At 71.2% G+C, this 230,686-nt stretch carries 199 protein-coding genes, 1 tRNA gene, 1 pseudogene and 1 riboswitch (2 of these 202 cut by a window edge); of the genes and pseudogenes, 79 read left to right on the plus strand and 122 right to left on the minus strand.

What is annotated here, in order from left to right; all coding sequences use genetic code 11:
* Positions 1-576 carry the 5' portion of an urease subunit gamma gene (gene ureA, locus ACFZDE_RS27135; protein WP_391204074.1) on the minus strand. The gene continues 132 nt to the left of window position 1, outside the view, so only the first 576 of its 708 coding nucleotides appear in the window; its start codon is at positions 574-576; its stop codon lies beyond the left edge, outside the window.
* A gap of 115 nt (positions 577-691) precedes the next feature.
* Between ureA and ACFZDE_RS27140 the strand changes: the two genes are divergently transcribed.
* The gene (locus tag ACFZDE_RS27140) at positions 692-2,140 is read left to right on the plus strand and encodes a cytosine permease (RefSeq protein WP_391204077.1); all 1,449 of its coding nucleotides are present in this window, start codon (positions 692-694) and stop codon (positions 2,138-2,140) included.
* 111 nt (positions 2,141-2,251) lie between these two features.
* Here the strand turns inward: ACFZDE_RS27140 and ACFZDE_RS27145 are convergent, their stop codons facing one another.
* The 7 genes from ACFZDE_RS27145 to ACFZDE_RS27175 all read right to left on the minus strand — a co-directional run bounded on the left by ACFZDE_RS27145 (position 2,252) and on the right by ACFZDE_RS27175 (position 9,114).
* Positions 2,252-3,340 carry a branched-chain amino acid aminotransferase gene (locus ACFZDE_RS27145; protein ID WP_391204080.1) on the minus strand — a complete coding sequence of 363 codons (1,089 nt, stop codon included), beginning with the start codon at positions 3,338-3,340 and terminating at the stop codon, positions 2,252-2,254.
* A 242-nt stretch (positions 3,341-3,582) separates the two neighbouring features.
* Complete coding sequence (locus tag ACFZDE_RS27150; protein WP_391004034.1) at positions 3,583-4,626, minus strand: 3-isopropylmalate dehydrogenase; 1,044 nt, start codon at positions 4,624-4,626, stop codon at positions 3,583-3,585.
* A gap of 197 nt (positions 4,627-4,823) precedes the next feature.
* Positions 4,824-5,306: a hypothetical protein gene (locus tag ACFZDE_RS27155; protein ID WP_391204083.1), complete on the minus strand. Its 483-nt coding sequence runs from the start codon at positions 5,304-5,306 to the stop codon at positions 4,824-4,826.
* Positions 5,307-5,486: 180 nt separating this feature from the next.
* Entirely contained in the window at positions 5,487-5,618 is a 132-nt protein-coding gene (locus tag ACFZDE_RS27160; RefSeq protein ID WP_104781486.1) for a hypothetical protein, read from the minus strand.
* Between the two features lie 248 nt (positions 5,619-5,866).
* A complete protein-coding gene (locus tag ACFZDE_RS27165; protein WP_391204085.1) occupies positions 5,867-6,409 on the minus strand; it encodes a GNAT family N-acetyltransferase in 543 nt (180 codons plus the stop codon).
* A gap of 74 nt (positions 6,410-6,483) precedes the next feature.
* On the minus strand, positions 6,484-8,115 hold the full coding sequence (gene pruA, locus ACFZDE_RS27170; RefSeq protein WP_391204088.1) for an L-glutamate gamma-semialdehyde dehydrogenase: 1,632 nt from the start codon (positions 8,113-8,115) through the stop codon (positions 6,484-6,486).
* Positions 8,116-8,187: 72 nt separating this feature from the next.
* A complete protein-coding gene (locus tag ACFZDE_RS27175; RefSeq protein ID WP_391204091.1) occupies positions 8,188-9,114 on the minus strand; it encodes a proline dehydrogenase family protein in 927 nt (308 codons plus the stop codon).
* Positions 9,115-9,266: 152 nt separating this feature from the next.
* Between ACFZDE_RS27175 and ACFZDE_RS27180 the strand changes: the two genes are divergently transcribed.
* Positions 9,267-10,715 carry a helix-turn-helix domain-containing protein gene (locus tag ACFZDE_RS27180; RefSeq protein WP_391204094.1) on the plus strand — a complete coding sequence of 483 codons (1,449 nt, stop codon included), beginning with the start codon at positions 9,267-9,269 and terminating at the stop codon, positions 10,713-10,715.
* A gap of 33 nt (positions 10,716-10,748) precedes the next feature.
* Here ACFZDE_RS27180 and ACFZDE_RS27185 read toward each other — a convergent pair whose 3' ends face one another.
* Entirely contained in the window at positions 10,749-11,327 is a 579-nt protein-coding gene (locus tag ACFZDE_RS27185; RefSeq protein ID WP_391004046.1) for a TetR family transcriptional regulator, read from the minus strand.
* 99 nt (positions 11,328-11,426) lie between these two features.
* Here ACFZDE_RS27185 and ACFZDE_RS27190 point away from each other — a divergent pair, with 99 nt between their 5' ends.
* Complete coding sequence (locus ACFZDE_RS27190) at positions 11,427-12,968, plus strand: MFS transporter (protein WP_391204100.1); 1,542 nt, start codon at positions 11,427-11,429, stop codon at positions 12,966-12,968.
* Between the two features lie 54 nt (positions 12,969-13,022).
* Here the strand turns inward: ACFZDE_RS27190 and serA are convergent, their stop codons facing one another.
* From serA to ACFZDE_RS27220, 6 genes are all read right to left on the minus strand, one after another.
* A complete protein-coding gene (gene serA, locus ACFZDE_RS27195) occupies positions 13,023-14,612 on the minus strand; it encodes a phosphoglycerate dehydrogenase (protein WP_391004050.1) in 1,590 nt (529 codons plus the stop codon).
* Positions 14,613-14,906: 294 nt separating this feature from the next.
* Complete coding sequence (gene ilvC, locus ACFZDE_RS27200; protein ID WP_030851456.1) at positions 14,907-15,905, minus strand: ketol-acid reductoisomerase; 999 nt, start codon at positions 15,903-15,905, stop codon at positions 14,907-14,909.
* Between the two features lie 121 nt (positions 15,906-16,026).
* On the minus strand, positions 16,027-16,551 hold the full coding sequence (gene ilvN / locus ACFZDE_RS27205) for an acetolactate synthase small subunit (RefSeq protein ID WP_030851453.1): 525 nt from the start codon (positions 16,549-16,551) through the stop codon (positions 16,027-16,029).
* Between the two features lie 35 nt (positions 16,552-16,586).
* On the minus strand, positions 16,587-18,437 hold the full coding sequence (locus ACFZDE_RS27210) for an acetolactate synthase large subunit (RefSeq protein ID WP_391204104.1): 1,851 nt from the start codon (positions 18,435-18,437) through the stop codon (positions 16,587-16,589).
* A 224-nt stretch (positions 18,438-18,661) separates the two neighbouring features.
* On the minus strand, positions 18,662-21,673 hold the full coding sequence (locus ACFZDE_RS27215; RefSeq protein WP_391204107.1) for an EAL domain-containing protein: 3,012 nt from the start codon (positions 21,671-21,673) through the stop codon (positions 18,662-18,664).
* A 425-nt stretch (positions 21,674-22,098) separates the two neighbouring features.
* Complete coding sequence (locus ACFZDE_RS27220; RefSeq protein ID WP_391204110.1) at positions 22,099-23,049, minus strand: NAD(P)-dependent oxidoreductase; 951 nt, start codon at positions 23,047-23,049, stop codon at positions 22,099-22,101.
* Between the two features lie 77 nt (positions 23,050-23,126).
* Between ACFZDE_RS27220 and ACFZDE_RS27225 the strand changes: the two genes are divergently transcribed.
* Positions 23,127-24,128: an aldo/keto reductase gene (locus tag ACFZDE_RS27225; protein ID WP_391004062.1), complete on the plus strand. Its 1,002-nt coding sequence runs from the start codon at positions 23,127-23,129 to the stop codon at positions 24,126-24,128.
* Between the two features lie 121 nt (positions 24,129-24,249).
* Positions 24,250-25,419 (plus strand): PQQ-dependent sugar dehydrogenase, encoded by a 1,170-nt coding sequence (locus ACFZDE_RS27230; protein ID WP_391204113.1) that lies wholly within the window; start codon positions 24,250-24,252, stop codon positions 25,417-25,419.
* A 9-nt stretch (positions 25,420-25,428) separates the two neighbouring features.
* Here ACFZDE_RS27230 and ACFZDE_RS27235 read toward each other — a convergent pair whose 3' ends face one another.
* From ACFZDE_RS27235 to ACFZDE_RS27265, 7 genes and pseudogenes are all read right to left on the minus strand, one after another.
* The gene (locus ACFZDE_RS27235) at positions 25,429-25,614 is read right to left on the minus strand and encodes a DUF6191 domain-containing protein (protein ID WP_391204116.1); all 186 of its coding nucleotides are present in this window, start codon (positions 25,612-25,614) and stop codon (positions 25,429-25,431) included.
* A 60-nt stretch (positions 25,615-25,674) separates the two neighbouring features.
* The gene (locus ACFZDE_RS27240; RefSeq protein ID WP_391204454.1) at positions 25,675-28,749 is read right to left on the minus strand and encodes an AAA family ATPase; all 3,075 of its coding nucleotides are present in this window, start codon (positions 28,747-28,749) and stop codon (positions 25,675-25,677) included.
* A gap of 422 nt (positions 28,750-29,171) precedes the next feature.
* The gene (locus ACFZDE_RS27245) at positions 29,172-29,357 is read right to left on the minus strand and encodes a hypothetical protein (protein WP_391004071.1); all 186 of its coding nucleotides are present in this window, start codon (positions 29,355-29,357) and stop codon (positions 29,172-29,174) included.
* A 196-nt stretch (positions 29,358-29,553) separates the two neighbouring features.
* Positions 29,554-30,108 carry a hypothetical protein gene (locus tag ACFZDE_RS27250; protein ID WP_391004073.1) on the minus strand — a complete coding sequence of 185 codons (555 nt, stop codon included), beginning with the start codon at positions 30,106-30,108 and terminating at the stop codon, positions 29,554-29,556.
* A 35-nt stretch (positions 30,109-30,143) separates the two neighbouring features.
* Positions 30,144-30,275, minus strand: a pseudogene (locus tag ACFZDE_RS27255) (RimJ/RimL family protein N-acetyltransferase); the annotation flags it as partial.
* 73 nt (positions 30,276-30,348) lie between these two features.
* A complete protein-coding gene (locus ACFZDE_RS27260; protein ID WP_391204119.1) occupies positions 30,349-32,595 on the minus strand; it encodes an MMPL family transporter in 2,247 nt (748 codons plus the stop codon).
* A gap of 157 nt (positions 32,596-32,752) precedes the next feature.
* Positions 32,753-33,211 carry a hypothetical protein gene (locus ACFZDE_RS27265; RefSeq protein WP_391204122.1) on the minus strand — a complete coding sequence of 153 codons (459 nt, stop codon included), beginning with the start codon at positions 33,209-33,211 and terminating at the stop codon, positions 32,753-32,755.
* A 191-nt stretch (positions 33,212-33,402) separates the two neighbouring features.
* Between ACFZDE_RS27265 and ACFZDE_RS27270 the strand changes: the two genes are divergently transcribed.
* A complete protein-coding gene (locus ACFZDE_RS27270) occupies positions 33,403-34,206 on the plus strand; it encodes a methyltransferase domain-containing protein (RefSeq protein WP_391004079.1) in 804 nt (267 codons plus the stop codon).
* A gap of 71 nt (positions 34,207-34,277) precedes the next feature.
* On the opposite strand, the gene gatB is transcribed toward ACFZDE_RS27270, so the two are convergent.
* From gatB to ACFZDE_RS27295, 5 genes are all read right to left on the minus strand, one after another.
* Positions 34,278-35,792 carry an Asp-tRNA(Asn)/Glu-tRNA(Gln) amidotransferase subunit GatB gene (gatB, locus tag ACFZDE_RS27275; RefSeq protein WP_391204125.1) on the minus strand — a complete coding sequence of 505 codons (1,515 nt, stop codon included), beginning with the start codon at positions 35,790-35,792 and terminating at the stop codon, positions 34,278-34,280.
* A 16-nt stretch (positions 35,793-35,808) separates the two neighbouring features.
* Positions 35,809-36,048 carry a hypothetical protein gene (locus ACFZDE_RS27280; protein ID WP_019329755.1) on the minus strand — a complete coding sequence of 80 codons (240 nt, stop codon included), beginning with the start codon at positions 36,046-36,048 and terminating at the stop codon, positions 35,809-35,811.
* On the minus strand, positions 36,045-37,538 hold the full coding sequence (gene gatA, locus ACFZDE_RS27285) for an Asp-tRNA(Asn)/Glu-tRNA(Gln) amidotransferase subunit GatA (protein WP_391004083.1): 1,494 nt from the start codon (positions 37,536-37,538) through the stop codon (positions 36,045-36,047). The genes ACFZDE_RS27280 and gatA overlap by 4 nt, the downstream gene beginning before the upstream one ends.
* Before the next feature lie 5 nt (positions 37,539-37,543).
* Positions 37,544-37,840 carry an Asp-tRNA(Asn)/Glu-tRNA(Gln) amidotransferase subunit GatC gene (gatC, locus tag ACFZDE_RS27290; protein WP_018531282.1) on the minus strand — a complete coding sequence of 99 codons (297 nt, stop codon included), beginning with the start codon at positions 37,838-37,840 and terminating at the stop codon, positions 37,544-37,546.
* Positions 37,841-37,943: 103 nt separating this feature from the next.
* Entirely contained in the window at positions 37,944-38,315 is a 372-nt protein-coding gene (locus tag ACFZDE_RS27295) for a DUF4267 domain-containing protein (RefSeq protein ID WP_391204128.1), read from the minus strand.
* Positions 38,316-38,431: 116 nt separating this feature from the next.
* On the opposite strand from ACFZDE_RS27295, the gene ACFZDE_RS27300 reads away from it, so the two are divergent.
* Complete coding sequence (locus ACFZDE_RS27300) at positions 38,432-39,007, plus strand: WHG domain-containing protein (RefSeq protein ID WP_391004087.1); 576 nt, start codon at positions 38,432-38,434, stop codon at positions 39,005-39,007.
* Positions 39,008-39,052: 45 nt separating this feature from the next.
* Here the strand turns inward: ACFZDE_RS27300 and ACFZDE_RS27305 are convergent, their stop codons facing one another.
* The 6 genes from ACFZDE_RS27305 to ACFZDE_RS27330 all read right to left on the minus strand — a co-directional run bounded on the left by ACFZDE_RS27305 (position 39,053) and on the right by ACFZDE_RS27330 (position 46,894).
* Entirely contained in the window at positions 39,053-41,329 is a 2,277-nt protein-coding gene (locus tag ACFZDE_RS27305; protein WP_391204131.1) for an EAL domain-containing protein, read from the minus strand.
* A gap of 259 nt (positions 41,330-41,588) precedes the next feature.
* Positions 41,589-43,784 carry an NAD-dependent DNA ligase LigA gene (ligA, locus tag ACFZDE_RS27310; RefSeq protein ID WP_391204134.1) on the minus strand — a complete coding sequence of 732 codons (2,196 nt, stop codon included), beginning with the start codon at positions 43,782-43,784 and terminating at the stop codon, positions 41,589-41,591.
* A 15-nt stretch (positions 43,785-43,799) separates the two neighbouring features.
* Positions 43,800-44,807 (minus strand): methionine synthase, encoded by a 1,008-nt coding sequence (locus ACFZDE_RS27315; RefSeq protein WP_391204137.1) that lies wholly within the window; start codon positions 44,805-44,807, stop codon positions 43,800-43,802.
* 30 nt (positions 44,808-44,837) lie between these two features.
* Positions 44,838-45,536, minus strand: coding sequence for an SDR family oxidoreductase (locus tag ACFZDE_RS27320; RefSeq protein WP_391004096.1), 699 nt, complete (start codon positions 45,534-45,536; stop codon positions 44,838-44,840).
* Positions 45,537-45,554: 18 nt separating this feature from the next.
* Positions 45,555-46,094 (minus strand): TIGR00730 family Rossman fold protein, encoded by a 540-nt coding sequence (locus ACFZDE_RS27325; protein WP_298556435.1) that lies wholly within the window; start codon positions 46,092-46,094, stop codon positions 45,555-45,557.
* Positions 46,091-46,894, minus strand: coding sequence for a methyltransferase (locus tag ACFZDE_RS27330; protein ID WP_391204141.1), 804 nt, complete (start codon positions 46,892-46,894; stop codon positions 46,091-46,093). The genes ACFZDE_RS27325 and ACFZDE_RS27330 overlap by 4 nt, the downstream gene beginning before the upstream one ends.
* Positions 46,895-46,976: 82 nt before the next feature.
* On the opposite strand from ACFZDE_RS27330, the gene ACFZDE_RS27335 reads away from it, so the two are divergent.
* Positions 46,977-47,300 (plus strand): DUF427 domain-containing protein, encoded by a 324-nt coding sequence (locus ACFZDE_RS27335; protein ID WP_391204144.1) that lies wholly within the window; start codon positions 46,977-46,979, stop codon positions 47,298-47,300.
* 61 nt (positions 47,301-47,361) lie between these two features.
* A complete protein-coding gene (locus ACFZDE_RS27340) occupies positions 47,362-48,144 on the plus strand; it encodes an alpha/beta fold hydrolase (protein ID WP_391004105.1) in 783 nt (260 codons plus the stop codon).
* Between the two features lie 119 nt (positions 48,145-48,263).
* Here ACFZDE_RS27340 and mnmA read toward each other — a convergent pair whose 3' ends face one another.
* Entirely contained in the window at positions 48,264-49,394 is a 1,131-nt protein-coding gene (mnmA, locus tag ACFZDE_RS27345) for a tRNA 2-thiouridine(34) synthase MnmA (RefSeq protein ID WP_391004107.1), read from the minus strand.
* Positions 49,395-49,454: 60 nt separating this feature from the next.
* Here mnmA and ACFZDE_RS27350 point away from each other — a divergent pair, with 60 nt between their 5' ends.
* The gene (locus ACFZDE_RS27350; protein ID WP_391004109.1) at positions 49,455-50,120 is read left to right on the plus strand and encodes an N-acetylmuramoyl-L-alanine amidase; all 666 of its coding nucleotides are present in this window, start codon (positions 49,455-49,457) and stop codon (positions 50,118-50,120) included.
* A 20-nt stretch (positions 50,121-50,140) separates the two neighbouring features.
* On the opposite strand, the gene ACFZDE_RS27355 is transcribed toward ACFZDE_RS27350, so the two are convergent.
* From ACFZDE_RS27355 to ACFZDE_RS27365, 3 genes are all read right to left on the minus strand, one after another.
* Positions 50,141-51,310, minus strand: a complete 1,170-nt coding sequence (locus tag ACFZDE_RS27355; protein WP_391004112.1) for an aminotransferase class V-fold PLP-dependent enzyme — start codon at positions 51,308-51,310, stop codon at positions 50,141-50,143.
* Positions 51,311-51,450: 140 nt separating this feature from the next.
* On the minus strand, positions 51,451-51,717 hold the full coding sequence (locus ACFZDE_RS27360; RefSeq protein WP_031103607.1) for a hypothetical protein: 267 nt from the start codon (positions 51,715-51,717) through the stop codon (positions 51,451-51,453).
* A gap of 50 nt (positions 51,718-51,767) precedes the next feature.
* A complete protein-coding gene (locus ACFZDE_RS27365; RefSeq protein WP_391004114.1) occupies positions 51,768-51,932 on the minus strand; it encodes a hypothetical protein in 165 nt (54 codons plus the stop codon).
* Positions 51,933-52,048: 116 nt separating this feature from the next.
* Here ACFZDE_RS27365 and ACFZDE_RS27370 point away from each other — a divergent pair, with 116 nt between their 5' ends.
* A complete protein-coding gene (locus tag ACFZDE_RS27370) occupies positions 52,049-52,687 on the plus strand; it encodes a TetR family transcriptional regulator (protein ID WP_391004117.1) in 639 nt (212 codons plus the stop codon).
* Between the two features lie 139 nt (positions 52,688-52,826).
* Here the strand turns inward: ACFZDE_RS27370 and ACFZDE_RS27375 are convergent, their stop codons facing one another.
* The 11 genes from ACFZDE_RS27375 to ACFZDE_RS27425 form a co-directional block, all read right to left on the minus strand.
* A complete protein-coding gene (locus tag ACFZDE_RS27375; RefSeq protein WP_391204148.1) occupies positions 52,827-53,204 on the minus strand; it encodes a hypothetical protein in 378 nt (125 codons plus the stop codon).
* Between the two features lie 109 nt (positions 53,205-53,313).
* Positions 53,314-54,168 carry an acyl-CoA thioesterase domain-containing protein gene (locus ACFZDE_RS27380; protein ID WP_391004121.1) on the minus strand — a complete coding sequence of 285 codons (855 nt, stop codon included), beginning with the start codon at positions 54,166-54,168 and terminating at the stop codon, positions 53,314-53,316.
* Between the two features lie 88 nt (positions 54,169-54,256).
* Positions 54,257-54,931: a TRIC cation channel family protein gene (locus ACFZDE_RS27385; RefSeq protein ID WP_391004123.1), complete on the minus strand. Its 675-nt coding sequence runs from the start codon at positions 54,929-54,931 to the stop codon at positions 54,257-54,259.
* Between the two features lie 64 nt (positions 54,932-54,995).
* Complete coding sequence (locus tag ACFZDE_RS27390; RefSeq protein WP_391204456.1) at positions 54,996-56,126, minus strand: dipeptide ABC transporter ATP-binding protein; 1,131 nt, start codon at positions 56,124-56,126, stop codon at positions 54,996-54,998.
* A gap of 77 nt (positions 56,127-56,203) precedes the next feature.
* Positions 56,204-57,286 (minus strand): oligopeptide/dipeptide ABC transporter ATP-binding protein, encoded by a 1,083-nt coding sequence (locus ACFZDE_RS27395; RefSeq protein WP_391004125.1) that lies wholly within the window; start codon positions 57,284-57,286, stop codon positions 56,204-56,206.
* Positions 57,283-58,293 carry an ABC transporter permease subunit gene (locus tag ACFZDE_RS27400; RefSeq protein WP_391004273.1) on the minus strand — a complete coding sequence of 337 codons (1,011 nt, stop codon included), beginning with the start codon at positions 58,291-58,293 and terminating at the stop codon, positions 57,283-57,285. The genes ACFZDE_RS27395 and ACFZDE_RS27400 overlap by 4 nt, the downstream gene beginning before the upstream one ends.
* A gap of 91 nt (positions 58,294-58,384) precedes the next feature.
* Entirely contained in the window at positions 58,385-60,151 is a 1,767-nt protein-coding gene (locus ACFZDE_RS27405; protein ID WP_391004128.1) for an ABC transporter substrate-binding protein, read from the minus strand.
* A gap of 8 nt (positions 60,152-60,159) precedes the next feature.
* The gene (locus ACFZDE_RS27410; protein WP_391004130.1) at positions 60,160-61,158 is read right to left on the minus strand and encodes an ABC transporter permease subunit; all 999 of its coding nucleotides are present in this window, start codon (positions 61,156-61,158) and stop codon (positions 60,160-60,162) included.
* Between the two features lie 343 nt (positions 61,159-61,501).
* Entirely contained in the window at positions 61,502-62,302 is an 801-nt protein-coding gene (locus ACFZDE_RS27415) for an enhanced serine sensitivity protein SseB C-terminal domain-containing protein (protein ID WP_391004132.1), read from the minus strand.
* A 161-nt stretch (positions 62,303-62,463) separates the two neighbouring features.
* The gene (locus ACFZDE_RS27420; RefSeq protein WP_391004134.1) at positions 62,464-63,252 is read right to left on the minus strand and encodes an enhanced serine sensitivity protein SseB C-terminal domain-containing protein; all 789 of its coding nucleotides are present in this window, start codon (positions 63,250-63,252) and stop codon (positions 62,464-62,466) included.
* 101 nt (positions 63,253-63,353) lie between these two features.
* Positions 63,354-64,022 carry an AAA family ATPase gene (locus tag ACFZDE_RS27425; protein WP_391204151.1) on the minus strand — a complete coding sequence of 223 codons (669 nt, stop codon included), beginning with the start codon at positions 64,020-64,022 and terminating at the stop codon, positions 63,354-63,356.
* Between the two features lie 222 nt (positions 64,023-64,244).
* A riboswitch (glycine riboswitch) is annotated at positions 64,245-64,344 on the plus strand.
* 149 nt (positions 64,345-64,493) lie between these two features.
* Here ACFZDE_RS27425 and gcvT point away from each other — a divergent pair.
* The 5 genes from gcvT to ACFZDE_RS27450 all read left to right on the plus strand — a co-directional run bounded on the left by gcvT (position 64,494) and on the right by ACFZDE_RS27450 (position 69,588).
* On the plus strand, positions 64,494-65,615 hold the full coding sequence (gcvT, locus tag ACFZDE_RS27430; protein WP_391204154.1) for a glycine cleavage system aminomethyltransferase GcvT: 1,122 nt from the start codon (positions 64,494-64,496) through the stop codon (positions 65,613-65,615).
* Positions 65,616-65,717: 102 nt separating this feature from the next.
* Positions 65,718-66,095, plus strand: coding sequence for a glycine cleavage system protein GcvH (gcvH, locus tag ACFZDE_RS27435; protein ID WP_391004141.1), 378 nt, complete (start codon positions 65,718-65,720; stop codon positions 66,093-66,095).
* An 8-nt stretch (positions 66,096-66,103) separates the two neighbouring features.
* A complete protein-coding gene (gene glyA, locus ACFZDE_RS27440) occupies positions 66,104-67,366 on the plus strand; it encodes a serine hydroxymethyltransferase (RefSeq protein WP_391004144.1) in 1,263 nt (420 codons plus the stop codon).
* Positions 67,367-67,452: 86 nt separating this feature from the next.
* Entirely contained in the window at positions 67,453-68,835 is a 1,383-nt protein-coding gene (locus tag ACFZDE_RS27445; RefSeq protein ID WP_391004146.1) for an L-serine ammonia-lyase, read from the plus strand.
* Positions 68,836-69,030: 195 nt separating this feature from the next.
* Positions 69,031-69,588 (plus strand): GH25 family lysozyme, encoded by a 558-nt coding sequence (locus ACFZDE_RS27450; RefSeq protein ID WP_391004148.1) that lies wholly within the window; start codon positions 69,031-69,033, stop codon positions 69,586-69,588.
* Between the two features lie 250 nt (positions 69,589-69,838).
* Here the strand turns inward: ACFZDE_RS27450 and ACFZDE_RS27455 are convergent, their stop codons facing one another.
* The 8 genes from ACFZDE_RS27455 to ACFZDE_RS27490 form a co-directional block, all read right to left on the minus strand.
* Complete coding sequence (locus ACFZDE_RS27455) at positions 69,839-70,051, minus strand: EF-hand domain-containing protein (protein WP_391004150.1); 213 nt, start codon at positions 70,049-70,051, stop codon at positions 69,839-69,841.
* Between the two features lie 59 nt (positions 70,052-70,110).
* Positions 70,111-71,025 carry a MerR family transcriptional regulator gene (locus tag ACFZDE_RS27460; protein WP_391204157.1) on the minus strand — a complete coding sequence of 305 codons (915 nt, stop codon included), beginning with the start codon at positions 71,023-71,025 and terminating at the stop codon, positions 70,111-70,113.
* 48 nt (positions 71,026-71,073) lie between these two features.
* Entirely contained in the window at positions 71,074-71,685 is a 612-nt protein-coding gene (locus tag ACFZDE_RS27465) for an ADP-ribosyltransferase (RefSeq protein WP_391204160.1), read from the minus strand.
* A 92-nt stretch (positions 71,686-71,777) separates the two neighbouring features.
* Positions 71,778-72,956, minus strand: coding sequence for a YncE family protein (locus tag ACFZDE_RS27470; RefSeq protein ID WP_391004157.1), 1,179 nt, complete (start codon positions 72,954-72,956; stop codon positions 71,778-71,780).
* Between the two features lie 76 nt (positions 72,957-73,032).
* Positions 73,033-73,641, minus strand: a complete 609-nt coding sequence (locus ACFZDE_RS27475) for an ATP-binding protein (RefSeq protein WP_391204164.1) — start codon at positions 73,639-73,641, stop codon at positions 73,033-73,035.
* A 169-nt stretch (positions 73,642-73,810) separates the two neighbouring features.
* Positions 73,811-74,578 carry an enoyl-CoA hydratase-related protein gene (locus tag ACFZDE_RS27480; protein WP_391204167.1) on the minus strand — a complete coding sequence of 256 codons (768 nt, stop codon included), beginning with the start codon at positions 74,576-74,578 and terminating at the stop codon, positions 73,811-73,813.
* A 167-nt stretch (positions 74,579-74,745) separates the two neighbouring features.
* Positions 74,746-75,978 (minus strand): Ig-like domain-containing protein, encoded by a 1,233-nt coding sequence (locus ACFZDE_RS27485; protein ID WP_391004164.1) that lies wholly within the window; start codon positions 75,976-75,978, stop codon positions 74,746-74,748.
* A gap of 158 nt (positions 75,979-76,136) precedes the next feature.
* Complete coding sequence (locus ACFZDE_RS27490) at positions 76,137-77,381, minus strand: Ig-like domain-containing protein (protein ID WP_391204170.1); 1,245 nt, start codon at positions 77,379-77,381, stop codon at positions 76,137-76,139.
* A 187-nt stretch (positions 77,382-77,568) separates the two neighbouring features.
* Here ACFZDE_RS27490 and glgX point away from each other — a divergent pair, with 187 nt between their 5' ends.
* The 8 genes from glgX (at position 77,569) to ACFZDE_RS27530 (ending at position 92,144) form a co-directional block, all read left to right on the plus strand.
* Entirely contained in the window at positions 77,569-79,821 is a 2,253-nt protein-coding gene (gene glgX / locus ACFZDE_RS27495) for a glycogen debranching protein GlgX (protein WP_391204173.1), read from the plus strand.
* A gap of 360 nt (positions 79,822-80,181) precedes the next feature.
* Positions 80,182-81,966, plus strand: coding sequence for an ABC transporter transmembrane domain-containing protein (locus ACFZDE_RS27500; RefSeq protein ID WP_391204177.1), 1,785 nt, complete (start codon positions 80,182-80,184; stop codon positions 81,964-81,966).
* Entirely contained in the window at positions 81,963-83,870 is a 1,908-nt protein-coding gene (locus ACFZDE_RS27505) for an ATP-binding cassette domain-containing protein (protein WP_391204181.1), read from the plus strand. The genes ACFZDE_RS27500 and ACFZDE_RS27505 overlap by 4 nt, the downstream gene beginning before the upstream one ends.
* A 19-nt stretch (positions 83,871-83,889) precedes the next feature.
* Positions 83,890-85,677, plus strand: a complete 1,788-nt coding sequence (locus ACFZDE_RS27510) for an ABC transporter transmembrane domain-containing protein (RefSeq protein ID WP_391204184.1) — start codon at positions 83,890-83,892, stop codon at positions 85,675-85,677.
* The gene (locus ACFZDE_RS27515) at positions 85,674-87,446 is read left to right on the plus strand and encodes an ABC transporter transmembrane domain-containing protein (protein ID WP_391204187.1); all 1,773 of its coding nucleotides are present in this window, start codon (positions 85,674-85,676) and stop codon (positions 87,444-87,446) included. Before ACFZDE_RS27510 ends, ACFZDE_RS27515 begins: the two co-directional genes overlap by 4 nt.
* A gap of 186 nt (positions 87,447-87,632) precedes the next feature.
* Positions 87,633-89,690: a M4 family metallopeptidase gene (locus tag ACFZDE_RS27520; protein WP_391204190.1), complete on the plus strand. Its 2,058-nt coding sequence runs from the start codon at positions 87,633-87,635 to the stop codon at positions 89,688-89,690.
* 220 nt (positions 89,691-89,910) lie between these two features.
* Positions 89,911-91,557 carry a M4 family metallopeptidase gene (locus ACFZDE_RS27525; RefSeq protein WP_391204193.1) on the plus strand — a complete coding sequence of 549 codons (1,647 nt, stop codon included), beginning with the start codon at positions 89,911-89,913 and terminating at the stop codon, positions 91,555-91,557.
* A 59-nt stretch (positions 91,558-91,616) separates the two neighbouring features.
* Positions 91,617-92,144, plus strand: a complete 528-nt coding sequence (locus tag ACFZDE_RS27530; RefSeq protein ID WP_391204196.1) for a DUF1990 family protein — start codon at positions 91,617-91,619, stop codon at positions 92,142-92,144.
* 71 nt (positions 92,145-92,215) lie between these two features.
* On the opposite strand, the gene ACFZDE_RS27535 is transcribed toward ACFZDE_RS27530, so the two are convergent.
* Complete coding sequence (locus ACFZDE_RS27535; RefSeq protein ID WP_391204199.1) at positions 92,216-94,834, minus strand: alpha-glucan family phosphorylase; 2,619 nt, start codon at positions 94,832-94,834, stop codon at positions 92,216-92,218.
* Between the two features lie 276 nt (positions 94,835-95,110).
* On the opposite strand from ACFZDE_RS27535, the gene ACFZDE_RS27540 reads away from it, so the two are divergent.
* The 7 genes from ACFZDE_RS27540 (at position 95,111) to ACFZDE_RS27570 (ending at position 106,003) form a co-directional block, all read left to right on the plus strand.
* A complete protein-coding gene (locus ACFZDE_RS27540) occupies positions 95,111-96,313 on the plus strand; it encodes a S8 family serine peptidase (protein ID WP_391204202.1) in 1,203 nt (400 codons plus the stop codon).
* Positions 96,314-96,528: 215 nt separating this feature from the next.
* Positions 96,529-98,652, plus strand: a complete 2,124-nt coding sequence (locus ACFZDE_RS27545; protein WP_391204205.1) for a maltotransferase domain-containing protein — start codon at positions 96,529-96,531, stop codon at positions 98,650-98,652.
* Positions 98,649-100,367 (plus strand): maltose alpha-D-glucosyltransferase, encoded by a 1,719-nt coding sequence (gene treS, locus ACFZDE_RS27550; protein WP_391204208.1) that lies wholly within the window; start codon positions 98,649-98,651, stop codon positions 100,365-100,367. Before ACFZDE_RS27545 ends, treS begins: the two co-directional genes overlap by 4 nt.
* A 192-nt stretch (positions 100,368-100,559) precedes the next feature.
* Positions 100,560-102,002 carry a maltokinase gene (locus tag ACFZDE_RS27555; protein ID WP_391004196.1) on the plus strand — a complete coding sequence of 481 codons (1,443 nt, stop codon included), beginning with the start codon at positions 100,560-100,562 and terminating at the stop codon, positions 102,000-102,002.
* Between the two features lie 30 nt (positions 102,003-102,032).
* The gene (glgB, locus tag ACFZDE_RS27560; protein ID WP_391204211.1) at positions 102,033-104,999 is read left to right on the plus strand and encodes a 1,4-alpha-glucan branching enzyme; all 2,967 of its coding nucleotides are present in this window, start codon (positions 102,033-102,035) and stop codon (positions 104,997-104,999) included.
* A 126-nt stretch (positions 105,000-105,125) separates the two neighbouring features.
* Entirely contained in the window at positions 105,126-105,596 is a 471-nt protein-coding gene (locus ACFZDE_RS27565) for a hypothetical protein (RefSeq protein WP_391004200.1), read from the plus strand.
* Positions 105,593-106,003 (plus strand): hypothetical protein, encoded by a 411-nt coding sequence (locus ACFZDE_RS27570; RefSeq protein ID WP_391004202.1) that lies wholly within the window; start codon positions 105,593-105,595, stop codon positions 106,001-106,003. Before ACFZDE_RS27565 ends, ACFZDE_RS27570 begins: the two co-directional genes overlap by 4 nt.
* A 13-nt stretch (positions 106,004-106,016) precedes the next feature.
* Here ACFZDE_RS27570 and ACFZDE_RS27575 read toward each other — a convergent pair whose 3' ends face one another.
* The 4 genes from ACFZDE_RS27575 to ACFZDE_RS27590 form a co-directional block, all read right to left on the minus strand.
* Positions 106,017-108,296, minus strand: a complete 2,280-nt coding sequence (locus ACFZDE_RS27575; protein WP_391204214.1) for a HelD family protein — start codon at positions 108,294-108,296, stop codon at positions 106,017-106,019.
* A 130-nt stretch (positions 108,297-108,426) separates the two neighbouring features.
* Positions 108,427-108,741: a thioredoxin domain-containing protein gene (locus ACFZDE_RS27580; RefSeq protein WP_391004275.1), complete on the minus strand. Its 315-nt coding sequence runs from the start codon at positions 108,739-108,741 to the stop codon at positions 108,427-108,429.
* Positions 108,742-108,746: 5 nt separating this feature from the next.
* Positions 108,747-109,160 (minus strand): MerR family transcriptional regulator, encoded by a 414-nt coding sequence (locus tag ACFZDE_RS27585; protein ID WP_391004206.1) that lies wholly within the window; start codon positions 109,158-109,160, stop codon positions 108,747-108,749.
* A gap of 29 nt (positions 109,161-109,189) precedes the next feature.
* Complete coding sequence (locus ACFZDE_RS27590; RefSeq protein WP_391004208.1) at positions 109,190-109,699, minus strand: AsnC family transcriptional regulator; 510 nt, start codon at positions 109,697-109,699, stop codon at positions 109,190-109,192.
* A 45-nt stretch (positions 109,700-109,744) separates the two neighbouring features.
* Between ACFZDE_RS27590 and ACFZDE_RS27595 the strand changes: the two genes are divergently transcribed.
* Entirely contained in the window at positions 109,745-110,659 is a 915-nt protein-coding gene (locus tag ACFZDE_RS27595; protein WP_391204217.1) for an NAD-dependent epimerase/dehydratase family protein, read from the plus strand.
* Position 110,660: 1 nt separating this feature from the next.
* Positions 110,661-111,581 carry an aldo/keto reductase gene (locus tag ACFZDE_RS27600; protein WP_391004212.1) on the plus strand — a complete coding sequence of 307 codons (921 nt, stop codon included), beginning with the start codon at positions 110,661-110,663 and terminating at the stop codon, positions 111,579-111,581.
* A gap of 574 nt (positions 111,582-112,155) precedes the next feature.
* Here the strand turns inward: ACFZDE_RS27600 and ACFZDE_RS27605 are convergent.
* Entirely contained in the window at positions 112,156-113,829 is a 1,674-nt protein-coding gene (locus ACFZDE_RS27605; RefSeq protein ID WP_391204220.1) for a DHA2 family efflux MFS transporter permease subunit, read from the minus strand.
* A gap of 110 nt (positions 113,830-113,939) precedes the next feature.
* Between ACFZDE_RS27605 and ACFZDE_RS27610 the strand changes: the two genes are divergently transcribed.
* Positions 113,940-114,554, plus strand: coding sequence for a TetR family transcriptional regulator (locus ACFZDE_RS27610; RefSeq protein WP_391004216.1), 615 nt, complete (start codon positions 113,940-113,942; stop codon positions 114,552-114,554).
* An 84-nt stretch (positions 114,555-114,638) separates the two neighbouring features.
* Here ACFZDE_RS27610 and ACFZDE_RS27615 read toward each other — a convergent pair whose 3' ends face one another.
* Positions 114,639-116,039: a cation:dicarboxylate symporter family transporter gene (locus tag ACFZDE_RS27615; RefSeq protein WP_391204224.1), complete on the minus strand. Its 1,401-nt coding sequence runs from the start codon at positions 116,037-116,039 to the stop codon at positions 114,639-114,641.
* 189 nt (positions 116,040-116,228) lie between these two features.
* Between ACFZDE_RS27615 and ACFZDE_RS27620 the strand changes: the two genes are divergently transcribed.
* Positions 116,229-117,893 carry an ATP-binding protein gene (locus tag ACFZDE_RS27620; protein WP_391204227.1) on the plus strand — a complete coding sequence of 555 codons (1,665 nt, stop codon included), beginning with the start codon at positions 116,229-116,231 and terminating at the stop codon, positions 117,891-117,893.
* Entirely contained in the window at positions 117,890-118,579 is a 690-nt protein-coding gene (locus tag ACFZDE_RS27625) for a response regulator (protein WP_391004222.1), read from the plus strand. Before ACFZDE_RS27620 ends, ACFZDE_RS27625 begins: the two co-directional genes overlap by 4 nt.
* A 135-nt stretch (positions 118,580-118,714) precedes the next feature.
* Here ACFZDE_RS27625 and ACFZDE_RS27630 read toward each other — a convergent pair whose 3' ends face one another.
* On the minus strand, positions 118,715-119,209 hold the full coding sequence (locus ACFZDE_RS27630) for a TIGR03618 family F420-dependent PPOX class oxidoreductase (protein ID WP_391204230.1): 495 nt from the start codon (positions 119,207-119,209) through the stop codon (positions 118,715-118,717).
* Positions 119,210-119,348: 139 nt separating this feature from the next.
* Between ACFZDE_RS27630 and ACFZDE_RS27635 the strand changes: the two genes are divergently transcribed.
* The gene (locus ACFZDE_RS27635; protein ID WP_391204232.1) at positions 119,349-120,101 is read left to right on the plus strand and encodes a helix-turn-helix domain-containing protein; all 753 of its coding nucleotides are present in this window, start codon (positions 119,349-119,351) and stop codon (positions 120,099-120,101) included.
* A gap of 27 nt (positions 120,102-120,128) precedes the next feature.
* Here the strand turns inward: ACFZDE_RS27635 and ACFZDE_RS27640 are convergent, their stop codons facing one another.
* Positions 120,129-121,154: an ATP-dependent 6-phosphofructokinase gene (locus ACFZDE_RS27640; RefSeq protein ID WP_391004228.1), complete on the minus strand. Its 1,026-nt coding sequence runs from the start codon at positions 121,152-121,154 to the stop codon at positions 120,129-120,131.
* A 223-nt stretch (positions 121,155-121,377) separates the two neighbouring features.
* On the opposite strand from ACFZDE_RS27640, the gene pta reads away from it, so the two are divergent.
* The 3 genes from pta (at position 121,378) to pyk (ending at position 126,193) form a co-directional block, all read left to right on the plus strand.
* Positions 121,378-123,480, plus strand: coding sequence for a phosphate acetyltransferase (gene pta, locus ACFZDE_RS27645; RefSeq protein WP_391204235.1), 2,103 nt, complete (start codon positions 121,378-121,380; stop codon positions 123,478-123,480).
* Positions 123,477-124,691 (plus strand): acetate/propionate family kinase, encoded by a 1,215-nt coding sequence (locus ACFZDE_RS27650; protein ID WP_391204238.1) that lies wholly within the window; start codon positions 123,477-123,479, stop codon positions 124,689-124,691. The genes pta and ACFZDE_RS27650 overlap by 4 nt, the downstream gene beginning before the upstream one ends.
* 74 nt (positions 124,692-124,765) lie before the next feature.
* Positions 124,766-126,193: a pyruvate kinase gene (gene pyk / locus ACFZDE_RS27655; RefSeq protein ID WP_391004234.1), complete on the plus strand. Its 1,428-nt coding sequence runs from the start codon at positions 124,766-124,768 to the stop codon at positions 126,191-126,193.
* A gap of 104 nt (positions 126,194-126,297) precedes the next feature.
* Here the strand turns inward: pyk and ACFZDE_RS27660 are convergent, their stop codons facing one another.
* The 4 genes from ACFZDE_RS27660 to ACFZDE_RS27675 form a co-directional block, all read right to left on the minus strand.
* Entirely contained in the window at positions 126,298-127,674 is a 1,377-nt protein-coding gene (locus ACFZDE_RS27660) for a hypothetical protein (protein WP_391204241.1), read from the minus strand.
* Positions 127,664-128,227 carry a DUF6114 domain-containing protein gene (locus tag ACFZDE_RS27665; protein WP_391004238.1) on the minus strand — a complete coding sequence of 188 codons (564 nt, stop codon included), beginning with the start codon at positions 128,225-128,227 and terminating at the stop codon, positions 127,664-127,666. Before ACFZDE_RS27665 ends, ACFZDE_RS27660 begins: the two co-directional genes overlap by 11 nt.
* Positions 128,228-128,345: 118 nt before the next feature.
* Positions 128,346-128,978, minus strand: a complete 633-nt coding sequence (locus ACFZDE_RS27670; protein ID WP_248504883.1) for a DUF6230 family protein — start codon at positions 128,976-128,978, stop codon at positions 128,346-128,348.
* Between the two features lie 620 nt (positions 128,979-129,598).
* Positions 129,599-130,576, minus strand: coding sequence for a tetratricopeptide repeat protein (locus ACFZDE_RS27675; protein WP_391004241.1), 978 nt, complete (start codon positions 130,574-130,576; stop codon positions 129,599-129,601).
* Between the two features lie 234 nt (positions 130,577-130,810).
* On the opposite strand from ACFZDE_RS27675, the gene ACFZDE_RS27680 reads away from it, so the two are divergent.
* The gene (locus tag ACFZDE_RS27680; protein WP_391004243.1) at positions 130,811-131,422 is read left to right on the plus strand and encodes a TetR/AcrR family transcriptional regulator C-terminal ligand-binding domain-containing protein; all 612 of its coding nucleotides are present in this window, start codon (positions 130,811-130,813) and stop codon (positions 131,420-131,422) included.
* 15 nt (positions 131,423-131,437) lie between these two features.
* Here ACFZDE_RS27680 and ACFZDE_RS27685 read toward each other — a convergent pair whose 3' ends face one another.
* From ACFZDE_RS27685 to ACFZDE_RS27705, 5 genes are all read right to left on the minus strand, one after another.
* Positions 131,438-133,138, minus strand: coding sequence for a methylmalonyl-CoA mutase family protein (locus tag ACFZDE_RS27685; protein WP_391004245.1), 1,701 nt, complete (start codon positions 133,136-133,138; stop codon positions 131,438-131,440).
* Positions 133,139-133,253: 115 nt separating this feature from the next.
* Positions 133,254-133,592 (minus strand): DUF3817 domain-containing protein, encoded by a 339-nt coding sequence (locus ACFZDE_RS27690; protein WP_391004247.1) that lies wholly within the window; start codon positions 133,590-133,592, stop codon positions 133,254-133,256.
* Positions 133,593-133,635: 43 nt separating this feature from the next.
* The gene (locus ACFZDE_RS27695; RefSeq protein ID WP_391004249.1) at positions 133,636-134,145 is read right to left on the minus strand and encodes a MarR family transcriptional regulator; all 510 of its coding nucleotides are present in this window, start codon (positions 134,143-134,145) and stop codon (positions 133,636-133,638) included.
* Positions 134,146-134,241: 96 nt separating this feature from the next.
* A complete protein-coding gene (locus tag ACFZDE_RS27700) occupies positions 134,242-134,535 on the minus strand; it encodes an MTH1187 family thiamine-binding protein (RefSeq protein ID WP_030854324.1) in 294 nt (97 codons plus the stop codon).
* Complete coding sequence (locus ACFZDE_RS27705) at positions 134,532-134,876, minus strand: DUF3817 domain-containing protein (protein WP_391204245.1); 345 nt, start codon at positions 134,874-134,876, stop codon at positions 134,532-134,534. Before ACFZDE_RS27705 ends, ACFZDE_RS27700 begins: the two co-directional genes overlap by 4 nt.
* Before the next feature lie 168 nt (positions 134,877-135,044).
* On the opposite strand from ACFZDE_RS27705, the gene ACFZDE_RS27710 reads away from it, so the two are divergent.
* The 4 genes from ACFZDE_RS27710 to ACFZDE_RS27725 all read left to right on the plus strand — a co-directional run bounded on the left by ACFZDE_RS27710 (position 135,045) and on the right by ACFZDE_RS27725 (position 137,719).
* Complete coding sequence (locus tag ACFZDE_RS27710) at positions 135,045-135,677, plus strand: AIM24 family protein (RefSeq protein WP_184917079.1); 633 nt, start codon at positions 135,045-135,047, stop codon at positions 135,675-135,677.
* Between the two features lies 1 nt (position 135,678).
* Complete coding sequence (locus tag ACFZDE_RS27715; protein ID WP_391004254.1) at positions 135,679-136,329, plus strand: AIM24 family protein; 651 nt, start codon at positions 135,679-135,681, stop codon at positions 136,327-136,329.
* The gene (locus ACFZDE_RS27720; RefSeq protein WP_391004256.1) at positions 136,326-137,126 is read left to right on the plus strand and encodes an AIM24 family protein; all 801 of its coding nucleotides are present in this window, start codon (positions 136,326-136,328) and stop codon (positions 137,124-137,126) included. Before ACFZDE_RS27715 ends, ACFZDE_RS27720 begins: the two co-directional genes overlap by 4 nt.
* A 116-nt stretch (positions 137,127-137,242) precedes the next feature.
* Positions 137,243-137,719, plus strand: a complete 477-nt coding sequence (locus tag ACFZDE_RS27725) for a MarR family transcriptional regulator (RefSeq protein ID WP_391004258.1) — start codon at positions 137,243-137,245, stop codon at positions 137,717-137,719.
* Positions 137,720-137,730: 11 nt separating this feature from the next.
* Here ACFZDE_RS27725 and ACFZDE_RS27730 read toward each other — a convergent pair whose 3' ends face one another.
* Entirely contained in the window at positions 137,731-139,155 is a 1,425-nt protein-coding gene (locus ACFZDE_RS27730) for an ATP-binding protein (protein WP_391204248.1), read from the minus strand.
* Positions 139,152-139,820, minus strand: coding sequence for a response regulator (locus tag ACFZDE_RS27735; protein ID WP_391004262.1), 669 nt, complete (start codon positions 139,818-139,820; stop codon positions 139,152-139,154). The genes ACFZDE_RS27730 and ACFZDE_RS27735 overlap by 4 nt, the downstream gene beginning before the upstream one ends.
* Before the next feature lie 116 nt (positions 139,821-139,936).
* Here ACFZDE_RS27735 and ACFZDE_RS27740 point away from each other — a divergent pair, with 116 nt between their 5' ends.
* Entirely contained in the window at positions 139,937-140,584 is a 648-nt protein-coding gene (locus ACFZDE_RS27740; protein ID WP_391204250.1) for a PepSY domain-containing protein, read from the plus strand.
* A gap of 483 nt (positions 140,585-141,067) precedes the next feature.
* Here ACFZDE_RS27740 and meaB read toward each other — a convergent pair whose 3' ends face one another.
* Positions 141,068-142,024, minus strand: a complete 957-nt coding sequence (gene meaB / locus ACFZDE_RS27745; RefSeq protein WP_391204253.1) for a methylmalonyl Co-A mutase-associated GTPase MeaB — start codon at positions 142,022-142,024, stop codon at positions 141,068-141,070.
* A 70-nt stretch (positions 142,025-142,094) separates the two neighbouring features.
* Positions 142,095-143,312, minus strand: coding sequence for an acetyl-CoA C-acyltransferase (locus tag ACFZDE_RS27750; RefSeq protein ID WP_391204256.1), 1,218 nt, complete (start codon positions 143,310-143,312; stop codon positions 142,095-142,097).
* Positions 143,313-143,461: 149 nt separating this feature from the next.
* Here ACFZDE_RS27750 and mce point away from each other — a divergent pair, with 149 nt between their 5' ends.
* From mce to ACFZDE_RS27785, 7 genes are all read left to right on the plus strand, one after another.
* Positions 143,462-143,902 carry a methylmalonyl-CoA epimerase gene (mce, locus tag ACFZDE_RS27755; protein WP_390993914.1) on the plus strand — a complete coding sequence of 147 codons (441 nt, stop codon included), beginning with the start codon at positions 143,462-143,464 and terminating at the stop codon, positions 143,900-143,902.
* Between the two features lie 233 nt (positions 143,903-144,135).
* On the plus strand, positions 144,136-148,050 hold the full coding sequence (gene scy / locus ACFZDE_RS27760; protein ID WP_390993913.1) for a polarized growth protein Scy: 3,915 nt from the start codon (positions 144,136-144,138) through the stop codon (positions 148,048-148,050).
* Positions 148,051-148,233: 183 nt separating this feature from the next.
* Entirely contained in the window at positions 148,234-149,169 is a 936-nt protein-coding gene (locus ACFZDE_RS27765) for a cellulose-binding protein (protein WP_390993912.1), read from the plus strand.
* 86 nt (positions 149,170-149,255) lie between these two features.
* The gene (locus ACFZDE_RS27770) at positions 149,256-150,224 is read left to right on the plus strand and encodes an ATP-binding cassette domain-containing protein (protein ID WP_390993911.1); all 969 of its coding nucleotides are present in this window, start codon (positions 149,256-149,258) and stop codon (positions 150,222-150,224) included.
* Positions 150,225-150,226: 2 nt separating this feature from the next.
* Positions 150,227-150,997 carry an ABC transporter permease gene (locus tag ACFZDE_RS27775; protein ID WP_391204259.1) on the plus strand — a complete coding sequence of 257 codons (771 nt, stop codon included), beginning with the start codon at positions 150,227-150,229 and terminating at the stop codon, positions 150,995-150,997.
* Between the two features lie 115 nt (positions 150,998-151,112).
* Entirely contained in the window at positions 151,113-152,531 is a 1,419-nt protein-coding gene (locus ACFZDE_RS27780; protein ID WP_391204262.1) for an ATP-binding cassette domain-containing protein, read from the plus strand.
* A complete protein-coding gene (locus ACFZDE_RS27785) occupies positions 152,528-153,418 on the plus strand; it encodes an ABC transporter permease (protein ID WP_390993908.1) in 891 nt (296 codons plus the stop codon). The genes ACFZDE_RS27780 and ACFZDE_RS27785 overlap by 4 nt, the downstream gene beginning before the upstream one ends.
* A 29-nt stretch (positions 153,419-153,447) precedes the next feature.
* Here the strand turns inward: ACFZDE_RS27785 and ACFZDE_RS27790 are convergent, their stop codons facing one another.
* Positions 153,448-153,780 (minus strand): ATP/GTP-binding protein, encoded by a 333-nt coding sequence (locus ACFZDE_RS27790; RefSeq protein WP_390993907.1) that lies wholly within the window; start codon positions 153,778-153,780, stop codon positions 153,448-153,450.
* A 266-nt stretch (positions 153,781-154,046) separates the two neighbouring features.
* Between ACFZDE_RS27790 and ACFZDE_RS27795 the strand changes: the two genes are divergently transcribed.
* Positions 154,047-155,075 carry an LLM class flavin-dependent oxidoreductase gene (locus ACFZDE_RS27795; protein WP_391204265.1) on the plus strand — a complete coding sequence of 343 codons (1,029 nt, stop codon included), beginning with the start codon at positions 154,047-154,049 and terminating at the stop codon, positions 155,073-155,075.
* Between the two features lie 82 nt (positions 155,076-155,157).
* Here ACFZDE_RS27795 and ACFZDE_RS27800 read toward each other — a convergent pair whose 3' ends face one another.
* Positions 155,158-155,550: an SCO5389 family protein gene (locus ACFZDE_RS27800; RefSeq protein ID WP_003993005.1), complete on the minus strand. Its 393-nt coding sequence runs from the start codon at positions 155,548-155,550 to the stop codon at positions 155,158-155,160.
* Positions 155,551-155,802: 252 nt separating this feature from the next.
* Between ACFZDE_RS27800 and nucS the strand changes: the two genes are divergently transcribed.
* The gene (gene nucS / locus ACFZDE_RS27805) at positions 155,803-156,474 is read left to right on the plus strand and encodes an endonuclease NucS (RefSeq protein ID WP_391204268.1); all 672 of its coding nucleotides are present in this window, start codon (positions 155,803-155,805) and stop codon (positions 156,472-156,474) included.
* A 70-nt stretch (positions 156,475-156,544) separates the two neighbouring features.
* Here the strand turns inward: nucS and ACFZDE_RS27810 are convergent, their stop codons facing one another.
* The 3 genes from ACFZDE_RS27810 to ACFZDE_RS27820 form a co-directional block, all read right to left on the minus strand.
* Positions 156,545-159,040, minus strand: a complete 2,496-nt coding sequence (locus ACFZDE_RS27810; RefSeq protein ID WP_391204271.1) for an ATP-binding protein — start codon at positions 159,038-159,040, stop codon at positions 156,545-156,547.
* Positions 159,041-159,306: 266 nt separating this feature from the next.
* Positions 159,307-159,630, minus strand: coding sequence for an STAS domain-containing protein (locus tag ACFZDE_RS27815; protein WP_030246483.1), 324 nt, complete (start codon positions 159,628-159,630; stop codon positions 159,307-159,309).
* Between the two features lie 149 nt (positions 159,631-159,779).
* Positions 159,780-160,628, minus strand: coding sequence for a 3-hydroxybutyryl-CoA dehydrogenase (locus tag ACFZDE_RS27820; protein WP_390993904.1), 849 nt, complete (start codon positions 160,626-160,628; stop codon positions 159,780-159,782).
* Between the two features lie 265 nt (positions 160,629-160,893).
* On the opposite strand from ACFZDE_RS27820, the gene ACFZDE_RS27825 reads away from it, so the two are divergent.
* Positions 160,894-161,466: a cob(I)yrinic acid a,c-diamide adenosyltransferase gene (locus ACFZDE_RS27825; protein WP_390993903.1), complete on the plus strand. Its 573-nt coding sequence runs from the start codon at positions 160,894-160,896 to the stop codon at positions 161,464-161,466.
* Positions 161,467-161,494: 28 nt separating this feature from the next.
* On the opposite strand, the gene ACFZDE_RS27830 is transcribed toward ACFZDE_RS27825, so the two are convergent.
* On the minus strand, positions 161,495-162,076 hold the full coding sequence (locus ACFZDE_RS27830) for a hypothetical protein (protein WP_390993902.1): 582 nt from the start codon (positions 162,074-162,076) through the stop codon (positions 161,495-161,497).
* Between the two features lie 152 nt (positions 162,077-162,228).
* On the opposite strand from ACFZDE_RS27830, the gene ACFZDE_RS27835 reads away from it, so the two are divergent.
* The 3 genes from ACFZDE_RS27835 (at position 162,229) to ACFZDE_RS27845 (ending at position 165,998) form a co-directional block, all read left to right on the plus strand.
* The gene (locus tag ACFZDE_RS27835; protein ID WP_391204274.1) at positions 162,229-163,413 is read left to right on the plus strand and encodes a histidine kinase; all 1,185 of its coding nucleotides are present in this window, start codon (positions 162,229-162,231) and stop codon (positions 163,411-163,413) included.
* On the plus strand, positions 163,410-164,051 hold the full coding sequence (locus tag ACFZDE_RS27840; protein ID WP_390993900.1) for a response regulator: 642 nt from the start codon (positions 163,410-163,412) through the stop codon (positions 164,049-164,051). The genes ACFZDE_RS27835 and ACFZDE_RS27840 overlap by 4 nt, the downstream gene beginning before the upstream one ends.
* Before the next feature lie 123 nt (positions 164,052-164,174).
* Positions 164,175-165,998: a glycosyl hydrolase family 18 protein gene (locus tag ACFZDE_RS27845; RefSeq protein ID WP_391204277.1), complete on the plus strand. Its 1,824-nt coding sequence runs from the start codon at positions 164,175-164,177 to the stop codon at positions 165,996-165,998.
* Positions 165,999-166,012: 14 nt separating this feature from the next.
* On the opposite strand, the gene ACFZDE_RS27850 is transcribed toward ACFZDE_RS27845, so the two are convergent.
* From ACFZDE_RS27850 to ACFZDE_RS27975, 26 genes are all read right to left on the minus strand, one after another.
* The gene (locus ACFZDE_RS27850; RefSeq protein ID WP_221756778.1) at positions 166,013-166,459 is read right to left on the minus strand and encodes a DUF2550 domain-containing protein; all 447 of its coding nucleotides are present in this window, start codon (positions 166,457-166,459) and stop codon (positions 166,013-166,015) included.
* A gap of 130 nt (positions 166,460-166,589) precedes the next feature.
* Positions 166,590-166,967, minus strand: a complete 378-nt coding sequence (locus ACFZDE_RS27855; protein WP_033312984.1) for a F0F1 ATP synthase subunit epsilon — start codon at positions 166,965-166,967, stop codon at positions 166,590-166,592.
* Between the two features lie 111 nt (positions 166,968-167,078).
* On the minus strand, positions 167,079-168,515 hold the full coding sequence (gene atpD, locus ACFZDE_RS27860; RefSeq protein ID WP_390993898.1) for a F0F1 ATP synthase subunit beta: 1,437 nt from the start codon (positions 168,513-168,515) through the stop codon (positions 167,079-167,081).
* A complete protein-coding gene (locus ACFZDE_RS27865) occupies positions 168,516-169,433 on the minus strand; it encodes a F0F1 ATP synthase subunit gamma (protein ID WP_390993897.1) in 918 nt (305 codons plus the stop codon).
* Positions 169,434-169,453: 20 nt separating this feature from the next.
* Positions 169,454-171,043, minus strand: coding sequence for a F0F1 ATP synthase subunit alpha (gene atpA / locus ACFZDE_RS27870; RefSeq protein ID WP_381431429.1), 1,590 nt, complete (start codon positions 171,041-171,043; stop codon positions 169,454-169,456).
* 122 nt (positions 171,044-171,165) lie between these two features.
* Positions 171,166-171,981, minus strand: a complete 816-nt coding sequence (locus ACFZDE_RS27875; RefSeq protein WP_390993896.1) for a F0F1 ATP synthase subunit delta — start codon at positions 171,979-171,981, stop codon at positions 171,166-171,168.
* Complete coding sequence (locus ACFZDE_RS27880) at positions 171,978-172,526, minus strand: F0F1 ATP synthase subunit B (RefSeq protein ID WP_390993895.1); 549 nt, start codon at positions 172,524-172,526, stop codon at positions 171,978-171,980. The genes ACFZDE_RS27875 and ACFZDE_RS27880 overlap by 4 nt, the downstream gene beginning before the upstream one ends.
* Before the next feature lie 39 nt (positions 172,527-172,565).
* Positions 172,566-172,802, minus strand: coding sequence for an ATP synthase subunit C (locus ACFZDE_RS27885; protein WP_010040161.1), 237 nt, complete (start codon positions 172,800-172,802; stop codon positions 172,566-172,568).
* Positions 172,803-172,880: 78 nt separating this feature from the next.
* The gene (atpB, locus tag ACFZDE_RS27890) at positions 172,881-173,648 is read right to left on the minus strand and encodes a F0F1 ATP synthase subunit A (RefSeq protein ID WP_390993963.1); all 768 of its coding nucleotides are present in this window, start codon (positions 173,646-173,648) and stop codon (positions 172,881-172,883) included.
* A gap of 273 nt (positions 173,649-173,921) precedes the next feature.
* On the minus strand, positions 173,922-174,359 hold the full coding sequence (locus ACFZDE_RS27895; protein ID WP_355831447.1) for a hypothetical protein: 438 nt from the start codon (positions 174,357-174,359) through the stop codon (positions 173,922-173,924).
* A gap of 298 nt (positions 174,360-174,657) precedes the next feature.
* Positions 174,658-176,004 (minus strand): MraY family glycosyltransferase, encoded by a 1,347-nt coding sequence (locus tag ACFZDE_RS27900; protein WP_390993894.1) that lies wholly within the window; start codon positions 176,002-176,004, stop codon positions 174,658-174,660.
* A 129-nt stretch (positions 176,005-176,133) separates the two neighbouring features.
* Positions 176,134-177,372 carry a serine hydroxymethyltransferase gene (glyA, locus tag ACFZDE_RS27905; protein WP_391204280.1) on the minus strand — a complete coding sequence of 413 codons (1,239 nt, stop codon included), beginning with the start codon at positions 177,370-177,372 and terminating at the stop codon, positions 176,134-176,136.
* A gap of 70 nt (positions 177,373-177,442) precedes the next feature.
* Positions 177,443-178,123 carry a protein-tyrosine-phosphatase gene (locus ACFZDE_RS27910; RefSeq protein ID WP_391204284.1) on the minus strand — a complete coding sequence of 227 codons (681 nt, stop codon included), beginning with the start codon at positions 178,121-178,123 and terminating at the stop codon, positions 177,443-177,445.
* Positions 178,120-178,767: an L-threonylcarbamoyladenylate synthase gene (locus ACFZDE_RS27915; protein WP_391204287.1), complete on the minus strand. Its 648-nt coding sequence runs from the start codon at positions 178,765-178,767 to the stop codon at positions 178,120-178,122. The genes ACFZDE_RS27910 and ACFZDE_RS27915 overlap by 4 nt, the downstream gene beginning before the upstream one ends.
* Before the next feature lie 88 nt (positions 178,768-178,855).
* A complete protein-coding gene (gene prmC, locus ACFZDE_RS27920) occupies positions 178,856-179,695 on the minus strand; it encodes a peptide chain release factor N(5)-glutamine methyltransferase (RefSeq protein ID WP_391204460.1) in 840 nt (279 codons plus the stop codon).
* Between the two features lie 81 nt (positions 179,696-179,776).
* Positions 179,777-180,853 carry a peptide chain release factor 1 gene (gene prfA / locus ACFZDE_RS27925; protein ID WP_390993889.1) on the minus strand — a complete coding sequence of 359 codons (1,077 nt, stop codon included), beginning with the start codon at positions 180,851-180,853 and terminating at the stop codon, positions 179,777-179,779.
* 106 nt (positions 180,854-180,959) lie between these two features.
* The gene (rpmE, locus tag ACFZDE_RS27930) at positions 180,960-181,181 is read right to left on the minus strand and encodes a 50S ribosomal protein L31 (protein ID WP_003992975.1); all 222 of its coding nucleotides are present in this window, start codon (positions 181,179-181,181) and stop codon (positions 180,960-180,962) included.
* A 171-nt stretch (positions 181,182-181,352) separates the two neighbouring features.
* The gene (locus ACFZDE_RS27935; RefSeq protein WP_391204290.1) at positions 181,353-182,489 is read right to left on the minus strand and encodes an LCP family protein; all 1,137 of its coding nucleotides are present in this window, start codon (positions 182,487-182,489) and stop codon (positions 181,353-181,355) included.
* Between the two features lie 207 nt (positions 182,490-182,696).
* The gene (locus ACFZDE_RS27940) at positions 182,697-184,472 is read right to left on the minus strand and encodes a trypsin-like serine protease (protein ID WP_391204463.1); all 1,776 of its coding nucleotides are present in this window, start codon (positions 184,470-184,472) and stop codon (positions 182,697-182,699) included.
* Positions 184,473-184,606: 134 nt separating this feature from the next.
* A complete protein-coding gene (gene rho / locus ACFZDE_RS27945) occupies positions 184,607-186,652 on the minus strand; it encodes a transcription termination factor Rho (RefSeq protein WP_391204293.1) in 2,046 nt (681 codons plus the stop codon).
* A 402-nt stretch (positions 186,653-187,054) separates the two neighbouring features.
* Complete coding sequence (thrB, locus tag ACFZDE_RS27950) at positions 187,055-187,984, minus strand: homoserine kinase (protein WP_390993886.1); 930 nt, start codon at positions 187,982-187,984, stop codon at positions 187,055-187,057.
* Positions 187,985-188,326: 342 nt separating this feature from the next.
* Positions 188,327-189,385: a threonine synthase gene (thrC, locus tag ACFZDE_RS27955; RefSeq protein WP_185013174.1), complete on the minus strand. Its 1,059-nt coding sequence runs from the start codon at positions 189,383-189,385 to the stop codon at positions 188,327-188,329.
* A gap of 6 nt (positions 189,386-189,391) precedes the next feature.
* Positions 189,392-190,684: a homoserine dehydrogenase gene (locus ACFZDE_RS27960; RefSeq protein ID WP_390993885.1), complete on the minus strand. Its 1,293-nt coding sequence runs from the start codon at positions 190,682-190,684 to the stop codon at positions 189,392-189,394.
* 246 nt (positions 190,685-190,930) lie between these two features.
* Entirely contained in the window at positions 190,931-192,322 is a 1,392-nt protein-coding gene (gene lysA, locus ACFZDE_RS27965; RefSeq protein WP_391204297.1) for a diaminopimelate decarboxylase, read from the minus strand.
* A gap of 16 nt (positions 192,323-192,338) precedes the next feature.
* Positions 192,339-193,382, minus strand: a complete 1,044-nt coding sequence (gene nrtL / locus ACFZDE_RS27970; protein WP_391204300.1) for an ArgS-related anticodon-binding protein NrtL — start codon at positions 193,380-193,382, stop codon at positions 192,339-192,341.
* A 278-nt stretch (positions 193,383-193,660) separates the two neighbouring features.
* Positions 193,661-194,173: a response regulator gene (locus ACFZDE_RS27975; protein ID WP_391204302.1), complete on the minus strand. Its 513-nt coding sequence runs from the start codon at positions 194,171-194,173 to the stop codon at positions 193,661-193,663.
* A 115-nt stretch (positions 194,174-194,288) separates the two neighbouring features.
* Between ACFZDE_RS27975 and ACFZDE_RS27980 the strand changes: the two genes are divergently transcribed.
* A tRNA-Arg gene (locus ACFZDE_RS27980) sits at positions 194,289-194,360 on the plus strand.
* A 515-nt stretch (positions 194,361-194,875) separates the two neighbouring features.
* On the opposite strand, the gene ACFZDE_RS27985 is transcribed toward ACFZDE_RS27980, so the two are convergent.
* Positions 194,876-195,379 (minus strand): hypothetical protein, encoded by a 504-nt coding sequence (locus ACFZDE_RS27985; RefSeq protein WP_391204305.1) that lies wholly within the window; start codon positions 195,377-195,379, stop codon positions 194,876-194,878.
* A 215-nt stretch (positions 195,380-195,594) separates the two neighbouring features.
* Between ACFZDE_RS27985 and ACFZDE_RS27990 the strand changes: the two genes are divergently transcribed.
* Positions 195,595-196,068, plus strand: a complete 474-nt coding sequence (locus tag ACFZDE_RS27990) for an Asp23/Gls24 family envelope stress response protein (protein WP_390993877.1) — start codon at positions 195,595-195,597, stop codon at positions 196,066-196,068.
* Positions 196,069-196,084: 16 nt separating this feature from the next.
* Here the strand turns inward: ACFZDE_RS27990 and ACFZDE_RS27995 are convergent, their stop codons facing one another.
* A complete protein-coding gene (locus ACFZDE_RS27995) occupies positions 196,085-196,945 on the minus strand; it encodes an MBL fold metallo-hydrolase (RefSeq protein WP_391204308.1) in 861 nt (286 codons plus the stop codon).
* A gap of 2 nt (positions 196,946-196,947) precedes the next feature.
* A complete protein-coding gene (locus ACFZDE_RS28000) occupies positions 196,948-197,982 on the minus strand; it encodes a Ku protein (RefSeq protein ID WP_391204467.1) in 1,035 nt (344 codons plus the stop codon).
* 54 nt (positions 197,983-198,036) lie between these two features.
* On the opposite strand from ACFZDE_RS28000, the gene ligD reads away from it, so the two are divergent.
* The gene (gene ligD / locus ACFZDE_RS28005; RefSeq protein WP_391204311.1) at positions 198,037-198,918 is read left to right on the plus strand and encodes a non-homologous end-joining DNA ligase; all 882 of its coding nucleotides are present in this window, start codon (positions 198,037-198,039) and stop codon (positions 198,916-198,918) included.
* 186 nt (positions 198,919-199,104) lie between these two features.
* Here ligD and ACFZDE_RS28010 read toward each other — a convergent pair whose 3' ends face one another.
* A complete protein-coding gene (locus ACFZDE_RS28010) occupies positions 199,105-199,908 on the minus strand; it encodes an NERD domain-containing protein (protein WP_391204314.1) in 804 nt (267 codons plus the stop codon).
* 119 nt (positions 199,909-200,027) lie between these two features.
* Between ACFZDE_RS28010 and ACFZDE_RS28015 the strand changes: the two genes are divergently transcribed.
* From ACFZDE_RS28015 to ACFZDE_RS28065, 11 genes are all read left to right on the plus strand, one after another.
* Positions 200,028-200,531: a dual specificity protein phosphatase family protein gene (locus ACFZDE_RS28015; RefSeq protein ID WP_391204317.1), complete on the plus strand. Its 504-nt coding sequence runs from the start codon at positions 200,028-200,030 to the stop codon at positions 200,529-200,531.
* 249 nt (positions 200,532-200,780) lie between these two features.
* Positions 200,781-201,584, plus strand: coding sequence for a hypothetical protein (locus ACFZDE_RS28020; RefSeq protein WP_391204320.1), 804 nt, complete (start codon positions 200,781-200,783; stop codon positions 201,582-201,584).
* Positions 201,584-203,041 (plus strand): ATP-binding protein, encoded by a 1,458-nt coding sequence (locus tag ACFZDE_RS28025; RefSeq protein ID WP_391204323.1) that lies wholly within the window; start codon positions 201,584-201,586, stop codon positions 203,039-203,041. Before ACFZDE_RS28020 ends, ACFZDE_RS28025 begins: the two co-directional genes overlap by 1 nt.
* A gap of 113 nt (positions 203,042-203,154) precedes the next feature.
* Entirely contained in the window at positions 203,155-203,643 is a 489-nt protein-coding gene (locus tag ACFZDE_RS28030) for an SH3 domain-containing protein (RefSeq protein ID WP_391204326.1), read from the plus strand.
* A 62-nt stretch (positions 203,644-203,705) separates the two neighbouring features.
* Positions 203,706-205,070, plus strand: a complete 1,365-nt coding sequence (locus ACFZDE_RS28035; protein ID WP_390993869.1) for an FtsW/RodA/SpoVE family cell cycle protein — start codon at positions 203,706-203,708, stop codon at positions 205,068-205,070.
* Positions 205,067-206,536: a penicillin-binding transpeptidase domain-containing protein gene (locus ACFZDE_RS28040; protein WP_390993868.1), complete on the plus strand. Its 1,470-nt coding sequence runs from the start codon at positions 205,067-205,069 to the stop codon at positions 206,534-206,536. Before ACFZDE_RS28035 ends, ACFZDE_RS28040 begins: the two co-directional genes overlap by 4 nt.
* A gap of 259 nt (positions 206,537-206,795) precedes the next feature.
* Positions 206,796-207,734, plus strand: coding sequence for a diiron oxygenase (locus ACFZDE_RS28045; protein ID WP_391204329.1), 939 nt, complete (start codon positions 206,796-206,798; stop codon positions 207,732-207,734).
* 89 nt (positions 207,735-207,823) lie between these two features.
* Entirely contained in the window at positions 207,824-208,816 is a 993-nt protein-coding gene (locus ACFZDE_RS28050; protein ID WP_391204332.1) for a hypothetical protein, read from the plus strand.
* Between the two features lie 328 nt (positions 208,817-209,144).
* A complete protein-coding gene (locus ACFZDE_RS28055; RefSeq protein ID WP_390993865.1) occupies positions 209,145-209,798 on the plus strand; it encodes a TetR family transcriptional regulator in 654 nt (217 codons plus the stop codon).
* Positions 209,799-209,808: 10 nt separating this feature from the next.
* Complete coding sequence (locus ACFZDE_RS28060) at positions 209,809-210,108, plus strand: hypothetical protein (RefSeq protein ID WP_391204335.1); 300 nt, start codon at positions 209,809-209,811, stop codon at positions 210,106-210,108.
* Positions 210,109-210,214: 106 nt separating this feature from the next.
* Positions 210,215-211,477 carry an NlpC/P60 family protein gene (locus ACFZDE_RS28065; RefSeq protein WP_391204337.1) on the plus strand — a complete coding sequence of 421 codons (1,263 nt, stop codon included), beginning with the start codon at positions 210,215-210,217 and terminating at the stop codon, positions 211,475-211,477.
* Here the strand turns inward: ACFZDE_RS28065 and ACFZDE_RS28070 are convergent.
* Genes ACFZDE_RS28070 through ACFZDE_RS28090 form a run of 5 tightly spaced genes read right to left on the minus strand, consistent with a single transcriptional unit; the run spans position 211,474 to position 217,886 of the window.
* The gene (locus ACFZDE_RS28070; RefSeq protein WP_391204340.1) at positions 211,474-212,736 is read right to left on the minus strand and encodes a styrene monooxygenase/indole monooxygenase family protein; all 1,263 of its coding nucleotides are present in this window, start codon (positions 212,734-212,736) and stop codon (positions 211,474-211,476) included. The two genes, ACFZDE_RS28065 and ACFZDE_RS28070, sit on opposite strands and share 4 nt — an antisense overlap.
* 12 nt (positions 212,737-212,748) lie before the next feature.
* Positions 212,749-213,396: an ATP/GTP-binding protein gene (locus ACFZDE_RS28075; protein ID WP_387844652.1), complete on the minus strand. Its 648-nt coding sequence runs from the start codon at positions 213,394-213,396 to the stop codon at positions 212,749-212,751.
* Positions 213,377-213,799: a DUF742 domain-containing protein gene (locus ACFZDE_RS28080; RefSeq protein WP_390993861.1), complete on the minus strand. Its 423-nt coding sequence runs from the start codon at positions 213,797-213,799 to the stop codon at positions 213,377-213,379. Before ACFZDE_RS28080 ends, ACFZDE_RS28075 begins: the two co-directional genes overlap by 20 nt.
* Positions 213,796-214,320 carry a roadblock/LC7 domain-containing protein gene (locus ACFZDE_RS28085; protein WP_390993860.1) on the minus strand — a complete coding sequence of 175 codons (525 nt, stop codon included), beginning with the start codon at positions 214,318-214,320 and terminating at the stop codon, positions 213,796-213,798. Before ACFZDE_RS28085 ends, ACFZDE_RS28080 begins: the two co-directional genes overlap by 4 nt.
* Positions 214,317-217,886 carry a nitrate- and nitrite sensing domain-containing protein gene (locus ACFZDE_RS28090; RefSeq protein WP_391204343.1) on the minus strand — a complete coding sequence of 1,190 codons (3,570 nt, stop codon included), beginning with the start codon at positions 217,884-217,886 and terminating at the stop codon, positions 214,317-214,319. The genes ACFZDE_RS28085 and ACFZDE_RS28090 overlap by 4 nt, the downstream gene beginning before the upstream one ends.
* A 368-nt stretch (positions 217,887-218,254) precedes the next feature.
* Between ACFZDE_RS28090 and ACFZDE_RS28095 the strand changes: the two genes are divergently transcribed.
* Complete coding sequence (locus ACFZDE_RS28095; protein ID WP_391204346.1) at positions 218,255-219,040, plus strand: protein phosphatase 2C domain-containing protein; 786 nt, start codon at positions 218,255-218,257, stop codon at positions 219,038-219,040.
* 109 nt (positions 219,041-219,149) lie between these two features.
* On the opposite strand, the gene ACFZDE_RS28100 is transcribed toward ACFZDE_RS28095, so the two are convergent.
* Positions 219,150-219,638 carry a MarR family transcriptional regulator gene (locus ACFZDE_RS28100; protein ID WP_391204349.1) on the minus strand — a complete coding sequence of 163 codons (489 nt, stop codon included), beginning with the start codon at positions 219,636-219,638 and terminating at the stop codon, positions 219,150-219,152.
* 190 nt (positions 219,639-219,828) lie between these two features.
* Complete coding sequence (gene lon / locus ACFZDE_RS28105; RefSeq protein ID WP_391204352.1) at positions 219,829-222,243, minus strand: endopeptidase La; 2,415 nt, start codon at positions 222,241-222,243, stop codon at positions 219,829-219,831.
* A 175-nt stretch (positions 222,244-222,418) separates the two neighbouring features.
* Here lon and ACFZDE_RS28110 point away from each other — a divergent pair, with 175 nt between their 5' ends.
* Positions 222,419-223,078, plus strand: a complete 660-nt coding sequence (locus ACFZDE_RS28110; protein ID WP_391204355.1) for a GNAT family N-acetyltransferase — start codon at positions 222,419-222,421, stop codon at positions 223,076-223,078.
* A 12-nt stretch (positions 223,079-223,090) separates the two neighbouring features.
* On the opposite strand, the gene ACFZDE_RS28115 is transcribed toward ACFZDE_RS28110, so the two are convergent.
* The gene (locus ACFZDE_RS28115; protein WP_391204357.1) at positions 223,091-223,894 is read right to left on the minus strand and encodes a rhomboid-like protein; all 804 of its coding nucleotides are present in this window, start codon (positions 223,892-223,894) and stop codon (positions 223,091-223,093) included.
* A gap of 189 nt (positions 223,895-224,083) precedes the next feature.
* Here ACFZDE_RS28115 and ACFZDE_RS28120 point away from each other — a divergent pair, with 189 nt between their 5' ends.
* From ACFZDE_RS28120 to ACFZDE_RS28135, 4 genes are all read left to right on the plus strand, one after another.
* The gene (locus tag ACFZDE_RS28120) at positions 224,084-224,761 is read left to right on the plus strand and encodes a spermidine synthase (protein ID WP_390993960.1); all 678 of its coding nucleotides are present in this window, start codon (positions 224,084-224,086) and stop codon (positions 224,759-224,761) included.
* A gap of 136 nt (positions 224,762-224,897) precedes the next feature.
* Positions 224,898-225,638 carry a response regulator transcription factor gene (locus ACFZDE_RS28125; protein WP_030851757.1) on the plus strand — a complete coding sequence of 247 codons (741 nt, stop codon included), beginning with the start codon at positions 224,898-224,900 and terminating at the stop codon, positions 225,636-225,638.
* Complete coding sequence (locus ACFZDE_RS28130; protein ID WP_390993853.1) at positions 225,635-226,747, plus strand: ATP-binding protein; 1,113 nt, start codon at positions 225,635-225,637, stop codon at positions 226,745-226,747. Before ACFZDE_RS28125 ends, ACFZDE_RS28130 begins: the two co-directional genes overlap by 4 nt.
* A gap of 281 nt (positions 226,748-227,028) precedes the next feature.
* On the plus strand, positions 227,029-230,686 hold the 5' portion of the coding sequence (locus ACFZDE_RS28135) for a multifunctional oxoglutarate decarboxylase/oxoglutarate dehydrogenase thiamine pyrophosphate-binding subunit/dihydrolipoyllysine-residue succinyltransferase subunit (RefSeq protein ID WP_391204362.1). Its footprint extends 194 nt past the window's final position; only the first 3,658 of its 3,852 coding nucleotides appear in the window; the start codon lies at positions 227,029-227,031; its stop codon lies beyond the right edge, outside the window.

Below are 230,686 nucleotides of genomic sequence, written 5' to 3' on the forward strand. Positions count from 1 at the left end.
GGCGATCCGCTCGCCGCCGATCGGCACCAGTGCGACCTCGGCGCTCTCCCCCGGCCCGAACCGGACGGACGACCCCGCGGGCACGGCGAGCCGCATGCCGTAGGCCCGGCCGCGGTCGAAGTCGAGCCGGGGGTTGGCCTCGAAGAAGTGGAAGTGGGAGGTCACCGAGACGGGCACGGTCGCGGTGTTGGTGACCGTGAGCCGCTCGGCCGGTTCGGGTTCGGCGTCCTGCGGCCCGGGCAGCAGCGCGCCGGGGGCGTCCGGCCCCGAGCCGCCTCCGAGGGGGTCGGAGACGACCGCGAGCCGCGAGCCGTCGTCGAAGACGGCCTCCACGTGCACCTCGGTGACGACGTCGGCGACACCGGGCAGCACGTCGCCGGGCCCGAGGACGGACCGGGCGGCCTCGACGGCCTCCGCGAGCCGCCTGCCGTCCCGGGCGGCCTCGCACACCGTGTCGGCGATGAGCGCGGTCGCCTCGGGGACGTTGAGCCTCAGTCCCCTGGCCCGGCGGGCGCGGGCGAGCTCGGCGGCGCCGAAGAGCAGCAGCCGGTCGCGTTCGGTCGGGGTCAGCCGCATGTCACTCCCTCCATTTAGAGCATCACTCTAAACATGAAATTCCTTGGACCGAAAGGTTGACGGTGAGGCAATGCACACCTCACATTGAACGTCGTTCTAACCGAGGGAGAACAGCATGCCGATCGAACAGCGCGGAGTCGACACCATCCCCGAGGAGGAGCGCACCAGTGGGCCGCGCGACCTGGTGTCGATCCTGCTCGGCTCCAACCTCTGCCTGGGCGTGATCGTCTTCGGCTGGCTGCCGCCGTCCTTCGGCCTGGACTGGTGGTCGTCGGTCAGCGCCGTGCTCGCGGGCACGGTGGTGGGCGTGCTGTTCACGGCCCCGCTGGCGCTGGTCTCACTGCGCACCGGCACCAACCTGTCGACCTCCTCCGGCGCCCAGTTCGGGGTGCGCGGGCGGCTGATCGGCTCGGTGGTCGGGCTGCTGCTGGCCCTCGGCTACACCGCGCTGACCGTGTGGATCGGCGGGGACGTGATGGTGAGCGTCCTGGGCCGGCTGGCCGGACTGCCGCAGGGCGGGGTGTCGTACGGCGTCGTCTACGGGCTGCTCGCCGCGGCCACCGTCGCCGGTGCCGTGTACGGCTACCGGGTGCTGCTGGCGATGTCACGGCTGCTGGCGTTCGGCATGACGGCCCTGCTGGCGCTGGGCGTGATCGCCTACGCCCCCGGTTTCACCACCGCCGCGCTCCCGGAGGCCGGGGGCTATCTGCTGGGCGGCTACTGGCCGACCTGGCTGCTCGCGGCCGTGGCCGCCGGACTGTCCGGACCGGTCGCGTTCATCACGCTCCTCGGCGACTACACCCGCTACATCTCCCCGGCCCGCCACTCCTCCCGCCGGGTGCTGCACGCGACCTGGCTGGGGCTGCTGCTGGGCCTGCTGGTGCCGCAGCTCTTCGGCACGTTCACGGCGTACGCGGCCGGGGCGGCCCTCGACTACGCGGGCCCGCTGGTCGACGCGGCCCCGGCCTGGTACCTCCTCCCGCTGCTGCTCGCGGCCTCGGCCGGCTCGGTCGGCAACGCGGGGCTGATGCTGTACTCGATGGGTCTCGACCTGGACGCGATCCTGCCGCGCGCCTCCCGGGCCCGGGCGACGTACGTGGTCGCGGCCGTCGCCACGGCCTGTGTCTTCGCCGGGCACTACCACTCGACCGCGCAGGACGCGATGACGTCCTTCGTGCTGCTGCTGACGGCCATCGGCACGCCGTGGGCCGTCATCACCCTCATCGGCTTCGCCCGCTGCGGCGGGGCGTACGACGCGGACGCCCTCCAGGTCTTCAACCGCCGCGCCCGGGGCGGTGTCTACTGGTTCCGCTCCGGCTGGAACGTCCCGGCGGCCCTGTCCTGGGCGGCCGGCGCGACGGTGGGCGTCCTGGCGGTGTCCCTCCCGTCGTACGAGGGGCCGCTGCTGGCCCTGACCGGCGGGGTGGACTGCAGCTTCCTGCTGTCGGGGGTGGTGGGAGGGGTGGCGTACGCGCTGACGACCCCGGGGTCTCCCGCAGAGGAGCCCGGGGCCGGCGAGGCGACGCCCGCTTCTCGTCCGATCGATTCGCGCCCCGCTTCTTGAGCGACCGGATTCCCGGCGGGGCGAGGGTCCGGCTTCCTGTCCGACCGAGTCGGGCGGTGGGTGGGCACAGGCCGGGGGTCCGGGGGCGGAGCCCCCGGGGGCCCGGGCGACTCAGCCCAGCCGGTGCATCCAGCCGTGCGCGTCCGAGGCCGTACCCCGCTGGATGTCCAGCAGCGCCTGGCGCAGCCGCAGCGTGACCTCGCCCGGCTCTCCCCCGCTCTGCTTCCACTCCGCCCCGGCCCTCTTCACCGTACCGACCGGAGTGATCACCGCGGCCGTACCGCAGGCGAAGACCTCCGTCAGCGACCCGTTCTCCGAGTCCCGCTGCCACTGGTCGGCCGAGACCCGCCCCTCCTCGGCCTCGTACCCGAGGTCACGCGCGACGGCCAGCAGGGAGTCACGCGTGACACCCTCCAGGATCGAGCCGGTCAGCGACGGAGTGACGATCTTGTCGCCGTACACGAAGTACAGGTTCATGCCGCCCAGCTCCTCGACCCATGTGTGCTCCACGGCGTCGAGGTAGCAGACCTGGTCGCAGCCCTTCGTCGCGGCCTCGGCCTGCGCCAGCAGGGACGCCGCGTAGTTGCCGCCGGTCTTGGCGTCACCCATGCCGCCGGGGACGGCGCGGACGCGGTCCTCGGAGACCCAGATGGACACCGGCTTCACACCACCGGGGAAGTACGCCCCGGCCGGGGAGGCGATCACCAGGAACAGGTACTCGTTGGCCGGCTTCACCCCCAGCCCGACCTCGGTGGCGATCATGAACGGACGCAGGTAGAGGGACTCCTCGCCGCCGTGCGCCGGCACCCATGCCTTGTCCTGCTTCACCAGGGCGTCGCACGCCTCGATGAACGTCTCGACCGGCAGCTCGGGCATCGCGAGCCGGCGGGCGGAGCGCTGGAAACGCTCGGCGTTCTTCTCGGGGCGGAAGGTGGCGACGGACCCGTCGGGCTGGCGGTAGGCCTTCAGGCCCTCGAAGATCTCCTGCGCGTAGTGCAGAACCGTGGTGGCGGGGTCGAGGGAGATCGGCGCGTACGGCACGAGCTGGCCGTCGTGCCAGCCACGGCCTTCCGTCCACTTGATCGTCACCATGTGGTCGGTGAAGTGGCGGCCGAACCCGGGGTTGGCCAGGATCCCCTCCCGTTCCGACGTGGAGAGCGGGTTGGCGGAGGGCTTGAGCTCGATCGTGGGCGTCGTCATGGGTTGATGTCCTTCACCGGTTGTAGTGACGGGCCGCGCTCGGTACTGCTCTGATGGTGACCAGTGCTAGGACGTCCGAGCATTCCCTCATTCCGCGGCCTCGCGTTCGATTATCGCCCGGGGGCGACGGTGGAAGGAACGGGGTGAATGCGGCCCGGTGGTCGATGGTGGCACCCGGCGGGAACATGCGGAAGCCGCCGGGCGCTGATGCGACCCGGCGGCTTGCGGTGTGCAGCGGCGGGTCAGCCTGCTACGCGTACGGCGAGCGCGTCGCCGATCTCCGAGGTGGAGCGGGCGGGCTTGCCGGTGCGCTCGCCGAGGTCGGCCGCGACCGCCTCGTCGATACGGGCGGCCTCGGCCTCGTAGCCGAGGTGGCGCAGCAGCAGCGCGACGGACAGCACGGTGGCGGTCGGGTCGGCCTTGCCCTGGCCGGCGATGTCCGGGGCCGAGCCGTGCACGGGCTCGAACATGGACGGGAACTCGCCGGAGGGGTTGATGTTGCCGGAGGCCGCGACGCCGATGCCGCCGGAGACGGCCGCGGCGAGGTCGGTGACGATGTCACCGAAGAGGTTGTCGGTGACGATCACGTCGAAGCGCTCGGGCTGGGTGACGAGGTAGATCGTCGCCGCGTCCACGTGCATGTACTCGGTGGTGACCTCGGGGAACTCCTCGGCCACCTTGTTGAAGACGTTGGTCCACAGGTGACCCGCGAAGGTCAGCACATTGTTCTTGTGGATCAGCGCGAGCTTCTTGCGGGGGCGGGCCTGGGCCCGGGCGAAGGCGTCGCGGACCACGCGCTCGACACCGAAGGCCGTGTTCACGGAGACCTCGGTGGCGACCTCGTGCTCGGTGCCCTTGCGGATCGTGCCGCCGTTGCCGGTGTACGGACCCTCGGTGCCCTCGCGGACCACGACGAAGTCGATCTCCGGCTCGCCGGCGAGCGGGGTGGCGACACCCGGCAGGAGCTTCGACGGACGCAGGTTGACGTGGTGGTCGAAGGCGAAGCGGAGCTTGAGCAGGAAGCCGCGCTCCAGCACGCCGGACGGCACGGACGGGTCGCCGATCGCGCCGAGCAGGATGGCGTCGTGCCGCTTGAGGGCGTCGAGGTCGGCGTCGGTGAGGGTCTCACCGGTGGCGTGGTAGCGCCGGGCGCCGAAGTCGTACTCCTCGGTCTCCAGCTTCACATCCTGCGGAAGGACGGCGGAGAGGACCTTCAGGCCTTCGGTCACGACCTCCTGGCCGATGCCGTCACCGGGGATCACTGCGAGATTGATGCTGCGAGACATGCGGGCACCCTACTCCTCGTCCCATGGGATGACATTCGGTGTCCGTGATACGGACAGCCGGAAGGCGCCCGACCGTGGGCCGGCACGCGTCCGCCGGATCCGTCGCCCAGCTTCCGTCGGCCCGGCCCCCCCCTGCGACCTACCCGGGCGACGGACCACCGGCCGCGTGACACCGGCCCGGCCGGAGGCGGTCAGGGTCAGCGGCTGGCCGAGTAGGCCGCGGGGAAGGCCCTCCGCTCGTCCACCTCTGTCGTGCGCGTGCCCCGGAGCTGCACGACCCGGGAACTCTCCGGCTCGCAGACCGGATTCTCGACGCCCCACACCGTGGAGACGACCTGGTCGCCGTCGGTGATCACAGTGATGAAGTTCAGCGTTCCCGAGTACGAGGCGGTCGGGCCGCCGGGCTCGTCGAACGCCCATTCGGCGCCCACCACCTGCCACGTGGGCTGCGGAGTGACCTCCATCCGCCCGTCCGGCAGGAAGCGCACCGCGTCGATGCCGCTGCTCCTGTCCGATACGGGGGATGCGATCGTGAAGGTGGGGTCCTGCCCCGGGACGGCTGCCTCGATGAAGTCCTGGGCCGAGTCCGCGCAGCGGACCTGGGCCGCTGCCGGAGGGGCGCACAGCAAGCCGAGGCTCGCCGCCGCCGTGGTCGTCCACGCGATCAGTGAGAGACGCATTCGCGGTGTTCCATTTCCATTGAGTCCGCCTTGGCAGGGCTCATTGAAAACGCGCTCACCGGGAAATCGTGCGGGCAACGCACGTTGGGCACATCGCTTCACCTGGATGGCAGGAAGGCCAGGGCGAGGAGGCCTACGGCTGCACCCCGGCGTAGCTCATCCCGTGTGCGCTGCCCGGGCTCAGTGGCCGCTGGAGCCGCCGTTGTCCCTGCGGTCGAGGGCGCGCTGGAGCGCGGCGGCGGCGTTCTTGCGGTCGGACTCGGTGGTCCGGGAAACGTGACGGACTCGGCGGCGGACGGTCGTCTCGGCCATGGGAAATCGACTCCTTCGACAGCACGGAGTGCACAGGGAGGGTTACGAGACGCCGGAAGGGGCGGGGAGCGGTGCCGCAGGGGTTGCCTGCACGGGGCCCGGCTCACGACCGCCATTCGCTTGATCGAGCGAGACGTTCGGCTCCTACAAAGCTAAGGGAGCGCGGAGCGTCTGTCTCCACAATTACTCGGACTTCCTACTATCTGAGACGGTGGACTGGGTCACACCGTGCTGACCTGCGGTGATTCCTAGAGCACATCACCGTCGCGCCAGTCGAAGACCAGCTCGTGCGCGGGGTCGAGGGAACCGGCGAGGGCGGGGCGGACGTACGTGCTGTGCTCCTCCTCCGGCAGGCGGACGATGCCGTCGAGCGGGCTGAGGGCGTGCACCTGGCCGTCCCAGAGCCGCCAGCCCCGGGAGGTGTAGAGGAGGGCGCCCTCGTCGCTGGCGGACAGGGCGCCGAAGTCGTAGGCGCGGTCGACGACGCGCTCCAGCTCGGACATGACCCGGGCGCCCAGGCCGGTGCGGCGGGCGTCGGCGCGCACGGCGACGTTCTCGACGTACCCGGCCCGCCACCACCGCCCGCCGTGCCGCACCCGGCGCATCACCACCGCACCGTGCGCGGCGAGGCCGGAGTCGTCGTGCACGAGGGCGTGCACGCCGCCGAGACCGTGGTCCCAGTCCTCGTCACCGAAGTCGCCCTCGAACGCGGCGTCCAGCAGGCCGCGCACGGCGTCGAGTTCGGCGGGGGCCAGGTCGGCGGTGTGGGCGGTGCGCACTCGGATGCTCATCGGCCCAGTCTTTCCCCGGACATGCCGACGGGCCAGGTCTTTTCGACCTGGCCCGTCGGTTCACCCGGGCGGTGTCAGCCCATGTGCGGGTAGGTGTAGTCGGTCGGCGGGACCAGCGTCTCCTTGATGGCGCGGGTCAGGGTCCAGCGCATCAGGTTCTGCGGGGCGCCGGCCTTGTCGTTGGTGCCGGAGGCACGGCCGCCGCCGAAGGGCTGCTGGCCGACGACGGCGCCGGTCGACTTGTCGTTGATGTAGAAGTTGCCGGCCGCGTAGCGGAGCTTGTCGGCCGTGTAGGCCGCCGCCGCGCGGTCGTTCGCGATGACCGAGCCGGTCAGGGCGTAGTCGGAGACGGACTCCATCTGGGTCAGCATCTCGTCGTACTTGTCGTCCTCGTAGACGTGCACGGCGATGATCGGGCCGAAGTACTCGGTGCGGAAGACCTCGTTCTCCGGGTCGGTGCACTCGATGACGGTCGGGCGGACGAAGTAGCCCACCGAGTCGTCGTAGGTGCCGCCCGCGACGATCGTGCAGGAGGCGTCCTCCTTGGCACGGTCGATGGCGGCCTTGTTCTTGGCGAAGGCGCGCTCGTCGATGACGGCGCCGATGAAGTTCGAGAGGTCGGTGACATCACCCATCTTGACGCCGTCGACCTCGGCGGCCAGCTCCTCCTTGAAGCCGGAGTTCCAGATCGAGGCGGGGATGTAGGCCCGGGAGGTGGCGCTGCACTTCTGGCCCTGGAACTCGAAGGCGCCGCGGGTGAACGCCGTCTTCAGGATCGCCGGGTCGGCCGAGGGGTGGGCGACGAGGAAGTCCTTGCCGCCGGTCTCGCCGACCAGACGCGGGTAGGTGCGGTACTTCTCGATGTTCGCGCCGACCGTCTTCCACAGGTACTGGAAGGTGGGGGTCGAGCCGGTGAAGTGGATCCCGGCGAGGTCGCGGTGTTCCAGGGCGACCTTGGACACCTCGATGCCGTCGCCGGTGACGAGGTTGATGACGCCCTTGGGCAGGCCCGCCTCCTCCAGCAGCCGCATCAGCAGCACGGCGGCGTGGGTCTGCGTCGGGGACGGCTTCCAGACGACGACGTTGCCCATCAGGGCGGGGGCCGTCGGCAGGTTGCCGGCGATGGCGGTGAAGTTGAAGGGCGTGATCGCGTAGACGAAGCCCTCCAGCGGACGGTGGTCCAGCCGGTTCCACACGCCCGGGGAGTTCGCCGGGGGCTGCTCGGCGAGCAGCTTGCGGGCGTAGGAGACGTTGAACCGCCAGAAGTCGATCAGCTCGCAGGGCGTGTCGATCTCGGCCTGCTGGGCGGTCTTGGACTGGCCGAGCATGGTGGAGGCGGCGAGCGTCTCGCGCCAGGGCCCGGACAGCAGCTCGGCAGCGCGCAGGATGATCGCCGCGCGGTCGTCGAAGGACATCGCACGCCAGGCGGGCGCGGCGGCCAGGGCCGCGTCGATGGCGTCCTGGGCGTCCGCCTGCGTGGCGTTGCGGTACGTGCCGAGCACGGCCTTGTGGTTGTGCGGCTGGACGACCTGGAAGGCCTCGCCGCCGCCCATCCGCTTCTCGCCGCCGATGGTGCAGGGCAGGTCGACGGGGTTGTCGGCCAGCTCCTTCAGCTTGGCCTCCAGGCGGGCCCGCTCGGGCGAGCCGGGGGCGTAGCCGTGCACCGGCTCGTTGACGGGGGTGGGGACCTGGGTCACAGCGTCCATGTTTTCCGTAACTCCTTACTGAGCGGTGTGTCGGTCTCGGCCCTTGGCGGGCTCATGGCCCTCGAAGGGCTGTCAGCCCTTGGTGATCATGCTCCGGGCGAAGAAGCGCAGGTTGGCCGGCTTCTCCGCCAGGCGCCGCATGAAGTAGCCGTACCAGTCGGTGCCGTAGGCGGTGTAGACGCGCATCCGGTGGCCCTCGGCGGCCAGCCGCAGGTGCTCGTCGGTGCGGATGCCGTACAGCATCTGGAACTCGTACTCGTCGAGCTTGCGCCCGGCCTGGTGGGCGAGCTCCTGGCCGATCGCGATCATGCGGGGGTCGTGGGAGCCGATCATCGGGTACCCCTCCCCCTTCATCAACGTCCGCAGCACGCGTACGTATGCCCGGTCGATCTCGTGTTTGCCCTGGTACGCGACCGAGGCGGGCTCCTTGTAGGCGCCCTTGACCAGGCGGACCCGGCTGCCGCTCTCCGCGAGGCGGCGGGCGTCGGCCTCGGTGCGGAACAGGTAGGCCTGGATGACGCAGCCGGTCTGCGGGAAGTCCTTCCGCAGCTCCTCGTGGATGGCGAACATCGAGTCGAGGGTGGTGTGGTCCTCGGCGTCGAGCGTGACCGTGGTGCCGATCTCGGCGGCGGCCTCGACGACCGGGCGGACGTTGCTCAGGGCCAGCTCGTGGCCGCCCTCCAGCGCCTGACCGAACATCGACAGCTTCACCGACATCTCGGCGCGGGTGCCGAGCTCCAGCGGCTTGAGGCGGTCGACGAGCTCCAGATAGGCGTCCCGGGCGGCGGCGGCCTGCGCGGGGTTGGTGATGTCCTCGCCGACGACGTCCATCGTCAGTTCCAGGCCCTGGTCGGCGAGCTCCCGGACGACGGGGACGATGTCGTCGACGTCCTCGCCCGGGATGAAGCGGTCGACGACCTGCTTGGTCACCGGTGCCGCCGAGATCAGGCGTCGCATCCGGTCACTGCGGGACGCGGCGAGAATCACGGGACCCAGCACGGGGCACCTCCAGAGCACAAGCAACGTGAGGGCCGGACCCCTCGCGGACGGCGCGTCGGGTACGGCACGGAGAACCACCGTGAAACCTAAGGATCCCTCCGATCGTCGGCCATCGACAGCTGTCACGCATCCGTGCCGCAGATCTCAGACAGATGTATGAAGGGCTCCGGGAAGTGCGCGACAATGCCCGGGTGACGTCGGAACACAGGGGTGACTACGAGGAGCTGGTCGACGAGATCTCGGAGCTGCTCGGCGCGCCCGCGACCCTGGAGAACCGGGACTTCGAGCTGATCGCCTTCGGGGCCTACGACAGTGAGGGCGACCTCGATCCGTCGGCCCTGGACCCGGTGCGCACCCGCTCGATCCTCACCCGCCGCTCGACGGCGGCGGTCCGGGCCTGGTTCGAGGGCTTCGGCATCACCCGGGCGACGGGGCCGGTCCGCATCCCGCCGACACCGGAGGCCGGGGTCTACCGGGGCCGGATCTGTCTCCCCGTCCGCCACCGGGGCGTGGTGCACGGCTATGTCTGGCTCCTGGACGACGATCCCGGCCCGAGCGAACGCCGGCTCACCGCCGCCATGGGGGTCACGGCCCGCATCGGCGCCCTGCTCGCGGACGAGGCGCAGCACGGGGCCGACCTCAGCCGCGAACTGAGAGCGGTCCTCACCGCCGAGCGCGGCTGGCAGAGCGACATGGCCGTCGCCGAGCTGCGCACGGCCCTCGGCCCCCGCGCCGACGGCCTCCACGCCCTGCTGTGCGTCGCCCCCTGGCCCTCGGCGGACCCGGACGACGCCCCGTCGGTCCGCGCGGTCCCGGGCGGGACGGCCCTGTGCACGGTGCCCTGGGGGGCGACGGCCCAGTGCCTGGCGGTACTGATCCGCCTGCGCTCCCCCGACGTGCTCACCCCCGCGACGACAGCGGCGGGACGCCTGCTGGAACGGGCACGCGGGGGCAGCATGCCGGGGGCCGCGACTGCCCGGGGGCCGGGCGGCAGCGGTCCGGCGAGCGCCGCCTCCCGAGGGTCGGGCAGGGGCCCGGGCGGAAACGCCACCGGCGGCACGGACGGATCATCCACGGACACGGCGGGCGTGACGGGCGTGACGGGCGGAACGGGAACGGCGGGCTCAGGTGCCGGCGCCGGCGCTGGCACCGACCGTCGTTCGGCCCCCGGCGCCGCCACCCCCCGCACCAGCCCCGCCGCCGGTATCGCCACCCCCCGCTCCGGCCTCGCCGATCTGGTGAGTGCCTGGGGCGAGGCAGCCGCGGCCGCCCGGGCGGCGCTGGCCGAGGCGCGCTTCGGGCCGGTCGCGCAGTGGGCGTCGATCGGCCCGTACCGGCTGCTGACGGCCCTCCCCCCGGAGGTCGCCCACGACCCCGTCGCCCGCACGCTGCTCGCCCCGGTCCACCACGAACTCGCCCGGACCGCCGAGGTCTACCTCGACTGCGCCGGCCAGGCCGCCCGGGCCGCCGCCGAACTGGGCATCCACCGCCAGACCCTCTACTACCGCCTGTCCCGTATCGAGAAGCTCACCGGCCTCGACCTCGACGACGGCGAGGACCGCCTGCTGCTGCACATGACCCTGAAGTCCCACCGCCTCTGAGGACACACCCGCCTATGCCCCCGCCGGGACGCGTCACTTCCTCTCGGCGGCCTCGATCAGGCGCCGTAGGCCTTCGGTGAGCTGTTCGGCCTCCGGGGCGGTCTTCGGGTCGAAGGTCCACTGGGCCATGAGGCCCATCATCAGGGTCAGGTAGAAGTACCCGAGCGTGTCCACCTGTTCGTCCGTCACGTCTTCCTCGGGGCCGCCGTGGAAGAGCGTCACGATGCCGCGCGCGCCCTCGCGCTGGGCTCGCGCGAGATGTTCCCGCACCTCCGGCAGCTGGTCGCCCATGGCCACGATCTCCATGCTGAGCCGCCACATGGACCCGGGATCGCGCATGGTCCCGATGATGTTCGCCCACACCTCCGCGAACCGCTCCAACGACCCCGGCTCGCCGCGCGGTTCGCCACTCCCCTCGAACGCGTCGGACATGCCCTCCACCATCTCGACGTACGCCTGCGCCAGCAGCGCGTCCTTCGAGCCGTAGTGGTAGCCGATCGACGCCAGGTTGGTGCCCGACTCCTTGACGATGTCGCGCGCGGTGGTGCGCAGGAAGCCCTTCGCCAGCAGGCAGCGCTGGGCGCCCTCCAGCAGATCCTCACGGTGTCCCATGGCGCATCACCTTATCCCGGAATCCAGACGAGCGTATTAAACGTGTGTTCTATACGTGCGTACTAGACAGCCGTTTAGGACGCTCGTACAGTTCTGCTCATGACGACGAACCCAGCCCCTCCCGCCCTCGCCGGACGCCGTGAATGGACGGCTCTCGGCGTGCTGATGCTTCCGCTGCTGCTGGTCTCCATGGACGTGTCCGTCCTCTACTTCGCGATCCCCGCGATCAGCGCAGACCTGGAGCCGAGCGCCACCCAGCAGCTGTGGATCTTCGACATCTACGGCTTCGTTCTGGCCGGCCTGCTGATGACGATGGGCTCGCTCGGCGACCGCATCGGCCGCCGCAGGCTCCTGCTGATCGGCGCCGCCGCCTTCGGCACGGCCTCCCTGGTCGCGGCCTACGCCACCAGCGCCGAGACCCTGATCGCCGCCCGCGCGGTCCTCGGCATCGGCGGCGCGACGCTGATGCCGTCGACGATGGCGCTCGTGCGCACGATGTTCACCGACCCCGGTCAGCGCACCAAGGCGATCGGTGTCTGGTCGGGCGTGATGACGGCCGGTATCGCGCTCGGCTCGGTGATGAGCGGCGTCCTCGTCGAACACTTCTGGTGGGGCTCGGTCTTCCTGGTCAACCTGCCCGCGATGCTGCTGCTCCTGATCCTGGGCCCCCTGCTGCTGCCCGAGTCGAGGAACCCGCGCCCCGGCCGCTTCGACCTGCTGAGCGTCCCCTTGTCGATGGCGGCGGTGCTCCCCGTGATCTACGGCCTCAAGGAACTCGCCTCCGAGGGCTGGAACGTGCGGTACGCGATGTCGGTGAGCGCCGGTCTGCTCTTCGCCGCACTGTTCGTCCACCGCCAGCGCACGGCGGTCTCCCCGCTGATCTCGCCGGAGCTGTTCCGGCGCCGTGGGTTCAGCCCGGCCGTCGTGCTCAACCTCGTGGCCGCCTTCGGCATGATGGGCTCGGCCTACTTCACGACCCAGTACATCCAGTCGGTCCTGGACAACGGCCCGCTGGAGGCGGCGCTGTGGAGCCTGCTGCCGTCGGTGCCCATCGGGCTCGCGGCTCCCCTCAGCGCACAGCTCGTGCGGCGGGGCGTGCCCCGCGCCCACGTCGTCGGCGGCGGCTTCGCCGTCAGCGCGTGCGGCTATCTGATGCTGGCCCTGGCCGGCACGGACTCCCTCTGGCTGCTGCTGGCCGCGTGCGCCGTGCTGGCCTGCGGGATCGTCGCCGTCATGTCCCTGGTGGCCGACCTGGCCCTGAGCGCCGCCCCGGTGGAGAAGGCGGGCGCGGCGTCGTCCCTGCTGGAGACCGGCACGGAGTTCGGCGGCGCGCTGAGCATGGCGTTCCTCGGCTCCATCGGCACGGCCGTCTACCGCCACGAGATCCCGGACGCGGCGCCCGCCGCGGCCCGCGAGACCCTGGGCGGCGCCCTGGCCGTGGCGGACCGGCTCCCGGGGCGCGCGGGGGACGCCCTGGCGACGGCGGCACGCGAGGCCTTCACCAGCGGCATGCACGCGGCGGCGATCACCGGCGCGGTGCTGCTGGCCGGTGCGGCCGCGGCGGCGGCGGTCACCCTGCGGCGGGTCCGGGCACACGAAAACGCCGGACAGGCTGATCAGCTCAGCCCGTCCGGCGTGTGAGGACGAGTCCGTTCAGGGGAACGGGGTTCCCGGGAGCGAGCCCCCGGGAGGATGTCAGGCCAGGTTGACGGAGCGGGCCGAGGTCGCCCCGATCTCCGCGGCCACCTCGGCCAGCACGGTCGCGGTCACCGTGTCGTCCACGGTCAGCACCGCCAGCGCCTCGCCACCGGCCACCGCCCGCGACACCTGCATACCGGCGATGTTGAGCCCCGCCTCACCGAGGATGCGGCCCACCGTGCCGACGACGCCGGGGCGGTCCTCGTACTTCAGCACGATCATGTGGTCGGCGAGCGCGAGGTCCACGTCGTAGTCCCCGACGGCGACGATCTTCTGAAGGTGCTTCGGGCCGGCCAGCGTGCCGGACACCGACACCTCCTCGCCGTCGGCCAGGGTGCCGCGCACCGTGACGACATTGCGGTGCTCGGTCGCCTCGGAGCTGGTGGTCAGCCGCACCTCGACGCCGCGCTCCTGCGCGAACAGCGGGGCGTTGACATACGACACCGTCTCGTCGACGACGTCCTCGAAGACGCCCTTGAGCGCGGACAGCTCCAGCACCTTCACGTCGTGCTGGGTGATCTCGCCGTAGACCTCGACATCGAGGCGGACGGCGACCTCACCGGCGAGCGCGGTGAAGATCCGGCCCAGGCGCTCGGCGAGCGGCAGACCCGGCTTGACGTCCTCGGCGATCACACCGCCCTGCACGTTGACCGCGTCCGGCACGAGCTCACCGGCAAGCGCGAGGCGCACCGAGCGGGCGACGGCGATACCGGCCTTCTCCTGCGCCTCGTCGGTGGAGGCACCGAGGTGCGGGGTGCAGACGACCTGGTCGAACTCGAAGAGCGGGGAGTCCGTGCAGGGCTCCTTCGCGTACACGTCGAGACCGGCACCGGCGACCCGGCCCTCCTTGAGGGCGGAGTACAGCGCCTCCTCGTCGACGATCCCGCCGCGCGCGGCGTTGACGATCCGCACGCTCGGCTTGACCTTGCGCAGCGCCTCGTCGCCGATCAGGCCGACCGTCTCGGGGGTCTTGGGCAGGTGGACGGTGATGAAGTCGGAGACCTCGAGCAGCTCGTCCAGCGACAGCACCTTGACGCCCATCTGCGCGGCGCGGGCGGGCTGGATGTAGGGGTCGTAGGCGACGACCTTCATGCCGAAGCCGGACATGCGCTGGGCGACCAGCGCGCCGATGCGCCCGAGGCCGACGACACCGAGGGTCTTCTCGGCCAGCTCCACGCCCGTGTACTTGCTGCGCTTCCACTCGCCGTTCTTCAGTGCGGCGTTGGCCTGCGGGATGTGGCGGGCGGTGGCGATGAGCAGACCGCAGGCCAGCTCGGCGGCGGTCACGATGTTGGAGGTCGGGGCGTTGACGACCATCACGCCGGCCTTGGTGGCGGCGGAGACGTCCACGTTGTCCAGGCCGACGCCGGCTCGTGCGACGACCTTCAGCTTGTTCGCGGCGGCGATCGCCTCGGCGTCGACCTTGGTGGCCGAGCGGACCAGGATCGCGTCCACGTCGGCGATGGCCGGGAGCAGCTCGGCGCGGTCCGCGCCGTTGCAGTGCCGGATCTCGAAGTCCGGGCCCAGGGCGTCGACGGTGGCGGGCGACAGCTCTTCAGCGATGAGTACGACGGGTTTCGAGCTCACGTGAGTCCTCACAAGTCCAGTGCTGCGGACGGCCGTCCCGACGGCCGCAGGCGGTGGAGGGGTGCTTGCCGCGTTGGAGACGCACGACGCTGTGGGCCTGACGCGTATGTGTGCAGCAGTCTAGTGGCGCATGGGGCGTCGTCTTGTGCCGCTGCGGAAGGATCACCCGTCCGTGGCCGGACGGGATGGACAACGCCTCACTACCCGACGTTACCCGGGGTTCGCCGAAGGGGCCGGAGCGGGTCGCTCCGGCCCCTCGGGTCCGGCCGTCTCGGCAGGGCCCGGGCAGGCGGCTTACGCCTCCTCGTCGACCCAGCTCATGAGCTTGCGCAGCTCCTTGCCGGTGGTCTCCAGCAGGTGCTCGGAGTCCTGCTTCTTGTACTCGTTGTACTTCTTCAGACCGCCGTGGTACTCGTCCATCCACTGCTGAGCGAAGGTGCCGTCCTGAATCTCGGCGAGGACCTTCTTCATCTCGGCCTTGGTGGCGTCGGTGATGATCCGCGGGCCGGTGACGTAGTCGCCCCACTCGGCGGTCTCGGAGATCGACCAGCGCATCTTCTCCAGGCCGCCCTCGTACATGAGGTCCACGATCAGCTTCAGCTCGTGCAGGCACTCGAAGTAGGCGATCTCCGGCTGGTAGCCGGCCTCGGTCAGGGTCTCGAAGCCCGCCTTGACCAGGGCGGCGGTGCCGCCGCAGAGCACGGCCTGCTCACCGAACAGGTCGGTCTCGGTCTCCTCGGTGAAGGTCGTCTTGATGACGCCGGCGCGGGTGCCGCCGATGCCCTTGGCGTACGACAGGGCCAGCGCGAAGCCGTTGCCCGTGGCGTCCTGCTCGACGGCGGCGATGCACGGAACGCCGCGGCCCTCCTCGTACTGGCGGCGCACCAGGTGGCCCGGGCCCTTCGGGGCGACCATGCAGACGTCCACGCCGGCCGGGGGCTTGATGAAGCCGTAGCGGATGTTCAGGCCGTGGCCGAAGAACAGCGCGTCGCCGTCCTTCAGGTTGTCCTTGATGTGCTTCTCGTAGACCTCGGCCTGGATGGGGTCCGGGACCAGGATCATGATGACGTCGGCCTCGGCGGCGGCCTCCGACGGGCTCACCACGCGCAGGCCCTGCTCCTCGGCCTTGGCCTTGGACTTGGAGCCCTCGTGCAGACCGACGCGGACGTCGACACCCGAGTCACGGAGCGACAGCGCGTGGGCGTGGCCCTGGCTGCCGTACCCGATGACCGCGACCTTGCGGCCCTGGATGATGGACAGGTCGGCGTCGGCGTCGTAGAACAGCTCGGCCACTTTGGGTTCTCTCCTCGGGAGTGCAGGTGTTGCGTCCCACCGTATGACGGAGGGCGGAAGGGAAGTCTGAGGGTCTCGGAATACGGGCGGCCGACGGCGCGCCGACCGCCCGCTTTCCGTCTTACGCCGACCGGTCTAGGGCGCGCAGCGACCGGTCCGTGATGGATCGGGCACCGCGGCCGATCGCGATGGTGCCGGACTGGACGAGCTCCTTGATGCCGTACGGCTCCAGCATCTTGAGCATCGCGGTCAGCTTCTCGCCGGAGCCGGTGGCCTCGATGGTGACGGCCTCCGGGGAGACGTCGACGGTCTTGGCGCGGAACAGCTGGACGATCTCGACGATCTGGGAGCGCGTCTCGTTGTCGGCGCGCACCTTCACCAGGACGAGTTCGCGCTGCACCGCCTGCGCCGGCTCCAGCTCGACGATCTTCAGCACGTTGACGAGCTTGTTGAGCTGCTTGGTGACCTGCTCCAGCGGCAGGTCCTCCACGCCGACGACGATGGTGATGCGGGAGATGTCGGGGTGCTCGGTGACGCCCACCGCGAGCGAGTCGATGTTGAAGCCGCGGCGGGAGAACAGGGCGGCGATCCGGGCGAGGATGCCGGGGGTGTTCTCCACCAGGACGGAGAGCGTGTGCTTGGACATGATCTGCTTCCTCTGCTTACTGGTCCCGACGGCTCTCAGTCGTCTTCGTTGTCGCCGAAGTCGGGGCGGACGTCCCGGGCGGCCATGATCTCGTCGTTGGAGGTGCCGGCGGCGACCATCGGCCAGACCATCGCGTCCTCGTGGACGATGAAGTCGACGACGACGGGTCGGTCGTTGATGGAGTTCGCCTCCTCGATGACCTTGTCGAGGTCGTCCGGGGACTCGCAGCGGATCGCGTAGCAGCCCATGGCCTCCGACAGCTTCACGAAGTCGGGGACGCGGGTGCCGCGGGCGCCGGGGTTCACGTCGTCCGGGCCGGAGTGCAGCACGGTGTTGGAATACCGCTGGTTGTAGAAGAGGGTCTGCCACTGGCGGACCATCCCGAGGGCGCCGTTGTTGATGACGGCGACCTTGATCGGGATGTTGTTCAGGGCGCAGGTGGTGAGCTCCTGGTTGGTCATCTGGAAGCAGCCGTCGCCGTCGATCGCCCAGACGGCCCGCTCGGGTGCTCCGGCCTTGGCACCCATGGCGGCCGGGACGGCGTAGCCCATGGTTCCGGCGCCGCCGGAGTTCAGCCAGGTGGCCGGCTTGTCGTACTCGATGAAGTGGGCGGCCCACATCTGGTGCTGGCCGACGCCCGCCGCGAAGATCGTGCCCTCGGGGGCGAGCTGTCCGATGCGCTCGATGACCTGCTGCGGGGAGAGCGAGCCGTCCTCGGGCTGGTCGTAGCCGAGCGGGTAGGTGTCGCGCCAGCGGCTCAGGTCCTTCCACCAGGCGCTGTAGTCGCCCTGGTGGCCCTCGCTGTGCTCCTTCTGGACGGCCTGGATCAGGTCGGCGATGACCTCGCGGGCGTCGCCGACGATCGGCACGTCGGCGGCGCGGTTCTTGCCGATCTCGGCCGGGTCGATGTCCGCGTGGACGATCTTGGCGAACGGCGCGAAGCTGTCCAGCTTGCCGGTGACGCGGTCGTCGAAGCGGGCTCCGAGGGCGACGATCAGGTCGGCCTTCTGCAGCGCGGTGACGGCGGTGACCGCACCGTGCATGCCCGGCATTCCCACGTGCAGCGGGTGGCTGTCGGGGAATGCGCCGAGCGCCATCAGGGTGGTGGTGACGGGCGCTCCGGTGAGCTCGGCGAGAACCTTGAGCTCCGCGGTGGCGTGTGCCTTGATGACACCGCCGCCGACGTAGAGGACGGGCCGCTTGGCCTGGGTGATCAGCTTGGCGGCCTCGCGGATCTGCTTGGCGTGCGGCTTGGTCACCGGGCGGTAGCCGGGCAGGTCCATGGCGGGCGGCCAGGAGAAGGTGGTCTTCGCCTGGAGGGCGTCCTTGGCGATGTCGACCAGGACCGGGCCGGGACGGCCGGTGGAGGCGATGTGGAACGCCTGGGCGATGATCCGCGGGATGTCCTCGGCCTTGGTGACCAGGAAGTTGTGCTTGGTGATCGGCATGGTGATGCCGACGATGTCCGCCTCCTGGAAGGCGTCCGTGCCGATCGCCTTGGACGCCACCTGGCCGGTGATCGCGACCAGCGGCACGGAGTCCATGTGCGCGTCGGCGATCGGGGTGACCAGGTTGGTGGCGCCCGGGCCGGAGGTGGCCATGCAGACGCCGACCTTGCCGGTGGCCTGCGCGTAGCCGGTGGCGGCGTGACCGGCGCCCTGCTCGTGCCGGACCAGGACGTGGCGCACCCGGGTGGAGTCCATCAGCGGGTCGTAGGCCGGGAGGATCGCACCGCCGGGAATGCCGAATACCGTGTCGGCGCCGACCTCCTCGAGAGAGCGGATGAGGGACTGCGCGCCCGTCACCTGCTCGGGGGCGGAGTGTCCTCCGGATCGGGGCCGGGGCTGCGGGTGGTGGGCCCCGGTGGCCTGCTCGGTCATCGGCATTCTCTTCTCAGATGCTGAGGGTTTTTGCGAGGTTTGTACGGTCTTCGGCTGCTGCACGAAGGGTGCCTGTGCAACAAAAAACCCCTCGTGCCATAAGGCAAGCGAGGGGAGCGCGCCGGGTGGGTTCGCTGAGCGGTCGAGGCTCAGCGTCAGCCGACGCGCTTTCCAAGTACGAGAATTCGGGTGCGCATGGCACTGACCCTCCCCCCGGCACGCACCCACTGTCAAGTGGGTGGGACGGGAGTCTCATTATGTGAGCGCAGGGCCGTCCCGCCTCCGATGACGGCGGACACACCCGAGCTGTACACCCGCGGGGAGCCGCCCACCAGCGCCGGTTCGGCCGGTCCGTTGGGCACCGGATAGTGGCCGGCGGCGAGCGCCCGGCGCAGCCGGTACTCGTCGAGCGGCCCGGAGAAGGCCATGCCCTGCCCGTGCGTGCAGCCCATGGCGCGCAGGGCGACGATCTGCTCGGGCAGGTCCACCCCCTCGGCCACGGACTTCAGCCCGAGGTCCCCCGCGATGCGCAGCAGCCCGCTGGTGATCTTGTGCAGGCGGGCGGACTCGACGACGCCCTCGACCAGACCGCGGTCGAGCTTCAGTACGTCGACGGGCAAGCGCCTGAGGGCCGTGATCGCCGCGTAGCCGCTGCCGAACCCGTCGAGCGCGATCCGTACGCCGACCCGCCGAAGGGCGCCCAGGCGCCGCTCCAGCTCCTCCAGCGAGACCCTGGGGTCGGCGTCCGACAGCTCGATGATCAGCGCCCCGGGCGGCAGCCCGTGCCGGGTGAGCAGCGCCTCGATCGTGCCGAGCGGCATGGAGCGGTCCAGCAGCCTGCGGGCGCTCATCCGCACGACGACCGGCACGGACAGCCCGGTGGAGTGCCGCTCGGCGGCCTGCGCGACGGCCTCCTCGATCACCCAGCGGCCCAGCTCGGCGGTCTTGTCGCTGTCCTCGGCCACCCGCAGGAACTCCGCCGGGGTGAAGAGCACCCCTTGCGAGGAGCGCCAGCGCGCCTGCGCGGACACCGATGTGATCCGGCCATCGGTCAGGGACACCACCGGCTGGTGCAGCAGGGCGAACTCCCCGTCGTGCAGGGCGGCCCGCAGGCGGGTGGCGAGCTCCGCCTTGCGGACGACGTCCTGCTGCATCTGGGGCTTGTACAGCTCGACGCGCCCCTTGCCGCCGGCCTTGGCCCGGTACATCGCCAGGTCGGCGTTGCGCAGCAGTTCGCCCGCGCCGAGGCCGGACTCCGCGAAGGCCACGCCGATGGAGGCGTTGACCCGGACATCGTTGCCGTCGATGAGGTAGGGCTGGGAGAGGGTCGTCCTGAGCCGGTCGGCGAGCTCCAGTATGTGCCGCTCCCGGGCCTCCCGGTCCCGGGTGTTGTCCCCGGCGATCAGCGCCGCGAACTCGTCGCCGCCGAGCCGGGACGCGGTGTCGCCGTGCCGGACGGAGTCCTGGAGGCGGCGGGCGGCCTGGATGAGCAGTTCGTCCCCGGCCTGGTGCCCGATGGTGTCGTTGACGGCCTTGAACCCGTCGAGGTCGATGAACAGCACGGCCGTGTTGCGCAGGGCCATGCCCCGGTCGGAGGCGCGGCGGCCCGAGAGGGCGTGCTGGACGCGCTTGGTGAACAGGGCGCGGTTAGGCAGGTCCGTGAGCGGGTCGTGCTCGGCGTTGTGCTGCAACTGGGCCTGGAGTCGCACTCGTTCGGTGACGTCGCGGCTGTTGAAGATGAGGCCGCCGTGATGGCGGTTGACGGTGGACTCGACGTTCAGCCAGCCCCCGTCGCCCGAGCGGAAGCGGCACTCGATGCGTGTGGTGGGTTCCTCGACGGGGTTGGCTGCGAGGAACCTGCGCACCTCGTGGACGACGCAGCCCAGGTCCTCGGGGTGGATGAGGTTGGCCAGTTCCGTACCCACCAGCTCCTCCGCGGAGCGGCCGTACACACCGGCGGCGGCCGGAGAGACGTACCTCAGGACACCGCTGGGCGCGGCGATCATGATGACGTCGCTGGAGCCCTGCACCAGGGAGCGGAAGTGGTTCTCCTTCTGCGCCAGTTCCTGGGTGAGGGTGATGTTGTCGAGCAGCATGATCCCCTGGCGCACGACGAGCGCGAGCACCACGGTGCCCCCGGTCAGCAGGACGACGCGGTCGACGCTGCGGCCGTTGAGGACGTTGTAGAGGATCCCCAGCGTGCACACGGCGGCCGCGAGATACGGCGTGAGGGCGGCCAGGGAACCGGCGATCGGCCGGGCGGCCGCGTACCGGCTGTGCTCGGCGCCGGGCAGGGGCGAGGCGTGGTGGGGTGCGCCGCGCCGGCCGGGCACATGCTCCTGCACCACCCGCGTACGGCCGGTGCCGGCGGGCCGGTCGGGGGTGTGCCGGTCGGCCTCCGCGCGGGGGGCGGCCCACGGGGCGTACGCCAGGAGCAGCGAGCCCGCGAACCAGCCCGCGTCGAGCAGTTGCCCCGAGCGGTAGTCGTGGTGCATGAGCGGTGAGGTGAACAGGGCGTCGCACATCACCGTCAGCGCGAGGGCGCCGATGGCGGTGTTGACCGCGGAGCGGTTCACCGCGGACCGCCTGAAGTGCAGCGCGAGCACCATGCTGACCAGCGCGATGTCGAGCAGCGGGTACGCCAGCGACAGCGCGGCGTGCGCCACTCCGGGCCCCTCGGACTTCGCGGCCTGGGCGAGGGCGAGGCTCCACGCCAGCGTCAACAGCGATCCGCCGATCAGCCAGGCGTCGAGCCCCAGGCAGACCCAGCCGGCCTTGGTCACCGGCCGCTTGGCGAGCACGAGCAGCCCGACGATCGCGGGGGGCGCGAAGCAGAGGAAGAACAGGTCGGCGTAGCTGGGGCTGGGCACGGGCAGTCCGAGGACCACCTCGTACCACCCCCAGACCAGGTTGCCCAGGGCGGCCATGGTCGAGGAGAGGCCGAAGAGCAGCCAGGCGGGTCGAAAGCGGGTGCGGCGGCTGCGGGCGTAGAGGAAGCACGAGACGGCGGCGGTGCCGGCCGCGGCGCTCAGCCCGAAGTCGCCCATGAACACGGCCAGTTCGCGTGAGCCCCAGCCGAGCGCGGCGCCGAGGGCGTATCCGGCGCAGGCCAGGGCGAGGACGAGTTGGAGGGCCGGGCCCGGCCGGGGGCCGGGGGCCGGCGTGCGGGGCAGCAGCGCGCCCGGGGACGGAGGCTGTGCCCGCAGGGCTCCGTCCAGCGTGGGGGTGGGCGGCGCGCTCACCGGGCCCTCCCGCTGTGCGCCGCTGTCGCGTCCCGCGGGTCCCGGTGGGCCGGCTGGTCAGGCCTTCCGCGGCCGCCGGGCCTGCGGTGGTGATGGCTGTGCTCGGTGTGGTGCGCGCTGTGGTGGGTGTGGTGGCCGACGTGATCGGCGTGCCGGCCGCGGCTGCCCGCGGCCGTCCGCCCGGGTCGCCGCCGGCAGCCCCGCCCCGTCGGATCGCTCGTCCATAGGCCGTGCATCGCCTGTCGCCCCCCTCACAGTCTGAAGTGTCCGTCCCCGGCGCCGAACGGTCCCCGGCGCAGCCCCTGTCGGGACGATACACCAGTCTCGTCACTCAGGGACATAGGTTCTCTACGCTCCGTGACGATCAACAGATATATGAGTACCCACCGCACCTGGAGGATTGCGGACGGTACTCGAAGGTTCTGTCAGTCGGTTGAGGCACCCGTCGTAAGGATCACGTTGCGGAGCGGCTCCCGGTTCACATGACGGTTCAACTGGTCCACCAGGAGCCGCTTGGCGCGCGGAAGGAACGCGGAGGTGGGTCCGCCGACATGAGGGCTGATGAGTACCCCCGGCGCACGCCACAGGGGGTGTTCGCGCGCCAGCGGCTCCGGGTCGGTGACGTCGAGGGCGGCGGTGATGCGGCCGGTCTCCAACTCGGCGAGCAGGGCCTTGGTGTCGACGACCGGGCCGCGGGCGACGTTGACCAGGAGCGCGCCGTCCTTCATCCGGGACAGGAAGTCGGCTCCGGCCAGGCCACGGGTGGTTTCGGTGAGCGGGGTGGAGAGGATGACGACGTCCGCCTCCGGCAGCAGCGCGGAGAGTTCGGTGAGCGGATGCACCGGACCGCGCGCCGTGGTGCGCTCGGAGCGCGCGACGCGCGCCACCCGCGCCACCTCGAACGGAACGAGCCGGTCCTCGATGGCCTCGCCGATCGAGCCGTATCCCACGATGAGGACGTTCTTGTCGGCGAGCGCGGGGCGGAACCCGCCGAGCCACTCCCCCCGGTCCTGCGCGCGGACGAAGTCGGGGATCCCGCGCAGCGACGCGAGGATCAGGGCGAGGGTGAGCTCGCCGGTGCTGGCCTCGTGCACCCCGCGCGCGTTGCACAGCCGCACGCCCGCCGGCAGCAGCGACAGGCCCGGCTCGACGTGGTCGATCCCGGCGGAGAGGGTCTGCACGACCCGCACGTTGCTCATCCGCCCCAGGGGACGCACGCACAGCGGACTGGGCTTCATGTAGGGGACGACGTAGAAGGCGCAGTCGGCCGGGTCCGCGGGGAAATCCTCCGCACCGTTCCAGAAGCGGTAGTCCGGACCCTCGGGGAGCCCCTCGATCTCGTCCGGCGGGATGGGCAGCCACACGTCAGCAGTCATGCTCTGGAGGCTATGTCAGGAGCGTGCGACGGCAGAGGTTAGGTTGGGGTGGCTCGAACAGGGAGGGTCACGACCAGGTGGAGCGCAGGACGATCGGCGCGGCGGCGCTCGCGGTGGGGGCCGTCGGACTCGGGTGCATGCCGATGAGCTGGGCCTACAGCGCGTCGAGACGGCGCGGCGACGAGTCGCTCAGGGCGGTCCACCGGGCGCTCGATCTGGGCGCGTCCCTGCTGGACACGGCCGACATGTACGGCCCCTTCACCAACGAGCTGCTGCTGGGGCGGGTGTTGAAGGAGCGACGGTCCGACGCGTTCGTGTCGACGAAGGTCGGGCTGCTCGTCGGCGACCAGCACATCGTCGCCAACGGCCGCCCCGGGTATGTGAAACGCGCCTGCGACGCGTCGCTGCGACGGCTCCAGACGGACGTCATCGACCTCTACCAGCTGCACCGGGCGGACCCCGAGGTGCCGGTCGAGGAGACCTGGGGCGCGATGGCGGAGCTCGTCCAGGCCGGGAAGGTGCGGGCGCTGGGCCTGTGCGCGGTGGGGGCGCGGGCCGGGCGGCGCTCCGGGGCGCGGCCGCATGACGGAACGATCCGGCAGTTGGAGCGGGTGCAGCAGGTCTTCCCGGTGAGCGCGGTCGAGGCGGAGCTGTCGGTGTGGTCGCCGCAGGCGCTTGAGACCCTGCTGCCCTGGTGCCGGACGCGGGGCGTCGGTTTCCTCGCGGCGATGCCGCTCGGCAACGGCTTCCTGACCGGCAGGCTGCGGCCCGGTGCCGGCTTCGAGGCGGACGATCCGCGCGCCCGGCACCCCCGCTTCACGGCCGAGATGATGGCGGCGAACCAGCCGTTCGTCGCCGGGCTGCGCCGCGTCGCCCGCCGGCACGGCGCCCAGGTCACGCCCGGCCAGGTGGCCCTCGCGTGGGTGCTGGCCCAGGGCCCGCACGTGGTCCCGGTGCCGGGCACGAAGCAGGAGCGCTGGGTCACGGAGAACACGGCCGCGACGGCGGTGCGCCTGACCGCCGACGACCTCGTCGAGATAGCCGGGCTGCCGCCGGCCCAGGGGTCATGGGAGGACTGAGCCCCGCCTCGGGTGCGTTTCGGGCAAACCCCGTGTTCCCGGTTCGGGGTTGCGTGATCGGGAACTTCAGAGCCGCGAGCGGTGTATGACAGGGAGAGGACCCGCCCCCGTCGAAGGGACCATGATCGTGCGACGTCGAGCCGTCCCGGCCGTGCTGGCCGCCGCGCTCCTGCTGACGGCGGGCTGCTCCTCCGACGCAGGGGGTTCGTCCGACGAGCGGGCGAGCACCTCCCCGGGCGGTACGGCGCCCGGCTCGTCCGCGCCGCCCGGGCGGTCCGCCGAGGAGGCACCGCCCGCCAAGGGCTCGGTGAAGGTGGTCCGTACCGTCGCCGAGGGCCTGGAATCCCCCTGGGGGCTCGCCGCGCTGCCGGGCGGCGGCCTGCTCGTCTCCTCCCGGGACGACGGGACGATCGTCCGGGTCGACGAGAAGACCGGCAAGAAGACCGAGCTGGGCGAGGTCCCCGGGGTATCGGCGGCCGGCGAGGGCGGCCTCCTCGGGATCGCCCTGTCCCCCGACTACGCCTCGGACCACATGGTCTACGCCTACTTCACCTCGGCCTCCGACAATCGCGTCGTGCGCATGATCTACGACGAGGGGAAGCCGTCCGGCGAGCAGCTCGGCGCGCCCGACACGGTCTACCGGGGCATCCCCAAGGGCTTCATCCACAACGGCGGCCGCATTCAGTTCGGCCCCGACAAGATGCTGTACGTGGGCACGGGCGAGAGCGGCGACACCGGCCTGTCCCAGGACAAGGACTCCCTGGGCGGCAAGATCCTGCGCCTGACCCCGGAGGGCGAACCGGCGCCGGGCAACCCCTTCCCCGACTCGCCGGTGTACTCCTACGGCCACCGCAACGTGCAGGGGCTGGCCTGGGACGGCAAGCAGCGGCTCTTCGCGTCGGAGTTCGGGCAGGACACCTGGGACGAGCTCAACGCGATCAAACCGGGCGACAACTACGGCTGGCCACAGGCCGAGGGCCGGTCCGGCGACAAGGAGTTCCACAACCCGATCGACCAGTGGTCGACGGCCGAGGCCTCCCCCAGCGGCATCGCCCACGCCGAGGGCTCGATCTGGATGGCGGGCCTGCGCGGCAAGCGGCTGTGGCGCATCCCGCTGGACGGCACGGAGGCCTCGGCCGCACCGCAGGCCTTCCTGGAGGGAGAGTACGGCCGGCTGCGCACGGTGGTGTCCGCGGGCGGCGACCGGCTCTGGCTGGTGACCAGCAACACGGACGGCCGGGGCAGCCCGAAGGACGGGGACGACCGGATCCTGGAACTGCGGGTGACGTAGCGGCGACCCTCAGCCGCCGGGGTTCTCCGGCTCCTCGTCGGGCGGGCGTACGACGACCTTTCCGGACGAGAGATCTATCGGCCCGCGTCCGGGATCGCCGTCCCCGACGTCCTCACGGGTCAGTTCCAGGCGGTTCTGCTCGTCGCGGGTGTGCTTGCGCCCGGGCGAGAACAGCTCCTCGAACATGTTGAACACCGGGTGCCTCCCTGGGCCGCGGGCTTCAGGTCGTCCGCGACGTCCCTTACAGCGTATGCCTCAGCCCGCCGGACCGGGCATGAGCATTTCGGCCGGGAACAGCCCCAGCCGGTGCGCCACCGCCGCCGCTTCGCCCCGCCCGGAGACGCCGAGCTTGGCCAGGATGTTGGAGACGTGCACGCTCGCGGTCTTCGGCGAGATGAACAGCTCCTGCGCGATGCGCCGGTTGGTGTGGCCGGCGGCGACCAGGCGCAGGACGTCCCGTTCCCGGCTGGTGAGGCCGAAGGCCTCGGCGGGGTCGGCCGGGGCGGGGCCGGTCCGCGCGGCGGGCGTGAGCGGGAGGCGGGCGCGCCGGCCGAGCGCGGTCGCGGCGTCGGCGAGCGGCCGGGCGCCGAGGTGGTCTGCGACGGTGTGGACGAGGCGGAGCAGTTCAGCGGCGCGCTCGCGCTCGTCCTCGCCGGCACCCGTCAGCAGGGACTCGGCCAGGCGGTACCGGACGCGGGCGAGGTCGTAGGGCCGGCTCAGCGGCTCGAAGGCGGTGACCACCTGCGACCAGGTGTCCGGGGTGGCCCGGTCCTCGGCGCGGTGGAGCTCGGCGCGCACCCAGCTCTCGTGGGCGAGCCAGACCGGTGCGTGGGTGGTGAGGTGCTTGGCGGTGGCGCGTATGCCGTCGAGGACCTGCTCGCGACCGTCGCGGGCGGCGGGCAGCGTCCGGGCGTCGGCCTCGGCGGTGGCCGCCTGGAGCAGCAGCGGCCAGCCGTAGCGCTGGGTGCCGAGCGGGAAGCCGGATTCCAGGGTGCGGGCCAGTTCGGCGCGGGCGTCGGCCAGGCGGCCCTCGGCGGCGGCGAGCCCGATGGTGAGCCAGGAGATCGGCAGGTCGTGCTGCGGCATGGGGTCGTGCGGACCGTAGGCGGCGCGGCCCTGGGCGAGGTACCGGGCCGCCTCGGGCACCTGCCCGCGCGCGAGCGCCAGCCAGGCCAGGCTGTTGGCGCCGGACCCGTGCGGACCCGCCGTCTGGCCGCGGCGCTGGGCGTTGGAAGCGGCCTCGGTGGCCTCGTCCCAGCGGCCCAGCGAGATGAGCGACTCGGCGAGGTTGCCCCAGATCCAGGCCTCGGCGTCGCGCAGGCCCATCCTCGCCGTGAGCCGCAGGCCCTCGCGCAGCAGGGCGACGGAGTCCTCCGAGCGGCCGACGCCTTCGAGGACGGACGGCAGGTTCACATGGCTGCGGCCCACGACCGCCGCGAGACCCCGGGCGACCACCTCGTCCCGTACGTCGTACATGTGGCCGAGCCCGGCGTCGATCTGCCCGGCGTCGACCATGAGCCCGCCGAGGGTGAGCCGGGCGTTGGAGGCGATGTCGTCGGCGCCGACCATGCGCGCGTACTCGACGGCCCGCTCTGCGGCGGTCAGGGCGTCCGGGCCCGGTTCGTGCAGCATCGACCAGTGGGCGGCGGTGGCCAGGACCTCGGCGTGCACCTCGGACGGCGGCAGGCCGCGGACCAGGTCCTGGGCGGTGGCGATCTCCTTCCAGCCGTCGCCCCGGGAGAGCCGCTGCACCAGCCGGGAGCGCTGGATCCAGAACCAGGCGGCGCGCAGGGGGTCGGGCTCGTCCTCCAGCAGCCGCAGCGCCCGCTTGGTGATCTTCAGGGCGCGTTCCCGCTCCCCGCAGAGCCGTCCGGCGACGGCCGCCTCGGCCAGCAGGTCCAGATGGCGCAGCGCGGTGGTGGCCGGGTCGCAGCCGCTGGGGGTCCCCCCACGCCGTTCAGGCAGTGGGGGAGGGTAGACCTCGGCGTAGTCCACGGGGCGCAGGGTCCGGCGCACCGCGTCGGGGGCGGTGTCCCACAGCTCCATCGCCCGTTCCAGGAGGCGGAGTTGCTCGGAGTAGGCGTGGCGGCGGCGGGCCTCGACGGAGGCTTCGAGGACGGCGGGCAGGGCCTTGGCGGCGTCGTGGGCGTGGTACCAGTAGCTGGCCAGGCGGGTCGCCCGCTGGTCGGCGGGGACGAGGGCCGGGTCGGTCTCCAGGGCTTCGGCGTAGCGGCGGTTGAGGCGGGAGCGTTCGCCGGGCAGGAGGTCGTCGCTGACGGCCTCGCGGACCAGGGAGTGGCGGAAGCGGTAGCCGTCGCCGCCAGGTGCGGGGGCGAGGATGCCGGCGTTCACGGCGGCCCGCAGCGCTTCGATGAGGTCGTCCTCGGCGAACCGGGCGACGGCGGCCAGCAGCCGGTACTCCACGGTGGAGCCGCCCTCGGCGACGATCCGGGCGACGTGCTGGGCGGGCTCCGGCAGCCCTTCCACGCGGACCAGCAGCAGGTCGCGCAGGGAGTCGGTCAGGCCGGTCCGGCAGCCCTCGGGGGCGGCCACGGCGAGTTCCTCGACGAAGAAGGCGTTGCCGTCGGAGCGTTCGAAGATCGCGTCGACGCGGTCGGGTTCGGGTTCCTGGGCGAGGATCCCGGTGACCTGGCGGCCCACCTCGTCGCGGGTGAAGCGGGCGAGTTCGAGGCGGCGGATCGTGCGGAGCCGGTCGAGTTCGGCGAGCAGGGGCCGCAGCGGGTGGCGGCGGTGGATGTCGTCGGAGCGGTAGGTGGCGAGGACGACGAGGCGGCCGGTGCGCAGGGTGCGCAGGAGGTAGGAGAGGAGGTGGCGGGTGGAGGCGTCGGCCCAGTGCAGGTCCTCCAGGGCGAGGACGACGGTGTGCTCGGCGGCGACGCGTTCCAGCAGGCGTGCGGTGAGCTCGAAGAGGCGGGCCATGCCGTCCTCGTCGTGCCGCCCGGCTCGGGACTCGCCCAGCTCGGGCAGCAGCCGGGCCAGTTCCTCCTCCTGGCCGGCGGCCGCGGCCGCCAGTTCGCCGGGGAGTTCGCGGCGCAGGGCGCGCAGGGCGGTGGAGAAGGGGGCGAAGGGCAGGCCGTCGGCGCCGATCTCCACGCAGCCGCCGAGTGCGACCACCGCTCCGCCGCGGCGGGCTTCGGCGGCGAACTCCTCGACGAGGCGGGTCTTGCCGACTCCGGCCTCCCCGCCGATGAGCAGTGCCTGCGGTTCGCCCTCGCGGGCGCGGACGAGCGCGTCGCGCAGCCTGCCCAGTTCCTCGGCACGGCCGACGAACACGGGGCTCACGGACCTGGTCTCCACGGCCCCGAGCATCGCATGCGGGTCCGACAGCGCGGCACCGGTTTTCCGACGAACGGCCGGAGCAGCGGCCGCCGTTCCCGCGAGCACGAGGGCCGCTGCCGCGGTGACGGCGACACGGGCGACCGGTCCCGCCTCGGTGCCCACCCGCTCCGGAACCGGCCCCGCCGCGGTGCTCACGCGCTCCGGGACCGGCCCCACGGTGGTGCCCACCCGGTCCGGAACCGACCCCGCCGCGGTGCTCACGCGCTCCGATACCGGTCCCGCCCCCGTGTTGCCCCGGTCCAGAACCGGCCCCGCGCCGGTGCCCACCCGGTCCAGGGCCACCCGGCCCGAGACCGGTCCCGCGCCGGTGCTCACCCGGTCCGGGACCGGACCCGCCGTGGTGCTCACCCGGTCCAGGGCCACCCGGCCCCGGACCGGTCCTGCCCCCGTGTTCACGCGGTCCGGGTGGATCGTGGCCGGCGGAAGCGGCGGCTATGGCTCTCGTGCTCGGCGGAGTCCTGGTCGGCTGTGTGGCGGGCCGCGCGGCGGGCCCGGGCGGCTTCGCGGACCAGGCGCTCGTGGTCGGCACGGCGGATGAGGTCGCTGGTGCGCATCTGCTGGAACTCGTACTCGTACATGGTGTGTCCTTGAGGAGAGGCGGTCACGGAGTGTTTCTCCGTGCTGACCTCACTCTCGTCTCCCAGGTGGGGCCGCCACATCGGGAGAGTTCCGCATCTTCGGCCCCGGGGAGGGCCTTAGACGCGGCGAAGGGGCCTCAGGCCGTCCGTAAGGTGCTCACGGATGTGCCTAAGACCCCTCAGGACCTGCGGGTTCTCAGCTCGCGGACGGCAGTCCGAGCAGGATGCCGGTGTACTTGAGGACGGCCAGGAACAGGCCGATGACGCCGAGCGCGACGCCCGCCCAGGCGACGGACTTGATCCAGGGTGCCTGGATCCTGCCGGGCGTGCCGAACGCGGGCCGGGCCAGCGTCACGACGCCGGTGATCAGCGCGATCAGCGCGAACAGGCCGCCCCACAGGGCGGTGGTCTGCCAGGCGTCGCCGTAGACGGCCTGGATCTGCTGGGCTACGCCCGCGTTCTGCGCGGTCTCCAGCTGGCCGACGAGGTTCTGGCGCGCGGAGGCCACGGTGCCGATCCAGCTGCCGGTGAGCGAGACGACGCCCAGTGCGGCGGAGACGACGGCGGCGGCGCCCTGTCCGACACCGGAGGGGGCGTCCTCCTTGGTCTGCGTGTCGTCGGCGTCCTGCTCGTCGTGGGCCTCGGCCGGGACCTCGCTCTGGAGCGCCTCGTCGGACTCGGTGGTGTCCACCGCCTTCTCGTCGGTCGTGGCCTTGGTGGCCTCGGTCTCGTCCACTGCGTTCGTAGCCATGTCTCGCACCGTAGGGTCGCTGTCTGAGAAGTCTCTTAATGATCGTTGTGAGCGGCACGCGCGCGTGCCGCCCGCCACTCGGGCGCCGGCACCGACCAGACTTCGAGATCGTGCCGTAGGCCACCATAGGGGTGCGCCTCGGGCCGCACACCGTCGCGGGTCATGCCGGCCTGCCCGCGCTCCAGGTGCGCCAGGAACTCCCCGGCGTGCCGGGGCTCCAAGGGCCTCAGCTCGGCGTCGTCACCCGGGGATATCGCGTACATCCCGCTGCCGTTCCCCCTCCGCCAGGACGTCCGCCACCTCGGCGTCCGTCGCGGCGGCCAGCCGCTCATGGGCGGCACGGCTCTCGGGCGGCTCGATGCTGATGCGCGGCATGCGCTGGTCCAGCCAGCGGGGCAGCCACCAGTTGGCGCCGCCGAGCAGGTGCATGAGGGCCGGGACGAGGAGGGTGCGCAGCACGAAGGCGTCGAGGGCGACGGCGGCGGCCAGGGCGATGCCGAACATGGCGATCACGCGGTCGCCGCTGAGGACGAAGGCCAGGAAGACGGAGATCATGATGACCGCCGCCGAGTTGATCACCCGGCTGGTCTCGGCGAGGCCGACCCGCACGGCCCGCCGGTTGTCACCGGTCTCCAGCCACTCCTCGTACATCCGGCTCACCAGGAAGACCTGGTAGTCCATGGAGAGGCCGAAGAGCACCGACACCATGATCACGGGCAGGAAGGGCTCGATGGGTCCCGCGCTGCCGAGGCCGAGCAGTTCGCTGCCCCAGCCCCACTGGAAGATCGCGACCACCACCCCGAAGGCGGAGGCCACGGCGGCGACGTTCATCGCGGCGGCCTTCAGCGGGATGCCGATCGAGCGGAAGGCCAGCAGGAGCAGCAGACAGCCCAGGCCGATCACGACCCCGACGAAGACCGGCAGCTTGGAGACGATGACGTCGGCGAAGTCGTCGTAGCCGGCCGTCATACCGCCCACCTGCACATCGAGCGAGGTGCCCGACTCGGCGCGCGGCAGCACCTCACCGCGCAGCCGGTCGACGAGGTCGCTGGTGTGCTGCGACTGCGGGGAGGACTCCGGGACGACGGTGAGGTAGGCGGTGTGGCCGCCGGAGTCGAAGGTCACCGGGGTCACCGCGGCAACGCCGTCGGTGGCGCGCAGGGTGCCGTCGAGGTTGTCCAGGGCGAGCTTGTCGTCGGCTCCGTCGACCTTGGTGACGAGGGTGAGCGGGCCGTTCACGCCCGGGCCGAAGCCGTCGGCGAGCAGGTCGTAGGCCTGGCGGGTGGTGGCCGTCTTCGGGCCGTTGCCCTGGTCGGAGGTGCCCAGGTGCAGGGAGAAGGTGGGCAGTGCGAGGACGCCCATGACGACCAGGGCGACCGCGCCGAGCACCTTGGGGTGGCGTTCCACGAAGGCCGACCAGCGGGCCGCGAAACCGGTGGGCAGCTCGGGCTGGGGCCCGTGCTCGGCGAGGCGGCGGCGCTCACGGCGGCTGAGCGCGCGCATGCCGATGAAGGACAGCAGGGCGGGCAGCAGGGTGACGGAGGCGGCGACGGTCAGGACGACGGTCAGGCTCGCCGCTATGGCCACGCCGTTGAGGAAGCTCAGCCGCAGGATCAGCATGCCGAGCAGCGCGATGCAAACGGTCGCGCCCGCGAACACGACGGCCCGTCCGGTGGTCGCGACGGCGTTCGTGGCGGCCTCGGCGACGGACAGCCCGCGTTTCAGCCCGCGCCGGTGTCTGGTGACGATGAACAGCGCGTAGTCGATGCCGACGCCGAGCCCGATGAGCATGCCCAGCATGGGCGCGAAGTCGGCGACGGTCATGGCGTGCCCGAGCAGCACGATCCCGGCGTAGGCGGTGCCGACGCCGACCAGGGCGGTGGCGATGGGCAGCAGGGACGCGGCGAGCGAGCCGAACGCGAGGAACAGCACCACGGCGGCGACGATCACGCCGACGATCTCGGCGAGGTGCCCGCCGGAGGACTCGGTGAGCGCGACGGCGCTGCCGCCCAGCTCCACCTGGAGCCCGTCGGTCTCGGCGCTCTTCGCGGTGTCGACGACGGCCTGCGCCTCGCCCTTGGCGATGTCCTCGGCCCGGTCGTCGAAGGTCACCGAGGCGTAGGCGGTACGGCCGTCCGCGCTGACGCGGCCGGTGCCGGGCCCGTCGTAGGGGCTGGTGACCGAGGCCACGCCGGGGAGGTTCTCGATCCGGTCCAACGTGCGGGTCATCGTCTGCTCGACGTCGGCGGCGCGGACGCTGCCGGAGGTGGTGTGCCAGACGACGGTGTCGCTGTCGCCGCCGAGCCGCGGGAAGCCCTCGTGCAGCAGCTCGGTGGCGCGGCCGGACTCGGTGCCCGGGACCTGGTAGTCGTTCGAGTACGTGGTGCCGGCGACGGCGGCGCCCGCGGCGACACCCGCGAACGCGAGGAGCCACAGCATGACGCTGAGCAGACGGCGCTGGACGCACCAGCGGGCGAGGGCTGCCACGAAACGTGCTCCCGGGTTGCCTTGTGTGGATCTTTGACCGGGAACAGTCGTACATGAACTGAACGGCCAGCAAAGAACGCATGAGCAATGCGCTGCCACTCTTACAGGCTCACGAGATCATTTGTCGGTTTCGTGGGCTTATTCACAGCGGCCGGAATCAGTCGAACTGGTCCCCCAGCGCCATCACCATCACGCCCGCGATCAGCAGCCACAGCGCCCGCCGGGTGCGCCCGCGCGAGCCCAGCACGGCGGCGGCCGCGCAGACGGCCGCGCCGCCCGCGTACGCGGCCGGGACGAGTGCCGGCGTGGACCGGGTCAGGCGGAGCAGCGCCGCGGCCAGACCGGCCAGGGTCAGCGCCGCGCCGGTGCCCGCGGCCGTCCAGCGGGCCCGCCGCGCGTCCTCCTCGCCCTCCGGGAGGTCGTCCGGGTCGCCTTCCCCGCACTCCACGAGGTCGCCGTCCCCGCACTCTGCGAGGTCGCCGTCCCCGCACTCCGCCGGGTCGTCGGTCTCGTCCGGTGCCGAGTCCTCCGCCCGATCGTCGGTCTCGTCCGGTGCGACGGTCGTCTCCGAGTCCGCCATCTCTCCCTCGGTGTCGGAGTCAGCGCGTCCACTCATGGCCGAGACGGTAGCGCGCGGGACGGCGAAAAGCGGATGCGGGGGCGACGGGCCCGCTGTTAGCGTCCGCTGGTCCGAGAAATGCCCGCGGCCTCCCGCCGCCCGGCTGAAGCAGGTGCGTTGTTTGACGGTCCGACCGAGCTCCTCCGCATCCCCTTTCTTCCTCAAGGACTCAAGGAGCCCGTCCACCGATGTCGGACCTCACTTCCCGGACCCCGAACGACCCCCTCACTGACCGTGTGAGCCACCCCGGCTACCCCCGCAGCAACGGCTACGACGCCCGCTGGACCATCGACAACCAGATGGGCCCGCACGCGCTGTGGCTGCTGGAGTGGCTGGCCCCCGCCCTGGGGCTCGACACCCTGAGCCCCGGCTCCCGGGTGCTCGACCTCGGTTGCGGCCGCGCCATGACGTCGATCTTCCTCGCCAGGGAGTACGACGCCCAGGTCACGGCCGCCGACCTGTGGATCAAGCCCGACGACAACGCCGGGCGCATCGCCGAGGCGGGTGTCGCCGACCGGGTCCTGCCCGTGCTCGCCGAGGCCCACGACCTGCCGTTCGGCGAGAACGGCTTCGACGCGATCGTCTCGATCGACGCCTACCAGTACTTCGGCACGAACGACCTGTACCTGCCCGGCCTGACCCGGCTGCTGAAGCCCGGCGGGCGGATCGGCGTCGTCGTACCGGCGCTGCGGGAGGAGATCGACGGCGTCGAACCGCCGGAGCATCTGAAGCCGTACTGGGAGCCCGACTTCTGGTGCTTCCACTCCGCGACATGGTGGCGGCGCCACTGGACCCGCAGCGGGGCGGTGGCCGTGGAGACCGCCGACTGGCTGGACGACGGCTGGCGGGACTGGCTGCGCTGGTGCGAGATCGTAGCCGAGGAGCACACGGACGAGTGGCACGTCCGGATGGCCGGCCAGTGCGCCGAGATGCTGCGCCGGGACCGGGGCGAGACGCTGGGCTTCGTCCGGGTCGTCGGCCGCCGCGTCTGACGCCTCTGCGAGCATGACCAGGGGGGACGCACCAGGTCCGGTGCGTCCCCCCTCGTCGGGTCCCCAGGGGGTCACCCCTCGCTGACGCCCAGCTTCTGAAGGATCAGTTCCTTGACACGTGCCGCGTCGGCCTGGCCCCGGGTCGCCTTCATGACCGCGCCGACCAGCGCCCCGGCCGCGGCCACCTTGCCGCCGCGGATCTTGTCCGCGACACCCGGGTTGCCGGCGATGGCCTCCTCGACGGCGGTGGTCAGGGCGCCCTCGTCGGAGACGACCTTCAGACCACGCTGGTCGACGACCTCGTCCGGGGTGCCCTCGCCCGCGAGGACGCCCTCGATGACCTGCCGGGCCAGCTTGTCGTTGAGGTCGCCCTTGGCGACGAGCTCGGTGACCCGGGCGACCTGCGCCGGCGTGATCGCCAGCTCGTCGAGCGCCTTGCCCGACTCGTTGGCGCTGCGGGCCAGTTCGCCCATCCACCACTTGCGGGCGGAGGCGGCGTCGGCCCCGGCCTCGATCGTGGCGACGATGGGCTCCAGCGCACCGGCGTTGAGGATGGCCTGCATGTCGGTGGCCGAGACGCCCCACTCCTCGCGGAGCCGGTTGCGGCGGACCAGCGGCAGCTCGGGCAGACCGGCGCGGATCTCCTCGACCCACTCACGGGACGGGGCGACCGGGACGAGGTCGGGCTCCGGGAAGTACCGGTAGTCCTCGGCCTCCTCCTTCACACGGCCCGAGGTCGTGGACCCCGTGTCCTCGTGGAAGTGCCGGGTCTCCTGGATGATCGTGCCACCCGAGGACAGCACGGCCGCGTGCCGCTGGATCTCGAAGCGGGCCGCGCGCTCCACGGACCGGAGCGAGTTGACGTTCTTCGTCTCGGAACGCGTGCCGAACTTCTCCCGGCCGTGCGGGCGCAGCGACAGGTTCACGTCGCAGCGCATCTGGCCCATCTCCATCCGGGCCTCGGAGACGCCGAGCGCCTTGATGAGCTCGCGCAGCTCACGGACGTAGGCCCGCGCGACCTCGGGGGCACGCTCGCCGGCGCCCTCGATCGGCTTGGTGACGATCTCGATGAGGGGGATGCCGGCGCGGTTGTAGTCCAGCAGCGAGTGCGAGGCGCCGTGGATGCGGCCGGTGGCACCGCCGACGTGCGTCGACTTGCCGGTGTCCTCCTCCATGTGGGCGCGCTCGATCTCCACGCGGAAGGTTTCGCCGTCCTCCAGCTGCACGTCGAGGTAGCCGTTGAAGGCGATCGGCTCGTCGTACTGAGAGGTCTGGAAGTTCTTCGGCATGTCCGGATAGAAGTAGTTCTTCCGGGCGAAGCGGCACCACTCGGCGATCTCGCAGTTCAGCGCGAGGCCGATCTTGATCGCGGACTCGACGCCGGTCGCGTTGACGACCGGGAGCGCGCCGGGCATGCCGAGGCAGACCGGGCAGGTCTGCGTGTTGGCGTCCTGGCCGAGGGCGGTCGAGCAGCCGCAGAACATCTTGGTCTTGGTGCCGAGTTCGACATGGACCTCAAGGCCCATGACGGGGTCGTACGACGCGAGTGCGTCCTCGTACGACACCAGGTCGGTCGTGGTGGTCACGGTGAGTACTTCCCTCTCAGCCCAGCAGGACGTCGTCGTCGCCCAGCCGCTTCAGCTCGCGGTAGAGAATGGCCAGGTTGGTGACGACCGCGGCTCCGGTCACGACGGCGTCGAGCAGCCGCAGCGTGTCGTTGTCTCCGCGGGCCTTCTTGATCTGCTTGTAGACACCGACGGCGCCGAACGCCGACGTGGCCATCGACACGTACAGACCGGACTTGGACTTCTTGAAGCCCTTGGCCTTGGACAGTGCGCTCACAGCGACGGAGCCTCCTCGATCAGCGGGTGGCCCCACTTTTCCACGAAGGCGGCCTCGACGGCGGCACCCACCTTGTACAGGCGGTCGTCCTTCATGACGGGGGCGATGATCTGCAGGCCGACCGGGAGGTTGTCCTCCGGGGCGAGACCGCACGGCAGCGACATGGCCGCGTTGCCCGCCAGGTTGGTCGGGATGGTGCACAGGTCGGCGAGGTACATCGCCATCGGGTCGTCGGCGCGCTCGCCGATCGCGAAGGCGGTGGTCGGGGTCGTCGGGGAGACGATCACGTCGACCTGCTCGAACGCCTTGTCGAAGTCCTGCTTGATGAGCGTGCGGACCTTCTGGGCGCTGCCGTAGTAGGCGTCGTAGTAGCCGCTCGACAGGGCGTACGTGCCGAGCATGATGCGGCGCTTGACCTCGGGGCCGAAGCCGGCCTCGCGGGTCAGGGAGGTGACCTCCTCGGCGGAGTGCGTGCCGTCGTCGCCGGTGCGCAGGCCGTAGCGCAGGCCGTCGAAACGGGCGAGGTTGGAGGAGCACTCCGAGGGCGCGATCAGGTAGTACGCCGACAGCGCCAGGTCGAAGGACGGGCAGTCCAGCTCGACGATCTCGGCGCCCAGTTCCTTCAGCAGCTCGACGGACTCGTCGAAGCGCTGGATGACGCCGGCCTGGTAGCCCTCGCCGCGGAACTGCTTGACGACGCCGACGCGCATGCCCTGCACGCTGCCGTTGCGGGCGGCCTCGACGACCGCCGGGACGGGCTCGTCGATGGAGGTGGAGTCCATCGGGTCGTGCCCGGCGATGACCTCGTGCAGCAGCGCCGCGTCCAGGACCGTGCGGGCGCAGGGCCCGCCCTGGTCGAGGGAGGAGGAGAAGGCGACCATGCCGTAGCGGGAGACCGCGCCGTAGGTCGGCTTCACACCGACCGTGCCGGTGACGGAGGCCGGCTGGCGGATGGAGCCGCCGGTGTCGGTGCCGATGGCGAGCGGGGCCATGTGCGCGGCCAGCGCGGCGGAGGAGCCGCCACCGGAGCCGCCGGGGATCTTGGTGAGGTCCCAGGGGTTGCCGGTCGGGCCGTAGGCGCTGTTCTCCGTCGACGACCCCATGGCGAACTCGTCCATGTTGGTCTTGCCGAGGATCACGACGTCGGCGGCCTTGAGCCGCTTGGTGAGCGTCGCGTCGTACGGCGGGATCCAGCCCTCGAGGATCTTGGAACCGACGGTGGTCGGGATGCCCTCGGTGGTGAAGATGTCCTTCAGCGCGAGGGGCACACCGGCCAGCGGGCCGAGCTTCTCGCCCTTCTCCCGCTTCTCGTCGACGGCACGGGCCTGCGCCAGGGCGCCCTCGCGGTCGACGTGCAGGAAGGCGTGCACCTTCTCGTCGACGGCCTCGATGCGGGCGAGGTGGGCCTCGGTGACCTGCACCGCGGTGAGTTCGCCGGAGGCGATCCTCGCGGCGGTCTCGGCGGCCGTGAGCTTGATGATGTCCGTCATGGCTGTTAGTCCTCCCCCAGGATCTGCGGCACCTTGAAACGCTGCTGCTCCTGGGCCGGGGCGCCGGAGAGCGCCTGCTCGGGGGTGAGCGACGGACGGACCTCGTCCGCCCGCATGACGTTGGTCAGCGGGAGCGGGTGCGAGGTCGGCGGTACGTCTTGGTCGGCGACCTCGCTGACGCGGGCGACCGCGCCGATGATGTCGTCCAGCTGTCCCGCGAAGTGGTCGAGCTCTTCGGGCTTCAGCTCCAGACGCGCCAGCCGGGCGAGGTGGGCGACCTCCTCGCGCGTGATGCCAGGCATGCAGCGATCCTCTGGGGTGAGTGAATGTGGTTTGGCCCAATCCTATGGGGCGGGGGGCCGTGCCCGTGAAACGGTTTGCGCCCGGGAGGCCTCTCGGGCCCCCTCAGGCCGCGAAGAGCAGTCCGGCAGTGATCAGGATGACGACCGCGGTGGCGAAGTGGATGCCGAAGGCGGCGGCCTTGGTGCCGCCGTTGCGCAGCACGATCAGGGTGTCGCCGAGCGGCACGAGAGCCACGGCGAGCATGAACCAGGCCTCGGCCCCGGCCCCCGCGAAGACGAGCAGCGCCAGGCCGACCAGCCCGAAGGTGCCGTCCCGCAGGCCCTTGATCGTCAGGTAGGCGCCGGCGTCACCGCCGGGGTCGGCCGGGACGCCGTAGCCGGCGGCCGCGGGGGCGGGCTGGAAAAGGAACCGGTAGCCGAGGAACAGGCAGAACAGGTTGAGCACGACGGCCAGGGTGTAGGCGGCGACGGTCATGGCTCTCTCCTATGTCTGGGCTTCTGGCAGCTGTAACGGGATTCCTAGCAGCGCTAGGGACAAGAGCGAAGCTAGCAGAGCGACGACAGGAATGCTAGCGCTGCTAGAATCCGACCATGACGATCCAGAAGCGCCGGGAGCGCGAACGAGCGGAGCGCGAGCGGCTGATCGTGACGGCCGCCCGCGAACTGGCGGAGGCGGAGGGCTGGGACGCGGTGACCACGCGCCGACTCGCCGAGGAGATCGAGTACAGCCAGCCGGTCCTCTACAGCCACTTCAAGGGCAAGGGCGCGATCATGGCGGCGGTGGCGGTGCAGGGCTGCGCCGACCTGGCCGAGGAGATGCGGGCGGCGCGCACGGCGGCGGGGAGCCCCCGCGAGGCGCTCGCGGCGGTCGGCGGTGCGTACACCGCCTTCGCCCGGCGGCGGCCCGCTCTCTACGACGTGATCTTCACGCTCGCCGTGGACCTGCCCTTCGCCACCCCCGAGGCGCCGCCCGCCCTCCAGGCCGCCTTCGGCGAACTGCGCCAGGCCGTCTCGCCGATCGCGGCCGACGGCGAGGACACGGACGTACTGACGGAGACGTACTGGGCCGGCCTGCACGGCCTGGTGACCCTGACCCGCAGCGGGCGCCTGCCCGAGGAGGCGCATGAGCGGCGCCTGGCACTGCTGATCGGCCGGTTCATGGGGTGAGCGGCCGGGCGCACGGAGCGCGTCGGGTCTACTGGCGCGTCGGGTCTACTCGTCGGCGGTGGCCGCGGGGAGGGCGGCGCGGGGGCGCTGCCAGCCCCGGGGGCCGCGGGCCAGCAGCCATGCCGTGGTCTCCTCCGGGGGCATCGCCGCCGCGACCAGCCAGCCCTGGACGGCGTCGCAGCCGAGGTCGCGCAGCCGCTCCCAGGTCTCGTCGTCCTCGACACCCTCGGCGACGACGAGCAGACCCAGGGAGTGGGCGAGGTCGACCGTGCAGCGCACGATCTCCGCGTCCTCGGCGTCGACCGCGAGCCGGGCCACGAACGAACGGTCGATCTTCAGCTCGCTGACCGGGAGCCGGCGCAGGTGCACGAGCGAGGAGTAGCCCGTACCGAAGTCGTCGAGGGACATCTTCACGCCGTGCGCGGTCAGTTGGTTGAGGGTGTCGGCAGCGCGCTGCGGGTCCTCCAGGAGGACGTGCTCGGTGATCTCCAGTTGGAGCGCTCCCGCCGGGACGCCGTGCCGGGCCAGCCGGGCGGCGACGGAGCCGGCGAAACCGGGGGTGTGCACATCGCGCGGGGAGACGTTCACCGCGACCGGGACGAACAGGCCCTGCTCCCGCCAGTGCGCGACCTGGCCGAGCGCGGTCTCCAGGACGTACTCGGTGAGGTGGGGCATCAGCCCCGAGGACTCGGCGATCGCTATGAACTCGTCCGGCGGCACCTTCCCCCGCTCGGGGTGCACCCAGCGGACCAGGGCCTCCAGACCCGCCACCTGCCCGTCGAAGCGGACCTTGGGCTGGTAGTGCAGATGCACCTCGTGCGCGTCGAGAGCGCGGCGCAGATCCCCCAGCAGGCCGAGCCGGTCGGGGGTGTTGGAGTCGCGCTTGGACTCATAGACCTCGACACCGGTGCGGTCCCGCTTCGCCTGGTACATCGCCACGTCGGCCCGCCGCAGCAGTCCTTCGGCGTCCAGCGCGTGGTCGGGGAAGACGGCGACTCCCGCGCTGGCCTCCAGGACGAGGGTGAGGCCGTCGAGGTCGAGGGGGGAGCTGAGCGCGGCGACGAGGTTGCGGGCGACCCGGGTCGCGGAGGTCGTGGAGTCGGCGACCGGCAGTAAGACGGCGAACTCGTCCCCGCCGAGCCGGGCCGCCTCCGCCCCGCGCGGCAGCGCCACCCGCAGCCGGTCGGCGATCTGCAACAGCAACCGGTCACCGGCGAGATGACCGAGCGTGTCGTTGACCGACCGGAAGCGGTCGAGGTCGATCAGCATCAGGGCGGCGCGGGCGTTGATCCGCTCCGCGTCGTCCAGAGCCGTCCAGATGCGCTCCAGCAACCACTGACGGTTGGGCAGACCGGTCAGCGGATCGCGCAGCTGCTCCTCGGCCCGGGCCCGGGCGATCCACAGAGTGGAGTCCAGGGCGATCAGCGGGATGGAGAACAGCGGCAGCAGGATCGGCTTGGCCACGGCGACCACGCAGACCAGCGGAGCGATCCCCAGCAGCGCGACCGCGACCAGGCCCTGTCTGACCAGGGCGGTGCGGGCGACGGTGGGCAGCCCGGGGCGCGGGGCGTGCAGGTACCAGAGCAGGACGCGGGTGACCATCAGGTAGGCGACGGCGACCAGGGCCACCTGGGGTGCGGTGGCGAGGGTCCAGGCGGCGGGCTCCGCCGGGGACTCGACGGACGGCACCGTGCCGAAGACGCCCAGCACGAGCGCGCCGGCGCCGATGCCGAGGAGGTCGACCGCGCCGTGCAGCACGCCTTGGCGCCAGCGGTTGCGGCGGGCCACGCCGACCAGCACGACGACCGTGAGGCTGACCATGCCGGCCGGAACCCAGCCGTAGAGCAGCAGGACGGCGAGGGTGAGGGCGGCGCCCGAGCCGGTGCCGCCCCACCAGCGGGAGCGCCCCAGCATGACGAGGTGGCCGACGATGATGCCGGTCAGCACGGCCAGCGACCAGCCGGCCGTGCCCGCCGGGAAGAGCGCGTGGCCGTCGGTGAAGGCGTGGTAGAAGCCGGCGCCCAGGACGAGTCCGGCACCCGCGACGACGGCCGCGGGCAGCGCGGGCCAGGACCGGTGCCGTTGGCCGTCCGTGTCGTCGCCGGTGAGTCCGGGCTGGTGTTCGTTGATCGGCTGTGCCCCGGGGCCGTCCGCGGCGCGCCCCGCACCACCACGTCCGTCCGGGGTGTACTGTCCGACGGCGCGCACCTCCGTACCCGGACGCCCCGCCGGCCGCACGGCCTCACGGACTGCGCGCCAGGCGACCGCCATGCGGCGCAGGCGCAGCCGTGAGCCCGGCACGGCGCTCTCGGTCGGTTCCATTCCCGTCCCTCTCACAGCCGGCGGTGCCCACGCCCCGCGGCCCGGTGCCCGACAACCCTCAGGCGGCCCGCGTCCGAAAACCCTTCCCCGCGCTCTGTGCGAGCACGACGATGCCCCGACCGCAGCTGGGCACGGCAGGCGCACATCTCAACAGTAGGCCGCAGAAGGCTTCCAGGGGCAGCGGTCGCCGACGGTTGCCCGAATGCGCCCCGGCCACCCGTATGCATCTGGTATGCGCCGAACGGGTGGCCTTCAACCGCTACTCCTCGGCCGAAAGGGCGACTTCGGCCGCCGCGTCCGGTCCCCGCTCCAGCAGGACGCCGAAACCGTCCTCGTTCAGGACCGGAACCTTCAGCTGCATCGCCTTGTCGTACTTCGAACCGGGGCTGTCACCCACCACGACGAACGACGTCTTCTTCGAAACCGAGCCGGTCACCTTCGCTCCGCGGCTCTGCAGCGCCTCCTTGGCGCCGTCCCGCGTGAAGTGTTCGAGGGTGCCGGTGACGACGACGGTGAGGCCTTCGAGGGGGCGCGGCCCCTCGTCCTCGCCGGTGCTCTCTTCCTCCATGCGGACGCCCGCGGCCTTCCACTTGCGGATGATGTCGCGGTGCCAGTCCTCGGCGAACCACTGCTTCAGGGAGGCGGCGATGGTCGGCCCGACGCCCTCGGTGCCCGCCAGCTCCTCCTCCGTGGCCTGGTCGATCCGCTCGATCGAGCGGAACTCGCGGGCCAGCGCCTCGGCGGCCACGGGCCCGACGTGACGGATGGACAGGCCGGTGATGACCCGGGCGAGGGGGCGCTCCTTGGCCGCCGCGATGTTCTCCAGCATGGCGAGGGCGTTCTTGCGGGGCTCGCCCTGCTGGTTGGCGAAGATCGTGGCGACCTTCTCCTCGCCGGTCTTCGGGTCGCGCTTGGGCAGCCCGCTGTCCGGGTCGAGGACGTACGCCTTGATGGGCAGCAGCTGCTCGATGGTGAGGTCGAACAGGTCGCCCTCGTCGACCAGGGGCGCCTCCTTCGGCTCCAGCGGGGCGGTGAGGGCCGCCGCCGCCACATAGCCGAAGTGCTCGATGTCCAGCGCCTTGCGGCCGGCCAGGTAGAACAGGCGCTCGCGCAACTGGGCCGGGCAGGTGCGGGCGTTAGGGCAGCGCAGGTCGACGTCGCCCTCCTTCATCGGCCGCAGCGCCGTACCGCACTCGGGGCACTCGCTCGGCATCACGAACTCGCGCTCGCTGCCGTCGCGCAGGTCGGCGACGGGGCCGAGGATCTCCGGGATGACGTCACCGGCCTTGCGCAGCACGACCGTGTCCCCGATGAGGACGCCCTTGGCCTTGACCACGTCCTGGTTGTGGAGCGTGGCGAACTCGACCTCGGAGCCCGCGACCGTGACCGGTTCGACCTGGGCGTAAGGGGTGACCCGGCCGGTGCGGCCCACGCCCACGCGGATGTTGACGAGCTTGGTGTTGACCTCCTCCGGCGCGTACTTGTACGCGATGGCCCAGCGCGGTGCGCGCGAGGTGGAGCCGAGGCGGCCCTGGAGGGGGATCTGGTCGAGCTTGACGACCACGCCGTCGATCTCCCACTCCACGGAGTGGCGGTTCTCGCCGAAGTAGGCGATGAACTCCCGGATGCCGTCCAGGCCGTCGACCACCCGGTTGTGGCCGGAAGTGGGCAGTCCCCAGGACTTCAGCAGGTCGTAGGCCTGGGAGAGGCGGGTGAGGCCGGTGAAGCCCTCCAGGGCGCCGATGCCGTGCACCACCATGTGCAGGGGGCGGGTGGCGGTGACGCGCGGGTCCTTCTGGCGCAGTGAACCGGCCGCCGCGTTGCGCGGGTTGGCGAAGGGCTTGTCGCCGGCCTCGACGAGGCGGGCGTTGAGCTCCTGGAACTTCTCCATCGGGAAGTAGACCTCGCCGCGGATCTCCACGAGGCCGGGGACGGAGTCGCCCTTGAGGCGGTCGGGGATCTCCGCGATCGTCCGCACGTTCGGCGTGATGTCCTCGCCGGTGCGGCCGTCGCCGCGGGTGGCCGCGCGGGTGAGGCGGCCGTGCTCGTAGGTGAGGTTGACCGCGAGGCCGTCGACCTTGAGCTCGCACAGGAAGTGGTAGTCCTGCTCGCCCAGTTCCCTGGCGATGCGCTCCGTCCAGGCGGCCATCTCCTCGTCGTTGAACGTGTTGTCGAGGGACAGCATGCGCTGGCGGTGCTCGACCGCCGTGAACTCCGTCGCGTAGGAGCCGGAGACCTTCTGGGTCGGCGAGTCCGGGGTGCGCAGCTCCGGATACTCCTCCTCCAGCGCCTCCAGGGAACGCAGCAGCTGGTCGAACTCCGCGTCGCTGACGACCGGAGCGTCCTTCACGTAGTAGCGGAAGCGGTGCTCCTCGATCTGCTCCGCGAGGCGCGCGTGCTTCTCCCGTGCCTCGGCGGGCACCGTCGTCGTCTCCGCTTGCTTGTCGCCGGCCACCGTGTCGTCCTCCCGTTACTCTGGGTTGTCCGCGAGGGATCTCGCCGCCCGGGCGCAGTGCGCGAGAGCACTGCGCGCGTACTGCGGGGAGGCCCCCGCGAGTCCGCACGCCGGGGTGACCGTGACCGCCTCCGCGAGAAGCCCCGGAGACAGCCCCAGCCTGCGCCACAGCGTCCTGACACCCATGACGCTACCGGCAGGGTCTGACAATGGGCCCTCCGCGGACGGGACGACACCGGCGAACAGCCGGGTGCCGCCCTCCACGGCCTCCCCGATCACCTCGTCGTCACGCTCGGTGAGCAGCGAGAAGTCGAAGGAGACGGCCGCCGCGCCCGCCCGGCGCAGCAGCGCGAACGGCACGCCGGGAGCGCAGGAGTGGACCACGACCGGGCCGTCGGTGTGCGTGCCGACGAGGTCGCGCAGGGTCTGCTCGACGAGCTGCCGGTCGACGGCCCGGTGGGTGCGGTAGCCGCTGGCGGTCTTCACCTGCCCGCGCAGGACGGCGGTGAGGGACGGCTCGTCGAGCTGGAGGACGAGCTGCGCGCCGGGGATCCGCCGCCGCACCTCGGCGAGATGCAGCCGCAGCCCCTCGGCGAGCGAGGCGGCGAGGTCGCGGCAGGCCCCCGGGTCGGACAGCGCCACCTCACCGCCCCGCAGCTCCAGGTTGGCCGCGAGGGTCCAGGGGCCGACGGCCTGGACCTTCAGCGGCCCCTGGAACTCCTGCGTGAACTCCTCCAGCGCGTCGAGGTCCTCGCCGAGCCAGGAGCGGGCCCGCTTGGTGTCCCGGCCCGGCCGGTCCCCGAGGCGCCACCCGCTGGGCTCCACGCGCGCGTACAGCTCGACGAGCAGGCCGGCGGTCCGCCCGATCATGTCCGCGCCGGGTCCCCGGGCGGGCAGTTCGGGCAGGAAGGGGAAGTCCTCGAAGGTGCCGGTGACGGTCTTGGCGGCCTCTCGGGCGTCGCCGCCCGGCATGGACCCCACGCCGGTGGCCGCGCCGAACCTGAACTGGCTGTTTTCGCTCACCCAAGAAGCCTACGCAGGAGGTTCACCGGGTCAGCGCCCCGGGCGCACCGTCAGGTCGTTGACCTCCGCGTCCCGGGGCAGATCCAGGGCCATGACGATCGTCGTGGCGACGGACTCCGGGTCGATCCAGCGCGCGGCGTCGTACTCCTTGCCCTCCTGCTGGTGGACCTTGGCCTGCATGGGGCTGGCCGTGCGGCCGGGGTAGACGGAGGTGACGCGGACCCCGCTCGCGTGCTCCTCGTGGCGCAGGGAGTCGGCGAGCGCCTTCAGGCCGTGCTTGGAGGCGGCGTAGGCGGACCAGTCGGCGTGGGCGTTGAGGCCGGCGCCGGAGTTGACGAAGAGCACGTGGCCGCGGGCGGCGCGCAGTTGGGGCAGGAAGTGGCGGGTCAGCTCGGCGGGGGCGACCAGGTTGACGTTGAGCTGGTGGCGCCAGGCCTTCGGGGTGAGTTCGCCGACCGGGCCGAGGTCGACGACGCCGGCGATGTGCAGCAGCGAGTCCACGCGGTCCGGCAGCGACTGGTGGGAGAAGGCCCAGGAGAGCCGGTCGGGGTCGGCGAGGTCGCCGACCAGGGTCCGCGCCCCGGGGAACTCGGCCGCCAGCTCCTTGGCGCGGCCCGCGTCGCGCGCGTGCAGCACGAGTTCGTCCCCGCGCGCGTGCAGACGGCGGGCCACGGCCGCGCCGATGCCGGAGCCGGCTCCGGTGATCACATGAGTAGCCATGCCCGCCATGCTCGCATCAGTTCCGGGTCATTCGATGCCCTGGCTCTCCTCCAGGTACGCCAGCGCCCCCACCGGCTCCTCGGCGAAGAACACCAGGTCGGTGAGGGGCCGGGGCAGGAAGCCCTCGGCGTCCATGCGGCGGAACTGTTCCTTCAGGCCGTCGTAGAAGCCCGCCGTGTTGAGCAGGACCACCGGCTTGTCGGTGTGCCCGTGCTTCTTCAGTTCCAGGATCTCGGTCGCCTCGTCGAGCGTGCCCGTGCCGCCGACCATGATCACCACGGCGTCGGCCCTCTCCAGGAGCAGCTTCTTGCGCTCGGCGAGGTCCTTGGCGACGACCATCTCGTCGACGCCCGGGCGGGCCTTGGCCGCGAGGAACTGCACGGAGACGCCGGCCAGCCGGCCGCCCGCCTCCTGCACCCCGTCGGCGACCACCTTCATGAGGCCGACGTCGGAGCCGCCCCACACGAGCGTGTGACCGCCCTTGCCCAGCAGCTCGGCGAACTCCCGCGCGGGAGTGGTGTAGCGCTCGTCGAGGTCGGCGGCGGACAGGAAGACACAGATGTTCATGAGCCCACCGTAGGGGCCCGGTCCGCCGCGACGGTGACCCGCATCTTGGACTGCCGGTGGGGCAGGCGCTCCCAGTCGTCCATGAACCGGGCGTCGAGGCCGTGCCGGGCGGCGAGCTCGGTGAGGGTCCGCGTCCGGTAGTAGAAGTCCTCGTGCAGGACCTGGTGCTCCTCGCCCTCGGTGCGGTCGAAGGTGAAGTCGAAGAACCCGCCGGGCGCGAGGATCCGGCCGACGTGGGCGAAGCACTCCTCGATGACGTGCAGCGGCGAGTGCGAGAAGACGCTGTGCGCGTGCACGACGTCGAAGTGGGCGTCCGGCAGGAAGGCGAAGGTGAGGTCGTCGGCGAGGGCCAGATAGGGCAGTTTGGGCTGGAGCTTCCCGGCGACGAGGGTGTCCTGGGCGGCGAGCAGGATGTGTGGCGAGATGTCGATGCCGTAGTAGTGCCCGGTGTCGAGGTGGTCGATGAACAGGCGCCCGGCGCGCAGGTTGCCGCAGCCGATCTCCAGCATCCGGTGGTGTGGCCGCAGGCCGTGGCCCACCAGGTAGTCGAACTGCATGCGGCCGATCCGCGCCCACTGCTCGCGCGAGGGGTTGTGCCCGACCGCCGCCTCGGCGCTGCGGGCCGCGTCCGAGGCCATGACCGCCCGGTAGTAGGCGATGTGGTCGGGGTGGCGCAGCCGCAGCCAGGCGTCCCGCGCCGCGCGCCGGGCGTGCGCGGGCACGCGCTCCGGGTGGCGCAGCGCGTACCGGACCTGGTGGAGCAGACGGGAGCGGTTTCCGGCCGGTTGCGTGGCGCGCATCGGGGGCCTCCTGCGGCGAGGGAAGAACTCCGCTTCAGCCTGCGCTGTAGCTCAGGAGTCGGCTACCCGAGGAGGGGCGATCGTGACCAGAGGACATCGCATCACCATCGAGCGCGGCGGCGGGCACGTGCGCGTGGTGCACGACGGGCAGGTGCTGGCGGAGAGCGACCGGTCGCTGGTGCTGCGCGAGACGGGCTGTCCCGACCGGTACTACATCCCGCCGGAGGACGTGCGCCTGGACCTGCTGACGCCGTCCGGTACGCAGACGTACTGCCCGTTCAAGGGCACCGCCTCCTACTGGTCGCGGCCGGACGCGGCGGACCTCGTCTGGGCGTATCCGGACCCCAAGCCGGACGTCGCCGAGATCAAGGACCACCTGTGCTTCTACGACGTCGAAGTGTTCTGATCGGCTGACGCGCCGACCGCTTCACCGATGAACACCGCGGCGTGCGGCAGTCTGCGTGAGCATGGACAAGAAGACCCTTTCGCGCGACGGCACCCGCATCGCCTACGAGAGCACCGGCCGCGGTCCCGCGGTCGTCCTGGTGAGCGGGGCCATGTCGACGGGCGGCACCCTGGCGCCGCTCGCCGTGTCGCTCTCGGAGCGTTTCCAGGCCGTGGTGTACGACCGCCGGGGCCGCGGCGCCAGCGCGGACACCGCGCCGTACGCCGTGGAGCGTGAGGTCGAGGACCTGGCCGCGGTGATCGAGGCGGTGGGCGGCGAGGCGTTCCTGTACGGCATCTCCTCGGGCGGGGCGCTGGCGCTTCAGGCAGCGGCGAGCGGGCTGCCGGTACGGCGCGTGGCGGTGTACGAGACGCCGTTCGCGATGTCGGAGGAGGGCGCCAAGGAGCGTGCGCGGTACACGGAGCGGCTGACGGAGGCGCTCGGCGAGGGACGGCGCGGGGACGCGGTCGAGCTGTTCCTGCGGCTGACCGGCCTGGCCGAGGGCGTGATCCAGGGCGCCCGCCAGTCCCCCATGTGGGCCGGTATGGAGACGATGGCCACGAGCCTCGCCTACGACGACGCCGTGATGGGCGACGGCACCGTCCCGCGCTCCAGGCTGGGCTCGGTCGGTGTCCCCGTCCTCGCGGTCGCGGGCGACGCGAGCCCCGGGTGGCTGCGTGAGGCGGCCCGGGCGATCGCGGACACGGTCCCCGAGGGCACGTACCGCACGCTCCAGGGGCAGACGCACATGGTCGAGCCGAATGTGCTGGCGCCGGTGCTGACGGAGTTCTTCAGCCGGGACTGAGCCGGGGGCGCGGGACCACGCGCGCGTGGCGCCGCGCCCCGCCGGGGTCCGGGACGGGTCGGCCACGCCCGCCGTCGCGCGGGGCGGGTCAGGCCACGCCCGCCGTCGCACGGGACGGGTCAGGCCACGCCCGCCGTGGCCCGGGTCGTCGACGCGATCGTCGCCGAGCCCACCACGCGCGTGCCGTCGTACAGCACGATCGCCTGGCCGGGGGCGACGCCGCGGACCGGCTCCGCGAACGACACGCGCAGCTCGCCGTCCACCAGCTCCGCGGTGACCTCGGTCTCGCCGCCGTGGGCGCGCAGCTGGGCCGTGTAGGTGCCGGGGCCGGTGGGGGCGGCGCCGCACCAGCGGGGCTTGACGGCGATCAGGGCGCCGACGTCCAGCGCGGCGGCCGGGCCGACGGTCACCGTGTTGTCCACCGGCGAGATGTCGAGGACGTAGCGCGGCTTGCCGTCGGCGGCGGGGGTGCCGATGCGCAGGCCCTTGCGCTGGCCGATGGTGAAGCCGTACGCGCCCTCGTGGGTGCCGACCTTGGCGCCGGACTCGTCGACGATGTCGCCCTCGGCCTTGCCGAGTCGGTTCGCGAGGAAGCCCTGGGTGTCGCCGTCGGCGATGAAGCAGATGTCGTGCGAGTCGGGCTTCTTGGCCACGGCCAGGCCCCTGCGCTCGGCCTCCGCGCGGATCTCGTCCTTGGTGGTGACGGTGTCGCCGAGCGGGAACATCGCGTGCGCGAGCTGCCGGTCGTCGAGCACGCCGAGGACGTACGACTGGTCCTTGGCCATGTCGGAGGCGCGGTGCAGCTCGCGGATGCCGTCCTCGCGGACGATCACCTGGGCGTAGTGGCCGGTGCAGACCGCGTCGAAGCCCAGCGCGAGCGCCTTGTCGAGGAGGGCGGCGAACTTGATCTTCTCGTTGCAGCGCAGGCACGGGTTGGGGGTGCGGCCGGCCTCGTACTCGGCGACGAAGTCCTCGACGACGTCCTCGCGGAAGCGGTCGGCGAGGTCCCACACGTAGAACGGGATGCCGATGACGTCCGCGGCGCGGCGGGCGTCGCGTGAGTCCTCAATGGTGCAGCAGCCGCGCGCGCCCGTCCGGAAGGATTGAGGGTTGGCGGAGAGCGCGAGGTGGACGCCGGTCACGTCGTGGCCCGCTTCGGCCGCGCGGGCGGCGGCGACGGCGGAGTCGACTCCGCCGGACATGGCGGCCAGGACGCGGAGGGGGCGGGGGCGCTGCGGGGTGTCAGTCATAACCCTTCCAGGGTACGGGGGCGCGGGAACCAGGGCCGCCGGGTATCCGTTGACGATCACATGGGAGAGCGGAAGGCTTCGAGGGACGGCGACCGGAAGGTCGGCCGCCGCGCGCTGCTGATCGGCGGGACGGTGGCCGCGGCGGGCTCCGCCGTGCTCGCCCGGGACGAGCTGGCGCGGCTGTGGTGGCGCACTCCGGGCGTCGAGAAGCCGCGCAAGGAGGGCGAGGTCGACTACGCGGGCGCCCGCTGGGTGGCGGCGTCGGACGCGAACTGGCGGCGCGCGGACCGCCCCGACGACTACGGCATAGACATGGTCGTGGTGCACGTCACACAGGGCAGCTTCGCCAGCGCGGTGAAGGCCTTCCAGGACCCGGGGCACAAGGCGGCGGCGCACTACATCGTCCGGCAGGACGGTCATGTCACGCAGATGATCCGCGAGCTGGACGTGGCCTACCACGCGGGCAACCGTGACTACAACGAACGCAGTGTCGGCATCGAGCACGAGGGTTTCGTGGACCGTCCGCAGGACCTCACGGACGAGATGTACGAGGCCTCGGCCCGTCTCACGGCCCGGATCTGCGCCCGCTACGACATACCCGTCGACCGCGAGCACATCATCGGCCACGTGGAGGTCCCGGGCACGGACCACACGGACCCGGGGCGGCACTGGGACTGGGACAGGTACCTGCGCCTGGTCCGGCGGGCGCGTACGACACCGGCCTGAGTCCGCGGGCTCCCGCGGCCCTAGGTCAGCCCCGCCGCCCTCGCCCGTTCCACCGCCGGGCCGATGGCCTTCGCCAGGGCCTCGACATCGGCCTCGGTGGAGGTGTGGCCCAGGGAGAAGCGCAGGGTGCCACGGGCCAGGTCGGGGTCCGTGCCGGTGGCGAGGAGGACATGGCTGGGCTGGGCGACACCGGCGGTGCAGGCGGAGCCGGTGGAGCACTCGATGCCCTGGGCGTCGAGCAGGAGCAGCAGGGAGTCGCCCTCGCAGCCGGGGAAGGTGAAGTGCGCGTTGGCCGGAAGACGGCCCTCGGGGTCCGGGTCGCCGCCGAGGATCGCGTCCGGGACGGCCGAACGGACCGCGGTGACGAGGGCGTCGCGCAGGGCGCCGATCTCCCGGGCGAACCACTCCCGCTGCTCGGCGGCCAGGCGGCCGGCGACGGCGAAGGAGGCGACGGCGGGCACGTCGAGGGTGCCGGAGCGCACATGGCGCTCCTGGCCGCCGCCGTGCAGGACCGGTACGGGGGTGTGCTCACGGCCGAGGATCAGCGCGCCGATGCCGTAGGGCCCGCCGATCTTGTGGCCCGAGACGGTCATCGCGGCGAGGCCTGAGGCGGCGAAGTCCACCGGAATCTGACCGAAGGCCTGGACGGCGTCCGCGTGCAGCGGGACCGCGAACTCGGCTGCCGCGTCGGCGAGTTCACGCACCGGCAGGATCGTCCCGATCTCGTTGTTCGCCCACATGACGGTGGCGAGGGCCACGTCGTCGGGGTTGCGGGCGATCGCCTCGCGCAGGGCGTCCGGGTGGACGCGGCCGTGGGAGTCGACCGGCAAATACTCGACGGTGGCGCCCTCGTGTTCGCCGAGCCAGTGCACGGCGTCGAGGACGGCGTGGTGCTCGACGGGGCTGGCGAGGACGCGGGTGCGGGCCGGATCGGCGTCGCGGCGTGACCAGTAGAGGCCCTTGACGGCCAGGTTGTCGGCCTCCGTGCCGCCCGAGGTGAAGACGACCTCGCTGGGGCGGGCGCCGAGGGCTTCGGCGAGGATCTCGCGGGCCTCCTCGACGGTGCGGCGGGCCTGCCTGCCGGATGCGTGGAGGGAGGACGCGTTGCCGGTGGCACCCAGCTGGGCGGTGAGCGCCTCTGCCGCCTCCGGGAGCATCGGAGTGGTCGCGGCGTGGTCGAGGTAAGCCATGGTGAGCCCGATTCTACGGCTCCCCTTCGACCGGTCTCAGCCCAAGGTTGGCCGAACCTGAACCGCCGTGCGGCGCGGCGGCGGCCCGTCGTCCCCGGGCCCGGCCGCGGCGTACCGGCGGACGGTGGTCCGACGGCGGCTCAGAAGCTCCACGAGATGGTGCTGTCGAACTCCATGAAGGCCGCGAGGACCAGCAGGTCGGCGACGCCCAGGCCCAGGCCCAGCAGCGCCCGGCCGCGGCGCTCGGTGCCGCGCCACAGGGCGACGCTCGCCAGCACGATGGCGATGGGGCCGAGGAAGAGGTTGAGCACGAGCAGGCCGAGCAGGCCGAGGATGAAGGACGCGACGGCCATGCCGTCGGTGTCACGGATACCGGTGCGGCGCGAGGCCGGAGCGGTGAGCTGCATGATGATCGACTCCCGGGGTCGGATCGGAGGAAGGGTGGACGGCGCCGGCGTCAGTGGGCCTGGGTGTGGCGCCGGCGGCCGCGCTCGCGGAGCGCGAAGATGCCGAGCCAGACGGCGATGACGGCGCCGAGGGCGACGGACAGGGTGAGCGGCGCGTGCGCGACGGTGCCCAGGACGACACCCAGCAGCAGGAGCGCGGCGACGATGAACAGCACGGGTAACAGCCCCCAACGTTTCGGTGAACGGTTGTAGTTACAGTTGTTCACTGACTTCCCAGTCTAACGCCTCTCATGACTTTGCAATTCCAGAGAACAGTTGTTAACTGCATGGCATGAGTCACACCCTCGGCATCCGGCAGGCCCAGAAGCAGAAGACCCGGCAGGCACTCCTGGACGCGGCCCTGGCGCTGCTGGAGGAGCAGAGCCTGAGCAGCCTGGGACTGCGCGAGGTCACCCGCGCCGTCGGTGTCGCGCCGACCGCCTTCTACCGCCACTTCCGCTCCACGGCGGATCTGGGCGTGGCCCTGGTCGAGGAGGCGCTGGGCAGCCTGCACCCGATGATCCGGACGACGGTGTCCACGACGGGCGACCGCGAGGAACGCGTCACGCGCGCCATCGACCTGATCGCCCGTCACGTCGACGGGTACCCCGCCCATGTCCGCTTCATCGCCCGTGAACGGCATGGCGGAGTTCAGCCGGTCCGGGAGGCCATACGGGAGCAACTGGCCCGGTTCGCCCAAGAGGTGAAGGACGAACTCGCCAAGGACCCGGTGTCCGCGGGCTGGAGCGAGGACGACCTGCTGATGCTCGCGCATCTCTACGTCGACCAGATGCTGAGCGCGGCCTCGCTGTTCCTGGAGGCTCTCGAAGGGCCGGAGGAGGAGCGCCCGGAGCGGACCCGGCGGGTCGCGGAGCTGGCGGCCCGCCAGATGCGGCTGATCGGCCTCGGCCGCCTGCACTGGCTGGATTGACAGTTTCGTACGCCGGATCGGCGGTTTCGCGACCACGCACACCACAACGCACGGGGGCGGCGCGCCCGTTCGCCGGACGCCCCGCCCCTGCCGCACCCCGGGCCGACCGGGGCTCACTGCGCCTACCGCGCCTACTCTCCTACTGCTCTTCCTGCTCCTTCTGCTCCTTCTGCGACCGCTGAGGTTGCTGGGACTGCTGCCCCTGACCACCCGCGGCCTGCCCGCCGCCACCCGGCCCGCCGCAGCCGCTGCCCTGGCCGCCGCCCTGACCGCCCCCCGGCGCACCGCTGGGCATCCCCGAGGGCGCCCCGGACGGCATGCCCGTCGGCTCGGCGCCCGCGGAGGCGGCACCCGAAGGCGCCCCGGACGGCGCACCCGAAGGCGCCTGGCAGGCCTGCTTCCCCACCCCTCCCCCGCCGTTCGAGGACGACGACGAGTCGCCCGACCCGCAGGCCGCCAGGGCCAGGGGCGAGAGCGCCAGCAGGGCCACGGCGGGAAGGAGACGCGCACGCTTCATGAGAGACAACTCCAGGGAGGGTGAGGAAGTCCGGAGACCTGAACTCAACCAACCCCGCCTGGGCCTCCCTTGGGACCGCCCTGTGAACCGTCTGTCAACGAGGCGAGGTTCAGCCCAGCCGGGCCCGCGCCAGCTGCCGGGACTGGGCGACCAGCCGGTCCGCGCTGTCCCACACCTCGGCGTCCTCCTCCAGGAAGCCGCCGGCGAGGTTGCGCGTGGTGATCGACACCCGCAGCGGTCCCGGGGCCGGACGGCAGCGGACGTGCACGGTCAGTTCGACGGTCGGCACCCAGCCCTTGAGCCCGATCTCGAAGGCGGTGGGCGGCAGCGCGTCCACCGCGAGCAGCAGGGAGAGCGGATCGGGGTCGCGCCCGTCCTTGAGGCCGAACCAGGCGCGCATCTCGCCCTTGCCGGAGGGCTGCCCGAGGGCCCAGCCCAGGGTCGCCGGGTCGAGCTTGAGCATCAGCCGGTCGGCGATGGCCGAGCTGCCGTCGACCGGGGCGGGTCCGTCCTCCGGGCCGAAGCAGTGCTCCAGCGGCGGGATCGCGGGCGGCCGGGCCGTCGTACGGACGTCGTCGGGCAGGGTGTCCAGGTCGCCGTAGGAGGCGAGGACACGGATGCGTTCCACCTCGCGGCCCTCGTCGTCGTACTGGAGGAGGGAGGCCTGGCCGGTCGACAGGGTGCGGCCGGCGCGGACGACATCCGTGCGGACGACCGCGGGGCCGGGCTGGGACGCGGTCAGGTAGTGCGCCGAGATCGTGAAGGGGTCGGCGTGCGGCAGGGCGTCCGCGAGGGCGCGGCCCAGGACGGCCAGCAGATAACCGCCGTTGACGGCGCTGATGATCGTCCAGCCGGCGGAGAGGTCGATGTCGTAGACGCCGGGCGCGCGGCGGGTGAGCGCGGTGTCGCGGTCGAACTCGCTGTCGCCGATCGTGGCCCGGGCGGCGGTGGCTGCTTCTGGCATGGCTGAACAGTACAAGAACTTACTACTAAGCGGTAGCTTTTCCGTTCGTAGTCAAGGGTGGCGACTCAGCGGATGGGCGCCCGTGCCCTCACGGCAGGACGGGCTGCTCCTCCTCACGCACCGTCGACCGGCGGTGCCACGCCCGCGGAGCCCGCCAGTGGTACCGCATCGCGAGCAGCCGCAGTACGAAGGCGGTGATCACCGCCAGGCCGCTGGTGAACGGGTTCAGGACGTCGTAGCGGATGCAGAGGGCGATGAGCGCGGAGCCGACGATCGCCGGGACCGCGTACAGGTCGCGGTCCCAGCGCAGCAGGGAGGGCACCTCGTTGGCGAGGACGTCGCGCAGCACACCGCCGCCCACCGCGGTCGTCAGCCCGAGTCCGGCCGAGGCGGTCAGGCCGAGCCCGTACTCGTACGCCTTGATCGTGCCGGCGACGCAGAACAGGCCGAGGCCGGCCGCGTCGAAGACGTTCACCGCGACCTGGATCCGCTCCACCTGGGGATGCAGGAAGAAGACCAGCAGGGTGGCGAGCAGTGGGGTCAGGAAGTACCCCAGGTCCGTGAAGGCGGCGGGCGGTACGGCCCCGATGACCAGGTCCCGGAACAGCCCCCCGCCCAGCGCGGTCACCTCGGCGAGGACGGCCATGCCGAACACGTCGAAGTTCTTGCGCACGGCCAGCAGGGCGCCGGAGATCGCGAAGACGAAGATGCCGATCAGGTCGAGCGTGTGCTGGACGGACGGGCTGAAGAGTTGCTGGAGCACCCGCTCATTTTCACCCACGGGTGAGCCCCCGCCCTGATGTACGAGGGCGGGGGCTCGGGGTGCGTCACTTCTGCACGGCGGTGGCGGAGGTCTCCGCCGCCTCCTTGGCCGACGACAGCAACTTGGTGTCCTGCGGCTGCTGGTCCGCGAAGTTCTCCGGGTGGTGGCAGGCGACCTGCTGCCCGGCGCGCAGCTCCTTGAGCGGCGGCTCGGTCGTCTTGCAGATCTCCGTCGCCTTCCAGCACCGGGTGTGGAAGCGGCAGCCGCTCGGCGGGGCGATCGGCGAGGGCACGTCGCCCTTGAGCAGGATGCGCTCGCTCTTGGCGCCCCGGCGCTTGGGGTCCGGGACCGGCACGGCCGACAGCAGGGCCTTGGAGTACGGGTGCATCGGGGACTTGTACAGCTGGTCGCGTTCGGCCAGCTCGACGATCTTGCCGAGGTACATCACCGCGATCCGGTCCGAGACGTGCCGGACCACCGACAGGTCGTGCGCGATGATCACGTACGTCAGGCCCAGCTCGTCCTGGAGGTCGTCGAGCAGGTTCACCACCTGCGCCTGGATCGACACGTCCAGCGCGGAGACCGGCTCGTCCGCCACGACCAGCTTGGGGTTGAGGGCGAGCGCGCGGGCGATGCCGATGCGCTGGCGCTGACCGCCGGAGAACTCGTGCGGGTAGCGGTTGTAGTGCTCGGGGTTGAGGCCGACCACCGACAGCAGCCGCTGGACCTCCTTCTTCACCCCGCCCTCGGGCTCGACGCCCTGGAGCCGGAAGGGGGCGCCGACGATCGTGCCGATGGTGTGGCGGGGGTTCAGCGAGGAGTACGGGTCCTGGAAGATCATCTGCACGTCGCGGCGCATGGGGCGCAGCTCGCCGGTCTTCAGGTGCGTGATGTCCTTGCCCTCGAACTCGACGCTGCCGCCGGTCGGTTCGAGCAGCCGGGTGATCAGCCGGCCCATGGTGGACTTGCCGCAGCCCGACTCGCCGACCACGCCGAGCGTCTCGCCCTTGCGCACCTCGAAGTCGACGCCGTCGACGGCCCGTACCGCGCCGGTCTGCCGCTGGAGCAGGCCCTTGCGGATCGGGAAGTGCTTCTGAAGGCCGGTCACCTTCAGCAGGACCTCGCGGTCGCCGGTGCCGCCCTTGGTGAGGGTGCTCCCGCCGGTGTCCGGTGCCGGGGTGGCGTCCTTGCTCACCTTGGCGCCGTCTTCGCTCACTTTGGCGCCGTCTTCACTCACCTTGGTGCCGTCTTCGCTCACCGTTTTGTCGTCGCTCACAGCTTCGGCGCAATCTCTTCGGTCCAGATACGCTCCCGCTGCTCCTGCGTCATGTGGCAGGCGGCCCAGTGCGAGCCGCCGACCTCGGTCAGCTCGGGGCGGACCGTGCGGGTGACGTTGTCCTTCGGGACGTCCGCGTACGGGCAGCGCGGGTTGAAGGCGCAGCCGGACGGGAGGTTGATGAGGGAGGGCGGCGAGCCCTTGATCGGGATGAGCCGGTCCGTCTCCTCGCGGTCCATGCGCGGCATCGAGCCGAGCAGGCCCCAGGTGTACGGGTGGCGGGGCTCGGAGAACACGTCCTCGGCGGGGCCGCGCTCCACGCACCGGCCGCCGTACATGACCAGCAGGTCGTCGGCCATCTCGGCGACCACACCGAGGTCGTGGGTGATCATGATGACCGCGGAGCCGAACTCCTTCTGCAGATCGTGGATGAGATCCAGGATCTGCGCCTGCACGGTGACGTCCAGGGCGGTGGTCGGCTCGTCGGCGATGAGCAGCTCGGGGTTGTTCACCAGCGCCATGGCGATCATGGCGCGCTGGCGCATACCGCCGGAGAACTCGTGCGGGTAGCCGTCGACCCGCTTTCCGGGCTCGGGGATGCCGACCCGGTCGAGCATCTCGATCGCCCGCTGTTTGGCGACCTTCTTGCTGACGTCGTGGTGCACGCGGTACGCCTCGACGATCTGGTGCCCCACGGAGTAGTAGGGGTGCATCGCCGACAGCGGGTCCTGGAAGATCATGGCCATCTTCCGGCCGCGCAGCCGCCGTACCTCCTCGGGGTCGGCCCCGATCAGCTCCTGGCCGTCGAGCCAGACCTCACCGGAGACCTTGGCGCGTGCCGAGCGGTGCAGGCCCATCACGCCGAGCGAGGTGACCGACTTGCCGGAGCCGGACTCGCCCACGATGCCCAGGGTCTTGCCCTTGCGCACGTCGAAGCTGACGCCGTCGACGGACTTGACCAGGCCGTCGTCGGTGTCGAAGTGGATGCGCAGATCACGGACGGACAGGAACACGTCGTCCGGGGCGGACGGGGCGGTGGAGTCCGGTTCGCCGAGCGCGGCTTTGTCGAGCTTGCTCACGAGTACCTCACCCGGGGGTCGATGGCGGCGTACACCAGGTCGACGATCAGATTGCAGAAGACGATGAAGAACGCCGCGACCATGGTGACGCCCATGATGATCGGCAGGTCGTTCGTCTGGATGGACTGGATGGCGTAGGCGCCGATGCCCTGGAGCGAGAAGACGGTCTCGGTGAGCACCGCGGAGCCGATGAGGATGCCGAAGTCCATGCCGAAGATCGTGACGATCGGGGTGAGCGCGGAGCGCAGCCCGTGCTTGGCCACGACCGTGGTCTCCCTCAGGCCCTTGGCCCTGGCCGTTCTGATGTAGTCCTCGCTCATCGTCTCCAGCATGCCCGCCCGGGTGAGCCGGGCGTAGAGCGCGGAGAAGAGGAACGCGAGACTGACCCAGGGCAGCAGCAGATGCCAGGCCCATTCGGCGGGGTTCTCGGTGAACGGGACGTAGTCGACGCTGTCCCAGACGGGGATCTCGTAGACGAAGAGCGCGAGCAGGATCTGGCCGGTGAAGAAGATCGGCAGCGAGACGCCGGCGAGGGCGATGAACATGGTGATGCGGTCGATCGGCTTGCCCTTGCGCAGTGCCGAGACGACACCGGTGAGGACACCGAAGACCACCCAGATCACCGCGGCACCGACGGCCAGCGAGAAGGAGACGGGGATCCGCTCCGTGAGCTGGGGCCACACCTCGACGTGGCTCTTGAAGGAGTACCCGAAGCAGGGTGCGCCGCAGTGCGTCGCCTCGGGGCCGAACTTGTAGTCGGCGCCGATCACGATGCCCTTGATGAAGTCCCAGTACTGGACGTAGACCGGCTGGTCCAGCCCGAGGTTCTGCTTGATCGCGGCGACGGACTCGGGGTTCGCGTCCTTGCCGACGTACTGGGTGGCCAACTGGTCGGCCGTCTGGCCCCCGAGGCGGGGCACCAGGAAGAAGATGGCGAATGTGACTGCGCTGACCACCAGCAGCAACAGCACGGCGCCCATGACGCGTCGGAGGATGTACGCAGCCACAGCGGTACGGCCCCGGGTGGCCGCGGCGGGGTCGTCCGCCGCGGCCACCCGGTGCCTTCACCTGCCTTTCGAAAGGATCCGGCCTGCTGAATTACTTCGCGGAGCTCATCAGCAGGTAGTCGTACATGCCGAGGTAGGCCTGCGTGACCGTGACGTTGTTGGCGGACGTCGGCCGGAGCAGCAGGTTCTTGCGGTAGACCAGCGGGACGACCGAGGCGTTGTCGAGCACCATCTTGTCGATGTCGCCCCAGGCCTTGGTGCGGGCCGCGTCGTCGGTGTTGGCGATCGCGTCCGTCAGCGCCTTGTTGATCTTCGGGTCGTCGAGCTCCATCAGGTTGTTGCCGCCCGAGGGCTTGATGGCCGCACCGTTGACGATCTGGTCGAGGAAGCCGTAGCCGGTCGGCCAGTCGGCGCCCCACGCCATCGAGAGCATGCCGAGCTTGTGGTCGTGGACGTAGCTCGGGACACCGGCGAAGTTCGAGAAGTACTTGCCGGAGGGGAACTGCTTGATCTCGATGTTGATGCCGATCTTCTTCAGCGACGCCTGGATGGCGGTCGCCGCGGCGATCTCGGCGGGACGGTCGGAACGCGCCGTCAGGATGGTGTTGAAGCCGTTCGGCTTGCCGCACGCCTTCAGCGCCGCCTTGGCCTTGGCCACGTCACCCTTGTGACCCTCGGTCGCGTAGGTGTCGAACTTGGTGTAGCCGTTCACCGACGGGGGCAGCAGCGTGGTGGCCACGTCGCCCTTGGGGGAACCGCCCATGGCGTCGAGCACCGACTGCTTGTCGAGGCCCCACTGCACGGCCTTGCGGCACTCCGCGTTGTCGAACGGCTTCACGTTCACGTTGAGCGCGATGTACTGCGTGGCGCCCGCGTAGGAACTGTCCGTCTGGTTGGCGTACTTGCCCCGCAGCACCTTCGGCTGGGTCTGCGGCTGCACACCGGTGCCGGCCGCGTCACCCGTGATCTTGTCGGAGAGCAGGTTGTTGTCGACCGTGACCGGGTTGACCTTGAACTTGATCGTGATCTTGTCCGGCAGGGCCTTGCGGATCGGGTCCGTCTTGGCGTCCCACTGCTTGTTGCGCACGAGGGTGGCGCCGCGGCCCTCCTCGTAGGACTGGAACTGGTACGGGCCGGAGGACTGGATGGCCTGCACGTACTTCGCGCCGGTGTCCTTGGCCTGCGGCACGGGGGCCGTCTGCGAGAAGGTCGCCAGGTAGTCGAAGTCGGCGAACGGCTGCTTCAGCTTGAAGACGATCGTCCGGTCGTCCGGCGTCTCGATGGACTTGATGCCCTCGGCGGACTTGTCCTTGTACGGGCCCTTGTACTTGTCGCCGCCCTCCAAGTACGCCTTGAAGTAGGTCGGGCCGTTGGACAGCGCCTCGGGCGCGAAGTTGGAACGCTCGATGGCGTACTTCACGTCCTTGGACGTCACCGGGGTGCCGTCCTGGAACTTCACACCGGTACGCAGCTTGTACGTCCAGGTCTTGGCGTCCGGGCTGGACTTGCCGAGGGACTCGGCGAGGTCCGGCACGACCTCCAGGCCTTCCTTGCCCGCGGCCGGCTTGAACGTGGTGAGCGTCCGGCCGTAGAGGCGGGAGAAGTTCTGCACCCAGCCGTAGTACGTGTTGCCCGGGTCGAGGGAGTCCGGCACGTCCGAGTGCTCGTACGTGACCGTCCCCCCCTTCTTGTCCGACGCGTTGACGATCGAGTTCAGCGCGGCGTCCTTCTTGCCGCTGCCTCCCCCGTCGTTGTCGTCACCTCCGCCGCCGCACGCGGCAGCACCCAGCGACAGTGCCAGGACCGACGCAACGCCGGCGGTCACCCTTCTCGTCTTCACCTGAGGAAGCCCCCTCATTCGATGGATCACTTGCTGCGAGGGTCGAGGGCGTCACGCAGCCCGTCACCCAGCAGGTTGAAGGCCAGGACGGTGATGAAGATCGCCAGTCCGGGCACGAACATGTACTGCGGATCAGCCGTGTAGAGATCCACAGCGTTGCTGAGCATGCCGCCCCAGGAAGCCTGCGGCGGAGCGATACCTACGCCGAGGAAGCTCAGCGCGGCCTCGAACAGGATGTTCGTCGGGATGATCAGCGTCGAGTAGACGAGGATCGGCGCGACGAGGTTCGGGAGTAGTTCCCGGAACAGGACGTACGGGCCGCGGGCCCCGAGGCTCGTGGCGGCCTCGATGAACTCCCGCTTGCGCAGGGTCATCGTCTGGGCGCGCACGATGCGGCCGATGTACGGCCAGCTGAAGAAGCCGATCACGAAGATCAGCACGCAGATGCGCAGCGGCAGACCCTCGAGGCCGAAGAACCCGTCCTGCACGGACGCGGAGATCGAGATCGCGAACAGCAGCAGGGGGAAGGCCAGGAACGTGTCCATGAGCCTGCTGATCACGCCGTCGATCCAGCCGCCGTAGTACCCGGCGACGACACCCAGCACGGTGCCGATGCACACGGACAGCAGCGTGGCGCCGCCCGCGACCAGGAGGGAGACCCAGGAGCCGTCGATGATGCGCGCGAGCATGTCGCGGCCGTACTGGGGGTCCACACCGAGCGGGTGGTCCCAACTCATGCCTCCCCAGCCGCCCTTGGGGGCGAGCAACGCGGGGTCGATGAGGTCCTGGTTGAACTTGTTGGGATCGAGGTCGAAGATCCACTGGATCGGCTTGGAGAACACCGCCATCAGCACGAGCAGGATGACGACGACGCCTCCCGCCATCGCCACCTTGTCCCGCTTGAAGCGCATCCAGGCGATCTGGGTGAGCGAACGCCCCTCGATCTGGCTCTTCTTGACCCCGGAGAGCACGGCCTCGGGCTGTGCTCCGGCTTCCGCCCCGGTGGTCTCGATGGGTGCGGTCACGGTGCGATTGACCCCTCTCGGGCCGGCGATCGCCGAGCCCCTGGCTGCCGCTGTAGCGGTTTTGTTTGTCTCGTACACAAGACCGACCCGGCCCGTGTCTTGCGGGGAGTCTTCAACGCTTTGGCGATCTGTTGCCAGACTTGGCGATGAAAGGATGCGTAAACGTGATGCTGTCTGGGGGGTTCCGTTATCCGGACAGCGGGTAGCGGGGGCCGGACGCGCCAGGACAGGTGGATTTTAGGACAGACTGGCGCTTTTCTCCCCTATCTACGCGCGGAGAGCTGAGCGGCCGTCGCGTTCGACGGGGGGTAGGAGAGGGGCTCCGAGGGTGACTTCGAGCCGGTCAGTACCGGCCCTGCGCGGGAGGGTATCCGTAGCCGGAGACCGGGGCCTGCACGGGGGCGGTGGCGTGGGCCTCGCGGTCGTAGAACGGACGGGCCTTCGCCCGCAGCCACATGGCCACGGGGTCGTGCTCGTCGGACAGGGCGACCGTCGACACGGGCAGCCCGTCCGGTACGGCGCCGAGGGACTGCTGCATCATCGCGCGCACGGAGTCCACGGCCGGCGGCGAAGTGTCGTACACATCCAGTCCGATGGCGAGGTACGGCGCCCCGAGCGCGGGCTGCACCCAGGCCCGGCGCAGCGAGCGGACGGCCGGGGTGCGGTGGGCGTTCTGCGCGAGCAGGGCGTAGAACTGCGGGACCTCGATGGCGGGTTCGGACAGCCGCAGCGGGCCGGCGGGCTGGCGGTCCAGGCCGGTGGCGATTCTGCGCAGGTCGAGCCAGGGGATGCCGACGCCGCCGCCGGGGGCGTGCGGGTTGAGCCAGAGGCCGAAGTGGTCGGGGTAGAGGGCCCGGGCGACGTCGACTCCGTCGACCACCTCGTAGGAGCGGTTCCAGCCACTGGCGGAGAGCTCCTGGGCGGAGGTCACGCACGGGGCGTAGCCGCAGCCGTCCACGTCCATGTTTCCGTACTGGGCGTCGGGGGATCCAGCCTGCCCGTGCCACAGCAGCATCCAGATCTGGCCGCTGTGCGGGGTCGCGAGCGCGCGCAGGAGTGCCTCGTAGGCGTCGTAGCGCCCGGGCGTGACCTGGCGCAGCATGTGCTCGACCTGTCCGGCCGCGGCCGTGCCGCTCGCGCTCACCTTTACCGCCCCTTCGTACACCGCCTCGACGGTGTCCTAGCTTAAGCCCGCAGGGGAGCCCGGGTATGGTGCCGTCGGGCGGGTGCGGGTCGTGTGTGGTTGATCGCGCCCACGCGGCGGAGCCGCACGACGATACAGCCCCGCGCCCCTGGGGTACTGCCCTACCGCTGGAAAAAGGGCCGGACCCTCTCCCGCATCCAGGCGCCCACCGGATCGTCCGTCACGTCCAGGAGCACCAGGTTGACCGGCCAGGGGGCCGGGGCCGCGGTCACGGCACGAGTGAGGGCGTCCAGGGGCAGGGCGCGCAGGTCGCCTTCCCACTGGGAGAGTTCGACGCCGACGAACATCACCGGGTCGGCGGTCTCGATCGCGGCCAGGCAGCGGCGGGCCGTGACGACGACGCCGGTCGCCTCGAACTCGGCGGAGGCGGCGGCCAGGAAGTCCACCGGGTCGTCCTGCCAGTCGGGCTCGAAGAGGCGGACCCGGCCGCCGCTCGCGGGACCGTCCAGCGGGGTCAGGCCGGCCCGGCACAGCTCGGCCACGGCGGGCGGCGGCAGCGGGATGCCCACCACACCACCGGGGTTGACGGCTATGCCGGCGTGCGGGGGCAGACCGCGGGCGAACTCCACGGCGGGCGCGATGGTGTACGACATGTGGGAGCCGACGACCTGGCGAAACTGCTCCTCGGAGCTGAACACCGGGACGAACGCCTGGCCGTCGATCTCGATGCCGGGCAGGTCGAGGGGGCCGCTGTGCGGGCCGCCGCCGCTGGGCAGCGGGACCCACACGAAGCTCCGGCCGAGCACCTCCACGATCCGCCCGCCGGCCGCCGGCCCGGCGCCGAGGGAGGCCGAGAGCACCTCCTCCAGCTCGTTGCCGGGCCAACCGCCGTGCGGGTGGGTCGGCGCGTGCGCCGGAAAGTCCGCGGAGAAGTCCGCCGGGATGTCCATCTGCCTACCGCCTGCCTGGAACCACTGCTGTGGCTCAAAAGGCTAACGGCTGACGGGCGCCCGGGGGCAGCGGGAACGGGGGCCGGGCGGACGGCGCGGGCTCAGCCGGTGAAGCCGATTCTGTGCAGGGTGTTCGCCGTGTCCCGGTCGGCGAGGACGGCCGAGCCGCAGCCGGCGGGGAGGTCGCCGCGCTCCACCGCGCGCAGCAGGCGGTTGCTCGCCGCGCGGTGGCGCAGGAACGCGTAGCGCGAGACGCCGCGGCCGCGGTCGCGCTGACCGGCCAGAGCCTGCTCGGGGGTGACGTCGAGGACGAGCAGATGGAGCGTGCCGCCCCGGCGGCGGGCCTCGCGGGCGAGCCAGCGGCGGACCCAGGCCTGGGTGCCGCAGTCGTGCACGACGACGCCCTCGCCGGAGCGCAGCGCGCGGCGCAACCCGGCGTAGTGGGCGAGTCGGACGAGGGGACGGTACAGGGCGTACGGCAGGGCGCGCGGCATGCGGCGCTCCCAGCGGTCGCGGGTGTCCTGGGAGTCGATGCGCCGGCCCGGCACGGTGCGCCGCATCAGCGTCGACTTGCCGCTGCCGGGCAGGCCGGTGACCACGACGAGGTCGCGGGGGCCGAACAGCAGCGCGTGCGGGCCGCCCCCGGGGCGGTCGCGCAGGTCGCGGACGACCGGCGCGGGCGCCGGGGCGCGAACCGCCCGGACCGGCGCGGCGGTCGGCTGCTCGGGCAGCGCGATGCCCGTCGTCGCGTACGCGGTGGTCCTGTTCACCGTGATCGTCCTCCCCTGGGGCCAGGTACGGAGTCCCATCCCCGCCGAGTGTAAAGAGAAGGTAATGCGGCAGGCCTCTCATTTACGTACTCGTCCTGCAACAGGGCTGCTACAGGTCGCCGTGTCCGGCGCGCGGGACTCCGTGCACTCCCTGTGAAGGTCCCCCTGCCGCGCCGGAAGGATGCGTGCAATGATGTGCGCGCCAACTGCATACCGGCCGTTTGAATCCGCGCGGGAGAGTCCCCAGCACCGCAAGAGCTGGGGCGCCGAAGGAGCAAGTCCCTCCCTTGAATCTCTCAGGCCCCGTTACCGCGCGGGCGAGGCACATCTGAAAAGCGAGTCACCGGCCACCGGTGGCTCCACCCAAGGTGCAAGCCGTGTCCCGTGTGGTCATGGCGAACCTCTCAGGTTCCGATGACAGATGGGGAGGACCGACCTCGCCCGTGTCATGCATCTGGGAGACGACCGACCGTGAGCAGTACAGGAGAACTCCGTCACACCGCGCTCGATGCCCTGCATCGTTCGCTCGGCGCGACGATGACCGACTTCGCCGGCTGGGACATGCCCCTGCGCTACGGCTCCGAGCGCGAAGAGCACCTCGCCGTGCGCACGAAGGCCGGCCTCTTCGACCTCTCCCACATGGGTGAGATCACCGTCACCGGGCCACAGGTCGCCGCCCTGCTGGACTTCGCCCTGGTGGGCAACATCGGCGGGGTGAAGCCGGGCCGGGCCCGCTACACCATGATCTGCCGGGCCGACGGCGGCATCCTGGACGACCTGATCGTCTACCGGCTGGGCGAGACCGACTACATGGTCGTCGCCAACGCCTCCAACGCCCAGGTGGTGCTGGACGCGCTGACCGAGCGCGCCGCCGGCTTCGACGCCGAGGTGCGCGACGACCGGGACGCCTACGCGCTGCTCGCCGTCCAGGGGCCCGAGTCGCCGGGGATCCTGAAGTCCCTGACCGACGCCGACCTCGACGGCCTGAAGTACTACGCCGGGCTGCCCAGCACGGTCGCGGGCGTCCCGGCCCTGATCGCCCGGACCGGCTACACCGGCGAGGACGGCTTCGAGCTGTTCGTGAAGCCCGAGCACGCGGTCGAGCTGTGGCAGGCCCTGACCAAGGCCGGTGAGGGCGCCGGTCTGGTCCCGTGCGGACTGTCCTGCCGCGACACGCTGCGCCTGGAGGCGGGCATGCCGCTGTACGGGCACGAGCTGTCGACCTCGCTCACGCCCTTCGACGCCGGCCTCGGCCGGGTGGTGAAGTTCGAGAAGGAGGGCGACTTCGTGGGCCGCGCGGCACTGCGTGAGGCCGCGGAGAACGCGAACCACGAGCCGCCGCGCGTCCTGGTCGGCCTGATCGCCGAGGGCCGCCGGGTCCCCCGCGCCGGGTACGCCGTCGTCGCCGAGGGCAAGGTGATCGGCGAGGTCACCTCCGGCGCCCCCTCCCCCACGCTGGGCAAGCCGATCGCGATGGCCTACGTCGACGCCGTGTACTCCACGCCGGGCACGGCCGGTGTCGGTGTGGACATCCGGGGCAGTCACGAGCCGTACGAGGTCGTGGCGCTGCCGTTCTACAAGCGCCAGAAGTAGACACTGGCCGAGGGCCCGCGGCAGCGACCCCGTGCCCGTCGCCCCAGCTCACCAGTAGTCCCCCTTCCACAGCACTCCCGCGCGTACAGGAGAATCCAGGCCATGAGCAACCCCAACGAGCTGCGCTACAGCAAGGAGCACGAGTGGCTGTCGGCCGCCGAGGACGGCGTCTCGACGGTCGGCATCACGGAGCACGCGGCCAACGCGCTCGGCGATGTCGTGTTCGTCGAGCTTCCCGCGGTCGGTGACTCGGTGTCCGCCGGCGAGACCTGCGGCGAGCTGGAGTCGACCAAGTCGGTGTCCGACCTGTACTCCCCGGTCTCCGGTGAGATCACCGAGGTCAACGAAGACGTCGTGAGCGACCCGTCGCTGGTGAACTCGGCCCCCTTCACGGGCGGCTGGCTGTTCAAGGTGCGGGTCACGGACGAGCCGGGCGACCTGCTCTCCGCCGACGAGTACACCGCGTTCTCCGCGGGCTGAGGAGTCGTATGTCCGTCCTGAACACACCCCTGCACGAGCTCGACCCGGCCGTCGCCGCCGCGGTCGACGCCGAGCTGCACCGCCAGCAGTCCACGCTGGAGATGATCGCCTCGGAGAACTTCGCTCCGGTCGCGGTCATGGAGGCGCAGGGCTCGGTCCTCACCAACAAGTACGCCGAGGGCTACCCCGGCCGCCGCTACTACGGCGGCTGTGAGCACGTCGACGTGATCGAGCAGATCGCGATCGACCGCGTCAAGGAGCTGTTCGGCGCCGAGCACGCCAACGTCCAGCCGCACTCGGGCGCCCAGGCCAACGCCGCCGCGATGTTCGCGCTGCTCAAGCCGGGCGACACCATCATGGGTCTGAACCTCGCGCACGGCGGGCACCTGACCCACGGCATGAAGATCAACTTCTCCGGCAAGCTCTACGACGTCGTCGCCTACCACGTGGGTGACGACGGCCGGGTCGACATGGCCGAGGTCGAGCGGCTCGCCAAGGAGTCCAAGCCGAAGCTGATCGTCGCCGGCTGGTCGGCCTACCCGCGGCAGCTGGACTTCGCCGCGTTCCGGCGGATCGCGGACGAGGTCGGCGCGTACCTGATGGTCGACATGGCGCACTTCGCCGGGCTCGTGGCGGCCGGGCTGCACCCCAACCCGGTGCCGCACGCGCACGTGGTCACCACCACGACCCACAAGACCCTCGGCGGTCCGCGCGGCGGTGTGATCCTCTCCACGGCCGAACTGGCCAAGAAGATCAACTCCGCTGTCTTCCCCGGTCAGCAGGGTGGCCCGCTGGAGCATGTGGTCGCCGCCAAGGCGGTCGCCTTCAAGGTCGCCGCCTCGCAGGACTTCGAGGAGCGCCAACGACGTACGCTGGACGGTGCCCGCATCCTGGCCGAGCGTCTGGTGAAGGACGACGTCCGGGCCGTGGGTGTGGACGTCCTGTCCGGCGGCACGGACGTGCACCTGGTCCTGGTCGACCTGCGCCATTCGGAGCTGGACGGACAGCAGGCCGAGGACCGCCTCCACGAGGTGGGCATCACGGTCAACCGGAACGCCATCCCGAACGACCCGCGTCCGCCGATGGTGACGTCCGGTCTGCGGATCGGCACCCCGGCGCTGGCGACCCGGGGCTTCGGGGCCGAGGACTTCGCGGAGGTCGCGGACGTCATCGCCGAGGCGCTGAAGCCGTCCTACGACGCGGAGGCCCTCAAGGCCCGGGTGAAGGCCCTGGCCGACAAGCACCCGCTGTACCCGGCTCTCAACACATAACGAAGAAACCTTTCGGGCGCCGCGCTCGCCGCCGGTGGACGCGGCGCCCACCCCCTCCGCACCACCCCCGCAGTCAGGAGTTCCCCGTGGCCATCTCGGTCTTCGACCTGTTCTCGATCGGCATCGGCCCGTCCAGTTCCCACACCGTCGGCCCGATGCGAGCGGCCGGTCTGTTCGTCCGGCGGCTGCGCAACGAGGAGCTCCTGGGGTCCGTCGCCTCGGTCCGCGCGGAGCTGTACGGCTCGCTGGGCGCGACCGGCCACGGTCACGGCACGCCCAAGGCGGTGCTGCTCGGCCTGGAGGGCGACTCACCGCGCACGGTGGACGTCGCGAGCGCGGACGACCGGGTCGAGGCGATCAGGACCGGCGGCCGGCTCAACCTGCTCGGCGAGCACGAGATCGCGTTCTCCTTCGACGACGACATGAAGCTGCACCGCCGCAAGGCCCTGCCCTACCACGCCAACGGCATGACCCTGTGGGCGTACGACGCCTCCGGCGCGGAGCTGCTCAGCAAGACGTACTACTCGGTCGGCGGCGGCTTCGTCGTCGACGAGGACGCGGTCGGGGCGGACCGCATCAAGCTCGACGACACCGTGCTGAAGTACCCCTTCCGCACCGGCGACGAGCTGCTGCGCCTGACCGAGGAGACGGGTCTGTCCATCTCCGCGCTGATGCTGGAGAACGAGCGGGCCTGGCGCACCGAGGACGAGATCCGCGCAGGCCTGCTGGAGATCTGGCAGGTGATGCGGGACTGCGTGGCGCGCGGACTGACCCAGGAGGGCATCCTGCCGGGCGGCCTCAAGGTGCGCCGCCGGGCCGCGAACACCGCGCGCAAGCTGCGCTCCGAGGGCGACCCGCTGGCCCTGTCCATGGAGTGGATCACCCTTTACGCCATGGCGGTCAACGAGGAGAACGCCGCTGGCGGCCGGGTCGTCACCGCCCCCACCAACGGCGCCGCCGGCATCATCCCGGCGGTCCTGCACTACTACGTCAACTTCGCGGCGGGCTCTGCCTCCGAAGAAGAAAAAGAGGAGGGCGTGGTCCGCTTCCTGCTCGCCGCGGGCGCGATCGGCATGCTGTTCAAGGAGAACGCCTCCATCTCCGGCGCCGAGGTCGGCTGCCAGGGCGAGGTCGGCTCCGCCTGCTCCATGGCCGCGGGCGCCCTGGCCGAGGTCCTCGGCGGCTCGCCCGAGCAGGTCGAGAACGCCGCCGAGATCGGCATGGAGCACAACCTCGGCCTGACCTGCGACCCGGTCGGCGGCCTGGTCCAGATCCCCTGCATCGAGCGCAACGGCATGGCCGCGGTCAAGGCCGTCACGGCCGCCCGCATGGCGATGCGCGGCGACGGCTCCCACAAGGTGTCCCTGGACAAGGTCATCAAGACGATGAAGGACACCGGCGCGGACATGTCGGTGAAGTACAAGGAGACGGCCCGGGGCGGGCTGGCGGTGAACATCATCGAGTGCTGAGCCCGGCCCGCGCCCCGGCCGGCTCCCCCGCCCGCTGAAGACCGACTCCCGAAAACCACCGGCGTTCACCACCGGCGTTCACCACCGCCGGGCCGCGAGCCTCCTCGCGCCCGGCGTACGGGCGTTCTCGCGGGGCATAACAACAACCCCTGACCCGAGGGAACGTCAGCCCCACCCGCACCAGAGGGAGCCCCCATGCTGCGCGGCATCGACGTGAGCGCCTACCAGTCCTCCTCCTACGGCACCGACGGCCTCTCCTTCGTCTTCGTCAAGGCGACGGAAGGCCGCTCCTACGTCAATCCGAAGCTCGCCGCGCAGACCGGAAGAGCCCGGGAGGCCGGGCTGGTCGTCGGCTTCTACCACTTCCTGTGGCCCGGCAACCTGAGCGCCCAGGCCGAGTACTTCGTCGGCAAGGCCCCCGACCGGGCGGGCGACGTCCTCGCCGTCGACTGGGAGAACACCAGCAACGGGACGCACGCGAGCAACGCGGAGAAGGACCTGTTCATCAGGAAGCTGAAGGACCTCCGGCCGAACAACCGGGTGGTGCTCTACTGCAACCGGAACTTCTGGCTCAACATCGACACCACGTCCTATGCGGGCGACGCCCTGTGGATCGCCGACTACGTCTCGGCGGGCAAGCCCCGTATCAAGGCCAGGTGGCGCTTCCACCAGTACACCGACGACCCGCTGGACAAGAACGTGGCCGACTTCGAGAGCAAGGCGTCGCTACGGAGATGGGCGCAGGACGCCTGACCTGACCACTGAACTCCGGTGTGCGCTGCGGGGACGCTTCCGCCAGGGCCATACGGTCGGGGTCGTCCGCGGGGAGCGGGCGGTCCAGGATGTCCTGGGCTTGGGCGGTGAGCCGCCGGGTCAGATGGCCGCCGATGATGCCGCCCCGATGATGCCGATCCTCATGGTGTGGCCGGGCTCCCGGGCACGGCGAGGGGCCCGGTCCGGGGATCCTGGACCGGGCCCCTTCACGCGCGGGCGAGCCGGAGGCCTACTTGTTCAGGTACGCCCAGAACTCGTCGAAGCTCAGCTTCTTGTCGCCGTCGAGGTCGCGGGTCTTGATGACGACCTCGGCGACCGACTCGGTGACGTTCCAGTCGCCCGACTTGGCCAGGGCGCTCTTGAACTCGGCAGCGGTGATGTACCCGTCACCGTCCGTATCGATCCGCTCGAACTGCTTGCGTGCTTCCTCGATGTCCGCCACCGATCCGCCCCTCATCTCGTGCTGTGCTTCCTGCCTGCGCAGGTCTGACGCAGGTCAGATTATCCGGCCGTGCGGGACCGCAGCGCGGCGACCACCCAGGCGAACTCCTCCTCGTGGGTCGGCTGGGGGTCGAGGCCGTTGACGATGGCCTGCAGTTCGCGGTAGCGGGCGATCCGGACGTTGAAGGCGGCCGTGAGGCGTTCGAGTACGGCCGCCCGGTCGGCGTCGCCGAGCAGGTCCCGCAGGACGTCGTCGGCCTCGGGTGCCGCGGGGTCGATGCCGCGCTCCCGCGCCTCGGCCGCGAGCGATACGAGCCGGCTCATGAACCACAGGGACGAACCGGCCGGGACGGCCGGCCCCCGGTCGGCCGCGTTGAACTCGATCATCCGCCGCATCTGCGCGCGGAAGCCGGGGTCCTGGATCAGCTCGGCGAGCTCCACCCAGGCGTCCACCTGCTCGGGTGTGGGATCCTCGGGCAGCTCGGCGGCCGCGAACCGCATCCTGCCGCGGATGTCCGGGTCCGCGGTGTCGATCCCCTCGAAGATCTCCGCCATGAAGTCCTCGACGACGCGCCGCCGTTCGGCCGCCGAGAGCCGTGCCAGTCTGTTCATGAGTGTCATCTCCTCCGCGTCGGAACCTCGCCTCGCCACCGTCGACAGCACCGCACGGGTCACCTTGAGCGCCCGGATCTGCGCGTCCAGCGCCACCACGTGCGCGGCCGCGACCTGCGCGACGGTCGTCTCACCGGCCAGGACCCGGTGGACGTCCGCGAGGCCGAGGCCCAGCTCGCGCAGGGTGCGGATCAGCTCCAGCCGTGCGACGGACGCGGCGTCGTAGAGCCGGTAGCCGCCCGCGGACCGGCCCACCGGGGGCAGGGCGCCCTCGTCGGACCAGTAGCGGATGGTGCGCACGGTGAGACCCGTCACCCGGGCCAGTTCGCCGATGGTGAGAAGTCCGGTGCGGTCGTCGATCATGCCTGCGAGTCTGGACCCTCCGGCCGGTGGAGACTCAAGGCGCGGCGCTCAGTGCCAGGGCTTGTAGTGAGGGTTGCTCTCGCACTCGCTCATGATCTCCGTCCTGGTCCGCCTGTCGACCGGGCAGACGCCGATGACGTACTGGCGGGCGATGCCGCCGGGGAAGGCGACCTCCTGCTGGTCTGCCCACTTGTGGGTGTCGCCGATGGTCCGGTTCACGTCGATGCCGCCGGGGGCGTCGACGTAGTAGTTGAAGGCGGACTTCCACTGCTTGAACAGGTCGTGGTCGTAGGTCGTCGACACGTACGGGGACGGCTGGTTGACCAGGACGTACTTCTCCAGGTCGTACTGACCGTTCACGACGTCCTTGGGATGGAAGCCCTCCTCGAAGACCACGGCCGGGCCGCGGCCGTCGGCGCGGTAGAGGGTGCCGCAGGTGGTGCGCCAGGACGGCTCGGGAGTGATGCGGCCGACGTCGACCCGGCGGTCGGCGGCGGCCTCGACCTTGTCGTCGAACTGGACGGGGCAGGCGGCCGGTGCGGGGGCGGCCACCCCGGCGGCAGCCGGAGCCTGGGTGGGTGCGGCGCCCGTGGTCGCGAGGACGGCGGCGAGGCTGAGCGCGGCGGCGGCGACCCGCCGCCGCAGACGAAGAGTGATCATGCACGGCACGATCCCGGGTCCGTCGCGGTGCGACCGGGACCCTCACTCGATCAGGGCGTGTCAACTGTCCCTCGGTGGACGGCAGATGACCGTCACCGGAAGACACCTGTGTGGCCGAGGGAGTAGCGGCCGGGCTGGGGGTAGACCGCGAGGCCGTGCGGGCCGCTGCCGACGGGGATCCGGGCGAGCTGGATGCCGGTGCGGGTGTCGACGGCGTACACCTCGGCGTCGTAGCGGCCGGACAGCCACAGCACCTTGCCGTCGGCGGAGACGCCGCCCATGTCGGGGCTGCCGCCGTCGGGCAGCTTCCACTTCTTCGTCAGCTTGCCCTGGGTGAAGTCGAAGACGGAGATGGTGCCCTCGCCGCGGTTGGTCACGTACATCTCGCGTGAGTCGCGGCCGACGTAGAGGCCGTGGCAGCCCTTGCCGGTGGGCAGCAGGGTGGGCTCGGCGAAGGTGTCGCCGTTCAGGACCCACATGCCGTGGGCCATCATGTCGGCGATGTAGAACCGCTTGCCGTCGGGTGAGATCTTCACGTCCTGTGGCATGGCGCCCTGGAACGGCAGCCGCTGCTGTGCGACGACCTCCATCTTCTCGGTGTCGACCTTGAGCAGTTCGCCGCTGAACTCGCAGGAGACGATGAAGTAGCGGCCGTCGAGGGAGAAGTCGGCGTGGTTGACGCCGTAGCAGGAGACCGGGACGGTCTTCTTCACCTTCATGGTGTGCGGGTCGCGGAAGACCAGCTCGCGGTCGAGGGAGGCCATGACCACCGCGTACCGGCCGTTGGGCGTGAAGTAGAGGTTGTACGGGTCGTGGACCTCGACCTCCTTGCCCGCCTTGCCGGTCTTCGGGTCGATCGGGGTGAGGGTGTGGCCGCGGTTGTTGTTGACCCAGAGCGTCTTCAGGTCCCAGGAGGGCACGACGTGCTGGGGCTGCCGGCCCACCCGGATCGTCTCGACGACCTCGTAGGTCTTGGGGTCGATGACGGTGACGGTGTCGGACTCGGTGTTGGGGACGTAGACCCGGGAAGGGAAGTCCTTGACCACAGGGGACAGTTTGTTCGGGCGGTCGGCGGCGTACACGTCCTCGGGGTCCAGGACGGGCGGCATGCCGGGCAGGCCCTTCACGGGCTTCTTCTCGGGCGGGGCGGGCACGGCGGCCTCGGTGCCGCGCGCTTCGGCGGCTCGTTCCCCGCTGCCGGTGCCGCAGGCGGAGAGGACGGCGAGGGCGGCACCCGCGACCAGGGCGCTCTTGACGAGATGGCGGTGCATTGCACCATTTAAGGGGCGTTCGGGAGGGAAACCGGTGATTCGCCCGTCCGGCGACCGGGTGAGGCACCGGGTGCCCTCAGCGCTCGGCGACGCGCATCTCGAACCAGGTCGTCTTGCCCCGGGGCAGCAGATCGACCCCCCAGCGGTCGGCGAGTTTGTCGACGAGGAACAGGCCCCGGCCGCTGATGTCCATCTCCTGGACCGGCATCAGGCAGGGCAGTCCGCGGGAGGGGTCGCGGACCTCGACGCGGATCCAGCCGCGGCGCCGGTGCAGGCGCAGCCCGAAGACCCGGGCGCCGGTGTGGCGTACGGCGTTGCCGACCAGTTCGGAGACGAGCAGGACCGCGTCCTCGGTGGTCTTGGGAGTGAGCCCCCAGTGGCGCAGGACCACGACCTGTGTGAGGCGTCGCGCGGTGGCCGCAGACTCGGGGCGGGACGGCAGTGGAACCTCTGCCTCCGTCGGGTTGCCGTACAACTCCAGCGCCTTCAGCGCGTGTTCGTCCTCGACGGTCGGCGACCAGCGCGCCGCGGCCGCATGTGCGTGTCCCCGCGGCTGTCCCATACCCTCCAGCCCCGCCATGCCCCCATCATGGCCGCCCGGGGCGCCCGGCGGGGCCGTTCCCGGGGAATACGCCCCGGGGAACGGCGGGTGAACCGGCGGGCGTCCGTCATATGCCAGCGGCATTTCAAAGCCGTCGGCACACCCTCCGACCTGCTGGAACGTGCCATTCCGGGGCAATGGGCGGACTCTGCCGTTCCGGCACGCTTAAGGCTGGCTTAAGGGTGCGATAAACCGCCCCTTCGAGGGACCCCGGGTCAGACACCGTGTCAATTGCAAGTCCCTGGAGGGATGTTCAGAGGAACTTCGCCTTGCCCGGGCCCTCCTCGACGAAGCTGCGCATCCCACGCTCGCGGTCCTCGGTGGCGAAGAGGCCCGCGAACCAGTTCCGTTCGACCGCGAGGCCCGTGTTGATGTCCGTCTCCAGGCCGGTGTCGATCGACTCCTTCGCGGCGCGCAGCGCGAGCGCCGGGCCCTGTGCGAGCTTCGCGGCCCAGGTGTGTGCCTGCGCGTACACCTCGTCGGCGGGGACGACCCGGTCCACCAGGCCGATCTCGCGGGCCTCGTCGGCCTTCACCATGCGGCCCGTGAAGATGAGGTCCTTGGCCTTGGAGGGGCCGACCAGACGGGCCAGGCGCTGGGTACCGCCGGCGCCGGGGATCAGACCGAGCAGGATCTCCGGCTGGCCGAGCTTGGCGTTCTCACCGGCGATGCGGAAGTCCGCGCACAGGGCGAGTTCACAGCCGCCGCCCAGCGCGTACCCGGTCACGGCCGCGACGACCGGCTTGGGGATCCGGGCCACCGCCGTGAACGCGTCCTGGAGGGCGCGGGCACGCAGGACCATCCCGGTGTGGTCCATCGCCTGCATCTCCTTGATGTCCGCACCGGCCGCGAACACCTTCTCGCCGCCGTAGAGCACCACGGCCCGGACGTCCTCGCGGCGCCCGGCCTCCTCGGCCAGTTCCTTCAGCCGGTCCTGCGTGGCGATGTCCAGCGCGTTCATGGGCGGGCGGTCGAGACGGATCGTGCCGACGCCTTCAGCGACTTCGAGAGAGACGGTCATGGCAGCAGGTTAACCACCCTTAACGCGGTTGAGGGCGGTGCGGTGGGTCACATCGGCCGGGGGTCCGGGGGGGCCGGGGGCGCCCCCTGGCGCGGTGGGTTGTATCGGAGACGCCGCAGGGCCCGGTGCGGTCGGTCGCACCGGGCCCTCGCGTCATGCCTGAACTATTACTTCTTCCACTTCTCCCACGACATGTTCCAGCCGTTCAGCCCGTTGTCCGGGTCGACGGTCCGGTCCTCGGAGTTCTTGACGACCACCACGTCGCCGACCATCGAGCGGTTGAAGAACCACGCGGCCGCCACCTTCTTGTCCCAGCCGCCGCGCACGTCGCGCAGGCCGATGCAGCCGTGGCTGGCGTTGTAGTTGCCGAAGGCGCCGCTCGCCCAGTAGTTGCCGTGCAGGAAGGTGCCGGAGGTGGTCAGGCGGACGGCGTGCGGGACGTCCTTGATGTCGTACTCGCCGCCGTAGCCGACCGTCTCGCCGTTCATCCGGGTCACGGTCAGCATCTCGCTGATGACCATCTGGCCGTTCCAGGTCTCCATGCCGGGCTTGCCGGTGGTGACCGGGATGGTCTTGATGGTCTTGCCGTCGCGCATGACCTTCATCGTGAGCTTCTTGGCGTCGACGACCGAGACCTGGTTGCGGCCGATGGTGAACTTCACCGTCTTGTCCTGCTCGCCGTAGACGCCGGAGCGTCCCTCGACGCCGTCGAGGTTCAGGTCGACGGTCACCTTGGTGCCGGGCTTCCAGTACTTCTCGGGGCGGAAGTCGAGGCGGTCGTTGCCGAACCAGTGACCCTCGACGTCGACGGCCGGCTCCGTCTTGATGCGGATGGCCCTCTCGACGTCCTCCGGGTTGGTGATGCCCCGGTCGAAGCGGATGGAGAACGGCATCCCGACGCCGACCTTCGAGCCGTCCTCGGGAGTGAAGGTGCCGGTGAAGGTGTTCTCCGGGGTCAGTGTGGTGAAGTCGGCGTCCTCCGCGGCCGTGCGGCCCTCGGAGTCCTTGGCCACCGCGTGGACCGTGTACTTGGTGGCACCGGCCAGGTGGATGGACGGCGTCCAGCTGGCGCCGTCCTTGGATATCGCGCCGTCGACCTTGTTGCCCTTGGCGTCCTTGACCTCGACCTCGGTCAGCTTCCCCTTCTCGGCGGTCACCTTCAGCGCACCGCTGGTGTCGACGGACTTGGCGCCGTCCTTGGGGGTGATGGCGACGACCGCCTCGGACTGCTTGCTCTGCGCGGCGCCCGAGTCCTTGGCCTTGCCGTCGCCCCCGCCGGAACCGGAGCCGGTCCCCCCGCCGCCGCACGCCGTCACGGCGAGCAGCAGCACGCCGATCCCCGACGCGAGCATGCCGTTCCTGCGCCCAACCGACGCCCCCGATATCGGTCGCCCGTTCACGTCGTTCTCCCCTCCCAGGGCCTGGTCAGGCCCGCGCCACGCGCGTGCGTCCCTCGCGCGTCGGCGAATAGTAACCACAGGGTGCGCGGCACCGGCGGCCCCCGATTGTCACTGTTCGGTCCCAACAGATCGCCGGCCCAACCCGCCCCCTTGTCGGGCTACTTCACCGCACTGCCCGCCTTCCATGCTTTCCAGTCCATATTCCAGCCTCCGAGGCCATTGTCGGGAGCGACCTTTTTGTCATTGCTGTTGACGACCTCGACGACGTCCCCGATGAGGCTGCGGTCGAAGAACCAGCCGGCCGGGGTGTCCGAGCTGCCGCCCTTCACATCGCGCAGTCCGATGCAGCCGTGGCTGACGTTGGTACGGCCGAATGCGCTGTGGTGGGCCCAGTAGTTGCCGTGCAGGAAGGTCCCGGAGTCGGTCAGGCGCATGGCGTGCGGGACGTCCGGGATGTCGTACTCGCCCTTGCCGTCGCGCTTCTTGAAGCCGACCGTGGCGCCGTTCATCCGGGTGACGTCGAGCATCTCGGTCACCACCATCGTGCCGTTGTACGTGGTGTTGCCGGGGGCCCCGGCCGTGACGGGGACGGTGGCGAGGGGCTCGCCGTCGCGCCGGACCTCCATGGAGTGCGCGGCGGCGTCGACGATGGAGACCTGGCTGCGGCCGACGGTGAAGGAGAACGTCTTGTGCTGGAGGCCGTAGACGCCGGGGGCGCCCTCGACGTCGCGCAGGTTCAGGGCGACGGTGACCCGGGTGCCGGGTTTCCAGTGGTCCTCGGGCCGGAAGTCGAGACGGCTGTGGCCGAACCAGTGCGGGCGGATATCGACGGCCGGGCGGGCGGTGACCCGGATCGCCCGTTCGACGGCGGCCCGGTCGGTGATCCGCCGGTTGAACTCCAGCGAGACGATCATGCCGGTGCCGACCGTGGCGCGGTTCTCCGGGGCGACGTAGCCGATGAAGCGTTCCTCCGGGACGTAGGTGGTGAAGGTGGTGTGCCGGGCGGAGCGGCGTCCGCCGCCGTCCACGGCCACGGCGTCGATGGTGTACTTGGCGGCCAGCGCGAGCCGTTCGTCGTCGGGCTCCCAGGTCAGGCCGTCGGCGGAGAGGTGCCCGGGCACCGGGGACTCCTGCGCGTCCTGCGACCTGACGACCTTCACCTTCTCCAGCCGCCCGTCGGGCACGCGCACCCGCAGCCTCTTCCCGGGGCGCACTCCCCTGCTGCCGTCGTCGGGCGAGACCTGGATGACGTCCTCGGGCGCCGGGGGCGCGCCGAACGCCCCGGCGATCCCTCCCGCGTCGTCCGAGGTACAGCCCGTGGCCCCGGCGAGGAGCCCTGCCCATGTCACTACGGCGGCCAGCGCGGCCCTCGCGCGCCGCGCGCGCCCTTGTACGTGCCTCACGCGGTACCCAACGACCGGTCGTGTCCCCGGGAAACGACCATGCCCGCCCCCGGGGAAACGTGAGTGCGACCCACGCTCTGGGCAGAACAGTGGGGAGGACGACGCGCAGGGGAGCCGCGACCGGGCCGCAGCGAAGGCCGCACCCCTCTGTCCCCCGTCGTCCCACGAGCCGGTGGGAGGCTGACAGGTGTCCAGCGCAGCCGAGCAGGAGGCGGTGGCCGGTCATCGGGCCACCGGGAACGGGCGCCGGTCCGCCGCCGTGAACGGCGCCCGATGGGACGCGCCGCCGCCCACCGTGTCCGCGTGGCCGGGCGCGCCGACACCGCTGGGCGCCCGCTTCCGGGTCGGCCCGGACGGGGTGGCGGGCACCAACTTCGCGTTGTGGGCGGGCGGGGCCGAGGGCGTCGAGCTGTGCCTGTTCGACGAGGCCGGCAAGGAGTCACGGGTCCGGCTCGCCGAGCTGACCCACGAGATCTGGCACGGCTTCGTCCCCGGTGTGCTGCCCGGGCAGCGCTACGGCTACCGGGTGCACGGCCGCTGGGACCCGTGGACCGGCGCCCGCTGGAACCCTGCGAAACTGCTCCTCGACCCGTACGCGCGGGCGGTCGACGGCGACTTCGGCCTGCCACCCGAGGTCTACGGGCACGTGCGCGACTGGCCGCAGCAGCATGTCGCCGACACCGTGCGCGACGACCGGGACTCGGCGCCGCACGTGCCCAAGGGCGTCGTCGTCCACGATGACGACGACTGGGCCGACGACCGCCGCCCGAAGACACCGTGGGCGGACTCGGTGATCTACGAGCTGCAAGTCAAGGGCTTCACACGGCTGCACCCGGGCATCCCCGAGGAGCTGCGCGGCACCTACGCCGGCCTCGCCCACCCGGCCGCGATCGAGCACCTGGTGAAGCTGGGCGTGACGGCGGTGGAGCTGCTGCCGGTGCACCAGTTCGCCCACGAGGACCACCTGCTGCGCCGAGGCCTGAGGAACTACTGGGGCTACAACTCCATCGGCTACTTCGCCCCGCACGCGGCGTACGCGGCCTCCGGGACGAGGGGGGAGCAGGTCGGCGAGTTCAAGCGGATGGTGCGCGCCCTGCACGCGGCCGGGATCGAGGTCATCCTCGACGTCGTCTACAACCACACCGCGGAGGCCGGCGAGCTGGGCCCGACGCTGTCCCTGAAGGGCATCGACAACCGCGGCTACTACCGTCTCCAGGACGATCCCCGCCGTTACGCCGACTACACCGGCTGCGGCAACACCCTGCACGTGGTGCAGCCTCCCGTGCTGCGGCTGATCACCGACTCGCTGCGCTACTGGGTGACCGAGATGGGCGTGGACGGCTTCCGCTTCGACCTGGCGGCGGCGCTGGCCCGTTCCATGCACGACGTCGACATGCTCTCCCCGTTCCTCGCGGTCATCGCCCAGGACCCGGTGCTGCGCCGGGTGAAGCTGATCGCCGAGCCGTGGGACGTGGGCTCGGGCGGCTACCAGGTGGGGGCGTTCCCGCCGCTGTGGACGGAGTGGAACGACCGGTACCGCAACGCCGTGCGGGACTTCTGGCGGCACGCGCTGCCGGACGTACGGGAGATGGGCTACCGGCTGTCGGGCTCCAGCGACCTGTACGCGTGGGGCGGGCGCAGGCCGTACGCGTCGGTCAACTTCGTCACCGCGCACGACGGTTTCACGCTGCGCGACCTGGTGAGCTACGAGCGCAAGCACAACGAGGCCAACGGCGAGGGCAACCGGGACGGCACGGACGACAACCGGGCCTGGAACGGCGGCGCCGAGGGAGAAGCGGACGACGAGGGCGTACGGGCGCTCCGGCGGCGCCAGCTCAGGAACCTGCTGACCACGCTGCTGCTGTCGACGGGCGTGCCCATGCTGGTCGCGGGCGACGAACTGGGCCGCACCCAGCGCGGCAACAACAACGCCTACTGCCAGGACAACGAGATCAGCTGGCTGGACTGGGAGCTGCTGGAGGAGCCCGGCTGGCAGGCCCTGTTCGCGCTGACCTCCCGCCTGATCGCGCTGCGCCACCGGCATCCGGTGCTCCGGCGCCGGGCGTTCTTCTCCGGCCGGGCGCAGACCCCCGACGGGCTGCGCGACCTGGCGTGGTTCACCTCCCGGGGCACGGAGATGACCGAGCAGGACTGGTACGCGCCCGCCGCCACGCTGGGCATGTACCTCTCCGGCCGGGACATCCCGGGCCGTGACGAGCGGGGGGAGCAGATCCTCGACGACAGTTTCCTGGCCGTGCTGCACGCGGGCGAGCGGCCGGTGGAGTTCCGGTTGCCGGGGCCGCCCTGGGCGGAGCGGTACGAGGTCGTCGTCGACACGAGCCTGGAGGAGCAGGGGGCGGCGCCGGGCGTGGAGCACCCGGCGGGGACCGGCATCACGATGCCGGCGCGGGCGGTGCTGCTGCTGCGGGTGGCGGGGTGAGCCCGGCCGGCCGAGGATGCCGCGTTCGTGGGCGACCGCCACCGCCACCGCGCGGTCCTTGACGCCGGGCTCGGCGTACGGAGGGTGGCCCGTCGCGCCCGCCTCGATCGCGGGGGTTCGGCCGGGTGGGCGCGGGGCGACGTGCCGAGCGCGCCCCGGCCGGTGGCGCCGGGCGGACCGGGCCGTGGTGTCGTGTCGCCGCAGTCGTGACCCGGGGTGGCTCCGCCGGACGGGGCATGCGGCTCCGGACCGGCGGGGACGTCCGGGTCGTCGAACGTGCTGGTCGTGGGGTCGGCGGCCGGTTCGGGGCGGCGGAAACTCGGTGGGCAGGGGGAGGGGGGATCCGTAGGCTCGCTGCTGATGGTCACTACATCTGCCGCCGCCCAGAACCGTTCCACCGTAGGCACGTTGCTGCGCCTGTGGCCGTTCGTGCGGCCCGTGCGGGCGCGGCTGTCCGGGGCCGCGGGTGTCGCGATACTCGCCTCCTGCGTGGGTCTGGTGATCCCGCTGGTCCTGAAGTGGATGGTGGACGGCCCGATCGCGCACCGGGACCCGGCCGGGGTGTGGCTCGGCGCGCTGTGTCTGCTGCTGCTCGGCTTCACGGAGGCCCTGCTCTTCGGGTTGCGGCGCTGGCTGGTGGCGCGTCCGCTCTCGCACGTCGAGGCGTCGATGCGGGCGGCGCTGTACCGGCACCTCCAGCGGCTGCCGGTGGCCTTCCACGACCGCTGGGCGTCGGGGCAGTTGCTGTCCCGGGCGACGACGGACCTGATGCTGCTGCGTCAGTTCCTCGCGTTCCCGCTGACGTTCCTCCTCGTCAACGGCGTGACGATCGCCGTGGGCGTGGTCATCATGCTGCTCCAGGACTGGACCCTCGGGCTGGTCATCCTCGGGCCCGCCGTGCCCCTCCTGGTCACCTGCATGGTCTTCGAGAAGCGTTACGCCAGGGTGGCCCGGCGCGCGCAGGACCAGGTCGGCGACCTGACGACGGTCGTCGAGGAGAGCGTGCTGGGCATCCGCATCATCAAGGGCTTCGGCCGCCACCGCAGCCAGGCGCGGGCGTTCCGGGACCTGTCGAGGACGCTGCGCGGCACGGAACTGCGCAAGGCCCGGCTGCTGGCGACGATCTGGGGCGTCATCGTGACGCTGCCGGAGGTCGCGATCGGGGCGGCGCTGGTCGTGGGGGTCGTCCAGGTGGCCGACGGCGCCCTGTCGGCGGGGACGCTGGTGGCGTTCCTGTCGACGGCGCTGGCGCTGCGCTGGCCGGTGGAGTCGATCGGGTTCCTGCTGGCGATGAGCCAGGAGGCGGCGACGGCGACGCAGCGGTACTTCGAGGTCATGGACGAGGAGGTCGAGGACGCCACCCCGGCCCCGGGTACCGGGCACACCGGGGACAGCGGGCTGCGCTTCCACGACGTCTGCTTCCGCTACCCCGACGCCCCCGCCGACACCCCGCCCGTCCTCCAGCACATCGATCTGCACATCCGGCCGGGCGAGTCCATGGCCCTGGTCGGCGCCACCGGCAGCGGCAAGACCACCCTCACGGCGCTCGTCCCCCGCCTCTACGAACTCACCTCGGGCCGCATCACCCTCGACGGCGCCGACATCACGGAACTGTCCAGACAGGAGCTGCGCGCCAAGGTCGCGGTGGCCTTCGAGGACCCCACCCTGTTCTCGGCGTCGGTCGGCGACAACGTCCTCATGGGGGCGCGGGACACCGCCGGGCAGGCGGACCTGGAGCGGGCGCTCGCCGTCGCCCAGGCCGACTTCGTGCACGCCCTGCCCGAGGGGACGGACACCCGTGTCGGCGAGCAGGGCCTCAGCCTCTCCGGTGGCCAGCGCCAGCGCCTCGCGCTCGCCCGGGCCGTCGTCGGACAGCCGGAGTTCCTCGTCCTGGACGACCCGCTGTCGGCCCTGGACGTGCACACCGAGGCCGCCGTCGAGGCCGCCCTGCGGCAGGTCCTCGCGGACACCACCGCCCTGATCGTGGCGCACCGCCCGTCGACCGTGCTGCTCGCCGACCGCGTGGCCCTGCTGTCGGGCGGCCGGATCACCGCGGTCGGCGCCCATCACGAACTGCTGCGTACGAACTCCGAGTACGCGCATCTGATGTCAGGTGAACCAGGGGAAGGGGAGGGCGCACGATGACGGCGGCCACCAGCGCACCGGCCGGCAACAAACCCGACGACCAGCCCGACGGCCAGGACGGCCGGCAAGCCGGCCGACCGGGCGGCCCGGCCGACGACCCGTCCCTCGCCGGCGGCGACCCCTTCGACCGGGACGTCCTGCCCACCCCGCCGGGCGCCACCCGGGCCCTGCTGCGCTCCCTGCTGTCGCCGCTGAAGTCCCGGGTCACGGTCACCGCCGTCCTGCTGCTGCTCCAGCAGGCGGTCGTGCAGGCGGGCCCGCTGCTCGTGGCGTACGCCATCGACCGTGCCGTACCGGCGTTCCGGGCGCGGGACCACGGGCCGCTCATCGCGGTGGGCGTCGGCTTTCTGGCGTGCGCGCTGGCCGCGGGCGCCCTGCAGTTCGCCTTCGTCACCGCCGCGGCCCGGGTCAGCCAGGACGTGCTGCTGGACCTGCGCGGCCGGATCTTCCGCCACGCGCAGGCGCTGAGCGTCGACTTCCACGAGCGCTACACGTCGGGTCGGCTCATCTCCCGCTCCACGGCCGACGTGGAGTCGCTGCGGGAGCTGCTGGAAGAGGGCCTCCAGGAACTCGTGACCGTCATCCTGTCCTTCGTCTACATCTCGGCGATGCTGCTCTGGCTCGACCTGGGCCTCGGGGGCGTGGCGGTGGCGTCCCTGGTGCCGCTCTACGCGCTGGTGCGGTGGTACCAGCGGCGGGCCGGGCGGGTGTACCGGGCCCGGTCGACCGCCATCGCGGGCGTCATCGTCAAGTTCGTCGAGACCATGAACGGCATCCGGCCGGTGCGCGCCTTCCGCCGCGAGGCCGCCAACGACGCCGACTTCGGCGTGCTCAACAGCAGGCACGAACGGACCAACGGGGACGCGCTGCTGGTGATGGCCCGCTACGTCACCGGCTCACGGCTGGTCGCCAACACGGCGGTCGCGGCGATCGTGCTGTGGGGCGCCTACCGGGTCGCGGACGGCGCGCTGGCCCTAGGTGTGCTGGCCGCGGCCGTGCTGTACCTGCGGCGGCTGTACGACCCCATCGACCGGCTCGGGATGTTCCTCAACTCCTACCAGTCGGCGGCGGCCTCCCTGGAGAAGATCGCCGGGCTGCTCGCCCAGACCCCTTCGGTCCCGGAACCGGAGGCCCCACGGCAGCTCCCCCCGCTCGAGAGCGAACACCCCGGTCGCGCCGTGGTCTTCGACGGCGTCCGCTTCGGGTACCGCACCGGCGGCGAGGTGCTGCCCGCGTTCGACCTCACCCTCCCGGCCGGGCAGACCGTCGCGGTCGTCGGCTCCACGGGCGCCGGCAAGTCGACGCTGGCCAAGCTGCTGGCCCGGTTCTACGACCCCTCCGGCGGCCGGGTGCTGCTGGACGGCGTCGACCTGCGCGACCTCGCCGTGCCGGAACTGCGGCGCGGGGTGGTCATGGTGACGCAGGAGGCGTTCCTGTTCTCCGGGACGGTCGCCGACAACATCGCGATCGGCCGCCCGGACGCCACCCGCGAGGAGATCGAGCACGCGGCGAAGGAGATCGGCGCGCACGAGTTCATCAGCACGCTGCCCGACGGCTACGACACCGACGTCCGCAAGCGGGGCGGCCGCATCTCAGCGGGGCAGCGGCAACTGGTGGCTTTCGCCCGGGCGTTGCTGGCCGACCCGGCGGTGCTCATCCTCGACGAGGCGACCAGCTCGCTGGACGTCCCCGGGGAGCGCGCGGTGCAGCGGGCCATGACGACGGTGCTGAAGGGCCGTACGGCGGTGGTCATCGCGCACCGGCTGTCGACCGTCGAGATCGCGGACCGGGTTCTGGTGATGGAGCACGGGCGGATCGTGGAGGACGGCCGTCCGGCCGAACTCATCGCGGGCACCGGCAGGTTCGCGGACCTGCACCGGGCCTGGCGGGACAGTCTGGCGTAGGGCGGCGGAGGACGGGCGGATGATCGACGCGTACGAGGACCCCGGCACACCCGACGACCGCGGGGGCGCCCGCTATCTGTGGTGGCTGGTCACCCGGCAGCCGGGCCGGTGCGCCGCGGGGGCGGTGTTCGGCACGGTGTGGATGGTGCTGCTGGCGGCGACGCCGTATCTGATGTCCCGGGCGATCGACGACGGTCTGGAGCCCGGCGACATGAGAGCGCTGACGCTGTGGAGCGGCGCGCTGTTCGTGGTGGGCGCCTTCAACGCCTGGCTGAGCATCATGCGGCACCGCACCATGACCCGGGTCCGTATGGACGCCAACTTCCGGACGGTGAAGGTGGTCGTCGGACAGGCGGTGCGGCTCGGCGCCTCGCTGCGGCGGCAGGCGGGCGCCGGGGAGGTCGTCACGATCGGCGTGGGCGACGTGCAGACGGTCAGCCAGTCGCTGACGGTCGTGGGGCCCGGGATCGGCGCGGTCGTGGGGTACCTGGTGATCGCCGTGCTGCTGGTGTCGGTCTCGGGGCTCGTCGCGCTGGTCGTGCTGCTCGGCATTCCGGTGCTCGCCCTGCTGGTCGGGCCGCTGCTCGGCCGGTTGCAGGGGTCGGAGGCGGAGTACCGCGAGCGGCAGGGCGTGCTGACCGCGCGGATCGGCGACCTCGCGGGCGGCCTGCGGGTCCTCGCGGGCCTCGGCGGCACGCAACTGGTCGCGGACGCCTTCCGGCGGGACTCGGGCCGGCTGCGCGAGCAGGGCTACCGGGTGGGGGCGGTGACCAGCTGGGTGCAGGCGCTGGGCCTCGGCCTGCCGAGCCTGTTCCTCGCGGTGGTGACGTGGCTCGCGGCCCGGCTCGCGGCGCAGGGCGACATCACCGTGGGCCAGCTGGTGTCCGTCTACGGCTATGTGGCGGTGCTGGTGTGGCCCGTGGCCTTCCTGGTCGAGTGCGGCTACCAGGTCAGCCGCGGGGTGGTGTGCGCACGCCGGGTCGTACGGTTCCTGCGCCTGGAGCCGATGGCCGACTCGGGGACCCTGGACGCCCCGTCGGAGCCGTCCGTCCTGTACGACCCGGAGTCCGGGGTCCGGGTCCTGCCGGGCCGTCTGACGGCCCTGGTGGCGGAACACCCCGCGGACGCCACGACGGTGGTGGACCGCCTGGGCCGCTACGCCCCGTCGGGCGCGACGTGGGGCGGCGTCCGCCTGGACGACATCGCCCTGAGCCAGATCCGGTCACGCATCCTGGTGGCGGACCCCGAGGCGGACCTGTTCGCGGGCGCCCTGCACCAGATGATCGGCGCCGGGGGCGGCGCCCGGAGGGGCGCGGGGCCGTCTCGCTCCGCGGCTTCGCCGCGGGGCGCGAACAGCCCCGACGCGCCCGCAACCGCCCCCCAACACCACCCGGCACCCCACAAAGCGCTCCACACAGCCGCCGCGGAAGACATCGTCCAAGCCCTCCCCCAAGGACTCGACACCCCCATGGACGCCCAGGGCCGCAACCTCAGCGGCGGCCAGCGCCAGCGCATCCGTCTGGCCAGAGCCCTCCTCACCGACCCGGAGATCCTCCTGGCCGTCGAGCCCACCTCCGCGCTGGACGCCCACACCGAAGCCACCGTCGCCGCCCGGCTGCGCAGGGCGAGGGAGGGCCGCACCACGGTGGTGACCACCACCTCCCCCCTCGTCCTGGACCGCACGGACACCGTCCACTACCTCAAGGACGGCAAGGTCGAAGCCTCCGGCACCCACCACGAACTGCTCGCCACCACCCCCGGCTACCGCGCCCTCGTCGCGAGGGACACCGAGGAGGTCCTGGGATGAGCGGCACCCACCTGCCGGTCGCCGAACGGGCCGACGTCCGCCGCGCCCTGCTCGGTCTCGTCCGGGCCGACGCCCGCGCGTTCGGTGTCGTCCTGGGCCTGAACGCGCTCGCGGCGGTGGCCGGACTGGCCGGGCCGTGGCTGCTCGGCCGGATGATCGACGACGTGCGGGCCGGGCACGGGACGGCCGCGGTGGACCGGCTGGCGCTGCTCCTGGTGCTGTCCGCCGTCGCCCAGGTGCTGCTGGCGCGCTGGGCCCGGTACGTGGGGCACCGCTTCGGGGAGCGGACCCTGGCGCGGGTGCGGGAGCGGTTCGTGGACCGGGCGCTGACGCTGCCCGCGTCGGTGGTGGAGCGGGCCGGCACCGGTGACCTGACGGCACGCGGCACGGCGGATGTGACGACGGTCGGCAACACCCTGCGGGACGCGGGCCCCGTCCTGCTGGTCAACCTGGTCCAGGCGCTCTTCCTGATCGTCGCGGTGTTCCTGATGGACCCGCTGCTCGGCGCCCTGGCGGTGCTGGCCCTGACGCCGATCTGGATCGGGCTGCGCTGGTATCTGCGCCGGGCCCGGGACGGATACCTCGCCGAGGGCGCCGCCACCTCGGACGTGGCGGAGATCGTGGCGTCGACGGCGGCCGGGGCACGCACCGTGGAGGCCTTCGGGCTCCGGGAGCAGCGCACCGCCGCGAGCCGGGACGCCCTGGAGGCCTCCCGTCGCACCCGCTTCTACACGCTGTTCCTGCGCTCGGTGTTCTTCCCGGTGATGGAGACCTCGTACGTCCTCCCGGTGGCCGGTGTGCTGGTCATCGGCGGGGCGCTGCACGCGTCCGGTTCGATGAGCCTCGGTGCGGTGGTGGCGGCGACGCTGTATCTGCACCAGCTGAGCGCGCCCCTGGACGAGGTGCTGGTGCGGATCGAGCAACTCCAGTCCGGTGGGGCCTCCTTCGCCCGGGTGGAGGGGCTCGCCCGGGCTCCGCGGGCACCCGGAGAGGGCGAGTGTCCGGATCCCGACGGCGACCGGATCGACGTCACGGGGGTGCGCTACGCGTACGACGGGGGCGTCGAGGTGCTGCACGGCGTCGATCTGACGGTGCGGCCCGGGGAGCGGCTCGCCCTGGTGGGGCCGTCCGGCGCCGGCAAGACCACGCTGAGCAGGCTGATGGCGGGCATCGACGCGCCGACCGCCGGCTCGGTGACGGTCGGCGGTGTTCCGGTCGCCGGGCTGGGGCCGCAGCGGCTGCGCCGCCAGGTCGTTCTGGTCACCCAGGAGCACCACGTGTTCCTGGGCTCGGTCCGCGACAACCTGCGGATCGCCGAACCGTCGGCCGGGGACGAGGAGTTGTGGGAGGCGCTGGCTGTGGTGGGCGCCGACGCGTGGGTGCGGGAGCTGCCGCAGGGGCTGGACACCCTTCTGGGGCAGGGCGGTAGCCGTACCGATGGTTCACAGGCCCAGCAACTGGCGCTGGCCCGCGTGGTGCTGGCGGACCCGCACACGCTGATCCTCGACGAGGCGACCGCGCTGCTCGACCCGACGACCGCCCGGCACACCGAGCGGGCCCTGGCCGCGGTCCTGGAGGGGCGCACCGTCATCGCGGTCGCGCACCGGCTGCACACCGCGCACGACGCCGACCGCGTGGCGGTGATGGAGGACGGCCGGCTGACCGAACTCGGCACGCACGACGAACTGGTGGCGGCCGACGGCGCCTACGCGGCGCTGTGGCACTCCTGGCACGGGGACCTGCCCGGGGGTGGCGAAACTCGGGTATAGCGACCCGTCCGTATAGCGAACATGAACTTCCGGACAACGAACCGTTTCCGGCCATACTTTTGACGCGGTCCTGACAGAAAGCGCGGTCCCCTGCCACGCTTCCCACGACTGCTCCACAGGAACCCCACGGCAACACCTTCATCTCCCCAGGCCGGGCGACCCCCGGTCCCGCAGAAGGAGTCAGTGTTGAGAAGCAGTTCCTCTCGAAGAGGCACCTCCCACAGACGCACTCCCCACACCCCCCGCCGCACCGCGGCCGTGGCCCTCTTCGGCGTAGCCGCGCTGATGGCCGCAGCCGTCCAGGGCGGCACCGCCGTCGCGGCACCCGAAGCCCCGCCGGCCGCGAGCACGGCGGCATCGGGCTCGGAATCGGTCAAGCTCAGCCCCGCCCAGCGCGCCGAGCTGATCCGCAAGGCCGAGGCCGGAAAGGCGCAGACCGCCCGCGACCTGGGCCTCGGCGCCAAGGAGAAGCTGGTCGTCCGTGACGTCGTGAAGGACGCCGACGGCACGGTCCACACCCGCTACGAGCGCACCTACGACGGCCTGCCCGTCCTCGGCGGCGACCTCGTCGTCAAGGCCGCCAAGTCCGGTGCGACGAAGGCCGTCGTCAAGGCGACCCGCGCCGCCATCAAGCCGGCCACCACCACCGCCGCGGTCCCCGCCGCGAAGGCGCAGAAGCAGGCGCTGGCCGCCGCGAAGGCGGACGACACCAAGAGCGCCGACGTCGACAAGGCGCCGCGCAAGGTGATCTGGGCCGCCAGCGGCACGCCGGTCCTCGCCTACGAGACCGTCGTCGGCGGCCTCCAGAAGGACGGCACCCCGAACGAACTGCACGTCGTCACCGACGCGGCCACCGGCGAGAAGCTCTACGAGTACCAGGGCATCGAGACCGGCACCGGCAACACGATGTACAGCGGCACGGTGACGCTCGGCACCACGCGGTCGGGGTCGTCGTACAACCTGACCGACGGCGCGCGCGGCAACCACAAGACGTACAACCTCAACCGCGGCTCCTCGGGCACCGGCACGCTGTTCTCCGGTCCCGACGACGTGTGGGGCAACGGCAGCCCGTCCAACGCCGAGACCGCGGGCGCCGACGCGCACTTCGGCGCCGCGCTGACGTGGGACTACTACAAGAACGTGCACGGCCGTTCGGGCATCAGGGGCGACGGCGTCGGCGCCTACTCCCGGGTCCACTACGGCAACAACTACGTCAACGCCTTCTGGTCCGACAGCTGCTTCTGCATGACCTACGGCGACGGCTCGGGCAACACCCACCCGCTGACGTCGATCGACGTGGCCGGTCACGAGATGACCCACGGCGTCACGTCCAACACCGCGGGCCTCATCTACAGCGGTGAGTCCGGCGGTCTGAACGAGGCCACCTCCGACATCTTCGGATCGACGGTCGAGTTCTACGCGAACAACGCCTCCGACGTCGGTGACTACCTCATCGGCGAGGAGATCGACATCAACGGCGACGGCACGCCGCTGCGCTACATGGACAAGCCCAGCAAGGACGGCGCGTCCAAGGACAGCTGGTACTCGGGCATCGGCTCGATCGACGTGCACTACTCGTCGGGCCCCGCGAACCACTTCTTCTACCTGCTCTCCGAGGGCAGCGGCACCAAGACCATCAACGGTGTCACGTACAACTCGTCCACCTCGGACGGCCTTCCGGTCACCGGCATCGGCCGGGACAAGGCGGAGAAGATCTGGTTCCGCGCGCTCACCACGAAGTTCACCTCGAACACCAACTACGCGGGCGCCCGTACCGGCACCCTCGCGGCCACCGGTGAGCTCTACGGCACGGACAGCGCCGAGTACAAGGCGGTCCAGGACGCGTGGGCGGGCATCAACGTCGGCGCCCGCTCCGGCGACGGAGGAGGCGGCGGCACGTCCTTCGAGAGCACCGAGGACGTGGCGATCCCGGACCGGGGCTCGGCGGTCACCTCGTCGCTCACCGTCTCGGGCCGGACGGGCAACGCGCCGTCCAACCTCCAGGTCGCGGTGAACATCGTCCACACCTACATCGGTGACCTCAAGGTGGAGCTGGTCGCCCCCGACGGCTCGGCGTACACGCTGAAGGGGTACGGCACCGGCGGCAGTTCCAACAACATCGACACCACGTACACGGTGAACGCCTCCTCGGAGGTGGCCAACGGGGTGTGGAAGCTGCGGGTGCAGGACAACGCGGCCATCGACACGGGCTACATCAACAGCTGGAAGCTGACGTTCCCGTAGGCCGGTAGCACCACGGGCCCTCAGGGCCACAGAGTCAGGGCACCGCCCCGGTGGGTTCGAATCCCCCGGGGCGGCGTCCGTTTCACCTGCCCTCGCGTACATCTGGCCGTCGAGTTCCGGCCAACATCACCTCACGCTCCTGACATGTACGCGCCTTAAGTGCCACTCTTCCCCCACGCCGCACAGCACCGCAGCACTTCCCCCACAACGAGGAGCTCGTGTGTCCACCCCCCTCTACGCGCGTCAAAAGCGCGCCACGCTCGCCATCGCCACCGCCGTCGCCGCCGGTGCCCTGCTCACCACCGGACTGACCTCCGGCAGCAGCGCCGCCGCGGACTCGGCGAGCAAGCCGGCCCTCGCCGCCGCCCCGGTCCTGCTCTCCGCGCCCGCCCGCACCGCCCTCATCCAGGAGCAGCAGGCGGACGCCTCGAAGACGGCCGGCGAGATAGGCCTCGGCGCCCGGGAGAAGCTGGTCGTCAAGGACGTCGTGAAGGACGCCGACGGCTCGGTCCACACCCGCTACGAGCGCACCTACGCGGGCCTGCCGGTCCTCGGCGGCGACCTCGTGGTGCACGAGTCGAAGTCCGGCGCGGCCAAGGGCGTCACCAGAGCCACCAAGGCCTCCCTGAAGGTCGCCTCGCTCACGCCCGAGGTCAGCGCCGCCAAGGCGGAGAAGCAGGCCGTGACCCTCGCCAAGGAGGCCGGCTCGGCCAGGACCGAGGCGAGTTCCGCTCCCCGCAAGGTGATCTGGGCCGCGAGCGGCAAGCCGGTCCTCGCCTACGAGACCGTCGTCGGCGGCCTCCAGGAGGACGGCACCCCGAACGAACTGCACGTGATCACCGACGCCGCCACCGGCAAGAAGCTCTACGAGTACCAGGGCATCGAGACCGGCACCGGCAACACCACGTACAGCGGCAAGGTCGACCTCACGACCACCAAGTCCGGGTCGTCGTACAACCTCACCGACGGCGCGCGCGGCGGCCACAAGACGTACAACCTCAACCGCGGCACCTCCGGCACCGGCACCCTCTTCTCGGGCTCCGACGACGTGTGGGGCAACGGCAACCCGTCCAACGCCGAGACCGCCGCCGCCGACGCGCACTACGGCGCCCAGGTCACCTGGGACTTCTACAAGAGCGCCTTCGGCCGCAACGGCATCCGCAACGACGGCAAGGCCGCCTACTCGCGCGTCCACTACGGCAACGCCTTCGTCAACGCCTTCTGGTCGGACAGCTGCTTCTGCATGACCTACGGCGACGGCTCGGGCAACACCAACCCGCTGACCTCGCTCGACGTGGCCGCCCACGAAATGAGCCACGGCCTGACCTCGGCCACCGCGGGCCTGGTCTACAGCGGCGAGTCCGGCGGTCTGAACGAGGCCACCTCGGACATTTTCGGCGCCGGTGCCGAGTTCTTCGCCGACAACGCCTCCGACGTCGGTGACTACCTCATCGGCGAGGAGATCGACATCAACGGCGACGGCACGCCGCTGCGCTACATGGACAAGCCCAGCAAGGACGGCGCGTCCAAGGACAACTGGTCCTCCGGCCTCGGCGGGGTGGACGTCCACTACTCCTCCGGTCCCGCCAACCACTTCTTCTACCTGCTGTCCGAGGGCAGCGGCGCCAAGACGATCAACGGCGTGAGCTACAACTCGCCCACCTCCAACGGCTCCACGGTCACCGGCATCGGCCGCACCAAGGCGCTGCAGATCTGGTACAAGGCGCTGACGACGTACATGACGTCGACGACCAAGTACGCCCAGGCCCGCACCGCGACCCTGAACGCGGCCTCGGCCCTGTACGGCGCGTCCAGCACCGAGTACAAGGCGGTCGCGTCCGCCTGGTCGGCCGTGAACGTCGGCTGACCGGTCCACGACCACGGGCGGTACCCGGACCCGAAGAGGGCCCGGGTACCGCCCTACTCTTGGGAACCGTGTCTTCTACGGATCCGCAGGACTTCACCTACGCCGATGTCGGCGCCACCCGTGACCAGGGCTTCTGCCCGCCGGGCTTCCATCCCATGCACGTGCGCACCCGCCTGGGCGAGGGCGAGGAGGTCTTCCGCCGGGCCTCGGAAGCGGTTCTCACCTGGGAGATGCACCGGTCGATGGGCGTCGGCCTCGACGCGAGCGCGGACCGGGCCGCCCCCGGCGTCGACGTCACCGTCACCCTCGCCGGCATGATCAAGGCCCCCTGCCGCGTGGTCTGGACGGTCGAGGAACCCCGCCGGGCGGGCTGGGCCTACGGCACACTGCCCGGCCACCCGGAGACCGGCGAGGAGTCCTTCGTGGTCGACCGCACGGGAGACGGCACCGTATGGCTCACGGTGAACGCCTTCAGCCGCCCGGCCAAGTGGTACGCCAAGGCGGGCGGCCCCGCGACGAGAGGCTTCCAGCACGCGTACGCACGCCGGTGCGGCACTGTCCTACGCCGGCTCGCAGCGCCCCTTTAGGGGTCCGGGCTGTGTCGATCCGCGGCTCCGCCGCGTGGGCGCGAGCAACCCCCACGCGCCCGCACCGACACTCACCGCATCAACAACCCCGCAGCCGCCACCAGCTCCTCGGAAGGCCCGGCCACAAGCCCCAGCTCCGCACTCGAAGCCAACAGCCGATGCGCGGGAAGAATCCGCACCGTGTACCCGAAGGGCCCCGTGCGATCCAGCGACAAGGGCCCCTCGTACACCCAGCGCCCGTCCTGGTCCGCGGAGCCCACCGGCTTCAGCGGCACGACCGTCGCGTCCCCGATCCGGTCCTGCTCGTCCACCCGCCCCGAGACGACCTGCACCTCCACGTCGTCCGGCCCGAGTTCCCCGAGCCCGACCCGGACCCGAAGCCCCAGTGTCGTCCCCAGCTCGGCCAGCGCCTCCGACGCCGACGTCTCCACATGGTCGACGGTGACGTCCGGCCAGGCCGCCCGCACCTTCCCCTTCCACGCGGCGAGGTCGCGTGCCGCGTCCGGACCCAGGGACCGGTGGGAGAGGGCGGCGGGCGCGTAGAGCCGCTCCACGTACTCGCGGACCATCCGCCCGGCCAGCACCTTCGGTCCGAGCAGGCTCAGCGTGTGGCGGACCATCTCGATCCACCGGTCGGGCAGCCCGCTGTGCCCGCGCTCGTAGAAGCGGGGCGTCACCCGCTGCTCCAGCAGGTCGTACAGCGCCGCGGCCTCTATGTCGTCGCGATGGTCGGGGTCGGCCCCGGCCCCGTCGGCGGTGGGGATCGCCCAGCCGAAGTCGGGCTGGAACCACTCGTCCCACCAGCCGTCGAGAACGGACAGGTTGAGACAGCCGTTGAGCGCGGCCTTCATCCCGGACGTGCCGCAGGCCTCCAGCGGCCGCAGGGGGTTGTTCAGCCAGATGTCGCAGCCGGGGTACAGCTTCTGCGCCATCGCCATGCCGTAGTCCGGCAGGAACACGATCCGGTGCCGCACCCGCGGGTCGTCCGCGAACCGCACCAGCTCCTGCACCAGCCGCTTCCCGCCGTCGTCCGCGGGGTGTGCCTTGCCCGCCACCACGATCTGGACCGGCCGCTCGGGGTGCAGCAGCAGGTCCATCAGCCGGTCCCGGTCGCGCAGCATCAGCGTCAGGCGCTTGTACGAGGGGACGCGCCGGGCGAAGCCGATGGTGAGGACGTCCGGGTCGAGGACGCCGTCGATCCAGCCCAGCTCGGCCGTGTGCGCGCCGCGCTGCCGCCAGGAGGCCCGCAGCCGCTCGCGCACCTCGGTCACGAGCTGCTCGCGCAGCACCCGCCGGAGGTCGAAGATGTCCTGGTCGGGAATGTCGGCCACGCTGTCCCAGCGGTCCGAGCCGCCGACGGTCAGCGCCTCCTCGGCGCGCCGGTCGCCGATCTGGCGGGCGCCGAGCCGGAACACCTCGGGGGCGACCCAGGTGGGCGCGTGCACCCCGTTGGTCACCGACGTGATCGGCACCTCGTCGGCGTCGAAGCCGGGCCACAGGCCGGCGAACATGTCCCGGCTGACGTGGCCGTGCAGCAGGGAGACGCCGTTGGCGCGCTGGGCCAGGCGCAGGCCCATCACGGCCATGTTGAAGAGGTTGGGCTCGCCGCCGGGGTAGGTCTCCATGCCGAGCCGCAGGATGCGGTCGACGTCGATGCGCGGCAGCTCGGCGTCGGGGCCGAAGTGGCGGGCGACCAGCTCACGGTCGAAGCGGTCGATACCGGCCGGGACGGGCGTGTGGGTGGTGAAGACGGTCCCGGCGCGCACCGACTCCAGCGCGGACTCGAAGTCCAGCCCGTCGGCGCAGAGTTCGGCGATGCGCTCCAGACCGAGGAACCCGGCGTGCCCCTCGTTGGTGTGGAACACCTCCGGCTCGGGGTGGCCGGTGAGCCGGCAGTACGTCCGTACCGCCCGGACACCTCCTATGCCGAGGAGCATCTCCTGGAGCAGCCGGTGCTCGCTGCCGCCGCCGTAGAGCCGGTCGGTCACGCCGCGCTCGCCGAGGTCGTTCTCCTCGACGTCGGAGTCCAGCATCAGCAGCGGGACCCGGCCGACCTGCGCGAGCCAGATCCGGGCGTGCAGCTGCCTGCCGCCGGGCAGGGCGAGGGCGACCTGGGCGGGGGTGCCGTCGGGCTCCTCCAGCTGGACGACGGGCAGCTCGTTGGGGTCGAGGACCGGGTAGTGCTCCTGCTGCCAGCCGTCCCGGGACAGGGTCTGGCGGAAGTAGCCGTGCCGGTAGAGCAGGCCGACGCCGATCAGCGGGACGCCGAGGTCGCTGGCGGCCTTGAGGTGGTCGCCGGCCAGGATGCCGAGGCCGCCGGAGTACTGGGGCAGGGCTGCCGTGATGCCGAACTCGGGTGAGAAGTAGGCGATCGCGGCGGGCAGTTGTTCGGGCTGGGTCTGGTACCAGCGCTCGCCGGTGGTGTAGTCGTGCAGATCGTCCGCGACCGCGGCGAGACGGCGCAGGAACGGGCCGTCCCCGGCCAGCTCCGCCAGTCGCGCGGGCGGCACGCTGCCGAGCAGCCGGACGGGGTCGCCGCCGGAGGCGGCCCACCGCTCGGGGTCGACCGACCGGAACAGGTCACGGGTCTCCGCGTGCCACGACCAGCGCAGGTTGCGGGCCAGATCGCCGATCGGCCGGAGGGGTTCGGGGAGAACGGGTCGGACGGTGAATCGACGGATCGCCTTCACGGGTTCCACCTCGGCGCGTTCGCTGGATTTCGCAGGGCTTCGACGACGTCTCCTACGACAGTACCGGCGTCGGCGCCTCCGTCGCTGAGGCTCCGCGACCCGCCCCCCGATCGGCCTGAACAGCACCATCCGCCGATATGGCCGATTCCGCACCCATAGGCGACCTTGTGGTGCTTCACACGCCACGAGAGGCTGCCCCTGGCGTACCGGCCCGGGCCCGTCGCACGCGGCGCCGCGCGGCAGCCGTACGCCGAGTCGAGGAGGGGAACTCGGACCATGGCTCGGACGCGCGAGCGGCGTCTGCGCCGGGCGGGGGGCCTGACGGCGGCGATCTGCGCCGCGGCGTTTTCGGCCACCACCCTGCCCGCGCACGCCGTACACGAGGGGCGGATACCCGGCGCCGGATCACCCGGCTCCGTGCACGGAAGTTACCTGGTCACACTGGAGGAGGGCACGCGGGCCCGGTCGGCGGCCGGCCAGGACCTCGTCGAACAGTACGGGGCGAGGATCAGCCACACCTACGGCGCGGTGCTGAACGGCTACGCGGTGCGGGCGGGCGGGAGACAGGCGGCGCTGCTGGCCGCCGACCCCCGGGTCGCCTCGGTCGTGCAGGACACCCGTGTGCGACTCGACGGCACCCAGAAGAACCCGCCGTCCTGGGGGCTCGACCGGGTCGATCAGCCCGGGCCGGCGCTGGATGGGAGCTACACCTGGCCCCGGTCGGCCGGTGCGGGGGTGACGGTGTACGTGATCGACACCGGTGTGCGCACCGGCCACGAGGACTTCGCCGGCCGGGCGGGGCACGGCTGGGACTTCGTGGGGAACGACCGGACCGCCTCGGACGCCAACGGCCACGGCACCCATGTCGCCGGGACGGTCGCGGGGACCTCCTTCGGCGTCGCGAAGCGGGCCCGGATCGTCTCCGTGCGCGTTCTCGACGCCGCGGGCGGGGGCACCACGGCCCGGGTGATCGCCGGGATCGACTGGGTGACCCGGCACGCGCGCAAGCCGGCGGTCGCCAACCTCAGCCTCGGCGGTCCGCGCAACGACCGGCTGGACGCCGCCGTACGCGCCTCCATCGCCTCCGGCGTCACCTACACGGTCGCCGCGGGCAACGAGGGCAGGCCGGCCGGCCTGTACTCCCCGGGCGGCGTCCGGCAGGCCCTCACGGTCGGCGCGACCGGCCGCGGGGATGCGAAACCGGCCTTCTCCAATCACGGTCCGGCCCTCGATCTGTTCGCCCCGGGCGTCGCCATCACGTCCGCGTCAGCCGCGAGCGACACGGCGCGGGCCACCTTTTCGGGTACGTCGATGGCGTCCCCGCACGTGGCGGGAGCGGCCGCGCTCTATCTGTCCGATCATCCGAAAGCCACTCCGGCCCAGGTCGGAGCGGTCCTGACCGGCACGGCGGCGGCCGGGAAGGTCTCCGGCCGGGGTGCCGGTTCGCCGGACAAATTACTGCGGGTGCCGCGCGCGTAGGGCGAAGGAGCAGCCATCCCGGAGGGCCGGCCTCGTCCGTCGCGGACGAGGCCGGTCTTGTGTGTCGACATACGCGTGAGTAGTTAACAAAGTGCCGGATTGCCCACCCGAATAGGGTGGGAAGGCTCCTGCGGGTACCCCTCTCAGGAGCACCACGCAGGACCCACCTCCCCACAGACATCCGCCTACCCACGTTGACGCGGACAGGAGCGGTCATGCCCGCCAAGCACCCTTCACCAGCACCCCCCAACCGCCGCACCACCGGGGCGCGCGCGCCCGGCGGCGAGACACGCCCCGCGCGCCCGGCCGACGCCGGTCCACCGGCCCCGCAGCCACCACCCGGGCAGGACGCGACGGCCGTGGGGCGCATACCCGTACTGGATGTCCGCCCGGTGGTCCAGCGGGGGCGCCGGCCCGCCAAGGCCGTCTGCGGGGAGACCTTCGAGATCTCGGCGACCGTGTTCCGGGAGGGGCACGACGCGGTGGCCGCCAACGTCGTCCTGAGGGATCCGCGGGGCCGTCCCGGGCCGTGGACGCCGATGCGCGAGCTCGCTCCGGGCACGGACCGGTGGGGTGCGACGGTCACCGCCGGGGAACCCGGCCGGTGGACGTTCACCGTCGAGGCATGGGGGGACCCGGTCGGTACCTGGCGCCACCACGCCGAGATCAAGATCCCGGCGGGCATGGACACGGACGTCGTCCTGGAGGAGGGCGCGCGTCTGTACGAGCGGGCGGCCGCGGGCGTGCCCGAGGAGGAGGGACTGCGCGACGTGATCCGCACCGCCGTGGACGCCCTGCGGGACGAGGACCGTCCCGCGGCGGCGCGTCTGGCGGCGGCGTTGACGCCGGAGGTGGACGCGGTCCTGGACCGGTATCCGTTGCGGGACCTGGTCACCAGCAGCGAGCCGCTGCCACTGCTGGTGGAGCGGGAGCGGGCCCTGTACGGCTCCTGGTACGAGTTCTTCCCGCGCTCCGAGGGCACCCCCGAGCAGCCCCACGGCACGTTCCGCACGGCCGCCCGGCGGTTGCCGGCGATCGCGGCGATGGGCTTCGACGTGGTCTACCTCCCGCCGATCCATCCCATCGGCACCACCTTCCGCAAGGGCAGGAACAACACCCTCTCCCCCGGCCCCGACGACGTCGGCGTGCCGTGGGCGATCGGCTCGCCCGAGGGCGGGCACGACGCCGTGCACCCTGCTCTGGGCACCCTGGAGGACTTCGTCGAGTTCGTCGGGCGGGCACGGGAGCTGGGCATGGAGGTGGCGCTGGACTTCGCGTTGCAGTGCTCACCGGACCATCCCTGGGTGCACAAGCACCCGGAGTGGTTCCACCACCGCCCCGACGGCACCATCGCCTACGCGGAGAACCCGCCGAAGAAGTACCAGGACATCTACCCGATCGCCTTCGACGCCGACATGGACGGGCTGGTCGCGGAGACGGTACGGGTGCTGCGGCACTGGATGGACGCCGGGGTGCGGATCTTCCGGGTGGACAATCCGCACACCAAGCCGGTGGTGTTCTGGGAGCGGGTGATCGGGGAGATCAACCGCACCGACCCCGATGTGATCTTCCTGGCCGAGGCGTTCACCCGCCCGGCGATGATGCACACCCTGGCCCAGATCGGCTTCCAGCAGTCCTACACCTACTTCACCTGGCGCAACTCCAAGCAGGAGCTGACCGAGTACCTCACCGAACTGTCGGGGGAGGCCGCCTCCTACATGCGGCCCAACTTCTTCCCCAACACCCCCGACATCCTGCACGCCTACCTCCAGCAGGGCGGCCGGCCCGCCTTCGAGGTCCGGGCGGTGCTCGCCGCGACACTGTCACCCTCCTGGGGCATCTACTCCGGCTACGAACTGTGCGAGAACACCCCGCTGCGCGAGGGCAGCGAGGAGTACCTCGACTCGGAGAAGTACCAGCTCACCCGCCGCGACTGGGAAGCCGCCGCACGCGAGGGCCGCACCATCGCCCCACTGCTCACCCGCCTCAACACCGTCCGGCGGGAGAACCCCGCCCTCCAGCAGCTGCGCGACCTCCACTTCCACCACGCCGACCAGGAGGCGGTGATCGCGTACTCGAAGCGGAAGGGTTCGAACACGGTTCTGGTGGTCGCCAACCTCGACCCCCACCACACCCAGGAGGCCACGGTCTCGTTGGACATGCCGCAACTCGGCCTGGACTGGCACGAGTCGGTGCCGGTGCGCGACGAGCTCACCGGCGAGACCTACCACTGGGGCAGGGCCAACTATGTGCGCCTCGAACCGGGCCACCGGCCCGCGCACGTCTTCACGGTTCTGCGACCGTCCACCCCGGAGATCGGAGGGTCACCCACAACATGATCGTCAACGAACCCGTTCCGGACACCTTCGAGGACACTCCTGCCAGGGACCGTGACCCCGACTGGTTCAAGCGCGCCGTCTTCTACGAGGTGCTCGTCCGCTCCTTCCAGGACAGCAACGGCGACGGCGTCGGCGACCTCAAGGGCCTGACCGCCAAACTCGACTACCTCCAGTGGCTGGGCGTCGACTGTCTGTGGCTGCCGCCGTTCTTCAAGTCCCCGCTGCGCGACGGCGGCTACGACGTCTCCGACTACACGGCCGTCCTGCCGGAGTTCGGCGACCTCGCGGACTTCGTGGAGTTCGTCGACGCCGCCCACCAGCGCGGCATGCGCGTGATCATCGACTTCGTCATGAACCACACCAGCGACCAGCACCCGTGGTTCCAGGAGTCGCGCAAGGACCCCGACGGGCCCTACGGCGACTACTACGTGTGGGCCGACGACGACAAGCAGTTCCCGGACGCGCGGATCATCTTCGTCGACACCGAGGCCTCCAACTGGACCTTCGACCCGGTCCGCAAGCAGTACTACTGGCACCGCTTCTTCTCCCACCAGCCGGACCTCAACTACGAGAACCCGGCCGTGCAGGAGGAGATGATCTCCGCGCTGAAGTTCTGGCTGGACCTGGGCATCGACGGGTTCCGGCTGGACGCGGTGCCGTATCTGTACCAGCAGGAGGGCACCAACTGCGAGAACCTCCCGGAGACGCACGACTTCCTGAAGCGGGTGCGCAAGGAGATCGACGCGCAGTACCCGGACACGGTGCTGCTGGCGGAGGCCAACCAGTGGCCCGAGGACGTCGTCGACTACTTCGGCGACTACCCGAGCGGTGGCGACGAGTGCCACATGGCCTTCCACTTCCCGGTCATGCCGCGCATCTTCATGGCCGTACGGCGCGAATCGCGCTACCCGGTCTCGGAGATCCTGGCCAAGACCCCGGCGATCCCGTCGAACTGCCAGTGGGGCATCTTCCTGCGCAACCACGACGAGCTGACCCTCGAGATGGTCACCGACGAAGAGCGCGACTACATGTGGGCCGAGTACGCCAAGGACCCCCGCATGCGCGCCAACATCGGCATCCGCCGCAGGCTCGCGCCCCTGCTGGACAACGACCGCAACCAGATCGAGCTGTTCACCGCCCTGCTGCTGTCCCTGCCGGGGTCCCCGATCCTGTACTACGGCGACGAGATCGGCATGGGCGACAACATCTGGCTCGGCGACCGGGACGCGGTGCGCACGCCGATGCAGTGGACGCCCGACCGCAACGCGGGCTTCTCCTCGTGCGACCCGGGGCGGCTGTTCCTGCCCACGATCATGGACCCGGTCTACGGCTACCAGGTCACGAGTGTCGAGGCGTCCATGGCGTCGCCGTCCTCGCTGCTGCACTGGACCCGCCGCATGATCGAGATCCGCAAGCAGAACCCGGCCTTCGGCCTCGGCTCGTACACCGAGCTGCCGTCGACGAACCCGGCGGTGCTGGCGTTCCTGCGCGAGGCCCCCGTTTCTGCGGAAGGAGGGGACGACCTGGTGCTGTGCGTGAACAACTTCTCGCGCTTCGCGCAGCCCACGGAGCTGGATCTGAGCGCCTTCGAGGGGCGGCACCCGGTGGAGCTGTTCGGCGGGGTGCGCTTCCCGGCCATCGGCGAGCTGCCGTACCTGCTGACCCTCGGGGGTCACGGGTTCTACTGGTTCAGGCTCCGCAAGGAAACCATGTGAGGCCTGAAAAGGCCTGTTGAGGCCTGACCCGCGGGGCGGGCCGCAAACCCCGGCGGCGGGGCGTTTCCTCCGCCCCGCCCGGGGCACGCATGAGTAACACCCCGCCCACCCGCGTGAGCCGGAGGGGCGCCGTCCGGGACCGGCCGCAGGCACCCGCAGGCGCACCAAGAATGGGTGAAAGGACGCGACGCCATGTCGGAAGCCGTCACACGCACCGTCACCACCCCGCCCGGCCTCCTTGCCTCCCTCGACCCGTTGCTGCGGGAGTGGCTGCCGCGGCAGCGCTGGTTCGCGGGCAAGGGGCGGCCGGTCACCGGGTTCACGCTGGTCGAGGCCACCGAGCTGCTCCCGGCCACGTCCAAGCTGGGCCTGTACCACCTGCTCGTGCGCGCCCATCAGCCCGCCGTGCCGTCCCACGGGGCGCCCGGCCACCCCGGTGACTGCTACCAGCTGCTGATAGGCGTGCGCGAGGCGCTGCCGCCTCGGCTGGCGCCCGCGCTCATCGGACACGTGCCGACGGGGCCGCTGGCCGGCCGGACGGTCTACGACGCCCTGCACGACACCAGGCCGTCCGAGCTGCTCCTGGAGGCGCTGCGCACCCAGGCGCGGATCGGCAGGCTCCGCTTCGAGCGGGACCCCGGCCAGGACATCCGCTCCGGTCTCGTGCCGCGCGTGGTGACCGCGGAGCAGTCCAACTCGTCGGTCGTCTACGGAGATACGTTCATCCTGAAGCTGCTCCGGCGGATCGTGCCCGGCGTCAACCCCGATCTGGAGCTGCCGCTCGCGCTGGCCCGCGAGGGCTGCCCCCGGGTGCCCGCGCCGACGGCCTGGATGGTCGCGGACATCGCGCCCACGGCGGACCCGGTCGTCCCGCAGGGCCCGGCGGACACGCCGGGTCGGCCGTACGTCCTGGGGGTGCTGCAACCGTTCCTGCAAGGTGCCTCCGACGGCTGGGAGCTGGCGCTGCGGGAGCTCGCCAAGGGCGAGGACTTCGGGGCCGCGGCGCGGGCACTGGGGCGGGCCACCGCCGAGGTGCACACCGCGCTGGCCCGGGCGCTGCCGACCGTCACGCTCGGTCACATGCAGCTCCGGCTCATGGTCGACGGCATGATCGAGCGCCTGGACGCGGCCGTCCAGGCGGTGCCCGCGCTGCGGCCGTACGCCGGGGGGCTGCGCTCCGCGTTCACGGCGCTGGGCGATCTGGCCGCCGAGGGCCGCACCTGGACCGCGCAGCGGGTGCACGGCGATCTGCACCTCGGGCAGTGCCTGCGTTCGCCGTCCGGCGAGTGGTGGCTGATCGACTTCGAGGGCGAGCCGGCCCGGCCGCTGGCCGAGCGGCGTATGCCGCAGCCGGTCGTGCGGGACGTCGCCGGGATGCTGCGGTCCTTCGACTACGCGGCGCGTTCGGCCGATCCGCCCCAGCCGGACTGGGCCGAGACCTGCCGCTCCGCGTACTGCGCCGGTTACGCGGAGGCCTCCGGCCGCGATCCGCGCACCGACCCGGTGCTGCTGCGGGCCTACGAGACCGACAAGGCGATCTACGAGGTGGTGTACGAGGCCCGGCACCGCCCCGACTGGCTGCCGGTGCCGCTGGCCGCCATAGACCGGCTCGCCTCGACCGGCCACCTGACCTGACCGACCCCCTTTGCCCTGGAGGCTCCGCCCGTGACCCCCCGCCCTGAGTCCAGCGGTTCGCGCCCCAAGGGGACCGCCGGGGAGAAGATCCCCGAGCAGCCCACGGCCGCCCAGCAGAAGAGCGCCGCGAAGAAGACGGCGGTGCCCAAACAGGCAACGGCGAAGAAGACGACCCCGGCGAAGAAGGCCGCGGCCGTGAAGAAGACGGCCGCGAAGAAGACGGCGGTCAAGAAGACCGCCGCGAAGAAGGCCACCACCAAGAAGGCCACAGCCAAGAAGGCCACGAGGGTCAAGGCGACAGCGACCAAGACCACTGCCGCGGGACCGATCACCGACAGGGCCGGTGCTGGGGCCTCGAAGCCCGCGGCGGTGAAGGCCACCGCGAAGAAGACTCCGGCGAAGAAGACCACGGCCGAGAAGGCTCCGGCGAAGAAGACCAACACCGCCGCCGAGCCCGTCGTCGCCGGGGCTCCCGCCAAGAAGGCCGCCGCCAAGAAGACCACCCCCGCCAAGAGCACCGTCGCCAAGGCCGCCGCGAAGAAGACGGCGGCCGGTGCGGCGCCCGCGGGCAAGGCCGCCGCGAAGAAGACCGCGGCCAAGAAGGCACCGGTCCGGAAGGCGCCCGCGCGCAAGGCCGCCGACGGCCGGGCCCGCGCCGGGCAGGCTCCTGCCGAGACGGCCCTGCCCGGCCAGGCACCCGCCGGGAAGGCCACCACCGAACAGGCGCCGGCCGGGAAGGCACCCGCCGGGAGCGCCCCAGCCGGGGCAGCCCCTTCCCCCCAGGTCGTTCCACCGGAGGTCGAGGTCGCCGTTTCGCCCGCTGTCGGTGCGGGCGACCGGGAGCGGCTGCTCGGGGGGACGCATCACGCGCCGCACTCCGTACTCGGCGCGCACCCCGTGCCCGGGGGTGTCGCCTTCCGGGCGTTCCGGCCGTACGCCCTGTCGGTGACCGTCGTCTCCGGGGAGCTGCGGGCCGAGCTGCACGACGACGGGGAGGGGTTCTTCTCGGGGCTGCTGCCGCTGCGGGAGGTGCCGCCGTACCGGCTGCTCGTGGAGTACGAGGGGACGGTGCTGGAGACCGAGGACGCGTACCGCTTCCTGCCCACGCTCGGCGATCTCGACCTGCACCTGATCGGCGAGGGCCGGCACGAGGAGCTGTGGACGGCGCTGGGCGCCCACCCGATGACCCACGAGGGCGTGACCGGCACCCGGTTCGCGGTGTGGGCGCCGAACGCGCGCGGCGTGCGGGTGGCCGGCACCTTCAACTTCTGGGACGGCACCGGGCACATCATGCGGTCGCTGGGCTCGTCCGGGGTGTGGGAGCTGTTCCTGCCGGACGTCGGCGAGGGCGAGCTGTACAAGTTCGAGATCACCCGCCCCGACGGTTCGAGGACGATGCGCGCCGACCCGCTGGCCCGCCGCACCGAGGTGCCGCCCGCGACCTCGTCGGTCATCACCTCCTCGGCGTACGAGTGGGACGACGCCGAGTGGCTGGCCCGGCGCGCCGAGACCCCGGCGCACGAGGCGCCGTTCTCGGTGTACGAGGTGCACCTGCCGTCCTGGCGGCCGGGGCTGACCTACCGTCAGCTCGCCGAGCAGCTCCCGGGGTACGTGAAGAACCTCGGCTTCACGCACGTCGAGCTGATGCCGGTCGCGGAGCATCCGTTCGGCGGCTCCTGGGGCTACCAGGTGACCGGCTTCTACGCGCCGACGGCCCGGCTGGGCACACCGGACGACTTCCGGTACCTGGTCGACAAGCTGCACCAGGCGGGCATCGGCGTCCTCATGGACTGGGTGCCCGCGCACTTCCCGCGCGACGACTGGGCGCTGGCCGAGTTCGACGGCAGGCCCCTGTACGAGCACGAGGATCCGCTGCGGGCCGCGCACCCCGACTGGGGCACCCTGGAGTTCGACTTCGGGCGCAACGAGGTGCGCAACTTCCTGGTGGCCAACGCCGTGTACTGGTGCGAGGAGTTCCACATCGACGGCCTGCGCGTGGACGCCGTCGCCTCGATGCTGTACCTGGACTACTCGCGCGAGCCGGGCCAGTGGACGCCCAACGAGCACGGCGGACGGGAGAACCTGGACGCGGTGGCGTTCCTCCAGGAGATGAACGCGACGGTGTACCGCAGGGTGCCCGGTGTGGTCACGGTCGCCGAGGAGTCCACCGCCTGGGACGGTGTCACCCGCGCCACCCACCACAAGGGCCCGAGCGGCTTCGGCGGGCTCGGCTTCGGGCTGAAGTGGAACATGGGCTGGATGCACGACTCGTTGCAGTACATGAGTCATGAGCCGGTGCACCGCAAGTACCACCACGGCGAGATGACGTTCTCGATGGTGTACGCGTACAGCGAGAACTACGTGCTGCCGATCTCGCACGACGAGGTCGTGCACGGCAAGGGTTCCCTGGTGTCGAAGATGCCGGGCGACTGGTGGCAGCAGCGCGCCGGTGTGCGGGCCTACCTCGGCTACATGTGGGCCCATCCGGGCAAGCAACTGCTGTTCATGGGGCAGGAGTTCGCGCAGGGCGCCGAGTGGTCGGAGGCGCACGGCCCGGACTGGTGGCTGCTGGACCCGGGGTACGGGGCGGAGCCCGACCACCGGGGGGTGCGGGATCTGGTCCGCGACCTGAACACCGTCTACCGGGCGACCCCGGCGCTGTGGCGCCTGGACACCGACCCGGCCGGTTTCGAGTGGATCGTCGGGGACGCCGCCGACGACAACGTCCTCGCGTTCCTGCGGCTGGACCCGGACGGCGTCCCGGTGCTGGCGGTGTCCAACTTCGCGCCGGTCACCCGCCCGGACTACCGCCTGGGCGTCCCTGACGACGTGCCCGCCTGGCACGAGGCGGTCAACACCGACGCGGCCCGTTACGGCGGCAGCGACGTCACCAACCCCGATCCGGTCAAGCCCGAACCCCAGTCCTGGCACGGCCGTCCGGCCAGCGTCCAACTGACCCTGCCGCCGCTGGCGACGGTGTGGCTGCGGCCGGCGTGAAGGGCCCTGTGACAGGGGTGTGACCGGAGGAGTGGCCTCCGTCACAGCCCGTCCGGTCCGGGAGTGGTGGGGTGACCGCATGCGTGTCACCCCACTCCCCCGCCGGTCCGGAAAGGGCTGCGGCGCGTGCTGGTAGGTCTCGGTATCTCGGCGGCCTGTGCCGTCGCCGCGCTCGTGGCCGCCGCGGGTGCCGTCGCCGTGGCGTTGCCCGGCCGGCCCGAGCCGTGGTCCGTGCATCTGATGCGCCGGGCCGCGGCGGCGGCCGCGTGGGCGGCGGCCGCCGTGTACTCCCTGGGCTTCTTCGCGGTGCTGAATGCGCAGTCGGCCTTCAACGACGGGGCGAACTCGGTCCCGGCCCCGGCCTGCCGCGACGGCTTCGATCCGGCCACGATCGACGGGCTGAGCCACCACCGATCCTCGTACCTGCCGCTGCGCTTCGACTGCGTCCGCGACGACGGCTCCTTCTACGCCAGCGACCCGGACTACGGCTGGATGAACGGCACGACGGCGGTCCTCGCCCTGTCCGCCGCCCTGCTCGCCATCGGCGCCGGCTACGCGAGCGAGCTGCGGGCCCGTGGGACGGCCGCCGCCGCATGACGCTGCTGCCGGTCTTCGCCGGGCTGGTGGTCGCGGTGGTCGCGCTGCGCGGACTGCTGACCCATCCGCTGCTGCCGCCGTGGGTGCGGACCTCGGTGTTCTGGGCGGCTCCGCTCTCCGCGCTCACCTGGCTGTACATCATGGCCGCCGACGATCCCGTGCTGTTCCCGGACACGGCTCCCTGCCCCAGGGAGCCGTACCGGGAGGGCGTCATCGGCGGCGGTGAGGTGTCGGGCGTCTCCACCGCCTTCCCACCGCGCGCCTACTGCCGGTGGGAGGACGGCACCGTCTACGAACTCGCGCCCGGCGCCGAGTTCGTGTTCTGGGTCTTCTTCGCCCTGACGGTCGTCCCCCTCGGCGCCGGGCTGTGGCACGCCCTGCGGGACCCGAAGTCCCAGCTGGGGTAGGCGGCTTCGCGGACTACCCGAATGCCTGCGCCAGGGACGCGGGCAGCTCGCCGGTGTGGAGCACGCCCAGCCGCTGGGTGGCCCGGGTCAGGGCCACGTACAGGTCGCTGGTGCCGTACCGGCCGGGTTCGACCACGAGGACGGAGTCGAACTCCAGGCCCTTGGCCTGGCGCGGGTCGAGCAGCACCACCGTCCGTGTGAGATCGGGTTCGGCGCCCGCCGTCACCCCGTCCAGCCGGGCGGCGAGCGAGCGGTGGAGGTCGCGCGGCGCGATCACCGCGAGCCGCCCCTCGGCCGGGGTGAGTTCCCCGACCGCCTTGGCGACGGCGCCCGGGAGGTCGTCGGCGGCGCGGGCCCAGGGCCGTACGCCCGTGGAGCGGACCGAGCTGGGCGGCTCGAACTCCGGGTGCTCGGCGCGCACCACGGCCGCCGCGACGTCCATGATCTCGGCCGGGGTGCGGTAGTTGACGCCCAGCCGGGTGTGCTCCCAGCGGTCCTCGACGTACGGCGCGAGGATGTCCGACCAGGAGCCGACCCCGGCCGCCTCCGCCGTCTGGGCCGGGTCGCCGACCAGGGTCATCGAGCGGGTCGGGCTGCGCCGCATCAGCAGCCGCCACGCCATCGGCGACAGCTCCTGCGCCTCGTCGACGATGATGTGCCCGAACGCCCAGGTGCGGTCGGCCGCGGCGCGTTCGGCGGCGCTGCGGTGGTCGTCCTCCTCATGCCGCTCGGCGAACCGCTCGGCGTCGATGATGTCGTGCGCGGACAGCACCTCGGAGCCCTCGGGGTCGTCCTCCTCCTTGTCCTCGAACTCGTAGGTCCGGGAGGCGTACGACACCTCCAGCACGCCCTGCGCGTAGGCGATCTGCTGCTGCCGCTCACGCTCGGCGCGGTCGCGGGCGAGCCGGTCGTCGTCGCCGAGGAGTTCGGCGGCCTCGTCGAGCAGCGGCACGTCCGCGACGGTCCAGCGCCGGGTCACCGGGCGGCGTACGGCCTCGGCCTCCTCGGCGGGCAGGAACTCCTCGGGCGCGGCGAGGAAGTCGGCGACGACCCGCTGCGGGGTGAGCACCGGCCACAGCTGGTCGATCGCGGACCATACGTCGGGGTTCTCGGCGAGGTCGTCGCGGATCTGGGTGATGTCGCTGGGGTCGAGCAGGCTGGACCCGTCGAAGGGGTCGGTGCCGATCCGCTCGGCGTACAGGTCGGTCAGGGCGTTGAGGATGTGGCCCTCGAAGTGCTCGCGGGCGGCGTTGTGCGGCAGCCCGGCGGCGCGGGTGCGCTCGCGCGCCATGTTGACCAGGCCGTCGTCGAGCATGAGGACCTCGCGGTCGTGCTCGATGGCGATCACCGGGTCGGGCAGCGCCTGCCGGGCGCGGACCACCTCGGCGAGGACGTCGGCCATGTCGGCCCGGCCCTTGACGGCGGCGGCCTCGGGCGTGTCGGTCGCGCTCGCCCTGACGCCCGGGAACAGCTCGCCGACGGTCGCGAGGAGCACCCCGGTCTCGCCGAGGGAGGGCAGCACCTCGCCGATGTAGCCGAGGAACGCCGGGTTGGGCCCGACGATCAGCACGGCCCGCTTGGCGAGCAGTTCCCGGTGCTCGTAGAGCAGATAGGCGGCGCGGTGCAGGGCGACCGCCGTCTTGCCGGTGCCCGGGCCGCCCTCCACGACCATGACGCCGCGGTGCGGGGCACGGATGATGCGGTCCTGGTCGGCCTGGATGGTCTGCACGATGTCGCCCATGCGGCCGGTGCGCGCGGAGTCGAGGGCGGCGAGCAGCACGGCGTCGCCCGTCGGGTCCTCGTGGCCGGTGCGGGTCTGGTCGCCGAGGTCGAGGATCTCGTCGTGCAGCTGGGTGACCCGGCGGCCGTCGGTGGCGATGTGCCGTCGGCGCCTGAGGCCCATCGGAGTGTGGCCGGTGGCCAGGTAGAAGGGGCGGGCGACGTCGGCGCGCCAGTCGATGAGGACTGGGGTGCGCTCGGCGTCGTCGGTGCGCAGGCCGATGCGGCCGATGTGGTGGGTGGTGCCCGAGGTGAGGTCGATCCGGCCGAAGCACAGGGAGCCGTCCACCGCGTTCAGCGCGGCGAGCAGCCCGGAGCGCTCGGCCACGAGGATGTCCCGCTCCAGTCGGGCCTGCATGGGGGTGTTGCCCTGCGCGAGCGCGTCCGTGACGGAGGTCTCGGCGTCGCCGCGCAGCGCGTCCACGCGCGCGTACAACCCGTCGATGAATTCCTGTTCCTGTCGCAATTCATCGTCCGGAAATTCGGTGTTTGACAATTCCGCTCCCGCCCGCATATACTGTGCTCACTGAACTTCACTGTGACGTCAAGGCACTTCAATCCGCTTGAAGTCACGAACAGACAAATATACGCAAGGAAATCCCCCGAGCGCAATTGCGCTCGGGGGATTTCCTTTCTTCCGGAGGTCACAGCACGTCGGCGAGCTCCTCCAGCAGGCGCCGCTTCGCCCGTGCTCCCACCATCTGCTTCACGGGTTCGCCGCCGCGGAACACCATGAAGGTCGGCATGGACAGGACCTTGTAGGCGTTGGTCGTCCGCGGGTTGGCGTCGACGTCCAGCTGCACGACCTTCAGCCGGTCGCCCTCCTCGGAGGCGAGGGCCTTGAGCACCGGGCCCATCTGCCGGCAGGGCGGGCACCAGTCGGCGGTGAACTCCACCAGCACGGGCAGCTCCGCGCCGATCACCTCCGCCTCGAAGTCCGCGTCCGTCACATCCGTCACGCCGGTCACCATGGGTCCCCTCCCAGCTCGCACACGGGTTCCGGACCACCCGGAACCTCCGCCTCGGCGGCCAGCTCGGCCCGGGCCAGCTGCCGTGCGACCGTGTCCCGGACGGTGGTCAGCTCACCGATCAGGGAGTCCAGTTCGCCCAGCTTGCGCCGGTAGACCGCGAGCGACGCCGGGCAGGAGTCGCCCTCGGGGTGCCCGGCGCGCAGGCACTCCACGAAGGGCCGGGTCTCCTCCAGGTCGAACCCGAAGTCCTGGAGCGTCCTGATCTGCCGCAACAGCCGCAGGTCGCTCTCGTCGTAGCTCCGGTAGCCGTTGCCGGTACGCCGCGCGGGCAGCAGCCCCCGCGACTCGTAGTACCGCAGCGTTCGCGTCGTGGTCCCGGCCCGTGCGGCCAGCTCGCCGATTCGCATGCGGTCGAACGTAATCCTTGACCCCGGCGTCAAGGCAACAGCGGTTTGCGCTCCACCGGGGAGGTCAGCACGATCGACGTCGTGGTGCGGCCGAGCACGGAGACGTCCTCCAGGACGTCCTCCAGGTGGACGGTGTCGCGCACGGCGACCTTGAGGATCCAGCAGTCCTCCCCGACCACGTGGTGCACCTCGGTGATCTCGGGGCGCTCGATCAGCTCCAGGGTCCGGGGGTGCTTGAGGGTGTAGCCGCCGTGCGGGTTCACCCGGATGAACGCCTGGATGCCGTAGCCGAGCCGGGCCGGCGCGACGTGGGCGCCGTAGCCGCTGATCACGCCCGCCGCCTCCAGTCGGCGCACCCGCTCGGTGACGGCCGCGGGGCTGAGCCTGACCCGGCGGCCGAGCTCGCTGAGCTTGATCCGGCCGTCGGTCTGGAGCAGCAGCAGGATCTGCCGATCCAGCGCGTCGAAGGCCGCCGATGTTTCGTCGGCGACGTTGCGCAACTGCCGTGGTTCTTTCGGTGCCGAGGCCTGAACTCCCATGGTTCCCCCTTCAGAGCGCGGATGTACCCCGGGAGAATTATGGCCATGGAAAAGGCTCTGGACGTCCTGGTCATCGGCGGGAACCGCTACATCGGAAAACGTCTGATCGCACAGCTGCTCGCCGACGGCCACCGCATCACCGTGCTGAACCGCGGGTCTTCCCCGCCGCCCGCCGGGGTGGAGCACCTGCGCGCCGACCGGGACGACGAAAGGGCGCTGGCCGGTGCGCTCGGCCCACGGGTCTTCGACGTCGTCGTCGACCAGGTCTGCTACACCCCGCGCCAGGCCGCGATCGCCCGCCGCGTCTTCTCCGGGCGCACCCGGCGCTATGTGATGACCTCCACGGTCGAGGTGTACGAGTACGAGGACTCTCCCGCCCTCATACGCGAGGAGGCCGTCGACCCGGCCACCGTCACCGTCGACCTCGAACTCCCCTGGGACGACCCCGCGTTCCTGGAGGCCCACTACGGGGAGGGCAAGCGGCAGGCCGAGGCGGTCTTCGCCGCCGGTGGCGCGGCGCTGCCGTACACGGCGGTGCGGGTGGCCCATGTGCTGGGCGGGGACGACGACTTCACAGGCAGGCTGGCCCACTACGCCGAGCGGATACGCACCGGCGAGCCGATCGCCGTGCCGGCGGTGAACCGGCCGGCCACCTATGTGTACGTCGAGGAGGTCGCCCGCTTCCTGGCCTGGGCGGCGGGCGAGGACTTCACCGGCGCGGTCAACGCGGCCTCCTCCGGTGCGCTGAGCACCGAGGAGCTGTGCGCGGCGGTCGTCGCTCATGTCCCCGGCGGCCGGGCCGAGTTCCGGCCCGTGGAGGTCGGCGGGGTCTCGCCGTTCTCCTTCCGCCGCTCCTACGGCATGGACAACGGCCGGGCCGCCGGGCTCGGCTTCACCTTCGGCGAGGCCCGGCAGTGGCTGCCGCGTGCCGTCGCCGAGACGCTCGGGATGGGCGGCTGACATGCGCTACAGGACACTCGGCGGGCTGCGGGTGAGCGCGGTCGGGCTCGGCGCGATGCCGCTGTCCATCGAGGGCCGGCCGGACGAGGAGCGCGCCCTGGCCACCGTGCACGCCGCACTCGACGCGGGCGTGACGCTGCTGGACACGGCCGACTCCTACCATCTGCCGGGCGCGGAGCCCGGGCACAACGAACGCCTGGTGGCCCGCGCGCTGGCCGCCTACGGCGGTGACACCTCCGACGTCCTGGTGGCGACGAAGGGCGGCCGCGGCCGCCCGGCGGGCGGCGACTGGACGGTGAACGGCTCGCCCCGTCACCTCAAGGCCGCCGCCGAGGCGTCGCGCGAGCGGCTGGGCGTGGAGGCGATCGGCCTCTATCAACTGCACAAGCCCGACCCCACGGTGCCCTTCGAGGAGTCGGTCGGCGCGCTGCGCGAGCTGCTCGACGCGGGCACGATCCGGCTGGCCGGTCTGTCCAACGCGGACGCGGACCAGATCCGCCGGGCACGGGAGATCCTCGGCGACCGGCTGGTGTCGGTGCAGAACCGGTACTCCCCCGCCGTCCGGGACAGTGAGCCGGAGCTGCGGCTGTGCGCGGAACTGGGGCTGGCGTTCCTGCCGTGGAGCCCCCTCGGCGGACTGTCCCGCAGCTCCCTGGACGGGCCGTCGCGCACGGAGGGGGCGGAGCGCTTCGCCGTGTTCCACGCGGTGGCGGCGGAGCGCGGTGTCAGTCCCCAACAGGTCGGCCTGGCCTGGCTGCTGGCCCGCTCCCCTTCGGTCGTCCCGATCCCGGGGGCGACCCGGCCGCGCACGATCAGGGACTCGGCGGCCGCGGCGGACCTGCCGCTCAGCCCGGAGGAGACGGCCCGGCTGGATGAGGCGACCGGGTGCGGGACGCGTCCGACGCCGGTCACGTACGCGTAGTCGTCCCGACTGGGGGGACGCCCAGCGCCCGTCACGCACACGTAGTCGTCCCGACTGCGGGGGGGGCGAGTGGCCGCGCACGATCAGGGACTCGGCAGCCGGGGCGAACGCGTCCGGCTGGCCGCGGCGCACATGTCCGGCTGGCCGAGACGACCGGGCCGGTGCGCGGCCGGCTCCGGTCACCTACGCGCCGCCGTACCGACTCAAGGGGCAAGCGGGCAGCCCCGGTCACCAACACGCCGCCGTCCCGGCCCCGGGACCAGCGGACCGCAATCCGTCACGGACCCGGCCAACACAGCACACGCGTCCGGCCAGACGAAACGACCGGGCCAGTGCCCATCTGGCCCCGGTCACCAACACGCCGCCGTACCCGGCCCCGGGAACGAGCGGACCGCAAACTGTCACGGACCCGGCCGCCATGACGGACCTGCGCGGCCGGACCATGCCGGAGGTGCACGCATGCGGCGCCCGCGGCCCATCGGCGGTGGCGCCGCTCTTGCGACAGGGCGGGGCCCGCCGGGTGCGCGAAGTCCCGCCTGCCCGGGGGCGGACGACGGGACTTCGCGGATACGGTCTAGCGGGCCCCGGTGGACTCCAGTTCCTTGTTCTCCTCCGCCGGCTCGTCCACCGTCTTCTCCTTGCCGGGCAGGAGGATCGCGACCACCACCGTGCCGATGCCGAGGATCACCGCGCCGATCAGGCTGGTGTGGGCGACCGCGTCGGAGAACGAGGAGCCGACCGCGTCGGCCATCTGCCGGGCGCCGCTGCCGAGTTGTTCGGCCTGGGCCCGGAGCCGTTCCGCCTGCTGGGGGTCGCCGGTGTGGGCGGCCTGCTCGGCGAGCTGGCGGGCCTTGTCGCCGATGCCCTGGGCGACGGCGTATCCGGCCCCGACGGAGTCCTGGGCGGTGGACAGGGAGGAGGCGGGGAGCTTGCTGCCGGCCGTGGCGTCCGAGAGGTGACCGGAGTACGACGTCGCCAGCAGCGAGCCCAGGATGGCGATGCCCAGCGAGCCGCCGAGCTCCAGCGACGTGTCGTTCACCGCGCCGCCGACGCCCAGCTCCGACTCCGGGAACGCCCCCATGATCGCGTCCGTGCAGGGCGACAGCGCGAGTCCGATGGAGAGGCCGAGGACGACCAGGGGCGCCACGAAGTCGCCGTACGACGAACCGGCGTCGACCTGGGCGAGCAGCGCCAGGGCCGCCGTACCGCCGACCATGCCGGCGGTGACGGTCCACTTCATGCCGACCCGGGGCGTGAGGAAGCCGGTGAGGGCCGATCCGGCGAACACCGCGCCCGCCAGCGGCAGCATGCGCAGGCCGGTGTCCAGGGCGTCGTAGCCGAGGACGAACTGGAGGTGCTGCGTCAGGTAGTAGAAGGCGCCGAAGACCGCCAGGAAGAACAGGGCGACGGCGAGGTTGGAGCCGGCGAAGCCGCGGTGCGCGAAGCGGCGGACGTCGAGCAGCGGGCGCGGGTGGCGCAGCTCCCACAGGACGAAGGCGACGAGCCCGGCTCCGGCGACGGCCGCCGCGGTGACGGCCTTGACGCCCCAGCCGAAGTGCGGCCCCTCGATGATCATGTAGACCAGCGCGGCGATCCACGCCACCGACAGCAGTCCGCCGCCGTAGTCGATGCGACCGCGGCTCGCGGCCCTGGACGGCGGTACGAGGACGAAGGCGCCGAGGACGGCGAGGATCGCGATGGGGACGTTGATGAGGAACGTCGAGGACCAGCCGTGGTCGGCGAGCAGCGCTCCGGCGACGAGCGGCCCGGCCGCGATGGCGAGGCCGGCCGTGGCGGTCCACAGGGTGATGGCCTTGGCGCGTTCGGCGCGCGGGAAGGTCGAGGCGAGCAGGGACAGCGTCGCGGGCATGATCATCGCGGCGCCGGCGCCCATCACGGCCCGTGCGGCGATGACCGTCGTGGCGCTGTCGGCGAGGTAGCCGAAGACCGAGCCGGCCGCGAACACGACAAGCCCGAGCACGAGCGCGCCCCGGCGGCTGTACTTGTCGCCGATCGCGCCGAGCAGCAGCATCAGCGCGGCGTAGGGGACGGTGTAGCCGTCGATCACCCATTGCAGGTCGGCGCTGTTCAGGCCGAGGTCCGCGGTCATGTCGGGCGCGGCCACGGTGAGGGCGGTGTTGGCCATCACGATGATCAGCAGGCTGAGGCAGAGCACGAGGAGCGCCCACCAGCGGCGGGCGTAGGGGCGGTCCATCCTCTCGGTCGGTTCGTTGATGACGAGTCGCATCGCAGGTGTCGCCTTCCCGGCTTGAGTTGCACACGGCTGTGCAGTTACACAACGCTGTGCAATCTACGCCGTTGCACAGCACTGTGCAACTCAATCGGGGAAGGGGCACAATGGCGTCCATGACCACGGGTAACAGCCGCGCCGACGCCAACCGCCGCCGCATCCTCGACGTCGCCCTCGCCGAGCTGCTGCACGACCCCGACGCGTCCATGGACCAGATCGCCCGGGCCGCGGGCGTCGTACGGCGGACGGTGTACGGGCACTTCCCGAGCCGCGAGGCGCTGATCAGCACGCTCGTCGACGAGGCCGTGGAGGCGCTGTCGGCCGCGCACGCGGCGGGCCGCGCGGACGTGCGGGACCCGGCGGAGGCGGTGGCGCGCTCGGTGCTGGCGGTGTGGGCGATCGCCGACCGCTACCGGCTGCTGATCGCGCTCGCCCAGCGCACGGTCACCATGCAGGGCATCCGCGAGCGGCTCGCCCCGGTCCGACAGGCGTGCATCGAACTGCTGCGGCAAGGGCTGGAGGAGGACGTCTTCAGCTCACCGCTGCCCGCCCCGGCTCTGGCGTACGTGCACGAGCAGATGCTGTTCGCGGTGATGGAGGCGGTGAACGACGACCTGCTGGCAGCGGAAGAGGCGGGCCGCTGCGCCGCGGTCACCGTACTGACCGCGGCGGGCGTGCCCGCCTCGAAGGCCACCGAACTGGTGGCGAAGCTGAACGCTTGATCTGTGTCTGCGTGTCGTGGACCGGGCGGCTGAGTGACGGGGGGACACCCAGCCGCCCGGATTCTCAGGGAAGCGGCGCGGCCGTCAGGCCTTCGCCAGCTCCTTCTCGCCGCCCTGCCCGGGCACCTCGACGTGGTCCTCGGCCGGGCCGTCGTGGCCGTCGTGGCCGTCGTCCAGCAGGGTCTTCTCGTCGAAGGGCAGCTGACCGGCGAGCACCTGGTGCACGCGGCCCTTGTCGATCTCCTTGGTCCAGGTGCCGATCAGCACCGTGGCGACGGCGTTGCCCGCGAAGTTGGTCAGGGCGCGGGCCTCGCTCATGAAGCGGTCGATGCCGACGATGAGGCCGATGCCGTCCACCAGGGCCGGCTTGTGCGACTGGAGGCCACCGGCCAGGGTCGCGAGACCGGCGCCGGTGACACCGGCGGCACCCTTGGAGGCGACCAGCAGGAACAGCAGCAGCGGGATCTGCTCACCGATCGACATCGGCGTACCCATGGCGTCGGCGATGAACAGCGAGGCCATGGTCATGTAGATCATGGTGCCGTCGAGGTTGAAGGAGTAGCCGGTCGGGACGGTGATGCCGACCACCGGCTTGCTGATGCCCAGGTGCTCCATCTTCGCGATGAGCCGGGGCAGCGCGGACTCGGACGAGGACGTGGACAGGATCAGCAGGAACTCCCGGCCCAGGTACTTGAACAGCGAGAAGATGTTCAGGCCGGAGATGGCGCGCAGCAGGGCGCCGAGCACGATGAAGACGAAGAGGAAGCAGGTCACGTAGAAGCCGAGCATCAGCACGGCGAGGCTCTTGAGCGCTTCCAGGCCCGCGGAGCCGGTGACGGCGGCGATGGCGCCGAAGGCACCGATCGGGGCGGCCCACATGACCATCGCGAGGATGCGGAAGACGAGCCGCTGGATGTGCTCGATGCCGCGCAGGATCGGCTGGCCGGCCGAGCCCATGCCCTGGAGGGCGAAGCCCGCGAGGAGGGCGATCAGCAGGGTCTGCAGGACCGACTCGTTGGTGAACGCCGACACGATCGTGGTCGGGATGATGCCGAGCAGGAACTCCGTGGTGTTCTTCGCCTCGGCGTCGATCTGCGCGTGACCGGCGTCCTTGACCGCGTCGGTCACCGCGAGGCCGGTGCCGGGCTCCAGGATGTTGCCGACGACCAGGCCGATGCCCAGCGCGACCAGGGACATCACCATGAAGTAGCCCAGGGCGATACCGCCGACCGCGCCGACCTTGGCGGCCTTGCGCACCGAGCCGATGCCCAGCACGATCGTGCAGAAGATGATCGGCGAGATCATCATCTTGATCAGGGCCACGAAGCCCGTGCCGATCGGCTTCAGCTCTTGCGCGAATTCCGGTGCGGCCAGTCCCACCGCGATACCGGCGGCGACCGCGATGATCACCGCGATGTAGAGGTAGTGCGTGCGGTCCCGCTTGGGTTTGCGTGCGGCAGGTGCCGTATCGGCTGCGCTGGTCACGGCGGCCCTCCTTGACGACGTCGTCGGCATCACCGGCGTGCGGCTCACGTCCGGGGAGAATCCGGGAATCGCTGAGCGGGGCTCCCGGGAGATGCGTTATGGGGAATGCCGTGACTATGTCCTGCTCTGTGAGCGCGGTCACCCTTCCGTTCATTTAGTTCACAATCAGCCACGGTGCAGACTGACGGCATGCGCCTCACCGTCCCCGCTCCCCGCAGCCTGGCGGGTCAGCTCTTCGCCATGCAGGCCGTCCTGATAGCGGTCGTCGTGGCCGGATACGCGCTGTTCACCTACGTCAGCGACCGCAGCCAGGCCGAGGAGGCCGCGGCGCGGCAGGCCAGGGCGGTGGCCCGCTCGGTGGCCGATTCCCCGTCCGTGCTGACCGCGGCCCGCGGCGACGACCCGTCCGCCGAGCTCCAGCCGTACGCCCTGAAGGTGATGCGGGACACCGAGGTCGACTTCATCACGATCATGGATCCCCGGGGCATCCGCTGGACGCACCCCGACCCCCGGCAGATCGGCCAGACCTTCCGGGGGCACACCGAGGGGGCCCTGAAGGGCGAGACCTTCACCGAGACCTACACCGGCACGCTCGGCCCGTCGGTGCGCGCCGTCACCCCGATCAAGGACGGCAGCAGGGTGGTCGGCCTGGTCAGCGCGGGGATCCGGGTCGAGCAGATCACCCAGCGGGTGCAGGACCAGCTGACGGCCCTGCTCGGCGTCGCGGCCGGCGCGCTGGTGCTGGGCGCGGTCGGCACCTACGTCGTCAACGCCCGGTTGCGCCGCCACACCCACGGCATGAACGCGGCCGAGCTCAGCCGGATGCACGACTACCATCAGGCCGCCCTGCACGCCGTGCGCGAGGGGCTGCTGATGCTGGACGGGCAGTACCGTGTGGCGCTGATCAACGACGGAGGTCGGGAGTTGCTCGGCGTGGCCGGGGACGTGGTGGGCAGGTCGGTGGCGGAGCTGGGGCTGCCGGCCCCGCTGACCGGTGCCCTGCTCGCCTCGGAGCCCCGGGTCGACGAGGTGCATCTGACGGCGTCCCGGGTCCTGGTGATCAACACCTCGCCGGTGTCGGGCGGTGAGCGGCGCGGTACGGTCGTCACCCTGCGCGATGTCACCGAACTCCAATCGCTGATGGGCGAGTTGGACTCCGAACGGGGTTTCACACAGGCGCTGCGCTCACAGGCGCACGAGGCGGCGAACCGGCTGCACACGGTCGTCTCGCTGATCGAGCTGGGCCGGGCGGAGGAAGCGGTGGAGTTCGCGACGGCCGAGCTGGAGCTGGCGCAGGCGCTGACCGACCAGGTCGTGGCGGCGGTGAGCGAGCCGGTGCTGGCGGCGCTGCTGCTGGGCAAGACGGCCCAGGCGAACGAGCGGGGCGTGGAGCTGATGGTGTCGGAGGACAGCAGCCTGGACGACGGCCTGCTGCCCGAGACCCTGCCGGCGCGGGACCTGGTGACCATCCTGGGCAACCTGATCGACAACGCCGTGGACGCGGCGCAGGGCAGTGTGCGGGCGCGGGTGACGGTGGCCGCGTACACCCGGAACTCCGGCGACGTCCCGGAGCTGGTGCTGCGGGTCTCGGACACCGGCCCGGGCGTGGATCCCGAGCACGCCGAGGCGGTCTTCCAGCGGGGCTTCTCGACGAAACCGGCGGGTCCGGGCGGCCGGGGGCTCGGGCTGGCGCTGGTCCGGCAGGCAGCCCAGCGGCACGAGGGCTCCCTGACGGTGGCGGAGGCCGACGGCGGCGGGGCGGAGTTCGAGGTACGGCTGCCGCTGCGGGAGTCCGGGGCGGCGGGCGCGACGTCCGGGGTCCCGGTGGCCAGAGGCGCTGGAGGCGACGCATGACGAGCAGCGAGAAGGCCATCCGCGTCCTGGTCGTGGAGGACGATCCGGTCGCCGCCGACGCGCACGTGCTGTACGTGGGCCGGGTGCCGGGCTTTGTGGCGGTGGGCAAGGCGCACTCGGGTGCGGAGGCCCGCCGGGCCCTGGAGCGCACCCCGGTCGACCTGCTCCTGCTCGACCTGCACCTGCCGGACGTGCACGGGCTGCAACTGGCCCGGTCCCTCAGGACGGCCGGGCACCACGCTGACGTGATAGCGGTGACGTCGGCGCGTGATCTGGCGGTCGTCCGCGAGGGCGTCTCGCTCGGGGTCGTGCAGTACGTCCTGAAGCCGTTCACCTTCGCGACCCTGCGCGACCGGCTGGTGCGCTACGCCGAGTTCCACGCGGCGGTCGGCGAGGCGAGCGGCCAGGACGAGGTGGACCGGGCGCTCGCGGCCCTGCGCGCACCGGGCCCGGCCGCGCTGCCCAAGGGGCTGAGCGCACCGACGCTGGAGCGGGTGACGGTCGCCCTGCGGGACAGCGCGGAGGGCGTAACGGCCGCCGGTGTCGCGGAATCCGTGGGCATCTCCCGCATCACGGCCCGCCGTTATCTGGAGCACCTGGTCGACGCGGGCCGCGCGGCGCGCCGTCCGCAGTACGGCACGGTGGGGCGGCCGGAGTTGCAGTACCGCTGGGTCACGGGCCAGTGACGGCCCATCAGGCGCCGATCGAACCCCCGCACCCGCATCGACGCAGCCGTCCCGGCCCCAGCGAAGCGCGCCCGTGAAGGTCTCCTTCACACCATGGGAACGCCGCCGCAGCCGCCGTCAGCCACTCCCGAAGGGTTAGCCACTCCCCTCCGGCAGAACCCCGGCCCGGAACGGCTCGACCCCCTCCAGCCTCCGCACCCGCGTCGGCTCGATCAGCAGCATCACCCGGCGCTCTCCGGGCAGCAGCCACGGGTACCGGTCCACGCCGAGGTACTTCCGCGCCAGCCGGTCCATCGCCCGCTCCGCGACCTCCCCCTCCACGAACCGCACGACCCTTCCGCGGATCTCGGCGCGGTCGTACGGGTTCCCGGGGTCGTGGTGCGACAGCGAAACGTACGGATTGCGCCGCAGGTTCTCCTCCTTCACCCGCCCCATCGAGGTGTTGACCATGACGTACTCGTCTTCGATGTCCGCCCACATGGGCGACACCTGAGGCGCCCCGTCCGCGCCCACCGTGGCCAGATGCCAGAAGTTCGGCGCGCGAAGCCGCTCGCGAATATGCCCGTTGAGCTTGCCGTTCACGTGAGACACCGCCTTTCCGGGCCCGTGATCATCCGGACCCGGTGCCATCCTCGCCCCGCCCGCGCCGCCACCGACAGACGATCTTCAGCCCCGGTCGAACCCGCCGGTAGCCGTAGGTTCGTACAATCCGTGATCCTGGCCGAACAGACCGTAGTCAGCCCCCGCCCACCGTCCTAGCTTGTGGGCCGTGCGCCGACCTTCAGCCCGACCGAGCCAGCCCCCGCCCCCTCCTCCCCTCCCGACCACCCCGACGACCCCGCCCTTCAACGCGCCCGCCGCCCGCCGGCTCCGCACGGCCCTCGGCATGGCCCCCGAGCACGTCGCCTACGGCATGCGCGTCTCGTACGGGCACCCTCATGTCACCCCGGATCACGTGATGGCCTGGGAACGCGGTGCCGCCGCCCCGGACAACTCCGAACTCACCGCGCTCGCGGGCGTGCTGTGGTGCTCGCCCGCCGAACTCATCGGCAGACCGCGCACCCTGCGCGAACACCGCATCGCCCGCTGCCTCGCCCCGGAGGACGTGGCCCGGGCCGTGGGGCACGACGTGCAGGCGTATCTGCGGATGGAGGAGACCGACTCCTGGCGCGGCACGGAACGCCAGTCCGCCGCCCTGGCCGATCTGCTCGGGCTCGGCCTGCCCGACTTCGTCGCGGTCACCGGCCGCGACGGCAGACTCGGCGATCTGCTGCGCAGCGCCGCCACCACCCGCTGGCAGGCCTATGTCCGCCCCGTGGCCAAACTCGTGCCCCTGGACCGGCGGTTCCTCGAAGACGCCCTGCGGGGCCTGCACGAGGACTACCAGGGGCACATGGCGGCCACCCTGAGCTGGGGCGGCGGCAGCGGTGACGCGGGCGGCACGGGCCAGGACTTCCTGGACCGGATCGTGGCGCACTTCTGGACGAAGCTCCAGGACGACACCGACCTGGAGACCGGCTAGACGTCCGACTCCGGGAGAACCCGGCTCCTAGAAGACCGACTCGGCCTCGTCCATACGGTCCTTCGGCACCGTCTTCAGCTCGGTCACGGCCTCCGCGAGCGGGACCATCACGATGTCCGTTCCGCGCAGGGCGGTCATCCTGCCGAACTGCTCCTGGTGCGCGGCCTCCACCGCGTGCCAGCCGAACCGGGTGGCGAGCACCCGGTCGTAGGCGGTCGGGACACCACCGCGCTGGACGTGGCCGAGGATGACCGGCTTGGCCTCCTTGCCCAGGCGCCGCTCCAGCTCGTGGGCGAGGGCGGTGCCGATGCCCTGGAAGCGCTCGTGGCCGAACTTGTCTATGGCGCCCTTGACGTAGTCCATGGAGCCCTCGGCGGGGTGGGCGCCCTCGGCGACGCAGACCACGGCGAACTTCTTGCCGCGGGAGAACCGCTCCTCGACCATCTTCACCAGGTCGGCCGGGTCGAACGGCCGCTCCGGCAGGCAGATGCCGTGCGCACCGGCGGCCATACCAGACTCCAGGGCGATCCAGCCCGCGTGCCGGCCCATGACCTCCACGACCATCACGCGCTGGTGGGACTCGGCGGTGGTCTTCAGCCGGTCCATCGCCTCGGTGGCGACGCCCACGGCGGTGTCGAAGCCGAAGGTGCGGTCCGTGGAGGAGATGTCGTTGTCGATCGTCTTCGGGACACCCACGACGGGCAGGCCGGCGTCGCTCAGCATGCGCGCGGCCGTCAGCGTGCCCTCGCCGCCGATCGGGATGAGCGCGTCGATGCCGAACTCGTGGATCATGTCGGAGGCGTTCTCGCAGGCCTCCCGCAGCCGGTCGCGCTCCAGGCGGGAGGAGCCGAGGATGGTGCCGCCGCGGGCCAGGATGCCGCTGACGGACTCCAGGTCGAGGCTGCGGAAACGGCCGTCGAGCAGGCCGGCGTAGCCGTCCTCGAAGCCGATGACCTCGTCGCCGTAGTTGTCGACCGCCCGGTGCACGACCGACCGGATCACGGCGTTCAGGCCGGGGCAGTCCCCGCCTGCGGTGAGAACTCCGATACGCATCGTGCTGTGTCTCCTGCTCGCTGTTGACGCCGGTGAGCCACTGCCGATTGTTTCACGCTCCACAGCCCGCCGTGGAACCCCTGCTCTGACGGGTGCCTTATCTAGCGGGAGAGGTATTGTCAAGAGGGTTCTGCTCACCTCGGTGGGCGATTTTTGTGCCCCTCGCGGGGGGACCCGTGGGTGTGAGGCCTGTCCCCCGATCAAGACGAAACGGAGAGCGCGCGTGACCCGCAGCGTGTACGTGACCGGCATCGACCGCGGCGACGGACGCCAGGTCGCCGAACTGGGGGTCATGGAGCTCCTCACCCGGCAGGTCGACCGGGTCGGTGTGTTCCGTCCCCTGGTCCACGACGGACCCGACCGCCTCTTCGAGCTGCTGCGCGCCCGCTACCGGCTCACCCAGGACCCGGCGACCGTCTACGGCATGGACTACCACGAGGCGTCCGCCCTCCAGGCCGAGGCCGGCACCGACGAGCTGGTGTCCACCCTGGTCGACCGCTTCCACCTGGTCGCGCGGGACTACGACGTCGTCCTGGTCCTCGGCACCGACTACGCCGGCACCCAGCTGCCGGACGAGCTGTCGCTCAACGCCCGGCTGGCGAACGAGTTCGGCGCCTCGGTGATCCCGGTCGTCGGCGGCCGCAAGCAGACCGTCGAGTCCGTACTGGCCGAGACACGCAACGCCTACCGCGCCTACGACACGCTGGGCTGCGACGTGCTGGCCATGGTCGCCAACCGGGTGGCCCGCGAGGACCGCGACGAGATCGCCGCCCGGCTCGACTCCCGGCTGCCGGTGCCCTGTTACGTCCTGCCCGACGAGCCCGCGCTGTCCGCGCCGACCGTCTCGCAGATCGGCCACGCCCTCGGCGCCAAGGTGGTGCTGGGCGACGACTCCGGGCTGGCCCGGGACGTGCTCGGCTTCGTCTTCGGCGGCGCCATGCTGCCGACGTTCCTGGGCGCCCTGACCCCGGGCTGCCTCGTGGTCACCCCGGGCGACCGCGCCGACCTGGTCGTCGGCTCGCTCGCCGCGCACAACGCCGGCACCCCGCCGATAGCGGGGGTGCTGCTCACCCTGGACGAGGTGCCCGGTGACCACATCCTCGCCCTCGCCGACCGCCTCGCCCCCGGCACCCCGGTGCTGTCGGTGGCCGGTACCAGCTTCCCCACCGCCGAGCAGCTGTTCTCCCTGGAGGGCAAGCTGAACGCGGCCACCCCGCGCAAGGCCGAGCGGGCCCTCGGCCTGTTCGAGCGGTACGCCGACACCGTCGACCTCGCGCGTCGCGTCTCCGCGCCGAGCAGCGACCGCGTCACGCCGATGATGTTCGAGCACAAGCTGCTGGAGCAGGCCCGTTCCGACCTGCGCCGGGTCGTCCTGCCCGAGGGCACCGAGGAGCGGGTGCTGCACGCCGCCGAGGTGCTGCTGCGCCGGGGCGTGTGCGAACTGACGCTGCTCGGCCCGGTCGACCTGATCCGCAAGAAGGCCGCCGACCTCGGCGTGGACCTCGGCGAGTCCCAGCTGATCGACCCGGCGACCTCGCAGCTGCGGGACTCCTTCGCCGAGAAGTACGCGGCCCTGCGCGCACACCGGGGCGTCACCGTGGAGCTGGCCTACGACGTCGTCTCCGACGTGAACTACTTCGGCACGCTGATGGTCCAGGAGGGCCTCGCCGACGGCATGGTGTCGGGCTCGGTGCACTCCACGGCCGCGACCATCCGCCCGGCGTTCGAGATCATCAAGACCAGGCCGGACGCCGACATCGTCTCGTCGGTGTTCTTCATGTGCCTGGCCGACAAGGTCCTCGTCTACGGCGACTGCGCGGTCAACCCGGACCCGAACGCCGAGCAGCTCGCGGACATCGCCATCCAGTCGGCGACGACCGCCGAGCAGTTCGGCGTGGAGCCGCGGATCGCGATGCTGTCGTACTCCACCGGCACCTCGGGTTCGGGCGCCGACGTGGACAAGGTGCGCGAGGCCACCGAGCTGGTGCGCGCCCGCCGCCCGGACCTGAAGATCGAGGGCCCGATCCAGTACGACGCCGCGGTGGAGCCGTCGGTCGCGGCGACCAAGCTGCCCGGATCCGAGGTCGCCGGACAGGCGAGCGTGCTGATCTTCCCCGACCTGAACACCGGCAACAACACCTACAAGGCCGTGCAGCGCTCGGCCGGCGCGATCGCCGTCGGCCCGGTGCTCCAGGGTCTGCGCAAGCCGGTCAACGACCTGTCCCGGGGCGCTTTGGTTTCGGACATCGTGAACACCGTCGCGATCACGGCCATCCAGGCCCAGATGCCCGCCCCGTCCCCGAGCGAGAAGGCGACCGCCCAGTGAGCCCCACCCGTGTCCTCGTCCTCAACTCCGGCTCCTCGTCGGTGAAGTACCAGCTGCTCGACATGCGCGACAGCAGCCGGCTGGCGGTGGGCCTTGTGGAGCGCATCGGTGAGCAGACGTCCCGGCTGAAGCACACCCCGGCCGGCGGCGAGAGCCGGGAGCGCGGCGGTGCGATCGCGGATCACGACGCCGCCCTGAAGGCCGTCGCCGAGGAGCTCGCCAAGGACGGCCTGGGGCTGGACTCGCCCGAACTGGCCGCGATCGGGCACCGGGTGGTGCACGGGGGCAAGTTCTTCACCGAGCCGACCGTCGTGGACGACGCCGTGCTCGCCGAGATCGAGCGGCTCATCCCGGTGGCCCCGCTGCACAACCCGGCCAATCTCACCGGCATCCGCACCGCCCGGGCGCTGCGGCCGGACCTGCCGCAGGTGGCCGTCTTCGACACGGCGTTCCACACCACGATGCCGGAGTCGGCGGCCCGCTACGCGATCGACGTCAAGACCGCCGACGAGCACCGCATCCGCCGCTACGGCTTCCACGGCACCTCGCACGCGTATGTCTCCCGGGCCACCGCCGCACTGCTGGGCAGGGACCCGTCCGAGACGAACGTGATCGTGCTGCACCTGGGCAACGGGGCGTCGGCGTCGGCCGTGCGGGGCGGTCGCTGCGTGGACACCTCCATGGGGCTGACGCCTTTGGAGGGGCTCGTGATGGGTACGCGCTCGGGAGACATGGACCCGGCCGTCATCTTCCATTTGATGCGGGTCGGTGGAATGTCCGCCGACGAGATCGACTCTCTTCTCAACAAGAAGAGCGGTCTGATCGGTCTGTGCGGTGACAACGACATGCGGGAGATCCGCCGCCGCGTCGACGAGGGCGACGAGCAGGCGGAGCTGGCGTTCGACATCTACATTCACCGCCTGAAGAAGTACATCGGCGCCTATTACGCCGTACTCGGACGGGTGGACGCGGTCGCGTTCACGGCCGGTGTCGGCGAGAACGCCGCTCCCGTGCGGGCGGCCGCCCTGGCGGGGCTGGAGGAGCTGGGCCTGGCGGTGGACGGCGAGCGCAACGCCGTACGCGCCGACGAGGCACGGCTGATCTCGCCCGAGGGGGCCCGGGTGGCGGTGGCGGTGGTACCTACTGACGAGGAATTGGAGATCGCGTCCCAGACCTACGCGCTGGTAATTGGTTCGGGGAATCACACCTGAGCGGCCTGCCGCCCTTTTGTATTTTCCGCCAGACGGAATATTCCGCCGGGAAACAAACCGATAGGATCGCCCCCATGCGCCGTTCGAAAATCGTCTGTACTCTCGGCCCCGCGGTCGACTCCCACGATCAGCTTGTCGCGTTGATCGAAGCCGGCATGAACGTGGCCCGCTTCAACTTCAGCCACGGCAGCCACGCCGAGCACCAGGGCCGGTACGACCGGGTCCGTGCCGCCGCCAAGGAGACCGGCCGGGCCATCGGGGTCCTCGCCGACCTCCAGGGCCCGAAGATCCGTCTGGAGACCTTCGCCGAGGGTCCCGTGGAGCTGGTGCGCGGTGACGAGTTCACCATCACCACCGACGACGTCCCGGGCGACAAGACGATCTGCGGGACGACCTACAAGGGCCTTCCCGGTGATGTCACCAAGGGCGACCAGGTCCTCATCAACGACGGCAACGTCGAGCTGAAGGTCACCGAGGTCGAGGGCCCCCGGGTGAAGACGATCGTCATCGAGGGCGGCGTCATCTCCGACCACAAGGGCATCAACCTGCCCGGCGCGGCCGTCAACGTGCCCGCGCTGTCCGAGAAGGACATCGAGGACCTCCGCTTCGCCCTCCGGATGGGCTGCGACCTGGTCGCGCTGTCCTTCGTCCGGGACGCCAAGGACGTCCAGGACGTGCACCGGATCATGGACGAGGAGGGCCGCCGGGTCCCCGTCATCGCCAAGGTGGAGAAGCCGCAGGCGGTGCAGAACATGGAGGACGTCGTGATGGCGTTCGACGGTGTCATGGTCGCCCGCGGTGACCTGGCCGTCGAGTACCCGCTCGAGAAGGTCCCCATGGTGCAGAAGCGCCTGATCGAGCTGTGCCGGCGCAACGCCAAGCCGGTGATCGTGGCGACCCAGATGATGGAGTCGATGATCACCAACTCCCGTCCGACCCGCGCCGAGGCCTCCGACGTGGCCAACGCGATCCTGGACGGCGCCGACGCGGTCATGCTGTCCGCCGAGTCGAGCGTGGGCGCGTACCCGATCGAGACCGTGAAGACGATGTCGAAGATCGTCTCCGCGGCCGAGCAGGAGCTGATGTCCAAGGGCCTGCAGCCGCTGGTGCCGGGCAAGAAGCCGCGCACGCAGGGCGGTTCGGTGGCCCGGGCCGCCTGTGAGATCGCCGACTTCCTCGGCGGCCGGGGCCTGGTGGCCTTCACGCAGTCCGGCGACACGGCCCGCCGGCTGTCCCGCTACCGCGCGGTGCAGCCGATCATCGCCTTCACCACCGACGAGGGCACCCGCAACCAGATGGCGCTGAGCTGGGGCGTGGAGCCGTACGTGGTGCCGTTCGTGAACAGCACCGACGAGATGGTCGACCTCGTCGAGCAGGAGCTGGTGAAGCTGAACCGCTTCAACGACGGCGACATCGTGGTCATCACGGCCGGTTCGCCCCCCGGCGTGCCCGGCACCACCAACATGGTGCGGGTCCACCACCTGGGCGAGGCCAAGGGCTGATCCGCCGGGGGCCGTGAAGGCCCCTGTACGGCACGGAGGGCGCCCCCTGGATTCCAGGGGGCGCCCTCGGTGTGTGCGGCTCCCGAACGGGCCTCGGTGGGCGCTCAGTCGGTGACGAAGTTGTGCAGCCCCGGCACGTGCAGGGTTCCGCCGAACTGGCCGGCCTGCTGGACCTTCACGTTGGTGAAGTAGATCAGCGGGATGTTCAGCGGCGGCGGGTGCTCCGGGTCGAACGTGATCGGGATCAGCCCGAGCAGGTTGCCGGAGATGCTCTCCGTGTACATCACGGTGTCGCCGTCGCGGATCGTGGACGTCGAGCCCTTGGCGGCCTGCACGTGGTAGGTCTTGCCGGACTGCTTGTCCTTGACGGTCTGGTGCAGGTCGCCGATGTCGGTGCCGCCGGAGATGACGTACTTCAGCACCTTCTTGACGGTGCCGTTGGCGGTCCGCACCTCGACGACGCCCTTGTAGTCGGCGCCTTTCAGCGTCAGCGAGCTGGCGTTGAGGAACCAGGGGTCGTCCGGCAGCGGCACCTTGTTGTCGACGCCGCCCTCGGCGTCGGTGGCGGCGGGGCAGTCGTCGGCGTCCGTGCCGGAGCTCGGGGAGGGGCTCGGCGAGGCGGTGGCCTCCTTCGCCTCCTTCGCCTTCTCCGCCGCGTCCTCGACGGCCTTCTCGGCGGCCTCGGTGGTGTCCTCGACCGTCTTGCCGGTGTCCTTCACCGTGCCGGACACCTTGTCGGTGGTGTCCTTGACGGTGTCCTCGACCTTGTCGGTGGTGTCCTTCACGGCACCGGAGGCGTCCTCGGCGGGCTTCTCGGCGCTCTGCGACGCCGAGGCGGACGGGGTCGGGGAGGGGCTCGCGCCGTCCTTGTCCTCGCCCTTCCCGCCGTTGAAGATGCCGCCGATCGCGTCGCCGATGTCCTCCAGGATGTTGCCGCCGCTCTCGGACGGCGAGGGGGACGGCGTGGTGTCCGCGTCGTCGCCGCCCGTGGCGGGCGCGCTGGTGGACGGGGTCGGCTTCGGCTCGGCCTTGTCGTCGGAACCTGAATCCGACGAAGAGGAACCGCCGTTGTTCGCCTCCGTGCCACCCGAGGGGGACGGCTTCGGGGCGGTGTCGCCCTTCTCGTCCTTCTCGTCCGTCGCGCCGTCGCTCGCCGAGGGGGACGGCGTGGGCGAGGCGGACGCGTCGTCCTTGGAGTCCTTGTCGGAGTCCTCCAGGGCCGCCACGCAGTCCTTGTACTCGTCGGCCGTCAGGCTCTTGGAGGTCGGCGCCGCCGGGGTGTCGCTGTCGGCTATGGCGAGCGTCGATGTGAAGCCCATGCCCATGAGCACCGCCGTCGGCATGGCCGCCATGGCTATCGCCTTGCCGGCCGGCCTGTTGAACCTGGTGAACAGCGGCTTCTTGGGTGCCGCGTGGCGCGGCCCGGTTCTCACACGGGATGCCTCCACATCAGCCCCGTGGGTCACCTCGTCAGCCGGCACTGTGCCTCCCGTTCGCCCCGTTGGCCGGGTTCGTTCCTGACAGATCGTTCGGCTCGTCCACCCCGTCCACGGGCCGCAGCACCGCGGTGTCGTGGTCCGTGGCCTCGGGAGCCCCGCCCGTGCCGGTGGCGGCCATCGCGGCGGGCTGTCCCGCGGGACGTGCGCCCGGCGCCCAGGCCACGGCCATCGCCCCGCCCACGAGGGCGAAGAGGAAGCCGATGAGGAAGCCGCCGAGGTTGGACACGGGAATGGACACCAGCGCCAGCAGGATCGCCGCGACTCCCGCGAAGACGCGGACGTGCTTCTGGAACCAGAGGCTCACGCCCAGTACGACGAGCAGCACGCCGATGATCAGGGACCCGGCACCCGCGGTGGTCGCCATCGCCAGCGTCAGGTGACCGATCTGGAGGTTGGCGTACGGGAAGTAGGCGATGGGCAGTCCACTGATGAGGACGAACAGCCCGGCCCAGAACGGCCGCTCACCCCGCCAGGCGCGGAACTGCTGCCTCCGGACGGTGAACTGGCCGGTGGCGGCAGGAGTCTCGGCGCTCATGGAAAAACAGCTCCCTGGTACAGCGTTGCTGTGGTGGTGATGTGGGCCCCGCGTGAAGGCGCGGCCGGAAGGTGGACGGGCGGGGGCGCCACCGGCTCCCCCGCCCGTCATCGAGTGCTTAGTAGCACTCCTTGACACCCGTCGACAGCGACATCTTCAGGCCGCTGAGCTTGAAGGTTCCGGCGGTGGTCGCCCACGCCGTCTGCTTCACGTCGGTCAGGGTCGCCTTGTCCGCCTGCTGGGCGAAGCCGTACGGGTTGGCCGACTCGCCCTTCCGCATGGCCGGACCCTTGGTGGCGTCCTTGGCCGCCACACCGATGTCGATGTTCTCGAACGTCGCATCGGCGCTGAGGTCGGCGACGTCGATGTAGAGGTTCTGGGCCTCCACCGGCTTCGCACCCTGACCCGCGCGCAGGATCAGGCTGACGTTCCCGAGCACCGGAATGTTCGGGGTGACGACCGACTGGCACAGGTTCTTGATCGTCGCCTGCTTGAACGACGAGACGGCGACCGGGTGGACGGCCTTCTTGCCGTCCATCGTGTATCCCTCATCGAGGGCGCCGTACTGCGAGAAGCCCGTACCGACGAGCTGGTCGGTCGTGACCTTGAACGACTGACCGGAGACACTGAACGACGCGGCGAGAGCGCCCTGCGCGAGGGCGACACCTATCGCAGCCGTGGCGGCGACGCTGGGCACCATGACCACAGCGAACCGCTTCCATCTGGTCCCGCCACGCACCTGGGACTCCATATTTCCTCCTTCTCGGACGTACATCTCCTGTCCTGGCTCGCCCCGATTGGCGCTCAGCCGGGCAGGGATGGGAGAAGTGCTACGTCCTCGGGAAGGAGAGCGCCTGCACTCGGCGGCGCAACTGCGCCCGAATCACCGGCGATCACCCCCGAGCGACAACCACTGGTCGCGCCTGACACGCATCACGCACAACCCTGCTGGACAGGCTTCACCGGAAGGGTGAAGACCCCCCTGTCCAAGAGCCGGCGCCACTGCCGCCGGCTCTGCTCGGTGGGGACCCAGGTTGTCCCGTGACCCAACCGGCTGCCGGGGTACGGGAATGGACCGAGCGTGGCCGATCGTGGTGCATTCTCGCCGCCCGCACAAGGGGGTTCGTTACTGGCTAGTAACGGCCGGATAACCGAACAACGACCCATCGGTCTCGGTCGGCCACACAGGGTGCTGCCGAACGGCGGTACAAAGCTGTTGATCGATGGACAGAAACCGACAGATCAACGCCCGTGACTTACTCGCAGTAACAGCGGCCGCGATTACCAAGTTTTGGTAAAGCGCGGCCGCAGTGACGTTCTCTGGGCAGACTTTTCACGCGGGCACCACAAGCCCGCGCGTTTAACGACTGGTCAGAACAGGGCGCGCGCCAGGGCCCTGCGCGCCGCGATCACGCGGGGATCGTCGGGCCCGACGACCTCGAACAGCTCCACCAGCCGCATCCGCACGGTGTCCCGGTCGTCACCCACCGTGCGCCCCACGGTCTCGATGAGCCGGCCGAAGGCGTCCTCCACATGGCCGCCCACCAGATCCAGGTCGGCCGCGGCGATCTGCGCCTGCACGTCGGCCGGCTTGTCCGCCGCGTCCCGGCGCACCTGCTGGGGGTCGACGCCCTGCACCCGCTGGAGCAACTCGGCCTGTGCGAGGCCCAGTTTGGCCTCCTCGTTGCCCGGGTCCTCGTTCAGCACGTTCTTGTACGCCTGGACGGCGCCGGGCAGGTCGCCCGAGTCCAGCGCCTGCACGGCCGCCTCCAGGAGCCCGTCGTACGGGCCGGCCGGCTGCTCGGCGGCCGCCGCCGGGGCACCGCCCGGCACGGCCTCGGGGTCGACGGTGAGACCGGTCAGACCGAAGCGCTGCTCGCCGACCTGCACCAGCTGGTCGAGGGTCTGGCGGATCTGCGCCTCGCCCGCCGCGCCCTGGAAGAGCGGCAGCGCCTGCCCCGCGACGACCGCGAACACCGCGGGGATTCCCTGGATGCCGAACTGCTGCATCAGCATCTGGTTGGCGTCGACGTCGACCTTGGCGAGCAGGAACCGGCCGTTGTACTCGACGGCCAGCCGCTCCAGGACCGGGCTGAGCTGCTTGCAGGGCTCACACCACTCGGCCCAGAAGTCGATGACGACGGGTACCTCGGCGGAACGCTGCAGGACATCCCGCTCGAACCCCGCCTCGTCGACGTCGATGACGAGATCGGCCGGGGAGATCGCCCCCGTCCCGCCCTCCCGGGCTGCTTGCGCGCGCGCCTGCTCCGCCTTCGCCTTGGCCTCCTGGGCCGCCTTCACCGCGGCGAGGTCGACGACTCCGCTCATGGACATGTTCCGTGGCTGCATGCGCCTATCCTCCCCCGTCCTGCGCGCGTGTGTGAAAAACGGTGTGAAAGCCGGGCCGGTCAGTGCCCTGCGGCGCCGGGTCCCCACCCCACGCCGTGTGTGCCGAGGCCCGTGTACGTCCCTCACGGGCTTTCGCTACGAGTCGTAGCGTAATGCCATGCCGGGGAGCCGGGACACCACCCCCCGGTGATCTCCCTCACGGCCACACAGGAACCGCCGGTTTATGGTCGTGAGATGCAGAGCCGCAGCCCAGCCAGCCGCACCGGGCGTCCGCGCAGCGCCGCGGCGGACGCCGCGATCCTGGCCGCGACGCGTGCGGCGCTCGTGGAACTGGGCTGGTCCAAGCTCACCCTGGGAGACGTCGCGACGCGGGCCGGGGTTGCGAAAACCACGCTCTACCGCCGCTGGGCGGGCAAGAACGAACTGGTCGTCGACGCCGTCGCGGAACTCTTCGACGCGCTGGAACTGCCCGACCGCGGCTCCCTGGCCGCGGACATCGAGGGCGTGGTCCTTCAGTTCGCCACGATCCTCGCTCTCCCGGAGGCGAAGAGCGGTCTGATGGCGGTGGTGGCGGAGGCCACCCGCGACGACGCCCTGCGCGAGCGCATCCGGGCATCGGTCGTCGAGCGGCAGAAGCGGCTGGTCCTGGAGGGCCGCGCGCGGGCCCAGGCCCGGGGCGAACTGCCCCCGGAGCCGGACCCCGACTCGTCCGCGCGCACGGTGGACCTGATCTTCGACATGGTGGCGGGTGCGGTGGTCCACCGCACCCTGGTGAGCGCGGAACCGGCGGACGAGGAATGGGTCCGCGGCTTCACCAGAGTGCTGCTGCACGGCCTGGGCGACTAGGGCCTGGCCCGCGGGTCAGAAGCCGGCGGGCTCGGTGTAGACCCCCCACTCGTCCCGGAGCACGCCGCAGATCTCTCCGAGCGTGGCCTCAGCCCGGACCGCGTCCAGCATCGGCTCGATCATGTTGGCGCCGCTGCGGGCGGCGGCCAGCATCGCGTCGAGCGCGGTGCGCACCGCCGCGTCGTCACGGGCCGCCTTGCGGCCGCCCAGCACCCGGACCTGCTCGCGCTCCACCTCGTGGCTGACCCGCAGGATCTCCAGGTCCCCGGTCACCGAACCGTCGTGGCAGTTCACGCCGACGACCCTCTTGTCGCCCTTTTCCAGCGCCTGCTGGTACCGGAACGCCGACTCGGCGATCTCCCCGGTGAACCAGCCGTCCTCGATCCCGCGCAGGATCCCGGAGGTGATCGGGCCGATGGGGTGCCGCCCGTCGGGGTGCGCCCGCAGCCCGCGCTCCTTGATCTGGTCGAAGATCTTCTCCGCGTCGGCCTCGATGCGGTCGGTCAGCTGCTCGATGTACCAGGAACCGCCCAGCGGGTCGGCCACGTTGGCGACACCGGTCTCCTCCATCAGCACCTGCTGGGTGCGCAGGGCGATCTCCGCGGCCTGCTCGCTGGGCAGGGCGAGGGTCTCGTCGAGGGCGTTGGTGTGCAGCGAGTTCGTCCCGCCGAGCACGGCCGCCAGGGCCTCGACGGCGGTTCGTACGACGTTGTTGTACGGCTGCTGCGCGGTGAGGGAGACCCCCGCGGTCTGGGTGTGGAAGCGGAGCCACTGGGCCTTCTCGGACCGGGCGCCGTAGACGTCACGCATCCAGCGGGCCCAGATCCGCCGGGCCGCGCGGAACTTGGCGATCTCCTCGAAGAAATCGACGTGCGCGTCGAAGAAGAAGGACAGGCCGGGGGCGAAGACGTCCACGTCAAGACCGCGCGACAGGCCCAGCTCGACGTACCCGAAGCCGTCCGCGAGCGTGTAGGCCAGCTCCTGCGCGGCCGTCGCCCCGGCCTCGCGGATGTGGTAGCCGGAGACGGACAGCGGCTTGTACGCGGGGATGCCGGCCGCGCAGTGCTCCATGAGGTCGCCGATGAGGCGCAGGTGCGGCTCGGGCTGGAAGAGCCACTCCTTCTGGGCGATGTACTCCTTGAAGATGTCCGTCTGGAGCGTGCCGTTGAGGACGGACGGGTCGACGCCCTGCCGTTCGGCGGCGACCAGGTACATGCAGAAGACGGGGACGGCCGGGCCGCTGATGGTCATCGACGTCGTGACGTCGCCCAGCGGGATGTCCTTGAACAGGACCTCCATGTCGGCCGCCGAGTCGATGGCGACCCCGCAGTGCCCGACCTCGCCGAGCGAGCGCGGGTCGTCGGAGTCGCGGCCCATCAGCGTCGGCATGTCGAAGGCGACGGAGAGCCCGCCCCCGCCGTTGCGGAGGATCATCTTGTAGCGCTCGTTGGTCTGCTCGGCGTTGCCGAACCCGGCGAACTGCCGGATGGTCCACGTCCGCCCTCGGTAGCCGGTCGCGTACAGGCCGCGGGTGAAGGGGTACTCCCCGGGCCAGCCGATCCGGTCGAACCCCTCATAGGTGTCCCCGGGCCGCGGCCCGTACACCGGCTCCACGGGGTCGCCGGAGAGCGTGGTGAAGTCGGCCTCGCGCTTGCGTGCGGCGTCGTACCGGGCCTGCCAGCGGCGGCGGCCCTCCTCGATGGCGTCAGCGTCCATACCCTCGAATTTACTTGGACGTCCTAGTAAATGTCGATGGCTGACGGGAGTGACCTGGCGAACGGGTGAGAACGGCCGCCGCACGCGCGCGTGCGGCGGTGGTCCCGGGGGGTGCCTAGGCCTTGACCGGCGCGGGCGCGTCCTCGGCGAGCCTGCCGTCCAGCTCACGGCTGATCCGGCGCTCCACGAAGAACGCGGCCGTGGGGATCGTGCCGGCCAGCAGCACCCACAGCTGCTTCTTGACCGGCCACTTCGCCTTGGAGCCGAGGTCGAAGGCGAAAATCAGGTACACGACGTACAACCAGCCGTGCGCGATGCTGACCACCTGGGTGAAGTCAGCCGCGCCGCCCAGGTCGAGGACGTACTTGCCGACCATGCCGAGGGTCAGCGCGACGAGCAGCACACCGGTGACGTAGGCCATGACCCGGTAGCGGGTCAGCACGCTCTTCTTCATGCCGTCGAGCGTAACGACCCGTTCCGGGGGATCTTGCCCCGGGTCACTCCTCTTCGAAGTCGCCCGCCGCGACGCGCAGCGGCCGCAGCATCGCGAAGATCTCCGCGCACTCCTCGGCGTCGTACGTGCCGAGCCCGAAGTCCATCGCCATCAGGTCGCGGGTGGCCGACTCGACGACCTCGCGGCCCTTGTCGGTGATGCTGGCGAGGGTGCCGCGGCCGTCGTTGGGGTTGGGCCGCTTGGCGACCAGGCCCGACTTCACCAGCCGGTCCACGGTGTTCGTCACCGACGTGGGGTGCACCATGAGCCGCTCACCGATCTTGGACATCGGCAGCTCGCCGGACTTGGAGAAGGTGAGCAGCACCAGCGCCTCGTAGCGCGCGAACGTCAGCCCGTACGGCCGGACCACCGCGTCGACCTCGCCGAGGAGGATCTGCTGGGCGCGCATGATCGAGGTGATCGCGGCCATGGACGGCACGTTTCCCCAGCGCTGCTTCCAGCGTTCGTCGGCGCGCGCGATCGGATCGAAGGAGAGACTGAGCGGCTTCGGCACGAACCAGACCTTACCGGCCGGTCACATGGCGGTCAGCCCCGTCTCGCCCTTCGGGCGGACCGCCACGGGGCCGTCGGGTCGCGGCCGTGCCGGTGGCTACTCGGCGAGGTGCCGCTCCACGGTCTCCACCTTGGATGTGAGGCCGTCCGTCACGCCGGGGCGGATGTCCGCCTTGAGGACGAGGGAGACCCGGGGTGCCCGTCGCTCGACCGCGGCGACCGCGCGCCGGACGACGTCCATGACCTCGTCCCACTCCCCTTCGACGGACGTGAACATCGCGTCGGTGCGGTTCGGCAGCCCGGACTCGCGCACCACCCGCACGGCGTCGGCGACGTACTCCCCCACGTCCTCACCGACGCCGAGCGGCGTCACGGAGAAGGCGACGATCACGCGCCCACCACGCCTTCCTGACGGGCGCGGGACGCGATGACCGCGTCCTCGGCCTCACGCCGCAGCATGCGCTCGGCGAAGAACCCGCCGGCCGGCAGCACCGAGAGGACGAAGTACAGCGCGGCGGTCTTCAGCGACCACTTGGCCCGGTTCCACGCGTCCGCCCAGAAGATCACGTACAGCACGAACAGGGCGCCGTGCACCGCGCCCATCACCGGTACGGCGTTGAAGTCCGTGGTCCGCTTCAGCACCGAGCAGATCAGCAGGAGGAGGAAGGAGATCGCCTCGGGGGCCGAGACCAGGCGGAGGCGGCGGATGGCGGTGGCGGTCTTGAGGTCCACGGGTCACCTTCGATGGGAGAGAAACAGTTTGTGAACACGCGCACAAGCGTCCGGCCCATTGTGGCAAACCGCCGCGCGCCCCGGCCCCTAGGGGTGCGCTCAGGGACGTTCTCCACCCACGGGCCCTGTCCCGGGGGCCCGGCCTGCGGCTACCTTCCAGTCGTGGCGATGTTCCGACTTCAGAGCAGCAAGGTGCTCGCCGTCGACATGACCGGGGATGCCGTGAAGGCGAAGAACGGCTCGATGGTCGCGTACGACGGCGAGATGGCCTTCAAGAAGCTCAGCGGTGGCGGCGAGGGCATCCGGGGCATGGTGACCCGGCGGCTGACCGGTGAGCAGATGACGTTGATGGAGGTGAAGGGGCGCGGGACCTGCTGGTTCGCGGACCGCGCCTCCGAGATCAACCTGGTCAGCGTCCAGGGCGACAGACTGTACGTCGAGTCGAGCAACCTGCTCGCGACCGACGGCGGGCTGCGTACGGGCACGGAGTTCACGGGCCTGCGCGGCGCCTCGCAGGGCAACGGGCTGTTCACGACGACCGTCGAGGGCCACGGCCAGGCGGCGATCATGTCGGACGGCCCTGCGGTGGTGCTGCGGGTGAGCGCCCAGTACCCGCTGACCGTCGACCCGGGGGCGTATGTGGCGCACCAGGGGAATCTGCGGCAGTCCTTCCAGTCCGGTGTGACGTTCCGCACGCTGCTCGGGGAGGGCGGCGGTGAGGCCTTCCAGATGCGGTTCGAGGGGGACGGCCTGGTGTACGTGCAGCCGAGCGAGCGGAACACGATCGCGGGAGACGTGTGAGATGGCCTTCCGGGAGATCAACGGAAAGATGGTCGAGGCGACGGTCGCGCCGGGGCAGCGGCTGTTCAGTCAGCGCGGCGCGATGCTCGCCTACCAGGGCGAGGTGTCGTTCACGCCCAACATGGCGGGCGGCCAGGGCGGGATCATGTCGATGATCGGCCGCCGGGTGGCGAACGAGGACACCCCCCTGATGTCCGTCGAGGGCAGCGGCACGGTCCTGTTCGGGCACGGTGGGCACCACATCCAGGTGATCCGGCTCTCCGGCGACACGCTGTACGTGGAGGCCGACCGCCTCCTGGCCTTCGAGGGCACGCTCCAGCAGGGCACGATGTTCCTGGGCTCGCAGGGCGGCGTCATGGGCATGGTGCGCGGCCAGGTCAGCGGCCAGGGGCTGTTCACGACGACGCTGAAGGGCCACGGGGCCGTCGCGGTCATGGCGCACGGCGGCGTCATCGAGATCCCCATCAGCCCCCAGCGGCCGGTCCATGTGGACCCGCAGGCCTACGTCGCCCACCACGGCGACGTCCGCAACAAGCTGTCCACGGCGCTCGGCTGGCGGGACATGGTGGGCCGCGGCTCGGGCGAGGCGTTCCAGCTGGAGCTGAGCGGCAGCGGTGCGGTGTACGTCCAGGCGTCGGAGGAGAAGCTGTGAGCACCTACGGAACCCCGGGCGCCGGGCCCGCGGTCCTCGACCCGGCGACGCTGCCGGCCGACGACAACGTCAATCCCTACACCTTCTGCGTGGAACTGAAGGGCAGCCAGTGGTTCCTGCAGAAGGGGAAGATGATCGCCTACTACGGCTCGATCGACTTCAACGGCGTCGGACACGGCCGGCTGGACCGTCTCGTGCGCACATCGTTCCATTCGCCACTGCACGCGAGCGACTGGGTCGTGGCGGAGGGCTCGGGCAAGATGCTCCTCGCCGACCGGGCCTTCGACGTCAATTCGTACGACCTCGAGGACGGCAACCTGACCATTCGCTCTGGCAACCTGCTTGCTTTTCAGCCAACTCTGTCACTGAAGCAATCAATCGTGCCGGGTTTTCTGACGCTCATCGGAACCGGAAAGTTCGTGGCCGCGTCGAACGGACCGGTGGTGTTCATGGAACCCCCGATCCGGGTCGACCCCCAGGCCCTGGTCGGCTGGGCCGACTGCCCCTCTCCGTGCCACCACTACGACCATGGGTACATGACCGGGGTGATGGGCGGTCTACGTGCACTGACGGGCCTGGGCGGGGCCTCCGGCGAGGAGCACCAGTTCGAGTTCGTCGGCGCCGGGACGGTGCTGCTCCAGTCGTCCGAGACCCTGATGGCCGAGCAGGTCACGGGGACCGTTCCGCACCAGGCGGGTGTGCCCGGCGGCGGGGCGCACAGCCCCCAGGCGGGGCAGTCCGGTGTACCGCGCCTTCCCGGACAGCTGGGGGACCTCCAGCGTCGCTTCGGGCTGTGAGCGGTAGTCTGCGGAGTGTGACATCGAACGTCTGCGCACAGCTGTTCGCCAGGCGAGCGATGCCACATGCCACCCCTCACTAGTTCGCCTTTCAACATTTTAGGTAGACTTCATTCATGGAGACCGAGACGGCCACCCGCTGGCTGACCGATGCGGAGCAGTGCGCTTGGCGCACCCACCTGGAGGTCAACAGGCTGTTGACGTACCAGCTCGAAAAAGACCTGCAGCCGTTCGGCCTGACAATGAACGACTACGAGATCCTGGTGAATCTCTCCGAGTCCGAGGGCCAGAGGATGCGGATGAGCGACCTCGCGTCCGCCACCCTCCAGTCCAAGAGCCGCCTCTCGCACCAGATCACGCGCATGGAGAACGCGAACCTGGTCCGGCGGGAGAACTGCGAGTCGGACCGCCGGGGGCTCTACGCGGTCCTGACCGACCACGGGATGACGACGATGCAGAAGGTCGCGCCCCACCATGTGGCATCCGTGCGCAGGCACTTCATCGACCTGCTGCCCCCCGAGGCCCTGATCGAGCTCGACAAGGCCCTCAAGCCCATCGCGGAGCACCTGCGCGGCCAGCGCGGACGCCCCTGACCGCGGCGCCGCTACCGCGGTCCCCGCTGGACGAGCGGCAGGCGGAGTTCGAACAGGGCTCCGCCTGCGGGCCCCCGTCCGGCCGTGAGCGTCCCGCCGTGCCGGACCGCCACATCGCGGGCGATGGCCAGCCCCAGCCCGGCTCCGCCGTCGTCGCGGCTACGGGCCGCGTCCAGCCGGACGAACCGCTCGAAGATCCGCTCCCGGTCGTCCTCGGGCACCCCGTCACCGTCGTCGGCCACCCCGACCACGGCCCGGTCGCCCTCGCTCCGCACCTGCACGGTCACGGCCGACCGGGCGTGCCGCTGGGCGTTGTCGAGCAGATTGCCGAGCACCCGCTCCAACTGCCCCCGCGATCCGGCCACCTCCACCGGCTCCGCTTCCACGGTGATACCCGACCGCCCCTCGGCCGCCTCCCGGGCCAGCCCGGCGAGGTCCACCCGGGTGTCGCTGGGCCGCTCCCCCGCGTCCAGCCGGGCGAGCAGCAGCAGGTCGGCCGCCAGCCGCTGCAACCGCACGGTGTCCTCCACCGCCCCGTCCAGATCCAGCAGTTCGGGATGCGCGGCGGCCACCTCCAGCTGGGTGCGCAGCGAGGCGATGGGGCTGCGCAGCTCGTGGGAGGCGTCGGCAACGAAGCGCCGCTGGCGCTCCACGGACGTCTCCAGCGCCGCGAGCGTCTCGTTGGTGGTGCTGGCGAGCCGGGCGATCTCGTCGTGCGTGTCCGGCTCCGGAACGCGCCGCGCGAGGTCCTCGGACTGGGTGATCGCGGCCATCTCGCGCCGGATCCCCTCCACCGGCCGCAGGGCCCGCCGGGTGACCAGCCAGGTCACGGCCGCGACGACACCGAGCAGCAGCGGGAAGCCGATCAGCATCACGGTCAGCGCGGTCCGCACGGCGCCGTGCTCGGCGGCCAGCGGGGCACCGGCGTAGACCTTGAGCTGTCCCCGGTCGTGGGTCTCCACCTCGACGGCGGCGAACCGGTAGTCCTCCGCGTCCCCGTCGATCGTCGCCGACCCGTTGCTGAAGACGCTCTCCCCGGAGATCTCACCGGCTTCGAGAGACTCGTCCGCGTCGTCGGAGTCGTCATCGTCGTCGGCCGTCGGCTTCACCGCCGGCCGCGGCTTCACCTGCTCGCTGCCGGCCCCGCTGATCTTCTCCAGATCCTCACTGGCCGCGACCAGCCGCCCGTGCTCGTCCAGGACCTGCACGGGTCCGTCGTCGCCGTCCAGTCCCGAGAGCTTGCCGTACGGCGTCCCGGCGGCCAGCTCTGAGGCGACGGCCCGCGCGGAGCGCTCCGCCTGGGTACCGGCCTCGCCGATCAGGTTGGAGCGCAGGGACAGCAGCACGGCGGCCCCGGCGGCGACGAGCGCCACCGCGACCACCAGGGTCGCTCCCAGCGTGGCTCGCGCCCGGACAGACCCGAACAGCCGGCTCACGACGACGTCTCCAGCCGGTAGCCGGCCCCGCGCACGGTCCGGATCAGCCCCGCCCGCAGCTTGCGCCGCAGCGTGCTGACGTACACCTCGACGATGTTCGGATCACCCTCGTACGCGAAGTCCCACACGTGCTCCAGGATCTCCGACTTGGACACCACCTCACCGGCCCGCAGCACGAGCTGCTCCAGCACGGAGAACTCCTTGGCAGTGAGGGCGATCTCGTCCTCACCGAGGAACACCCGCCGAGCCGCCGTATCCACCTTCAGATCCCCGTGCACATGCACGGGCGAGGCCCCGGCGCCCTGCCCGCGCCGCCGCAGCAGCGCCTTGACCCGGGCGACGAGCACGACGTACGAGAACGGCTTGGTCAGATAGTCGTCCGCACCGGTGTCGAGCCCCTCGGCCTCGTCGTACTCGCCGTCCTTGGCGGTCAGCATCAGGATCGGCACCTCGTGCCCGGCGGCGCGCAGGGCTGCGCAGACCCGGTAGCCGTTGAGGCCGGGCAGCATGATGTCGAGGATGACCAGGTCGTAGGTGCCCTCCGAGGCCCGGTACAGCCCCTCCCGTCCGTCGTGGACGACGTCCACGGCGTACCCCTCGGCCGTCAGGCCCTTCGCGAGCGACAGGGCCAGCCGCTTCTCGTCCTCCACGATCAACAGGCGCATGCGTAAAGAGTCGCAAAGGCAACCTGAAGATCACTTCAGGGGGCTTCAGCTTCCTCTCAGCCTCCGTCGGCCAGAGTCGAAGACATCGAAAGCGAAACGACTCGGGAGGAATCCGAATGAAGCGCAACATCGTGATCGCCGCTGTGACCGCCGCCGCTCTGATCGGAGGCGGGACGGCCACGGCCCTCGCGACGTCGGGTGACGACCGGGCCCCGGAGCGGCAGGCGGCCACCACGCAGCTGTCGAACGACGACGACCGGGACGACCGGGACGACGACCGCGACCGGGACGACGACGCCCGTAAGGCGGCGTCGGCGGACGTGACGGCGTCGGAGGCGATCGCCTCCGCGCTGAAGCACACGTCGGGCACGGTGGTCTCCGCCGAGCTGGACGACGAGGACGACGGCGGCAAGGTCGTCTGGACGGTCGACGTGCTGGCGGGCGACAACACCTGGCGCAGCGTGAGCGTCGACCCGGCCAGCGGCAAGGTCCTCGGGTCGCACGCCGACGACGAGGACGACACGGCGCAGGTGCGGGCGGCTCTGAAGGGCTCGTCGGTGACGGCCGAGGAGGCGGCGAAGGCTGCCGCCGCCAAGGGCGTGGTGACGTCCGTGGACCTCGACGAGGACGGCAAGGACAAGTCCTGGGAGGCCGAGACGCGCAAGTCCGGCGGGGCCGAGCAGGACTGGAAGATCGACCTCACCTCGGGCAAGGTCACGGCGGACCGCGCCGACGACCAGGACGACGCGGACGACCAGGACTGACCCCGACAGCCCCTCTCCCCGGCCCCGGCGTCCCCAGGACCCCGGGGCCGACCGGCTCCGCGACCCGGCATATCGAGGCACCCGGCGTCGCTGCTGAGGCCGGGGGGTTTCGCAGCCCGGCGCAACGGGGTGCCGCTGCGCCCACCCGTGCCGCCCTCAGCGGCACGCATGCCCGCAGCTGGGCGGCTGCGCGCGCCCGCCGCCAGGCGCAGCCGGGGCCGCTGCCGACGACGCGCAGCGAAGCGCTCCCGCACCCGCCGGACCACGCAAGGGGCCGTGTCGGGGGGTGTCCGCCCGCAGCGGTTGGCGCGTCAACGGACAGTGAGTCGGTATGAAGCCCCATCGCGCCGTTCCGAGGACGGACACCCCCCGGCGCGGCCCCGCCCCCCACCCGGCGCCACGCGAAGACGCGAACCCCCACCCGGCGTCACGTGAAGCGCACCCGCTCGCGAAGCCCGTGCCGTGGCTGACGTGTCTGCCGCCTCAGCCCTGCGTCAACCCCGCGACCAGCTCGTCAGCCGCACGGTAGGGGTCCAGTTCGCCCGCGATGATCCGCTCCGCCAGCGCCCCGAGGCGGCGGTCCCCGTGCAGGTCACCGATCCGCTCCCGCAACGCCGTCACCGCGATCGTCTCGACCTCCCGCGAGGCCCGGGAAAGACGCCGCTCCGCGAGGACCCCCCGCTCCTCCATCCAGGCCCGGTGCTTCTCCAGCGCCTCGACGGCCTCGTCGACGCCCTCCCCCCGCGCGGCGACCGTCTTCACGATCGGCGGACGCCAGTCACCCGGCCTCCGCGACTCCCCCAGCCCCAGCATGTGGTTCAGCTCGCGAGCCGTCGCGTCCGCCCCGTCCCGGTCCGCCTTGTTCACGACGTACACGTCCCCGATCTCCAGGATCCCGGCCTTGGCCGCCTGGATCCCGTCCCCCATCCCCGGGGCGAGCAGGACCACGGACGTGTCCGCCTGCGAGGCGATCTCCACCTCCGACTGTCCCACCCCCACCGTCTCGACCAGGATCACGTCACAGCCGGCGGCATCCAGCACCCGGATCGCCTGCGGCGCGGCCCACGCCAGCCCGCCCAGATGCCCGCGCGTGGCCATCGACCTGATGTACACGCCCGGGTCGGACGCGTGCTCCGACATCCGCACCCGGTCCCCGAGCAGCGCACCGCCCGAGAACGGGGACGACGGGTCGACGGCGAGCACGCCGACCCGCTTGTCCTGCTTGCGGTACGCGGAGACCAGCGCCGAGGTCGACGTGGACTTGCCGACCCCGGGCGACCCGGTCAGCCCCACCACGTACGCCCCGCCCGTCAGCGGAGCCAGCGCCGCCATGACCTCCCGCAGCTGCGGGGACGCCCCCTCCACCAGGGAGATCAGCCGGGCCACGGCCCGCGGCCGGCCTTCCCTGGCCTGGGCCACCAGGGTGGAGACGTCCTGCATCACAGCTCCGTTCAGATAGGGGACGTACCCATGAGGGACGTACCGTCGAGGGACGTACCGAAACTCAGGCCTAGGCCTTGGGAACGCGCACGATCAGCGCGTCACCCTGCCCACCACCACCGCACAGCGCGGCCGCACCCACGCCACCGCCACGCCGCTTCAGCTCCAGCGCGAGATGCAGCACCAGCCGGGCACCGGACATCCCGATCGGGTGACCCAGGGCAATCGCACCACCGTTGACATTCACCTTTTCGATGGACACCCCGAGGTCCTTCATGGACTGCACGGCGACGGCGGCGAACGCCTCGTTGATCTCGATGAGGTCGAGGTCCGAGACCTCCAGCCCCTCCTTCTTCAGCGCGTGCAGGATCGCGTTGGACGGCTGCGACTGCAGCGAGTTGTCCGGCCCGGCCACGTTCCCGTGCGAGCCGATCTCGGCGATCCACTCCAGGCCCAGCTCCTGCGCCTTGGCCTTGCTCATCACGACGACGGCGGCGGCACCGTCGGAGATCTGCGAGGCGGAACCGGCCGTGATCGTGCCGTCCTTGGCGAAGGCGGGACGCAGCTTGCCGAGCGACTCCGCGGTGGTGTCACCGCGAATGCCCTCGTCCTTGCTGAACAGCACCGGGTCGCCCTTGCGCTGCGGGATCTCGACGGGCGTGATCTCGGCTTCGAAGAGGCCGTTCTTCTGCGCGGCGGCGGCTCGCTGGTGCGACAGCGCGGCGATCTCGTCCTGCTCGGGCCGCGCGATGCCCAGCCGGGTGTTGTGCTTCTCGGTGGACTCGCCCATGGCAACACCGTCGAAGGAGTCGGTCAGCCCGTCGTACGCCATCGCGTCGAGCATCTCCACGGCGCCGTACTTGAAGCCCTCACGGGACTTCGGCAGCAGGTGCGGCGCGTTGGTCATGGACTCCTGGCCACCGGCGACGACCACGTCGAACTCACCCGCGCGGATGAGCTGGTCGGCGAGCGCGATGGCGTCGAGGCCGGACAGGCACACCTTGTTGATGGTCAGTGCCGGCACGTTCATCGGGATGCCGGCCTTGACCGCGGCCTGGCGGGCCGGGATCTGCCCCGCGCCGGCCTGGAGCACCTGCCCCATGATCACGTACTGCACCTGGTCGCCGCCGATCCCCGCACGGTCGAGGGCGGCCTTGATCGCGAAGCCGCCGAGGTCGGCTCCGGAGAAGGACTTCAGCGATCCGAGCAACCGTCCCATGGGCGTACGCGCGCCCGCGACGATCACCGAGCTGTTCGCTCCGGAAGTTCCGGACGTTCCAGAAGTCATGAGCTGCGATCCCCTTACCGGCCTGCACAGCCGAGGAGTGAACGAGGGTTTACTTCGAATGTACTGAGTGGCACTCCGTGCCGTCATCGGGCCGTCGGTGTGATCGCGCGCACGTTGCGTAACCACCTCGGGGGCGTTGCACTGAATCCATGCTGACGCGAATCGACCACATCGGAATCGCCTGTTTCGACCTCGACAAGACCGTCGAGTTCTACCGTGCCACCTACGGCTTCGAGGTGTTCCACTCCGAGGTCAACGAGGAGCAGGGCGTGCGCGAGGCCATGCTCAAGATCAACGAGACGTCCGACGGCGGCGCCACGTACCTGCAGCTCCTGGAGCCGACCCGGGACGACTCCACCGTCGCGAAGTGGCTCGCGAAGAACGGCGAGGGCGTCCACCACATCGCCTTCGGTACGGCGGATGTCGACGGTGACGCCGAGGCGATCAAGGGCAAGGGCGTACGCGTGCTGTACGAAGAGCCGCGAGTCGGTTCCATGGGGTCACGGATCACCTTCCTGCACCCCAAGGACTGTCATGGCGTACTGACAGAACTGGTCACTTCGGCGCCTGTTGAGTCACCTGAGCACTGATGCTCGTACATAGGGGCCGGTAGGGTTGGGGGCGGTCGCCGCTCAGTCCAGGGTGACCGCGGTCCCGCCGTGCGACGGCAGGACCACCGGGGTCCGGGTTTCGGGGGACGAGCGTCGGGGCAGCAGCCTCTGCTCCGCCGATGATCTGACACCATTCCCCGGGGGCCCCGTTCGGCGGATGGACGGAGCTCGTTCGGAAAGAGTTGCGACCAGGGGACGGATGGGACCGCGCAGTGCGGGGCTACGAGAGCCAGGAGCGAGAGCCGGCGGCTGACGTCGACCACCTCTCTCGGTTCGAAGCCGAGATGAAGCGGCTGAAGACCGAACGGGAAAAGGCGATCCAGCACGCCGAGGACCTCGGCTACCAGGTCGAGGTGCTGCGCGCCAAGTTGCACGAGGCGCGGCGCACCATCATGTCCCGGCCCTCCTTCGAGGGGGGCGACATCGGCTGGCAGGCCGAGCAGTTGCTGCGCAACGCTCAGGTGCAGGCCGACCAGATCCGCGCGGACGCCGACCGGGAGCTGAGCGAGGCCCGGGCCCAGACCCAGCGGATCCTCCAGGAGCACGCCGAGCAGGCGGCCCGTCTCCAGGCCGAGCTGCACCAGGAGGCGGTGACCCGCCGCCAGCAGCTGGACCAGGAGCTGTCCGAGCGCCGCCAGACGGTCGAGTCGCACGTCAACGAGAACGTGGCGTGGGCCGAGCAGCTGCGGGCCCGTACCGAGCAGCAGGCCCGCCGGCTGCTGGAGGAGTCCCGCGCCGAGGCCGAGCAGGCCCTGAGCACCGCCCGCGCCGAGGCGGAACGGCTGACGACCGAGGCCAGGCAGCGGCTGACGGGCGCGGCCGAGGAAGCCCGGTCCGAGGCCGAGCAGATCCTGCGCCGCGCCCGCACGGACGCCGAGCGGCTGCTCAACGCCGCATCCACGCAGGCCCAGGAGGCCACCGACCACGCGGAGCAGCTGCGCACGTCCAGCGCCTCGGAGTCGGAGTCCACCCGCCGCGAGGCCCAGGAGCTCAGCAAGGCCGCCGAGCAGCGGATGGCCGAGGCCGAGGAGGCGCTGCGCAAGGCGCAGGCCGAGTCGGAGAAGCTGATCACGGAGGCCAAGGAGGCCGCCGCCAAGGCCCTGGCGAGCGCCGAGTCCGCGAACGAGACGCGCACGCGCACCGCCAAGGAGCAGGTCGCCCGGCTGGTCGAGGAGGCCACCAAGGAGGCCGAGAACACCAAGACCGAGGCCGAGCAGATCGTCGCGGACGCCAGGGCCGAGGCGGAGAAGATCGTCGCGGAGGCCTCCGAGAAGGCCCGCACGCTCACCGCCGAGGAGACCGCGACCCAGCTGTCCAAGGCGGCCAAGACCGCCGAGGAGGTCCTGGACAAGGCGGCGGAGGACGCGAAGAAGACCACCAGGGCCGCGGCCGAGGAGGCCGAGCGGATCCGCTCCGAGGCCGAGGCCGAGGCGGACCGGCTGCGGGCCGAGGCGCACGACATCGCCGAGCAGCTCAAGGGCGCGGCGAAGGACGACACCAAGGAGTACCGCGCCAAGACGGTCGAGCTGCAGGAGGAGGCCCGCCGGCTGCGCGGCGAGGCCGAGCAGCTGCGGGCGGACGCGGTCGACGAGGGCGAGAAGATCCGCGCCGAGGCCCGCAAGGAGGCCGTGGCGCAGATCGAGGAGGCGGCGAAGTCCGCCGAGGAGCTGCTCGCCAAGGCCAAGGCGGACGCGGACGAGCTGCGTACGACGGCCCAGGCGGACAGCGAGAAGGTCCGTACCGAAGCCATCGAGCGGGCGACGACCCTGCGCCGGCAGGCCGAGGAGACCCTCCAGCGCACCCGGCAGGAGGCCGAGCGGCACCGCGAGGAGGTCGTCGAGCAGGCCGAGGCGCTCAAGGAGGACGCCGAGCGCGCGGCCCGGGAGCTGCACGAGGAGACCGAGCGGGCCATAGAGGCCCGTCGGGCGGAGGCCGCCGAGGAGCTGGCCCGGCTCCAGCGGGAGGCCGAGGAGCGGCTGACGGCCGCCGAGCAGGCGCTGTCGGACGCCCGCGAAGAGGCCGCGCGGCTGCGCCGTGAGGCCGCCGAGGAGAACGAGCGGCTGCGCGCCGAGGCCGCGGAGCGGATCCGTACGCTCCAGCAGCAGGCCGAGGCGGAGGCCGAGCGGCTGCGTGACGAGGCCGCGTCGGACGCGTCCGCCTCGCGCGCCGAGGGCGAGGCCGTCGCCGTACGGCTGCGTTCGGAGGCGGCGACCGAGGCCGAGCGGCTGAAGTCGGAGGCGCAGGAGAGCGCCGACCGGATGCGCGCCGAGGCGCAGGCCGCCGCCGAGCGGCTCGCCACGGAGGCCTCGGAGACACTGGCCGCCGCCCAGGAGGAGGCCAACCGGCGCCGCCGCGAGGCCGAGGAACTCCTCGGCAGCGCCCGGCAGGAGGCCGACCAGGAGCGCGAGCGGGCCCGGGAGCAGAGCGAGGAGCTGCTGGCCTCGGCGCGCAAGCGCGTGGAGGAGGCCCAGACCGAGGCCGTACGGCTGGTCGAGGAGGCCGACCGGCGTGCCACGGAGATGGTGTCGGCGGCCGAGCAGCACGCCCAGCAGGTCCGGGACTCCGTCGCGGGGCTGCACGAACAGGCGCAGGAGGAGATCACCGGCCTGCGCAGCGCCGCCGAGCACGTGGCGGACCGTACGCGCCGGGAGGCCCAGGAGGAGGCGGACCGGGTCCGTTCCGACGCCTACGCCGAGCGGGAGCGGGCGAGCGAGGACGCGAGCCGGCTGCGGCGCGAGGCGCACGAGGAGACCGAGGCCGCCAAGGCGCTCGCCGAGCGGACGATGTCCGAGGCGATCTCGGAGGCGGAGCGGATCCGCACGGATGTCGCCGAGCACGCCCAGCGGGTGCGCACGGAGGCGTCGGACGCGATCGCCGAGGCCGAGCAGGCCGCCTCGCGCACCCGGGCGGACGCCCGGGAGGACGCCAACCGCATCCGGTCGGACGCGGCGACGCAGGCGGACACGCTCATCACCGAGGCGCGGGGCGAGGCGGAGCGGCTCACGACGGAGACGGTCCAGGAGACCGACCGGCTGCGCATGGACACCGTCGCCGAGGCCGAGCGGGTCCGTTCCGAGGCGGCCGCGGAGGCCGAGCGGGTGCGCGCGGAGTCGGTCGCCAAGGCCGAGCAGCTGGTTGGCGAGGCCACCGGGGAGGCCGAGCGGCTGCGGGCCGAGGCCGCCGAGACTGTGGGTTCGGCGCAGCAGCACGCGGAGCGGGTCCGTGCCGAGGCCGCGCGGGTGAAGACCGATGCGGAGGCGGAGGCGGACCGGCTCGTCAGCAAGGCCCGCGAGGAGGCCGACCGCACGCTGGACGAGGCCCGCAAGGACGCCAACAAGCGGCGCTCCGAGGCGGCCGAGCAGGTCGACAAGCTCATCACGGAGACCACGGCCGAGGCGGACAAGCTGCTGACCGAGGCGCAGCAGCAGGCGCACAAGACCACCGCGGAGGCCGAGTCGCGGGCCGACACCATGGTGGGCGCGGCCCGCAAGGAGGCCGACCGGCTCGTCTCCGAGGCGACGGTCGAGGGCAACTCCCGGGTGGAGAAGGCCCGTACGGACGCGGACGAGCTGCTGGTCGGTGCGCGCCGGGACGCCACGCAGATCAGGGAGCGCGCCGAGGAGCTGCGCGACCGCATCACCTCCGAGATCGAGGAGCTGCACGAGCGGGCCCGCCGGGAGTCGGCCGAGGCGATGAAGTCGGCCGGCGACCGCTGCGACGCGCTCGTCAAGGCGGCCGAGGAGCAGCTGGCGAAGGCGCAGGCGAAGGCCAAGGAGATCGTCTCGGAGGCCAACTCCGAGGCGGGCAAGGTCCGTATCGCCGCGGTGAAGAAGGCGGAGGGGCTGCTCAAGGAGGCCGAGCAGAAGAAGTCCACGCTGGTCCGGGAGGCCGAGGAGCTCAAGGCCGAGGCGATCCGCGAGGCCAAGCGCACGGTCGAGGAGGGCAAGCGCGAGCTGGAGGTGCTGGTCCGCCGCCGCGAGGACATCAACGCCGAGATCTCCCGTGTCCAGGACGTCCTGGAGGCGTTGGAGTCCTTCGAGGCCCCCGCCGCGGGCAAGGACAACGGAGTCAAGGCGGGTGCGACGGTCGGCGCACCCCGTTCGGGTGGCAAGTCGTCGGATAGCTAGCGAAACGGGGCGAATCCGGTGTGTGCTGGGGCCTTTGGCCAAGTCTTTGGCAAGCGGTCCCGGGGATAGCCACTCAAAAGGGGTGTCATTTTCCAGATCAAACGCGCATCCGCTCGATGACACACCGTTTCGGCCCCTAGGATTCCACCTATCACCTCACCGGTCTCATTCGACAGGAACCCCATGAGCGACACTTCCCCCTACGGCTTCGAGCTTGTGCGGCGTGGGTACGACCGCGCTCAGGTGGACGAACGTATCTCCAAGCTCGTCTCCGACCGTGACAGCGCTCTCGCCCGCATCACCGCTCTGGAAAAGCGCATCGAGGAGCTCCACCTCGAGACGCAGAACGCCCAGGCCCAGGTCACCGACGCCGAACCGTCGTACGCGGGTCTCGGTGCGCGCGTGGAGAAGATCCTCCGCCTCGCCGAGGAAGAGGCGAAGGACCTGCGCGACGAGGCCCGGCGCGCGGCCGAGCAGCACCGCGAGCTCGCCGAGTCGGCGGCCCAGCAGGTGCGCAACGACGCCGAGTCGTACTCGGCGGAGCGCAAGGCGAAGGCCGAGGACGAGGGCCTGCGGATCGTCGAGAAGGCCAAGAGCGACGCCTCCCAGCTGCGTTCCGAGGCGCAGAAGGACGCGCAGTCCAAGCGTGAGGAGGCGGACGCCCTCTTCGAGGAGACCCGTGCGAAGGCCGCGCAGGCCGCCGCCGACTTCGAGACGAACCTCGCCAAGCGCCGCGAGCAGTCCGAGCGCGACCTGGCCTCCCGTCAGGCCAAGGCCGAGAAGCGCCTGGCCGAGATCGAGCACCGCGCCGAGCAGCTGCGCCTGGAGGCCGAGAAGCTGCGCACGGACGCCGAGCGCCGCGCCCGCCAGACGGTGGAGACGGCCCAGCGCCAGGCCGAGGACATCGTGGCCGACGCCAACGCCAAGGCCGACCGCATCCGTTCGGAATCCGAGCGCGAGCTGGCCGCCCTCACCAACCGCCGCGACAGCATCAACGCCCAGCTGACGAACGTCCGCGAGATGCTCGCGACGCTCACGGGCGCCGCGGTGGCCGCCGCCGGTACGCCGGCCGAGGACGAGCCGATCTCCCGTGGGGTCCCGGCGCAGCAGTCCCGGTAACAGCCCGGCGCACGGAATCTGAATCTCCGGCAAAGCCCTCTGCCGCTCGGGTGGCAGAGGGCTTTGTCACGTTCTAGCGTGGCGGCATGATTGAGCTCGAGGGGCTGACGAAGCGGTACGGCGAGAAGGTGGCGGTCAACAACCTGTCCTTCACCGTCAGACCGGGCATCGTCACCGGCTTCCTCGGGCCGAACGGCGCGGGCAAGTCCACGACCATGCGGATGATCCTGGGGCTCGACCACCCGACCGCCGGCGACGTCCGGATCGACGGCAAGCGCTACCAGCAGCTGAAGGACCCGCTGACGTACATCGGCGCCCTGCTGGAGGCCAAGGCCTGGCACGGCGGGCGCACCGCCTACAACCATCTGCTGTGCCTCGCGCAGAGCAACGGCATCGCGCGCGGCCGGGTGCGGGACGTGCTGGAGACGGTCGGACTGACGGCGGTCGCGAAGAAGAAGACCAAGGGCTTCTCGATGGGCATGGGGCAGCGGCTCGGCATCGCGGCCGCGCTGCTCGGCGACCCGCGGATCCTGATGTTCGACGAGCCGGTCAACGGCCTCGACCCCGAGGGCATCCACTGGATCCGCACCCTGATGAAATCGCTCGCCGCACAGGGCCGGACCGTGTTCGTCTCCTCCCATCTGATGAGCGAGATGGCGCTGACGGCCGACCACCTCGTCGTCATCGGGCAGGGCCGGTTGCTCGCGGACACCTCCATGGCGGACTTCATCGACCGCAACTCACGCAGTTACGTCCGGGTTCGCAGTCCGCAGCGGGAGCAGCTGCTCGATGTGCTGCACCAGGCGGGGGTCGTGGCCGTGGAGGGTGCCGAGGGGGTGCTGGAGGTGGACGGCGGCAAGGCCGAGCACATCGGTGAACTGGCGGCCCAGCACCGCATCACGCTGCACGAGCTGAGCCCGCAACAGGCCTCGCTGGAAGAGGCGTTCATGCAGCTGACGGCGGAGTCGGTGGAGTACCACGCGCACAGCGAGACGAGTCCGGCGAGCCCCGAGCCCGCGCGGCAGCAGTGGGGCGACGGCTGGAAGAGGGGCTGAGCATGGCGGTGACACAGGTCGTACGGTCGGAGTGGACCAAGATCCGGTCGGTGGCGTCCACGGTGTGGACACTCTCGCTGGTCGTCGTCGTGACGGTCGCTCTCGGCATGCTGATCGCGGCGCTGTCGAAGAACGAGTTCGACTCGATGAGCGCGCGGGACCGGGCGGAGTTCGACCCGACGTTCATCAGCTTCGCCGGGATGAGTCTCGGTCAGCTCGCGATGATCGTGTTCGGGGTGCTGGTCGTGTCGAACGAGTACAGCACCGGCATGATCCGCAGCTCGCTGGCCGCGGTGCCGCAGCGGGGCTCCTTCCTGTTCAGCAAGATCGCGGTGGCCAGTGGGCTGGCGCTGCTGGTCGGTCTCGTCACCAGCTTCGCCGCCTTCTTCCTGGGGCAGGCGATGCTGGGCTCGCACCGGGCGGAGATCGGCGACCCGGGGGTGCTGCGGGCGGTGTTCGGCGGGGGCCTCTACATGGCGCTGATCGCGATGTTCTCCATGGGCGTCGCCGCGATGCTGCGCTCGCCGATGCTGTCGCTGGGCATCCTGATGCCGTTCTTCTTCCTGATCTCCAACATCCTGGGCAACGTCGACGCGACGAAGAAGGTCGGCAGGTTCCTTCCCGACCAGGCCGGCAGCAAGATCATGCAGGTGGTCACGCCGATCGACGACGACACTCCGTACGGGCCCTGGGGCGGCCTGGGGATCATGGGACTGTGGGTGCTCGCCGCGCTGATCGGCGGTTATGCGCTGCTGAAGAAGCGCGACGCCTAGGGCCGGGCGGACTCTTTACCTCCTCTTGGGCGGAACCGTCAGCGCCTGGATATCCTCCTAACCCTTACGGGGGGCGTGCGCCCCGCTGTCCTGAACCTTGCGATGGGTGCGGAGCATGATCGAAGCAGTCGGCCTGACAAAGCGCTACGGCGACAAGACCGCTGTGTACAACCTTTCCTTCCAGGTGCGGCCCGGAGCCGTCACCGGCTTCCTCGGGCCGAACGGCTCGGGCAAGTCGACGACGATGCGAATGATCCTCGGCCTGGACAACCCGACGGCCGGGCAGGTGACGATCGGCGGCTATCCGTACCGTCGGCTGCCCAACGCGGCCCGCCAGGTCGGCGCCCTGCTGGACGCCAAGGCGGTGCACGGCGGCCGCTCGGCCCGCAACCACCTGCTGTCCCTCGCCCAGCTGTCGGGCATCCCGGCCCGGCGGGTGGACGAGGTGCTCGGGGTCGTCGGTCTGCAGGACGTGGCCAAGAAGCGGTCCAAGGGCTTCTCCCTGGGCATGGGGCAGCGGCTCGGCATCGCCGCGGCGCTGCTCGGCGACCCGCAGGTGCTGCTGTTCGACGAGCCGGTCAACGGCCTCGACCCCGAGGGCATCCTCTGGGTCCGCAACCTCATGAAGGCGCTGGCGGCGGAGGGCCGGACGGTCTTCGTCTCCTCCCACCTGATGAGCGAGATGGCGCTGACCGCCGACCACCTCATCGTCATCGGGCGCGGCCAGCTGCTCTCCGACATGAGCATCAAGGACTTCATCTCGGCGAACTCCGCCGACTTCGCGCGCGTCCGCACGCCCGACACCGAGCCGCAGCAGCGCGAGAAGCTCTCGGCCGCGCTCACCGAGTCCGGCGGGCACGTGCTGCCCGAGCAGGACGGCGGGCTGCGCGTGACGGGGCTGCCCCTGCCGCGCATCAGCGACATCGCGCACGACCACGGCGTACGGCTGTGGGAGCTGTCGCCGCACCAGGCCTCCCTGGAGGAGGCGTACATGCGGATGACGCAGGGCGCCGTCGACTACCGCTCGACGATCGACCAGAAGGAAGGGCTACAGCAACCGCTGCCGCCCGGCGCGCAGCCGCCGATGCCGGTGCCCGGACAGGGCCAGCCGGGCTGGTACGCCCCGCCGCCGCCCCAGCAGGGCGGCGGACCCGTCCCGGCGCCGCCGCAGGGCGCACCCGGCGGCGGCGCACCGGGCCAGGCTCCGGCGGGCCCCTACGGCGCCCCGGGGGCTCCCGGCGCCGCCCCGAGCGCCCCTGCCGGCCCCGGCACGGGAACGCCCAACCCGTACGCCCAGTCCGCGCCCCAGGCGCCCCAGGGCCCCGCCCAGCCCACCCCGCAGCCCTCCGCGGCCCAGCCCGCCCAGGCCCCCGCCGCGCCGGCGTCCGCCCCGCAGCCCTCCGCGAGCCAGGCCGCCCCGGCTTCCGCCGCGCCCGCGGCTCCCGCGCCCGCGCCCGCTGCCGCGGCCGCCCCGCCCGCGGCCCAGCCCGCCGCCCCGACCTCCGACCTGACCAAGCCCGAGGACGCCCGATGAGCAGCCCCCAGCCCCAGATGCCGCAGGCCGCCCCCGCCTGGCAGGCGGCTCCCGGTGCCGCCCCGCACTCCGGCGGGCCCGGCTACACCTCGCCGATCCCGATCGTGCGCACCCACCTCGGCAACGCCATCGCCTCCGAGTGGACGAAGATCAGGTCGGTGCGCTCCACCATGTGGACGCTCGGCGTGTTCGTCCTGCTCGTCGTCGGCATCGGTCTGCTGACCGGCTTGGTGGTGGCCAACTCCGACCCGGCCCTGGACGGCGAGAGCCCCCTCGGCCTGGGCTTCTTCGGGCTGCTGCTGGGCAGCATGTGCATCATCACGCTGGGCGTGCTGACCACGGCCTCGGAGTACGGCACCGGCATGATCCGCACCACGATGGTCGCGTGCCCGAGCCGGGGCAGGGTGCTGGCGGCGAAGGCCGTGGTGTTCTTCCTGACCGCGTTCACCGTGACGCTGGTGTCCTCGTCCCTCGTCGCCTTCCTGCACGTGGCGATGCTGGAGAGCGACGGCGCCAAGTCGCCCGCCGGCGGCGAGTGGCTGAAGGGCACGGTCGGCATTTCGCTCTACATCGCGCTGCTCGGCCTGTTCTCGCTGCTCATCGGCTCGATCATCCGGCATTCGGCCGGTGCCATCACCATCATGATCGGCACCGTGCTGGCCCCGCTGGTGATCGCGCTGTTCATGTTCTCGGAGTCGCTGCAGGGCGTACGCGACGCCCTGTTCGAGTACTCGATCCCGAGCCAGCTGAGCGTCTTCTACTCCACCTCCCTCAACACGGGCAGCCAGTCCGGCCCGACCGGCTGGGACCCGCTGTGGATCATCCTCGGCGCCACGGCCGTCGCGTTCGCCGGTGCCTTCGCGCTGCTGGAGAAGCGGGACGTCTGAGTCCGCTCAGAGGGTTCGGCTGAGTCCGCTCAGAACTTCGGCGCGTTACGGGACCGCTGCACCCCCGGGGTGCGGCGGTCCCGCGCGTTCCAGCAGGCCTTGTGCCAGTGTCTGCGGTCGTCGACGCCCGTGTGCTCGGCCCAGGCCACCACGTGCGGCACCCCGTCCGGGATCAGCTGGTCGCAGCCGGGGCAGCGGTACGACTTGCCCTGCGCGCTCGCGCCGGCCACGTGCCGCACGCTCCAGTTCTCACCCTGCCAGTTCTCCGAGGACTGCCAGCCGCCGTAACGACCGGGGCGCTCGTCCTGCGCGCTCCGGCCGGAGAAAGCGGCGCCCTTGGCTCGGTTGCGACGCGGGGACACGGGACACCTCTCGGGGCTATACAGGAAGCACGGGCCGCGTCCAGCCTACGCGGCGCGCACCGGGGTACGCGTACGGCGCCGAGCGCGCCGGGCCCCTCGCGGACGCGACGGGCTCACCCCCGGGTGCACTCCCCCGGGCCCCCGGCGGAACGCCCCATTCTGCAGACAATCCGCAAAATACTCCGCCCGGCCGTGTCCTCGGCACGTGTCAGACGGTTATGCGGTGTGGGGGAGCTCCGTGTCGGAGCCAAGGAAGCAGGAAAGCAATGCGCGTTGGAAGTTTCGTGTTGGCGGCCCAGTTCCCCGGCCAGGGTGAGGGAGAGGCGCTGCACCGCGCGGTCCGCTCGGCCGAGGTGGCCGAGGAGGCCGGGCTCGACACGGTCTGGCTGGCCGAGCACCACTTCGTGCCGTACGGCACGTGCCCGTCCGCCATCACCCTGGCCGCCTTACTGCTGGGCCGCACCCGCCGCGTCCGGGTCGGCACGGCGGTCAGTGTGCTGCCCACCGTCCACCCGGTGGCGCTGGGCGAACAGGCCGCGCTGCTGCACCACACGAGCGGCGGGCGGTTCACGCTCGGTGTCGGGCGCGGCGGCCCCTGGGTCGACCTGGAGGTGTTCGGCGCGGGTCTGGAGGCGTACGAGAAGGGGTTCCCGGAGTCGCTGGAGCTTCTGGTGCGGTGGCTGCGCGAGGCGTCCGTGGCCGCCGACGGGGAGCGCTTCCGCTTCCGTGAAGTCCCGGTGGTGCCGCGGCCGTCGGAGGCGCTGTCGGAGGTCGCGGGGCCCGAGGTCGTCGTGGCCTGCACCTCGCCGTCGAGCGTGCGGCTCGCCGCCGAGCGGGGCCTGTCGATGCTGCTCGGGATGCACGTGGGGGACGAGGAGAAGGCCGAGATGGTCGCGCTGTGGCGGCGGCACGCGCGGGCCTGCGGCCGGTCGCCGGAGGAGATCCGGGGCGCGTCCCATGTCTCGGCCGGGGTCTGCCAGATCGCGGACCGGCGGGCCGACGCGGCGGAGACGCTGATGAAGGCGATGCCGGGCTGGCTGAAGCAGGGCCTGGAGGCGCATGTCACGGTCGACGGGCGCACGCGCCGGATGCGCGACCCGCTCGCCTACACCGAACTGCTCTGCGGGCTGCACCCGGTGGGCACGCCGCGGCTGTGCGCGGACCGACTGGCGGCGACCAGCGAGCGGACGGGCATCTCCCGCTTCGCGCTGCTCGTGGAGGGCTCCGGGGACCTGGCGGCGACCGAGGAGAACGTGCGGCGGCTGGGCGCCGAGGTGCTCCCCCAACTCGTCTGAGAGCGCGGTGGATTCCTGGGGCTTGCCGCTCCGGTACAGAACTGCACCTCCCGCGTACGGAGCGGCAAGCAGTGGCGCCGCGTCAGCAGTCCCGGAACTCGGGTGACTGGTTCAGCACCTGACTGCGGACCGAGGTGAAGCGGTCCAGCTTCTCGTCGACCGAGGAGTCAAGCGGGAACACGGCCACCCGGTGGCAGTTCTGGAAAGCCAGGCGCACACCGAAGTGCCGTTGCAGCGCGCCGCGTATCGCGTCACTCGCAAGCGCACGCAGCAGCTGACCGCGTGCCTGCTCGTCCGGCGGGGGCGTCTGGTTGTCGGCGAACGCACCGCCGTCCACCTTCAGCTGGGCCACCAGTGAGCTGATCATCTCCCACGCATAGGGCAGGGAGGTCCGGACGCAGTCGACGAATTCCGCTTCGTCGACCTCGCCTCGCTCGGCCTGTTCGAGTAGGGCCGGTGAGACGTCGAGCGACATGAGTTCTCCTCTCGCACCCCCGACGAGCAGGGGTTGCCGGACAGATAAGGGAGTTCGCGACGCCGGACACGCTGCGTACACGCACCGCGACCTCCCGTTCATACGGTAAGCAACGTACGGTGACCGCACCAGGAAAATGCGCAGATGAGACACTCCCAGTGAGCACATCGTGCACACAATCGGCCATTACCGAACGCGTGTTTTCCAGGGCGAATCGCGTGGACAGGTGCCCGTCGAGTAGCGTTGCCGACCATGCGTCTCGTCATTGCCCGCTGCTCCGTGGACTACGCCGGGCGGCTCACCGCCCACCTTCCCTCGGCCCCGCGCCTGATCCTGGTGAAGGCGGACGGCAGCGTCTCGATCCACGCCGACGACCGGGCCTACAAGCCTCTGAACTGGATGTCGCCGCCCTGCACGTTGAAGGAGGGCACCGGCGAGGAGGAGGGCGTCTGGACCGTCGTCAACAAGGCGGGCGAGAAGCTCATCATCACGATGGAGGAAGTCCTCCACGACTCCTCGCACGAACTGGGGGTCGATCCCGGCCTGATCAAGGACGGCGTGGAAGCGCACCTTCAGGCGCTGCTCGCCGACCGCATCGAGACACTCGGCGACGGCTACACGCTGATCCGCCGCGAGTACCCGACGGCCATCGGACCGGTCGACATCCTGTGCCGGGACGCCGACGGCAAGACCGTCGCGGTGGAGATCAAGCGGCGCGGTGAGATCGACGGCGTGGAGCAGCTCACGCGCTATCTGGAGCTGCTGAACCGCGATCCCCATCTCGCCCCGGTGCGCGGCGTCTTCGCGGCCCAGGAGATCAAGCCCCAGGCCCGCGTCCTGGCGACGGACCGCGGCATCGGCTGCCAGGTCCTCGACTACGACGCACTGCGGGGCATCGAGGACGACAAGCTGCGACTGTTCTGACCGTCCCCCTCCAACGGCGAACAGGGCCGGGTCCGCTGGGCGGATCCGGCCCTGTTCGTGTGTGCGGGCGTCAGATCACCGTCTCCGCGCCGCTCGGCGTGCCGCTGCTGCTCTGCGGCGCGCTCGCCGAGGTGCTCGTCGGAGCGCTGGGCGCCGGGCCGCTGGCCGAGTCGGAGGTGGACGGATCGGTCGTCGGCGGTTCCGAGGTGGGCGGCTCGGAGGTGGGCGGTTCCGAGGTGGGCGGCTCGGACGTCGGCGGCTTCGACGTCGGCGGCTTGGACGTGGGGGGCTTCGACGTCGGCGGCTTGGACGTGGGCGGCTTCGAGCTCGACGGCGGCTTCGACGGCGACGGCGCATCGCTCGGTTCCCGTGAGCCGCTCGGCGAGCCCGTGGGTGTCGGGTCGTCCGAGGTGCCGAGGGTGCCGTCGGGGCCCGGGTCCGTCGGCCGGGGGGCCGCCTCGCCGTTGTCCCCGTCGCCCTCGTTCGCGGGCCGGTCGGCGCCGAGGCTGCCGTCGTTGACGCCCTGGCTGGCGGAGGGGTTCACGCCGACCTGCTCGGACGGTGAGTTCGGGTCGTTGTCGGAGGTGGCGCCGAGCGTCACCACCGTGCCCAGGACGGCCACGAGCAGGGCACCCGCACCGGCCGCCACGAGGTTGCGCCGGGCCAGGCCCTTGAGGCCGCCGCGGGCCCCCCGCGAGGGCGCGGACGAGCCGCGGTGGGTGACCAGGGTCGGGGACGCCGGCTTCTGGAGCGTCGGGAAGGCCGCCGGAACACCGCCGGGCGGGGACGCCGACTCCTCGTCACGGGTGTCGGGCACCTCCTCCCCCGCGGTCGGCCCGAGCCCGAGGGGTGTGCCCGAGCGGTCGGCGACCAGGGCGAGAGCGCGACGCCCGGCGACGGTGCCGCGCTTGTCGGCGAGGGCGCCGCGCAGGCCGATGGAGGCCTCCAGTTCGGCACGGGCCCGGTCGAGCCGGCCCTCGCACAGGGCGAGAACGCCGAGCTCGTGGTGGAAGTAGGCCTCCTCGCCGACGTCACCGGCGAGCCGGGCGGCCTCGGCGCCGGAGCGCAGGGCCCGCTCCCAGGCGCTCCAGTGCAGTCCGGCGGCGAACGCGGGGGCGGCGGTGCGGGCCAGGTGGACGGCCGCGCTCTCCTCGCCCTCGGCGGGCGGACGGGTGGTGGGGCCGAGGAGGGCCAGGGCGGCGATGACCGCGTCGGCCTCGGCGCACACCCGCTCGGGGGTGACCGAGGGGTGCCCGGCCCACCAGGAGTAGTGCTGGGCGGCGCTGCGGGCACCGGCCTCGGCCTCGTCGGCGTACCCGGCGGCCTCCAGCTGGGCCGGTACACCGGCCGCGAGGCGGTAGCGGGAGCCGACCGGGGAGACCAGGCCGCAGGCGGCCAGCTCGCCGAGCGCGGCGTCCGCGTGGGTGTCGCCGACCAGGGCGGGCAGATGCGCCTGGTGCGGGACCTCGCCGCCGAGGGCTACGGCGAAGCGCAGGGTGGCGCGGGCGGAGGCGCTCAGCCGGGAGGCGAGCAGCGGCGCGGGGGCGGCGGCCTCGCCGAGCGCGGGCAGCGGTACGTCGTCGCCGAGGTCGTAGGTCTCGGCGGGGTCGGCCGGGGGCGTGTCCTCGAAGACGCCGAACTCGTCGACGGCGCCGGTGCCGGCGCGCAGCCGGTCGCGCTGCCGGAGCAGGGCACCGGCCTGGACGAAGCGCAGCGGCAGGCCCTCGGACTCGAACCAGAGGTCGCCGGCCCAGTTGGACTCGTCCTCGGTGAGGGTCCGGCCGACGGCGTGCTCCAGCAGGTCGAGGCCGGCCGCGCGCTCCAGTCCGCCGAGGAGGACCTCCTCGACGCCGGAGTCGGCGGAGGGGGCGGGCACGTCCGGGGTGGCACCGAGCAGGAAGGCGCACTCGGGGGTGGCCTCCAGCAGCTCGTCGAGCGCGGCGCCGCCGAACTCCAGGTCGTCCACGACGACGACCGCGCCGATCTCCCGTACGTGGGTGAGCAGCTCGTCCCGGTCCGGGCGGTGCAGGGGGGCGCTGTACACCGCGTGGAAAAGGTCGTACAGCAGGTCGCCGACGGTGCGGCCGAAGCCGCTGAGGCGGACGACGCCGTCGGGGGCGAGGTCGGAGCAGTCCTCGGCGACGAGGTCGAGCAGGCGGGTGCGGCCTGAGCCGGGCGCGCCGGTGAGGCGGGTGGAGCGGCCGCGGGCGAGCAGCCGCACCAGCTGCTCGCGCTCGTCCTGGCGGGCCAGCAGCGGCAGGGCGGGCTGCGCGGGGCCGGGCGGGACGGGCGGGCGGGCGGCGCGCTCGGCCTCGGCGCGTTCGGCCGCGGTGAGCTTGACGGGCCGGGCGGGCCGTTCGGCGGGCGGGCAGGCCTCGATCTCGCTGCCGTCGACGGGGTTGACGGTCAGCAGGAAGTCGCCTGCGACGAGCTGCACCGTGCGGGCGAGCGCCGGGGCGTGCTGCGCGAAGTCGGGTGTGAGGGATTCCCTGGGCGGGCGCTGGCGCGGCGCGGAGCCGTCACCGTCATGGCCGTACTCCTCGGGTCCCTGGTTGTCAGGATCCATAGGTCAAGCCCCCAAAAGCGTGTGTGTGCCTGGAAAAGCCCCTCCCGGCCTTGCTGCACACCGCGCTGTCGCTTCTGGTCCGGTCCCGCTCGAAGGGTGTCAAGGCAGCGGGCAGCCGAACCCTAAACCTTCGCACAGTATCTACGACAGTCCGGGGTACCGCGCCGTCCACAACGTCACGGTCTCGTGAGGATTGTGCGCGTCGCACGATTCGACGATGTGCGTCCGGGTCTCCCCGGTCGCACGGCTCACACCCGCGGGAGGCGTCACACGCGGGGCAGGGTCTCCACCCCGATGCCGCCCTCGATCGCCAGGATCCGGTGCAGGCGGGTGGCCACCAGCAGGCGCTGCATCTGCGGTGGTACCCCGCGCAGCACCAGGCGCCGGCCGCAGCGGCCGGCCCGCCGGTGGGCCCCCATGATCACGCCGAGACCGGTGGCGTCCCAGGAGTCCAGTTCGGACAGGTCCAGCACGAGGTCTCCGACTCCGTCGTCGACGGCCGAGTGCAGGACCGTACGGGCGTCCGCCGCGCTCCGGACGTCGAGGCGGCCCCCGACGACCAGCTCGGCGTGGTCGCCCCTGATGTACATATGCGCTCCCCGTGCGTGCGAATCGTGCTCCGCGTTCTGATGTGGGTGATGCAACCTCTGACTGTGTGGAGGTGTCAGAGGTTGCTTCTTGTAAGCGAACCGATACCGAATTCACCCTGCCGTGTGATGGGCCCGGGGCATGTGCGGTTTCAGTGCTTGTAGAAGCCCTGCCCGCTCTTGCGTCCGATGTCACCGGCGTCAACCATCCGGCGCATCGACTCGGGGGCCGCGAACTTCTCGTCCTGGGACTCGGTGTAGATGTTGTTCGTGGCGTGCAGCAGGATGTCGACGCCGGTCAGGTCCGCCGTCGCCAGCGGGCCCATGGCGTGACCGAAGCCCAGCTTGCATGCGAGGTCGATGTCCTCGGCGCTGGCCACGCCCGACTCCTGCAGCTTCGCGGCCTCGACGACCAGGGCGCAGATGAGACGGGTCGTCACGAAGCCGGCGACGTCACGGTTGACGACGATGCAGGTCTTGCCGACCGACTCGGCGAACTCCCGGGCCGTGGCGAGGGTTTCGTCGCTGGTCTTGTAGCCGCGGACGAGTTCGCACAGCTGCATCATCGGCACCGGCGAGAAGAAGTGCGTGCCGACGACCCGCTCGGGGCGCTCCGTCGCCGCCGCGATCTTGGTGATCGGGATGGCGGAGGTGTTGGAGGCGAGGACCGCGTCGTCCTTGACGATCTTGTCGAGCGCACGGAAGATCTCGTGCTTGACCTCGAGCTTCTCGAAGACCGCCTCGACGACGACGTCCGCGTCGGCCGCGGCGTCCAGGTCGGTGGTGGCGGTGATGCGGGCGAGGGCGGCGTCGGCGTCGTGCGCCTCCAGCTTGCCCTTGGCGACGAACTTGTCGTACGACGCCTTGATGCCGTCGGTGCCTCGCGTCAGTGCCTCGTCGGTGACGTCCCGCAGGACCACGTCCCAGCCCGCCTGAGCGGAGACCTGGGCGATGCCGGATCCCATGAGGCCGGCTCCGATGACGGCGAGCTTCCGTGCCACTGTGCGACTCCCCTGACGCGCTGCTTATGTCTGCTTCTCGGCCGGACACTAGCGCTCGTGAGGGGCTGTGTGACCGGTAAGTAATGCGCGTCACGTCTCAGATGACGGACATCACACCAGGAGGGGTCACGCGGCGCCTCGTACGGCGTAGTTGAGCACCTTCTCGCTCTGTACGGCGCCCTGGTGGCCGTCGGACCCGCGGCGCTGTCCGTGACAGTGGGCACACGCGTGTTCCGAACCGCGTGAGCGTCACTACGCTGGCCTCATGGTCAATCTGACGCGCATCTACACCAGGACCGGCGACCAGGGCACCACCGCCCTCGGCGACATGAGCCGGACCGCCAAGACCGACCTGCGGATCTCCGCGTACGCCGACGCCAACGAGGCGAACGCGGTGATCGGCACGGCGATCGCGCTGGGCGGATTGGACGAGGAGATCGTCACGGTCCTCACCCGTGTCCAGAACGACCTGTTCGACGTGGGTGCGGACCTCTCGACGCCGGTGGTGGAGAACCCGGAGTTCCCGCCCCTGCGGGTCGAGCAGTTCTACATCGACAAGCTGGAGGCGGACTGCGACCGCTTCAACGAGCAGCTCGACAAGCTCCGCTCCTTCATCCTCCCCGGCGGCACCCCCGGCGCGGCCCTGCTGCACCAGGCCTGCACGGTCGTACGCCGGGCGGAGCGCTCGACGTGGGCGGCGCTGGAGGTCCACGCCGAGGTGATGAACCCCCTGACGGCGACCTACCTCAACCGCCTGTCCGACCTCCTGTTCATCCTCGCGAGGACGGCGAACAAGGAGGTCGGAGACGTGCTGTGGGTGCCGGGCGGAGAGCGCTAGCCTTCCACCAGGTTCTGCCGGGGCTTGCTCATGAGTGCGTCCCTTCCTTCGAGGTGGTGACCGCCTGCGGCTCCCCCGCGGGAGCTTTGCGCGGCCAGATCCAGTACGTCAGCGCGACCAGCCCGTGGATCCCGGCCGCGCGCCAGGCCACGTAGCGCCAGCTCTCCAGGGAGGTGACGCGGCTCGGGTCGTCGACGTACCAGATGGCCAGCTGGAGCAGCACGGTCGCGACGACGGCGCCGGTCACCGTGCCCAGCCACACCTGGCCCTCGTGGCGGGCCCGGGCCATGCCGTAGCGGGGCGGGCCGACGGGCTTCGGGGCGCCGCCCAGCCGGTGCGCGGCGTGGCCGTCGAGCCACTTCACCGTGCGGTGGCCGTGCCCGACGGTGTAGCCGATGTACAGCGCGGCCAGGCCGTGCGTCCAGTTCGGCTCCGCGCCGCTTCTCAGGTCCACGGCCGTGGCCACCAGCAGGACGACCTCCAGCAGCGGCTCGCACAGCAGCAGGCCCAGTCCAAGGCGCGGCATCCGCAGCAGGTAGCGGGCGCCCAGCCCGGCCGCCAGCAGCACCCAGAAGCCGATCTCGCAGGCTGCGATCAATGCGACGATCACGGTTCGCTCCTCTCGGTCACCTCTTCAGGCTCCCGTGCGGCGCGCCCGGAATTGTCGTCGTGACTGACGAACCCGCAGTACATCGAAGGATGCAGCCGGGGACCCTCCGCGGGGATCACGCGCGGGGCACGACAGGCGTGTTGGATGGTCACATGCCGGTACGACTCCCCCGCCCCCGCCGCTTCGACGTCCACGTCGCCGTGGGCGGCCTGCTCGGCGGGCTGCTGCTGTGGGGCGTCGGCCTGGCCACCCGGCCGCACACCGAGGTGTACGTACTGCTGCCGGGGCGCTGGCCGGTGCTGCTGCCGCTCGTCGTCATGGCGGGCTGCGAGCTGCTGCGCCGCACCGCTCCGCGCACCGGCCTGCTGATCGGCACGGCCGCGATCGTCCTGGACCTCCTGACCCAGGGCAACCTGGTCACGCTCCTGATGTACACCGACCTGATGTACGCGGCCGTGCTGTACGGCCCGCCCGCCTCCGCCCACCGCATCCCGCGGATCACCGGGCTGCTCACGGTCGCCGCGGCGGTGGTGCCGTTCGCGCTCTGGCGTGAGCCCGAGGCACTGCTGATCGGTGTGGTCACCGGCCTGGTCGCCTTCGGCCCGGCCGCTACCGGACTGATCGTCCGCAATCACCGTGACGCCGCGGTGGCGGCCCGGCTGCGCGCCGAACAGACCGCGCTGCTCGCCGAGATGGACCGCACCCAGGCCGTCACCGCCGAACGGGCCCGGATGGCGCGCGAGCTGCACGACATGGTCGCCAACCACCTGTCCGCGATCGCCATCCACTCCACCGCCGCCCTCTCCCTGGAGGATCCCAAGACCTCGCAGGACGCGCTGGTGGTCATCCGGGAGAACAGCGTGGCGGGGCTCGCGGAGATGCGGCGGCTGATCGGCATCCTGCGGGACTCCAGCGGCGACACCGAGCCCGTCGCCGCGCCCACCCTCGACGGACTGGGCGCCCTGGTCGACAGCGCCCGCGCCAACGGCCTCGACGTCACCCTGGAGGCCGAGCGCGGCAGACTACCGGCGCCGGTGGAACTCGCCGCCTACCGGATCGTCCAGGAGTCCCTCACCAACGCCCTCAAGCACGCCGGTCCCGGCCGGGTCGCCGTGACCCTGGCCCGGCGGGACGGGCTGCTGACCGTGGCGGTGACCAGCCCTTACGGTGACCGGGACGGACCCACCGCCCCCGGCTCCGGCGCGGGGCTCGTCGGCATGCGGGAGCGCGCCGCGCTGCTGGACGGCAGGTTCGAGGCCGGCCCCGAGGACTCGCCGGACGGCAAGATCTGGGCCGTACGCGCGACCCTGCCCGTGACCGAAGGAGAACCCGAATGATCCGCGTCCTGGTCGCCGAGGACCAGTCCGCCGTCCGCGCAGGCCTGGTCCTCATCCTGCGCAGCGCACCCGACATCGAGGTGGTGGGCGAGGCGGCGGACGGTGAGCAGGCGGTGGCGCTGGCCCGGGAGCTGCGTCCGGACCTGGTGCTGATGGACGTCCAGATGCCTCGCCTGGACGGGGTGTCGGCGACCCGGCAGGTCGTGGAGGAAGGGCTCGCCGACGTGCTGGTGCTGACCACGTTCGATCTGGACGAGTACGTCTTCGGGGCGCTGCGTGCGGGTGCCTCCGGCTTCCTGCTCAAGAACACCGAGGCCAAGAAGCTGCTGGAGGCCGTCCGGACGGTCGCGCGCGGGGAAGGGCTGATCTCGCCGGCGGTCACCCGGCGGCTGATCGCGGAGTTCGCCGCGAAGCCGGCCCGCGAGCCGGCGGCCGACGCGTCCGTGCTGGAGCGGCTCACCCGACGTGAGCGCGAGGTGCTGTCGTGCCTGGGCCAGGGCCTGTCCAACGCGGGGATCGCGGAGCGGCTGGACATGGCCGAGGCGACCGTGAAGACCCATGTCAGCCGGTTGCTGGGGAAGCTGGAGCTGCGCAGTCGCGTGCAAGCGGCGGTGCTGGCTCAGGAGTTGGGGATCTGAACCGATCCCGGGCGTAGTGGTCCAGACCTATTGACCGGTGGTCCAGACCTTTCTATTCTCACCGCACCATGAGTGGGCGTGAGGCTCAGTCACGCCCCCACAACTCCATCAAGGAGGCGCAGCATGCGCTTCAGACACAGAGCCGCGGCAGGGTTCGCGACGCTGTTGCTCCCGCTGGCCGGCCTCGTCGGCCTGGCGAGCCCGGCCCAGGCCGCGACGTCCGCCACCGCTTCCTACGCCAAGACCCAGGACTGGGGCTCCGGCTTCGAGGGCAAGTGGACGGTGAAGAACACCGGCACCACGGCCCTCAGTTCCTGGACCGTCGAGTGGGACTTCCCCTCCGGCACCTCCGTCACCTCCGCCTGGGACGCCGACGTCACCTCCTCCGGCACCCACTGGACCGCGAAGAACAAGTCCTGGAACGGCACCCTCGCCCCCGGCGCCTCCATCTCCTTCGGCTTCAACGGCAGCGGCACCGGCTCGCCCACGAACTGCAAGCTCAACGGCGGAAGTTGCGACGGCGGCAGCACCGAGCCCGGCGACAGCGCGCCGAGCGCCCCGGGCACCCCGACCGCCTCGGACATCACCGACACCTCGGTGAAGCTGTCCTGGTCCGCCGCCACCGACGACAAGGGCGTCAAGAACTACGACGTCCTGCGCGACGGCAGCAAGGTCGCCACCGTGACGGGCACCTCGTACACCAGCACCGGCCTCACCGCGGGCACCGACTACTCCTACTCCGTCCAGGCCCGCGACACCGCCGACCAGACCGGCCCGGTCAGCGGCGCCGTCCGGGTCCGCACCACCGGCGGCACCACCGAGCCGCCCACCGGCGACAAGGTCAAGCTCGGCTACTTCACCGAGTGGGGCGTCTACGGCCGCAACTACCACGTCAAGAACCTGGTCACCTCGGGCACGGCGTCGAAGATCACGCACATCAACTACGCCTTCGGCAACGTCAAGAACGGCCAGTGCACCGTCGACGACACCTACGCCGCCTACGACAAGGCCTACCCGGCCGACCAGTCCGTCAGCGGCCAGGCCGACACCTGGGACCAGCCGCTGCGGGGCAACTTCAACCAGCTGCGCCAGCTGAAGGCCAAGTACCCGCACATCAAGGTGCTGTACTCCTTCGGCGGCTGGACCTACTCCGGCGGCTTCGGCCAGGCGGCGCAGAACGCGGCCGCGTTCGCCAAGTCCTGCAAGGCCGTCGTCGAGGACCCGCGCTGGGCCGACGTCTTCGACGGCATCGACATCGACTGGGAGTACCCGAACGCCTGCGGCCTGACCTGTGACACATCCGGTCCGGCGGCCTTCAAGAACCTCTCCCAGGCCCTGCGCACCGAGTTCGGCCCGAACTACCTGGTGACCGCGGCCATCACCGCCGACGGCTCCTCCGGCGGCAAGATCGACGCGGCCGACTACGGCGGCGCCGCCCAGTACCTCGACTGGTACAACGTGATGACGTACGACTACTTCGGCGCCTTCGACAAGGACGGCCCGACCGCCCCGCACTCCCCGCTCACGTCCTACCCGGGGATCCCGCAGGACGGCTTCAACTCGGCCGCCGCGATCGCCAAGCTGAAGGCGAAGGGCGTCCCCGCGAAGAAGCTGCTGCTCGGCATCGGCTTCTACGGCCGCGGCTGGACCGGCGTCACCCAGTCCGCCCCGGGCGGAGCGGCCACGGGCGCGGCTCCGGGCACGTACGAGGCGGGCATCGAGGACTACAAGGTCCTGAAGAACTCCTGCCCGGCCACCGGCACCGTCGCCGGCACCGCGTACGCGCACTGCGGCAGCAACTGGTGGTCCTACGACACCCCGTCGACGATCGCCGGGAAGATGAGCTGGGCCAAGAACCAGGGCCTGGGCGGCGCGTTCTTCTGGGAGTTCAGCGGAGACACCGCGAACGGAGAACTGGCGACGGCCGTCGACAGAGGCCTGTCGTAAACGAATTCGGCGGATTACGCCACGTTGACGCGCTGACCCGGCGGGGCTGCCTCAAGCCACGCGAGGAAACCGGTCAGCGCGTCTTCGCTCATCGCGAGTTCGAGACGCGTGCCCCGGTGCAGGCAGGCCAGGATCACATGGTCGGACAGGAGCGCCAGCTCCTCCTCGCCCTCCGGGACACGGCGTCCGGCCACCTCGATCGCGGAACGCTCCAGGACGCGACGCGGACGCGGCGAGTACGAGAAGACGCGGTACCACTCGACCCGGTCGCCGTTGTAGCGGGCCACCCCGTACGCCCAGCCCTTGCCGTTGGCGTCACCCTCGGCGGGGGCGTCCCAGCGCAGGCTGGCGTCGAACGTGCCGCCCGAGCGCTGGATCAGCCGGCGGCGCAGGCCGAAGACGAACAGGCCCACCACCACGAGGGCCACCACGATTCCGCACACAGTCAGAGCGAGGACCATCGACACCGACCTCCTCGTCTCCTAGGTAACGGAACGTAAAAATCACCCACATCCACCTCAGCCGCGGCTGGGTCCGGATCTCTCCGGTACCCAGCCGCGGCTGAGTGACGTCATCACACGGCGGACTCGGTCAGCGCGCCGCCGTGGCAGCCCGCAGACGGACGTCCGCGCGGCGCTGGGCCTCCGCGTCGTCCTCCGCCTTCGCGCGCTCGAGCTCCTGCTCCGCGCGCTGGACATCGATCTCGTCCGACAGCTCGGCGACCTCCGCGAGCAGCGAGAGCTTGTCGTCCGCGAACGAGATGAATCCGCCGTGCACAGCGGCGACGACCGTCCCGCCCTCGCTCGTACGGATGGTCACCGGGCCCGACTCCAGCACACCGAGCAGCGGCTGGTGACCGGGCATGACGCCGATGTCGCCGGACGTGGTGCGCGCGACGACCAGGGTGGCCTGGCCGGACCAGACCTCACGGTCGGCCGCGACCAACGCGACGTGCAGCTCAGCAGCCAAGGGTGGCTCCTCGGGTCACCACCCGGCGGGAGTGCCGGGTGTTGGTTACAAGTCTAGTAGGCGTGACAGAGGGGGCGGGACGAACCCCGCCCCCTCCGACGAGCACGGGGCTCAGGAGACGCCGAGCTCCTTGGCGTTCTTCTTCAGGTCCTCAAGACCACCGCACATGAAGAACGCCTGCTCCGGGAAGTGGTCGTACTCGCCGTCGCAGATCGCGTTGAACGCGGCGATCGACTCGTCCAGCGGCACGTCCGAACCGTCCACGCCGGTGAACTGCTTGGCGGCGTGGGTGTTCTGGGACAGGAAGCGCTCCACGCGACGGGCACGGTGGACAACGAGCTTGTCCTCCTCGCCGAGCTCGTCGATACCGAGGATCGCGATGATGTCCTGCAGGTCCTTGTACTTCTGCAGGATGTTCTTCACGCGCATCGCGGCGTTGTAGTGCTCCGCCGTGATGTACCGCGGGTCGAGGATGCGGGACGTCGAGTCCAGCGGGTCCACGGCCGGGTAGATGCCCTTCTCGGAGATCGGACGGGAGAGAACCGTCGTCGCGTCGAGGTGGGCGAAGGTGGTGGCCGGGGCCGGGTCGGTCAGGTCGTCCGCGGGGACGTAGATCGCCTGCATCGAGGTGATCGAGTGACCACGGGTCGAGGTGATGCGCTCCTGGAGGGTGCCCATCTCGTCGGCCAGGTTCGGCTGGTAGCCCACCGCGGAGGGCATACGGCCGAGCAGGGTCGACACCTCGGAACCGGCCTGGGTGAAGCGGAAGATGTTGTCGATGAAGAACAGCACGTCCTGCTTCTGGACGTCACGGAAGTACTCCGCCATCGTCAGGCCGGCCAGGGCCACGCGCAGACGGGTGCCCGGGGGCTCGTCCATCTGGCCGAAGACCAGGGCGGTCTTGTCCAGAACGCCGGACTCTTCCATCTCCGCGATGAGGTCGTTGCCCTCACGGGTGCGCTCGCCGACGCCCGCGAAGACGGAGACGCCCTCGTGGAGGTTGGCGACACGCATGATCATTTCCTGGATCAGCACGGTCTTGCCGACACCGGCACCACCGAACAGACCGATCTTGCCGCCCTTGACGTACGGGGTGAGCAGGTCGACGACCTTCAGGCCCGTCTCGAACATCTCGGTCTTCGACTCGAGCTGGTCGAACGCGGGGGCCTTGCGGTGGATGGACCAGCGCTCGCCCTCGTGGACCTCGTCGCTGTTCAGCACCTCACCGAGGGTGTTGAACACCTTGCCCTTGGTGAAGTCACCGACCGGGACGGTGATGCCCGCACCGGTGTCGGTCACCGGGGCCTGGCGGACCAGGCCGTCGGTGGGCTGCATGGAGATGGCGCGGACCAGGCCGTCACCCAGGTGCTGGGCGACCTCCAGGGTCAGCGTCTTCTTCTCGCCGGCGAGCGCCGGGTCGGCGACCTCGACGTGAAGGGCGTTGTAGATCTCCGGCATCGCGTCGACGGGGAACTCCACGTCGACGACCGGGCCGATGACCCGCGCGACGCGGCCCGTCGCCGTGGCCGTCTCAACAGTGGTGGTCATTTATCGGTCACTCCCCGCGGTCGCGTCGGCCAGGGCGCTCGCGCCACCGACGATCTCGCTGATTTCCTGGGTGATTTCGGCCTGGCGGGCCTGGTTGGCAAGCCGGGTGAGCGTCTCGATGAGCTCTCCGGCGTTGTCGGTGGCCGACTTCATCGCGCGCCGCGTGGCGGCGTGCTTGGAGGCGGCCGACTGGAGCAGCGCGTTGTAGATGCGGCTCTCGACGTAGCGCGGCAGCAGGGCGTCGAGGACGTCCTCCGCCGAGGGCTCGAAGTCGAACAGCGGGAGGATCTCGCCCTTGGGCTTGGCCTCCGCCGCCACCTCATCGAGGCTGAGCGGCAGCAGCCGGGCCTCGATCGCCGTCTGCGTCATCATCGACACGAACTCGGTGTAGACGATGTGGAGCTCGTCCACGCCGCCCTCGGCCGTCTCCGTCTCGATCGCCTCGATCAGCGGGGCCGCGACCTTCTTGGCGTCCGCGTACGACGGCTCATCGGTGAAGCCCGTGAACGTCTCCGCGATCTTGCGCTCGCGGAAGTTGTAGTGGGCGACACCACGGCGGCCGACGATGTAGTTGACGACCTCCTTGCCCTCGGCTTCGAGCTGCGCCGTGAGCTTCTCCGCGGCCTTGATGGCGTTGGAGTTGAAGGCGCCGGCCAGACCGCGGTCGCTCGTGAGGAGCAGGACCGCGGCACGGGTCGGGTTCTCCGGCTCCGTCGTCAGCGGATGCTTGGTGTTGGATCCGCCGGCGACCGCCGTGACCGCGCGGGTGAGCTCGGTCGCATACGGGGTGGAGGCCGCCACCTTGCGCTGCGCCTTGACGACGCGCGAGGCGGCGATCATCTCCATCGCCTTGGTGATCTTCTTGGTCGCGGAGACGGATCGGATGCGACGCTTGTAGACCCGGAGCTGGGCTCCCATGAGTCAGGTCCCTTCCGTCGTCACTTACCGGCAGCCGGGGTGTCCTCGCCGAGCAGCTTGCCGTCGGCGGTCTCGAACTGCTTCTTGAACTCCACGATGGCGTCGGCGACGGCCTGAAGCGTGTCGTCGGACATCTTGCCGCCCTCGCGGATGGAGGTCATCAGGCCCTGCTCCTTGCGGTGCAGGTACTCCAGCAGCTCCTTCTCGAAGCGGCGGATGTCGACGACGGGGACGTCGTCCATCTTGCCGGTGGTGCCGGCCCAGACGGAGACGACCTGGTCCTCGGTGGCCATCGGCTGGTACTGCGCCTGCTTCAGCAGCTCGACCATGCGCTGGCCGCGCTCGAGCTGAGCCTTGGACGCGGCGTCCAGGTCGGAACCGAAGGCGGCGAACGCCTCCAGCTCACGGAACTGGGCGAGGTCCACGCGCAGCCGGCCGGAGACCTGCTTCATCGCCTTGTGCTGGGCGGAACCACCGACGCGGGAGACGGAGATACCGACGTTCAGCGCGGGGCGCTGACCGGCGTTGAACAGGTCCGACTCCAGGAAGCACTGGCCGTCGGTGATGGAGATGACGTTGGTCGGGATGAACGCCGAGACGTCGTTGGCCTTGGTCTCGACGATCGGCAGACCGGTCATCGAGCCGGCACCCATCTCGTCGGAGAGCTTGGCGCAGCGCTCCAGCAGACGGGAGTGCAGGTAGAAGACGTCACCCGGGTAGGCCTCACGGCCCGGCGGGCGGCGCAGCAGCAGCGACACGGCGCGGTAGGCGTCGGCCTGCTTCGACAGGTCGTCGAAGATGATCAGGACGTGCTTGCCCTGGTACATCCAGTGCTGGCCGATGGCCGAACCGGTGTACGGCGCCAGGTACTTGAAGCCGGCCGGGTCGGACGCCGGGGCGGCGACGATGGTCGTGTACTCCAGCGCGCCGGCCTCCTCCAGAGCGCCGCGCACGCCGGCGATGGTGGAGCCCTTCTGGCCGATGGCGACGTAGATGCAGCGGACCTGCTTGTTCGGGTCGCCCGAGCGCCAGTTGTCGCGCTGGTTGATGATCGTGTCGACGGCCAGGGCGGTCTTGCCGGTCTGGCGGTCACCGATGATCAGCTGACGCTGGCCACGGCCGATCGGGGTCATCGCGTCGACGGCCTTGTAGCCCGTCTCCATCGGCTCGTGCACCGACTTGCGGACCATGACGCCCGGAGCCTGCAGCTCCAGGGCGCGGCGGTCCTCGGTCTCGATCTCGCCGAGGCCGTCGATCGGGTTGCCGAGGGGGTCCACCACGCGGCCGAGGTAGCCCTCGCCCACCGCGACGGAGAGAACCTCACCGGTGCGCTGCACCGGCTGCCCCTCCTCGACGCCGCTGAACTCGCCGAGGACGATGGCACCGATCTCGCGCTCCTCGAGGTTGAGGGCGAGGCCGAGGGTGCCGTCCTCGAACTTCAGCAGCTCGTTGGCCATGGTCGAGGGCAGGCCCTCGACCTTCGCGATGCCGTCGCCGGCAAAGGTGACCGTACCGACCTCCTCGCGCGAGGCCGCGTCCGGCTTGTACGCCTGGACGAAGTTCTCCAGCGCGTCCCGGATCTCCTCCGGCCGGATCGTGAGCTCCGCCATCTGGGTTCCCTGCTCTCCTTGTTGGGCCCGAAGTTTCTTGGGGTCTGGGGTTGACCCCCAGGATTCTTCTGCACGGCCCAACCAGGGCCGTAGTAAGTACGTTGTGCCTATTGAGTTGCTGCTCAGCCGGCGAGCCGGCGGCTGGCGTCCTCGATGCGGTCCGCGAGGGAGCCGTTGATGACCTCGTCGCCGACCTGCACCCGGATTCCGCCGAGGACCTCGGGGTCCACGTCCAGGTTGAGGTGCATCGTGCGGCCGTAGAGCTTCGCGAGGGCGGCGCCCAGGCGCTGCTTCTGCGGGTCGCTCAGCGGCACCGCCGAGGTGACGATGGCCACCATGCGGTTCCGGCGCTCGGCGGCGAGCTTGGACAGGGACTCCAGTCCCGACTCCAGGCTACGTCCCCGCGGCGCGGTCACAAGGCGCGTGACCAGACGCTCGGTGGCCGACTGCGCCCGGCCGCCGAGGAGGCTGCGCAGCAGCTCGCTCTTGGCCGAGGTGGTGGCCTTGCGGTCGGTCAGCGCGGCGCGCAGCTCGGTGCTGCCGGAGACGATCCGGCCGAACCGGAACAGCTCGTCCTCGACGTCGTCGAGCTTGCCCGCCTGCTGGGCGGCCGTGAGGTCGGCGGTGTCGGCCAGCTCCTCCAGCGCGTCCACCAGGTCGCGGGACTGCGACCAGCGGGAGCGCACCATTCCGGCCACCAGGTCGGCGGCGGGGCCGCTGACCTGGGTGCCGAGCAGGCGCTGGGCCAGCTCTGCCTTGGCCTCAGCGGCCTGCGCCGGGTCGGTGAGGACCCGACGCAGCGACACCTCGCGGTCGAGCAGCGCGGTGACGGCGGCCAGCTCGTCGGCGAGCGAGGCCGCGTTCACGGACGTCGAGTCCGTCAGCGCGTCGAGACGCTCACGTGCGGCTGCCAGGGCCTCGCGGCTCGCTCCGTTCATCGCCCGGCCTCGGCCTTCTCCTCGAGCTCGTCGAGGAACCGGTCGATCACGCGGCTCTGGCGGGCGTGGTCCTCGAGGGACTCCCCGACGAGCTTGCCGGCCAGGTCGGTGGCGAGCTTGCCGACGTCCTGGCGGAGCGCGGAAGCGGCGGCCTTGCGGTCGGCCTCGATCTGGGAGTGGCCTGCGGCGACGATCTCCTCGCGCTGACGCTGGCCCTCGGCCCGCATCTCGGCGATGAGCGCGGCACCCTGCTCCTGCGCCTCCTGGCGCAGGCGCGCGGCCTCGTGCCGGGCCTCGGCGAGCTGTGCCTTGTACTGCTCAAGGACGCTCTGGGCCTCGACCTTCATGGTCTCGGCCTCTTCGATACCGCCTTCGATCGCCGCGCGGCGCTCCTCCAGAACCTTGTTGATGTTCGGAAGCAGCTTCTTCCAGAAGAAGAAGAACACGATGGCGAAGGCGATGGTGCCGACGAGCAGCTCGGGGCCCGGAGGAACAAGCGGGTTCTGCTTCTCCTCGGCCGCCAGCTGCACCAGGTTGGCGATCACATCAGTGCCTTTCGTCGAAACGTGTCGGTAAGCAGGTAATTACTGACCGAACACGAACGGCATAACGATGCCGATGAGGGCGAGCGCCTCACAGAAGGCGAAGCCCAGGATCTGGTTGGCGCGGATCAGACCGGCGGCCTCGGGCTGACGGGCCAGGGCCTGGGTGCCGTTACCGAAGATGATGCCGACGCCGATGCCGGGGCCGATGGCGGAGAGGCCGTAGCCGATGGAGCCGAGCGAACCGGAGACAGCGGCGAGGGTCTCAGTGGCAGCCATGCTGAATCTTCCTTCTCTTTCACGGACCGGCGGGGGTTGGCCACCGGACGTTCTTTGGATCTTGCGGGGGTGAGGGGCTCAGTGGTGCTCGGCCAGAGCGCCCTGGATGTACGTGCAGGCGAGGAGCACGAAGACGTACGCCTGGACGGCCTGCACGAAAAGCTCGAAGACGATCATGGCCATGGTCATCACGAAGGAGATACCGGCCGCCGGGATCATCCAGCTGTTGAGCAGGTACCAGGAGGCGACGGTGAACATGACCAGCATCAGGTGACCGGCGAACATGTTCGCGAACAGTCGCACCGCGTGCGTGAACGGCCGGACGAGCAGGTTCGAGAAGAACTCGATGACCATCACGAGCGGCAACACCGGGCCGAGCGACTTGTCGTAGCCGGTGATGTTCTTGAAGAACCCGACGAAGCCGTGCCGCTTGAAGGTCAGCGAGACCCAGGTCACATAGACGACCGCGGCGAGGACCGCCGGGTAGGCGATGATCGACGACACCGGGAACTGCGCGAGCGGGATCACGGACCAGATGTTCATGATCCAGATGAAGAAGAACAGCGAGACCATCAGGGGGACGTACTTCTCGCCCTCCTTCTTTCCGAGGGTCTCGTAGACGATGCCGCGGCGGACGAAGTCGTATCCGGCCTCACCGACCATCTGCAGCTTGCCCGGCACCACCTTGGCCTTGCCGAAGGCCGCGTAGAAGAAGCCGATGACGAGGATGGTGGTGATGATGGCGAGCAGCATCACCTTGTTGAACTCGTAGCCTCCAACCGTGGCAATCGGCTTGAAGAGGAACGAGTGCAGGCCCGGTGCCGGAAAACCACACCCGTCGGACATGATCCGACAGCTCCAGTCAAAGGCGAGCTGGGTCTGGTCAGCACTCACCACGGGCTCCTTCGGCGTGACGCATAGGTACGGCAACCTCGTTGTGTCGGCGCGGCGCGCAGCCGCGGTTCGGCACGGGACTGGTGTTACGGATGTGAGGGCGGCTGGGGGGCATCGAGCCTCGCGTTCGAGCAGGCGTCAGCTCAGATGCCCGCGCCCGCGATGCCGCAGTTGGCACCGGACGATAGCAGGAGTTCCTACTGCCCTTTATCGCGCCCCTACTCGTCACGACGACGGTCCGGTCTTCTCGGGCTTCTCGCTCTTCTCGGAGTCCGGATCGATGTAGAAGATCTTGGCCTTCATATGCGCACGAGCCTGCGCGGCCATCCACACGACGGTGGCGATGACGAGCCCGAGAGCGAACGTCTTCGCGTTGAAGAGCGAGGTGTCCTTGAAGAGGGCGACGAAGATCAGCAGAAGCAGCAGCTGGGCGACATAGAGCATCAGCCCCATGGCCTGGAACAACTGCGGGAGCGTTTTTGCCGTCCACTGGAGAACGTAGAGACCGACCCCCATGAAGAGGATGGCCAGTACGGTGCCGACGGCCGCTCCGATGGCTCCCTTGCCGCCGGCCACCACACCACTGACGGCGACCACGACCACACCGGCAGCGGCTGTGGGCACAGCGCACTGCAAGAGGTTCCGGGCGTCATTGGACGGCATGGCGGCAACTCCGCTTTCGCAGGGGGCAGGGGTGTCGTCATGGACGAGCGTAGTCCCGGGCTGAGTGGAGTCCTCACGCCAACGGACCGTCGCACTGCGGTCCTTCGGCTCTATCCGGGGGGTTCTCGTGAACCGTATCACAAACTATTTGATGCAGTCTTTACCTGGAGGTGTGCGGACTGTCACACATGAGAGTGAACATGCACGTCTGAGCGAGAACAGTGCCGGGATGTCTGGTATTGGGACGCTTCGCACCCCCATCGCCATCCCACGAGTTGGCAATGCTCTAGTCAGATTCTTACCTTGTCCCCGCCTTGCGCCGATCGGCAAGGCGCGAGCGGGGTCCGATGGCGGTCGCCCCGTTGACACCGGCCACCCCGGACACCACGGGAGTGCGGTCCTCCGCCCCGGCGGGGACGGGCTGGTCCGCCGCGGACGCCGGGGTCGAGGCCTCCGGCGCGAGGGCCGCGACCGCGCCCCGCCGCCGGTAGCGCGGCGGTACGAAGCGCTCCATCCAGCGCGGGGCGCGCGGCGTGAACCGCGGCAGCAACAGCAGGAGCAGCCCGATCGCGCTCAGGAACACCACACCCAGCACGATCCACATGGACGCGGAGTTGACTGAGTAGGCGAGCGCCCCGAAGGCGATCAGCGCCGACCAGAAGTACATGATCAGCACCGCGCGGCTGTGCGAGTGGCCGATCTCCAGCAGCCGGTGGTGCAGATGCCCGCGGTCGGCGGCGAACGGGGACTGGCCGCGCCAGGTGCGGCGCACGATCGCCAGGATCAGGTCCGCGGCCGGCACCGCGATGATCGTCAGCGGCAGCAGCAGCGGGATGTAGACGGGGACCGTCTGGTGCACGGCCTCCTTCTCGGAGCCCACGTACAGATTGAGAGCGTCCGGGTCGACCTGGCCCGTGACGGAGATCGCGCCGGCGGCCAGCACCAGGCCGATCAGCATCGAGCCCGAGTCGCCCATGAAGATCCGCGCCGGGTGCATGTTGTGCGGCAGGAAGCCCAGGCACATGCCCATCAGGATCGCCGAGAAGAGCGTGGCCGGAGCGGCGGCCTCGATGCCGTACGAGTACCAGATGCGGTAGGCGTACAGGAAGAACGCCGTGGCCGCGATGCAGACCATGCCCGCCGCGAGGCCGTCCAGGCCGTCCACGAAGTTGACCGCGTTGATGGTGATGACGACCAGCGCCACCGTGAGCAGGGTGCCCTGCCACTGGGTGAGCGCGACCGAGCCGACGCCCGGGACCGGCAGCCACAGGATCGTCAGACCCTGCACGACCATCACGCCCGCGGCGATCATCTGGCCGCCCAGCTTGATCAGGGCGTCGATCTCGAACTTGTCGTCCAGCACCCCGATCAGCCAGATCAGGGCCGCTCCGGACAGCAGCGCCCGGGGTTCGTTCGACGTCTCGAAGACCTGGTTGAGATTGGTCAGGTGGTCGGCGACCAGCAGGCCCGCGCACAGGCCGAAGAACATCGCGATACCGCCGAGGCGCGGCGTGGGCTCCCGGTGCACGTCACGTGCCCGGATCTCCGGCATCGCTCCGGCCACGATCGCGAACTTCCGTACCGGCCCTGTCAGCAGATACGTCACCGCGGCCGTGATGCAGAGCGTCAGGAGGTATTCACGCACGGGCTTCCCCACAGGTCTCGCTGGCCATCTCAGCCCCACACCCTAGCGATGCGCGCATATCAGTGGGGACTTCCGGGTAGCGACGATGGTTGCACGAGTGGCTGTGCACCCTGATGCGCGTACCCCGCCTCAGGCGGGATACGGCGGAAACCCACCGGCCAGCTCCCGCACATCTTCACGGGCTCTCGCCGTCTCCGTCACACCCCGCAGCACCCCGGTGAGCAGCTCGGCGATCCGGACCATCTCCGTCTCCCCCATGCCCTGGGTGGTGATCGCGGCCGTGCCGAGCCTGAGTCCCCGGGCGTCGCCGTGCGGCAGCGCACAACAGTCCATGACCAGGCCCGCGGCGGCGAGACGGCCCCGGGCGGTGCGCCCGTCGACGCCGAGCGGGGCGGGGTCGGCGGTGATCAGATGGGTGTCCGTGCCGCCCGTGGTGACGACCATGCCCGCCGCGGCCAGCCGGGCCGCCAGAACCCGCGCATTCGCCACCACCTGATGGGCGTACGCCGCGAACGCCGGTGTTGCCGCCTCCCCGAACGCGACCGCCTTGGCCGCGATGGTGTGCATCTGCGCACCCCCCTGTGTGAAAGGGAACACGGCCCGGTCGACCCGCTCGGCCAGCTCCACGCGGCACAGGATCAGGCCGCCGCGCGGGCCGCGCAGCACCTTGTGGGTGGTCCCGCACACGATGTCCGCGTACGGCACCGGATTCGGGGCCGCTCCCCCGGCGACCAGGCCGAGGGGGTGCGCGGCGTCCGCGATGAGGTAGGCGCCCACCTCGTCGGCGACCTCGCGGAAGAAGGCGTAGTCGACATGGCGCGGGTAGGCGATCGAGCCGCACACGATCGCCTTGGGTCGGCGCGTGCGGGCGAGCGTGCGCACCTGCTCGTGGTCGATGAACCCGGACTCGGCCTCCACGCCGTAGCCGACGAAGTCGAACCAGCGGCCGGAGAAGTTGGCGGGCGAGCCGTGCGTGAGGTGCCCGCCGTAGGGCAGGCCGAGGGCGAGGACGGTGTCACCGGGGCGGAGCAGGGCGGCGTAGGCGGCGAGCACCGCCGAAGAACCCGAGTGGGACTGGACGTTGGCGTGGTCGGCGCCGAACAGCGCCTTGGCCCGGTCGACCGCGAGGCGCTCGGCGACGTCGACGATCTCGCAGCCGCCGTGGTGCCGCGCCCCCGGGTAGCCCTCGGCGTACTTGTTGGCCAGCGGTGAGCCGAGGGCGGCCAGCACGGCCGGGGAGGTGAAGTTCTCGGCGGCGATCAGCTGGAGCGTCGTCGACTGCCGCTCCCGCTCCCCGAGCAGGATGTCGGCGAGCTCGGGGTCCTGGCGGCGCAGGACGTCGGCCTCGATGGCAGGGGTGACCGTCATGGTGGGCTCCGGGCGTCGACGGTGACACGTACGACCAATGTAGGCCCGGGACCCGCGGCGCGCTCGGCTGTTACGTCTTTGCGGGGACGCCGGTGAGGGCCGTGACGACCGGATCGAGTGCCTGGTGTATCTCGTCCCCGATGGAACGGAAGAACGTCAGAGGTGCGCCGTAGGGGTCGTAGACCTCGTCGGCCTCGGCGGTCGGCGCGAGCAGCCACCCGCGTAGAGCCGCCGCCGCGCGGACCAGGGCACGCGCACGGAAGACCACGCCGTCCTCCAGGGGCGGCAGGGTCGCCGGGTCGATGGCCTTGACCAGGCGGGTGAACTCCTTGAGCGTGAAGGTGCGCAGGCCCGCCGAGTGCCCCATGGAGATGACCTGCGCCCGGTGGTCCCGGGTGGCGGTCAGCACCAGGTCGGCGCGGATCACATGCTCGTCGAGGAGTTCGCGCCCGGTGAAGCCGGAGGCGTCCGCGCCGAAGTCGGCCAGGACGGTCTCCGCGTGGGACTCCATGGGCGCGCCCTCGTGGCCCCAGGTGCCGGCGCTCTCCACGATCAGCCCGCCGCCCAGGATCCCGAGCCGCTCCCGCACGGCATGGCGGGTCAGCCGCTCGGTGATGGGCGAGCGGCACACGTTGCCGGTGCTGACGTGGAGGATGCGGAAGCTGTCGCGCGGAAGTCCCACGAAGGTCGTCGTGATCTCCGCCGCGCTTTCCCCGTTGCCTATGCCACGCCCCGATCCAGGGGCCGTCAATTCGCCACCTCGAGGTCGGGTACGACCTTTCGCAGCTCGTCGGCCGAGATGGCGCCCGCGCGCAGCAGCAGCGGCACCTCACGGGTCACGTCGACGATCGACGACGGCACGATGCCGGGGGTCGGACCTCCGTCGAGGTAGACGGAGACGGAGTCGCCCAGCATCTGCTGCGCGGCGTCGCAGTCCTCCGGCGCCGGGTGGCCGGTGAGGTTGGCGGAGGAGACGGCCATGGGGCCGACCTCGGTGAGCAGCTCGATGGCGACCGGGTGCAGCGGCATGCGCACGGCGACCGTGCCACGGGTGTCCCCGAGGTCCCACTGGAGGGACGGCTGGTGCCGGGCGACCAGCGTCAGGGCACCCGGCCAGAAGGCGTCGACCAGTTCCCAGGCCTGCTCGGAGAAGTCCGTGACCAGGCCGTGCAGCGTGTTCGGGGAGCCGATGAGGACGGGGGTGGGCATGTTGCGGCCCCGGCCCTTGGCGTCGAGCAGGTCGGCGACCGCCTCCGAGGAGAACGCGTCGGCGCCGATGCCGTACACCGTGTCCGTCGGCAGCACCACGAGCTCGCCACGACGGACGGCGGACGCTGCCTCGCGCAGACCGGTCACACGGTCGGTCGCGTCGTTGGTGTCGTATCGCCGTGCCATCTTTAGCTGGCCTCCTCGTACACGTGCTGCTGGGATGAAGTCCACGAAGTCCACGAAGTCCGCGAAGACCGCGGGATGCCCGGTGAGTTCACGGCAGTGCCTTGCGGGCGGTGGCGAAGCGCGGGCGGTTGTTGAGGTCCGGGTGGTCGGCCGCGTCGGTCCAGCCGCGGTCCTCGGCGAAGATCCACGGCACCTGGCCGCCCTGGGTGTCCGCGTGCTCGACGACGACCACACCGCCCGGGCGCAGCAGCCGGTGCGCGGTGCGTTCCAGCCCCCGGATGAGGTCCAGGCCGTCCTCGCCGGAGAACAGGGCCATGTCGGGGTCGTGGTCCCGCGCCTCGGGGGCGACGTACTCCCACTCGGTGAGCGGGATGTACGGCGGGTTGGTGATGACCAGGTCGACCTGGCCGTCCAGGTCGGGGAAGGCGGTGAGGGCGTTGCCCTGCCGCAGGTCGACCCTGGACCCCTCGACGTTCTTGCGGGTCCATTTGAGGGCGTCGTCGGACAGCTCCACGGCGTGCACCCGGGAGCGCGGCACCTCCTGGGCGAGGGCCAGCGCGATGGCGCCGGAGCCGGTGCACAGGTCGACGATGCACGGCTCGACGACGTCCATGGCCCGCACGGCGTCTATGGCCCAGCCGACCACGGACTCCGTCTCGGGCCTCGGCACGAACACCCCGGGGCCGACCTGGAGTTCCAGGTAGCGGAAGTAGGCACGCCCGGTGATGTGCTGGAGCGGTTCGCGGGCCTCCCGGCGGGCGATGACCTCCCAGTAGCGGGCGTCGAAGTCGGAGTCCTTGACGGAGTGCAGCTCGCCGCGCTTGACGCCGTGCACGAACGCGGCGAGTTCCTCCGCGTCGGTACGCGGCGAGGGCACGCCGGCGTCGGCGAGCCGCTGGGTGGCTTGGGCCACCTCCGCGAGCAGCACGCTGCGGGGGCTTGGGGGCCGCCCCCCAAATGACTGCTGCACGCAAGTCCTCCGTATCAGTCGTGCGTGGTCGTACGTGCCTTACGCCGCTGCCAGCTTCGCCGCCGAGTCCGCGTCGACGCAGGCCTGGATCACCGCGTCGAGGTCGCCGTCCAGGACCTGGTCCAGGTTGTACGCCTTGAAGCCGACGCGGTGGTCCGAGAGCCGGTTCTCCGGGAAGTTGTACGTGCGGATCTTCTCGGAGCGGTCGACGGTGCGGACCTGGCTGCGGCGGGCGTCGGCGGCCTCCCGCTCCGCTTCCTCCTGCGCCGCTGCGAGCAGCCTGGAGCGCAGGATACGCAGTGCCTGCTCCTTGTTCTGCAGCTGGCTCTTCTCGTTCTGGCAGGAGGCGACGACTCCGGTGGGGAGGTGCGTGATGCGCACGGCGGAGTCGGTGGTGTTGACGGACTGCCCACCGGGCCCGGAGGACCGGTAGACGTCGATGCGGAGGTCGTTGGGGTTGATCTCGACGTCGACCTCCTCGGCCTCGGGCGTGACGAGCACACCGGCGGCGGAGGTGTGGATGCGGCCCTGGGACTCCGTCGCGGGCACGCGCTGCACGCGGTGCACGCCGCCCTCGTACTTCAGCCGGGCCCAGACGCCCTGCCCGGGCTCGGTGGCGCCCTGGCCGCCCTTGGTCTTCACGGCGACCTGGACGTCCTTGTAGCCGCCCAGCTCGGACTCGGTGGCGTCGATGATCTCGGTCTTCCAGCCGACGCGCTCGGCGTAGCGCAGGTACATGCGCAGCAGGTCACCGGCGAACAGCGCCGACTCGTCGCCGCCCGCGCCCGCCTTGATCTCGAGGATGACGTCCTTGTCGTCGCTGGGGTCGCGCGGGACGAGCAGCAGACGCAGCTTCTCCGTGAGCTCCTCGCGCTGCTGCTCCAGCTCCTTGACCTCGGCGGCGAAGTCGGGGTCGTCGGCGGCCAGTTCGCGCGCGGTGCCGATGTCGTCGCCCGTCTGCGTCCAGGAGCGGTAGGTGGCGACGATGGGGGTGAGCTCGGCGTAGCGCTTGTTCAGCTTGCGCGCGTTGGCCTGGTCGGAGTGGACCGACGGGTCGGCGAGCTTCTTCTCCAGGTCGGCGTGCTCGGCGACGAGTTCCTCGACGGCCTCGAACATCTTGGGCTCCTGTGTACGGACGGGGGTGAAGGGCGGGCGACCAAAAACGCCGGTCCCGGAGCGCCCGGTGAGGGGGCGCTTCCGTGGACCGGCGGTATGGGGCTCGCTACTTCTTGGAGCCGGCGGCCTTGCCGAAGCGGGCCTCGAAGCGGGCCACACGGCCACCGGTGTCGAGGATCTTCTGCTTGCCCGTGTAGAACGGGTGGCACTCGGAGCAGACATCGGCGCGGATGGTGCCGGACTCGATGGTGCTGCGGGTGGTGAACGACGCGCCACAGGTGCAGCTGACCTGCGTCTCGACGTACTCGGGGTGGATGTCGCGCTTCAAGGTGTCTCCTAGGTTCGGGAGGGCGCCGGGTCGCTGCCGCGGGGTGCGGGGGCGTGAACCGGAGCCGACGTACCAGTCTGCCAGGACTGGGGCCATCCCCCCAAACCGGGGGTTGCGGCGATCTATTCCCTGCGGGCCGTTGGGGGGTTGTTCGCGCGGTTCCCCGCGCCCCTACGGGGCGCTGACGACGCCCTTGGCCTCGCCCGAGGCGTTGCCCTCCGTCACGCTCTTCGGGATCGGCTTGTCGTTCTCCAGGGCCTTCCAGATCCGGTCGGCCTTCTTCTTCTGGAGGAGGACGCGGTTGGGGTCGGCCGGGTCGTAGACGACCGGCATCGTGATCATGTGCATGTCGGAGGGGCTGATGCCCTTGAGTCCGTTGGCGAAGGACGCGAGCTTGTTGACCGAACCGAGGTCGGAGTCGGCCGTCACGGTCTTGGTCGCGGTCTCCGCGAGGTCGAGCAGCTTCTTCGGGTCGGAGAAGACGCCGACGTCCTTGATCTGGCTGACCAGGGCCTTGATGAAGGCCTGCTGGAGCTGGATGCGGCCCAGGTCGGAGCCGTCGCCGACGCCGTGTCTGGTGCGGACCAGGCCGAGGGCCTGCTCGCCGTCGAGCGTGTGGGTGCCGGCCTTCAGCTTCAGATGACTGTCGGGGTCGTCGATGCTCTTGGTCGTGGTGATCTCGACGCCGCCGAGGTCGTCGATGAGCTTCTGGAAGCCCGCGAAGTCGACCTCGAGGTAGTGGTCCATGCGCAGGTCGGTGATCGACTCGACGGTCTTCACGGCGCAGGCGGCGCCGCCGGTGGAGTACGCGGAGTTGAACATCGCGTTCCGCGCGGCGGGGTGCTCGTTGCCCTCGGTGTCCGTGCAGGCGGGGCGGTCGATCAGGGTGTCACGCGGGATCGAGACCACGCTGGCCTTCTTGTGGCCCTTGTAGACGTGCACGATCATCGCCGTGTCGGAGCGGGCGCTGCCGTCGTCGGTGCCGCCGCCCAGCTTCTTGTTGCTGCCGGCGCGGGTGTCCGAGCCGAGGACGAGGATGTTCTCCGAGCCGTTGTCGGCCTTCGCGGGCCGGTCCGTGCCGAGGGCCTGGTCGATGTCGACGCTCTTGAGGTTGCCGTTGAGCTTGAAGTACAGGTACCCGGCGCCGGCGCCGCCCACCACGACGATGCCCGCGGCGGTCCAGGCCGTGATCAGCAGGCCCTTGCGTCGCCGCTGGGGCTTGCGGCGCTTGCCCTTGCCGCGATGACGGGCTCCGTTGGTGCCGGTATCGCCCGGTATACCCGGACCCGGCGTGCTCTCGGCAGACATGTACTCCTCAGCTCTTCTACGGTCGGTTACCCCCTGCGGTCAGTGCCAGGCGTGGCCGGAGAAGACCCTTCCTCGCACCATCGTCGCCCCACCTGGTCAGACGGGGAAACTCGGGAAAGGGTTGCACAACGGACTGTGCCCACCGCGTGCGGCGGTGGGCACAGTGCGTGGCGGTCACAGCGCGGTGAGCCTCACTCACCTGCGGTTTCAGCCGAAGATGTCGTACTGCTTGAAATCGGTGCCGACGGACTTCCTTGTGGCGAAGATCTCGCTCGTCCCCTTGCCGGTGCCCGCGTACAGGTACAGCGTGCCTCCGGGGGTGCGGGCCAGGAAGTCGGCCTTGCCGTCGCCGGTGACGTCGCCGGGCGCGTCGAAGGCGTTGTAGCCGCTCCACGTGCGCACCTTGACCCGGGCCGAGAAGGCGCCCGAGCCGGCCTTGCCGGTGCCCTTGTAGAGGTAGAGGTGGCTGCCCGACTTGGCGCGGGCGATCAGGTCGGTCTTGCCGTCGCCGGTGTAGTCGCCCTTGCCGCGCACGGAGTTGTACTGGTTCCAGCCGGTGCCGACCTTCACCCGGGAAGCGAAGGTGCCGTTGCCCTTGCCCGGGTAGATCCACAAGGCGCCCGCGGAGTCGACCGAGAGCAGGTCGGGCAGGTAGTCGCCGGTGACGTCCCCGGGGGTGACGATCCGGGTGCGGGTCTTCCAGTTGTCGAAGATCTGCTTGGTGGTGCCCGTGCGGCCCGACGCCCAGAAGACGTCGCCGTCGCTGCTGCGCCGGTAGACGAGGTCCTGGTACCCGTCGCGGTCGAGGTCCGTCTGCAGGACGACGTTCACGCCGTTCCAGTTGCCCCAGGACTGGCGGGCGGCGAACGAGGTGCCCTTGGAGTCCTTGGAGTAGCCGGTCTTGGTGGAGGCCTTGCGCACCCACAGGTCGGCCTTGCTGTCGCCGCTGAGGTTGGCGTCGTCGACCCTCGGATAGGCGGCGCCGACGTAGGTGCTCACCTTGCTGAAGACGCTGTAGGCGCCCTTGGCGACGCAGTCGGTGACGCCCCAGGACACGACACCGACGATCCGGTTGTTCACGACCAGGGGGCCGCCGGAGTCGCCGTTGCACGCGGAGACGGTGCCGGCGTCGCTGCCGGTGGCGGGCTTGCCCGCGCAGACCATGTGGCCCTTGACGAAGTCCCTGCCGTACGCGCCGGAGCAGGTCGTGTCGGACTGCACGGGCAGCGTGGCGGTCTTCAGCGTCTGGGAGACGTCGTCGCTGGTGGAGGTGGTGCGGCCCCAGCCGTAGACCTTGGCGCTGGTGCCGGCCTTGTACGAGGTGGTGTCACCGGACGTCGTCATGCGGAGGGGCGTGGCCTTGACCGCCGTGTCCAGCGTCAGCACCGCGATGTCGTTGTCGATGGTCGTCGCGCTGTACGACGGGTGGTTCCACTGCCGCCAGACCGCCGTGGCGGTGCCGCCGTGCAGGTCGGTGCCGTTGTTCGAGGGCAGCTTGGAGGTGCCGGTGACGACGGCGCCGTTGGCCTTCCAGTTGTAGCCCTTGACGCAGTGCGCGGCGGTGAGGATCTTCGTCGGCGCGACGACGGCGCCGCCGCAGAAGAAGCCGATGTCGTCGCCGGTGGCGGAGGTGCCCCGGTCGTCGTAGTAGTGGAGCTGCGCCATCCACGGGGCCGTGCTGATGGTGGTCTCGTTGCCGCCGATGACCTTCGGGTCGATGCTGCCGGCGACGGTGCCCGCGGTGAGCGCGGCCTTGCTCGACTTGCCTGCGACGTCGTCCCCGGACATGGCGCCCGCGACGCGCTTGCCCAGCTCGGCGGGCGACGGCGAGTCGGCGGCGGGCCTGACCTTCGGCTGCGGCAGCGCGGTGGCCGCACCGGCGGAGTGCGTCAGCAGCGCGCCGGCCACGGCGGCGGCGACACCGGCCGCGGCGACGGGCAGGGCTATGCGTATCCGGCGTCTGTGCCGACCGCCCCCGGGCATGGGTGTACCCACGTATGTCCCCCCTCGGGATCACAAGTTCGAAGAGAGCGTGATCCTATCCGCACACCAACACCACAAAGGGCCGCCCCCGGTCGGGGACGGCCCTTGTGCGGTTCTTACGCGGTCGACCTGCCTCAGTCGCCGTTGCCCGGCGTCGGGGTGGTCTTCTGGATCTGCATCAGGAACTCGGCGTTCGACTTCGTCTGCTTCATCTTGTCGAGAAGCAGCTCGACCGCCTGCTGCTGGTCGAGCGCGTGCAGCACCCGGCGCAGCTTCCAGACGATGGACAGCTCGTCCGGGGCGAGCAGGATCTCTTCCTTACGGGTGCCGGACGCGTCGACGTCCACCGCCGGGAAGATGCGCTTGTCGGCGAGCTTGCGGTCGAGCTTCAGCTCGGCGTTGCCGGTGCCCTTGAACTCCTCGAAGATCACCTCGTCCATGCGGGACCCGGTGTCCACCAGGGCGGTGGCGAGGATCGTCAGCGAGCCGCCGTCCTCGATGTTGCGGGCCGCACCGAAGAAGCGCTTCGGCGGGTACAGCGCCGTCGAGTCGACACCACCGGACAGGATGCGGCCGGAGGCCGGGGCGGCGAGGTTGTACGCGCGGCCCAGGCGGGTGATCGAGTCGAGCAGCACGACCACGTCGTGGCCCAGCTCCACCAGGCGCTTGGCCCGCTCGATGGCCAGCTCGGCGACGGTGGTGTGGTCCTCGGCCGGGCGGTCGAAGGTCGAGGAGATGACCTCGCCCTTCACCGACCGCTGCATGTCGGTGACCTCTTCCGGACGCTCGTCGACCAGGACGACCATCAGGTGGCACTCGGGGTTGTTGTGGGTGATCGCGTTGGCGATCGCCTGCATGATCATGGTCTTGCCGGTCTTCGGCGGGGCCACGATCAGACCGCGCTGGCCCTTACCGATCGGCGCGACGAGGTCGATGATGCGGGTGGTGAGCACGCCCGGGTCCGTCTCCAGACGGAGCCGGTCCTGCGGGTACAGCGGCGTGAGCTTGTTGAACTCCGGCCGCCCGCGGCCCGATTCGGGCGCCATGCCGTTGACGGAGTCGAGCCGCACCAGCGCGTTGAACTTCTCGCGCCGCTCGCCGTCCTTGGGCTGGCGCACGGCACCGGTGACGTGGTCGCCCTTGCGCAGGCCGTTCTTGCGGACCTGGGCGAGGGAGACGTACACGTCGTTCGGGCCGGGCAGGTAGCCCGAGGTGCGGATGAACGCGTAGTTGTCGAGGATGTCCAGGATGCCCGCGACGGGGATCAGGACGTCGTCCTCGGTGATCTGCGGCTCCTGGACGTCGTCACGGCCGCGACGGCCCCGGCGGTCGCGGTAGCGCCCGCGACGGCCACGACGCCCGCCCTCGAAGTCGTCGTCGTCCTGCTGCTGCTGTCCACGGTCCTGACGGCCGCCGCCGCCCTGGCCCTGCTGCTGGCCTCGCTGGCCGCCCTGCTGGTCGTCGCCCTTGCCGCCGCGGCGGTCACGGTCGCGGTCCCGGCCGCCGCGGTCACGACGGTCACGACGACGGCCCTCGCCGCCGTCACCGGCGTCGGACTTGGCGTCGTTGCCCTGGGACTGCTGCTGCGACTGCGCGGGCGACTCGGCCTTGGTGTCGCTCTTCGCCTCGGCGACGATGGTCTCCGCGCCGGCGGGAGCCGGGGCTCCGGCTTCCGCGGTGGCCCGGCGGCGACGGCGCTCGGGCGCCTCGTCCGACCCGTCGCGGGAGGGGCCGCCGGCCGGCTGGCCGGGGATCTCGATCTGCTGCTGGGCCACGGCCTTGTCGGCCTTGCCGGCCTTGTCCGCGGGGGCCTGGGAGGCCTCCTTCGCGTCCGCCTTCTTGTCCGCCTTCTCGGCGCTGTCGCCCGTACGGGTCCGCGAGGTGGCGCGGCGCTTGGGCTTGGTCTCGGCGGGCGCGTCGGCCTTCGCGGCCGGAGCGGCGCCGCCGGACGCCTGTGCCTCCTTGATGACCTCGATCAGCTGGCTCTTGCGCATCCGCGCGGTGCCCCTGATGCCGAGGCCGGATGCGACCTGCTGCAGTTCGGCCAGCACCATGCCCTCGAGGCCGGTACCGCGGCGCCGCCGGGAGCCGGCACCGGTGGCAGGCGCGGAGGCGTCCGTGGCGGGCGCGGCAGCGGTCTCCTCGACACGTGCGCCCATCAGATCGGTGGTGTCGCTCACGAAGGGTCCTTCCCTGGAGCGGACGTCGGCCTGTCTGGCTCGGCGACCGGTTGTGCTGTCCGACTTCGGTCCGTGTGGTGTGAACCGTGCCGGGGCGGTGGTCCGCCTAAGCGGCGGAGGAATCTGGTGATGGCGCTTCCTTGAGCCGTGGCACCCAGTGTCAGTGTCACGCGGCGTGGTCGCACCGGTTCCGGAGCATGCCCTGCGCCCCGCTCAATGCCCTTGTACGGCGTACGGTCCGACGTACAGAACACAGTGCGGCTTGGGGGGCTCCCGGAAGAATGTCTGTCCCGGACGGGGACACAAGGCACCTCGCCATGGTGGGGTCGGGTGCAGACTTGAGGTTAACACTACCGGATCCAACAAACATTCCCCCTCTCGAAATCCGGCAACCGCGTCGATTCAGATGTCACCGGAGGCGGCGAGCGGCAGCACGCTCGCGCCCTGCTGATCGAGGCGCAGCCGGTTCGCGGCCCATTCCGGGCCCGCCAGGGCCTCGACCTTGTCCGCGCTCTCCTCGTCGGCCAGGGCCATCACCGTGGGTCCGGCCCCGGAGATCACCGCGGGGACCCCGTCGCCCCGCAGCCGCTCCACCAGCGCCGCGCTCTCGGGCATGGCCGGTGCGCGGTACTCCTGGTGCAGACGGTCCTCGGTGGCGGGCAGCAGCAGTTCGGGGCGGCGCGTCATGGCTTCGACGAGCAGGGCGGCCCGGCCGGCGTTGGCGGCCGCGTCGACGTGCGGAACGGTGCGCGGGAGCAGGCCGCGCGCCGTCTCGGTCAGAACCGGCTTCCCGGGGACGAAAACCACCGGAACGATGGAATCGGCGGGGTCCATCCTGATCGCGCGGGCGGCGCCGCCCTCCATCCAGGACAGCGTGAAGCCGCCGAGCAGGCACGCCGCGACGTTGTCGGGGTGACCCTCGATCTCGGTGGCGAGCTCCAGCAGCGCGGTGTCGTCGAGCTTGGCGTCGGCCCCTATGGTGACGGCGCGGGCGGCGACGATCCCGGCGCAGATGGCGGCCGAGGAGGAGCCGAGGCCCCGGCCGTGCGGAATGCGGTTGGCGCAGACGATCTCCAGACCGCGCGGCTGTCCGCCCAGCAGGTCGAAGGCGGTGCGCAGGGAACGCACGAGCAGGTGCTGCTCGTCGCGCGGGAGCGTCTCGCTTCCCTCACCCGCGATGTCGATGTGCAGCCCGGAGTCGGCCACCCGGACGACCACGTCGTCGTACAAGCCCAGCGCGAGGCCGAGGGCGTCGAAGCCCGGGCCGAGGTTGGCGCTGGTGGCGGGGACGCGCACCCGGACGGCGGCGGCGCGGAACGCTGGACCGGCCATCGCTCGATGACTCTCCTTGAGCTGCGGTGATTGTCGAATGACGTTCAGTGGACATTCGATGGCGTACGAGAACCCTGGGGGCCGCTGCCGACCGCGAGGGACGGCCGCTGTCCCGGCCGCGGAGACGGCGCGGCACCGCGCTCCGTGCGGAGGCATATGCGGCGGGCGGGTTCAGTACAGCCTATCGAAGGAAGGTTCTGTGGCGACATAGGGCGCACAGGAGGCGCACGATGCGTGTCGTAAGCCCCCTGTGCACCCCCCGTGGGGAACACCCTGGAACAAGCGCCGTCCTGCGCCGGAACGTGTCCGGCGTTGCTCCGGCGCTCGGTGCGTCGCCGCAGGTCAGGCCAGGCCGAGGCGCTCCGCGGCGGCGGCCGCGTCGACGGGCACGGTGACCGGCTGCGGGGCACCGGCGACGGCCCAGTCGGGGTCCTTCAGCCCGTTGCCGGTGACGGTGCACACGATCCGCTGCCCCGGGTCGACCTTGCCCTGCTCGGCGGCCTTCAGCAGACCGGCGACGGACGCGGCGGACGCCGGCTCGACGAAGACACCCTCCTGCGACGCCAACAGCCGGTAGGCGCGCAGGATCTCACGGTCCGTCACCTCGTCGATCGAGCCGCCCGACTCGTCCCGCGCGGCGAGCGCGTACTGCCAGGAGGCCGGGTTGCCGATGCGGATGGCGGTGGCGATGGTCGAGGGGTCCTTGACGACCTCGCCGCGCACGATCGGGGCGCTGCCGGAGGCCTGGAAGCCCCACATCCGCGGCTTGCGGGTCGCCACGCCGTCGGCGGCGTACTCCGTGTAGCCCTTCCAATAGGCCGTGATGTTGCCCGCGTTGCCGACCGGCAGGACATGGATGTCCGGCGCGTCGCCGAGCATGTCCACGATCTCGAACGCCGCGGTCTTCTGGCCCTCGATACGTACCGGGTTGACCGAATTGACCAGTGAGACGGGGTAGTTGTCGCTCAGGCCGCGGGCGAGGGTGAGGCAGTCGTCGAAGTTGCCGTCGACCTGGAGGATCTTCGCGCCGTGCACGAGGGCCTGGCCCATCTTGCCGAGCGCGATCTTGCCCTGCGGCACGAGCACGGCGCAGACCATCCCGGCCCGCACGGCGTACGCGGCGGCGGAGGCCGACGTGTTGCCGGTGGAGGCGCAGATGACGGCCTTCGCGCCCTCCTCCTTGGCCCGGGTGATGGCCATGGTCATGCCGCGGTCCTTGAAGGACCCGGTCGGGTTCGCGCCCTCGACCTTGAGGTGGACCTCGCAGCCGGTGCGCTCGGAGAGCACCTGCGCGGGTACGAGGGGCGTACCGCCCTCACGGAGCGTCACGACCGGCGTGCTGTCGGAGACGGGCAGCCGGTCCCGGTACTCCTCGATGATTCCGCGCCACTGGTGGGTCATTGCTGGTTACTCTCCTTCAACCCGCATGATGCTGGCGACACCACGCACGGTGTCGAGCTTGCGCAACGCCTCGACGGTCCCGGTGAGGGCCGCGTCGGACGCACGGTGCGTGACGACGACGAGGGAGGCCTCGCCGTCCTTCCCCGACTGGCGAACCGTATCGATCGAGACTCCGTGCTCGGCGAAGACGGTCGCGACCTGGGCGAGAACACCCGGTTTGTCGGCCACGTCGAGGCTGATGTGGTACCGCGTCACGACGTCGCCCATCGGGGACACCGGCAGCGCGGCATAAGCGGACTCGCCCGGTCCGGTCGTCTGGCTGAGCCGGTTGCGGCAGACGGCGACGAGGTCTCCGAGCACGGCGGACGCGGTGGGGGAACCGCCCGCTCCGGGACCGTAGAACATGAGCTGCCCGGCGGCGTCGGACTCGACGAACACGGCGTTGTAGGCGCCGCGGACGGAGGCGAGCGGGTGGGTCAGCGGGATCATGGCGGGATGCACGCGCGCGGTGACCGACTGCCCGTCCTCGGCGCGCTCACAGATGGCGAGCAGTTTGATGGTGCAGCCCATCTCCTTGGCGGAGGCGAAGTCCGCCGCGGTCACCTCGGTCATGCCCTCGCGGTAGACGTCGTCGAGGCGCACGCGCGTGTGGAAGGCGATGCCGGCGAGGATCGCGGCCTTGGCGGCGGCGTCGAAGCCCTCGACGTCGGCGGTCGGGTCGGCCTCCGCGTACCCCAGGGCGGTGGCCTCGTCGAGGGCCTCCTGGTAGCCGGCGCCGGTGGAGTCCATCTTGTCGAGGATGAAGTTCGTCGTGCCGTTGACGATGCCCATCACCCGGTTGATCTTGTCGCCGGCGAGGGACTCGCGCAGCGGCCGGATCAGCGGGATGGCACCGGCGACGGCGGCCTCGTAGTAGAGGTCCTTGCCATGCTGCTCGGCGATGGCGTGCAGGGCGGCGCCGTCCTGGGCGAGCAGCGCCTTGTTGGCGGAGACGACGGAGGCGCCGTGCTCGAAGGCGGTGGTGATGAGGGCCCTGGCCGGCTCGATCCCGCCGATCACCTCGACCACGACGTCGATGTCGCCGCGCTTGACGAGGGCGGTGGCGTCGGTGGTGATGAGGGACTGGTCGATGCCCTCCCGGACGCGGTCGGGCCGCCGTACGGCCACGCCCGCGAGTTCCACGGGGGCGCCGATCCGGGCCGTGAGGTCGTCGGCGTGCGTCGTCATGATGCGCGCCACCTCTGAGCCGACCACTCCACAGCCCAGCAGCGCCACCTTCAGCGGACGCGTACGCATCATCCGACCTCGTTTCCTCTTTACCGTCTACGGTGGAACCAGTCTCACTCACCGGACGGGAGTTTCTGCCCCCGGTCCGGATCGTGAGATGTCTATTTCATTTTCGCGGGGCGGCAGACAGGAGATCTTCCGCCGCCGCTCTCGCTCCGGCTTTCGGCAGTGTGCCGTCCGCGTCGGCCTTCAGCTTCAGCCTTCTACCTTCAGCTTCAGCCTTCAGCCGTCTGCCTTCTGCCTTCTGCCTTCTGCCGCTCAGCCGACGTCGAGACGCAGCAGGTCCTCCTCCGTCTCGCGGCGGACGATCACCCGGGCCTCGCCGTCGTGCACGGTGACGACCGGCGGACGCAGCACGTGGTTGTAGTTGCTGGCCATGGACCGGCAGTAAGCGCCGGTGGCCGGTACGGCGATGAGGTCGCCCGGTGCCAGGTCGGACGGCAGGAAGGCGTCCTTGACCACGATGTCCCCACTCTCGCAGTGCTTGCCGACGACACGGGCGAGCATGGGCTCGGCGTCGCTGCGCCGGGACACCAGGGCGACGCTGTACTCGGCGTCGTACAGCGCGGTGCGGATGTTGTCCGACATGCCGCCGTCGACCGAGACGTAGGTGCGGAGGTTGTCGAGCGGCTTGATGGTGCCGACCTCGTAGAGCGTGAAGGCGGTCGGCCCGACGATGGCGCGCCCGGGCTCGACGGAGATGCGCGGCGTGCGCAGCTTGGCGGCCTCGCACTCCCGCGTGACGATCTCCGTCAGGGCCTTGGCGATCTCGTGCGGCTCGCGGGGGTCGTCGTCGCTGGTGTAGGCGATGCCGAGCCCGCCGCCGAGGTCGATCTCGGGCAGCTCGACGCCGTGCTCGTCGCGGATGTCCTTCAGCAGCCCGACCACCCGGTGGGCGGCGACCTCGAACCCGGACATGTCGAAGATCTGCGACCCGATGTGGCTGTGGATGCCGGCCAGCTCGAGACCGTCGAGCTGCAGGGCCCGGCGTACGGCCTCGGCGGCCTGCCCGCCGGCCAGCGGGATGCCGAACTTCTGGTCCTCGTGGGCCGTGGCGATGAACTCGTGGGTGTGGGCCTCGACGCCGACGGTGATGCGGATGAGGACCTTCTGCCGCGTGCCGAGCCCCTGCGCGATGTGCGCGACGCGGACGATCTCCTGGAAGGAGTCGAGGACGATGTGCCCGACCCCGGCCTCGACGGCCCGGGTGATCTCGTCGACGGACTTGTTGTTGCCGTGGAAGGCGATGCGGTCGGCGGGCATGCCGGCGGAGAGCGCGGTGGCGAGCTCACCACCGGAGCAGACGTCGAGGTTGAGCCCCTCCTCGTGGAGCCACCGCACGACGGCCCGGGAGAGGAACGCCTTGCCGGCGTAGAACACGTCGGCGTCCTGCCCGAAGGCGGTACGCCAGGCCCGGGCCCGGGCGCGGAAGTCGGCCTCGTCCAGGACGTAGGCGGGGGTGCCGTACTCCTCGGCGAGCCGGGTGACGGGGATGCCGCCGACGGTCACGGCCCCGTCCTCGTCACGCGTCACGGTCTGGGCCCACACCTTGGGGTCCAGCGCGTTGAGGTCGGCGGGCGGGGCGGAGTAGTGGCCCTCGGGGAGGACATCGGCGTGACGGGGCCCGGCGGGGTGGGCGGAACGGCTCATGATCTGTTCGTGTCTCTCAGAGATGGTCGGGAGCGTCGATGCCGAGCAGGGACAGGCCGCCGGCCAGCACCGTCCCGGCGGCTTCGGCGAGCGCGAGCCGGGCACGGTGGGCGGCCGAGGGTTTCTCCTCGCCCAGGGGCAGCACGGCGGGGAGCAGGGGCATCACGGCATCGGCGACGGCGAGGAGATGCCGGGCCAGGCGGTCGGGGGTGTGCTGCGTGGCGGTGACGGCGAGGACGCGGGGATGGTCGCCGAGCAGGGCGGTCAGCGCGTCGGCGTCGCTCACCGGACCGGGCTCGGGATGGAAGCCGAGGTCGGCGGCGTTGCGCAGGAGGGCCCGGGTACGGGCGTGGGCGTACCGGACACGGAAGAGGGGGTTCCCCTCCCGCTGGACGAGGTGATCGCCGGGAATCCGGGGCCGGTCGTGGGCGGCGGGATGCAGCAACGCCCAACGGGCGGCGTCCCGGCCGAGGGGGAGGGGGTCGGCGGGGGCGGGGGTGGGGGCGATGCGGATGTGTGTGTCCGTGATGCGTGGCCCGCGGGTGGTGACGTCAATTCCGAGCACCGACACCCACTCCGCGGCGGGCCGCCCCTCGCACTCGACGCGGACGTAGTCCCCCTGGCTGCGCAACACCCGGCTCACGGCATCCGCGACGACGACGGCACGCACCTCTGCCGGGCACGAGATACCGACGGCTGTCCCGCTGAACCCGGTCGCCGCGTGCCCGTAGCGCGGCCCGCGCCGCAGGATCTCCTCGACGAGGTCGGTGGCGACGGTGCCGCGCAGGCTGAAGTTGAGGAAGCCGGGCCCGGTGACGACGACGTCGGCGAACCGCTGCTCGTCGAGGAGCCGGTCACGCAGGATCTCGGCGACGCGCCGCGGCGGCTGCCCGGCCGGGCGGGCCAACTGGAGGGCGACGTTGGTGGCGTAGTCACCACACCCCCCCGGCCCCGGCGGCGCGACTACGGCCCGCTCCGGAACGGTAACGCTGAGCTCCCCCTCGTCGACAGCGCGACGCACGGCGTGCAGCACGGTGCGCGAGAGCTCGACGGGGGTCACGGGACAAGCGTATGGGAGGAAGGGGGTGGGTATGCGAGCCGGTTTCGGTGTGCGTCCGGGATGTGGACGGGGGGCGGCGCGAGGGTGCTGCGGATGGCCGAGACGGATGACTGAGAGGGACGGCCGAGACGGATGACCGAAAGGGACGGCCGAGACGGATGACCGACAGCCGGCACGGGGACCACTCCCCCACGACTACGACCTGGGACCACTCCCTACGACTACATCCGGGGACCACTCCCTCAGGCCCACGGCTGGGCGGGGCAGCCACGGGATGGCTACGACACGGCGGGTTGATCCACTTCCTTCACGGGGGTACCACCGCCGCCGGCCTCGGTACCACCACTGCCCTCCCGGCCCCCACCCCGGGCCCGTTCGACCAACTGGCGCACCATCGTGACCAGTTCGGCCGGCTCGAAGGGTTTGGAGAGGAACGCGTCGACACCCACTTCGAGCCCGGCCTCGATCTCGGGATGACCGCAGGCACTGACGATGGCGAGGGGCACGTCGCGGGTACGGGGATCAGCTCGCAGCCGGGCGGCGGTCCTGAGCCCGTCCAGCCGCGGCATGACGACATCGAGGGTCACAACGTCGGGCCGCACCTGATGAACGACATCAAGACACTCGGCACCATCGGCCGCGGTCACGACCTCCAGCCCCTCCAGCTCGAGGTTGACCCTGATCAACTGCCGGATGACCTTGTTGTCGTCCACAACAAGAACCCGGCCCGACACGCCTGGCACAACTCGAGAGTAGGTCGACCCCGGCCATCGCGTCCGGGTTTTCCCCACTTCCACCCCGCACGAGCGACTCACATCCCCGTCCCCGACAGCGGAAACCCGTTCATGACCACACCGAGGGAGCTGGTAGTGTTCTACCCGTCGCCGCGAGCAACGCGACGAACACGCCCCCGTAGCTCAGGGGATAGAGCAACGGCCTCCGGAGCCGTGTGCGCAGGTTCGAATCCTGCCGGGGGCACTCGCCACAGAGCCAGCAAGAGTCACTCGCTGAGTTGGGCGGATGCCGATACGAAGAGGGCGGGAGTCAGGTTCACTGGCTCCCGCCCTCTCGTCATGTCCAGGAGTCGGCGTCCCGCTTGGCTTCGCCTCCCGTGGTGAGCTCGGGGGAGGACACGCTCGGGACACTCGCTCGCCTTCGCGGCGGCTCGGTATCAGTTGAGTCAGGACTACGCCGCCATTGCCACCAGCATCGCCGCCGCGTTGCTGCTCGCGTCGCTTGTCGAGTTCTATGCCATCACCGCAGACAATGTCGGGCGTGTCTTCGTGCCTTGGACACGAAGTGGCCCGGGTGGTCTGGTTCACCGACCAGGCCATCCATCTCGGATACACGATTCAGCCTGGCGGGAGATCGCGGAGGGCTGGTGGGATGCGGCGTACGACAGCGGAGTACGACACACGTGAACATCTTGGCTCCTGCCTGGCCGTGGTGACCCTACTGGGCTGCCTGGTCTCACGTTCTCCAACTCGGCGCTTTCATTGCCCGCCTGTTCGTCGATGCGTGTGGAATCGAGCTGGAGACGGAGCAGTTTGCTTGGCGCCCCCATCGGCATAAGTGGGCCGCGTGGGGGCGTCGTCCTTTCGTATGGTGCACAGGGCCCAGATGATGAAGGCCGAGATGGTGATCATCGCGATCGACCAGACCGGGTAATAGGGCAGCGAAAGGAAGTTGGAGATGATGACCAGGCCCGCGATGGTCACGCCCAGGACGCAGGCCCAGGTCGATGCCATGAAGAGGCCGAAGCTGACGACGAACGCCAGTGCGCCCAGGGCCAGGTGGATCCAGCCCCAGGCGGTGAGGTTGAACTCGAAGACGTAGTTCCGTGTCGCGACGAAGATGTCGTCGTCCGCGACCTCCGCGATGCCGCGCATGATGTCGAGAATGCCGCCGATCATCAGCATGACCGCCGCGAAGACGGTCACGCCGGTGGCCCATTCCCGCAAGGACGGACGGGCGGTTCCCGGGTGCGTGGTGGTCATGCCGGTCTCCTCGTTCCCTCCGGCGCCGTTCCGTGTGGTGCCGTGTGGTGCCGTGTTGCCTCAGCGTGCCCAGGGCACGGTGCGGTCCCGCCTCACCCGGGGCGGGTGAGGCGGGACGGGCCGAGAAACGTCACTTTCGACCCATACGCACCATTGCTCTACCGTGGAAAAGAACGACGCTGCTCACCCCCTCACCGATCATCGAGGTGACGGTCATGACGGAGACCACTCAGCGCAGGAACACAGCCGGCAGGCAGGACGGGGCGACATCGCAGGGCGGGAAGGGCTCCCCGGGCACCCGTGGGAGCACTGCCATCGCGGACACGGTCGTCGCGAAGATCGCGGGCATGGCGGCCCGGGAGATTCCCGAGGTGCACAACCTCGGCGGTGGCATGACCAGGGCCTTCGGGGCTGTTCGCCAGCGGGTGCCGGGCGGGGGCAGCGGGGTCACCCAGGGGGTCAAGGTGGAGGTCGGCGAACGCCAGGCCGCCGTCGATCTCGATGTGGTCGTCGAGTACGGCGCCGCCATCGCCGACACCGCCTCCGATGTCCGGGCCAACGTCGTCAACGCCGTGGAGCGGATGACCGGGCTGGAGGTCGTCGAGGTCAACATCGCCGTCGACGACGTTCATCTGCCGGACGAGGAGGAGGACGAGTCCGAGCAGCAGGAGGGCAGGCGGGTGGCCTGACCCCCCGGGGCCCGGGTCAGTAGACCTCCGGGACCGCCCCCGGACCGCACGGCACGCGCACATGCTCGCCGTGGCCGCAGTGGACGACGCGGTCGCCGAGGCCGATCGCGTCGGCCTCGGCGAGGAACGCGGACAGCGGCGAGCGCATCACCGTGTAGTCCTCGTAGTGGACGGGCAGGACCAGGCGGGGGTCGAGTCGGCGGGCCAGTTCGGCGCCCTGGGTGCCGTCCATCGTGACCACGAAGCCACCGGGGAGGCGGGTGCCGCCCAGGTGCAGGACGGCGAGGTCGGCTGCCGGAAAACGCTCGGCGATCTCGTTCAGGCCGTCGTACACGAGCGTGTCGCCGGAGACGTAGATCCGCATGCGGGGCGCTCCCCCCGCCGGGCCGAACTCCAGCATGCTTCCCATCACCGGCGGTAGCAGCCTGCGCAGCACCGCTTGGCCGGCGTGCCTGCCGGGGAGGGCGGTGACCGTGACCTGGACGCCGTCCCGCTGGAGGGTGAGCCCCTTCCAGGTGCGCAGTCCCGCCGTGCGGTGGAATCGGTGCACTGCCCTGAGGCGGCGGGCCGCGTGCGGTGTGGTCAGGATCGGCACGGTGTGGTCCAGGTGCCGGCGGGCGCGGCGGTCCCAGTGGTCGCCGTGCAGGTGTGACAGCACGACCGCGTCCAGGCGGGGCAGTTCGTGCACGTCCAGGGCCGGTTCGGTCAGGCGGCGGCTCAGCAGCCCGTAACCGAGGTGGGCGTACTGACCCCGGTGGAGGAAGTTCGGGTCGGTGAGCAGGGTGAGCGGGCCGTACGACAGGAGCACCGTCGCGTTGCCGATGAAGTGGATGTCGAGCGCGTCGTCGCCGGTCTCGTCGTCCGTGGGTTGCGGCATGGTCAGGCCGAGCGCTTGCGGGACGTCGACTTCTTCGCCGGAGCCTTCTTCGCCGTGCTCTTCGACGCCGTCTTCTTCGCCGTTCCCTGGCCCTGGGCCGACTTCGACGTCGACTTCTTCGCCGCCGTCGTCTTCTTGGCCGCCGTCTTCTTCGCCGTGGACGACGACTTCTTGCCGCCGGTCTGCTTGGGGGCCGCACGGGCCGACTTGCGCTGCGGGAGCGACTTGACCTCGGCGTGCTCGGCGTCCTCGCCCCGGGACTCGCGAGCCGCCCGGACACTGCTCTCCAGGGCCGCCATCAGGTCCAGGACCTTGCCGCCCGTGGCCGGTTCCGGGGACTGGGGCGGGGCCTCGCCGGCGGCCTTCGCGGCGATGACCTCCTCCACGGCCTCGCGGTACTCGTCGTGCAGGTCCTCCAGGTCGACCTCGCCCAGGGTGTCCATCAGCGCGTCCGCCAGGTCCAGTTCCTGGTCGCGGACGGTCACGTCGGTGTCGGGGGCGACGCCCTCGGGGGCGCGGACCTCGTCCGGCCACAGCAGGCCGTGCATGGCGATGGCCTCGCCGACGACCCTGAGCATGCCGAGTCGCTCCCTGCCGCGCAGGGCGAACTTGGCGATCGCCACCTTGTTGCTGCGCTTCAGCGCCTCGCGCAGCAGGGTGTACGGCTTCGCCGCGGGGGCGCCGCTCGCCTGGAGGTAGTACGCGGCGTCCATCTGGAGCGGGTCGATCCGGTCGGCCGGGACGAACGCGACGATCTCGATCGTCTTGGCCGTCGGGATCGGCAGGCTCGACAGGTCCTCCTCGGTGATCGGGATGATCGTGCCGTCCGCATCCTCGTAGCCCTTGCCGATCTCCCCCTGGGTGACCTCCCGGTCCTCCAGCTCGCAGAACTTGCGGTAACGGATGCGGCCGCCGTCCTCGGTGTGGATCTGGCGGAAGGAGATCGAGTGGCTCTCGGTGGCGTTGACCAGCTTGATCGGAATGCTGACCAGGCCGAACGAGATGGCGCCGTTCCATATGGATCTCACGTGCAGCACCCTTCCGGTCACGCTCAGGATTGTTCGTCACGGTTTGCGTGGGATTCTTATCGTATGGCGCCTATCACAGTGGTGGAGGGGCGACGGCTCGCTCTCAGCAATCTGGAGAAGGTGCTGTATCCCGCCACCGGCTTCACCAAGGGCGAGGTGCTGCACTACTACGCGACCGTCGCCGAGGTCCTGTTGCCCCATCTGCGTGACCGGGCGGTCTCCTTCCTGCGGTACCCGGACGGACCGGACGGGCAGGTGTTCTTCACGAAGAACGTGCCGCCGGGTACGCCCGACTGGGTCACCACCGCCGAGGTGCCACGGGTCGAGGGGCCCTCACGGATGGTCCTGGTGCAGGACATGCCGAGCCTGATGTGGTCGGCGAACCTCGTGACCGAGTTCCACACCCACCAGTGGCTCGTCGACACCCCGGACGAGGCCGACCGGATCGTGTTCGACCTCGATCCGGGGGCACCGGCGAGCATCGTGCAGTGCTGCGAGGTCGCGCTGTGGCTGCGGGAACGGCTCGCGCACGACGGCATCCGGGCCTACGCCAAGACCTCCGGCTCGAAGGGGCTGCATCTGCTCGCCGCCGTGCGCGGGGCGTCCTCCGAGCGGGTGTCCGAGTACGCCAAGGCACTCGCCGTCGAGGCCGAGAAGGCCATGCCGCGGCTCGCGCTGCACCGGATGACCAGGAGCCTGCGGCCGGGGAAGGTCTTCGTCGACTGGAGCCAGAACGCCGCCCGCAAGACGACGGCGACCCCGTACACCCTCAGGGCCCGCCCGGAACCGACCGTGTCGGCCCCGGTGACCTGGGACGAGATCGAGGAGTGCCGCGCACCCGGCCGGCTGGACTTCCGCGCCGTCGACCTCGCCCCCCGCGTCCAGGACTACGGCGACCTGCTCGCTCCCCTGCTGGCCCCGGAGGCGGCGGCTCCGCTGCCGTAGACAGGCCACGCTCGGGCTCCGACACGGCCGGGCCGCAAAGAGCCAGCTCCTACGGGGACCTCAGGCGGGTGCGCGGCGGGAGTCCCCCACCCCGGCGGGAGCCCCCACCCCGGGTGGGAGTCCCCACCCCGGGTGGGAGTCCCCACCCCGGCGGGAGTCCCCACCCCGGCGGGAGTCCCCCACCCCTCACACCCTCGCCCACGTGTTCCGATCCCGGGCCATCGCGTGCAGTGCCTCCACGTCCGCCGGTTTCAGGACGCCACCCCGCCGGGACAGGCCCGGCACCTCCGTGGCGGTCAGGACATGGACCTCCCGGGGGGCGGTGGGGATCAACACCGTCGCCGGGTCGACCAGGGCGAGGACCGGGCGGACCTCCGCGGTCAGGGCGTAGGAGGCGCGGTCGGCGTCGGAGCGGACGCGGCGCAGGAGGGGGTACGGGTCGCGGCGGCCGAGGGTGATCACGGGGTCGGTGACACGGACGCGCTGCCTGCGGGCGTGGAGAGTGTGCACGGCGTACAGGCCGCCGGGGCCGATCAGCAGGTGGTGGATGCGGTCGCCGCCGGGGAGCGGTACGGAGTGCAGGGCGTGCCAGCCCGCGCCGTCCAGGCGGTCCAGGGCGTCACCGACCGTCTGCTCGGCCGTCAGGGCCCTGCGGCGCGGGTCGGGGCGCAGCCGGTGCGTGGGGCCGGGGTCGCGGTCGAGGGCGACGAGGAGGGCCTCGCCGGGGCGGTTGGGGGCCAGGTCGTCGTCGGGGTGGAGGGCGAGGCGGGACAGTTCGGCGGGGGTCGGCACCGGGGGCGGCCCCACCGTCACGGGGCCGGTGACGAAGGGCCCGAGCGCCCGCAGTACGTCGTCCTCGCGGTCCTGGCCGAGGAGGTTCACCCGGCCGGTCTCACGGTCGTACCAGGCGATGTTCCTGCCGTCCGGGAGGCAGACGTAGAGCCGCTCCCGGCCGTGCCGCCAGGTCGGTATGACGCGCAGTCCGTTCATGCACCATCACCCCGGTCCATGGGAACAGGCGGGGTGCTGCGGGGGCAAGAACCCGGCTACCTTTGAGAGGAGTTGGGCCTGCCCGCGGACCCTCGGGCGGCAGTGGTGGGGAGGCGGCGTTGCGTACCCGCAGTAAACCCGACGTACCCGCTCCGGAGTCTCCGTGGAGCGAGGTCGTCCCCGGCCTGTGGATGGGCGGCCACGAGTACACGGGGGCCCAGGGCCACCTGGAGTTCGCTGTTGTGCGCGGCGAGTTCGATCTCGTGCAGACGCTGTTGCGGCTGCCGGGGCACGGGCCCGATCCCGGCGTCCGGCACCATGTGTGGCCGATTCCCGACGGGCCGCTGGACGGGACGCAGCTCGCCGGTGTGATCCGGCTGGCCGAGGCCGCGTGCGAGGCGCTGGGCGAGGGCCACAGGGTCCTGGTCCGCTGCTACCACGGGTACAACCGCTCCGGTCTGGTCGTCGCGCACGCGCTGATGCGCAGGGGCCGCTCCGCCGAGGAGGCGATCCGGCTGATCCGGGCGCGTCGCTCGCCCTGGGCACTGCACAACGACCTGTTCGTCGACTACCTGCGGACCGGGCTGGCCACGGCACGGCTGCTGGAGGAACTCGCCGAGTAGCCCGGTGACACGGGGACGGCCGCGCAGGTCGGCCGCGCACGAACGGCCGCGCGGGTCCGCCGGGCACGAAGTGCCGCTCACGAACTGCCGCACACGTACGGCCGCCCTCTCGCGCAAATGGGACTTCCCTACGAATAAGGTGTACGCGGCCGACAAGTGCCCGCCGCCGGGGGTCGCGTGCGCCGCGCACCCGCAGTTGTACCCGCGGTCGTACCCGCCGTGTGATCGTCATGAGACGTCAGGAGTGCAGTGCCCCTCAGCCGCCCCGGACAGGCCGCCCGTCGCCTCGCCGTCGCTGTCCTCCTGCTGGCCGCCGCCGTGGGGTGCGGGGACGCCGGTGGGCTGGAGGGCGCGGGGGCGACGCCGACGGCCGAGGGTCCGGCCCGGCTCTGGCCGGAGCTCACCCCGGCGTCCAGCCCGGCCTTCGAGATCGGGGAGGTGAACACCGAGGTGATCAAGGGCGTGAGAGTCCCCGGCGACGACATCCGCCGGGTGGACCCGGTCTCGATCGTCCGGGCCGAGATCGCCCGGAACCCCGGCGACTACGACGGCACCAAGGCCCCCTACCGCGACACCGAGCGCCGGATGGCCGACTGCGCGAAGGGCCCGGGGCGCGGCAAGTGCCCGGTGCTCACGCCGTACTACCGGGACCTGACCGGCGACGGGCACGACGACCTGACGCTGGGCTTCCCGCTGCTGCCCGGGAAGACGACCGCGGTCCGCGTGTACACCGTCGAGAAGCACCGGCTGGTGCAGGTGATGGCGTGGGAGGACGCGCTGAGCGGGGTCGAGCTGGCCGGGCGGTCCCTGGTGATCCGCTCGCCGTCGGAGGTCGCGGGCTACGAGTACCGGTTGCAGTGGACCTGGGACCGTGACCAGCGGGCCATGCTCCTCACCCATGACGAGATGCTGCGGACCGGCCCACGCAAGCATTCCCGGCACCCGTCCTCCCCCGCCGGTTCTCCCACCGGTTCTCCCACGGGTCCCCCGACCGGTTCTCCCGCCGCTTCTCCCACCCGTTCCCCGTCGGTCTCCCCCTCGGCGAGCGGCTGATGAGACCGGTACTCCCCCAGTGGTCCGGGACGCTGGCCTTGAAGGCCGCCGTCTTCATCGCGGTGATGTGCTGCGCGCTGGCCGCCCTGCTCGGCAGCCTGGTGCATGTGCAGGTCACGAACCAGACCGTCGGCCAGGCCCGTGACCAGGCGTTGCAGCGGCTGACCCAGGCGACGGAACGGTACGAGGCCGGGGACACCCTGCGGCGGGGCGCCGGGGTGGATCCACCGGAGCTGCCGAGGGAGCTGCGGGAGCTGGCGGTGGCCGGGGAGCGCGGCACGATCGTCGCCGACCGCGCGGGACGCCCCACGATGTGGGCGGCGGGTCCGGTCGACGGCGGGCGGGCGCTGGCCGTGGCGGTCGACTACTCCCAGCAGGCCCGCACGATCGAGGGCCTCGACCGGGCGATCCTGTGGTCGTCGGGCCTGGCGATCGCGGTGACCCTGCTGGTCGGGGCGTTCGCGGTGACGCGGGTGACGCGGCGGCTGCACACCACGGCTCTGGTGGCCCGGCGGATCAGCGCGGGCGACCTGGACGCCCGCGTGAACGACCCCCGCGCGACCCCTCGTCCAAGCCCCCGCACGCCCCCTCACCCGAGCCCCAGCACGCCCCCTCACCCGAGCCCCCTCACAGACCCCGGCACGGGCCCCAGCACGGACGGGAGCGCGGGCCCCACCACAGACCCCATCACAGACCCGGGCACGGGCCCCCAGACCGGCCCCCGCACAACCCCCCGCACACACCCCCGCCCCCGCCTGCGCCCACGCCCACGCCCACGCACCAAGGCCGGCCCGCCCGACGAGGTCGCCGCGGTCGCCGCCGCCCTGGACTCCATGGCGGCCTCGCTCCAGGGCAAGCTGCTCGCCGAGCAGCGCTTCACGGCGGACGTCGCGCACGAGCTGCGCACGCCGCTGACCGGGCTGCACGCGGCGGCCGAACTGCTGCCGCCGGGCCGTCCGACGGAGCTGGTCCGGGACCGGGTGGCGGCGCTGCGCACCCTCACCGAGGACCTGCTGGAGATCTCCCGGCTGGACACCGGCCGGGAGCGGGTGGAGCTGGACACCGAGCGACTGGGGCCGCTGGCCGAGCGGGCGGTGCGGTTGGCGGGCAGCGACGCGGAGGTCAGGGTCGTACGGGACGTGTCCGTGGAGACGGACCGGCGGCGGCTGGAGCGGGTGCTGGGCAATCTCGTGGCGAACGCGCACCGGCACGGACGGGGGCCGGTGGTGCTGACCGTGGACGGCCCGGTGGTGACCGTGCGCGATCACGGGGACGGGTTCCCGGAGTACCTCCTCGCGCACGGGCCGCAGCGGTTCCGTACGGAGGGCGGGACGCGGGGACACGGGCTCGGGCTGACCATCGCGCGGGGGCAGGCCGAGGTGCTGGGGGCACGGCTGGAGTTCGCGAACGCGCCGGACGGCGGGGCGGTGGCCACGCTGGAACTCGCCCCGCGGTGAGCACCCGGGACGCGTCCTCCTATGGCCCAGCGTGAAGGGCGGCCCCCTCGGGGCGCTCCTAATGTGGCGATTAGTCAGCTTCGGCACTTTCGCCCCCACATGGAGGTAACCCCATGCCCCTGCGCACCCGTCTCTCCATAGCCGCCGTCGCCGGGCTCCTCGCCGCGGCGGCCACCGTCACGCCCGCCGCCGCCACCGCGTTCGACGACTGGGACCCGAGCGGGGGCAACGGCAGCGGCAATGGCAGCCAAGGCCAGAGCAACTGGAACAACGGCTCCGGAGGAAACGGCGGCAACGGCGGCAACGGCGGCAACCAGGATCCGGACTCCAGCAGCTGGAACGGCGGCAACAACAGCCACCACGACCAGCGCTTCTACCGGGGCGTCGTCACCGCGAGCACCCTGGCCCTGCGCAGCGCCCCGGACCGCGGTTCGCAGATCATCCGGTTCGCCCACCGGGGCGACAAGGTCAAGATCTTCTGCAAGGTCGACGGCGAGTCCGTGCAGGGCCAGCCGCTCTGGTACCTGCTGGCGGACGGCACCTGGGCCTGGGGCTCGGCCCGCTACATCGACACCATCGGCCCCACGCCACGCCGGTGCTGACACGTGCTGACACTCCGTCACTCAAAGGCACACAAGACGGACTGTTTGGGTAGGTTCCGGACATGAGCAAGGCCGGAATCACCGTGGCGACGGCGGACCCGTCCGCGCCCGCCGTCCGCCGCCCGGCCCGGCGCCGGGGCATCGAGCTCGCCCTCATCGTGCTGGCCGTCCTGCTGTCGGTGTACGGCTACTGCGCCGTGGGCCTCGCCCGGAACGGAACGCTGCCGCCCGGTGCCGCCGGCTACGGCGCCGGCCTCGGCGTCCTGGCGCTGCTGGCCCATCTGGCCGTACGCCTGCGGGCCCCGTACGCCGACCCGCTGCTCCTGCCGATCGGGGTGCTGCTGAACGGGCTGGGGCTGGTGCTGATCTACCGGCTCGACCTGGAGACCCCGGGCGACCGGGCGGCACCGGCCCAGCTGGTGTGGTCGACGCTGGGTGTGGCGCTGTTCATCCTGGTCGTCCTGCTGCTGCGCGACCACCGGGTGCTCCAGCGGTACACGTACGTCTGCGTGGTCGCGGCCCTGGTGCTGCTGACCCTGCCGATCCTGTTCCCGGCGGTGAACGGGGCCCGGATCTGGATCCGGATCGCCGGGTTCTCCATCCAGCCGGGCGAGTTCGCGAAGGTGCTGCTGGCGGTGTTCTTCGCCGCGTACCTGGCGGCGAACCGCAACGCCCTCGCGTACACGGGCCGCCGCATCTGGAAGCTCCAGCTCCCCACCGGCCGGGTCCTCGGCCCGATCGTCGCCGTCTGGCTGGTGAGCGTGGGCGTGCTGGTCCTGGAGCGCGACCTCGGCACGTCACTCCTCTTCTTCGGCCTGTTCGTCGTGCTGCTCTATGTCGCCACCGGCCGCACCGGCTGGATCGCGGTCGGCCTGCTGCTGGCCGCGCTGGGCGCGGTCGCCGTCGGCCGGCTGGAGCCGCACGTGCACAGCAGGATCGAGACCTGGCTGCATCCCTTCGCCTCCATCGAGGCGGGCGAGGGCGCGAACCAGCTCGCCCAGTCGCTGTTCGCCTTCGCGGAGGGCGGTCTGCTCGGCACGGGCCTCGGCCTGGGCCACTCGGTGCTCATCGGCTTCGCCGTGAAATCGGACTTCATCCTGGCCACGGCGGGCGAGGAACTCGGCCTCGCGGGCCTGTCCGCGATCTTCCTCCTCTACGGTCTGCTGGTGGAGCGCGGTTTCCGCGCGGGCCTCGCGCAGCGCGAGCCGTTCGGCCGGCTGCTGGCGGTCGGCCTGGCCTCGCTGGTGGCGCTCCAGGTGTTCGTGATCGCGGGCGGGGTGACCGGGCTGATCCCGCTGACCGGCATGGCGATGCCGTTCCTCGCGCAGGGCGGCTCCTCGGTGGTCACCAACTGGGCGATCGTGGCGCTGCTGGCACGGGTGAGCGACTCGGCCCGGCGCGGTTACGACGGGCAGGGCACCCGGTGACCCGGCACATCCGGCACGCCGGGTACTTCTGCGCCCTGCTGCTGGTGGCCCTGCTGCTGAACGCCGCCCGGGTCCAGGTCGTCCAGGCCCCGTCGTACGACCGGAACCCGGGCAACCGGCGCCCCGACATCACCCGCTACGAGCAGCCCCGCGGGGACATCCTGGTCGGCGGGCGGCCCGTCACCGGCTCCCGGGACACCCGCGAGCACCTGCGCTACGAACGGACCTACCTGGACGGCCCGCTGTACGCTCCGGTGACCGGCTTCGCCTCCCAGCTGTACGGGACGACGCTCCTGGAGAACACCGAGGACGGTGTGCTGTCGGGCGCGGATCCGATGCTGGCGCCCTTCCCGCTGTGGAACGACTTCACGCGGGCGCGCAACGCCGGTGGGGACGTCGTCACGACACTCCACCCCGCCGCCCAGAAGGCCGCGTACGAGGGGCTGGCGGGCCACAAGGGGGCGGTGGCGGCGCTGGAGCCGTCGACCGGCCGGATCCTGGCCCTGGTGTCCGCCCCGTCCTACGACCCCCAGCCGCTGTCGGGCAACGGTTCGGCGGCGGCCCGGGCCTGGTCACGGCTCGTCACCGACCGGGACCGCCCGATGCTCAACCGGGCGGTCCGGCAGACGTATCCACCGGGCTCGACCTTCAAGGTCGTCACCGCGGCCGCCGCGCTGGACGCCGGTGTGGTCACCGACCTGGAGGCGCCGACCGACACCCCCGACCCCTACCGGCTGCCGGGGACGCGCACCCGTCTGACGAACTCGTCCAAGGGCTGCGCGAACGCCTCGGTCCGGGAGGCCTTCACGTTCTCCTGCAACACGGTGTTCGCCAAGCTCGGTGTGGAGGTGGGGGTGGCGGACATGACGGCCACGGCGCACGCCTTCGGCTTCAACAACGGGGAGCTGCGGGTGCCGTTCCCGGTGGCCCGGTCCACCTTCGACACCACCCTGGACAAGGCGCAGCTGGCCCTGTCGTCGATCGGCCAGTACAACACCCGCGCCACTCCTCTGCAGATGGCGATGGTCGCGGCGGCGGTGGCCAACGGCGGTCAGGTACGGGACCCATACCTGGTGGAGCGCACGACCCGGCCGGGCGGCAGCACCCTGGCGACGGCCGGCTCGCGGGCGATCCGGCAGGCGATGTACCCGTCCACCGCCGTCCGGCTGCGGGCGATGATGCGGGACGTGGTGGAGAACGGCACCGGCCGCAACGCCGCGATCCGCGGCGCCAAGGTCGGCGGCAAGACCGGCACCGCCCAGCACGGCCTCGGCAACTCCGGTACGCCGTACGCCTGGTTCGTCTCCTGGGCGCAGGGCGATCGCGATCTGGCGCCGCGGGTGGCGGTGGCGGTCGTGGTGGAGGACGCGGAGTCGGACCGCGGGCACATCAGCGGGGGTGGTGACGCGGCGCCGATCGCCCGGGCGGTGATGGAGGCAGTACTCAAGTCCCCCGAGCGGCCGTAGAGTTCGCGCTCCGGCACCACCGCCCGGTTGCTGGGACTGGGCTGGTGGGCACGGGGCGCCCGACCTACGTTCGGTTCATGACTGAGCCCGCGCACGAACTCGCCCAGATCATCCTCGGCCGCATCAAGACCCCGGTGGACCGACACTTCCCCACGAAGTAGACGCCGGGTCAACAAGTGGTGCGCGAGGGATTGACGAGCTTGCTGACAGGCAGTCTCATAAGGGGAACAGTGACGTGTGCACAACGAGGTGGGCAGCCATGACGACCCTGACGGAAGCCGACGCGCTCGACGGCCTGCGCGATGCCCTGGGCCTGCTCAAGGACCGGGAGCAGGTGGCCCAGCGGCTGCTCGACTCCTCCGCCAAGCACTCCTTCGACCCGGACAAGGAACTGGACTGGGACGCGCCCTTCGAGGAGGGCAAGTGGTTCTGGCCCCCGGAGCTGGTCTCGCTCTACGACACCCCGCTCTGGAAGCGCATGGGCGAGGAGCAGCGCATCCTGCTCTCCCAGCACGAGGCCGCGGCCCTGGCCTCCCTGGGCATCTGGTTCGAGATCATCCTGATGCAGCTGCTGGTCCGGCACATCTACGACAAGGCGGCGACGAGCGCGCACGTGCGCTACGCACTCACCGAGATCGAGGACGAGTGCCGCCACTCCAAGATGTTCGCCCGCCTGATCTCCCGCGGCGACGCGCCCTGGTACCCGGTCAGCCGGGCGCACCAGCAGCTGGGCCGCCTGTTCAAGACCATCTCCACCACCCCCGGCTCCTTCACCGCCACCCTCCTCGGCGAGGAGGTCCTCGACTGGATGCAGCGCCTGACGTTCCCCGACGAGCGGGTCCAGACCCTGGTCCGCGGTGTCACCCGCATCCACGTCGTCGAAGAGGCCCGCCATGTCCGCTACGCCCGTGAGGAACTGCGCCGCCAGATGGTGACGGCCCCCAAGTGGTCCCAGGAGTTCACCCGCATCACCTCCGGCGAGTTCGCCCGTGTCTTCTCGGTGGCGTTCGTGAACCCGGACGTCTACACCAACGTGGGCCTCGACAAGCGGAAGGCCCTCGCCCAGGTGCGCGCGAGCGGCCACCGCCGGGAGGTCATGCAGAACGGCTCCAGGCGGCTGACCGACTTCCTCGACGACATCGGTGTGCTGCGGGGCGTAGGCCGCCGTCTGTGGAAGTCGTCCGGGCTGCTGGCCTGACGACCCCAACTCCGTCATGTCCATGCGGGGTGACTACTGTCCTCCCAGACGTAGTCACCCTCCGTGGCCCTGAAGGAGTTCAGCACCGTATGTCCCCCCACACCGTCCGCCTCAAGACCGCCGCCCTCGGTGCCACGACCGCCCTCGCCCTGACGGCGTGCGGCGGTGGCACCGGGTCCCAGGACGACAAGGCCGCCGACAAGCCGCAGGGCGTGGTCAGCCGGGCGGAGGCCAAGAAGATCGCCGACCACTACGAGAAGGTCAACAACAAGGCCAACTCCACCCAGGACGAGAAGCTGCTGGCGACGGTCGAGGCGGGCCAGGTCTACGCGATGGACAAGGCAACCTACACCCTCGTCAAGACCTGGCCGGACAAGAAGCAGAAGGCCTACGCCAAGCCCTTCTCCTACAAGGACCGCACCTATGTGATCCCCGAGAAGGGCACGGCCAGCTGGTTCGCCGTCCGGGCGACATCCAGCGAGGACAGCGACAACAGCGTGCTCCTGGTCTTCGACAAGGTGGGCGGCACCCACAAGATGGTGCTCTCCCTGTGGACCGGCAGCGGCGAGACCCTCCCCGAGCCGGCCATCGACAAGAACGGCCTGGCCGAGGTCGCGAAGCCCACCACCAAGGTCGGCACGTTCGCCCCCGCCGACATCGGCGCCGCGTACGAGGATCTCCTCCAGACGGGCGGCAGGAAGAAGGGCGCCGCCCTGGCCTCCACGAAGCCGGTGGAGAACGCGAAGAAGACCTACCGGCGCAGCAGCGAGGAGGGCACGGCCGAGGGCATGGCCACGAAGATGTTCTTCGCCAAGACCCCGGCCGACCCGAGCGTCTACGCCCTGCGGCTGGCCAACGGAAACGTCCTCGCCCTGTTCCCCGCCGCCCACAAGCAGGAGTCCCTGCTCAAGGAGCCCTACCGCTCCAGCGCGTCCCTCGTACCCAGCGAGGAGCAGTCCGCCTTCGGCGCCACCAGGGGCCCGCTGATCACCGACATGTTCGAGGGCCAGGGCATGGCCGAGCTGACCCCGAAGGCCGCGCGGATCACGGCCGTCGACTTCGAGCACGTGGACGCGCGCTAGCCGCACCCGCGTACGGCGAGAAGGGGCCGTGTCGGGGGGTGTCCGCCCGCAGCGGTTGGCGCGTCAACGCGAGTCAGTCGGTGAACGGGTCCATCGCGCCGTTCCGAGGACGGACACCCCCCGGCGCGGCCCCGCCCCCCACCGGACGCCACGCGAAAACGGGCGCCCCACCCGGCGTCACACGAAAGCGCGCACCCCACCCGGCGCCACGCCAAAACGCACACCCCCACCGGACGCCACACGAGAACGCACACCCCCCCCGGCATCACGCAAAGCGCGCACCCACCACCGCTTCGCACCCCCCGGCCCCCCGATTACGCTGCGAGACATGACACCAGCCGCCCCCACCCCCGCCTACCGGCGACTCAGCGTCGAGGAACGCCGCAGCCAGTTGCTCACCTCCGCGCTGGACCTCTTCGCCCACCGCGCCCCCGAGGAGGTGTCCCTCGACGACGTGGCGGAGGCGGCCGGAGTCTCACGCCCCCTGGTATACCGCTACTTCCCGGGCGGCAAGCAGCAGCTCTACGAGGCCGCCCTGCGCTCCGCCGCCGACGAGCTCCAGCACTGCTTCGACGAACCCCGCGAGGGCCCCCTCCTCCACCGCCTGTCCCGCGCCCTCGACCGCTACCTCACCTTCGTCGACGAGCACGACACCGGCTTCAGCGCCCTCCTCCAGGGCGGCAGCGTCGTCGAGACGTCCCGCACCACCGCCATCGTCGACGGAGTCCGCCGCGTCGCCGCCGAGCACATCCTCAACCACCTGGGCGTCACCGGCCCCGGCCCGCGGCTGCGCATGACCATCCGCATGTGGATCACCGCCGTGGAGGCGTCGTCGCTGATCTGGCTCGACGAGGACAAGCAGCCGCCCGTCGAGGAGCTCCGCGACTGGCTCGTCGAGCAGTTCGTGGCGATGCTGACGGTGACCGCCCGCCGCGACCCGCAGACCGACGCCCTGGTCCTGGCGCTCGCCGAGGATGTCTGAGACTGATCCCGTGAAGAGCGAAGAGACCCCCTTCGAGGGCGGCCCCATGGACGGCAGGGTCCTGCCCGTCCTCCTCGGCATGACCGGCCACCCGCCCAAGACGTACCGTATCCCCGTCCCGGACCCCGACGGCGGACCGGACACCGTGCTGGTCTACCGCCGCGTCCCCCGGGGCCCGGGCAAGGTCGGCCTGACCAACCGCTGGAAGTACGTGTACGCCCCGGAGGGCGTCCCGCCCCGCCGCCTCAACTGGCCCTGGTCGAAGCCAGACGCCACGCCGCGCGGCAAGCCGGACGACGCCGACGGGTGACCGCGTTACGCCGAACCGCGCACACCCACCGCGCGCAGTGCCCGCACCCGCCTGATCCTCACGATGTCCGGCGGCACCACGCCGCCCCCGCACCGGAGGTGATGGCATGTCAAAAAGGCTTCTGCGTCTGGTCTGCATCGCGGCGACGGCGGCCGGAACCGCCCTGGCCCCCGTCGCCCCCGTCCCGGCCACGGCCGCACCCGAGCCGCGGGCAGAACGAGGCGACACCGAGGACCGCGACATCGCAAGCCTCCTGACGGATCTTCAGAAGCTGTACGGAAAGGCCGAGGAGGCCACCGAGGCCTACAACGGCACCGAGGAGAAGCTCAAGAAGCAGCGCGCCGAGACCGACCGCCTGGACCGCGCCCTCGCCCGCGCCCGGCTCTCCCTGCACGACAGCCGGTCCGCGGCCGGCCGGCTGGCCCGGCAGCAGTACCAGAGCAGCTCCGACATCTCCCCGTACGTACGTCTGCTCCTGGCCCGGGACCCGCAGCACGCGATCGAGCAGGGCCATGTGATCGGCAGGCTCGCCCGGGAACGGGTCGACACCGTCGGACGGCTGGCGGGGCACGAACGCAAGGCCGACGAACTGGCCCGCAAGGCCCGTACGGCCCTGGACCGGCAGCTCGCCCTCACCGAGCGACGCAAGAGGGAACGGGACGAAGTCACCGCCCGCCTCCACGAGGTCGAGGAACTGCTCGCCTCCCTGAGCCGCGAACAGCTCACCGAGCTGGCCGAGTTCGAGGAGAAGGGCGTCGCGAAGGCGCAGAAGGAGCTGCTGGAGTCGGGCGCGCTCGAAGGCGAGTCCACAACCGACGACACACAGGACGACGGCAAGAACGGGAGCGAAACCACCCCCACAACGCGCCGCACCTCCACAACGCTCCGCACCACCACCCCCCGCCGCACCCCCACCCCGTCCGCCGAAGGCAGCCGCGCCGTGCGCTACGCACTGCGGCAGCTCGGCAAGCCGTACGAGTGGGGCGCCGAGGGCCCGAGGACGTACGACTGCTCGGGCCTGACCTCGCAGGCCTGGGCCGAGGCGGGGACACCCGTCCCGCGGACCAGCCAGGAGCAGTGGAAGCGGCTGGAGCGGATCCCCCTGGACGAGCTGCGCCCCGGCGACCTGGTCGTGTACTTCCCGAAGGCCACGCACGTCGCGCTGTACCTCGGCGACGGCATGGTCGTCCAGGCTCCCCGGCCGGGCGCGAAGGTGAAGGTGTCGCCGATCGCGGCCAACCCGCTGCTGGGCGCCGTACGACCGGACCCCGGCGGGGAGCCCCTGCGGCGTTACGAGCCGCCGAAGCTCCCCGCGGGGGCCATGGACGGGTCGGACGCGGGCTACGAAGGAGGAGGAGAGGCGGACTAGGCGGCGCCCGCGCCGGACACCTCGGCCAGGTAGGCCTGCGTCTTGTCGGGGTCGTAGAAGAAGTTCTCGAAGTCGGCCGGGGTGTCGAAGCCGTTGGCGAAGCGGTCGGCGACCGGCTGGAGCTCACCTGCGGCGCCGATGAGGTTCAGGATGTGCTCCGGCGGCGGCGCGAGCATCGCGTTGGTCCACTTGGTGACGTGCTGGGCGGTGTTCCAGTAGCGGTCGAAGGTGGCCCGCATCCACTCCTCGTCGAACGGCTTGTCGCCGTGCTCGGTGATCGAGGCGAGGTAGGCGGCGGCGCACTTGGACGCCGAGTTGGAGCCCTGCCCGGTGATCGGGTCGTTCGCGACGACGACGTCCGCCACGCCCAGCACGAGTCCGCCGCCGGGGAGGCGGCCGATCGGGTTGCGGACGGTGGGGGCGTAGCGCCCGGCCAGCGTGCCGCCGGCGTCGGTCAGTTCGACCTTGGTGGCCCGCGCGTACTCCCAGGGGACGTACCGCTCCATGAGTTCCAGGGTCAGGGAGAGGTGCTCCGCGGGGTCCTTGACGCCGTGGAAGGCGTCGAGCGGGCCGCCGGGTATGCCCTCCCAGAACAGGATGTCGGCACGGCCGGAGGTGGTCAGGGTCGGCATGACGAACAGCTCGCCGACGCCCGGCACGAGGTTGCAGCGGACCGCTTCGGTGCCGGGGTGCTCGGGGCGCGGGCCAAGACCGTGGACGTACGCCACGGCCAGCGCGCGCTGCGGCTCGCTGTACGGGGAGCGCTCGGCGTCGCGGCCGAACATCTGGACCAGTTCGCCCTTGCCGGCCGCGACGAGCACCAGGTCGTAGGTGCGGGAGAAGTAGTCGAGGTCGCCGACGGCCGCGCCGTGGATGACGAGCTGCCCGCCGCGCTGGGCGAACGTCTCCATCCAGCCGGCCATCTTGACGCGCTGGTCGACGGACTGGGCGTGGCCGTCGAGCCGGCCCAGCCAGTCGATGGCACGCGCCGCGGGACCTTCGGCCCAGGAGCCGGGGGCGGCGACCGAGACGCCGAGTCCTTGGATCTTCGGGGCCTGGGACTCCCAGAAGTTCAGCTGGAGATCACGCTCGTGCTGAAGGGCCGTGTGGAACATGCACTGCGTGGACATGACCCGGCCGGTGCGGATCTCGTCCGCCGTCCGGTTGGACATCAGGGTGACCTCGTACCCCTGTGACTGGAGGCCGAGGGCGATCTGGAGCCCGGACTGACCGGCTCCGACGACGAGTATCTTCCGCATGCGGGCTGTCCTCTACTCGGGGGTTTCGTCGAGCGCGTGGCCCACGAGGGCCAGGAGGGTCTCGATCACGGAGATCCGGCGACGCGCGTCCATGATCATGACAGGTATGTGCCGCGGGATGGTCAGGGCCTCCCGCACGTCCTCCGGCTCGAACAGCTCGCTGCCGTCGAAGTGGTTGACGGCGACCACGTACGGCAGTCCGGAGCTCTCGAAGTAGTCCAGGACCGGGAAGCAGTCCTTCAGGCGGCGGGTGTCGGCGAGGACGACGGCGCCGATCGCGCCGCGCACGATGTCGTCCCACATGAACCAGAAGCGCTGCTGGCCCGGGGTGCCGAACAGGTAGAGCACCAGGTCGTCGTCGAGCGTGATGCGCCCGAAGTCCATGGCGACGGTGGTGGTGGTCTTGCCCGGGGTGGCGGTGAGGTCGTCGGTCGCCTCGCTCGCCTCGGTCATCAGCGCCTCGGTCTGCAGGGGCGTGATCTCCGAGACGGAGGTGACCAGCGTGGTCTTGCCCACGCCGAAGCCGCCCGCCACCACGATCTTGGTGGCTATGGGGGCCCGGGTGCGGTCCGTCTCCCAGGCGTGCATGCTGTCGTCCGGCTGAACGAACGGGGAGGAACCTGCGACGCCGTGAGCGGCGTCAGAGACGACGGAGTCCACTCAGCACCCTTTCCAGCAGAGCCCGGTCCGGGCGGCCCGTGCCGTGGCCGGTGCCCGTTCCGTACACACGGATCTTTCCCTGGTCCGCGAGGTCGCTGAGGAGCACGCGGACCACACCGAGCGGCATCTTCAGCAGCGCGGCGATCTCGGCCACCGTACGCATCCGGCGGCACAGTTCGACGATGGCCCGCAGCTCCGGCATCACGCGGGTGGAGAGGTGGCCGTTGGTCAGTTCCTTGCGCTCCTCCGGGGCCTCCAGCGCGGCTGTGCTCGCCACGAACGTCTCCACGAGGAGGACGTGGCCGAAGCGGGTGCGGCCGCCGGTGAGCGAGTAGGGGCGGACCCGGGCGGGTTTGCGGTCGCCGCCGCGGACCGGGAGGTGGTGCTTCGGCGTAGCGCTCATCGGGCACTCCCCGTCGTCTGGGAATCCTCCAGGGATTTTCGGAGCTCGCTGCGGAGTTCCGGCGTCAGGACGTGGCCGGCGCGGCCGACGAACAGGGCCATGTGGTACGCCACCACGCTCATGTCGCAGTCCGCGGAGCCGTGGACGCCGAGCAGTGAGCCGTCGCTGATCGACATCACGAACAGGCTGCCCTCGTCCATGGCGATCATCGTGTGCCGGACGCCGCCGAAGTCCATCAGCTTGGCGGCGCCGATGGTGAGGCTGCCGATGCCGGAGACGATGGTGGCCAGGTCGGCGGCGGAGCCGCGCGGACCGGTGCGCCGGGTGCCGCGGGCCTGGAGGGCCTCCCTCGCCTGCTTGTTGCGGTGGTCGTCGGAGGAGAGCAGGAGCAGTCCGTCGGACGAGACGACCGCGACGGAGAGGATGCCGGGGACCTCCTCGACGAGGTTGGTCAGCAGCCAGTGCAGATTGCGGGCCTCACTGCTCAGTCCGATCAGTCCGAAGGTACTGGGAGCGGTCAACTGCTTGCCTCCTCGACTGTGCCCCCCGTGGCTTCTTCGGGTTCAGCTGGTCCTGCTGCGCCGGTGGCCGGCCGCTGGTGCGAGGCCGTCCTCTCGGCGATCTCCGCCTCCACCTCGCGGTAACCGGCCTGGGCGCCCTGGCGGAATCCGCCGAGTCGGCGGCGCAGGGCATCGGCGTCGACGGACCCGCCGGGCCGGCGTGGTGCGGCGGCCGGTGCGGTGATCTTCGGAGTGCGCTTGGGAAGACCCTTGTCGGTGACCCGGTCCTCTTCCTCGTCGGGCACCCGCGCATGCTCGGAACCCCCCTCGTCCGGACTCCCCGGCTGCACCGGAATCCACAACTCCATGGTGGTTTCCGCGGGGGATTCCAAGGGGGTGACGTGGTCGGCGGTGGCGCCGGGACGGGCGTGCGCCGCCGGGTCGGCGTCGGCGGGCTCGACCAGGTCGGAGTGCGCTGCCGGGGCGGCAGGCGTCGCCGGGGCAGCCGAGGCATCAGGGTCGGCTCCTGCGAGCGTCGCCAGGTCGGCGTCGGCAGGCCCGGCCGAGTCGGAGTGCACTGCCGGGGCCGCAGGCGTCGCCGGGGCAGCCGAGGCGTCCGGCTCAGCTCCTGCGAGCGTCGCCAGGTCGGCGTCAGCGGACTCGACCGAGTCCGAGTGCACTGCCGGGGCGGCAGGCATCGCCGGGGCAGCCGAGGCGTCCGGGTCAGCTCCTGCGGGCGTCGCCAGGTCGGCGTCGGCGGGCCCGGCCGAGTCGTCGTGTGCCGCTGGAATGGCGGAGGCATCGGTGTCGGCGGGCGTCGCCGGGTCGGCGTCGGCGGGCCCGGCCGAGTCGCCGTGTGCCGCTGGGGTGGCGGAGGCATCGGTGTCAGCGGGCGTCGCCAGGTCGGCGTCAGCGGGCCCGACCGAGTCGGCGTGCACTGCCGGGGCGGCAGACATCGCCGGGGCAGCCGAGGCGTCCGGCTCGGCTTGCGGCGCCCGACTCCCGGGCGTCGCCAGGTCGGCGTTGGCAGGCCCGGCCGAGTCGTCGTGTGCCGCTGGGGTGGCGGAGGCATCGGTGTCGGCGGGCGTCGCCGGGGCGGCGACGGCGCCCGGGGCCGGGGGCGGCGTCGGATCGGCCTGTGCGGAGCTGTCGGCGGGCGTCGTCGAGTCGGCGTCTCCGAGCGGCTCGGCAGGCTCCTCCGGGCCGGTCGGGGCGGGCCCTTCGGCCGCTACGGCCGGATCGGCAACGGGCGCCGTACCCGCACCGGAAGGCGTCCCCGGGCCGGAGGGTGTTTCCACGTCGGAGGGCGTGTCGGCCGCAGCCGGGGCCGCCGTCTCCTCCCCTCGTACCGCCACCGCCTTCTCCGCCGCCGTCACCAGCGGGTCGTCGCCGGTCGCACGGCCGGGGAGGACGTTGGAGTTGGCCTCGGCGTCGGCGCCCGGGAAGGAGTAGGAGGGGGCTGTGCCGGCGAGGGGGCCGGAGGCCGGGGCGGCGACGGGCGGGGCGGCGGCGAGCAGCGTGCGCGGCAGGACGACGACCGCCGCGACACCGCCCTGCTTCTGCTCGCGCAGCTGGACGCGCACCCCGTGGCGGTGGGCGAGCCGGGCGACGACGTACAGGCCGAGGCCGAGACCGTCCTCGCCCTCCTGGTCGTACGGCGCCTCCGGGTCGAAGTCCGCGAGGCGGGAGTTGAGGCGCTCCAGCCGCTCCTCGGTCATGCCGATGCCCTCGTCCTGGACGGAGAGCATGACCTCACCGTTCTCCAGCAGCCAGCCGGAGATCTCGACGGGCAGGTCGGGCGGGGAGAACGAGGTGGCGTTCTCCATGAGTTCGGCCAGCAGATGGGAGAGGTCGTCCGCGGCGAACCCGGCGATGTGCGCGTGCGGCGGCAACGCGGCGATGCGAACCCGCTCGTAGCGCTCGATCTCGCTGACCGCGGCGCGCACGACGTCCACCAGCGGCACGGGCCCGGCCGCGTGCTGGACGTGCTCGGTACCGGCGAGGACCAGCAGGTTCTCGCTGTGCCGCCGCATGACCGTGGCGAAGTGGTCGAGCCTGAACAGCGTGGCGAGCCGGTCCGGGTCCTGCTCGCGCTCCTCCAGGTTCTCGATGACGGCCAGCTGCCGCTCGACGAGACCCAGGGTGCGCAGGGCGAGGTTGACGAACGTCCCGCCGATGGCCGTGCGCAGCCGCTCCAGCTGGGCGGCGGACTCGGCGAGCTCACCGCGCAGTTCCTCACGCGCGTCGGCCATCTTCTGGCGCTGGCCGACCAGGTGCTTGCGGTCGGACTCCAGCGTGGTGATCCGCTCGGTGAGGGCGGCGGCGTGCGCGTGCAGGGCGTTGACGGAGCGGACGGCCTGGGCGAACTCGTCGTTGCGGCCGGTGAACTTCACCGGCTCCTCGGCCGCCGGGTCCTCCGCCTCGGCGAGCCGCTTGGAGCCGAGGCGCAGGACCGCGAGCGGCCGGGTGAGGCTGCGGGCCATGCCCGTGGCGACACCGACGGCGAGCAGCATGAGGGCGCCGAGGATCGCGACGCGGATCTCCAGCGCGGTGACGTCGTCGTCGCGCAGCGCCTCGAGGTCCTTGGTGCGCCGGTCGTAGAGGGCGGACTCCACACCGCGCATCAGGTCGACGCGGGCGGACAGGGCCGCGCTCAGTTTCTTGGGGCTGGCGGCGAGATCGCTGCGGGAGAGCGTCGGCTGGTCGGTCAGGGTGGCGAGGTATTTGTCGGCGCTGTTGACCTCGGTGCCGGTGACCGTGGAGTCGAAGGAGGCGCGGGCCTCCTTGGGCGCGGTGGAGCGGAAGTCGGCGAGCGCCGCGTCGGAGCGCAGCCGGGCCTGCTGGGCGGCGGCGCTGAGGGCGTCGCGCTGCCGGGTGTCGGCGTCCGAGGAGGTGGAGGTCTCGGTCGGCAGGCCGGTGACGGGGTCGATGACCGTCTCGGTGCCGCGCGGCACGCTGAGCGCGGCGAGCAGCAGCCCGCGGGCCGCGGCGGCCTGCTGGACGGCGGAGTCCAGCTCGGCCAGGGCGTATCCGCCCTCGCCCGCGCGCGGCGGCGTCCGCTGTGCCAGCTGCTCGGCGAGGCCGTGGAGTTCGGTGATGGCCTTGGAGTACGCCTGGTGCGCTTCGAGGGCGCTGCTCTTGCCGGTGAGCGCCGCCCGGCGCACGGTCGCTATGCCGTCGAGGTCGGAGCGGAGCGAGGCGGGCGTGTCGGTGTCGGCCCTCAGCTCCTCGACCTGCCGGTCCACGCGGGCGCTGCGCTGCTCGGAGGGCGCCTTGGACTTGGGGCGCCCGGCCGCGATGTAGGAGGTGACGTCGTCACGCTCGTCGGCGAGGGAGTGCGCGAGGGCGAGCGCGTCCTGCGTCTGCTCCGCGAGCGTCACCAGTTCCTGGGAGTCGTGGAGTTGCCCGGAGGCCGCGAGGACGGATGGCGTGCCCGCGCCGGCGATGGCCGCCGCGACGACTGCCACGGCCACGATCAGCCGGTTGCGTACATGCGTGGGACGGCCCTTGCCGGTGGACGGCGTCGGCTCGGCACCCTGAACGGGGGCCTTCTGCTTGCCTGTGCGACGAGGCCGCGTCTTCTGCACCGGTGCTCGCATTCCTGACTCGTGAACCCTTGGGCCCGGATGACGCTCCGTCAACTGGTGCGTACTCCCGGTACACTTCCCGACCCTCCCAGCGCCGGTGGGCAGCGCACGCGCATCACCTGACCCGCCACCCGAAGGAGTGAACCCCGGACGGGAGTTGAGGGGCAAGTTCCGCGGGCCTGTGCAGCGGCCTTGCGCGGCACGCCGGTTGGACGACGGGGACGGCCGGTGGCAGTATTCGCCACCACGCCTTCCCGGAACAAATCATTCCATCCCAAACCTGGCGTCTGACCTGCGCGGCTGCGCACGTCCGGGGACCATTGCCGGTCTTCTGCGGACGTTGTGAAGGGCTCGTGCAGACTGGCTGGATGCGTACTGAACTCGCCTCGGAGCCCGGAGACGCCGACCGCCCCAACGAGGACTTCGCCAGTGTCGGACTACCGGCCTCGGGGCAGGGTGGTTCGGTCGTCGTCCTGGACGGGGTCACGCCCCCGAGGACCGGGACGGGCTGTCTGCATTCCGTCCCCTGGTTCACGGCGCACCTCGGCGGGGCACTGACCGAACTGACCGTTTCACTCCCGGATGTTCCTCTGGTCGACGTGTTGTCCCGTGCCATCGCGCGTACCTCCGAGGCGCACGCCGCAACCTGTGACCTTTCTCACCCTCGGACTCCCCAGGCCACGGTGGTCGTGGCCCGCTGGAATCCGGCCACCGTGGAGTACCTGGTCCTGTCGGACTCGGCGTTGCTGCTGGAGTCCCCGGACGGCGTGGTGACCCCCGTCCTCGACGACCGGCTGGCCCTGCTCCCCCGCTCGGCGCTGGCGACGGACGCGCAGGTGGACGCCACGCTCCGGAACAAGGAGGGCGGCTTCTTCACGGCGGCGGCCGACCCGTCGGTGGCGGCCCGGGCGGTGACCGGAACGGTGCCCCGCGCCCGGGTCCGTGCCCTGGCCGCGCTGACGGACGGCGCGACCCGCTGGGTCGAGCGGTTCGAGGAGGGCGACTGGACGGACTGCTTCCAGCTGCTGCGCAAGGAGGGTCCGCGGGCCCTCGTGGACCGCGTCCGGGCGCTGGAGCGGTCGGACGCGGCGTTGACGTCCCTGGGCCGGAGCAAGCGCCACGACGACGCGACGGCCGTGTACGTCGAGTTCTAGAGCGCCCCGCGCACCAGGCGGAAGGGCGCCCAGCTCACCCGGAACGCCCCGCTCACCCGGTTCCGGAACGCCCCGCTCACCCGGTTCCAGAGCGCCCCGCCCGCCCCGCCTACTTCTCCATGCCGCGGTTGAGCTGGTTCAGCAGCCGGGCCAGTTCCGTGACCTCGTGGGAGTCCCAGTCGGCCAGGCGGCCGGCGTAGCGGGCGCGGCGGGCCTCCCGGACCCGGCGGACCCGGTCCTGGCCCTCCTGGGTGAGGGCGACGAGCCAGGCGCGTCCGTCGGCGGGGTCGGGCGCGCGGCCGACCAGCCCGAGTTCCTCCAGGGCGCGCAGCTGGCGGGACATCGTCGCCTTTCCGACCCCGATGTAGGCGGCGAGCTCGGTGGCCCGCTGCTTGCCGCACTCGTCCAGCCGGACGAGCAGGCCGTACGCGGACGGCTCCAGGTCGGGGTGGACCTCGCGGGCCATCTCCCCCTGGCTGGCCCGGGCGCGCCGCAGCAGCACGGTCAGCTCGCGCTCCAGCGCCAGGAAGGCGGGCTGGTCCACACCGCTCGCGGCCACCCCGGCGTCGCGGTGTCCGTCGTTGCCTTCCTCGTGCACGTCAGCCCCTGCCTCGGTCGTCGCCCGGCCCTGAGAGTCCGGTACTGGAATTTTCCGCCACCTGCCGCCCTCGCCGCAGTCCGGCAAGTATTCCGCAGGTCAACGGCGTACGCGTACACAGGGCGACCACACGGTGAAGGCCCGGGCCTCCCTCACGAGAACCCGGGCCTCCCTCATCCGATGACCTCCGTCACGCGGCCACCGGAACCTCCGGCGCCGCCCCGCTGGTCGCGGGCGCGAGCGCCAGCTCCAGGACCTGCCGTACGTCGGTGACGGCGTGGACGTCGAGCTTGTCCAGCACCTCCGCCGGGACGTCGTCCAGGTCGGGCTCGTTGCGCTTGGGGATGATCACCGTGGTGACACCGGCCCGGTGCGCGGCGAGCAGCTTCTGCTTCACCCCGCCGATCGGCAGGACCCGCCCGGTGAGCGAGACCTCGCCGGTCATCGCCACGTCGGTGCGGACCAGCCGGCCGGAGAGCAGGGACGCGAGGGCCGTGGTCATCGTGATGCCGGCGCTCGGGCCGTCCTTGGGGACCGCGCCCGCCGGGAAGTGGATGTGCACGCCCCGGTCCTTGAGATCGGCCACCGGCAGCTCCAGCTCGGCGCCGTGGGAGCGCAGGAAGCTCAGCGCGATCTGCGCGGACTCCTTCATCACGTCGCCCAGCTGACCGGTCAGGGTCAGCCCGGCCGCGCCCGTCTCCGGGTCGGCCAGGGAGGCCTCGACGTACAGCACGTCACCGCCCGCCCCGGTCACCGCGAGCCCGGTCGCCACGCCCGGCACGGACGTCCGCCGCTCGGCCGGGTCCTGGGCGGACTCGGGCACGTGGTGCGGCCGGCCGATCAGGTCGCGCAGGTCCTCGTCCCGGACGGTGAACGGCAGCTTCCGCTCGCCCAGTTCGTGCTGGGCGGCGACCTTGCGCAGCAGCCGGGCGACGGACCGCTCCAGGGTGCGCACGCCCGCCTCGCGTGTGTACTCACCGGCGAGCTTGCGCAGCGCGCCCTCGTCGATGGTCACCTCGTCCTTGTCGAGTCCGGCCCGCTCCAGCTGGCGCGGGAGCAGGTGGTCACGGGCGATAACGACCTTCTCGTCCTCGGTGTAGCCGTCCAACCGGACGATCTCCATCCGGTCGGCGAGCGCCTCCGGGATCGCCTCCAGCACGTTGGCGGTGGCGAGGAAGACGACGTCCGACAGGTCCAGCTCGACCTCCAGGTAGTGGTCCCGGAAGGTGTGGTTCTGTGCCGGGTCGAGCACTTCGAGGAGGGCGGCGGCCGGGTCGCCCCGGAAGTCCGAGCCGACCTTGTCGATCTCGTCGAGCAGCACGACCGGGTTCATCGACCCGGCCTCCTTGATGGCCCGGACGATCCGGCCCGGCAGGGCGCCGACGTACGTACGCCGGTGGCCGCGGATCTCGGCCTCGTCGCGGACGCCGCCGAGGGCGACGCGCACGAACGTGCGGCCCATGGCGTGGGCGACGGACTCGCCGAGGCTGGTCTTGCCGACGCCGGGCGGCCCGACGAGCGCGAGCACGGCACCACCGCGCCGCCCGCCGACCACGCCGAGGCCCCGGTCGTCACGCCGCTTGCGCACCGCCAGGTACTCGGTGATGCGCTCCTTCACGTCCTCCAGGCCGGAGTGCTCGGCGTCCAGGACGGCCTGGGCGCCCCGGATGTCGTAGGCGTCCTCGGTGCGCTCGTTCCACGGCATCTCCAGGACCGTGTCGAGCCAGGTGCGGATCCAGGAGCCCTCCGGGGACTGGTCGGAGGACCGCTCCAGCTTGTCGACCTCCTTGAGGGCGGCCTCACGGACCTTCTCGGGCAGGTCGGCGGCCTCCACCCGGGTGCGGTAGTCGTCGGACTCCTCGCCCTCCTGCTCACCGCCCAGCTCGCGCAGCTCCTTGCGGACGGCTTCGAGCTGACGGCGCAGCAGGAACTCGCGCTGCTGCTTGTCGACGCCCTCCTGGACGTCCTTGGCGATGGACTCGGCCACGTCCTGCTCGGCGAGGTGGTCGCGCAGCTGCTGGGTGGCGAGCTTCAGCCGGGCTCCCGGGTCGGCGGTCTCCAGCAGCTCGACCTTCTGGTCGGTGGTCAGGAAGGGTGAGTAGCCGGAGTTGTCGGCGAGCGCCGAGACGTCGTCGATGGCCTGCACCCGGTCGACGACCTGCCAGGCGCCTCGCTTGCGCAGCCAGGCGGTGGCGAGTGCCTTGTACTCCTTGACCAGTTCGGCGAGATGACCGGGCAGCGGCTCCGGCACGGTCTCGTCGACGCCGGTCCCCTCGACCCAGAGTGCGGCACCGGGGCCGGTGGTTCCCGCGCCGATGCGCACCCGGCTCCGGCCGCGGATCAGGGCGCCCGGGTCGCCGTCGGCCAGCCGGCCGACCTGCTCGACGGTGCCGAGGACACCGGTGGCGGCGTAGGTCCCGTCGATGCGCGGCACCAGGAGTACCCGGGGCTTTCCCGGTGTTGTGCGGGCAGCGGCCTGAGCGGCCTCCACCGCGGCACGGACCTCGGAATCGCTCAGGTCCAGCGGGACCACCATGCCGGGCAGCACGACCTCGCCGTCGAGCGGCAGCACGGGCAAGGTGAGCGGTGTGGACGACGAAGCCATGATCTCCCCTTCGGCAGTCAAGTTGAGCTATGCCGACTCAATGCTTGGGCGCCGCCGAATGTTCCCCACCCGCTGTTCGCTGTCAGCGATCACTTCTGACGCCGGGAACGGGAGGGCGCGTAAGCTGCCCGATGTAATAGCCATAAGCGGCATTCAGTTGTTACAGGGGGCGGGCGTGGACGAGACCGTGCAGGAATGGGTGAACGGGTGGGTCGTGTCCCGCGGGGCCGCTCCGCCCCTGGCCGAGCCGTGGGGCTGGACCATCGACGTGGGGCTGTTCGGGCACGCCACGCGGCATGTGCTCGGCGCGCGGGGCGAGGACCTCGACGAGACGACCGTGCGCAAGGTGGCCGGGGCCGTGACCGGGCAGGGCGTGTGGCTGAAGGCGTTCCGGGATCCGGCGGTGGTCGCCGGCTGGCTGGACGACAGCTGGTGGATCGACCCCGAGCCCGGCTTCCTGATGACGACCCCGCTGACGCCGGACGACGCTCCGGCCGCCCCAGACGGATACCGGCTGCGCGCGTGGTCGCGCGGAGGGGTGACCCGCGTGATGGTGGCCGCCCCGGACGGGTCCCTGGCGGCGCGCGGCCAGATCGCCCCGACGGGCCGGACCGCCGTCGTCGACCAGATCGAGACGGCCCCCGGGCATCGCCGCAAGGGCCTGGGCAGCGTCGTCATGCGGACCCTGCACAACGCCGCCGTCCGCCAGGGGGCACGGACCGGTGTCCTGGCCGGCACCCCCGCCGGGCGAGGGCTCTACGAGGCGCTGGGCTGGGAGGTGGCGGCCCTGCTGACCAGCGCGAAGCACGACCCGCCGGCCTCCGCCCAGGCCTGAGGGGCCGGGCGGTCAGACCCCGGCCGGGCGAGGGCGAACCGCGTGCGCGTCCCGGACAAGCGGCCAGGTCGCGAGCCCGATACCGAGGGCGATGACGTGCCCCCAGTTCGTCATCGGGTCGGCGAAGGCGAGCAGGTCCTGGAGCAGCGTCCATCCGAACCCGGCCAGCAGCGGCAGGCGCAGCCACAGTGGCAGCAGGCCCGCCAGGGCGCCGATGCCGGCGGCGACACCGAAGCTGACGCCGTAGTCGAGGCGGTGCAGGGAACTGCCGGGAAGGTGCCCGGCCAGCACCGCCAGCCCCACGGGCACCTCGGTCGCGAGGGTGGCGAGGACATGCCCGAGCAGGAAGACACCGGCCGTGCGCCAGCTGCCGATCCGCCGTTCCAGCGCGGTCAGCACCAGCAGGAAGGCGATGGCGAACGGCGAGGTCACCCCGCCCGCGACCCACAGCGCGCTGCCGATCAGCACCAGTTCCGGCGTGCGCGCCAGGTGTGCCACGTCCGTACTGGAGCCTTGGAGCAGGGCGTGCACCAGGGCCGGGTCCGCGTACGCGGCGATGAGGGAGGTGAGACAGAGGAGCGCGGCGTAGCCGAAGGTGAACGGCGTGCCCGTGGGGGTGGGCAGCGGCAGCCGGAGGTGGAGCGCCTTCCGGGACCGGGGCGTGGCCGCCGGAGGGGGCTCCTGTGCTCCGGCTACCGGCGTCGCGCGCGGGTCCCGCTGTCGTGGCACCCCGTCGAGCAGCCCCGGCCCGTCGGGGAGCGGCGCGTCCGCCGGCGAGGGTGTGACCGGCTCGCGGGGCGGCGCGGTGCGTTCCACAACGGGCACTCCTTCCGTCATGTCCCACCTTTCGCTCCGGACTCGGCGCTGTCTGTGACCTGCGCCACGCTCAAGCCGATGCACAGCAACCCGAAAGCCCCGTCCCGCGTCCTCCCCCGGGGCCCCCACCGAATCGACGGGCGCCACTCGTCCCACTCCTGCCAGGATGCCCCCATGTCTAGCTCGTACATGTCCAGCTCGTACGACATCCCCGAGGTCCTGGACCGTCGCGAGGGCCCGCACGGCGAGGTGGTGCTGCGGCGGCACGGCGACCGGCTGGAGATCATCGCCAACGGCTGTTTCCTGATGGACACCTCCGACGGCCGCTCGGAGCGGCTGCTGGTCGACGTCGCGCTGGAGGCCCTGGACGGCCGGGACCGCCCGCACGTCCTGATCGGCGGACTCGGCGTCGGCTTCTCCCTCGCGCACGCCGCGGCGGACCCGCGCTGGGGCCGGATCACGGTGGTGGAGCGCGAGCACGCGATCGTCGAATGGCATCTCGACGGCCCGCTCTCCGCCCTCTCGGCCCCGGCACTGGCGGACCCCCGCGCGCATATCGTCGAGGCCGATCTCGTCGCACACGTCAATGAGACATCCGACACGTACGACGCCCTGTGCCTCGACATCGACAACGGACCCGACTGGACCGTCACCGAGGACAACGGGCATCTCTACGGCGAAGCCGGACTGGCAAGCTGTGCAAGGGCGTTGAGACCCGGCGGGGTTCTCGCCGTCTGGTCGGCCCAGCCGTCTCCGGAATTCGAAGAAACCTTGCGGAATGCCGGGTTCCAACGGGTGCGTACCGAAGAGATCCCGGTTGCCCGGGGCGTTCCGGACGTCGTGCACCTCGGCATCCGCCCTGGATAGCAAAGGCGTGCTGACTCCCCGTACGCTGCTCCTCGGACGCCGATCATTCAAGCGTCAATCGCAACCATGCGCAGGCATAGCCAGTCAGAAGGAATCACCCCACTGATTCCGGGAAAGCACACCCCAGGGGCGGGCGATGGAGCAGACACAGACCTCCCACAACGGTTCGGCGACGGCTACTCCGGGCGCACAGCGCCGGGTCCTGGTGGTCGAGGACGACGCGACGATCGTGGACGCCATCGCGACCCGCCTGCGGGCCGAGGGATTCCTCGTGCAAACGGCGGGTGACGGTCCGGCCGCGGTCGACACGGCCGAGGCGTGGCAGCCCGACCTTCTGATCCTCGACATCATGCTGCCCGGCTTCGACGGCCTGGAGGTCTGCCGACGCGTGCAGGCCGCCCGCCCGGTGCCGGTGATGATGCTCACCGCGCGCGACGACGAGACCGACATGCTGGTCGGCCTCGGCGTCGGTGCCGACGACTACATGACCAAGCCGTTCTCGATGCGGGAGCTGGCGGCGCGTGTGCACGTCCTGCTGCGCCGGGTGGAGCGGGCCGCCATCGCGGCGGCCACCCCCCGCTCCGGCATCCTGCGCCTCGGCGAGCTGGAGATCGACCACGCCCAGCGCCGGGTCCGGGTGCGCAGCGAGGACGTTCACCTGACGCCCACCGAGTTCGACCTGCTGGTGTGCCTGGCGAACACCCCGCGCGCGGTGCTCTCCCGTGAGCAGCTGCTCGCCGAGGTCTGGGACTGGGCGGACGCCTCCGGCACCCGCACGGTCGACAGCCACATCAAGGCGCTGCGCCGGAAGATCGGCGCCGAGCGGATCCGCACGGTGCACGGCGTGGGCTACGCCCTGGAGACCCCGACGCCATGAGCGGTGGTCCGGCCGGACGGAGAACCCCCGGGGAGCCGGATCCCTGGGGCGGGGTGAGCCCGTTCTCGATCAAGACCAAGCTGGGCGCGCTCGTCGTCATCTCGGTGCTGATCACCACCGGTCTGTCGGTGATCGCGGTGCACACCAAGACGGAGCTGCGCTTCATCACGGTCTTCTCGATGATCGCCACGCTCCTCATTACGCAGTTCGTCGCCCATTCGCTCACCGCTCCGCTGGACGAGATGACGGCCGTGGCCCGTTCCATCTCGCAGGGCGACTACACCCGCCGCACCCGGGAGAACCGCCGGGACGAGCTGGGCGACCTGGCCGTCACGATCAACGCCATGGCCGACGAGCTGGAGGCCCAGGACAGCCAGCGCAAGGAACTCGTGGCGAATGTCTCGCACGAGCTGCGCACGCCCATCGCGGGGCTGCGCGCGGTGCTGGAGAACATCGTCGACGGCGTCACCCAGGCCGACCCGGAGACCATGCGCACGGCGCTGAAGCAGACCGAGCGCCTCGGACGGCTGGTGGAGACGCTGCTGGACCTGTCCCGCCTGGACAACGGCGTCGTACCGCTGAAGCAGCGGCGGTTCGAGGTGTGGCCGTATCTGTCCGGTGTGCTGAAGGAGGCCAACATGGTCGCCTCGGTCCGCGCGGGCATCGCGACCGGCTCGGGCAGTCACACCCGTACCGACGTCCATCTGCACCTCGACGTCCACCCGCCGGAGTTGACCGCGCACGCCGACCCCGAGCGCATCCACCAGGTCGTCGCCAACCTCATCGACAACGCGGTCAAGCACAGCCCCCCGCACGGCCGGGTGACGGTCAAGGCGCGGCGCGGCGACCTGCCGGAGTCGCTGGAGCTGGAGGTCCTGGACGAGGGACCCGGCATTCCGAAGTCGGAGTGGCACCGCGTCTTCGAGCGGTTCAACCGCGGCAGCGCCAAGCGGCCGCAGGGGCCGGGCAGCGACGGCGGCACGGGTCTCGGCCTCGCGATCGCCCGCTGGGCGGTGGACCTGCACGGGGGCCGGATCGGAGTGGCCGAATCCGAGCGCGGTTGCCGGATTCTTGTCACTCTTCCAGGACTGTCATCTCTGCCAAGTTGACGTAAAGTTCGAAGCGGAGCCACAAGATCCACGGGCGTCCGCGCTGACGGACACGTGTGATCAGGCACAGGCCCGCGCCGTCGGCGCCCGGGGCCCTGCCCCGCTCACCCCTCGCGAAGCGGAACCACGCTTGTTTCCCGCCATTTCAAGCCCCGAAACGCAGTTCCAGATGTGATGTGCACGACGTTGCACCGGCCCGACCTGACCTTCCCCGTCGAGGGGGCGTAGCCTTGATTCCCGCTGTCCATCATCTTGTGAAGCGGAAGAGGGCGGTTGCCGCCGTGTCGCCACAGTCCCCCAGTAACTCGAGCATCTCGACCGACACCGACCAAGCGGGGAAGAACCCTGCCGCGTCGTTCGGTGCCAACGAGTGGCTCGTCGACGAGATCTATCAGCAGTACCTCCAGGACCCGAATTCGGTAGACCGAGCCTGGTGGGACTTCTTCGCCGACTACAAGCCAGGGGCGGCCGCCGCCCCGGCTCCGGCGGGTACCGCGGCCGCGGGGGCCGCGGGGACCACCACCGCTCAGGCGGCCGCTCCGGCCGCCCCCGCCCAGGCCCCTGCTCCGGCGGCCGAGAAGCCCGCCGCCGCACAGGCTCCCGCCCAGGCTCCGGCTCCGGCTCCGGCTCCGGCTCCGGCCCAGGCGAAGCCCGCCGCGCAGGCCCCGGCCCAGGCCTCCGCTCCGGCGCAGGCCGCTCCGGCCGCGAAGCCCGCCGCGAAGCCGGCCGCCGCGAAGAAGGCCGAGCCCGCCGGTGAGGCCCCCGCGGGCCCCGAGCAGATCGTGCTGCGCGGCCCGGCCGCCGCGGTCGCGAAGAACATGAACGCCTCCCTGGAGGTGCCCACGGCCACGTCCGTGCGCGCGGTCCCGGTGAAGCTGCTGTTCGACAACCGCATCGTCATCAACAACCACCTGAAGCGCGCCCGGGGCGGGAAGATCTCCTTCACGCACCTGATCGGCTACGCGATGGTGCAGGCCATCAAGGCCATGCCGTCGATGAACTACTCCTTCGCGGAGAAGGACGGCAAGCCGACCCTGGTCAAGCCGGAGCACGTCAACTTCGGCCTCGCGATCGACCTGGTCAAGCCCAACGGCGACCGTCAGCTCGTGGTCGCGGGCATCAAGAAGGCCGAGACGCTGAACTTCTTCGAGTTCTGGCAGGCCTACGAGGACATCGTCCGCCGCGCCCGCGACGGCAAGCTCGGCATGGACGACTTCACCGGCGTGACGGTCTCCCTGACCAACCCCGGCGGCCTCGGCACCGTCCACTCCGTGCCGCGTCTGATGCCCGGCCAGTCGGTGATCATGGGCGTCGGCTCCATGGACTACCCGGCCGAGTTCCAGGGCACGTCCCAGGACACCCTGAACAAGCTCGGCATCTCGAAGGTCATGACGCTCACGTCGACCTACGACCACCGGGTCATCCAGGGCGCCGCCTCCGGCGAGTTCCTGCGGATCGTCGCGAACCTCCTCCTCGGTGAGAACGGCTTCTACGACGACGTCTTCGAGGCGCTGCGCATCCCCTACGAGCCGGTCCGCTGGCTCAAGGACATCGACGCCAGCCACGACGACGACGTCACCAAGGCCGCCCGCGTCTTCGAGCTGATCCACTCCTACCGGGTCCGCGGCCACGTCATGGCCGACACCGACCCGCTGGAGTACCAGCAGCGCAAGCACCCCGACCTGGACATCACCGAGCACGGCCTCACGCTCTGGGACCTGGAGCGCGAGTTCGCCGTCGGCGGCTTCGCCGGCAAGTCGATGATGAAGCTGCGCGACATCCTCGGCGTCCTGCGCGACTCGTACTGCCGCACCACCGGCATCGAGTTCATGCACATCCAGGACCCCAAGCAGCGCAAGTGGATCCAGGACCGCGTGGAGCGCCCGCACACCAAGCCGGAGCGCGAGGAGCAGCTGCGCATCCTGCGCCGGCTGAACGCGGCGGAGGCCTTCGAGACCTTCCTGCAGACCAAGTACGTCGGCCAGAAGCGCTTCAGCCTGGAGGGCGGCGAGTCAGTCATCCCGCTGCTGGACGCGGTGCTGGACTCGGCCGCCGAGTCCCGCCTGGACGAGGTCGTCATCGGCATGGCCCACCGCGGCCGGCTGAACGTCCTCGCCAACATCGTCGGCAAGTCGTACGCGCAGATCTTCCGCGAGTTCGAGGGCAACCTCGACCCGAAGTCGATGCACGGCTCCGGTGACGTGAAGTACCACCTGGGCGCCGAGGGCACCTTCACCGGCCTGGACGGCGAGCAGATCGCGGTCTCCCTGGTCGCGAACCCCTCGCACCTGGAGGCGGTGGACCCGGTCCTGGAGGGCGTCTCGCGCGCCAAGCAGGACATCATCAACAAGGGCGGCACGGACTTCACCGTCCTGCCGGTGGCGATCCACGGCGACGCGGCCTTCGCGGGCCAGGGCGTGGTGGCCGAGACCCTGAACATGTCGCAGCTGCGCGGCTACCGCACCGGCGGCACGGTCCACATCGTCATCAACAACCAGGTCGGCTTCACCGCGGCCCCCGAGTCCTCGCGTTCCTCCATGTACGCGACGGACGTGGCCCGCATGATCGAGGCCCCGATCTTCCACGTGAACGGCGACGACCCGGAGGCCGTGGTCCGCGTCGCGCGGCTCGCCTTCGAGTTCCGCCAGGCGTTCAACAAGGACGTGGTGATCGACCTCATCTGCTACCGCCGCCGCGGTCACAACGAGTCGGACAACCCGGCCTTCACCCAGCCGCTGATGTACGACCTGATCGACAAGAAGCGCTCGGTGCGCAAGCTCTACACCGAGTCCCTCATCGGTCGCGGCGACATCACCCTGGAAGAGGCCGAGCAGGCGCTCCAGGACTACCAGGGCCAGCTGGAGAAGGTCTTCACGGAGGTCCGTGAGGCCACCTCCCAGCCGGGCACGGTCGAGTCCACGGACCCGCAGGCCGAGTTCCCGGTCGCCGTGAACACCGCGGTGACCACGGAGGTCGTCAAGCGGATCGCCGAGTCCCAGGTCAACATCCCCGACCACATCACCGTCCACCCGCGTCTGCTGCCGCAGCTGCAGCGCCGGGCGTCGATGGTCGAGGACGGCACCATCGACTGGGGCATGGGCGAGACCCTCGCGATCGGCTCCCTCCTGCTGGAGGGCGTCCCGGTCCGCCTGGCCGGCCAGGACTCGCAGCGCGGCACGTTCGGCCAGCGCCACGCGGTCATCATCGACCGCACCACGGGCGACGAGTACACGCCGCTGCAGTACCTCTCCGAGGACCAGGCGCGGCTCAACGTCTACAACTCCCTCCTCTCCGAGTACGCGGCGATGGGCTTCGAGTACGGCTACTCGCTGGCCCGCCCCGAGGCGCTCGTGATGTGGGAGGCGCAGTTCGGCGACTTCGTCAACGGCGCGCAGACGGTGGTGGACGAGTTCATCTCGTCGGCCGAGCAGAAGTGGGCGCAGACCTCCGGTGTCGTCCTGCTGCTGCCGCACGGCTACGAGGGACAGGGCCCGGACCACTCCTCGGCCCGCCCGGAGCGGTTCCTCCAGATGTGCGCGCAGAACAACATGACGGTCGCCATGCCGACGTCGCCGTCGAACTACTTCCACCTCCTGCGGTGGCAGGTGCACAACCCGCACCACAAGCCGCTGGTGGTCTTCACGCCGAAGTCGATGCTGCGCCTGAAGGCGGCGGCGGCGAAGGCGGACGAGTTCACGACCGGGCAGTTCCAGCCGGTCATCGGCGACTCCTCGGTCGACCCGGCCGCGGTCAAGAAGGTCGTCTTCTGCGCCGGCAAGGTCTACTACGACCTTGAGGCCGAGCGTCAGAAGCGCGGCGTGACGGACACGGCGATCATCCGCATCGAGCGCCTGTACCCGCTGCCGGGTGCCGAGCTCCAGGCGGAGATCAAGAAGTACCCGAACGCCGAGAAGTACCTGTGGGCCCAGGAGGAGCCGG

It is taken from the genome of Streptomyces sp. NPDC007929 (assembly GCF_042959065.1).
In the GTDB taxonomy this organism is placed as follows: domain Bacteria; phylum Actinomycetota; class Actinomycetes; order Streptomycetales; family Streptomycetaceae; genus Streptomyces.

Bases quoted from the DNA above. Each gene is read 5' to 3' on its own strand.
- pyk (WP_391004234.1), top strand. From the start codon at position 124,766: ATGCGCCGTTCGAAAATCGTCTGTACTCTCGGCCCCGCGGTCGACTCC.
- ACFZDE_RS28065 (WP_391204337.1), top strand. From the start codon at position 210,215: ATGTCAAAAAGGCTTCTGCGTCTGGTCTGCATCGCGGCGACGGCGGCC.
- ACFZDE_RS27295 (WP_391204128.1), bottom strand. From the start codon at position 38,315: ATGACCGTCGCCGCCTACACCCTGGCCGTCGTGCTCAACCTGTTCTGC.
- ACFZDE_RS27500 (WP_391204177.1), top strand. From the start codon at position 80,182: ATGGTCACTACATCTGCCGCCGCCCAGAACCGTTCCACCGTAGGCACG.
- ACFZDE_RS28080 (WP_390993861.1), bottom strand. From the start codon at position 213,799: ATGAGCGCTACGCCGAAGCACCACCTCCCGGTCCGCGGCGGCGACCGC.
- ACFZDE_RS27625 (WP_391004222.1), top strand. From the start codon at position 117,890: ATGACGAGCAGCGAGAAGGCCATCCGCGTCCTGGTCGTGGAGGACGAT.
- ACFZDE_RS27305 (WP_391204131.1), bottom strand. From the start codon at position 41,329: ATGGAACCGACCGAGAGCGCCGTGCCGGGCTCACGGCTGCGCCTGCGC.
- mce (WP_390993914.1), top strand. From the start codon at position 143,462: ATGCTGACGCGAATCGACCACATCGGAATCGCCTGTTTCGACCTCGAC.
- ACFZDE_RS27185 (WP_391004046.1), bottom strand. From the start codon at position 11,327: ATGGGACACCGTGAGGATCTGCTGGAGGGCGCCCAGCGCTGCCTGCTG.
- ACFZDE_RS27640 (WP_391004228.1), bottom strand. From the start codon at position 121,154: ATGCGTATCGGAGTTCTCACCGCAGGCGGGGACTGCCCCGGCCTGAAC.
- ACFZDE_RS27715 (WP_391004254.1), top strand. From the start codon at position 135,679: ATGGCCTTCCGGGAGATCAACGGAAAGATGGTCGAGGCGACGGTCGCG.
- ACFZDE_RS27710 (WP_184917079.1), top strand. From the start codon at position 135,045: ATGTTCCGACTTCAGAGCAGCAAGGTGCTCGCCGTCGACATGACCGGG.
- prfA (WP_390993889.1), bottom strand. From the start codon at position 180,853: ATGTTCGAGGCCGTCGAGGAACTCGTCGCCGAGCACGCCGACCTGGAG.
- ACFZDE_RS27605 (WP_391204220.1), bottom strand. From the start codon at position 113,829: ATGCGACTCGTCATCAACGAACCGACCGAGAGGATGGACCGCCCCTAC.
- ACFZDE_RS27480 (WP_391204167.1), bottom strand. From the start codon at position 74,578: ATGACCGTCTCTCTCGAAGTCGCTGAAGGCGTCGGCACGATCCGTCTC.
- ACFZDE_RS27825 (WP_390993903.1), top strand. From the start codon at position 160,894: ATGGTCAATCTGACGCGCATCTACACCAGGACCGGCGACCAGGGCACC.
- ACFZDE_RS27340 (WP_391004105.1), top strand. From the start codon at position 47,362: ATGGACAAGAAGACCCTTTCGCGCGACGGCACCCGCATCGCCTACGAG.
- thrB (WP_390993886.1), bottom strand. From the start codon at position 187,984: ATGGCCGGTCCAGCGTTCCGCGCCGCCGCCGTCCGGGTGCGCGTCCCC.
- ACFZDE_RS27990 (WP_390993877.1), top strand. From the start codon at position 195,595: ATGACGGAGACCACTCAGCGCAGGAACACAGCCGGCAGGCAGGACGGG.
- ACFZDE_RS28095 (WP_391204346.1), top strand. From the start codon at position 218,255: ATGCGTACTGAACTCGCCTCGGAGCCCGGAGACGCCGACCGCCCCAAC.
- gatA (WP_391004083.1), bottom strand. From the start codon at position 37,538: ATGACGGACATCATCAAGCTCACGGCCGCCGAGACCGCCGCGAGGATC.
- ACFZDE_RS27995 (WP_391204308.1), bottom strand. From the start codon at position 196,945: ATGCCGCAACCCACGGACGACGAGACCGGCGACGACGCGCTCGACATC.
- treS (WP_391204208.1), top strand. From the start codon at position 98,649: ATGATCGTCAACGAACCCGTTCCGGACACCTTCGAGGACACTCCTGCC.
- ACFZDE_RS27475 (WP_391204164.1), bottom strand. From the start codon at position 73,641: ATGCCGCTGGCATATGACGGACGCCCGCCGGTTCACCCGCCGTTCCCC.
- ACFZDE_RS27380 (WP_391004121.1), bottom strand. From the start codon at position 54,168: ATGCCAGAAGCAGCCACCGCCGCCCGGGCCACGATCGGCGACAGCGAG.
- ACFZDE_RS27770 (WP_390993911.1), top strand. From the start codon at position 149,256: ATGATTGAGCTCGAGGGGCTGACGAAGCGGTACGGCGAGAAGGTGGCG.
- ACFZDE_RS28025 (WP_391204323.1), top strand. From the start codon at position 201,584: ATGAGACCGGTACTCCCCCAGTGGTCCGGGACGCTGGCCTTGAAGGCC.
- ACFZDE_RS27620 (WP_391204227.1), top strand. From the start codon at position 116,229: ATGCGCCTCACCGTCCCCGCTCCCCGCAGCCTGGCGGGTCAGCTCTTC.
- ACFZDE_RS27670 (WP_248504883.1), bottom strand. From the start codon at position 128,978: ATGGAGTCCCAGGTGCGTGGCGGGACCAGATGGAAGCGGTTCGCTGTG.
- ACFZDE_RS27370 (WP_391004117.1), top strand. From the start codon at position 52,049: ATGAGTCACACCCTCGGCATCCGGCAGGCCCAGAAGCAGAAGACCCGG.
- ACFZDE_RS27555 (WP_391004196.1), top strand. From the start codon at position 100,560: ATGTCGGAAGCCGTCACACGCACCGTCACCACCCCGCCCGGCCTCCTT.
- ACFZDE_RS28050 (WP_391204332.1), top strand. From the start codon at position 207,824: ATGTCCCCCCACACCGTCCGCCTCAAGACCGCCGCCCTCGGTGCCACG.
- glyA (WP_391204280.1), bottom strand. From the start codon at position 177,372: ATGACGGTCACCCCTGCCATCGAGGCCGACGTCCTGCGCCGCCAGGAC.
- ACFZDE_RS27230 (WP_391204113.1), top strand. From the start codon at position 24,250: ATGATCGTGCGACGTCGAGCCGTCCCGGCCGTGCTGGCCGCCGCGCTC.
- ACFZDE_RS27570 (WP_391004202.1), top strand. From the start codon at position 105,593: ATGACGCTGCTGCCGGTCTTCGCCGGGCTGGTGGTCGCGGTGGTCGCG.
- ACFZDE_RS27595 (WP_391204217.1), top strand. From the start codon at position 109,745: ATGGAAAAGGCTCTGGACGTCCTGGTCATCGGCGGGAACCGCTACATC.
- ACFZDE_RS28035 (WP_390993869.1), top strand. From the start codon at position 203,706: ATGAGCAAGGCCGGAATCACCGTGGCGACGGCGGACCCGTCCGCGCCC.
- ACFZDE_RS27360 (WP_031103607.1), bottom strand. From the start codon at position 51,717: ATGCAGCTCACCGCTCCGGCCTCGCGCCGCACCGGTATCCGTGACACC.
- ligD (WP_391204311.1), top strand. From the start codon at position 198,037: ATGGCGCCTATCACAGTGGTGGAGGGGCGACGGCTCGCTCTCAGCAAT.
- ACFZDE_RS27540 (WP_391204202.1), top strand. From the start codon at position 95,111: ATGGCTCGGACGCGCGAGCGGCGTCTGCGCCGGGCGGGGGGCCTGACG.
- ACFZDE_RS27915 (WP_391204287.1), bottom strand. From the start codon at position 178,767: ATGGCACGGCGATACGACACCAACGACGCGACCGACCGTGTGACCGGT.
- ACFZDE_RS28125 (WP_030851757.1), top strand. From the start codon at position 224,898: ATGGAGCAGACACAGACCTCCCACAACGGTTCGGCGACGGCTACTCCG.
- ACFZDE_RS27300 (WP_391004087.1), top strand. From the start codon at position 38,432: ATGACGATCCAGAAGCGCCGGGAGCGCGAACGAGCGGAGCGCGAGCGG.
- ACFZDE_RS27680 (WP_391004243.1), top strand. From the start codon at position 130,811: ATGCAGAGCCGCAGCCCAGCCAGCCGCACCGGGCGTCCGCGCAGCGCC.
- ACFZDE_RS27190 (WP_391204100.1), top strand. From the start codon at position 11,427: ATGACGACGAACCCAGCCCCTCCCGCCCTCGCCGGACGCCGTGAATGG.
- ACFZDE_RS27875 (WP_390993896.1), bottom strand. From the start codon at position 171,981: ATGAACGGAGCGAGCCGCGAGGCCCTGGCAGCCGCACGTGAGCGTCTC.
- ACFZDE_RS28045 (WP_391204329.1), top strand. From the start codon at position 206,796: ATGACGACCCTGACGGAAGCCGACGCGCTCGACGGCCTGCGCGATGCC.
- ACFZDE_RS27985 (WP_391204305.1), bottom strand. From the start codon at position 195,379: ATGACCACCACGCACCCGGGAACCGCCCGTCCGTCCTTGCGGGAATGG.
- lon (WP_391204352.1), bottom strand. From the start codon at position 222,243: ATGGCTTCGTCGTCCACACCGCTCACCTTGCCCGTGCTGCCGCTCGAC.
- ACFZDE_RS27180 (WP_391204094.1), top strand. From the start codon at position 9,267: ATGTATGAAGGGCTCCGGGAAGTGCGCGACAATGCCCGGGTGACGTCG.
- ACFZDE_RS27460 (WP_391204157.1), bottom strand. From the start codon at position 71,025: ATGATCGACGACCGCACCGGACTTCTCACCATCGGCGAACTGGCCCGG.
- ACFZDE_RS27865 (WP_390993897.1), bottom strand. From the start codon at position 169,433: ATGGGAGCCCAGCTCCGGGTCTACAAGCGTCGCATCCGATCCGTCTCC.
- ACFZDE_RS27690 (WP_391004247.1), bottom strand. From the start codon at position 133,592: ATGAAGAAGAGCGTGCTGACCCGCTACCGGGTCATGGCCTACGTCACC.
- nucS (WP_391204268.1), top strand. From the start codon at position 155,803: ATGCGTCTCGTCATTGCCCGCTGCTCCGTGGACTACGCCGGGCGGCTC.
- meaB (WP_391204253.1), bottom strand. From the start codon at position 142,024: ATGCAGGACGTCTCCACCCTGGTGGCCCAGGCCAGGGAAGGCCGGCCG.
- ACFZDE_RS27140 (WP_391204077.1), top strand. From the start codon at position 692: ATGCCGATCGAACAGCGCGGAGTCGACACCATCCCCGAGGAGGAGCGC.
- ACFZDE_RS27155 (WP_391204083.1), bottom strand. From the start codon at position 5,306: ATGCGTCTCTCACTGATCGCGTGGACGACCACGGCGGCGGCGAGCCTC.
- ACFZDE_RS27935 (WP_391204290.1), bottom strand. From the start codon at position 182,489: ATGTCTGCCGAGAGCACGCCGGGTCCGGGTATACCGGGCGATACCGGC.
- ACFZDE_RS27270 (WP_391004079.1), top strand. From the start codon at position 33,403: ATGTCGGACCTCACTTCCCGGACCCCGAACGACCCCCTCACTGACCGT.
- ACFZDE_RS27940 (WP_391204463.1), bottom strand. From the start codon at position 184,472: ATGCCCGGGGGCGGTCGGCACAGACGCCGGATACGCATAGCCCTGCCC.
- gatC (WP_018531282.1), bottom strand. From the start codon at position 37,840: ATGCCTGGCATCACGCGCGAGGAGGTCGCCCACCTCGCCCGGCTGGCG.
- ACFZDE_RS27590 (WP_391004208.1), bottom strand. From the start codon at position 109,699: ATGGGAGTTCAGGCCTCGGCACCGAAAGAACCACGGCAGTTGCGCAAC.
- ACFZDE_RS27265 (WP_391204122.1), bottom strand. From the start codon at position 33,211: ATGAGTGGACGCGCTGACTCCGACACCGAGGGAGAGATGGCGGACTCG.
- ACFZDE_RS27325 (WP_298556435.1), bottom strand. From the start codon at position 46,094: ATGAACATCTGTGTCTTCCTGTCCGCCGCCGACCTCGACGAGCGCTAC.
- ACFZDE_RS27405 (WP_391004128.1), bottom strand. From the start codon at position 60,151: ATGAGGGGGCTTCCTCAGGTGAAGACGAGAAGGGTGACCGCCGGCGTT.
- ACFZDE_RS28070 (WP_391204340.1), bottom strand. From the start codon at position 212,736: ATGCGGAAGATACTCGTCGTCGGAGCCGGTCAGTCCGGGCTCCAGATC.
- atpD (WP_390993898.1), bottom strand. From the start codon at position 168,515: ATGACCACCACTGTTGAGACGGCCACGGCGACGGGCCGCGTCGCGCGG.
- ACFZDE_RS27895 (WP_355831447.1), bottom strand. From the start codon at position 174,359: ATGCCGTCCAATGACGCCCGGAACCTCTTGCAGTGCGCTGTGCCCACA.
- pruA (WP_391204088.1), bottom strand. From the start codon at position 8,115: ATGGACGCTGTGACCCAGGTCCCCACCCCCGTCAACGAGCCGGTGCAC.
- gcvH (WP_391004141.1), top strand. From the start codon at position 65,718: ATGAGCAACCCCAACGAGCTGCGCTACAGCAAGGAGCACGAGTGGCTG.
- ACFZDE_RS27240 (WP_391204454.1), bottom strand. From the start codon at position 28,749: ATGCTCGGGGCCGTGGAGACCAGGTCCGTGAGCCCCGTGTTCGTCGGC.
- ACFZDE_RS27145 (WP_391204080.1), bottom strand. From the start codon at position 3,340: ATGACGACGCCCACGATCGAGCTCAAGCCCTCCGCCAACCCGCTCTCC.
- ACFZDE_RS27375 (WP_391204148.1), bottom strand. From the start codon at position 53,204: ATGAAGCGTGCGCGTCTCCTTCCCGCCGTGGCCCTGCTGGCGCTCTCG.
- ACFZDE_RS27885 (WP_010040161.1), bottom strand. From the start codon at position 172,802: ATGGCTGCCACTGAGACCCTCGCCGCTGTCTCCGGTTCGCTCGGCTCC.
- ACFZDE_RS27800 (WP_003993005.1), bottom strand. From the start codon at position 155,550: ATGTCGCTCGACGTCTCACCGGCCCTACTCGAACAGGCCGAGCGAGGC.
- ACFZDE_RS27600 (WP_391004212.1), top strand. From the start codon at position 110,661: ATGCGCTACAGGACACTCGGCGGGCTGCGGGTGAGCGCGGTCGGGCTC.
- ACFZDE_RS27320 (WP_391004096.1), bottom strand. From the start codon at position 45,536: ATGGCGGGCATGGCTACTCATGTGATCACCGGAGCCGGCTCCGGCATC.
- ACFZDE_RS27750 (WP_391204256.1), bottom strand. From the start codon at position 143,312: ATGACTTCTGGAACGTCCGGAACTTCCGGAGCGAACAGCTCGGTGATC.
- ACFZDE_RS27840 (WP_390993900.1), top strand. From the start codon at position 163,410: ATGATCCGCGTCCTGGTCGCCGAGGACCAGTCCGCCGTCCGCGCAGGC.
- ACFZDE_RS27575 (WP_391204214.1), bottom strand. From the start codon at position 108,296: ATGCGGGCGGGAGCGGAATTGTCAAACACCGAATTTCCGGACGATGAA.
- ACFZDE_RS27450 (WP_391004148.1), top strand. From the start codon at position 69,031: ATGCTGCGCGGCATCGACGTGAGCGCCTACCAGTCCTCCTCCTACGGC.
- ACFZDE_RS27630 (WP_391204230.1), bottom strand. From the start codon at position 119,209: ATGGCACCGGGTCCGGATGATCACGGGCCCGGAAAGGCGGTGTCTCAC.
- thrC (WP_185013174.1), bottom strand. From the start codon at position 189,385: ATGACCCACCAGTGGCGCGGAATCATCGAGGAGTACCGGGACCGGCTG.
- ACFZDE_RS27845 (WP_391204277.1), top strand. From the start codon at position 164,175: ATGCGCTTCAGACACAGAGCCGCGGCAGGGTTCGCGACGCTGTTGCTC.
- ACFZDE_RS27160 (WP_104781486.1), bottom strand. From the start codon at position 5,618: ATGGCCGAGACGACCGTCCGCCGCCGAGTCCGTCACGTTTCCCGGACC.
- ACFZDE_RS28010 (WP_391204314.1), bottom strand. From the start codon at position 199,908: ATGAACGGACTGCGCGTCATACCGACCTGGCGGCACGGCCGGGAGCGG.
- ACFZDE_RS27610 (WP_391004216.1), top strand. From the start codon at position 113,940: ATGGCGTCCATGACCACGGGTAACAGCCGCGCCGACGCCAACCGCCGC.
- ACFZDE_RS28120 (WP_390993960.1), top strand. From the start codon at position 224,084: ATGTCCAGCTCGTACGACATCCCCGAGGTCCTGGACCGTCGCGAGGGC.
- ACFZDE_RS27585 (WP_391004206.1), bottom strand. From the start codon at position 109,160: ATGCGAATCGGCGAGCTGGCCGCACGGGCCGGGACCACGACGCGAACG.
- mnmA (WP_391004107.1), bottom strand. From the start codon at position 49,394: ATGACTGACACCCCGCAGCGCCCCCGCCCCCTCCGCGTCCTGGCCGCC.
- ACFZDE_RS27780 (WP_391204262.1), top strand. From the start codon at position 151,113: ATGATCGAAGCAGTCGGCCTGACAAAGCGCTACGGCGACAAGACCGCT.
- ACFZDE_RS27815 (WP_030246483.1), bottom strand. From the start codon at position 159,630: ATGTACATCAGGGGCGACCACGCCGAGCTGGTCGTCGGGGGCCGCCTC.
- ACFZDE_RS27810 (WP_391204271.1), bottom strand. From the start codon at position 159,040: ATGGATCCTGACAACCAGGGACCCGAGGAGTACGGCCATGACGGTGAC.
- ACFZDE_RS27740 (WP_391204250.1), top strand. From the start codon at position 139,937: ATGAAGCGCAACATCGTGATCGCCGCTGTGACCGCCGCCGCTCTGATC.
- ACFZDE_RS27330 (WP_391204141.1), bottom strand. From the start codon at position 46,894: ATGCGCGCCACGCAACCGGCCGGAAACCGCTCCCGTCTGCTCCACCAG.
- ACFZDE_RS27735 (WP_391004262.1), bottom strand. From the start codon at position 139,820: ATGCGCCTGTTGATCGTGGAGGACGAGAAGCGGCTGGCCCTGTCGCTC.
- ACFZDE_RS27960 (WP_390993885.1), bottom strand. From the start codon at position 190,684: ATGATGCGTACGCGTCCGCTGAAGGTGGCGCTGCTGGGCTGTGGAGTG.
- ACFZDE_RS27355 (WP_391004112.1), bottom strand. From the start codon at position 51,310: ATGGCTTACCTCGACCACGCCGCGACCACTCCGATGCTCCCGGAGGCG.
- ACFZDE_RS27465 (WP_391204160.1), bottom strand. From the start codon at position 71,685: ATGATCACTCTTCGTCTGCGGCGGCGGGTCGCCGCCGCCGCGCTCAGC.
- ACFZDE_RS27210 (WP_391204104.1), bottom strand. From the start codon at position 18,437: ATGCCGATGACCGAGCAGGCCACCGGGGCCCACCACCCGCAGCCCCGG.
- ACFZDE_RS27245 (WP_391004071.1), bottom strand. From the start codon at position 29,357: ATGTACGAGTACGAGTTCCAGCAGATGCGCACCAGCGACCTCATCCGC.
- ACFZDE_RS27765 (WP_390993912.1), top strand. From the start codon at position 148,234: ATGAGCGACACTTCCCCCTACGGCTTCGAGCTTGTGCGGCGTGGGTAC.
- ACFZDE_RS28055 (WP_390993865.1), top strand. From the start codon at position 209,145: ATGACACCAGCCGCCCCCACCCCCGCCTACCGGCGACTCAGCGTCGAG.
- ACFZDE_RS27220 (WP_391204110.1), bottom strand. From the start codon at position 23,049: ATGACTGCTGACGTGTGGCTGCCCATCCCGCCGGACGAGATCGAGGGG.
- ACFZDE_RS27510 (WP_391204184.1), top strand. From the start codon at position 83,890: ATGATCGACGCGTACGAGGACCCCGGCACACCCGACGACCGCGGGGGC.
- ACFZDE_RS27785 (WP_390993908.1), top strand. From the start codon at position 152,528: ATGAGCAGCCCCCAGCCCCAGATGCCGCAGGCCGCCCCCGCCTGGCAG.
- ACFZDE_RS27795 (WP_391204265.1), top strand. From the start codon at position 154,047: ATGCGCGTTGGAAGTTTCGTGTTGGCGGCCCAGTTCCCCGGCCAGGGT.
- lysA (WP_391204297.1), bottom strand. From the start codon at position 192,322: ATGAGCCGTTCCGCCCACCCCGCCGGGCCCCGTCACGCCGATGTCCTC.
- ACFZDE_RS27420 (WP_391004134.1), bottom strand. From the start codon at position 63,252: ATGGACATCCCGGCGGACTTCTCCGCGGACTTTCCGGCGCACGCGCCG.
- ACFZDE_RS27545 (WP_391204205.1), top strand. From the start codon at position 96,529: ATGCCCGCCAAGCACCCTTCACCAGCACCCCCCAACCGCCGCACCACC.
- ACFZDE_RS27505 (WP_391204181.1), top strand. From the start codon at position 81,963: ATGACGGCGGCCACCAGCGCACCGGCCGGCAACAAACCCGACGACCAG.
- ACFZDE_RS27250 (WP_391004073.1), bottom strand. From the start codon at position 30,108: ATGGCTACGAACGCAGTGGACGAGACCGAGGCCACCAAGGCCACGACC.
- ACFZDE_RS27835 (WP_391204274.1), top strand. From the start codon at position 162,229: ATGCCGGTACGACTCCCCCGCCCCCGCCGCTTCGACGTCCACGTCGCC.
- ACFZDE_RS27470 (WP_391004157.1), bottom strand. From the start codon at position 72,956: ATGCACCGCCATCTCGTCAAGAGCGCCCTGGTCGCGGGTGCCGCCCTC.
- ACFZDE_RS27665 (WP_391004238.1), bottom strand. From the start codon at position 128,227: ATGAGCGCCGAGACTCCTGCCGCCACCGGCCAGTTCACCGTCCGGAGG.
- ACFZDE_RS28130 (WP_390993853.1), top strand. From the start codon at position 225,635: ATGAGCGGTGGTCCGGCCGGACGGAGAACCCCCGGGGAGCCGGATCCC.
- ACFZDE_RS27685 (WP_391004245.1), bottom strand. From the start codon at position 133,138: ATGGACGCTGACGCCATCGAGGAGGGCCGCCGCCGCTGGCAGGCCCGG.
- ACFZDE_RS27675 (WP_391004241.1), bottom strand. From the start codon at position 130,576: ATGCAGCCACGGAACATGTCCATGAGCGGAGTCGTCGACCTCGCCGCG.
- ACFZDE_RS27725 (WP_391004258.1), top strand. From the start codon at position 137,243: ATGGAGACCGAGACGGCCACCCGCTGGCTGACCGATGCGGAGCAGTGC.
- ACFZDE_RS27850 (WP_221756778.1), bottom strand. From the start codon at position 166,459: ATGGTCCTCGCTCTGACTGTGTGCGGAATCGTGGTGGCCCTCGTGGTG.
- ilvN (WP_030851453.1), bottom strand. From the start codon at position 16,551: ATGTCCAAGCACACGCTCTCCGTCCTGGTGGAGAACACCCCCGGCATC.
- ACFZDE_RS27515 (WP_391204187.1), top strand. From the start codon at position 85,674: ATGAGCGGCACCCACCTGCCGGTCGCCGAACGGGCCGACGTCCGCCGC.
- ACFZDE_RS27165 (WP_391204085.1), bottom strand. From the start codon at position 6,409: ATGAGCATCCGAGTGCGCACCGCCCACACCGCCGACCTGGCCCCCGCC.
- ACFZDE_RS28030 (WP_391204326.1), top strand. From the start codon at position 203,155: ATGCCCCTGCGCACCCGTCTCTCCATAGCCGCCGTCGCCGGGCTCCTC.
- atpA (WP_381431429.1), bottom strand. From the start codon at position 171,043: ATGGCGGAGCTCACGATCCGGCCGGAGGAGATCCGGGACGCGCTGGAG.
- ACFZDE_RS27350 (WP_391004109.1), top strand. From the start codon at position 49,455: ATGGGAGAGCGGAAGGCTTCGAGGGACGGCGACCGGAAGGTCGGCCGC.
- ACFZDE_RS27775 (WP_391204259.1), top strand. From the start codon at position 150,227: ATGGCGGTGACACAGGTCGTACGGTCGGAGTGGACCAAGATCCGGTCG.
- ACFZDE_RS27150 (WP_391004034.1), bottom strand. From the start codon at position 4,626: ATGTCTCGCAGCATCAATCTCGCAGTGATCCCCGGTGACGGCATCGGC.
- atpB (WP_390993963.1), bottom strand. From the start codon at position 173,648: ATGTCCGACGGGTGTGGTTTTCCGGCACCGGGCCTGCACTCGTTCCTC.
- glyA (WP_391004144.1), top strand. From the start codon at position 66,104: ATGTCCGTCCTGAACACACCCCTGCACGAGCTCGACCCGGCCGTCGCC.